This window comes from Streptomyces sp. NPDC002935 (assembly GCF_040611295.1).
Classification (GTDB): Bacteria; Actinomycetota; Actinomycetes; order Streptomycetales; family Streptomycetaceae; genus Streptomyces.
Genome location: NZ_JBEXNW010000011.1, coordinates 115,322 through 280,920, shown reverse-complemented (window position 1 = coordinate 280,920; position 165,599 = coordinate 115,322). Strand labels below are relative to the sequence as shown.

At 70.7% G+C, this 165,599-nt stretch carries 140 protein-coding genes, 1 tRNA gene, 3 pseudogenes and 4 riboswitches; of the genes and pseudogenes, 80 read left to right on the top strand and 64 right to left on the bottom strand.

The genetic code is table 11. From position 1 onward, the window contains the following. The first annotated feature begins 305 nt into the window (after positions 1 to 305). The gene (locus ABZX90_RS17920; protein ID WP_355205907.1) at positions 306 to 1,379 is read left to right on the top strand and encodes a dihydrodipicolinate reductase; all 1,074 of its coding nucleotides are present in this window, start codon (positions 306 to 308) and stop codon (positions 1,377 to 1,379) included. A 9-nt stretch (positions 1,380 to 1,388) separates the two neighbouring features. Beyond that, positions 1,389 to 1,868 carry a carboxymuconolactone decarboxylase family protein gene (locus ABZX90_RS17915; RefSeq protein ID WP_355205924.1) on the top strand — a complete coding sequence of 160 codons (480 nt, stop codon included), beginning with the start codon at positions 1,389 to 1,391 and terminating at the stop codon, positions 1,866 to 1,868. A gap of 52 nt (positions 1,869 to 1,920) precedes the next feature. Here ABZX90_RS17915 and ABZX90_RS17910 read toward each other — a convergent pair whose 3' ends face one another. Then, positions 1,921 to 3,564 carry a GMC oxidoreductase gene (locus ABZX90_RS17910; protein WP_351120844.1) on the bottom strand — a complete coding sequence of 548 codons (1,644 nt, stop codon included), beginning with the start codon at positions 3,562 to 3,564 and terminating at the stop codon, positions 1,921 to 1,923. 250 nt (positions 3,565 to 3,814) lie between these two features. Between ABZX90_RS17910 and kstD the strand changes: the two genes are divergently transcribed. Continuing rightward, entirely contained in the window at positions 3,815 to 5,617 is a 1,803-nt protein-coding gene (gene kstD / locus ABZX90_RS17905) for a 3-oxosteroid 1-dehydrogenase (RefSeq protein ID WP_355205904.1), read from the top strand. Between the two features lie 93 nt (positions 5,618 to 5,710). Here kstD and ABZX90_RS17900 read toward each other — a convergent pair whose 3' ends face one another. Both ABZX90_RS17900 and ABZX90_RS17895 read right to left on the bottom strand, forming a co-directional pair. Then, the gene (locus ABZX90_RS17900) at positions 5,711 to 6,856 is read right to left on the bottom strand and encodes a PP2C family protein-serine/threonine phosphatase (RefSeq protein WP_355205901.1); all 1,146 of its coding nucleotides are present in this window, start codon (positions 6,854 to 6,856) and stop codon (positions 5,711 to 5,713) included. A 297-nt stretch (positions 6,857 to 7,153) separates the two neighbouring features. Then, positions 7,154 to 8,023 carry a GAF and ANTAR domain-containing protein gene (locus ABZX90_RS17895; RefSeq protein ID WP_355205898.1) on the bottom strand — a complete coding sequence of 290 codons (870 nt, stop codon included), beginning with the start codon at positions 8,021 to 8,023 and terminating at the stop codon, positions 7,154 to 7,156. 291 nt (positions 8,024 to 8,314) lie between these two features. Here ABZX90_RS17895 and ABZX90_RS17890 point away from each other — a divergent pair, with 291 nt between their 5' ends. Further along, on the top strand, positions 8,315 to 9,172 hold the full coding sequence (locus ABZX90_RS17890) for a DMT family transporter (RefSeq protein ID WP_351120852.1): 858 nt from the start codon (positions 8,315 to 8,317) through the stop codon (positions 9,170 to 9,172). A gap of 378 nt (positions 9,173 to 9,550) precedes the next feature. On the opposite strand, the gene ABZX90_RS17885 is transcribed toward ABZX90_RS17890, so the two are convergent. The 3 genes from ABZX90_RS17885 to ABZX90_RS17875 form a co-directional block, all read right to left on the bottom strand. Beyond that, positions 9,551 to 11,974 carry a SpoIIE family protein phosphatase gene (locus tag ABZX90_RS17885; RefSeq protein ID WP_355205895.1) on the bottom strand — a complete coding sequence of 808 codons (2,424 nt, stop codon included), beginning with the start codon at positions 11,972 to 11,974 and terminating at the stop codon, positions 9,551 to 9,553. A gap of 99 nt (positions 11,975 to 12,073) precedes the next feature. Next, positions 12,074 to 16,351 carry a HAMP domain-containing protein gene (locus ABZX90_RS17880; protein ID WP_351120856.1) on the bottom strand — a complete coding sequence of 1,426 codons (4,278 nt, stop codon included), beginning with the start codon at positions 16,349 to 16,351 and terminating at the stop codon, positions 12,074 to 12,076. 359 nt (positions 16,352 to 16,710) lie between these two features. Further along, positions 16,711 to 17,592: an RNA polymerase sigma factor SigF gene (locus ABZX90_RS17875; RefSeq protein WP_351120858.1), complete on the bottom strand. Its 882-nt coding sequence runs from the start codon at positions 17,590 to 17,592 to the stop codon at positions 16,711 to 16,713. A gap of 431 nt (positions 17,593 to 18,023) precedes the next feature. Here ABZX90_RS17875 and ABZX90_RS17870 point away from each other — a divergent pair, with 431 nt between their 5' ends. Further along, positions 18,024 to 18,959, top strand: a complete 936-nt coding sequence (locus tag ABZX90_RS17870) for a sensor histidine kinase (RefSeq protein WP_351120860.1) — start codon at positions 18,024 to 18,026, stop codon at positions 18,957 to 18,959. 112 nt (positions 18,960 to 19,071) lie between these two features. On the opposite strand, the gene ABZX90_RS17865 is transcribed toward ABZX90_RS17870, so the two are convergent. Then, a complete protein-coding gene (locus tag ABZX90_RS17865; RefSeq protein WP_351120862.1) occupies positions 19,072 to 19,242 on the bottom strand; it encodes a hydrophobic protein in 171 nt (56 codons plus the stop codon). A gap of 215 nt (positions 19,243 to 19,457) precedes the next feature. Between ABZX90_RS17865 and ABZX90_RS17860 the strand changes: the two genes are divergently transcribed. The 7 genes from ABZX90_RS17860 to ABZX90_RS17830 all read left to right on the top strand — a co-directional run bounded on the left by ABZX90_RS17860 (position 19,458) and on the right by ABZX90_RS17830 (position 24,654). Continuing rightward, the gene (locus ABZX90_RS17860) at positions 19,458 to 19,817 is read left to right on the top strand and encodes a DUF5133 domain-containing protein (protein WP_351120864.1); all 360 of its coding nucleotides are present in this window, start codon (positions 19,458 to 19,460) and stop codon (positions 19,815 to 19,817) included. 599 nt (positions 19,818 to 20,416) lie between these two features. Continuing rightward, positions 20,417 to 20,776, top strand: a complete 360-nt coding sequence (locus ABZX90_RS17855) for a hypothetical protein (protein ID WP_355205890.1) — start codon at positions 20,417 to 20,419, stop codon at positions 20,774 to 20,776. A 251-nt stretch (positions 20,777 to 21,027) separates the two neighbouring features. Beyond that, complete coding sequence (locus ABZX90_RS17850) at positions 21,028 to 21,204, top strand: hypothetical protein (RefSeq protein WP_266754985.1); 177 nt, start codon at positions 21,028 to 21,030, stop codon at positions 21,202 to 21,204. Between the two features lie 120 nt (positions 21,205 to 21,324). Next, positions 21,325 to 21,687 carry a PRC-barrel domain-containing protein gene (locus ABZX90_RS17845; RefSeq protein WP_355205886.1) on the top strand — a complete coding sequence of 121 codons (363 nt, stop codon included), beginning with the start codon at positions 21,325 to 21,327 and terminating at the stop codon, positions 21,685 to 21,687. A gap of 96 nt (positions 21,688 to 21,783) precedes the next feature. Beyond that, the gene (locus ABZX90_RS17840; protein WP_355205883.1) at positions 21,784 to 22,707 is read left to right on the top strand and encodes a YihY/virulence factor BrkB family protein; all 924 of its coding nucleotides are present in this window, start codon (positions 21,784 to 21,786) and stop codon (positions 22,705 to 22,707) included. Between the two features lie 77 nt (positions 22,708 to 22,784). Further along, positions 22,785 to 23,063, top strand: a complete 279-nt coding sequence (locus ABZX90_RS17835) for a GlsB/YeaQ/YmgE family stress response membrane protein (protein WP_355205880.1) — start codon at positions 22,785 to 22,787, stop codon at positions 23,061 to 23,063. Positions 23,064 to 23,445: 382 nt separating this feature from the next. After that, the gene (locus ABZX90_RS17830) at positions 23,446 to 24,654 is read left to right on the top strand and encodes a cysteine desulfurase-like protein (protein WP_355205877.1); all 1,209 of its coding nucleotides are present in this window, start codon (positions 23,446 to 23,448) and stop codon (positions 24,652 to 24,654) included. A gap of 121 nt (positions 24,655 to 24,775) precedes the next feature. On the opposite strand, the gene ABZX90_RS17825 is transcribed toward ABZX90_RS17830, so the two are convergent. From ABZX90_RS17825 to ABZX90_RS17815, 3 genes are all read right to left on the bottom strand, one after another. Continuing rightward, a complete protein-coding gene (locus ABZX90_RS17825; RefSeq protein WP_355205874.1) occupies positions 24,776 to 25,663 on the bottom strand; it encodes an oxygenase MpaB family protein in 888 nt (295 codons plus the stop codon). Positions 25,664 to 25,845: 182 nt separating this feature from the next. Then, the gene (locus ABZX90_RS17820; protein ID WP_355205871.1) at positions 25,846 to 26,796 is read right to left on the bottom strand and encodes an ornithine cyclodeaminase family protein; all 951 of its coding nucleotides are present in this window, start codon (positions 26,794 to 26,796) and stop codon (positions 25,846 to 25,848) included. Further along, entirely contained in the window at positions 26,793 to 27,671 is an 879-nt protein-coding gene (locus tag ABZX90_RS17815; protein WP_355205868.1) for a helix-turn-helix domain-containing protein, read from the bottom strand. Before ABZX90_RS17815 ends, ABZX90_RS17820 begins: the two co-directional genes overlap by 4 nt. Positions 27,672 to 27,790: 119 nt before the next feature. Between ABZX90_RS17815 and ABZX90_RS17810 the strand changes: the two genes are divergently transcribed. Then, positions 27,791 to 29,182 (top strand): amidohydrolase family protein, encoded by a 1,392-nt coding sequence (locus ABZX90_RS17810; protein ID WP_355205865.1) that lies wholly within the window; start codon positions 27,791 to 27,793, stop codon positions 29,180 to 29,182. After that, positions 29,179 to 30,258, top strand: a complete 1,080-nt coding sequence (locus ABZX90_RS17805) for a membrane dipeptidase (RefSeq protein WP_355205862.1) — start codon at positions 29,179 to 29,181, stop codon at positions 30,256 to 30,258. Before ABZX90_RS17810 ends, ABZX90_RS17805 begins: the two co-directional genes overlap by 4 nt. 35 nt (positions 30,259 to 30,293) lie before the next feature. Here ABZX90_RS17805 and ABZX90_RS17800 read toward each other — a convergent pair whose 3' ends face one another. After that, positions 30,294 to 30,989, bottom strand: coding sequence for a hypothetical protein (locus tag ABZX90_RS17800; protein WP_355205859.1), 696 nt, complete (start codon positions 30,987 to 30,989; stop codon positions 30,294 to 30,296). A 282-nt stretch (positions 30,990 to 31,271) separates the two neighbouring features. Here ABZX90_RS17800 and ABZX90_RS17795 point away from each other — a divergent pair, with 282 nt between their 5' ends. Both ABZX90_RS17795 and ABZX90_RS17790 read left to right on the top strand, forming a co-directional pair. Further along, positions 31,272 to 32,621, top strand: coding sequence for a transaminase (locus tag ABZX90_RS17795; protein ID WP_351120888.1), 1,350 nt, complete (start codon positions 31,272 to 31,274; stop codon positions 32,619 to 32,621). Positions 32,622 to 32,665: 44 nt separating this feature from the next. Beyond that, a complete protein-coding gene (locus tag ABZX90_RS17790) occupies positions 32,666 to 33,106 on the top strand; it encodes an Lrp/AsnC family transcriptional regulator (RefSeq protein WP_351120890.1) in 441 nt (146 codons plus the stop codon). A gap of 17 nt (positions 33,107 to 33,123) precedes the next feature. Here ABZX90_RS17790 and ABZX90_RS17785 read toward each other — a convergent pair whose 3' ends face one another. After that, positions 33,124 to 35,316, bottom strand: a complete 2,193-nt coding sequence (locus ABZX90_RS17785; RefSeq protein ID WP_351121251.1) for an FUSC family protein — start codon at positions 35,314 to 35,316, stop codon at positions 33,124 to 33,126. Positions 35,317 to 35,585: 269 nt separating this feature from the next. Between ABZX90_RS17785 and ABZX90_RS17780 the strand changes: the two genes are divergently transcribed. After that, the gene (locus ABZX90_RS17780) at positions 35,586 to 36,269 is read left to right on the top strand and encodes a GNAT family N-acetyltransferase (RefSeq protein WP_355205855.1); all 684 of its coding nucleotides are present in this window, start codon (positions 35,586 to 35,588) and stop codon (positions 36,267 to 36,269) included. An 82-nt stretch (positions 36,270 to 36,351) separates the two neighbouring features. On the opposite strand, the gene ABZX90_RS17775 is transcribed toward ABZX90_RS17780, so the two are convergent. Continuing rightward, a complete protein-coding gene (locus tag ABZX90_RS17775; RefSeq protein WP_355205853.1) occupies positions 36,352 to 37,806 on the bottom strand; it encodes an MFS transporter in 1,455 nt (484 codons plus the stop codon). A 184-nt stretch (positions 37,807 to 37,990) separates the two neighbouring features. Here ABZX90_RS17775 and ABZX90_RS17770 point away from each other — a divergent pair, with 184 nt between their 5' ends. The 5 genes from ABZX90_RS17770 to ABZX90_RS17750 all read left to right on the top strand — a co-directional run bounded on the left by ABZX90_RS17770 (position 37,991) and on the right by ABZX90_RS17750 (position 41,371). Next, positions 37,991 to 38,446: a MarR family transcriptional regulator gene (locus tag ABZX90_RS17770; protein ID WP_351120896.1), complete on the top strand. Its 456-nt coding sequence runs from the start codon at positions 37,991 to 37,993 to the stop codon at positions 38,444 to 38,446. A gap of 86 nt (positions 38,447 to 38,532) precedes the next feature. Beyond that, positions 38,533 to 39,111 (top strand): 3'-5' exonuclease, encoded by a 579-nt coding sequence (locus ABZX90_RS17765; RefSeq protein WP_355205850.1) that lies wholly within the window; start codon positions 38,533 to 38,535, stop codon positions 39,109 to 39,111. A gap of 147 nt (positions 39,112 to 39,258) precedes the next feature. Further along, positions 39,259 to 39,957: a beta-glucanase gene (locus ABZX90_RS17760; RefSeq protein ID WP_355205847.1), complete on the top strand. Its 699-nt coding sequence runs from the start codon at positions 39,259 to 39,261 to the stop codon at positions 39,955 to 39,957. A 205-nt stretch (positions 39,958 to 40,162) separates the two neighbouring features. Next, on the top strand, positions 40,163 to 40,336 hold the full coding sequence (locus tag ABZX90_RS17755; protein WP_351120902.1) for a hypothetical protein: 174 nt from the start codon (positions 40,163 to 40,165) through the stop codon (positions 40,334 to 40,336). Positions 40,337 to 40,624: 288 nt separating this feature from the next. After that, a complete protein-coding gene (locus ABZX90_RS17750) occupies positions 40,625 to 41,371 on the top strand; it encodes an alpha/beta fold hydrolase (RefSeq protein WP_355205844.1) in 747 nt (248 codons plus the stop codon). 20 nt (positions 41,372 to 41,391) lie between these two features. Here the strand turns inward: ABZX90_RS17750 and ABZX90_RS17745 are convergent, their stop codons facing one another. Further along, positions 41,392 to 41,622, bottom strand: a complete 231-nt coding sequence (locus ABZX90_RS17745; protein WP_351120906.1) for a hypothetical protein — start codon at positions 41,620 to 41,622, stop codon at positions 41,392 to 41,394. A 443-nt stretch (positions 41,623 to 42,065) separates the two neighbouring features. Next, a riboswitch (cyclic di-AMP (ydaO/yuaA leader) is annotated at positions 42,066 to 42,238 on the top strand. Positions 42,239 to 42,246: 8 nt separating this feature from the next. Between ABZX90_RS17745 and ABZX90_RS17740 the strand changes: the two genes are divergently transcribed. After that, positions 42,247 to 43,674: an NlpC/P60 family protein gene (locus ABZX90_RS17740; protein WP_355205841.1), complete on the top strand. Its 1,428-nt coding sequence runs from the start codon at positions 42,247 to 42,249 to the stop codon at positions 43,672 to 43,674. Between the two features lie 60 nt (positions 43,675 to 43,734). Here ABZX90_RS17740 and ABZX90_RS17735 read toward each other — a convergent pair whose 3' ends face one another. Beyond that, positions 43,735 to 44,052 (bottom strand): hypothetical protein, encoded by a 318-nt coding sequence (locus ABZX90_RS17735; protein WP_351120910.1) that lies wholly within the window; start codon positions 44,050 to 44,052, stop codon positions 43,735 to 43,737. 146 nt (positions 44,053 to 44,198) lie between these two features. Between ABZX90_RS17735 and ABZX90_RS17730 the strand changes: the two genes are divergently transcribed. Together ABZX90_RS17730 and ABZX90_RS17725 are read left to right on the top strand one after the other, a co-directional pair. Beyond that, a complete protein-coding gene (locus ABZX90_RS17730; protein ID WP_355205838.1) occupies positions 44,199 to 44,324 on the top strand; it encodes a hypothetical protein in 126 nt (41 codons plus the stop codon). A gap of 215 nt (positions 44,325 to 44,539) precedes the next feature. Then, positions 44,540 to 45,205, top strand: a complete 666-nt coding sequence (locus tag ABZX90_RS17725; protein WP_351120912.1) for a hypothetical protein — start codon at positions 44,540 to 44,542, stop codon at positions 45,203 to 45,205. 53 nt (positions 45,206 to 45,258) lie between these two features. On the opposite strand, the gene ABZX90_RS17720 is transcribed toward ABZX90_RS17725, so the two are convergent. Next, positions 45,259 to 46,488, bottom strand: coding sequence for a SpoIIE family protein phosphatase (locus ABZX90_RS17720; protein ID WP_355205834.1), 1,230 nt, complete (start codon positions 46,486 to 46,488; stop codon positions 45,259 to 45,261). Positions 46,489 to 46,856: 368 nt separating this feature from the next. Between ABZX90_RS17720 and ABZX90_RS17715 the strand changes: the two genes are divergently transcribed. The 10 genes from ABZX90_RS17715 (at position 46,857) to ABZX90_RS17670 (ending at position 58,319) form a co-directional block, all read left to right on the top strand. Next, complete coding sequence (locus tag ABZX90_RS17715; protein WP_355205831.1) at positions 46,857 to 48,923, top strand: DUF1996 domain-containing protein; 2,067 nt, start codon at positions 46,857 to 46,859, stop codon at positions 48,921 to 48,923. 187 nt (positions 48,924 to 49,110) lie between these two features. Beyond that, on the top strand, positions 49,111 to 49,542 hold the full coding sequence (locus ABZX90_RS17710; RefSeq protein WP_351120918.1) for a hypothetical protein: 432 nt from the start codon (positions 49,111 to 49,113) through the stop codon (positions 49,540 to 49,542). 347 nt (positions 49,543 to 49,889) lie between these two features. Then, a tRNA-Met gene (locus tag ABZX90_RS17705) sits at positions 49,890 to 49,963 on the top strand. Positions 49,964 to 50,110: 147 nt separating this feature from the next. After that, complete coding sequence (locus ABZX90_RS17700; RefSeq protein WP_355205828.1) at positions 50,111 to 50,704, top strand: hypothetical protein; 594 nt, start codon at positions 50,111 to 50,113, stop codon at positions 50,702 to 50,704. Positions 50,705 to 51,574: 870 nt separating this feature from the next. Beyond that, complete coding sequence (locus ABZX90_RS17695) at positions 51,575 to 52,948, top strand: MFS transporter (RefSeq protein ID WP_355205825.1); 1,374 nt, start codon at positions 51,575 to 51,577, stop codon at positions 52,946 to 52,948. Then, positions 52,945 to 54,777, top strand: coding sequence for an alpha/beta fold hydrolase (locus ABZX90_RS17690; RefSeq protein ID WP_355205822.1), 1,833 nt, complete (start codon positions 52,945 to 52,947; stop codon positions 54,775 to 54,777). The genes ABZX90_RS17695 and ABZX90_RS17690 overlap by 4 nt, the downstream gene beginning before the upstream one ends. Before the next feature lie 54 nt (positions 54,778 to 54,831). Next, positions 54,832 to 54,957, top strand: coding sequence for a hypothetical protein (locus tag ABZX90_RS17685; RefSeq protein WP_257785090.1), 126 nt, complete (start codon positions 54,832 to 54,834; stop codon positions 54,955 to 54,957). Between the two features lie 82 nt (positions 54,958 to 55,039). Next, positions 55,040 to 57,007, top strand: coding sequence for a RiPP maturation radical SAM C-methyltransferase (locus tag ABZX90_RS17680; RefSeq protein ID WP_355205818.1), 1,968 nt, complete (start codon positions 55,040 to 55,042; stop codon positions 57,005 to 57,007). 64 nt (positions 57,008 to 57,071) lie between these two features. Next, positions 57,072 to 57,734, top strand: a complete 663-nt coding sequence (locus ABZX90_RS17675; RefSeq protein ID WP_351120927.1) for a DUF5825 family protein — start codon at positions 57,072 to 57,074, stop codon at positions 57,732 to 57,734. Positions 57,735 to 57,866: 132 nt separating this feature from the next. Further along, positions 57,867 to 58,319 carry a flavodoxin family protein gene (locus ABZX90_RS17670; protein ID WP_355205815.1) on the top strand — a complete coding sequence of 151 codons (453 nt, stop codon included), beginning with the start codon at positions 57,867 to 57,869 and terminating at the stop codon, positions 58,317 to 58,319. 50 nt (positions 58,320 to 58,369) lie between these two features. Here ABZX90_RS17670 and ABZX90_RS17665 read toward each other — a convergent pair whose 3' ends face one another. From ABZX90_RS17665 to ABZX90_RS17655, 3 genes are all read right to left on the bottom strand, one after another. Next, the gene (locus ABZX90_RS17665; RefSeq protein ID WP_351120931.1) at positions 58,370 to 60,013 is read right to left on the bottom strand and encodes an FAD-dependent monooxygenase; all 1,644 of its coding nucleotides are present in this window, start codon (positions 60,011 to 60,013) and stop codon (positions 58,370 to 58,372) included. 388 nt (positions 60,014 to 60,401) lie between these two features. Further along, positions 60,402 to 61,562 carry a PP2C family protein-serine/threonine phosphatase gene (locus ABZX90_RS17660; protein WP_351120933.1) on the bottom strand — a complete coding sequence of 387 codons (1,161 nt, stop codon included), beginning with the start codon at positions 61,560 to 61,562 and terminating at the stop codon, positions 60,402 to 60,404. A 188-nt stretch (positions 61,563 to 61,750) separates the two neighbouring features. Beyond that, entirely contained in the window at positions 61,751 to 62,206 is a 456-nt protein-coding gene (locus tag ABZX90_RS17655; RefSeq protein WP_351120935.1) for a hypothetical protein, read from the bottom strand. A gap of 183 nt (positions 62,207 to 62,389) precedes the next feature. On the opposite strand from ABZX90_RS17655, the gene ABZX90_RS17650 reads away from it, so the two are divergent. Further along, on the top strand, positions 62,390 to 63,037 hold the full coding sequence (locus ABZX90_RS17650; protein WP_355205921.1) for a TetR family transcriptional regulator: 648 nt from the start codon (positions 62,390 to 62,392) through the stop codon (positions 63,035 to 63,037). 89 nt (positions 63,038 to 63,126) lie between these two features. Here the strand turns inward: ABZX90_RS17650 and ABZX90_RS17645 are convergent, their stop codons facing one another. The 3 genes and pseudogenes from ABZX90_RS17645 to ABZX90_RS17635 form a co-directional block, all read right to left on the bottom strand. Then, positions 63,127 to 64,689 carry an MFS transporter gene (locus ABZX90_RS17645; RefSeq protein WP_351120937.1) on the bottom strand — a complete coding sequence of 521 codons (1,563 nt, stop codon included), beginning with the start codon at positions 64,687 to 64,689 and terminating at the stop codon, positions 63,127 to 63,129. A 623-nt stretch (positions 64,690 to 65,312) separates the two neighbouring features. Beyond that, positions 65,313 to 66,035 carry an FAD binding domain-containing protein gene (locus ABZX90_RS17640; protein WP_351120939.1) on the bottom strand — a complete coding sequence of 241 codons (723 nt, stop codon included), beginning with the start codon at positions 66,033 to 66,035 and terminating at the stop codon, positions 65,313 to 65,315. Positions 66,036 to 66,306: 271 nt separating this feature from the next. Then, positions 66,307 to 66,470: pseudogene (locus ABZX90_RS17635) on the bottom strand (ABC transporter ATP-binding protein); the annotation flags it as partial. A gap of 751 nt (positions 66,471 to 67,221) precedes the next feature. Between ABZX90_RS17635 and ABZX90_RS17630 the strand changes: the two are divergent. After that, the gene (locus ABZX90_RS17630; protein WP_351120941.1) at positions 67,222 to 67,695 is read left to right on the top strand and encodes a VOC family protein; all 474 of its coding nucleotides are present in this window, start codon (positions 67,222 to 67,224) and stop codon (positions 67,693 to 67,695) included. A 34-nt stretch (positions 67,696 to 67,729) separates the two neighbouring features. On the opposite strand, the gene ABZX90_RS17625 is transcribed toward ABZX90_RS17630, so the two are convergent. Then, entirely contained in the window at positions 67,730 to 68,665 is a 936-nt protein-coding gene (locus ABZX90_RS17625) for a DUF5996 family protein (RefSeq protein WP_351120942.1), read from the bottom strand. Between the two features lie 97 nt (positions 68,666 to 68,762). On the opposite strand from ABZX90_RS17625, the pseudogene ABZX90_RS17620 reads away from it, so the two are divergent. Further along, a pseudogene (locus ABZX90_RS17620) lies at positions 68,763 to 68,936 on the top strand (site-specific integrase); the annotation flags it as partial. A 131-nt stretch (positions 68,937 to 69,067) separates the two neighbouring features. Here ABZX90_RS17620 and lpdA read toward each other — a convergent pair. Both lpdA and katG read right to left on the bottom strand, forming a co-directional pair. Beyond that, complete coding sequence (gene lpdA / locus ABZX90_RS17615) at positions 69,068 to 70,468, bottom strand: dihydrolipoyl dehydrogenase (RefSeq protein ID WP_355205810.1); 1,401 nt, start codon at positions 70,466 to 70,468, stop codon at positions 69,068 to 69,070. A 138-nt stretch (positions 70,469 to 70,606) separates the two neighbouring features. Further along, positions 70,607 to 72,829 (bottom strand): catalase/peroxidase HPI, encoded by a 2,223-nt coding sequence (gene katG / locus ABZX90_RS17610; RefSeq protein ID WP_351120946.1) that lies wholly within the window; start codon positions 72,827 to 72,829, stop codon positions 70,607 to 70,609. A gap of 595 nt (positions 72,830 to 73,424) precedes the next feature. Between katG and ABZX90_RS17605 the strand changes: the two genes are divergently transcribed. Both ABZX90_RS17605 and ABZX90_RS17600 read left to right on the top strand, forming a co-directional pair. Further along, positions 73,425 to 73,835: a Fur family transcriptional regulator gene (locus tag ABZX90_RS17605; protein WP_351120948.1), complete on the top strand. Its 411-nt coding sequence runs from the start codon at positions 73,425 to 73,427 to the stop codon at positions 73,833 to 73,835. 102 nt (positions 73,836 to 73,937) lie between these two features. Continuing rightward, a complete protein-coding gene (locus tag ABZX90_RS17600; RefSeq protein ID WP_355205806.1) occupies positions 73,938 to 74,498 on the top strand; it encodes a GNAT family N-acetyltransferase in 561 nt (186 codons plus the stop codon). On the opposite strand, the gene ligA is transcribed toward ABZX90_RS17600, so the two are convergent. After that, entirely contained in the window at positions 74,486 to 76,570 is a 2,085-nt protein-coding gene (gene ligA, locus ABZX90_RS17595) for an NAD-dependent DNA ligase LigA (RefSeq protein ID WP_355205803.1), read from the bottom strand. The genes ABZX90_RS17600 and ligA overlap by 13 nt on opposite strands. 385 nt (positions 76,571 to 76,955) lie before the next feature. Here ligA and ABZX90_RS17590 point away from each other — a divergent pair, with 385 nt between their 5' ends. After that, complete coding sequence (locus tag ABZX90_RS17590) at positions 76,956 to 77,930, top strand: helix-turn-helix domain-containing protein (protein WP_351120954.1); 975 nt, start codon at positions 76,956 to 76,958, stop codon at positions 77,928 to 77,930. Positions 77,931 to 77,957: 27 nt separating this feature from the next. Here the strand turns inward: ABZX90_RS17590 and ABZX90_RS17585 are convergent, their stop codons facing one another. The 9 genes from ABZX90_RS17585 to ABZX90_RS17545 all read right to left on the bottom strand — a co-directional run bounded on the left by ABZX90_RS17585 (position 77,958) and on the right by ABZX90_RS17545 (position 87,977). After that, on the bottom strand, positions 77,958 to 78,380 hold the full coding sequence (locus tag ABZX90_RS17585; protein ID WP_351120956.1) for a metalloregulator ArsR/SmtB family transcription factor: 423 nt from the start codon (positions 78,378 to 78,380) through the stop codon (positions 77,958 to 77,960). A gap of 200 nt (positions 78,381 to 78,580) precedes the next feature. Next, positions 78,581 to 78,955 carry a hypothetical protein gene (locus ABZX90_RS17580; RefSeq protein ID WP_351120958.1) on the bottom strand — a complete coding sequence of 125 codons (375 nt, stop codon included), beginning with the start codon at positions 78,953 to 78,955 and terminating at the stop codon, positions 78,581 to 78,583. A 277-nt stretch (positions 78,956 to 79,232) separates the two neighbouring features. Beyond that, positions 79,233 to 81,218, bottom strand: coding sequence for an acetoacetate--CoA ligase (locus tag ABZX90_RS17575; protein WP_355205798.1), 1,986 nt, complete (start codon positions 81,216 to 81,218; stop codon positions 79,233 to 79,235). 29 nt (positions 81,219 to 81,247) lie between these two features. Beyond that, the gene (locus ABZX90_RS17570; RefSeq protein WP_351120962.1) at positions 81,248 to 81,826 is read right to left on the bottom strand and encodes an alpha/beta fold hydrolase; all 579 of its coding nucleotides are present in this window, start codon (positions 81,824 to 81,826) and stop codon (positions 81,248 to 81,250) included. Next, a complete protein-coding gene (locus ABZX90_RS17565) occupies positions 81,823 to 83,109 on the bottom strand; it encodes an MFS transporter (protein WP_351120964.1) in 1,287 nt (428 codons plus the stop codon). Before ABZX90_RS17565 ends, ABZX90_RS17570 begins: the two co-directional genes overlap by 4 nt. Before the next feature lie 100 nt (positions 83,110 to 83,209). Beyond that, positions 83,210 to 84,118: a TauD/TfdA family dioxygenase gene (locus tag ABZX90_RS17560; protein WP_351120965.1), complete on the bottom strand. Its 909-nt coding sequence runs from the start codon at positions 84,116 to 84,118 to the stop codon at positions 83,210 to 83,212. A gap of 48 nt (positions 84,119 to 84,166) precedes the next feature. Next, positions 84,167 to 85,141: a quinone oxidoreductase gene (locus ABZX90_RS17555; protein WP_355205793.1), complete on the bottom strand. Its 975-nt coding sequence runs from the start codon at positions 85,139 to 85,141 to the stop codon at positions 84,167 to 84,169. A 426-nt stretch (positions 85,142 to 85,567) separates the two neighbouring features. Beyond that, positions 85,568 to 86,620 carry a 3-keto-5-aminohexanoate cleavage protein gene (locus tag ABZX90_RS17550; RefSeq protein ID WP_351120969.1) on the bottom strand — a complete coding sequence of 351 codons (1,053 nt, stop codon included), beginning with the start codon at positions 86,618 to 86,620 and terminating at the stop codon, positions 85,568 to 85,570. Positions 86,621 to 86,975: 355 nt separating this feature from the next. Next, on the bottom strand, positions 86,976 to 87,977 hold the full coding sequence (locus ABZX90_RS17545; RefSeq protein WP_355205790.1) for an AraC family transcriptional regulator: 1,002 nt from the start codon (positions 87,975 to 87,977) through the stop codon (positions 86,976 to 86,978). 158 nt (positions 87,978 to 88,135) lie between these two features. On the opposite strand from ABZX90_RS17545, the gene ABZX90_RS17540 reads away from it, so the two are divergent. Further along, positions 88,136 to 89,209, top strand: coding sequence for a TauD/TfdA family dioxygenase (locus tag ABZX90_RS17540; protein WP_351120973.1), 1,074 nt, complete (start codon positions 88,136 to 88,138; stop codon positions 89,207 to 89,209). Beyond that, complete coding sequence (locus ABZX90_RS17535; protein ID WP_351120975.1) at positions 89,206 to 90,699, top strand: long-chain fatty acid--CoA ligase; 1,494 nt, start codon at positions 89,206 to 89,208, stop codon at positions 90,697 to 90,699. The genes ABZX90_RS17540 and ABZX90_RS17535 overlap by 4 nt, the downstream gene beginning before the upstream one ends. A 164-nt stretch (positions 90,700 to 90,863) precedes the next feature. On the opposite strand, the gene ABZX90_RS17530 is transcribed toward ABZX90_RS17535, so the two are convergent. From ABZX90_RS17530 to sigK, 8 genes are all read right to left on the bottom strand, one after another. Beyond that, positions 90,864 to 92,474, bottom strand: coding sequence for a cation acetate symporter (locus ABZX90_RS17530; protein WP_355205786.1), 1,611 nt, complete (start codon positions 92,472 to 92,474; stop codon positions 90,864 to 90,866). Next, positions 92,471 to 92,914 carry a DUF485 domain-containing protein gene (locus ABZX90_RS17525; RefSeq protein ID WP_355205783.1) on the bottom strand — a complete coding sequence of 148 codons (444 nt, stop codon included), beginning with the start codon at positions 92,912 to 92,914 and terminating at the stop codon, positions 92,471 to 92,473. Before ABZX90_RS17525 ends, ABZX90_RS17530 begins: the two co-directional genes overlap by 4 nt. 365 nt (positions 92,915 to 93,279) lie before the next feature. Beyond that, positions 93,280 to 93,927: a hypothetical protein gene (locus tag ABZX90_RS17520; RefSeq protein WP_355205780.1), complete on the bottom strand. Its 648-nt coding sequence runs from the start codon at positions 93,925 to 93,927 to the stop codon at positions 93,280 to 93,282. Positions 93,928 to 94,243: 316 nt separating this feature from the next. Further along, positions 94,244 to 94,735 carry a peptidylprolyl isomerase gene (locus tag ABZX90_RS17515; protein WP_351120983.1) on the bottom strand — a complete coding sequence of 164 codons (492 nt, stop codon included), beginning with the start codon at positions 94,733 to 94,735 and terminating at the stop codon, positions 94,244 to 94,246. Between the two features lie 272 nt (positions 94,736 to 95,007). Then, entirely contained in the window at positions 95,008 to 96,525 is a 1,518-nt protein-coding gene (gene glpK, locus ABZX90_RS17510; protein WP_351120985.1) for a glycerol kinase GlpK, read from the bottom strand. A 24-nt stretch (positions 96,526 to 96,549) separates the two neighbouring features. Continuing rightward, positions 96,550 to 97,392, bottom strand: a complete 843-nt coding sequence (locus tag ABZX90_RS17505) for an MIP/aquaporin family protein (RefSeq protein WP_351120987.1) — start codon at positions 97,390 to 97,392, stop codon at positions 96,550 to 96,552. A 111-nt stretch (positions 97,393 to 97,503) separates the two neighbouring features. Beyond that, on the bottom strand, positions 97,504 to 98,241 hold the full coding sequence (locus ABZX90_RS17500) for an anti-sigma factor (protein WP_355205775.1): 738 nt from the start codon (positions 98,239 to 98,241) through the stop codon (positions 97,504 to 97,506). Beyond that, entirely contained in the window at positions 98,238 to 98,834 is a 597-nt protein-coding gene (gene sigK, locus ABZX90_RS17495) for an ECF RNA polymerase sigma factor SigK (protein WP_351120991.1), read from the bottom strand. The genes ABZX90_RS17500 and sigK overlap by 4 nt, the downstream gene beginning before the upstream one ends. Positions 98,835 to 99,300: 466 nt before the next feature. On the opposite strand from sigK, the gene ABZX90_RS17490 reads away from it, so the two are divergent. The 5 genes from ABZX90_RS17490 to ABZX90_RS17470 all read left to right on the top strand — a co-directional run bounded on the left by ABZX90_RS17490 (position 99,301) and on the right by ABZX90_RS17470 (position 102,943). Further along, positions 99,301 to 99,684 (top strand): hypothetical protein, encoded by a 384-nt coding sequence (locus tag ABZX90_RS17490; protein WP_355205772.1) that lies wholly within the window; start codon positions 99,301 to 99,303, stop codon positions 99,682 to 99,684. A 141-nt stretch (positions 99,685 to 99,825) separates the two neighbouring features. After that, positions 99,826 to 100,185, top strand: a complete 360-nt coding sequence (locus ABZX90_RS17485) for a DUF6204 family protein (protein WP_351120994.1) — start codon at positions 99,826 to 99,828, stop codon at positions 100,183 to 100,185. A 62-nt stretch (positions 100,186 to 100,247) separates the two neighbouring features. Next, complete coding sequence (locus ABZX90_RS17480; RefSeq protein WP_355205769.1) at positions 100,248 to 100,706, top strand: MarR family transcriptional regulator; 459 nt, start codon at positions 100,248 to 100,250, stop codon at positions 100,704 to 100,706. Between the two features lie 124 nt (positions 100,707 to 100,830). Next, complete coding sequence (locus ABZX90_RS17475; protein ID WP_351120996.1) at positions 100,831 to 101,589, top strand: IclR family transcriptional regulator; 759 nt, start codon at positions 100,831 to 100,833, stop codon at positions 101,587 to 101,589. 91 nt (positions 101,590 to 101,680) lie between these two features. Continuing rightward, complete coding sequence (locus tag ABZX90_RS17470; RefSeq protein WP_351120998.1) at positions 101,681 to 102,943, top strand: PP2C family protein-serine/threonine phosphatase; 1,263 nt, start codon at positions 101,681 to 101,683, stop codon at positions 102,941 to 102,943. Positions 102,944 to 103,032: 89 nt separating this feature from the next. Here ABZX90_RS17470 and ABZX90_RS17465 read toward each other — a convergent pair whose 3' ends face one another. The 3 genes from ABZX90_RS17465 to ABZX90_RS17455 all read right to left on the bottom strand — a co-directional run bounded on the left by ABZX90_RS17465 (position 103,033) and on the right by ABZX90_RS17455 (position 107,235). Then, positions 103,033 to 103,989, bottom strand: a complete 957-nt coding sequence (locus ABZX90_RS17465) for an expansin EXLX1 family cellulose-binding protein (RefSeq protein ID WP_351121000.1) — start codon at positions 103,987 to 103,989, stop codon at positions 103,033 to 103,035. A gap of 187 nt (positions 103,990 to 104,176) precedes the next feature. Further along, positions 104,177 to 105,448, bottom strand: a complete 1,272-nt coding sequence (locus ABZX90_RS17460; protein ID WP_355205765.1) for an acyltransferase — start codon at positions 105,446 to 105,448, stop codon at positions 104,177 to 104,179. Between the two features lie 365 nt (positions 105,449 to 105,813). Further along, positions 105,814 to 107,235 (bottom strand): MFS transporter, encoded by a 1,422-nt coding sequence (locus tag ABZX90_RS17455; RefSeq protein ID WP_355205762.1) that lies wholly within the window; start codon positions 107,233 to 107,235, stop codon positions 105,814 to 105,816. Between the two features lie 172 nt (positions 107,236 to 107,407). Here ABZX90_RS17455 and ABZX90_RS17450 point away from each other — a divergent pair, with 172 nt between their 5' ends. After that, positions 107,408 to 107,680, top strand: a complete 273-nt coding sequence (locus tag ABZX90_RS17450) for a hypothetical protein (protein WP_351121006.1) — start codon at positions 107,408 to 107,410, stop codon at positions 107,678 to 107,680. 15 nt (positions 107,681 to 107,695) lie between these two features. On the opposite strand, the gene ABZX90_RS17445 is transcribed toward ABZX90_RS17450, so the two are convergent. Further along, positions 107,696 to 108,460, bottom strand: a complete 765-nt coding sequence (locus ABZX90_RS17445; protein WP_355205759.1) for a glutathione S-transferase C-terminal domain-containing protein — start codon at positions 108,458 to 108,460, stop codon at positions 107,696 to 107,698. Positions 108,461 to 108,571: 111 nt separating this feature from the next. Beyond that, entirely contained in the window at positions 108,572 to 108,637 is a 66-nt protein-coding gene (locus ABZX90_RS17440; protein ID WP_351121255.1) for a putative leader peptide, read from the bottom strand. 36 nt (positions 108,638 to 108,673) lie between these two features. Continuing rightward, positions 108,674 to 108,763, bottom strand: a riboswitch (SAM riboswitch). Positions 108,764 to 108,963: 200 nt separating this feature from the next. On the opposite strand from ABZX90_RS17440, the gene ABZX90_RS17435 reads away from it, so the two are divergent. From ABZX90_RS17435 to ABZX90_RS17410, 6 genes are all read left to right on the top strand, one after another. Then, on the top strand, positions 108,964 to 109,098 hold the full coding sequence (locus ABZX90_RS17435; protein ID WP_355205756.1) for a hypothetical protein: 135 nt from the start codon (positions 108,964 to 108,966) through the stop codon (positions 109,096 to 109,098). Positions 109,099 to 109,265: 167 nt separating this feature from the next. Next, positions 109,266 to 110,270: an amino acid ABC transporter permease gene (locus tag ABZX90_RS17430; RefSeq protein WP_355205753.1), complete on the top strand. Its 1,005-nt coding sequence runs from the start codon at positions 109,266 to 109,268 to the stop codon at positions 110,268 to 110,270. Between the two features lie 98 nt (positions 110,271 to 110,368). Then, on the top strand, positions 110,369 to 111,133 hold the full coding sequence (locus tag ABZX90_RS17425) for an amino acid ABC transporter ATP-binding protein (protein WP_351121257.1): 765 nt from the start codon (positions 110,369 to 110,371) through the stop codon (positions 111,131 to 111,133). Between the two features lie 179 nt (positions 111,134 to 111,312). After that, entirely contained in the window at positions 111,313 to 112,338 is a 1,026-nt protein-coding gene (locus ABZX90_RS17420) for an ABC transporter substrate-binding protein (protein ID WP_355205750.1), read from the top strand. Between the two features lie 74 nt (positions 112,339 to 112,412). Further along, entirely contained in the window at positions 112,413 to 113,657 is a 1,245-nt protein-coding gene (locus ABZX90_RS17415) for an LLM class flavin-dependent oxidoreductase (protein WP_355205747.1), read from the top strand. A 19-nt stretch (positions 113,658 to 113,676) separates the two neighbouring features. Continuing rightward, positions 113,677 to 115,053, top strand: coding sequence for an NtaA/DmoA family FMN-dependent monooxygenase (locus tag ABZX90_RS17410; RefSeq protein WP_355205744.1), 1,377 nt, complete (start codon positions 113,677 to 113,679; stop codon positions 115,051 to 115,053). 270 nt (positions 115,054 to 115,323) lie between these two features. Here the strand turns inward: ABZX90_RS17410 and ABZX90_RS17405 are convergent, their stop codons facing one another. After that, a complete protein-coding gene (locus tag ABZX90_RS17405; RefSeq protein WP_355205741.1) occupies positions 115,324 to 116,115 on the bottom strand; it encodes a VOC family protein in 792 nt (263 codons plus the stop codon). 535 nt (positions 116,116 to 116,650) lie between these two features. Between ABZX90_RS17405 and ABZX90_RS17400 the strand changes: the two are divergent. The 4 genes and pseudogenes from ABZX90_RS17400 to ABZX90_RS17385 all read left to right on the top strand — a co-directional run. Then, a pseudogene (locus ABZX90_RS17400) lies at positions 116,651 to 116,769 on the top strand (acyl-CoA dehydrogenase family protein); the annotation flags it as partial. Next, positions 116,766 to 117,842 (top strand): enoyl-CoA hydratase/isomerase family protein, encoded by a 1,077-nt coding sequence (locus ABZX90_RS17395; protein ID WP_355205738.1) that lies wholly within the window; start codon positions 116,766 to 116,768, stop codon positions 117,840 to 117,842. The pseudogene ABZX90_RS17400 and the gene ABZX90_RS17395, both read left to right, overlap by 4 nt. Positions 117,843 to 118,105: 263 nt before the next feature. Beyond that, a riboswitch (cobalamin riboswitch) is annotated at positions 118,106 to 118,252 on the top strand. A 40-nt stretch (positions 118,253 to 118,292) separates the two neighbouring features. Further along, positions 118,293 to 118,514 carry a CbtB-domain containing protein gene (locus ABZX90_RS17390; protein ID WP_351121023.1) on the top strand — a complete coding sequence of 74 codons (222 nt, stop codon included), beginning with the start codon at positions 118,293 to 118,295 and terminating at the stop codon, positions 118,512 to 118,514. Positions 118,515 to 118,535: 21 nt separating this feature from the next. Further along, on the top strand, positions 118,536 to 119,294 hold the full coding sequence (locus ABZX90_RS17385) for a CbtA family protein (RefSeq protein ID WP_351121025.1): 759 nt from the start codon (positions 118,536 to 118,538) through the stop codon (positions 119,292 to 119,294). A 73-nt stretch (positions 119,295 to 119,367) separates the two neighbouring features. Here the strand turns inward: ABZX90_RS17385 and metE are convergent, their stop codons facing one another. From metE to ABZX90_RS17355, 6 genes are all read right to left on the bottom strand, one after another. Further along, complete coding sequence (metE, locus tag ABZX90_RS17380; protein ID WP_355205733.1) at positions 119,368 to 121,686, bottom strand: 5-methyltetrahydropteroyltriglutamate--homocysteine S-methyltransferase; 2,319 nt, start codon at positions 121,684 to 121,686, stop codon at positions 119,368 to 119,370. Positions 121,687 to 121,849: 163 nt separating this feature from the next. Then, a riboswitch (cobalamin riboswitch) is annotated at positions 121,850 to 122,083 on the bottom strand. A 132-nt stretch (positions 122,084 to 122,215) separates the two neighbouring features. Next, positions 122,216 to 123,199, bottom strand: a complete 984-nt coding sequence (gene meaB, locus ABZX90_RS17375) for a methylmalonyl Co-A mutase-associated GTPase MeaB (RefSeq protein ID WP_355205730.1) — start codon at positions 123,197 to 123,199, stop codon at positions 122,216 to 122,218. After that, positions 123,196 to 125,370, bottom strand: coding sequence for a methylmalonyl-CoA mutase (scpA, locus tag ABZX90_RS17370; protein ID WP_355205727.1), 2,175 nt, complete (start codon positions 125,368 to 125,370; stop codon positions 123,196 to 123,198). Before scpA ends, meaB begins: the two co-directional genes overlap by 4 nt. Beyond that, positions 125,370 to 127,178, bottom strand: a complete 1,809-nt coding sequence (locus ABZX90_RS17365) for a methylmalonyl-CoA mutase family protein (RefSeq protein ID WP_355205725.1) — start codon at positions 127,176 to 127,178, stop codon at positions 125,370 to 125,372. Before ABZX90_RS17365 ends, scpA begins: the two co-directional genes overlap by 1 nt. 234 nt (positions 127,179 to 127,412) lie before the next feature. Then, complete coding sequence (locus ABZX90_RS17360) at positions 127,413 to 131,597, bottom strand: bifunctional nitrate reductase/sulfite reductase flavoprotein subunit alpha (protein WP_355205723.1); 4,185 nt, start codon at positions 131,595 to 131,597, stop codon at positions 127,413 to 127,415. A gap of 249 nt (positions 131,598 to 131,846) precedes the next feature. Then, positions 131,847 to 133,334, bottom strand: coding sequence for an amino acid permease (locus tag ABZX90_RS17355; protein WP_355205720.1), 1,488 nt, complete (start codon positions 133,332 to 133,334; stop codon positions 131,847 to 131,849). A 246-nt stretch (positions 133,335 to 133,580) separates the two neighbouring features. Between ABZX90_RS17355 and ABZX90_RS17350 the strand changes: the two genes are divergently transcribed. Both ABZX90_RS17350 and ABZX90_RS17345 read left to right on the top strand, forming a co-directional pair. After that, positions 133,581 to 133,772, top strand: coding sequence for a hypothetical protein (locus tag ABZX90_RS17350; RefSeq protein WP_355205717.1), 192 nt, complete (start codon positions 133,581 to 133,583; stop codon positions 133,770 to 133,772). Positions 133,773 to 133,967: 195 nt separating this feature from the next. Beyond that, positions 133,968 to 135,416, top strand: a complete 1,449-nt coding sequence (locus ABZX90_RS17345) for an FG-GAP repeat protein (RefSeq protein ID WP_355205714.1) — start codon at positions 133,968 to 133,970, stop codon at positions 135,414 to 135,416. 163 nt (positions 135,417 to 135,579) lie between these two features. On the opposite strand, the gene ABZX90_RS17340 is transcribed toward ABZX90_RS17345, so the two are convergent. Further along, positions 135,580 to 137,088 (bottom strand): hypothetical protein, encoded by a 1,509-nt coding sequence (locus tag ABZX90_RS17340; protein WP_355205711.1) that lies wholly within the window; start codon positions 137,086 to 137,088, stop codon positions 135,580 to 135,582. A gap of 410 nt (positions 137,089 to 137,498) precedes the next feature. Between ABZX90_RS17340 and ABZX90_RS17335 the strand changes: the two genes are divergently transcribed. The 5 genes from ABZX90_RS17335 (at position 137,499) to chvE (ending at position 142,906) form a co-directional block, all read left to right on the top strand. Continuing rightward, positions 137,499 to 138,416: a hypothetical protein gene (locus ABZX90_RS17335; protein WP_355205708.1), complete on the top strand. Its 918-nt coding sequence runs from the start codon at positions 137,499 to 137,501 to the stop codon at positions 138,414 to 138,416. Positions 138,417 to 138,621: 205 nt separating this feature from the next. Next, positions 138,622 to 138,768, top strand: a complete 147-nt coding sequence (locus tag ABZX90_RS17330) for a twin-arginine translocase TatA/TatE family subunit (protein ID WP_351121047.1) — start codon at positions 138,622 to 138,624, stop codon at positions 138,766 to 138,768. Positions 138,769 to 139,406: 638 nt separating this feature from the next. Further along, positions 139,407 to 139,610 carry a cold-shock protein gene (locus ABZX90_RS17325; protein ID WP_037751662.1) on the top strand — a complete coding sequence of 68 codons (204 nt, stop codon included), beginning with the start codon at positions 139,407 to 139,409 and terminating at the stop codon, positions 139,608 to 139,610. 957 nt (positions 139,611 to 140,567) lie between these two features. Continuing rightward, the gene (locus tag ABZX90_RS17320) at positions 140,568 to 141,155 is read left to right on the top strand and encodes a lamin tail domain-containing protein (RefSeq protein ID WP_355205703.1); all 588 of its coding nucleotides are present in this window, start codon (positions 140,568 to 140,570) and stop codon (positions 141,153 to 141,155) included. Between the two features lie 662 nt (positions 141,156 to 141,817). After that, on the top strand, positions 141,818 to 142,906 hold the full coding sequence (gene chvE / locus ABZX90_RS17315) for a multiple monosaccharide ABC transporter substrate-binding protein (protein ID WP_355205700.1): 1,089 nt from the start codon (positions 141,818 to 141,820) through the stop codon (positions 142,904 to 142,906). Positions 142,907 to 142,981: 75 nt separating this feature from the next. On the opposite strand, the gene ABZX90_RS17310 is transcribed toward chvE, so the two are convergent. After that, on the bottom strand, positions 142,982 to 143,845 hold the full coding sequence (locus tag ABZX90_RS17310; protein WP_351121055.1) for a UbiA family prenyltransferase: 864 nt from the start codon (positions 143,843 to 143,845) through the stop codon (positions 142,982 to 142,984). Positions 143,846 to 143,989: 144 nt separating this feature from the next. Here ABZX90_RS17310 and ABZX90_RS17305 point away from each other — a divergent pair, with 144 nt between their 5' ends. The 7 genes from ABZX90_RS17305 to ABZX90_RS17275 all read left to right on the top strand — a co-directional run bounded on the left by ABZX90_RS17305 (position 143,990) and on the right by ABZX90_RS17275 (position 149,027). Further along, the gene (locus ABZX90_RS17305; protein WP_351121057.1) at positions 143,990 to 145,051 is read left to right on the top strand and encodes a 3-oxoacyl-[acyl-carrier-protein] synthase III C-terminal domain-containing protein; all 1,062 of its coding nucleotides are present in this window, start codon (positions 143,990 to 143,992) and stop codon (positions 145,049 to 145,051) included. A 40-nt stretch (positions 145,052 to 145,091) separates the two neighbouring features. Then, positions 145,092 to 145,625, top strand: coding sequence for an isoprenylcysteine carboxyl methyltransferase family protein (locus tag ABZX90_RS17300; RefSeq protein WP_351121059.1), 534 nt, complete (start codon positions 145,092 to 145,094; stop codon positions 145,623 to 145,625). Then, positions 145,622 to 146,635, top strand: coding sequence for an FAD-dependent monooxygenase (locus ABZX90_RS17295; protein ID WP_351121061.1), 1,014 nt, complete (start codon positions 145,622 to 145,624; stop codon positions 146,633 to 146,635). The genes ABZX90_RS17300 and ABZX90_RS17295 overlap by 4 nt, the downstream gene beginning before the upstream one ends. A gap of 121 nt (positions 146,636 to 146,756) precedes the next feature. After that, on the top strand, positions 146,757 to 147,290 hold the full coding sequence (locus tag ABZX90_RS17290) for a DUF6328 family protein (RefSeq protein ID WP_355205695.1): 534 nt from the start codon (positions 146,757 to 146,759) through the stop codon (positions 147,288 to 147,290). A 110-nt stretch (positions 147,291 to 147,400) separates the two neighbouring features. Further along, on the top strand, positions 147,401 to 148,024 hold the full coding sequence (locus ABZX90_RS17285) for a dihydrofolate reductase family protein (RefSeq protein WP_351121063.1): 624 nt from the start codon (positions 147,401 to 147,403) through the stop codon (positions 148,022 to 148,024). 380 nt (positions 148,025 to 148,404) lie between these two features. Next, complete coding sequence (locus tag ABZX90_RS17280; RefSeq protein WP_351121065.1) at positions 148,405 to 148,650, top strand: hypothetical protein; 246 nt, start codon at positions 148,405 to 148,407, stop codon at positions 148,648 to 148,650. Beyond that, a complete protein-coding gene (locus tag ABZX90_RS17275; protein WP_351121067.1) occupies positions 148,650 to 149,027 on the top strand; it encodes a fic family toxin-antitoxin system, toxin component in 378 nt (125 codons plus the stop codon). The genes ABZX90_RS17280 and ABZX90_RS17275 overlap by 1 nt, the downstream gene beginning before the upstream one ends. Before the next feature lie 189 nt (positions 149,028 to 149,216). Here the strand turns inward: ABZX90_RS17275 and ABZX90_RS17270 are convergent, their stop codons facing one another. Next, on the bottom strand, positions 149,217 to 150,005 hold the full coding sequence (locus tag ABZX90_RS17270) for an SAM-dependent methyltransferase (protein WP_355205690.1): 789 nt from the start codon (positions 150,003 to 150,005) through the stop codon (positions 149,217 to 149,219). A 470-nt stretch (positions 150,006 to 150,475) separates the two neighbouring features. Between ABZX90_RS17270 and ABZX90_RS17265 the strand changes: the two genes are divergently transcribed. Next, positions 150,476 to 151,924, top strand: coding sequence for an MFS transporter (locus ABZX90_RS17265; protein ID WP_355205687.1), 1,449 nt, complete (start codon positions 150,476 to 150,478; stop codon positions 151,922 to 151,924). 282 nt (positions 151,925 to 152,206) lie between these two features. Further along, the gene (locus tag ABZX90_RS17260; RefSeq protein ID WP_351121073.1) at positions 152,207 to 153,160 is read left to right on the top strand and encodes a L,D-transpeptidase; all 954 of its coding nucleotides are present in this window, start codon (positions 152,207 to 152,209) and stop codon (positions 153,158 to 153,160) included. A 64-nt stretch (positions 153,161 to 153,224) separates the two neighbouring features. On the opposite strand, the gene ABZX90_RS17255 is transcribed toward ABZX90_RS17260, so the two are convergent. Then, on the bottom strand, positions 153,225 to 154,106 hold the full coding sequence (locus tag ABZX90_RS17255) for a diacylglycerol kinase family protein (RefSeq protein WP_351121075.1): 882 nt from the start codon (positions 154,104 to 154,106) through the stop codon (positions 153,225 to 153,227). Positions 154,107 to 154,275: 169 nt separating this feature from the next. Continuing rightward, the gene (locus ABZX90_RS17250) at positions 154,276 to 155,865 is read right to left on the bottom strand and encodes an FAD-binding oxidoreductase (protein WP_355205683.1); all 1,590 of its coding nucleotides are present in this window, start codon (positions 155,863 to 155,865) and stop codon (positions 154,276 to 154,278) included. A gap of 75 nt (positions 155,866 to 155,940) precedes the next feature. Here ABZX90_RS17250 and ABZX90_RS17245 point away from each other — a divergent pair, with 75 nt between their 5' ends. Continuing rightward, positions 155,941 to 156,540 carry a helix-turn-helix domain-containing protein gene (locus ABZX90_RS17245; RefSeq protein WP_351121079.1) on the top strand — a complete coding sequence of 200 codons (600 nt, stop codon included), beginning with the start codon at positions 155,941 to 155,943 and terminating at the stop codon, positions 156,538 to 156,540. Continuing rightward, positions 156,537 to 158,135 (top strand): glycerol-3-phosphate dehydrogenase/oxidase, encoded by a 1,599-nt coding sequence (locus tag ABZX90_RS17240; RefSeq protein WP_355205680.1) that lies wholly within the window; start codon positions 156,537 to 156,539, stop codon positions 158,133 to 158,135. Before ABZX90_RS17245 ends, ABZX90_RS17240 begins: the two co-directional genes overlap by 4 nt. 175 nt (positions 158,136 to 158,310) lie before the next feature. Here the strand turns inward: ABZX90_RS17240 and ABZX90_RS17235 are convergent, their stop codons facing one another. From ABZX90_RS17235 to ABZX90_RS17220, 4 genes are all read right to left on the bottom strand, one after another. Further along, a complete protein-coding gene (locus ABZX90_RS17235) occupies positions 158,311 to 159,102 on the bottom strand; it encodes an ABC transporter permease (protein ID WP_351121083.1) in 792 nt (263 codons plus the stop codon). Next, positions 159,099 to 160,112 (bottom strand): ATP-binding cassette domain-containing protein, encoded by a 1,014-nt coding sequence (locus ABZX90_RS17230; RefSeq protein ID WP_351121085.1) that lies wholly within the window; start codon positions 160,110 to 160,112, stop codon positions 159,099 to 159,101. Before ABZX90_RS17230 ends, ABZX90_RS17235 begins: the two co-directional genes overlap by 4 nt. A gap of 84 nt (positions 160,113 to 160,196) precedes the next feature. Continuing rightward, entirely contained in the window at positions 160,197 to 161,042 is an 846-nt protein-coding gene (locus ABZX90_RS17225) for a DUF4097 family beta strand repeat-containing protein (protein ID WP_351121087.1), read from the bottom strand. Between the two features lie 82 nt (positions 161,043 to 161,124). Further along, positions 161,125 to 161,640, bottom strand: coding sequence for a hypothetical protein (locus ABZX90_RS17220; protein ID WP_351121089.1), 516 nt, complete (start codon positions 161,638 to 161,640; stop codon positions 161,125 to 161,127). Between the two features lie 321 nt (positions 161,641 to 161,961). Between ABZX90_RS17220 and ABZX90_RS17215 the strand changes: the two genes are divergently transcribed. From ABZX90_RS17215 to ABZX90_RS17205, 3 genes are all read left to right on the top strand, one after another. Next, positions 161,962 to 162,699, top strand: a complete 738-nt coding sequence (locus tag ABZX90_RS17215; protein ID WP_351121091.1) for a YoaK family protein — start codon at positions 161,962 to 161,964, stop codon at positions 162,697 to 162,699. A 176-nt stretch (positions 162,700 to 162,875) separates the two neighbouring features. Further along, positions 162,876 to 164,570: a PASTA domain-containing protein gene (locus ABZX90_RS17210; protein WP_351121093.1), complete on the top strand. Its 1,695-nt coding sequence runs from the start codon at positions 162,876 to 162,878 to the stop codon at positions 164,568 to 164,570. Between the two features lie 151 nt (positions 164,571 to 164,721). Next, positions 164,722 to 165,519 carry a hypothetical protein gene (locus tag ABZX90_RS17205; RefSeq protein ID WP_355205674.1) on the top strand — a complete coding sequence of 266 codons (798 nt, stop codon included), beginning with the start codon at positions 164,722 to 164,724 and terminating at the stop codon, positions 165,517 to 165,519. Positions 165,520 to 165,599: the final 80 nt, after the last annotated feature.

The following is a 165,599-nucleotide window of genomic DNA, read 5'->3' as shown; positions in this document are numbered from 1 at the left end:
CGACAACGCCGCTGGGGGTCCCCCCTGCTCGAAGAGCTTGGGGGAGGGCGTGCCAGGCCCCGCGTCTCCGGCATGATCCGCCGGACAGGCCCTAGAGGGTGACCCCGCTGACACCCGCCAGGACAGGTCCTCGGCCGCACCCGGCCACCGCCGGACGGGCGGCGCCCGGCTCCGGCACGCCCACCGTCCGCCCGGGAGACACCTCCATCGGTTCCGCGCCCGGAACTCCGGCGGTTTCGCGCCCTGAATCTTTTCCCCGGTCGCGGCTATAGGAACCTCGCGGACGTCTCGCTACCCTCCGCCGCATGATTTCCACGGTGGTCTGGGGTACCGGCAATGTCGGCCGCGCGGCCATCCGCGCCGTCGAGGCCCACCCGAAACTGAAACTCGCGGCCGTGCTCGTCCACGACCCCGGCAAGGTCGGCCGCGACGCGGGCGAACTCGCCGGGCTCGACCACGGCCTCGGGGTCACGGCGAGCGACGACATCGACGCGGTCCTGACCGCGGGTCCCGGAGCCGTGGTCTACGCGGCCACCGGCGACATCCGCCCCGACGAAGCCCTCGCCGACATCGGCAGGGCGATCCGGGCCGGCGCGGTGGTCGTCACGCCCGCCCTCTATCCGCTCTACGACCAGCGCAACGCCCCGCCGGAGTTCAGGGACCCCGTGCTCGCCGCCATCGCGGACGGCGGCGGCTCCCTGTTCGTCTCCGGCGTCGATCCCGGCTGGGGCAATGATGTCCTGCCCCTGCTGATCAGCGGTCTGGGCACCACGGTCGACGCCATCCGCTGCCAGGAGATCTTCGACTACTCCACGTACGAACAGGAGGAATCCGTCCGGTACCTGGTCGGCATGGGGCAGCCGATGGACTACGAGCCGCTGATGCTCGCCCCGACGATCCCGACCATGGTGTGGGGCGGCCAGATACGGCTCATGGCGCGCGCCCTCGGCGTCGAACTCGACGACATCCGCGAGACGTTGGAGCGGCGCCCGCTCACGGACACGGTGAACACCCGCACCATGGGCGCGTTCGCGGCCGGTACCCAGGGCGCCGTGCGCTTCGAGGTGCAGGGGATCGTCGGGGGAGAGCCCCGGATCGTCATCGAGCACGTCACCCGCATCCACGCGTCCTGCGCACCGGACTGGCCCACGCCACCCGACGGGGACGGCGCCCACCGCGTGATCATCGAGGGCCGCCCGCGCATCGAGGTCACCGTAGAGGCCACCGACGAAGGCGAGAACCGCTCCGCCGGCGGGAACGCCACCGCGGTCGGCCGCCTGGTGGGCGCCATCGACTGGCTGGTGGGCGCGGAACCAGGACTCTACGACGCACTCGACGTCCCACTGCGCCCCGCAGTCGGCCGACTCGGAAGGAAGTGACCCATGACCCTGCACATCGACATTCCCGAGGGACAGGAACCGATCGGATACGTGTGGGGCGAGATGGTGCCCGGCATCGGCATGGCCGCGGCGAACTTCTCCCTGTCGGTGTACGAGCACACGACGCTGGGCCTGCGCGAGTTCGAGGCCGCGCGCCTGCGCATCGCGCAGATCAACGGGTGCCTGTTCTGTCTCGACTGGCGCACGGAGCGGGACGGCCACAAGGTCGAGGAGGAGTTCGCCGACGCGGTGACCCAGTGGCGTACCGCCGCCGTGTTCGACGACCGCACACGGCTGGCCGCCGAGTACGCCGAGCGGTACGCCCTGGATCACCATGGTCTGGACGAGGACTTCTGGGCGCGGATGACCGCGCTGTACAGCCAGCGGGAGATCGTGGAGCTGAGCATGAGCATCGGGTCCTGGCTGGCATTCGGCCGGCTCAACCATGTGCTGGGCCTGGACGCCGTGTGCGTGCTGCCGACCCATTGAGCGGGTCCGACCGGCTGAGCGGATCCGGGCCGCTCGGGCGACCCGGACACCGCTAGAGGTCGACGGCGATGATCTTCTCGATGTTCCGTTCGGCGAGCGCGGTGATGGTGACGAACGGGTTGACGCTGGTGTTGCCGGGAATCAGCGCTCCGTCGATGACGTACAGGCCCGAATAGCCTTGCAGGCGGCCGTAGTTGTCGGTGGCCTTGTTGAGCACGGCGCCGCCGAGCGGGTGGTAGGTGAGGTGGTCGCCCCAGATCTTGTACACGCCGAAGAGATCGGTCCGGTAGATCGTCCCCTCCTTCGCGTTGATCTTGTCGAAGATCGACTTGGCCATGTCGATGGCGGGCTGCTTCCAGGCGGTCTGCCAGTTGAGGTCGACGGTGCCGGTGGCGGCGTTCCAGGAGAACTGGGCGCGGTTCGGGTTCTTGGTGATGGACAGGTAGAACGACGCGAAGGTCTCGATCCCGGTGGGCAGCGGCGCCACCTCGGCGAACGCGCCGCCCGCGGTCCAGTTGTCGATGCCGCCGCACGGAATGCTGGCCTGGAGCGCGCCGGTCGGATCCCACAGGTGGTTGGCCCGGCCGCACATGACGTTGCCGTTGTCTCCCCAGCCCTGGCCGATCTCGCCGTTCAGGCCGGGCAGCGCGCCGGTCGCCTTCAGCTTGACCAGGAGCTTGCTGGTTCCGACACTCCCGGCCGCGAAGAACACCCGGTCCGCGGTCACCGTCTTGGAGGCCGTGGCGTCGCCGTTGGTGTTGAGCTGGTCGATCAGGACCGTGTAGCCGCCGCCGGCCGCGGGCGAGACCGAAGTGACCTTGTGCAGCGGTGAGATGGTGACCCTGCCGGTGGCCGTGGCCTGGGCGAGATAGGTCTTCTGGAGCGACTTCTTGCCGTAGTTGTTGCCGTAGAGGATCTCCCCGGCGAGTGCCGACTTGGTGGCCGTGCCGGCCGCCTCCTGTTTCATGTAGTCCCAGTCGTACACGTCGGGCACGAAGACGAAGGGGAAGCCGGAACGCTGGGCCTGCTTACGGCCGACCCGCGCGTACTGGTAGCAGTCGGTGGTGTCGAACCACGCCGGGTCCACGACGCCGACGCCGAGCCCGGCGTTGGCACGCGGATAGTAGGTCGCGTACATCTCGTCGGCGTTCACCGACGGGAGGATGGCGCCGAAGTTGTCCCGCTTGGGGGTGACCGCCATGCCCCCGTTGACCAGCGATCCGCCGCCGACGCCGCGGCCCTGGTACACGATGATCTGGCCCATCTCCTCGGCGTCCAGGATCCCGGTGTAGCGGGGCACGTCCTTGTCGATGGGGAAGCCGAGGAAGTTGCTGAGGGGCTGCTTGGTTCTGGTGCGCAGCCAGTACGAACGGTAGTCCGGGCTGGTCGTGTTGGCGAAGATCTTGCCGTCCGAGCCCGGGGTGTCCCAGGCCATGCCCATCTCGATCATCTGCACGTCGACGCCCGCCTGGGCGAGGCGCAGGGCGGCGACGGAGCCGCCGTATCCGGTGCCGATCACCAGGACGGGGACGTGTGCTCCGGAAGGGATGGACGAGGCCGCCGTGGCGACCTGAGCCGGGGCCGCGACGGCACGACCGGCGAGGGAGACGGCTCCAAGAATAGAACTTGTTCCAGCAATGAATCGTCGGCGCGAGACACCTCTGGAATCCTTGTTTTGCTGGCTGATGTCATCCATGTGACACTCCCCACTCTCAATGAGTGGGAACAGGTTCTACTGTTGCTGGCTTGTTAAGTCACTACATACCGGTTGGTAACTTGTGTCCGATCTTGGGGTGATCGGTGAGCTCCGATCCGCTTGCTCTTGACTTCACAAGACCCTCGCGCGACATTTTCTGACACTGCATCAGAACCGGTACGGCGGGCGCCTGTCGGCTCCCGGAGCACGGAGCGCCCCACATTCCTTCGCCCTGCTGGAGAGCCCTGCCATGTCCCCGAGCGCTGACCCCGCCCGACGTACCGACTCCTGCCCGGCACCCGGCCCGTCACGGCGGCGGGTCCTCGGCGCGGCGACGGGCGCCTCCCTCGCGCTCGCCGCAGGTGTCGCCGGAGCCACCGGCGCCGCCGAGGCGGCGGACCTGCCCCTGCTGGGCACGTACGACGTCGTCGTGGTCGGCTCCGGAGCCGCGGGGATGACCGCGGCGCTGACCGCCGCGAAACACGGACTGAGCTGCGTCGTCCTGGAGAAGGCGCCCACTTTCGGCGGCTCGGCGGCACGCTCGGGCGCGGGCATCTGGATCCCCAACAACCCGGTGATCCTCGCCGCCGGCGTCCCCGACACCCCGGCGAAGGCCGCCACCTACCTCGCGGCCGTGGTCGGCCCGGACGTCTCCGCCGTCCGTCAGCAGGCCTTCCTCGGCAACGGACCGGCCATGATCTCCTTCGTCATGGCCAACAGCCCCCTGCGCTTCCGCTGGATGGAGGGGTACAGCGACTACTACCCGGAGCTCCCCGGCGGGCTCCCGGGCGGCCGGTCCATGGAGCCCGACCAGCTCGACGGCACCCTCCTCGGAGCCGAACTCGCCCACCTGAACCCGGCGTACATGGCGGTCCCGGCCGGCATGGTCGTCTTCAGCGCCGACTACAAGTGGCTCACCCTCGCCGCGGTGAGCGCCAAGGGCGCGGCTGTCGCCACCGAGTGCCTGGCCCGGGGCACCAAGGCCGCCGTGCTCGGCCAGAAGCCGCTGACGATGGGCCAGTCGCTCGCGGCCGGGCTGCGCGCGGGCCTGCTGGCCGCCCAGGTTCCGGTGTGGCTGAACACCCCGCTGTCCGACCTGTTCGTGGAGAACGGTGCCGTCACCGGCGCGGTGGTCACCCAGAACGGTGCGTCCGGCCTGGTCAGGGCCCGGCGCGGGGTCATCGTCGGCTCCGGCGGTTTCGAGCACAACGCGGCCATGCGCGCCCAGTACCAGCGGCAGCCCATCGGGACCGCCTGGACGGTAGGCGCCAAGGAGAACACCGGCGACGGCATCCAGGCGGGCCGCCGTGCCGGGGCCGCGCTCGACCTGATGGACGACGCCTGGTGGGGCCCGGCCATCCCGCTGCCCGACCAGCCCTACTTCTGCCTCGCCGAACGCACCCTGCCCGGCGGCCTGTTGGTCAACGCCGCCGGAGCGCGCTTCGTCAACGAGGCCGCGCCCTACAGCGATGTCGTGCACACCATGTACGAGCGCAACCCGAGCGCGCCGGACATCCCGGCCTGGCTGATCGTCGACCAGAACTACCGCAACCGCTACCTGTTCAAGGACGTGGCGCCGACCTTCACGTTCCCCGACGCCTGGTACACGTCGGGCGCCGCGTACAAGGCGTGGACCCTGGACGACCTCGCCGGCCGGATCGGCGTCCCCCCGGCCGCCCTGCGCACCACCGTCGGCCGCTTCAACAGCCTGGCCCTGAGCGGCACGGACACCGACTTCCACCGCGGCGACAGCGTCTACGACCACTACTACACGGACCCCGCGATCCTCCCCAATTCCTGTCTGGCCCCCCTGTGGCTCCCGCCGTTCCACGCCTTCAGAATCGTCCCGGGCGACCTGGGCACCAAGGGCGGCCTGCGCACGGACGCCCGCGCACGCGTCCTGCGCCCGGACGGCTCGGTGATTCCCGGTCTGTACGCGGCGGGAAACGCCAGCGCCGCCGTCATGGGCCACAGCTACGCGGGCGCGGGCTCGACAATCGGTCCCGCGATGACGTTCGGGTACATCGCGGCGCTCGATATCGCGGCGACCTGACGGAGGGCGGGCGGTGCGGCCGGGGGCCTGCGGAAGAAGACGCCGGGGCGCGAGTCACGGCCCGTACCCCCTCGCCCGTACCGCCTCACGCTTTCAATGGCTGTCGCTGTCGCTGTCGCCGTCGCTGACGCCGTTGCCGTCGTCTCGGACGCGCGGTGCCAGGACCAGGATGGAGACGTCGTCACGGATCGAGGGGCAGAACTGGACGAGGTCCTGCCACACGCGGTCGACGAGTGCGTCCGAGGGCTCCTCGGCGAACGCGGCCAGCCGGTCGGTCAACGGGTAGAAGACGCCCGCTGGATCCCGGCTCTCGCTCACGCCGTCCGACGCCAGGAACAGCCGGTCGCCGGGCTCCAGGTCGATGGTGCGCAGGTGCGGCGGGGACAGCTCGAAGAACCCCAGCCCGAGCGGGGCCCCCGACTCGGTGTCGAGTTCGAGGGCCTTCGTGCCGCGCAACAGCAGTGGGTTCGGGTGCCCGCAGGACACCAGCCGCACGGTGTCGGCCTGGGGTGAGAACTCCAGGAGCAGAGCCGTGGCGAACATCTCGGCGTGATCCACCGCGGCGGAGTCCACGACGAGCCGTCGGTCGAGCCGGGCCGCGGCGGCCTCCAGATCGCGCTGGTCGAGCACCGTCTCGCGGAACGCCCCGAGAAGCGAGGCGACCGTCCCCACGGCCGACAGCCCGTGTCCCTGAACGTCGCCCATCACGGCCCGGACTCCGAAAGGCCCGTCCCGTACGTCGAAGAAGTCGCCCCCGACCAGCGTCTCTTGCTGTGCGGGCCGGTACAGCCCCACACAGCGCACCTGCCCGACGCTCTCGGGGAGCGGCGGCAGAACGGCGAGCTGGGCGGCCTCCGCCACGGACCGCACGGTGACCAGATGCGCGTCCCTGCGGCTGCGGACCAGGGACACGAACACGCTGAGCACGGCGACGAAGATGATGGTGAGCAGGTCGGCCTGGCCCGGATGGTTGAGCTGCAGGGCCGGGATGGTCAGCAGGACCACGACGATCGCGCCGAAGGCGGCCGTCGCCAGGGGCCCGTAGGAGAGCACGGCCAGGGAGGGGATGGCGCCCAGCATGAAGCCGATGTCCAGCGCTTGACTGCTCACGAGCTCGGCCACGCAGACCCCCACCAGCAGAGCCGGCGGAAGCAGCCGCACCCAGCGCGGAGGGGGCGAGCCGCGCAGCCATCCCCGGTGCTCGTTGTCCCGCTGACCGGAAGCGGCCTTCGTGGCCATGGCACTCCTCCTTATGCCACCACGCTCCTCCATTCCATGCCGCCGCGCACTCCGATACAGCCGTGCGCCGGGCAGCCGTGTCCGGAAGCGGAGCCCCGCCACCACGGGGATGAGGTGACGGGGCTCCACAGGGCGTGTGCCCCGTCGACGGTTGTTCATCCCACCGCGAATCCGGCCATGCCGGCCGACCGGCCATGCCGGCCGACCGGCCATGCCGGCCGACCGGCCATGCCGGCCGACCGGCCATGCCGGCCGACCGGCCATGCCGGCCGACCGGCCGACCGGTGGACCTCGGGCTCAGCGGTCCGCGGTCGCCGTCGTGTGCAGATGGTCCAGCGCGTCCAGTACGACGGTGTGCCGGTGCCAGGAGAGCCAGCGGCCCACCATGAGACCGGTGGCCTCAAGAGCCTGGAGCTGGGCCTTCGTGAACCCGGGCAACGGCCGCTCGTGGTGGGAGGACGCCATGCCGATCGGCACACCTGCCCGGTTGACCAGGGGCACGCTGTGGCAGGCCCGGCTGCCCGCTCGCAGGATGACGTGCCGGGAGCCCTCGTCGAAGACGTCGGCGGTCGCCACGTCGCGGACGGTGACCTGTCGGCGATGTTCGGCGGCCTGGGCGCACGACGTGGTCGGTGAGTCGACGAACGCGAAGAAGCTCGTGAACTCGCGGTCGAGGCCCGAGTGCCGCACCATCCGCAGGCGTCCTCCCTCGGCGAGCTGGACATTGCCCATGCCGGCCCCCGTGATGTCCAGGACCCGGTGCAGGGCGGCGCTCAGCACCTCGCCCTGATGGGTGCGATCGGCCCCGGCGGTCCGCAGTCCGGGCAGCGGGGGAGGGGGCGTCCGGGCGCGATCCGCGGGCCGGGCCGGTCCGTCGGGCCTGTGCGGGGTCCGTACGACCGCGTCCGCCAGTGTGTGCAGTTTGATGTTGAACCGCTGCGACGCCTCACGCAGCAGGGTGAAGGACGCCTCGGGCGCGGGCAGCCGGTACCGCTCCATCAGCACGCCCTGGGCCAGCGAGATCGCCGGGTGCGCGTGCAGGCGTTCCTGCAGGTCGGCGTTGTGGTCCCGCAGACGGACGATCTCCCGGTGCAGGTCGGCGGAGTCCGCGCCCGGCTCGGGGAGACGCCCGTCGGCGGTGGGCGGAAGCTGTGACTCCTGGCTCATGACGTACGGCATCCTCACTGACGGCGTCGATTTCCACCGGCAGCCCGAACGCCCACGGGAAGGCATGCCAGGCCGCCGCCGCGCCACCGGGGGCGCCCGACCGCGGCGCCCCGCGGACATCGCGCGGTGCGTGCCTGCTTCCCAAGCACTGGCGCCGACCCTATCCCGGGACGGAATCCGCTCCGCAAGAGGTCCGGCCGAGTTCCTGACGACGGGCCCGCCGCCCCGCGGCCTCGTCCGGTCGGGCGGCCCGAGGAGGCCCGGCCCGCTGTCCCGGGGCATGGTGGAAGGGTGACAGGGCTGGCCGTGCTGTTCGCACTTCTCGGTGCCGCAAGCAATGCGATGGGTACGGCGTTCCAGCGCAAGGCCGCCTCCCGCGTCGCCGAGGGCGGCGGACTGCGGCTCATCCTCCAACTGGCCCGCCAGCCCCCATGGCTGATCGGCATCGCCGGGGTGGCCGGGGCCGCGCTCTTCCAGGCCCTTGCGCTGGTGAACGGGCCGCTGTCCTTGGTGCAGCCCCTGTTCATCCTGGAACTGCCCTTCGCCCTGATGATCGCCATCCCGCTGCTGCACCGCCGCCTGCCGCGCGCCGGATGGTGGGCCGTCGCCGGTGTGGTGGCCGGCCTCGGTCTCGTCCTCGGCGCGGCCGCTCCCTCGGGAGCACGGTCCGACGCCTCCATGGAGCGCTGGATCCCGGTTCTGGTCCTGTGCCTGGGGACCGTGGCGGTCGCGGTCGGCGTCGCCCGCCCGGGCCGACCGCCGCTGTTCCGCGCCGCCGTGCTGGGATCGGCGTCGGCCATCAGCAACGCGCTGACCGCCGCGCTCCTGAAGTCGGCCATGGGCACGCTCACCGACGACGGCTTCGTCGCCTTTCTCAGCGTGTGGCAGACCTACGGATTCGTCCTGACCGGTGTCGGTGCCGTCCTGCTGCTGGAGAACGCCCTGCAGGCGGGCCCCCTGGCCGCGTCGCAGCCCGCGCTGACCATCGGGGACGCGACGGTCAGCCTGCTGCTCGGCGTCGTCCTCTTCGACGAGACGATCCGCACCGGCTGGTGGCTGCTCCCCGAGCTGATCGGGGCCGGGCTGGTCCTGTGGGGCGTCCTGCGGCTGACCCGGGTGGTGCCGCACATCGCGGACATGGCCCACTGACCTGCGGCCGCCGAGCGAGCCGAGCCCGCCCCGGCCAGCCCCGCCCCGCGCTGTTCAGCCCAGCCCGGTGCCGGTGCCGGTGGCGAAGCCGGAGCGTACGACCGCCGTCCGGCGGGGACCGCATCGACGGCGATCCGGAGGAAATACCCGCACCACCGGCGCGAGGCTCGGCCATACGAGGGGAATTCCGGCCGGAAACTCGTGTGCATGCATCGCCGGGACCGGGGCAGCAGCATCCTGAGACGGCTCGAGGAAAGCTACCCCCCTGGCGAACCCCGAGCCGCACGGCCCCGCAGGCAGCCACTCCCCCCGGCTGCCGGCGGGGCCGCATTCGTGCGTCCCCGGCCGGCGTCCCGGTCTCCGTTCGTCCGGCGCGTCCTACTGGACCTGGATGCCGACGATGCAGGTGTCGTCGTCGGTGTCGGACCTGCTGTACGTCAGGAGCCGGTCGAGCTGGTGGTCCAGCGTCCTGGATGTCGTACGGGCGGCGTTGAGGAGTTGGCGCAGCGACACCTCCACCGAGCGGTCGCGTCGTTCGATCAGGCCATCCGTGTACATCAACAGAGTGTCGTGGACGGCCAGTTGCACCTCGTCCTCCTCGAACGTCGCCTCGGGGACGGCGCCGAGCAGGATGCCCTTGACGAGCGGAAGCGGGTTGGCGTCCGCGTCCCGGACCAGAACGGGCGGCAGATGCCCGGCCCTGGCCCAGCGCAGAACGCGGCGGCGCGGATCGTAGATCCCGCACACCGCGGTGGCGGTGACCCCGCCGGTCAGGTGGTGCGCCACGATGTTGAGCCACGACAGCAGCTGGCCGGGCCCGGCGCCCGTCACGGCGAGTCCGCGCAGCGCGTTGCGCAGCACCACCATGCTGGTCGCCGCCTCGATCCCGTGACCGGCCACGTCCCCGACACACAGCAGGACCAGGCCGGAGGGCAGGACCACGGCGTCGTACCAGTCGCCTCCGACGAGCTGTTCGGTCTCCGCCGGCCGGTAGCGCACCGCCACATCGAGACCCGGAGCCCGCAACGGAGCCTGCGCCGGCGGCATGATCGCGTGCTGCAGCTGGAGGGTCAGCCGGTTGCGCTCGTGCGCCTGCTGTTCGGTGTGCGCGAGCTGGTCGCGGGTGACGGCCAGCGCGACCTCGGTCCAGTGCTGGGCCGAGATGTCCTGGTAGGCCCCGCGGACCACGAACAGCCGGTCGTCGGCGTCGAGTACCGGCTCGGCCACCAGGCGGATGTGCCGGGTGACGCCGTCGGGACGTTGCAGGCGGAACGCGGCCGTGGCCGGCCGGCGATGGTGCAGGACGGTCCGCAGGAAGCGGCCGATGGTGACGGCGTCGTCCGGATGGGCGTGCGCGGGCAGCTCCTCCAGCGGCACGGGAGCGCCCGAGGGAGAACGGCCGTACAGGTCGAAGAGCGTCTCGTTCCAGATGATCTCGCCGGTCAGCAGGTTCTCCTCGAAGCCGCCGATCCTGCCGAGCCGCTGGGCGTGCTGGAGCAGACTCGCCAGCCGCGCGGTCTCGTCCTCTATGCGCCAGATGAGCAGCACGGTTCCGCCGTGCCGGCTGACATTGATGTCGGCCACGGCCGACAGCGGCACCTGGTCGACCAGTGCCGTGAGATCCATCCGCCGCGCCCGGAACGGCTCCCCGGTGCCGTAGACCCGCTCGATGCACTGGAAGAGGTCGCTGTCCCCGGCGACCCTCGGATAGGCCTCCAGCAGCAGCGCCCCGTGGACGGTGCCGCGCGGCCGCCCGGCCGGATCGAGGAAACGGCCGTTGACATGGCGGATGCGGAAGTCCGCGAGCCGCCCCTGGTCGTCGAGGTGGGGCACCAGGACCAGGGCCGGATCGTGCAACCCGTCCACCAGGTCGATCAGTTCGGAGACATCGGTCGTCCCCCGCGCGTCGTGGCCCTCGGTCGGCAGCGTGTGGGTCTCCAGCGTGTGCGAGCACAGCTCCGCCAGCGCCTCGACCTGACGGACGACCTGCGGCGGCTGAGGTTCCAGAACGGAGGGCCAGGCGATCTCCAGGACGCCGTGGATACGGCCTCCGGAGCCGGCCGGCACGGCCACCCTTCCGCCCTCCGGATGGTCCGCATGCCCGATGGACGGCAGTCCGGTGCTCGCCAGCGAGCCCGCCCACTGCACCGTACGTTCGGACAGCGCGCGGCGCGCCATCGTCGCCACGCCCGGCGGTACGTAACGCCAGCGCCTGGCCTCGGCCGCCGAGAATCCCGCGCTGCCCGCGAGGGAGAGCGAACCGTCGGCGTCCGCCGCCCAGATGGCCACGGCGACGGCCCCGAGCGGGGCCAGCGCGTGCTGGAGCAGGGAGTCGGCCACCGCCTGGGTGTCGTTGGCCGCCAGGGCACCGCTCTCGGCCGCGCGCAGCCGTACCGCGGGGGCGTCGTCCTGCGGCGCGCGCTCCGAGGTGACGGCGAGGAAGGTGCTGGTCACCTCCGAAAGCCGGTCGTGCGCCGCCTGGTTGATGATCTCGACCGCGAGCTGGAGCGGTGGCACCTTGGCCTGTTCGGCCAACTCGGCGAGCTGGCGGGCGGCTTGGGCCGGTCCGCAGCCCAGCCGCTCGACCAGGATGCCCTTGGCCAGCTCGATCAGGGCCCGTCCGTCGGCCTCGACCTGGGCGGCCCGTACCTCGCGGCGCAGCCGCTCGACCGTGGCCGCCAGCCGGCCCACCGGAGACGTCTGTCCCGTGCCCGAGACGTCGTCGGCCTGCTGTGCGCCCGCTCCGGCCGCGAGGTCAGCGGAATCGGCGACGTTCGCGTCGGTTGCTTCAGGAATGTTCATGGTGCGGCCGCTCCTCGGCGGGGACTGCCTGGAGAGCGGGGGAGGGGCGGCAGCGGAGGGCGCCCCGCCGACCGGCCGCGGCAGGTGCCGAGCGCCATGTCATTCCCCCAGCCAGCGTCGGACGCAGGCGATGAGGTCGTTCGTGTCGACCGGCTTGGTGACGTGGTCGCTGGCGCCGGACAGCAGGCTCTTCTCCCGGTCGCCGGGCATGGCCTTCGCCGTCACCGCGATGATCGGAAGGTCGGCGTACGGGGGCATCTTGCGGATCTCGGCGGTCGCGGTGTACCCGTCCATCTCGGGCATCATCACGTCCATCAGGATCAGCGCGACCTCGGGTCGGCTCAGCAGCGTCTCGATGCCCTTCCGGCCGTTCTCCGCGTGCAGCACCTGGAATCCGTGCAGCTCCAGAATCCCGCTGAGCGCGAAGAGGTTACGGGCGTCGTCGTCGACGACGAGCACCGTACGGCCCTGGAAGGCGTCGTCGATCGGCTGCGCGGGCCGGCTCCTCGCCTCCTCTGCACGGACCAGCGGGACCACGTCGCCCGGCTGCTCCGCGGACAGGTGCAGCGCGATGCGCTCGCGCAACTCGTCCAGACTGGACAGGAATTCCAGTGACCGGGCGCCGGAGCGGGACTGCAGCGCCTGCTCCTGCGCGAGGTCGACACGGCTGCCGTTGTGGACGAGGACGGGGACGGTCGCCAGGGCCGAGTCGCCCTCCACCGCTTCGAGGAACCGGGCCGTCTCCCCTTCCGGCATGCCGAGTTCGAGGACGACGCAGTGCCACGGTTCCGCGGCCAGCGCGCTCGCCGCCTCCTGTGCCCCCACGACCGTGGTGACGTCGACGCCCTCGCGCGCGTCGCCCTCGTCACGGCTGCGTGCGACGTCCCCGACCGCGCTCTCGGCCACGAGCGTCAGCAGGCCCCGCGGCCGTTCCTCCACGACCAGCAGCCGGCGCCGCCGGCGGCTGGGCGGACTGATCGAACCGGCGACGGTGTGCCGCGGCGCGGTGAGCGCCGAGGCGCCCTGTTCCGGCGCCGACTCGGGATTCCGGCCGCCGGCCAGCAGTTCCTCGAAGTCGGGGCGGGCGACCGGCAGGAAGAGAGTGAACGTACTGCCCTGTCCCGGGGTGCTGTCGACGGTGACCGCTCCGCCGAGCAGGTGGGCGATCTCCCGGGTGATGGACAGGCCGAGACCGGTGCCGCCGTACTTGCGGCTCGTGGTGCCGTCGGCCTGCTGGAAGGCGCCGAAGATCGTCTCCAGCTGCTGCTCGGGGATGCCGATGCCGGTGTCCTTGACGCGGAAGGCGGCGATGGTCCCGCCACGCCGTACACCGGCGGGGATCTCCTGGTCGGCCGCCGGTTCGATCCGCAGCTCGACGCGTCCCCGCTCGGTGAACTTGACCGCGTTCGACAGCAGGTTGCGCAGCACCTGCCGCAGCCGGGAGTCGTCGGTGAGGAGGTCGACGGGAGCCCCGGGAGCGGTGCTGACCGTGAACTCCAGGCTCTTCTGCGAGGTCATCGGACGGAACGTGGCTTCGACGTACTCGAGGAGCTGGCGCAGCGGGACCCGCTCGGGGGTGACGTCCATCTTGCCGGCCTCGACCTTCGACAGGTCGAGGATGTCGTTGATCAGCTGGAGCAGGTCGGAGCCCGCGGAGTGGATGATGCCGGCGTACTCGACCTGCTTCGGTGTGAGATTGCGCGCGGGGTTCTGGGCGAGCAACTGGGCGAGGATGAGCAGGCTGTTGAGCGGGGTCCGCAGTTCGTGGCTCATGTTGGCCAGGAACTCGGACTTGTACTTGGACGCCAGCGACAACTGCTGGGCCCGTGCTTCGAGTTCCTGCCGGGCCTGCTCGATCTGGAGGTTCTTCGCCTCGATGTCGCGGTTCTGTGTCGCGAGCAGCGAGGCCTTGTCCTCCAGTTCGGCGTTGGAGCGTTGGAGTTCGTCCTGCTGGACCTGCAACTCCTCGGAGCGCGCCTGGAGTTCGGCGGTCAGACGCTGTGACTCGCCCAGCAGCTCGTCGGTCCGGGCGTTGGCCACGATAGTGCTGACATTGACGCCGATGGTCTCCATCAGCTGTTCCAGGAAGGTCCGGTGGCCCTGCTTGAAGCGGGTGACCGAGGCGAGCTCGATGACGCCGAGCACCTGCTCCTCGACGACGATGGGGAGCACCACCAGAGCCGTCGGCGCCGTCTGTCCCAGGCCCGAGGAGATGGTCACGTAGCCCGGCGGCACCTCGTCCACGGTGATCGCACGACGGCTTCGCGCGGCCTGCCCGACGAGTGAGCGGCCCAGCGGGATCCGGGTGGGACGCCCGTCCTCGTCGGGATAACCGTACGACCCGACCAGCCTCAGCTCCGTGCCCTTCGCGGTCTCCTCGGCGAGATAGAAGGCACCGTACTGCGCGGCGACCAGTGGGGTGAGCTCGTCCATGATGAGGTCGGCCACCACGTCCAGGTCGCGATAGCCCTGCATCAGGCCGGAGATACGGGCCAGATTCGTCTTGAGCCAGTCCTGCTCCTGGTTGGCGCGCGTGGTCTCACGCAACGACCCGACCATGGAGTTGATGTTGTCCTTCAGGTCGGCGACCTCACCCGAGGCCTCGACCGTGATGGACCGGGTCAGGTCGCCCTCGGCCACGGCGCTGGTGACCTCGGCGATCGCGCGGACCTGGCGCGTGAGGTTGCCGGCGAGTTCGTTCACGTTCTCGGTCAGCCGCTTCCACGTGCCCGAGACGCCCTCCACCTCGGCCTGGCCGCCGAGCCTGCCCTCGCTGCCGACCTCCCGTGCCACACGGGTGACCTCCGCGGCGAAGGCGGAGAGCTGGTCGACCATGGTGTTGATGGTCGTCTTGAGTTCGAGGATCTCGCCGCGGGCGTCGACGTCGATCTTCTTGGACAGGTCGCCCTTGGCCACCGCCGTCGTCACCAGGGCGATGTTGCGCACCTGCCCCGTGAGGTTGTTGGCCATCGAGTTGACGTTGTCGGTGAGGTCCTTCCAGGTGCCCGCCACATTGGGCACGTGCGCCTGGCCGCCGAGGCGTCCCTCGGTGCCGACCTCGCGGGCGACGCGGGTCACCTCGTCGGCGAACGCGGAAAGCGTGTCGACCATGGTGTTGATGACGTCGGCCAGGGCGGCGACCTCGCCCTTGGCCTCGACGGTGATCTTCTGCGACAGGTCGCCGCGGGCCACGGCGGTGGCCACCTGCGCGATGGAGCGGACCTGACCGGTCAGGTTCGACGCCATCACGTTGACGTTGTCGGTGAGGTCCTTCCAGGTGCCGGAGACGCCCCGCACGGTGGCCTGTCCGCCCAGGTTGCCCGCCGTGCCGACCTCGCGGGCGACGCGGGTGACCTCGTCGGCGAAGGCGGAGAGCTGGTCGACCATCGTGTTGATGGTCTCCTTGAGTTCGAGGATCTCGCCCCGGGCGTCGACGGTGATCTTCTGGGAGAGGTCGCCCTTGGCGACCGCCGTGGCCACCTGGGCGACGTTGCGTACCTGGGCGGTGAGATTGCCCGCCATGAAGTTCACGGAGTCGGTGAGGTCGCGCCAGGTGCCCTTGACGCCCTTGACGTCGGCCTGTCCGCCGAGGCGTCCGTCGGTGCCGACCTCGCGGGCGACGCGGGTGACCTCGTCGGCGAAGGCGGAGAGCTGGTCGACCATCGTGTTGATGGTGTTCTTCAGTTCGAGGATCTCGCCCCGGGCGTCGACGGTGATCTTCTGGGAGAGGTCGCCCTGGGCCACCGCCGTGGTCACCTGGGCGACGTTGCGTACCTGGGCGGTGAGATTGCCCGCCATGAGGTTGACGGAGTCGGTGAGGTCGCGCCAGACACCGCCCACACCGGGGACCTGCGCCTGTCCGCCCAGGTTGCCCGCCGTGCCCACCTCGCGGGCGACGCGGGTGACCTCGTCGGCGAAGGCCGAGAGCTGATCGACCATCGTGTTGACGGTCTCCTTCAGCTGGAGGATCTCCCCGCGGGCGGGCACATCGATCTTCTGGGAGAGATCGCCCTTGGCGACCGCCGTGGCCACCTGCGCGATGTCGCGGACCTGAGTGGTGAGGTTGCCCGCCATGGCGTTGACGGAGTCGGTGAGGTCCGCCCAGGTGCCGGAGACACCCGGCACCTCCGCCTGGCCGCCGAGCGTCCCCTCCGTACCCACCTCGCGCGCGACCCGCGTCACTTCGGAGGTGAACACCGACAACTGGTCGACCATGCCGTTGAACACGGTCGCGATGTCGCCCAGCAGCCCACCGGCCTCGTCGGGGAGCCGGGTGCCGAAGTCGCCGTCGCGGACGGCGGTGAGGCCCGCCAGCAGTTGGCGCAACTCCTGCTCGCCCGGTGTCCTCACGGACGTCTCGCTCGCTGCCCTGGCCATGCCCACCCTCGTTCCGCTCCCCTGGAGTCCCGTGCGACGGAACTCGGAACCACGCGCCGGGCCCACGGACGGTCCCCCGAGCCTGTCCGCGGCATTCCCGCAGATCACGGGTCATCCCGAATAGAAAATACGCCGCAGGCTAACCCAGAAGGCAGGTGCTGAACAAAGCATGAAGGAAAACTCTTCAACGGCCCAAAAATGTTGCCGGTGGCAGGAATAAGCGTGAGTGAACGGGATACACAGAACCCTCTCGGTTCGGGGCCGCCCGGACCGCGCACGCGAAGTCCCGCCGACCCGTTCCGGACCGGAGTCCGGGGCGGGGCGACGGGACCGTCGTACCGACTGTGCCGTGCGGCGTGTCAGGCGATCGAGGGGTCGAGCAGGCCCGTCCGCAGCCGCTTGATGATGCGGGTGATGAGCCGGGAGACATGCATCTGCGAGATGCCGAGCTCCTCGCCGATCTGCGCCTGGGTGCGCTCCTCGACGAAGCGCAGGTGAATGATCCGGCGCTGACGGTCGTCGAGTTCGGCGATCAGCGGGGCCAGGGAGTTGAAGTCCTCGACCAGTTCCAGCGAGGCGTCCTCCTCCCCGATGAAGTCCGCGAGGACGGCCTCGCCGTCCGCGCCGCCGTCGGCCGTGAGAGCGGCGTCGAGGGACGAGGAGTTGTAGCCGTTCGACGCCTTGCGGGCCTCGATGACTTCTTCCTCGGACAGGCACATCAGCTCGGACAGTTCACGTGTGGTGGGCGTACGGCCGAGGCGGGTGCGCAGTTCCTCCGTCGCCTTGGCGAGTTCCACGCGCGCCTCCTGCAGCCGGCGCGGCACGTGGACGGCCCAGCTCGTGTCGCGGAAGAAGCGCTTGATCTCACCGACGATGTAAGGAACGGCGAAGGAGGTGAACTCGACCTCGCGGGACAGCTCGAAGCGGTCGATGGCCTTGATGAGCCCGATGGTGCCGACCTGGACGATGTCCTCCATCTCGCCCTGGCTGCGGCTGCGGAAGCGCGCCGCCGCGTACCGGACGAGGGAGAGATTCATCTCGATGAGGGTGTTGCGCGCGTACTGGTATTCGTGCGTGCCCTCCTCCAGGACGGCGAGCCGGTCGAAGAACTGGCGGGACAGCCCGCGTGCGTCCTTCGGGCTGATCTTCAGCGGCTCGTCGATCTGCGGAAGGATGCCCCCCTGGGCCGTCGCCGTCTGGTATGCCGTGTCCGTTGCCTTCGCTGCCGTCACGGCCGCCATGCCGTCCACCCCAAATCGTCCGAAGGAAATGATGACAGGGCCCGTCTGCCCTGCTTCACACCGCTCATGCCACCCGGCTCGGGAATTCCGCGGAACGCGTAGGTCCCGCCTCCTGCCGGGCGCCGGGTCAGGGTGTACTTCCGTCCGGGGACATCGTTCGGATGCGGGTCGGCGGCGTCAATTTCCGAACCGATCCCCGGATGGTTCTGCCGGGAATCCCGGGGCAGATGAGGAGTGTGCGCGGCCGACGCGGTGGCGCCATCGCGGCCGGGGCCCGGCTCGGACGTCGGGGCGGCCACGTAAAATGGGTTTCGGGGTGAGTCCGTGGGCATCGAGCAGCGAGTGGACGGAGCGCAGACGCGCTGCCCCTCGGTGTGCCTCGACGCGGGACCGCTCACTGGACGTCGGCCCCGGGGCGCGGTGGTCGCGGCATGACGGCGGCCACACTCTCCGGCGAACCCTTCGTCCACCCCGCGCTCATCTATCGCGGCGACCATGAGTACGTGGAAGGGACGACACGTTTCGTGTCGGACGGCGTAGCCGCAGGGGAGCCGGTGGCGGTGGCCGTTCCCGGCCCACGACTGGAGCTCATCAGAGGCGAACTGGGTTCGCTCGGCGCCGGCGTCCGCTGGATCGACATGACGCGGGCCGGCCGGAACCCGGGCCGGATCATCCCCTCCGTGCTGCGCGCGTTCGCCGACGCCCATCCCGGCGGCCATGTGCGGATCATCGGCGAACCCATCTGGGACGGCCGCACGGCGGTGGAGTACCCGGCCTGCGTCCAGCACGAAGCCCTGATCAACTCGGCGTTCGGCGGACGTGACGTGACGATCCTCTGTCCGTACGACGCGCGAGTCCTCCCGCTGGACGTGATCGCCGACGCCCATGCCACGCACCCCGTCGTGATCAGCGGCGGCCGGCAGAGCGCCAGCCCGGTCTACGACCCGGACGGCGTGCTGGCGCGCTACAACGAAGAGCTGCGCCACCCCCCAGGAGCGGCGACCGTACGTTTCGACGAGGAACTCCTGCCCGCCGCCCGCGACTTCGCGATGAGCGAGGCCCGGGAGCGTGGGATGGCACCGGCCCGTCTGCAGGACCTGAACCTCGTCGTGGCTGAGCTGACGACCAACAGCGTGGTGCACGGGGGCGGTTCGGGGACCTTGAGGATCTGGGCCGAGAGCGAGCAGATCGTGTGCGAGGTCCAGGACGAGGGGCGGCTGAGCGATCCGCTGGCCGGCCGGCATCCGGTGCGCCCCGATCAGATCGGCGGACGGGGTCTGTTCCTCGTGCACTACGTCTCGGACCTCGTCCGCGTACACACCGAGAACTCCGGAACGACCGTACGCAGCTACATCGCCCGCACCTGACCGTCCGGCGGCGGCATCGACCATGGGCCGCCGCCTTCTCCCGCCGCCACGGCACGAGCCCCGCCCTGCCGATCGCGCCGCCTCGCGGCCGTCGCGGAATTCCGGGCAGCGACTACCAGCGGTACCAGCGGCCACGACGGCCGCCGGACGCGCCCGGACGCGCCACGAATCCGACCAGCCAGACAACGAGCACGATGATCGCTGTCCACCACAGCACCTTGACGGCGAAACCGAATCCGAAAAGGAGCAGGGCGAGCAGAAGAACGAGAAGCAGGGGAACCATCGGTATCAACCTCCAGTGCCTTCGAGTGCCCTGGTTCCTTTGCGTCACACCTGATTTCGCGGCGCCGATCCGCGCTGTGCACGGTGGTGGAGTCGACGGGTGGGATTCGGCCTCGGAGATGACGTTGGGCCAAATAGGTTGTCTGGGGCGGCTGTTGCGAATGAAACGTGGTGAAACGGGCACACGGACGGAAACTCGAGAGAGGAGCCCTCGCCGTGCTCGTGCCCGACCCGAAGGTTGTCCGGAGGCTGCTGACGCGTTACGCGGCCCTGAAGATCGCGTACGCGGAGAAGGAGACGCTGGAGACGGCCCGCCGACTGGAGGACGTCACGTACACGCTCTGTGTGATGACGGGAACGACCAGCGTGCACGACGCCGTCGTCGCCGCCGACGCCATGCTCGTGGCCGGAGCGAAGGGGCGAGACGCGCAGCAGGGCGGACTGCTGGGGAATGGCACATCACCGGCAGTCCCGCCGAACGGGATGCCCGCGGTCACCTCGCCACTGCCCCAGCCGCACACCGAGGTGCGGACTTTGAACGGTCAGGGCGTCGGTATGCCCGGTCCGCTCTTCTGATGTTCCGGAGACTTCGTGAAGTGGGGGGTACCACACGGCCGGGTGGTACCCCCCACTTCATGCCGCACAACGCCATTCCATGCCTTGGTGAAGGGCTGAACGGTCCGTATTACTCGTCACGATGTCGCCAATACCAGACCAGACCCGCGACGAAAGCGCACAGGAACACGAGGGGCAGAATCAGTCCGGGGATCCGGGCCGCCGTCATGACGGGACTCCGACAGCGGAACAGGCCCATGGGGACCGGATGTTGGCCATTGCTTGTCGCTTTCGATGAGCTGCCGGCCACCGGGGTGCGTGGCGACGGGATCAGGCCCGACGGCGCTCGCGCCCAGGTGGCGATGGCTCAATGATGGCGGGAAGATCGGGAAACGGACCCGGCCGGGAACAGCTGGATCTGTGTGCGAGGCACTGGGCGCCCGGCCGCGCTCCTCTCCTTCGAACGGCTGAACTACCTTGTCGGGTCCCGCTCGTTCTCCTGCTGTGAGCATCGTCGAGGCGGAGATGAGGAATCGATGAGCCGACACCGCAAGGGCCGTAGGCACCGCAAGGTGAACATGACGCCGCGTCCGGTCGGACCGAGGAGATCACCGCGCGCAGTGCAGGAGCAGGCGAGCAGCCGTGACACCCGGGTGGCGCGGGCCAGGACTCCGATCCCCGAGCAGAACATGAGCGGGGAGAGGGTCGGCGTCGTCTCCAGGAAGGTGAGTGAAAGCGGTCTGAGCCGTCACGCCGTGCGCACCTGGCAGCGGTTGGCGGAAGCCGGTTCCGGCGGAGCCGAGGTCGCTGCGCTCAGCACGACCGTGGGCTTCCAACCCTCCACCGTGCTCGGGCACCTGAAGGGCCTGGCCGAACTCGGACTGGCCGAGGACCACGAGAGCGTGTGGCGGGCGACCGGCCCGGTGGAGGGCGCGGGGGTGTGTGAAGACGTACGGGCCTCCGCAGGGAGCATGTCCTAGGGCGGTGGCCTGAAGGGGGGCGCCTCCCCGGGTGACCCGCCCGGGCAGGCGCCCCTTGTCGTCCGCCGAGTCGCCTGTCGGCTGTCCCGTCGCCTCGAACGTCCGGCTGTCCCGTCGGCTCGAACGTCGATCTTCGGGTTGGAAGGCGGGTCGGATGCGGCGGATTGTCACGCGACGTAGTGTCGGGCGGCCTTCTCGGGGCATTCGGACTCCATCGCTTCGACGATCGACCATCCAATAAGGGAGACCTCATGCTCGGCATCGCTGCCGCCGTACTGCTGTTCATCGCATTCCTGATCAACGCCGCTGACATTTCGACCAATGACGTTTTCACGTCGACCAACGTCATGCTCATAGGGCTCGCCCTGCTCGCCCTTCATCTCTCCGGCGTCGGTGGCGGCTGGGCGACGCGCAGCCGTCGACGCTGAAGGCCGGGGCGGGGTCCCGTCGCCGGGGCGGCCGCGACGGCACTCGCCCGGACACCCCCGTTCGTCCCCGTCACGGGCGAGTTGTCGGCGGGGCGAGCTGGCGAGCTGACGGAGGAAGACATGACCGACGGAATCTGGTCTTACGCACCGGAGTTCAACCACCCCGAGATGCACGAACTGGCCGGTTACAGCGTCGAGGCGACCGACGGGACCATAGGACACGTCGACCGGCAGGCGGACGATTCCGGGATGCGGCACCTGGTCGTCGACACCGGTGTGTGGGTGTTCGGGAGGAGCGTGCTGGTACCCGTGGGTGTCGTCGCCCGCATCGACACGGACTCGCGGAAGATCACCGTCGCGTGCACCCGCGAGGAGGTGAAGTCGGCGCCCGCGTTCAAGACCGACCGCGAGACCCTCGACCCCGCGTACCTGTCCAGAGTCGGAAGCTACTACCGAGGCCTGCCGCCGAGGCGGCCCGCATGAGCGAGACGGTCCGCGGGGCGGAAACACGGGAGGCGGCCGCCCCGTGCCGGAGTCTCACCCAGGTACGGACCGGTAGTGGCCCCCAAGGGATCGCGCATGTCCGCTGAATCCGGGCCGAACGGCGCCGTCGAGGCGGTCCGCCCGGTGCGGCTGCGCCGGTACGGGCCACGGCTGCCCGCCCTCTGGTGGCAGGCGCTGCGCCGTACCCCGGTCTCGATGTGGAACGACGACGTCTCCGACTGGGCGGCCGCGCTGACGTACTACGCCATCCTGGCGATCCTTCCGGCCATGCTGGTCATGGTCATCGCCTTCGGTCTGATCAGCCCGGACACCGCGGAGCAGTTCATCGCGCACGTCACGGCGTACGCGCCGGCACAGTCGGGGGCGGAACTGCACCAGGCGCTGGGGGAGATGGTGCGGCAGCGATCCGCCGCGTGGACGCTTCTGGTCGCCGGTGCGGCGAGCGCGCTCTGGTCCGCCTCCAGCTACCTCGCGGTGTGCCGCCGGGCCCTGCACCGCATGCACGGCGTGGCGGACCGCCGCTCGGCCTGGCGCACCGCGCACCGTCTGGTGCTGACCGCGCTGGCGCTGCTCGGGCTGCTCGTCGTGAGCGCGCTCGTGCTGCTGCTGACCGGTCCCCTGGCCGAGGCCGTCGGTGGCGTCTTCGGGCTGGACGGCACGGTGGCCGTGGCCTGGGGTCTGCTCCGCTGGCCCCTGCTGATGTGCCTGGTCGCCCTGCTGGTCCTCGTCGTGTTCCACACAGGCCCGCTTCCCGCCCGCCGCCGTCGGCACAGCTTGCCCGGCGGCCTCCTGGCAGCCCTCCTCTGGCTCGGCGTCTCCGCCGGATTCGCGCTGTACGCCTCCGTCCTCGGCGCCTACAGCAGGCTCTACGGCTCTCTCGCCGGCCTCGTCGTCTTCCTCGTGTGGCTGTGGCTGTCCAACCTCGCGCTGCTGGCCGGCGCGCAGTTCACGGCCGAACTCAACGGGGCCGCGGCGGTGAGGAATCGGGCAACAGTTTGAGACTTGAAGGTTTGTTCCGGCGGGGACGGCGCACACGGACTGAGGAAGTCACATCCTGTACGGACGGTGGAGGAACTGTGGGAATCATCGCTTGGATTCTGATCGGGTTGCTTGCCGGTGCCATCGCCAAGCTGCTCATGCCGGGCAAGGACCCGGGCGGGCTCATCATCACCATGCTGATCGGTATCGCGGGAGGCCTGCTGGGCGGCTGGCTGGGCAAGGTCGTCTTCGGTGTCGACTCGATCGACGGGTTCTTCGACGTGCCGACCTGGATCGCCGCCATCGTCGGCTCGCTGATTCTGCTGGTTCTGTACCGGGCGCTGACGGGCAACCGCCGGTCGCACCGTCACGCGTAAGGGGCCGAGGGCCCTTTCGGCGCGTCATGACATACGGCCTGGGGCCGGCACCGGAGCTTTCGAGTGCCGGCCCCAGGCCGTACGTCGTCCCTCGGAACCCGTCCGTGTGAACCCGGCGGACATTTCGGAGTGCGCCCCCTCACGAGGGGTACCGGTGCGCCAAGCCGCGGGTTGGGAACAACAGTCCCGTGGGCCAGCACTCCTGGGGCGTCCCGGGACGCCTGGGGGGTGCGCGCAGGACTCGGTGGCCGCCTTCACACCGCGGCGGGGCCCTGCGATGATCACCGGAGAACGCGCGCGCCCGCCCGATCGCGGGCTCTTGCCCGCCGGACCCCGTTCCGGTCGACCGGCGCGGACGCGACGCCGCCCGTGAGGAGCCCGAGTGACGTACGACGTCGGCGCACTGCGCGCCGAGATCCCCGCCCTGCTGTCCGGTGTCGCGCACTTCGACGGCCCGGGCGGAACACAGACCCCGGCCCCGGTCGCCCGGGCGATCGCGGGCGCACTCACCGGCCCGCTATCGATCCGGGGACACCTGACACCGGGAGAGGAGAACGCGGAGGGTCTCGTCCAGGGGTTCCGGCAGGCCGTGGCCGACCTCGTGGGAGGCCACCCCTCCGGGGTCGTCTTCGGGCGCAGCGCCACCCAGCTCACGTACGACTTCTCCCGAGCGCTCGCGAAGGACTGGGCCTCTGGTGACGAGGTCGTCGTCAGCCGTCTCGACCATGACGCGAACATCCGCCCCTGGCTCCAGGCGGCCGAGCGTGCCGGAGCCCGCGTGCGCTGGGCGGACTTCGATCCGGTGACGGGCGAACTCCCGCCCGCGGCGGTGGGCGACCTGCTGACCGAGCGCACCCGGCTGGTCGCGGTCACCGGCGCCTCGAACCTGATCGGGACCGTGCCCGACATCGCCGAGATCTCCCGGCTGGTCCACGGACGCACGCGGGCGCTCCTCTACGTGGACGGGGTGCACTACGCGGCGCACGCGTTCGTGGACATGGCGCGGCTCGGTGCCGACTTCTTCGTGTGCTCGCCCTACAAGTTCCTCGGCCCGCACCACGGTGTCCTGGCCGCCTCTCCGGGACTGCTGGAGACGCTGCGGCCGGACAAGCTGCTGCCGTCCACCGACGCGGTTCCCGAGCGCTTCGAACTCGGAACGCTGCCCTACGAACTGCTCGCCGGCACGACCGCCGCGATCGACCTCCTCGCCGGGCTCGCCACGGACACGACGGGCGGGCGCAGGGACCGTCTACGGTCGGCCTTCGCGGCGATCGAGCGGCACGAGGGTGCGCTGCGCGAGCGGTTGGAGGCGGGCCTGGCGGCATTGCCCGGCGTCACGGTCCGCTCCCGGGCGGCCGAACGCACACCCACCCTGCTGCTGACCTTCGACGGCCGGGACGCGGCCGACGCCTATCCGTTCCTGGCGGGCCGCGGTGTGCACGCGCCCGCCGGATCGTTCTACGCGGTCGAGGCGTCCCGGCACCTCGGCCTCGGCGACACCGGTGGCCTTCGGGTCGGTCTCTCGCCGTACAACGACAAGGACGATGTCGAACGCCTTCTGGACGGCCTGGCCGCTTTCCTGCGGTCGTAGTTGTAGTCGTAGTTGTCGAGGGCGGGGCCGGCGCGGCGCCGTGTCGGGCCAGTTGTCCGGCGCGGCGATCAGGCGGAGGGCTCCGGCCAGGTGACGCGGGCGGTGCCGGCTCGGGCGCCGGTCACGCCACCGGCGTGACGCTTCGCGCGCGCGAGGGCGCAAGCGCCCAGCGCACGGCCGATGTGAAGGCGCCGCCGAGCGGACGTACACACACGCTGTCCACCAACTGCAGCCGGGGAAGCCGCAGTTCGGCAGCGGCCCAGGAGGGCAGCAGGGACACCGCGTTCGCGGCCAGCACCCCGTACGGGAGGCGGGCGACGAGCGGCACCGGCGGATTCAGCAGGAGGAACCGCGCGGCATCGCGTGCCTCCGGCGTCGCCCGTACCTCGCCGCGGTACGCGGTCAGCCGCTCCGCGAGCTCGGCACGGTTCCTCGGCGGGTCCAGGACGCCCAGCGCGGCGGCGACGCGGGCCGTGTCCGCCACGTACGCGTCGCAGTCGGCGCCGGACAGCGGACGCGCGCCGTACCGCTGATGCGCGCGCAGGAAACTGTCGATCTCCGCGACGTGCACCCACCCGAGGAGGTGCGGATCCGCCGCGCGATACGCCGTTCCCTCGGAGGTCACCCCGCGCACCCGCTGATGGACCGCCCGTACCCGGTCGCAGGCTTCCTGGGCGCTCTCGGCCGTCCCGTACGTCGTCACCGCGAGGAAGGTGCTCGTGCGCTGGAGTCGTCCCCAGGGATCCCCGCGGAAGCCTGAGTGAGCGGACACGGCGGCCATGGCGAGCGGGTGGAGCGACTGGAGCAGCAGCGCGGAGAGCCCGCCGATGAACATCGACGCGTCCCCGTGCACCGTGCGGATGGGACGGTCCGGGCCGAACCAGCGGGGTCCGGGCGTGCCGTGGATCAGCGCGCGGTTCTTCGGCCCCTCCGGGCCCGCGACCCGGGCGAACAGGGCGCTGGCCAGCCGTTCCCGCACTCCGCTGCCGTCCGGTCCGGTCAGTCTCATGGGCGATGGCCTCCCTCCGCGGCCCGGCGGGTACAGCCCGCCGCGGTGGCTTCCGGGGCTGCGCACAGCGGCGGAATCACTCTTCAGCATCGCCGACCTCACGGAGGAAAGTCCACGGCGTGCCCGCTCGGATCACGTTCCGTGGCCCGTGACGCGGTTCGCCGCCGGCCCAGGGGTACGGCTCACAGGGCGATGCGCGTGCCCCATGCCTCCGCGCGGGCGACGGCGTGCGCGACGTGGGCGGCCGCCACGTCCAGGGCGGCATGCCCGGTGGACTTGAACAGGGTGAGTTCGCCGTCGTCGCGCCGACCGGGGTGTTCGCCGCCCAGGACCGACCCGAGGAGGGTCACGGAGCGCTCGGGCGGGAGGTCCTGCAACTCGTGGGCGCCGGAAGGGGGCGGGGTCGTGGCGGCGCCGTGCCATTCGGCGAACAGGGTGGCGTCCCGGACGGTGTCGGCGTCCAGCTCCGGCCCGTGGGAGCCGCCCACCGAGCTGATGTGCGCGCCGGGGGCGAGCCAGGCGTGACGGACCACCGGCCGCACGGCGCCGGTGCAGCAGAACACCGTGTCGGCCCCGCGCACCGCGTCCTCGATGCCGCCCGCGACCCGGCCGGCGGGGTGGAGCGCGGCGGCGCTCTCGGCACGCCGCGGATGGCGGCCCGCGACGAGGACGGGGGTCGTGGGATCCAGGGCCGCGAGCAGCGCGATCTGGGCACGCGCCTGGGCGCCGGTTCCGATGACGGCGACCCGCGTGCCGTCCGGACGGGCCAGGGCCCGAGCGCTCAGTGTGGCGGTCGCCGCGGTGCGGATCTCGGTGAGGGGCTCGGCGTCCATCAGGGCCAGCGGGCGGCCGTCCGCCGCGTCGAAGAGAGCGACGATTCCCCGGTGGCTGCTGCGCCCGGGCCGTGCCGGGTCGGCGAACACGGAGACGAGCTTGGCCGCGAGCCCGAGTCCGGGCACATGGCCGGGCATCGCACCGAGCAGGCCTCCCGGGGCGTGGGCCGCGATCCGCGGCGGCGCGGAGACCTCGTCACGCCCGATGGCGACGAGGGCCGTCGCCACGGCGTCCAGGACGCGGCGGGGATCGAGTGCGGCGCGTGTCTGCGCCCCGTCGAGGAAGAGGATCTCGCTCATGCCGGACCTTCGGTGGACGTGGACGTGGACCGGGAGGTGGACGTGCAGGTGGGCTGGGACCCGGACACGGGCTGGTACGAGGCCGGTCCGGGGGCTTCGCGGGCTTCGGGGGTTCCGGAGACTTCGAGAGGGCCGGGGTCGGAGAGGATCCGTGCCAGCTCGTCCGTCGCCTCGCGCAGCCGCTCCCGCAGGCCGGGCAGCCGGGCCTCGTCGAACTCCGGGCCCAGGCCGACCAGGGTGAGCGCGCAGACGGGCGCGCCCGGACGCGTGACCACCGCACGGGCGAGCGAGGCGACCGGCTGCTCGTTGCGACCGTACTCGACGGCGAATCCGGTCCGTTCGGTGCGCTCGATGTCGGCGAGCAGCCCGTCGGGTCCGCCCATCGGGTACCCGCTCTCCTCCGCGGTGCGCAGGTAGGGGTCCCGGTCGGCCGGCGCGAGGGCGGCGACGAGGGCGAGCGGACCGGCGAACCGGTGGACGGGCAGGGCCTCACCGGTCAGACGGCTGATCATCGCCAGGCGGTCGGGTCGTACGACATCGATCACACGGGAGCGGTCGACCTCCGGCACCTGAAGGTTGACCATCATGCCGGTGCGCTCGGACAGCGCCTCGAGAACCGGTCGGGCGAGCGCCCCGAGGGAGTTCCTGGCCGCCGAGGACGACAGTTGCAGGACCGCAGTGCCGGGCAGATAGCGATCTCCGGCGCGCAGCACCCATCCGCGCCGGACCAGGTCGACGAGAACGCGATAGGCGGTCGCGCGATGCAGACCGACCTCCTCGGCCAGGTCGGTGAGGCGCGGCGGACGGGGCGCGCGGGCCACGGCCTCGACCAGGTCCAGGGCCTTGTCCACGGCGGTACGGGGTGCTGCGGGCACTTCCGGCCCCTTCTTGTGGCGTCGTGAGATGCGAGCGTACGGTAGCGCGTGTTTCGGGAGACGATACGCCTGTTACGTAGAGCGTAACAACGTTCAGACAGAGCTACTACGAGGTGAAGATGACGGACGAGGCTTCGGGCGCACCGGCCCCGCACGCACCCGCGGTGAAGGGAGCCGTCGCGGTGTACCGCGGCGCGACGCTGTTCGACGGAACCGGGCGGCCGGCCCGGACCTCGACGTCGATCGTGATCGACGGCCCGGTCATCCGCGCCGTGGGGGACGACGCGGCGATCGCCGAGGACCTGCCCGCCGACGCCCAGGTCTTCGACCTCGACGGGCGCTTCGTCGTCCCCGGCCTGATCGACGCGCACCAGCACCTCGCGACGCCGCCCGACCGGCCCGCCGCCGAGGCGGTGCTGCGCCGCCTCGTCTACGGCGGGGTCACGGCGATCCGCGACATGGCGGACGACCTGCGTCAGGTGGGCGACCTGGCGAGGGCCACGCTTGTCGGCGAGATCCCCGGCCCCGACATCCGGTTCGCCGCGCTGATGGCGGGCCCCGGTTTCTTCGACGACCCGCGCACCCACCAGGTGTCCCAGGGCGAGACCCCCGGCGCCGTGCCGTGGATGCAGGCGATCACCGAGGACACCGACCTGCGGCTGGCCGTCGCCCTGGCGCGCGGAACCCACGCCGCCGCGATCAAGGTGTACGCGGATCTCGACCACGCCACCGTCGCCGCGATCACCGCGGAGGCGCACCGCCAGGGCATCCCGGTCTGGGCCCACGCCACCGTCTTCCCGGCCACGCCCGGCCAGATCGTGCTGGCCGGCGCGGACAGCGTCTCGCACGTCACCCTCCTCGCCTTCGAGGGCACGGACGGACCGCTGACGAGCTACAAGAACAAGCCGCGGGTCGAGTACGAACGGTTCGCCGCCGGCGACGATCCCCGTATCGAGGAGCTCTTCGCCCTGATGCGTCAGCGGGGCACCGTCCTCGACGCGACCGCGGGCATGTGGGCGAGCGAGGCACTCGCGGGCGACGGTCCCGAGGACGCGGCGCGGGCGGCGGCCAACACCGAACTCGCCGCCGTGCTCACCGCCCAGGCGCACCGCGCCGGTGTGGACATCGCGGCCGGCACGGACTACGAGACCGACCCCAAGGACCCCTTCCCCGCTCTGTACGAGGAGTTGGACTTCCTTGTCCGCCGCTGCGGGATGTCGCCCGAGCAGGTGCTGCGCTCGGCCACGCTGATCGGTGCCCGCAGCGCCGGCGCCGAGGACGTCATGGGAAGCGTCGAAGCGGGCAAGCTCGCCAACTTCGTCGTCCTGGAGGACGATCCGCTGCTGGACATCGGGCATCTGCGCAGCGTCACGCTGACCGTCAAGCGCGGCCGTCGCTTCGAGCGGCGTGAGTTCGAGCGCACCGTCCCCGGCGTCGAGCGGCCCGGCCGCGTCCGGACCCCCGAGGCCGTGGAGCCCGCGGCGACCCACCCTGTCGAGGAGACCCGATGACCGCCCTCCCCATGATCATCAACGCGCTCGGGCAGCTCGACAATCCGAACGCGGCCCGGTCGGCCGAGGCCGTAGCGCAGCTCAACCCGTCCAGCGAGCAGATGACCATCGACGCCCGCACCCTGGCCGACGCCCATGCCTCGGGCCTCACCGCCGTGAACATCACGCTCGGCTACACGATGGGCGATCTGCCGCCGTACGAGCACACGCTGCACGAGATCGCCGTCTGGGACGGGATCATCCGGGACAACGCGGCCGACCTCCTCAAGGTCCGTACGGTCGCCGACCTCCACCGGGCCAGGGAGGAAAGCCGGATCGGCGTCATCTACGGCTTCCAGAACGCCGTCGCGGTCGGCGAGGACACCGGGCGGGTCGCCACCTTCGCCGACCTGGGCGTGCGGGTCGTCCAGCTCACGTACAACCAGGCCAACCACATCGGCGACGGCTCGATGGCACCCGCCAACGGGGGGCTGACCGACTTCGGCCGGAGCGTCGTCGAGGCCCTCGACGAGCACCACCTCATGATCGACCTCTCCCACAGCGGTGAGCGCACCTGCCTCGACGCCGCGAAGACGGCGCGGCGCCCCGTGTCGATCAACCACACCGGGTGCCGGGCGCTCGCCGACCTCCCGCGCAACAAGACGGACGAGGAACTGCGCCTGGTGGCCTTGCGCGGCGGCTTCGTGGGCATCTACTTCATGCCGTTCCTCAGCATGTCGGGTCATGCGACGGCCGCGGACGTCGTGGAGCACATCGTCCACGCGGTCGACGTGTGCGGCGAGGACCATGTCGGCATCGGCACCGACGGGACCGTCACGTCCGTCGACGACCTCGACGCCTACCGCGCGCATCTCGCCGAGCACGTGGCCCTGCGACGCGAGGCCGGCGTCGGCGCGGCGGGGGAGCGCGACGACACGCTTCCCTTCGTCCTCGACCTGCGCGGAGTGGACCAGTTCCGGGAACTGATCCGCCTCCTGGAACAGCGCGGCTACACCTCCGGGCGTATCGAGAAGATCCTCGGCAGGAACTTCCTGGACTACGCCGGCCGGGTGTGGGCCCCGGAGGTCTCCAGGTAGCCGAGTCCGGCCACCGTCACCGCACCCGTCGACTGTCATCCAAAGGCCGGCAGCCCCGTCACCCGTACGCGTACGAGCAGGCTCTCGGCCGAGACCGTTGCGGCTGTCGCCTCGCCGCTCGCGTCCGGGGTCGGTGCCGGCGTGGCCTCCCCGGGCGTGCCGCTCGGGGAGGGGGTCGGTGAGCCGGACGCCTCACCGGCCGGGGCGGCGGGAGTGACGCGCGGAGGTGCCGCACTGGCCCGGCCGCCCGGCGAGACGGCCGAGGGGGAGGGGGTCGCGCTCGCGCCACGGCGAGGCGGCCGCTCCTCCTGGGACCCGGGGGCGCCGACCCGTCGGGCGGTGTCCGGGCCGTCCGTCGGAAGGGTCGCCGACCCGGCGGGCAGCCCGTGCGGACTCGAGGGGGCACTCCCACGCGCCACGGGTGACGCGGACGGGGTGCCCGTGGGGCGCGGGGCGACACGCGCCGCGGCGTCGGCGGCCGAGGGGTTCTTGTGCGCCTTCCGTACCCCGTTCGGCAGGGGAAGCCAGGGCGCTGCCGAGTCGCCCCCGCTCACCAGGGTCGCGAGGGTCGTGGCGAAGCAGACGCAGGAGACGGCGACCATCCAGCCCATGCTGCGGAGCCAGGAGCGCCGCCGCCCGCTCTCGTCGACGAACACGGCCCCTTCGCCGGGCGCCACGACTTCTGTCCGGCTCCGTCCCGCACACGTCGACGCCCCCGTGATCCCTGCCATGCACCGCTCCTTGACGTTCCCGGTCGCCGGCCGGCGACTGCGCGCTGATTCGGATGGCGACTCCGCGCTGATCCTGAGATACGAAAGTGATCGCTCGTTGACTCATTCCGACCGGTTGTGATGCATCTGGGGCAGGTTCGGTTCGAGTGGGCGGCTACGGAATCGAGCGTCGCAACGGTGGAATCGATTGCTGACGCGATCGAATCGATTGTTTGACCTTGCCGGAACGACGTATGCGTTCGTAGCATTGCTGAATCCGTTCACCGACAGAGGAGTCGCTCGATGGACCGCACCCGCCTGCAGCAGCTCCTGGCGCGTGAGAGCGCCGAGGCCGAGCGCCGCAACCCGCGGTCCAGGGCCGCTTACGAGCGTGCCGACCATCTGTTCGGAAGGGTTCCGATGACCTGGATGAACAAGAACGCGGGGGCCTTCCCGCGCTACCTGGACACCGCGCGCGGGGCCCGTATCACCGACATCGACGGCCACGAGTACATCGACTTCTGTCTCGGCGACACGGGTGCGATGGCCGGTCACTCACCGGAGGTCGTCGCCGAGGCGGTGCGGACCCGGTTCGCCGAGAGCGGCGGCGCGACCGCGATGCTTCCCACCGAGGACGCGGAGTGGGTGGGAGCCGAACTGACCCGCCGCTTCGGACTCGCGCGCTGGAGCTTCTCGCTCACCGCGACCGACGCCAACCGCTGGTCCATCCGGCTCGCACGGGCGGTCACCGGCCGCCCGAAGATCCTGGTGAACAGCTACAGCTACCACGGCAGCGTCGACGAGTCGCTGATCGTGGTCGGCCCGGACGGGCACGGCACGGCCCGCCCCGGAAACGTCGGCGCCCCCTGCGACGTCACCCTCACCAGCCGCGTCGCCGAGTTCAACGACCTGGCGCAGCTGGAGCGCGAACTCGCCCACGGCGACGTCGCCGCCGTCCTCATGGAACCCGCGCTCACCAACATCGGCATCGTGCTGCCCGAGCCGGGCTACCTGGAGGGCGTCCGCGCGCTCACACGCCGGTACGGGACCCTCCTCATCAACGACGAGACGCACACCTTCTCCGCGGGCCCCGGCGGCTGCACCGCCGCCTGGGGCCTGGAGCCGGATCTGCTCACCATCGGCAAGGCGATCGGCGGAGGGATCCCGGCTGGCGCGTACGGGCTCTCGGCCGAACTCGCCGAGAAGCTGCTGGGCCGCGCCGACCTGGACCTGGTGGACATGGGCGGCGTCGGCGGCACCCTCGCCGGGAACGCCCTGTCCGTGGCCGCGATGCGGGCGACCCTGGAACACGTCCTCACCGACGCGGCGTTCGACACGATGGCGAAGCTCTCCGAACGCTTCGAGGCCGGGGTGCGGGCGGGCATCGAGAAGTGGGCGCTGCCGTGGTCGGTGAGCCGGCTCGGAGCCCGCACCGAGTACCGGTTCGCCGACCCCGCGCCGCGCACCGGAACGGAATCGGCCGCGGCGGCCGACACCGAGCTGGAGGACTACCTCCACCTGTATCTCGCCAACCGGGGCATCCTGCTGACCCCGTTCCACAACATGGCGCTCATGTGCCCGGCGACCACCGAGGTGGACGTGGACCGGCACACCGAGGTCTTCGCCGCCGCCCTGACCGAACTGGTCGGCTGAACCCCGCAGTCCGTATTGCGACCGGGCAACCGGAGAGGAACAGCGTGGACGAGATCGACCGGGCCATCCTGCGTGAACTGCAGGTCGACGGCCGCATCGCCTATGCCGAACTCGGCCCCAAGGTCGGGCTGTCCGCGTCGGCGGCCCGCCAGCGCCTGCAACGCCTGCTCGACTCGCAGGCGGTCCAGGTCGTCGGCGTCACCGACCCGATGGGCATGGGCGGCCAGGCGATGGCCCTGCTCGGCATCGCCGTCGACGGCGATCCCCGAGCGGTCGCCGACGCGCTGGCCGAACGGCCCGAGGTCGTCTACTCGGTGCTGACCTCGGGCGGCTTCGACCTGTTCGCCGAGGTGGTCTCCCCGGGCCCGCGGGATCTGCTGGACTTCGTCAACGACGTCGTACGGCCGATCGAAGGCGTCCGGCAGGTGCAGTCGTTCCCCTACTTCGGGATCCACACGCACCGGTTCCTGTGGAACGTGGGCTGACGCGCCCTTCGCCGCGGCTACCGCGCCACGCCGCTCGACACCTTCTTGCCGGGCGTGGAGGTCCGCACCCCTAGCGGACGGGCCAGACCGATCACCCCTTCGTCCAGGCGCTGGAGATGCCGCAGCACCCGACCGGTGACGCGGTCGTGGCGGGGCGCGTCCGGCGTCTGCGGCTCCAGCATGGCGGCGAGGCTCGGCCCGGTCTCGGCGACGCCGTCGACGGCGTCGTCCTCGACCCGCGCGACGAGGACATCGATGTTGTGGCTGATCCGGCGGCCCGCCTGCTTGAGCCGCGCGTCCGCCGCGACCGTCCTGCTGTACGGAAGGAGTTCGGCCGTCGCCGCCAGCGACCGCGCGTGATAGGCGCACGTCTCCAGCAGGGCGACGATGTAGCGGGCGGTCTGACGGCGAGCCCGCCACGGAGTGATCGGGTGGGTCAACGGTTTGGTGGAGGCCCGCAGATCGTCCAGCGCCTTGTCCAGATCGCGGGCCTTGTCGAGCAGATCGAGGGCGATCCCGCCGCTCAGCTGCTCCACGGCCGCACCGCTGACCTCCCCGAGCCGGATGAGCACGGTGGCGAGGAGTTCGTCCGTACGGCGGTCGGTGGGCACCGGAAGCACCACGGCGGCCGCGATCACCCCGCAGACCGCACCGAGCGCGGTCTCCTCGATGCGCAGGACGAGCACCGCCGAACTGTAGGTGTTGAGCAAGGTGTACAGCAGTCCCAGCATCGCCGTGACGAAGAAGGAGGTCAGGGCGTATGACACCGGGGCGCTGAAGTACATGGCGAAGATGAACAGCAGTACCAGCGCGAACGCGGTCCAGGTGTGGTCGCCCACCACACCCGCCAGCGCGACACCCGCGATGACGCCGAGCACCGTGCCCAGCAGTCGGCGATAGCCCTTGACCAGGATCTCCCCGGTCGAGGAGGTGTTCAGGAAGACGACCCAGCAGGTCAGCACCGCCCAGTACCACCGCTGCGGGGAGAGCAGCTCCCCGCCGACGATGGCCAGGGCCGAGCCCACCGAGACCTGCACCGCCGCCCGGGTCGTGGGCCGGTCCAGCCCCCGGGGGTGCGGCTCGTCCCGCTCCTCCTCGGCACCGATGGCGACGTCCTCGGCGTCCAGTTCCTCGCGGGAACGTGTCGTCTCGGGCGAGTCGTCGGACTCGTCCTCGGGTCCGTCGAGCGCCAGCCGCAGCCCGAGGGCGGAGCGTGCCACCTCTCCGATGCCGCGGAAGACATCCTGCACGGCCGCCGGGGCACGGGGCAGATTCTCCTCGTCCCGGTAACCGAGCAGCCGGTTGCGCACCTGTGCCACCCCGGCGCCGTGCTCCACGGAGGAGGGGCTGGTGACCAGCAGCCGCAGCGCGTCGAGATCACGGCGCAGCGTCGCGGTCGTGTCGTCCTGCGCCCGGAGCCGGTCCCCGGGCGCGGGCAAGGGCGCGTCCGGCAGGTGCAGGGTGAGCGTGTCGGCGCTTTCGGCGCTGCGCGCGGTGAGGATCAGGAGGCCGAGCCGCTCGGCGGCGATCTCCGCATCGGCGATCCGCCGCTGGAGCAGCGATGCAGTCGTACTGTCGCTGGTCCCCTCCTCCAGGCGGCTCTGGATCATCATCGCGCTCTCGTGCAGCCGCGCGGTGTGCAGTCGTACGGCCTCCAGAGCCTCCTCGACCCCGTCGGGACCGGCGTCGAGCAGGTCCGTCTGGGCGGACACCAACTGGCCCACGCGGGCCCGGAACGCCTTGCGAAGCCGCTTGAGGACGCGCTCGGGCGCCTCTGCGACGAGGACGAAGCGGGCCACCGCGCTGCAGGCGAAAGCGATGACCAGGGTGGCGTACAGCCCGGGAAGGGCGGCAAGGCCTACTCCGACGAACAGGGAAATGATGTAGGTCTGGAAGCCGATCAGCCCGAGTGCCGTACCCCGATCACCGTACCGGCGGCAGTAGACCGCGACGAAGATGAGCGCGATGAAGCACACGTCGCCCGCGACCACGTAGTTGCCCAGCAGCGCGCCCAGCGACATCGTCACGACCGCCACGGGCAGTCCCAGCGCCAGCGTGCGGGCCTGCTCTCGGCGCTGCTTCTCCTTGATGGCGAACGTCGCGACCATGGCGGTCGTGGCGCCGGGCACCATCTGAGCGACATCGGCTCCGAGCAGGCCGAGAACGGCGAGCGCGAGGGCGACGGCGCCGACGGTCCGCAGTCCGGCCATGAGTCGCAGCAGACCCGGGTCGGATGCCACGAACCGGTCCCAGATGCCCGCCCGAGTCGGCCGTGTCACTGTCCTCACGCTGCCGCTTTTCCCCGCTCCCGCGTCATGATCCGGAACTCCAGCATGGCACTTGAGGTGCCCTGCGACGAGTCTCCCCGTCCGGAGGCGGTCGCGCAGGCGGGCGGGGTTCGGCATGCGGACACCGCCGTCGTACGACGACAGCGTCCGACTCCTTGTGGGAGCGCTCCCAAGCCGTCAGGATGCCGCTCATGGACCCTTTGCCGATCATTCGCGCCTGCCGGCCCACCGACCGTGCCGCCGTCGCCGACATCTGTGTGAGCACCGCGGACGAGGGAGGGGATTCGCGTGCCCGGTATCCCGACGAGGAGTTGATGCCCGCGATCTTCGCGGCGCCCTACTGTCATCTGGAGCCCGAACTGGCCTTCGTCCTGGACGACGGGAGCGGCCGGGCGGTCGGTTATGTCATCGGTACCGGGGACACCGCGGAGTTCGTCGCCCGGTTCCGCGACACCTGGATCCCGCGTGTCGCGGACCGCTATCCCGCACCCACGGCTCCGCCCCGCACGCCCGGTGAGGAGATGGTCGGACTGCTGCACACCCCGGAGCGCATGATCCTGCCCGAACTCGCCGACTATCCTGCGCACTTGCACATCGACCTGTTGCCGGGCTTCCAACGGCGCGGCTACGGAAGAGCGTTGATGAACACCTTCCTGGCCGCACTGCATGACCGTGGGGTGCCCGCCGTACACCTGGGGATGGTCACCGCCAACAGGTCCGCGCGGGCGTTCTACGACCGTCTCGGCTTTCACGAGCTCCCCGTCGAGGACCCCGGACCGCTCACCTACCTGGGCAGGTCGACGGTGGTCGAGGACGCGCCGCGCGTTGAAGGGCCGCTGAGCCTGCCCGCGACGGAAGGCTCCGAGGGCCGTTGAGAGTTTCGGTACGGCGCACGGCGTGCGCTCCGGTTCCGGCGGACAGGGGACTGCCGGAACCGGAGCGGGCACGGCGCGAACCTCAGCGTGCGGCCGCGGCCGTTTCCGGCGTGGCCGCGGGGCCGGCCTTGTCGCCGCCGACGGCCGCGCGGGCCGCCGGGATCACGGCGGCGATGGCGGCGGCCACCAGGGCGACGGCACCACCGATGACGAGGCCCGTGCGGAAACCGCTCTCGGAGGTGAAGGTGTAACCGGCCGCGGTGGTCGTCATCTGGGCGAGGACGACGCCGACGACCGCCGCGCCGACCGAGGTGCCCAGGGAACGCATCAGGCTGTTGAAGCCGTTGGCGGCGGCGGTCTCGGAGAGCGGGACCGAGCTCATGATCAGGGCGGGCATCGCACCGTAGGCGAGCCCCACGCCGCTGTTGATGACCATGCCGGTCAGCATGAGACCCCAGGGTGTACCCATGAGGGCCAGCGAGAGTCCGTAGCCGAGAGCGATGACGAGGACACCGGAGATCAGCGTGAACTTCGGGCCGCGCGCGTCCGTCAGCTTCCCGCCGAGCGGGGAGACGATCATCATCATGATGCCGCCGGGTGCCATCCACAGGCCTGCCGCGAGCATCGACTGGCCCAGGCCGTATCCGGTGGCGTCGGGGAACTGGAGCAGCTGCGGGATGATCAGCATGCTGGCGTACATGCCGAATCCGACGAAGATCGAGGCGACGTTGGTGAGCAGGACCCGGGGGCGGGCCGTGGTGCGCAGGTCGACCAGCGGGTCCTTGGTGCGCAGCTCCCAGGCACCCCAGGCGGTCAGGACCACCACGGCGGAGACGAACAGGCCGAGCGTCGTCGCGGAACCCCAGCCCCAGTCGGCGCCCTTGGAGACGCCGAGGAGCAGGCAGACCAGGCCGACGCCGAGCCCGAGCGCGCCGAGGACGTCGAAGCGCTGACCCTTGGTGTCGGCCGGCACGTCCGGGATGAGGAACCAGATCAGCGCTCCGATCGCGACGGCGAGCACGGCGGAGCCCCAGAACAGCACGCGCCAGTTGGCGTACTGGGCGACCGCCGCGGAGATGGGCAGGCCGAGGCCGCCGCCGATGCCCATGGAGGCGCTGACCAGCGCGATGGAGGAACTCAGCTTCTCGGCCGGCACCACGTCGCGCAGCAGGGCGATACCCAGCGGGATCATGCCCATGCCCATTCCCTGCAGGCCCCGCCCGACGATCATCGGGGCGACGGACGAGGAGAGCGCGCACACGACGGAGCCCACCACGAGCGGGACGGAGCAGGCGAGCAGCATCCGCCGCTTGCCCAGCAGGTCGCCCAGACGGCCGGAGACCGGGACGCAGACGGACGCGACCAGCAGGGTGACGGTGATCACCCAGGCGGAGTTCGCGGGCGTGGTGTGCAGGATCTGCGGCAGCTCGGCGATGAGCGGAGTGACCAGCGTCTGCATGATCGCCGCCACGGTGCCGGCGAAGGCGAGCGTGGCGACCACGCCGCTTGCTCGGGCGTTGGGCTGGGGGGCGTCCATGGGGGACTCCTCGGATCTGTCTGCGGGGCAAGGGATGTGCATCGTACATGCCGTATGTATCGCGCATGTGATGTGGCTCATGCATGCGATGTGGCCCGTGCACGCGGGTGTGGGACCATGGAGCCAGGCCGTACCGCTGTGCGCGGGACGCGCGGCTCAGGGGACAGCGGGAGGCGGCAGGCGGATGGTCAGGCCCACACACGAGGTCGAGTACGAGCAGATGCTCCTCAGCCGCCACGGATGGATGAACCACAGGGGCGGCCGCATCAAGGACGGCGTCCTGGAGCGCAGCGCCTACATCCTGCTCAGCCGGATCCGGATGCAGGGGCCGATGTCGATCGGTGAACTGAGCGACGCTTTCGGGCTCGACGCCTCGACCCTCAACCGGCAGACCGCGGCGGCGATGCGTGCCGGGCTCGTCGAGCGCATCCCCGATCCCGATGGCGGCATGGCCCGCAAGTTCCGCATCACGGACGAGGGCGCGCGGCTCCTCGACCAGGAACGGCAGGGGCTGATCAGTTCCCTGGACCGTGTGATGGCCGACTGGCCGGAGGAGGACATCGCCGCCTTCGCCTCCTATCTGCGGCGCTTCAACACCGACATCGAGCGCATCGGCGGACGGCCCTGGCCGCGCCCGTGAACCCGAGGTCCAACTGCCGCCGGACCGACGCGTCGTAGCGGAAAACCCGATGACGCGTCGACACACCGCCTCCTACGATCATCCGCATGAACAGTGCCGGGGGACTGCTGAACGTCGTCGATGTCGAGGCGACCTGCTGGGAGGGCCCGCCCCCGCCCGGAGCCGTGAGCGAGATCATCGAGATCGGTCTGACGGTCGTCGATCTGGACAAGGGCGTACGGGTGGAGAAGCACCGCCTGTTGGTGCGGCCCGCCCGGTCGACCGTCAGCGCCTTCTGCACCGACCTGACCGGGCTGACCCAGGGCGAGGTCGCGGAGGGGCTCGATTTCGCCGAAGCCTGCCGGGAGTTGGCCGCGCGTCACCGTGCGGGGGAGCGGCCGTGGGCGAGTTGGGGGGACTACGACCGTCATCAGTTCACCCGTCAGTGCGCCGCCACGACGACCCCGTATCCGTTCGGCCGGCTGCACACCAACGCCAAGGCGCTCTTCACCACCGCTCACGGACTGCGCAAACGGCCCGGTATGGCCCAGGCCCTGCGTCTCGCGGAACTGCCCCTGGAGGGCAGACATCACCGGGGCGAGGACGACGCGTGGAACATCGCCGCCCTGATCCTGGGGCTTGCCGAGCGGGGGGCCTGGCCGGACGGCCGTGGGGCGCGGGGCTAGCGCCGTGGGTCGCGGGTCCAGGTGAGGAGTGCCGCCGGTTCACTCCGAAGGGTTGTTTCGTCGAGGGTCGCGGCGAACGGGGTGTGGGTGACGGTGCCCGGGGGAGAACCTGGGCCGTACGCGAACGCCGTCATCAAGGAGTGCCGCGTGGCCGATGTCGTCTTCACAGCGGATTTCGCCTCGACTCGTCAATGGGTCGCGGGCCACTCCTGGGCCTATCCCGACGGCGGTCCGGTCAATCCGGACGACGACAAGCTCGACCATCTGGTGGCCGACCCCGCCTACTGCCGCACAGGTGTCTTCCGGGCCACCCGGCGACCGGACGGCGACTGGAACGCGGGCCTTCTCACCACCGAGGGCAGCGCGGACGCGTTCATGGTCCGCACGGGTGATGTGCTGGAGGCGAGGGTCAGGCTGCCCACGGTGACCGGCGCCTGGCCGGCCATCTGGACGTGGCGGGACGGCGGTCAGGAGATCGACGTCTTCGAATACCACCCGGACAACCCCGATCTGCTGGAACTCTCCAACCATGTCCGGGGCACCCACCGCTACTACCGGGACGAGACCGTCCAGCCGGGTGCCTGGGTCGACCTGGTGGTCGAGTTCGGCGCCCACCATGTCGTGTGGTGGGTGAACGGAACCCGCGCCTTCGCCGACCGGCGTGGAGTGGGCAGGGCCTGGCAGGCGTATCTCATCGTCAACCTGTCCGTGTGCGCCGGGCGTTACCACCCGCCGCCGCCCCCCGAGGTCTCGGCGATGGAGTTCGAGGTGGCCCATCTGCTCGTCCGCAGGCCCCAGTTCGACGGGCCGTTCCCTGTGGTGGATGACGTCGGTCTTCCTGCCTGACGTCGGCCCGAGTTCGGCAACCGGCATCCGGCTTGCGGCCGCGCGTCCGGCCCTCCGGCTGGAGCGGGCGACTGTGCACACGTCGCGCACGGCAAGCGGGAATCGGGCCGTGGCAGGTGCATCCGTCGCTGCCTTCGGCGCGGAAGCACGGCATCACAAGCGACGATGCGCCCGTGCACGTCGCGCCGACGGGGTACCGAGGGCCATGACGAAACCGCAGCCGGAGTGGGACGCCCGCGAGGCCGCGTACGTCAGTCACGTCGGCAACTGCCGCACATGCCAACGGGAGTCGGGCCGTTGCGCGCGGGCCGAACGCCTGTGGCGCCTCTACCAGGAGTGGCGCAACGGCCACCCCGCTTGGCCCGAGGACGCCGAGTGAGTGGTGCGGGGTTCGTCCGCCGTACCACTCGGATCTCTGCCGTCCGGCGCCGGGCGCGTCCCGGGCGTCGTCGCGGCCGCCGTGCGGCGACTCCGCGCCGCCCGCCTCCGGCCGGTCCGGACAGGGCCCGATGCGCACAGCCGCCGCTCTCTTGCCGGCGGCTTCGGGACGTGGGAGGCGTTACCAAGCCGTCGCCTCTTCGGCTACGGATATCCAGTGGCCGGTGGGACGATTTCTCCTCGGTCCAGTGCGAGGCGTGGAGAAGCGCCGTGAGGGTGGAGAGGTGCCATGCGAGGCTCTGCGCGGATGTCCGCCGATGGTCTGTCCCGGCCCGAGGTGACCGGCGCGCCCGTGGCGCTGGTTCCGCGTCGCGTCACGGGTCCGGCTTCGGGTCCCACGCGTGCTGCCGTACTGATCCTGCACGGTGGCAGGGAGGACAGCAGGGCCCCGTCCCGCCCGTGGCATGTCGCACGCGTGCGCATGCGGCCCTTCGTGCGCGCCGTGACGCGGGCCCTGCCGGACGAGGACGTGTTCGTCGGACAGGTGCGCTACCGCCACAGAGGGTGGAACGGCGTGGACGCCGACCCTGTCGCCGATGTCCGGCAGGCGCTCGCCGACCTCGCCGACCTGGTGGGGGAGGTGCCGGTGGTGCTCGTGGGCCACTCGATGGGCGGCCGCGCCGCCCTGTGCGCCGCGGCCGCGCCGCAGGTCCGGGCCGTGGTGGCCCTCGCGCCCTGGTGCCCGGAGGGTGAGCCGGTGGCCCACCTCCGGGACAAGCGCGTGATCGTGCTGCACGGCGACCGGGACCGGGTCACCGATCCCGAGGCGTCGTTCGCCCTCGTCCGGCGGGCCGGAGAGGCGGGTTCCTCCGCGAGCGCCGTACGCGTCGAGGGCGGTGACCACGCGATGCTCCGGCGCGCGCGGACCTGGCATCGGGCCACGGGTAGCACGGTCGCCGACCTGGTGACCCGGGTCGACGGTGGGCTCGGACCGCTCTCCGCCGAGGGGCCGGGCAGCGAACCCGGCGTTCTCTAGCGGTGATCCGAACGACACTCCTAGAGGCCGGTCGAGTCCAGCCGGTCGTCGGGGTCCGGGCTGGGGGAGAAGGGGCGCCGGGGGCCGGCCGCGAGTCGTGCGGCGGAGGCGGGAAGCGGGGCGCCGGTCGACGGATCCCAGTTGAGGATCCACTCGAAGTCGCGTTGCAGCCGACGGGCCTCGCTCCGGACGAGCGTCGGTATGTCGCCGCGTTCGGAGATCAGTTGGGCATAGATCGGCGCATCGTGCACGTGGGGATCCTCGACTCGCTCTCGTGGTCTGACGTGCCTCGAAGGTAAGGCCGGGACGTGGTCGCAGAGGTCATCCGGCCAGCTCGGCCAGAACCGGTCACCGTATGACCATCGGGCGCCGTCGATGTCGAACGAGATGTCAGGGAACGCCAGTTCTGTGCGCACTTCCGACAGGCCCGAGGCAGTGGGTCACGGGAGCGGCAGGCCGGGGCAGTCTGGACCAGGCGAGCGGGAACGGGAGGCGAGTCCCGATCGCCTCAACGAGGGCGCTCCGGCGCCGTTCTGAGCACGGCGTGTGTCCTCGTCGTCGCCCTGTGCGGCGATGCGATGAAGGTCACGAAAATGTATCGGACATCTGGGACGTGGATCTTCACATGGGGTGCACAACATGGCTAAGTTGGCGACCAGGCCGCCCGACTCCCTCCGGCGAAGCTCGCCGGGCGGTGCGGCCTCCGCCGAGTCCGGCCTGTCCCCGTGGCAGCTGGAGCCGGGGACCCACCGAACTTGGGGTGAATCGGCCCAACCGCCTTACGGGGCAAGGGCCGTAGGGCATACCTTCCGGAATCGTCCGCCCGAACCCGACAGCTAACCCGGTAGGCGGATGACGGAAGGAGTACCTCTTTCATGGCGCCGGAACGCACCCCGCCCAGCGGCGAAGAAGTCCGCCGACGGCTCTCGTCGCTCTACGACCAGGCGGAGAACGCCACCGGCAACTTCAACGCGACCCGCGCCCTGGCGAACGTCTCCCGCAAGCCCGCCCGGCAGACCGTCGGTGAAGGGCGCGGGGAAGCCGATCCCGCCCAGGCGGACCTGATGCGGCAGTGGTTCGACGGGGCGCGCTCCCGGCTCGGGCCCTCGGTCCCGGCCGTACTGCCGGCCGACAGACAGCCGGCCGCCCGCCCGACGGAGGGTGCGAGACCCCCGAAGGAGCGTCCGGCGGAGCTCCCGGCGGCGCGTCAGCTGGAGCAATCCTCCCGCCCTGTGGCCGAGTTGACCGCGGCACCGGTACGAGAGCTGACGGCGGGGCCCGTTCCGGAGCTGACCGCGCGCCCCGTCCTGGAGCTGACCGCGGGTCCGGTGGCGGAGCTGACGGCCGGGCCTGCCCCGGTGGCACCGGGACCCGGGACGCCTGTCCGCGCGGCGCTCCCGGAGGGGTCCGCTCCGGCCGCCGCGTCGCAGAGGTCCCCGCTGCAACTCAAGAAGGACAGCGCCCGGCGCAAGCTGGCCGCCGCACAGGAGCTGCTGTCGCGGCACAACGCGCGGCAGAGCATGCCGGTCGTCCAGATGCCGGTCGTCCAGGCCCCGGCGATCGAGTACCGGCCGGTGGAGGAGCCCCGGCTCACCTCGTTCGAGTCGGTGCCCCTGCCTCCTTGGTATGAGTCGGCGCCCTTGCCTGCCTCGTTCGAACCGGTCTCCCTGCCCCCGGTGTTCGAGTCGGCGCCCTTGCCCACCTCGTTCGAACCGGCGCCCCTGCCTCCCGCGTTCGAGGCGGCGCCCCTTGCCGCGTCCTTCGAACCGGTACCGCTGCCCGTGGACACGGCGTGGCGGCAGCCGTGGCCGGCGGGAAGCGACCAGTCGTGGCCGGCGGGAAGCGACCAGTCGTGGTCCGCGGCCCCCGGGCCGGTCGACCCCAACCCGGGGTTCAGCATCGACAGCCTGGTCGGCGCGGGTGCCCCACCGGTCGTCGGATACGACACCAGGGCCGCGGAGGCGGTCGCCTTCGCCCGCGCCCAGGTCGGCAGGCCGTGCGTGTGGGGCGCGTCCGGACCCGGCTCGTACGACCCCTCGGGCCTGACCCAGGCGGCCTGGAAGAGTGCCGGGGTCCTGCTCCCCCGCGCCACGTACGACCAGGCGCAGGTCGGCCCGGCGATCGCCCTCACCGGCATCCAACCGGGTGACCTCGTCTTCTTCCACAGCAATGTGAGCCATGTCGGGCTCTACATCGGTGACGGCATGATGGTCCATGCCCCGAGTCCCGGAGCCCGTATCGCCGAGGAGTCGATCCACACCGTCGGGCAGGCGGCGATCCACAGCGTCGTACGCCCGACCTGACACCCGGCCCGGGCGTCCGGGGGAGCGCGGCCGTCCGGGGAACGTCGTGGCGGCGCTCCGTCAGAATTCCCGGTCGATCCCCGTGACGGCGGCCGGTCCCAGGGGTGCGTCGTCCTCGGAGAAGCCGCTGTCGCGGAGCGCGCCGGAGACGAGCCGGACGGCCTCCGCCTCGGCGCTTCTCCGGTCCGCCGCCTCGACTTCGAGCCGGACCGAGAACGTGTTGTTCTCGTCGACGGTCAGCAGGCTCAGCTCCTCGCTCTCGCCCAGGTCCGTGTTCTGCGGGTCCTGAGGGCGAAGCCTGCGCTCCACGTCGGCACGGGAGGCGTCCGAGAGGCCGTGGAGGAACGTCCCGGGAACGGTGATGACGTAGGTGGTCACAGGAACTCCTTGCGTGGGTGCCCCGCGGGCCTGAAGTGCGGTCGGCTGTGTGATCGCCCGTGTACCCCGCATTGTGCCGGGCACCCGGAGCTTCTTCGCGTCGGGGCGGCGCCCGCGTGGTGATCGGGTGGCGATACGGCCGCCCCATGGCTGATGCCCGGATGACCACCGCCTTGTATCTCGTGCTCGGCATCATCGACGAGCGGGGCGAGCAGTGCGACCGCCTCCTCGACGCCGGGCTGGCCGATTCCATTTCGCACCAAGGTATTTGACGTGTCGTCACCTGAAGGCGACGGGTGACGATCGGGTCTCTGCGGGTGCCGTCGGCAGGCTTCGCTGCCGAGTCCCGGAAACGTTGCCCCCACGATCGGTTCCGGAGAGGGGCAGGGCCGTGGCCCGCGTACGAGGGCAGGATACGAGGCGCTGACCGAAGAGGGACGACGCCGGGGGTGGGACGGGTATGCGCCGGTGGCGTCGTCCTCCGCTCGTGCCGGAAACACAGCTGACGGCGCATCTGCGGAGCACGGTGTGGGGGCCCGCCGAGTTCGTCGGGCTGCCGCCCCGGTGGCTGGCGGGGGAGGGGATCCTTGTCGGGATTCTCGGGGCCGGGTCGATCGTCGGCGCCGGAGTCGTCGGCGACTGGACCGGGGTGCCCGCACTGGCCAGCGGTGAGGCGGGCCTGGTCTGCGCCGGAGTTCTCGTCCTTCACCTCGTCCTCGTACGGGCAGGGCGGGCACTGGTCGGCATCGTCGCGGTGCTCGGCGTATGTCTGGCCCTCCAGGTTCCGCAGGCCGCGGCGGGTGTGGTGCCGGCGGACGGGGTGCGGGTGGAGTCCATGGTGGTCACGTCCGTCGAGGGAGGCCGGCAGGCAGGCACGGGCCGCACCCGCTACCTGTGCTCGCTGGTCGGCCGGGACGGCGTACCGCTCAAGGTCCGTGTCTGGAGGGGCTGCGCTCGGACCACCCGGCCGGGAGACGTGCTCACCGTCGCCTACGATCCCGAGGGTCGGGTGCCGCCGCGCGCCGTGGCGGCGGGACCGGCGACCGCCGGGCCGCTGCGGGATCTGGCCGCCCTGGCAGCCGCGCTCCTGGCCGGATGCGTGCTCGCCGTCGTTCGCTCCCACCGCCTCACCGATGCGGCCTCCGCCGGGTGACGCCTCCCGGCAGCCACTGATCGCCGCTGTGCGGCCGTCCACCGCCGGTCCGTTCACAGCGGGAGGATCACCAGGGCCGTGTCGTCCGTGGCGCCGCCGGGCGGAAGCAGGTCCGACAGGAGGGCGTCGGCGAGGGCCTCGGGCTCGGCCTCCCGGTGGTGGGTCAGGGCGGTGGCCAGCCGTCCGAGGCCGACGTCGATGTCCTCGCGGCGGCGTTCGATCAGGCCGTCGGTGTAGAGGACCAGGGTGTCGCCCGCGGTGAAGTCCGCGGTGGCCTCGGGGCGGGTCACGTGCTCCGGCCGGGCTCCGAGCGGCGGGTCGGTCGCCCGGTCCAGGAAGTCCACCCTGCCGTCGCCGCGCAGGAGAGCGGGCGGGAGATGCCCGGCGCTGCTGTAGGCGATGGTGTGGGTCTCCCAGTCGATGGAGGCCGTCACCGCCGTGGTGGATTCGGCGCCGTCGACGGAACGGGCGTACAGGCCGAGCACCTCGAGGGCTCGGGCGGGGCTGCTGGAGGCCCGGGACGCGGCACTGAGGGCGCTGCGCAACTGGCCCATCACGCAGGCGGCGGCGAGTCCGTGGCCCACGACGTCGCCCACCGCGATCGCCATACGGTCGCCGGTCAGGGCCACCAGGTCGTACCAGTCGCCGCACACGTTCAGCGCACTCGTGGCCGGCCGGTAGCGCACGGCGGCATGGTGGGGCCCCACTTGGTGGGGTGAGGGCAGCAGGGCGTCCTGGAGGGCGACGGCGACCTCGCGTTCGCGGTCGTGGGCCCGCCGCAGGCGTTCGTTGACCTTCTGCAGTTCCCGGGCCCGCGTGTACAGCTCGGCCTCCATCACGGGGGTCCGGTCGCCGTGCACCGGCTCGCCGCGGGCGCGGATGAGTTCGGTGACCTCCTCCACCCGATGGACCACCAGCGCGACGCTCCCGTCCTCGGCGAACACGGGAGAGTTGACCGGGCTCCAGTACCGCTCCTCCCAGACCCCCGGCCTGTCCGAGGACTCGACGTCGTAGCGCTGCAGGGCCATGGCGTCGCGCTCCCCCGTCTCCACCACCCGGTGCAGGGACGCCTCCAGGTTCCGCATCCCGTTGGCGGCCGGATCGTCCGGCCGGTCGGGAAACACGTCGAACAGATACCGGCCGACCAACTGCTCACGGGAGCGGCCGGAGTTGCTCAGGTAGTCCTCGTTCGCGTCGACGAAGACCAACTGGGGGGTGAGCAGCGCGACCATGCCGGGCAGGGCGTGGAAGACACCGCCGTAGTCGATCCCTGCTCCCGCCACCTGTTCACCCGCCTCACGCCGCGGCCCCTGGTCGTGCCCACGGTGGAAGCGGCGGAGCACCTGGCCCTGTCCCACTCGCCCGGGTCATGGCCGGGGCCCAAGTCCAGGGCGTACGTGTGGTGCAGTGTTCTCATCAGGCCATCGGTCCGCGTCCGGTGCAACCGCGGAGGAGTCCCGTGCCGCTCTCACCTATGGCTGGTGCGCCCGGGACGGACCGGTCTCCCGGCGGTGGCCGAAGTGTCCTCGGGCCGTTGCTCCAAATGGGTTTTCTGTGAATACGAGAGGCGGTTGAACACAACGAAACCCGCGTGCGTATAGGGCTGGGGGATTTCCATGCCGACCCGACCACGACGCGTAGGAGCACTTCCTTGGGACGCAACACGCGCAGACGCCCCACGGGCGCACGACGCGCGACCTCTGCAGCTGTCGCGCTGATATTGGGCGGAGGCGGACTGGTAGCAGTCAACGTCTACGCATCGGCGACCGAGAGCGGTGCGGGCGGCGACCAGCAGGCCGCGAACGTCCTGTCCGCCGGATCCGCCACCATCGACTGCCCTGACGTCGGTGACCAGTTGACGACTGTCCCGGACGCCGCGAAGGAGGATGTCGACAAGGAACTCGCGAGCCTGGACCAGCAGATCGCCGAGGCCTACCAGCAACTCCAGGCAAAAGCGGATCAGATGGGGCAGAACGGCGACAGTGGCGCCGACGCCGTCATGAATCCGCTGAAGGAGAAGCGGGCCGAGTCGATCGGCCGTATCGGGGACGCCATCGACGGCGCGGGCGAACGGCCGGACGGGCTCGACGACCTCGCGGCCTGCGAACTGCGCCCCTCCGAGAACAAGTCGGGTGGCGCGGACAACGGCGGCCAGGGCGAAGGCGGTCAGGGCGGCACGGCACAGAACCAGGGCGGTGCCGCGGGCCAGGGCGACCAACAGGGCGGCGCCGCCGCTCCGGTCGGCAACGGCCCCGCGGTCGCCGACTTCGCGGACATCAAGTCCGTCCAGCCCAACGTGCAGGCCCCGCAGCCCCAGGACAACGCCTCCCAGGGCGAGTTCGCCACCAGTTGCGGGGTGAACGCCAACGGTCTGTTCAACTCCGACAACGTGATCGTGGCTCCCGGCGTCACCAACGGCGCCCACCACTTCCACGACTACGTCGGCAACCAGTCCAACAACGCCTTCGCCAGCGACGAAGACCTGGCCAAAGCCGACACCTCCTGCCAGGACGACGGGGACAAGTCCTCGTACTACTGGCCCGTGGTGCGGCTCCAGAACGGAACCCGCGAGCGGGACGCCGACGCCGCCGGCGGCGGGACCGAGGGCAACGCCGGTGAGATCGTCACGCCCAAGCAGGTCACCCTGACCTTCGTCGGCAGCCCGCGCAGCAAGGTCACGGCCATGCCGCGCCTGCTGCGCATCATCACCGGCGACGCCAAGGCGTTCGTGAACGGCACGGCCAACGCCAACGCCTCCTGGAGCTGCACCGGTTTCGAGGACCGGCAGTTGAAGGACAAGTACCCGGTCTGCCCACAGGGCAGCGACGTGGTCCGCACCTTCAAGTTCCAGAGCTGCTGGGACGGCGCGAACATCGACAGCGCCAACCACCGTGCCCACGTGGCCTTCGCGGACGCCGAGGGCAACTGCCCCGGTGGATTCAAGGCCATCCCGCAGCTGGTGCAGCGCATCGTCTACGACGTCGACGCGCCGAGTCTCCAGGACGGCGGCCGTACGTCACCGCTGTTCGCGGTGGACTCCTTCCCCGAGCAGCTGCACAAGCCGGTCACGGACCACGGCGACTTCATCAACGTCTTCGACGAAGGCCTGATGAACGACATGGTCGACTGCATCAACACCGGCCGGAAGTGCGGTGCGGGTGCGGGCGCCGAGGAACCGCAGGACCCCGCGGAGACGGACAAGCCGCAGGACCCGTCGCAGAGCGCCGAACCGCCGAACCCCTCGGAGGAAGCTCCGAATCCGTCCGAGGAAGCTCCGAACCCCTCCGAGGAGCCCTCGGAGCAGCCGGCGCCCACCGCGGACGACCCGTCGGACGGCAATGAGGGGTCAGCCCCCGGTGACAACGGCGGCGACCAGACCGAGGAGCCCTCGGAGGACGTACCGGGCACCGAGCCGGCGGGCGGCGACGCGCCTCCCGTCGACGTGGAGCCCAAGGCCGATGTGACGGCGTCGGCGGGCCACGGCTCGTCCTCGTCGAACGGAAGCTCGGGCGACGATGACTCCGCCGAAGTGGGTACGCCCGCGCAGACGCCCGCGGCCGGATCGGATCCGTCGGCCGCTTCGCAGACCGAGCCGCAGGCGGTCGGGGGTGGCGGGCTCGCCGAAACCGGGGCGAACCTGTGGCCGGCCGCGATCGGCGGGATCTTCGTGATCGCGGGCTTCGTGCTGCTCCGCCGCATCCGGCGCGGCTATATGTGACACGGACCGTCCTGGACGGACGTGTCCTGACGAATGAGTTCTGAGGGGGCTCGTGGCCTGTGCGGACAGGGCACGAGCCCCCTCAGGCGCGTTCGGCGCGGCAATCTCGACCGGCGGTCCGCGCCGATTCACAGCATGCTGGTGGAAGACGCGATCATGTCGTCCACATTGGGGAAGGCGAAGCTCCATGGACGCATCAGAGCAGGCACCGGATGACCGGCCCCTCGACCTGTACCTCGAAATGCTCCGCCTGCGTATGGATCCGGCGGACTACGCGATCTTGCTGCGCATGGTCGAGCCCGTACTCGAGGCGATCCGGGAGGAAAGGGCGGGAGCGATCGAACTGAATCTGGACGGTGCGGAACCCGACAGCGTCTCGCAGGAGGTCCGTGACGAGGCGTCCCTCGTGGTCGCCGTGGCCGTCACAGGACGCCTGGACAACCGGATCGTCGAGCTGGAGACCGAGGAGATCGGTGTCGTCCGGGTCGTCACGGATTCGGGGACCGCGGATGATCCCGCGCGGTGCAGGGAGATCGCCGACTTCATCGGAGAGCGGCACCGCCAGGACGAGGAACTGCGCGGTATCGCCGAGGCGAGCGGTCTGCCCACCGACGTGTGACGCCCCTCGGCCCGCTCCGGCCTGTACCGCACGGGCGCGATCCGGCTGGTCGGAGCGCTGCCGACATCCTCCGTGGCTGCCGACATCCTCCGTGGGCATCCTCCGTGGGCGGGACCGGATGGATCTTGCCCAGCGCTGCCCAGCGCTGCCCAGCGCTGCCCAGCGCTGCCCAGCGCTGCCCAGCGCTGCCCAGCGCTGCCTCGCGCTGTCCCCGCGCGGGGAGATCAGGCCTGCGGAGAATCCCGCTCCGGACGGGCTTCCCCGCGCCGGAGACGCCCCTCGATTCCCGTCTGCGGGCGATCATGGTCCTCGGGTCGGAAAAGATGGCGTAGGGTTGAGTTCAACGACGCGGGGTGGAGCAGCTCGGTAGCTCGCTGGGCTCATAACCCAGAGGTCGCAGGTTCAAATCCTGTCCCCGCTACTCGAAGACCGAGGGGCCGACATCATTGATGTCGGCCCCTCGGTCGCGTTGTGCGGCGTGTGCCGGCCGGGCTCGCGCGAGCCGTCGTGAACGTACGGGTTTCCCCGAAGGTAGGGGCCGGGCGCACGGTGTCGACACAATGACCTCATGACGAAGATCCAGAGCGGCGCCGAGCGAGTCGTGGCCGCCGCCCACGCCCGTGGCGGCCACGGGTTCGCGCTGATCGCCATCGACGGCATGGGCGGTTCGGGCAAGTCGACCCTGGCCTCGGCCGTGGCCCGGCTCGCGGATGCCGTGGTCGTGCACGGAGACGACTTCTACCGTCCGATGGACGCGGACGAACGCGCCGGACTGACGCCCGCCCAGGGCTACGACCGCTACTTCGACTGGCAACGGTTGCGCGACGACGTCCTCACTCCGCTCACCGCCGGGCGCACCGCGCATTACCGGCGCTACGACTGGTCAACAGGGGCTCTGGCGACGGACGGGGAGTGCGGCGTCGCCAGACACGGCATCGTCCTCGTCGAGGGTGTCTACACCGCTCGGCCCGAACTCGTCGACCACTACGACCTGGTCGTCTACGTCGACACCCCGCCCGACGAATCCATGCGTCGGCTTCGTGTCCGCGGTGACGACCACGGTCCCATCGACTGGGAGGCCCGTTGGCGCCTGGCCGAGGAGCACTACCTGATCACGACCCGCCCCCGGGAAAGGGCAGATCTCGTGGTCCGCGGACACTGATACCGACCGGGCGCCGAGCGATGCCCTGATCGGGGCTCGGCCCCGGGCCCTCATAAAAGGCACCGCCATAAAAAACACCGCCTCCGGTATGACCGGAGGCGGTGCGTGTGGAGCGCCGGGCAGGCCTTGCACCTGCATTTCCCCGCAGGAAGCGGGGCGTCTTTCCTTGGACCACCAACGCCGGGCTCGTCACCGAGTGTTCGGAGCGGGCTCAAGATCGATCATATCAGCTGTCCGGGGAGTTCGATGTCATCCCCGCCGGGCCGAAACGTGCGGGGTGAAGCGGAGTGTTTGATTGCTGTTTGCGGCGACGTGGCGTGCATTGTCGGCCAATAACTGGGACGCCTCCGGCCTTCGCCGCGTGGCGCTTTCGGGTTCCTCGTGGCTGGAAGGCGCGTAAGCCGGTGCCGCGCACACGCGGTGGGGCGGGCGCGGCGATTGCCCGCTGCAATCGGCGTCGGAGGATCGCCGCGCCGGACCACGCGGACGCGTGAAGCGGATGCGTGCGCAGGTGACGTACGTCGACAGGCGCGCTCCGCGCGACACCCGCCCTCGTCGGCGGCTGCGCGGCCGTGAACGGGGATCGGGCCGGCCGCCCTCGTGAGGGACCCGTGGGGCGTCGGCCGGGCCCGGCGTCGACGGCGTGGGCGCGGGCAGTCGTCCTCCGGCCAAAACGACCGGCGCCGACCCGTGATCCCGGTCCGTAGGGCCCTTGTCGCTGTCGGTGGCCGGTGATTAGGCTCCGGCTCACTTTCGCACTTCGTACACATTTTCTGCACATGCGGGTCGGCCGAACGGGCCGGTCCGTCGGTTCCTGGCGCGTCGTGTGACCCTTCCGGCCCGGAAGCGTCGCCGGCCGGCACGGGGGAGGTGGGGACGGTCGACGAGTGCGCGGCATCGCAGCCCACTGGGGGCTCCCGCGGCGAGCGCCGGGGAGGCGCCACCTCCGCGGCCCGGCGACCCGCCGGCCGGGGCAGCCGCGATGTGCGGCTGCTGTGGCTCACCAACGCGGTCGACGGTCTCGGCACCCAGACGTCCGGTGTCGTCTTCCCCCTGCTGCTCCTGCACTGGGGACACAGCCCCGCGGCGGCCGGCGTGTTCGCCAGCGCCGCCGCGCTCACGGGCGTGGCCCTCGGACCGCTCGTCGCCGTCCTCGCCGACCGGGGCCATCGGCGGCGCATCATGATCACCTCGGCGCTGCTGGCCGCCGCGGCCATGGCGGGCCTGGCCGTCGCCGCGGCCCAGGGCCGCACCTCGTTACGCATCCTCGTCGCCCTCGCCCTCGCCGAGCGACTGTGCGCGGTGACCTACGAGGCGGCCGCGCGCGGGGCGATCACCCATCTCGCCGCCCGCCCGGAGGAGTTGCCGCGGATCGCGGCCGGGATCCAGACGGGCGACCAGATCGCCCTGGTGACCGGCCCCGCCCTCGGCGGTGTGCTCTTCCAACTGGCCCGGCCCCTGCCCTTCCTGGCCGACACCCTCTCGTACGCCGTGACGGCGCTGGGCGTCCGCGCGATCCGCACGCCCGTCGACGCACCACGGGAGGAGCGTGGCCCGCGCCCCGACATCCTCCGGACCCTGCGCGCGCTGCCGGGCGACGCCGGAGCCGGACTCGCCCTCGTCGCCCGCTCCGCCGTGCTGAGACTCGTCGTGACGTGGACGTCGGTGGCGAGCGGCGTGGTGACGCTGCTGTCCTTCACCGTCCTGTTCGTGCTCGGCGCGCACGGCGGCACCGCCGCGACCGGCATGGTCCTGGCGGCGTCGGGAGCGGCGGGTCTGCTCGGCTCGCTGCTGTCGGTGCGGGTCGTACGACGGTTCGGACCGCGCCGGGCCCTCGTGACGGCGACGTGGCTGCTGACCGTCCCACTGGCCGCGCTCATCACGGCCCACGGTCCGTGGGCCTTCGGAGCGGCCTTCGCCGCGCTGTGCGTGCTGGTGCCGGTGATCACCGTCGTCCTGTCCAGCGCCGCGATCGCCGCCACACCGCGGGAGGTGCAGTCGCGGGCCGGCGCCGTGATCGGGTCGGCGGCCGCGCTCGCCGCAGCCGGGGCCCCTGCCGCCGCCGCGGCCCTGGTGACCGAAGTGGGCTCCTGGGCCCCGGCGTTGCTGAGTACCGCCGTCGTGGTCGTGCTCGCCGGATACACCCATGTCGCCGCCCGCGGGACGCTCAGCGCGGCCCCGGCCGACGCGGCCCGACCTGATCGCGTGACCGGGCCCTCGGGGGAGAGGGAGCGGCAGCCATGACCGATCCGTACCAGGTGTTCCGCGGCTCACTGCCGGACGTCTGCTCGAGTGACCCGACACGCATGGTGTTCGCCGGTGACGCCGAGGGCCGCTGCGAGGTGTTCACCTGGGACGCCGCCGCCCGAAGGGCCCGCCAGGTCACCGACCGCGCCGAAGGGACGGCGCACTGCGCGATCGACGCCGACGCCTACGTGTGGTGGTTCGAGGACGACGCCGAGGGCAGCGGCCGTTGGTGGTTCCGGGCGTTCGACGACGGACCGCGGCTCCCCGGCCTGCCCGGAGCGCCCGCCGGGCAGCCGCGCGGTCTGGCCGTCGCACCGGACGGGACGGTCGCCGCGGCCGTCGCCGGCTCCGATGCCACGACCCTTCTGGTCGGCCGTCGCGGGCGCGCGGCACGCACCGTGCTGCGCACGCCCACCCCGTTCCGGCTCGCCGGCATCAGCGCGGACGGCGACCTGCTGGCCGTCGCGACCGCGCCCGGGGACGACGCGGCGGTCACCGTCCTGACCACACACGGCGAGACGGTGGCGGTGCTGCCCGCGTCACCCTGCCCCGAGGACGCGCCCGGACACGCCGAGGAGCGGGGCCCGGCGGAGCGCCTGTGGTGTCTGGGCTTCTCCCCGCGGCCGGGAGACCGGGACCTGCTGCTCGTGAGGGAGCGCGGACACCGCTACTTCCTGGCGACCTGGACGCCCACGACCGGGCTGACCACCCACCCGTGGTGTTCCTTCGACACCGAGATCACCGCCCGCTGGTTTCCCGACGGCCGTGCGGTCCTGGTCCGTCAGGAACGGCACGGCCGCTCCCTGCTGCACCGCGTCGAGCCGCGCACCCGTCGCCGTACCCTCGTCCCCACACCCGCGGGCAGTCTGCTCGACGCGGCACCTCGCCCCGGCGGAGCCCTGCACTACGTCTGGACCGACACCGCGCACTCGCCCGTGCCCCGCGCCACCGACGCGACCCCGCTGCCACCGGCCGGCCCCGCGACCGTGGTGCCCGGCCGCCACACCGACCTGTGGACACCGGTCTCCGACGGCCGTGTCCACGCCCTGCTCAGCCTGCCCGAGCGGCACGCGGCCGTCCCGCCGCCGGCGGTCTTCCTCGTGCACGGCGGACCGGCCGACCACGACCGGGACGCCTACGACGCCACCGTGCACTCCCTCGTCGCCTCCGGCTACGCCGTGGTGCGCGTCAACTACCGCGGTTCCACCGGATACGGACCGAACTGGCGACAGGAGTTCACGGACGGCGTCGGGCACACCCAGGTCCGGGATCTCGCCGCCGTCCGCGCCGAGCTCGTACGGCGCCGGCAGATCTCGGGCGACGCCACCGCGCTGTGGGGCGTGTCGTGGGGCGCCTATCTGGTCCTGCTCGCCCTCGGCACCCGCCCCGGGCTCTGGCGGGCCGGCGTCGCCGTCAAGCCCGTCGCGGACTGGGTCGCCGCCCATCGCTCGACCACACCCGCGCTGCGCGCCCTGGACGTACGGCTGTTCGGCGGCACTCCCGACGAGATGCCCGAACGCTACGCGCGGAGCTCCCCCCTCACCTATGCGGCCGAGGTCGCCGCGCCGCTGCTCGTGGTCGGCGCGACGAAGGACACCAAGTGTCCGCCCGGACAGATCCGCACCTACCTCGAAGCCCTGGAGCGGGCGGGGGTACCGCACGAGGCGATGTGGCTGGACACCGGCCACGACGGCTACGACGGCGCCGCGCACGTGTCCGTACTGCGCCGGTCCCTGCGCTTCCTGCACGCCCACCTGCCCGCCACGCACCGGGCGGCCGGTCCACAGCGTCCCCCGGCACGGATCGGGGGATCCCGGTCCCACTGACGCACCAGTGGGACCGGGCCATGCACGGCACCACCCACCGAAGGAGGAACCACCATGCAGAAGGACATCATCCACAACGACCCGCTCGCGGGCGACGAGGAGAACCGCAAGCCGGGCATCGGCATCACGATCACCATCCCGTTCCGCAACGCCGACGAGGGCGGCGACGACGAGGAGTGACCCACCGCCCGGCCGGTCCGTGGTCCGCCACGGGCCGGCCGGGCTCCCTTCCCCTGTCCCGCGCCCTCACAAGGAGTCGTCCGTGCGCGTCCTACTGGTCAACATGCCCTGGTCGCCCATCGACCTGCCCTCCCTGGCCCTCGGCATCCTCAAACGCAGCGTCGACGAGCGGGTCCCCGGCGCGACCTGTGAAGTGCTGCACGCCAACCTGGAGTTCACGGACTGGATCACCAGCCGCACCGAATTCTCCGCCGAGGACTACGAGTACTACGCACTGTCCTCCTACTTCCTCGGCTGCGGCGACTGGGTCTTCTCCTCGGCGCTGTACGACGACCCGGGCTGGAAGGACGAGGAGTTCACCCGCGTCATGGAGGGCAAGCTGCGCAAGTCCCGGATGCGGATGACCCGTCGACTCCACGAACAGGTGCCCGAGTTCGTCGCCGAGATCGCCCGCCGCATTGTCGAGGCCGAGCCCGATGTCGTCGGCTTCACCTCCACGTTCCAGCAGAACACCGCGGCCCTGGCCGCGGCCCGTCAGGTCAAGAAGCTCGCCCCGCACATCGTCACGGTCATGGGCGGCGCCAACTGCGACGCGGAACAGGGTGCTTCGGTCCACCGCAACTTCCCGTTCGTCGACTACGTCGTGCGCGGCGAGGGCGAACGGGCCTTTCCCGAACTGCTGACGGCACTTCAGGACGAGAAGCCCGACCCGGCCGTCGTCTCGGGCCTGTGCCATCGGGTCGCCGACGGCACATCCGTCGCCAACCCGATGCCGAGCGGCCCGCTGCCGCCCGCCGCGATCCTTCCCCCGGACTACAGCGGCTACTTCGAACGCCTCGCGACGTCCGTGGCACGCAACTGGGTCGAACCCAAACTCGTGGTCGAGGGCGCCCGCGGCTGCTGGTGGGGCGAGAAGCACCACTGCACGTTCTGCGGACTCAACGGTTCCTTCATGGAGTTCCGCAGCAAGAGCCCGGACGTCTTCTACGAGGAGATCATGGACCTGGCGCGCATGCACCGCGTCCTGGACATGTACGTCGTCGACAACATCCTCGACATGGGCTATCTGAAGACCGTCCTGCCCCGCATCATCGACAGCGGCCACGACCTGCGCATGCACATCGAGATCAAGGCCAACATGCGCCGCTCGCAGCTCCAGGTCCTGGCCGACGCCGGTCTCATCTACGTCCAGCCGGGCATCGAGAGTCTCAACAGCCGTGTGCTCGACCTGATGGACAAGGGCGTCAGCGGCTGCCAGAACGTCCGGATGCTTCGCGACGCCGCCGAGACGGGGCTGTCCGTCTCATGGAACTACCTGCACGGATTCCCCGGCGAGACCGCGGAGGACTACGAGCCCGTCATACGTCAGCTCCCGGCCCTGGAACACCTCAACCCGCCCGTCGACCTGTCGGCCCGCATCGCCATCGAACGCTTCAGCCCCTACTTCAAACAGCCCGAACTCGGCTTCACCGGACTGCGCCCCGAGGAGCACTACCGCTTCACGTACGACCTGCCCGAAGCCGAACTGTACGACCTGGCCTACGTCTTCGAAGCGCCCGAGCGCGGCATCACCGAGGAGACGGTCGACCAGCTCAACGCCGGGATCGCCACGTGGAAGAAGCGCCATGTCGACGCGCGCCTGACCCATACCGATCTCGGTGACCGGATCGTGCTGGTCAGCCGACGGGAGGCCTTCGACTGGCGGACCCTGTGCCTCACCGACCCGTTCGAGATCGCCGCGTTCCGTCTGCTGGACCAGCCCCACACCGCTTCGGCGCTCCTGCGCAAGCTGAACGACGGCGCGACTGGCTTCCCGGAGCCCTCCCCGGCGAACGTCCAGCGCCTGCTGGCCTCCTGGGTCGAGCGGGGCCTGGTGTTCACGGACGCTGGGCAGTACGTCCACCTCGCGCCGGCCTCCGTCAACCAGGACCTGCTCCGGCTGGACTACATGGCGCACACGCACCGGCGCCCGCGCTCCGAGCCGGCCGACACCACGACCCCGGCTCAGCCGGACCGCTCGACGCCGACGCCGGCCCCCGCCCTTTCCTGACGGCCGGCGACGCAAGCACACCACCGCCGACCGGCATACGACGACCCGACGGAGACCGCACACGATGACGACGCAGACCGCACCGAACCCGGCCGTGCGGGCATGGCGCGACCATGACGCCGAGGCCCGCCTGCTTCCCGGCATGTCCTTCGGGCGCATCCCGATCCCGGCCGGGGCCGCCGACGCCGACCGCCTCTGGGAGATGGGCGTACGGCTCGTCGAACTGGAGGAGCCGGTCGATCTGGCCGCCGAGGGCGACACCGCGCGGCGGCGGGCCGTGGACCTGCTCTGCCTGATCCGCGACCTGACCGCCCGGGCCGTCCAGGTCGACTGGGACCTGAGGCTTCCCGCGGACGGCGACGCCGAGCGGTGGAAGCTGCTCTCCCATCTGCACCCGCCCCGCGGCATCGCCGGTCTCACCGACGGCGACGAGGCACTCCACGCCTGGCGGACCCGTCACTACCTGTGCAAGCTGGTGTGGCGTCAGGGCCCCGGGTTCGTACAGATCCGCGACCGCCGCTGGGGCGACCTGCGCCGCTTCACCGCCGACGAGCCGCACTACAGGGACGCCATCGCCCTCCTGGACCGCGGCACACCCCGCACCGCCGTGCCCGCCGACGTCCTCGCCGACTTCACCGGAGAACACCTGGTCCTGCACGTGGGTGAACTGGCGTGGTGGCTCCCGTACCGCGTCACCCGATGGCTGCAGGAGGCGATGGCGGTCTGAGGGGGTTGGCACGAGGCCGGAACGAAGCCCGTCGGCCCACCGGGACGATGTCCGTCGCCCCGTTCACGTGGGCCGGAGGCTCGTCGGGGTGGTGCTTGCGGTGGTGGTGGGCTGCGGGGCAGGGTGCGGGGTGTGCCTACCTTGCTGATCGTGCATCACACGCCCTCGCCCAACTGCCAGGCCTTGTTCGAAGCCGTGCTCTCCGGCGCGACGGCGCCCGAGATCGAGGGTGTCCGGGTGGTGAGGCGGGCGGCGCTCGACGCGACGGCTTCGGATGTGCTCGCGGCCGACGGCTATGTGCTCGGCACCCCGGCGAACCTCGGCTACATGTCGGGCGCGCTGAAGCATTTCTTCGACCAGGTCTACTACCCGTGCCTGGACACGACGGGCGGGCGCCCCTTCGGCTACTACGTGCACGGCGGAAACGACGTCACGGGAGCGGTGCGCGGCATCGAGTCGATCACGACAGGGCTCGGCTGGCGGCGTGCGGCCGAGGCGGTGAAGGTGACCGGTGAGCCGGGCAAGGCCGACATCGAAGACTGCTGGGAGCTCGGCGCGACCCTCGCCGCCCAACTGATGGACTGATCCCGGGTGTGTTGCGGCGGCCGTGTCCAGGCTGCCGCTACCCGGCGCCGCTACCCGGCGGCGGTCGGGGCGAACGTGCGGGCGAGATGGGCCGTCAGTTGCGCCGCCGTAGGCGGGGACAGACGCGCGCTGACATACCCGTCCGGCCGGACCAGGAAGGCCGTCGTCCCGTCGGAGAGCGCGTAGAGACGGGCGAACTCGCCGAGGGCGTCGACGTACGCCGGTGGGCCGGAGGCCTCCGGAGCGGTACCGGCGGGCAGGATCACGCAGGTGTCGACCCGTCCCTGGGAGAACTGGCCCGCCTCGTCGGCGAGTTGCTCGGCGCGGTCTCCGTCTCCGTACAGCAGCAGCACATGTCCGCGGTCACGCAGAAGGTCGTACAGGCGCAGGGGAAACGCGGCGATGTGCGCCGTGAGTCCGTTGCAGTCCGGTGCCCGGTCGCCCGGCTGGGGTCCGGGTCCCTCGGACGCCGGGTCCACGAGTGGGCTGCCGCGGTAGCCGACGAGGAGTTGGGCCTCACGCAGCATCATGGTCCGCGGATCGGTCCGGTCGGCCTGAATGCCCTGCGTGGCGTGCCGGACCGTACGGTCGACGACCTCCTCACCGACCGGCCGCCGCTCGGCGTCGTAACTCGCCGCCAGGTCGGGGTGCGCGCCGCCCTCGATGGCGAGGGCGAGTTTCCACGCCAGGTTCCAGGCGTCCTGGATACCGGTGTTCATGCCCTGGGCTCCGGTCGGGGGATGGATGTGCGCCGCGTCCCCGGCGACGAAGACACGGCCGTCGCCGTACCGGTCGACGATCCGGTGGCTGATGCGGAACACCGAGGACCAGCGCAGGGCCGAGGCGGTCGTGGGCTGCGGAGACAGCCGGTCCAGCACGGCCTGGATGTCGGAGAGCGCGGGCGCGTCGCCGCTCTCCAGGCCGTGGGCGACCCCGTCGGCGGGCTCGGCCGGTCCGTCCTGCCGCCCGGCCGCGGAGAGTTCGGGCGGGACCATCATCGACATGCGGTACCGTCCCCGGCCGGGCAGCGGGATGCACACCAGCGCGTCGTCCACGTCGCCGTCGGCGTTGCGGTGCAGGGAGCGGACGCCGTACCCCGGCGGCAGGTCCCAGTCGACCTCCACGTCACCGAGCATGTACTCCTCCGGGAACGCGCTGCCCTCGAAGCTGAGACCCAACTGCTTGCGCACCACGCTGTGCGCGCCGTCGCAGCCCACCAAGTACCGTGCCCTGACCTCCTCCTCGGCCCCGGACGCCGACCGCAGGGCGACCGTCACACCGTCGGTGTCCTGGCGGAACGAGACCAGTTCGGTGCCCCGCTCGATCCTTGTCCCGAACCGCGCGAGGAACGCGTCGAGGATGCGTTCCGTCTCGTACTGCGGCAAGGCGGCGAAACCGTACGGCACTTCGGGCGGCAGGACGAGGTCGATCCGGGCCTGTTCGACACCGTTGACGTACGCCAGCTGTCCGTACATCGGGACCGCCGCCTCCAGGGCCGTGCGGGCGAGCCCCATACGGTCCCAGATCTCCAGGGTACGTGGCTGGATGCCCACGGCCTTCGCGTACGGGAGCCGTGCCGGAAGCCGGTCGACGATACGGCAGCGCACCCCGTGTCTGCGCAGCTCCGCGGCCGCTGTGAGTCCCACCGGGCCGCCGCCCGCGACGACGACGTCGGTTCCGTACGTGTGCGCCACGGGAGCCTCCCTGCGTACGCCCCCTGCGTCGAGTCGATCTCCCTCCATCGTGGCCCCCGGGCGACCGGCCTCGCTACTCGATCACCCGCGTGAGGAGCCCGTACGGCACCGGGCGGCGACGGCACACCGCATGCGAACAGGGCAGGTGGAAGCCACGATGGTTCGTGAGGGGAGGGGCACCGAGCCTCACCCTGTACCCCCTACCGGAGGTGCGCGGTGGCAGGCACGGAACCGGGCAGCCGAACGGGCAACATCTTCTTCGAGTTCGCGCCGTGGATCATCTACGACGTCGTGGCCGCCCCAGCACCTGGAAGCACGCGGCGCCGGCGGCCCTGCCGGCGTCGCTCCGCACGTCACCCCATCTCCCCTTGTTCCGCGCGAGGTCGGTTCAGCGTTGTGCGGGAGGCGGCGATCCGTCGGCGTGGAGCCGGGGGTGGCCGTTCACGGGACGGTGGGGGAGGGTGAGGTGGTGGGAGGCGGTGCGTTCGATGACCAGGAAGGCGGCGTCGTCGCCGGGTTGGTCGCCCACGTGCCGGACCAGGTCGTCGTGGATCCGGCGCAGCAGGGCGTCGGGGCCGGAGGCGGTAAAGGTGGCGACGCGCTCGGCGAGGGGGTAGAAGGCACCCGCCGGGGAGCGGGCCTCGATCACGCCATCGGTGTACAGCAGCAGGAAGTCGCCGGCTTCGAAGGCGAACGGGTCGGTGCGGTGGCTCTCCGCGGGCAGCTCGCACATGCCCAGCGGGGGCACGGGGTGCCGAGCGTGCAGGACGGTGACCTCGTGATCGCGCAGGAGCAGGGGCGGCGGATGGCCGCAGTGGATCATTTCGACCTGCCCGCCGTCGTCGGGGATGTCGAGAACGAGTGCCGTGATGAAGTGTTCGCCCGGGTCGTGCTCGGTGTCGGCCACCTCGTCCAGGTCCCGGCACACGCTCACCTCCAGGGCCGCCGTCAGCTCCGGCAGGGTGGCGTACCGGTGGGCACCTTCGCGGAATGCGCCCAGCAGGACCGACGCCTCACCGATGGCGGCCAGCCCCTTGCCCCGGACGTCGCCGATGATGACGCGGGTGGACGAGTCGGCGGAGCGGGTGACCGCGAACAGGTCGCCGCCGATCTGGGTGTCGTCCTCGGCGGCCAGATACAGCCAGGCCACCCGCAGCGGACCGATCCGGCGTGGTGGTGGCCGCAGCAGAACCCGCTGCGCGGTCTCGGCGACCGATCGTGCCCGCACCAGCTCGCGGGCGCGCCGTTCTCGTACATGGCACACGAACACCACCAGTGCGGAGAGCACCACCAGGGCGATCAGCTGGGCGATGTGGTTGGTGGTGCCGATTCCGCCGTGGAGTATGGCGATGACCACCTGGGCGGCCACGGCCAGGAGCCCGACCAGAGCGGTCAGCATGGGGCCCGCGAGCGAGGCGGTGAGGGTCGGCGCGATGACCAGCAACGGGCCCAGGTGCACGTCGGCGGGGGAGCGGACGTCCACCACGGTGATCACGACGATCAACGCGAGCGGGACCGCCACCAGACCGCGGCTCGACGGTTGCTCCACGAGACGGTCCATTGACATGCGCCGGTTGCCCACATGCCCCATTTTGTACCTATTTCTGCGGCTGCGGGTCTCTCCACGCGACACCTGCTGCCGACGAGTCCGACGCGAGCGCCGGTTCTCGTCGGCGCCCTCGGAGGCCCCGGGGCGGGTCTGTCAGCCCGGGATGCCGTTTCCGCGACGGGTGGACATCAGTTCCACAGCGGGTAGCTGACGGTGTGCGCGTATCCCTGCGGCCGGTCGTTGGTGTACACCAACGTCATCTGGGAGTAGTGCTGCACCTGCGGCTTCTTCTTCCACGGCTCCGGGTGGTCCAGCAGGACGATGACCCGGTACGAGTGGAACTTGCCCGCCGCGCAGTACGGCTTGCAGTCGTTCACCATGTTGACGCCCTCGGCCACCGCGGAGTGCTGGTTCCAGTGCGACCAGTGGAGTGAGACGAGGCGGCTGTTGCCGTCACCGCAGGCCAGGATGAAGTTGGCGGGCCGTACTTCCGGGTGCCAGAAGCAGTCGACGAGAACGGGGGTTCCCTGTCGTTGCTTCGCGGCGTGTGACGCTGTGGGGGCGGCGGACGCGGTTCCCACGACGGCGGCGAGTGACGCGGCCGCGCAGAGGGTGATCGCTGTTCTGACTGAGTTTCTGCGCATATCAGCTCCGTGCGGGACGCTCTGCCATTCGGTCACCAGCGTTTCGTCTCTGCCTCGACGCTACGACCCTGATCGGTGATGTTCCACTCATACGGATTAACGACACCATTTCGTGAGAAGTACCGATGAGCGGAGCACGCCGAACCACTCGGCTGCCCGGTGCCGCCCTAGAATTCGTCCGTGATGATTAAAGCCGGGCAGCAGCGTGGGCGCAGGCCGGGAAGCCCGGACACCCGAGCCGCGATCCTGGACGTCGCGCGCCGCCGCTTTCTCGAGGACGGCTATCACGCGGTGACCCTGCGGTCCATCGCCGGCGAGGCCGAGGTCGATCTCGCTCTGATCAGCTACTACTTCGGTTCCAAGAAAGGCCTGTTCGGTGCCGCTCTGGCGCTGGGCGCGAACCCGGCCGAAGTCCTCGCGCGGGTCGTGGAGGAAGGGGACCTCAACACGTTCCCCGAACGGGTCGTCCGTCAGGTCCTCGCCGTCTGGGACGATCCCGTGACCGGCCCGCCCCTGCTCGCGATGCTGAAGAGCGCGATCGACGACGACCCCGTCGGCGAACTCGTCAAAGAGGCGGTCGAGCGCGAGATCGTGGACCGGATCGCGACTCTCGTGCCGGGACGGAACGCGCGGCAACGCGCCGGCTCGTTCACCACGGTGATCGCCGGACTGATCGCCACCCGCTATCTGCTGCGCCTGGAGCCGATCGTTTCCATGACGGCCGACGAGGTGGTGCGTTTCGTAAGCCCGCAGTTGAGGCAGGCGCTGCGCGGCCCCGCACGCTCGGCGCCGCACGCCCGGCCCGTGGGGCGACCGGCGCCGCGCCTCTGATCTGCCGGCCGCGTTCCTTCGTAGGCGTCCAGGCCCCGACGCCCCGACGGCCGGCGTCTCGTACGGTGCGAGACGCCGGCCCGGAACTCTCAGAGGTACGAGGGCTGCTTCTCCGCGCGGACCGGCCGCGGGACGTCCTGGTCGTCCGCGTACTGCTCCGGCCGCGGAGCGGAACGGAGCAGCAGGGCGACAGCGACGGCGGCGAGGACGGCGGCCGCAGCGGCTCCCAGGAGTGCGAGGTGCATGCCGTCGACGAAGGCGGTCGTCGCCCGGTCGGAGACCGGGCCGCCGATGGCGTGGGCGGCGGCCAGGGAGGAGCGCGCCGCGTCCGCCACCCGGTCCGGCAGGCCGGAGAGGCTCAGGTGATCGCGGTAGGCGGCACTGAGCAGGCTGCCGAGGACGGCGATCCCGAGGGCGCCGCCCAGCTCACGCGCCAGGTCGTTCATGGCGGAGCCGACGTTCTGCAGCGAGCGCGGCAGGGCGTCCGTGATGGACGTCGTGGCCGGTGTCATGGCCAGACCCATCCCCGCGCCCAGGGGCACGAGACCGGTGGCGATGAGCCAGTACGGGCTGGACGCGTCGAGCCGTGAGAGGAGCCCCATGCCCGCGGCGACGCCCACCAGACCGATGACCCAGGGTCCTCGCATGCCGAACCTGGCCACCAGACGCGGGGTGGCACGGGAGAGCGGCACCATGGTCACGGCCATGGGCAGCATGGCGGTGGCCGCCATCAAGGCGCTGTCGCCACGCACCAGTTGCAGGTACTGCATCATCACGAAGATGAACCCGAAGAAGACGAAGAACTGAAGCATGATCGACAGCGAGCCCGCGGCGAAGTGGCGGTTGCGGAACAGCCGGGGGTCCAGCAGCGGGTTCTCGCGGCGCAGCTCGAAGAGGACGAATCCGGTCAGCACCGCCAGGCCCAGTCCGATGCCCGCGAGCGTGACCGGGTCGGCCCATCCTCGGGTCGGCGCCTCGATGACCGAGTAGACGAGCGCGACCAGGCCCACCACGGAGAGGAGAGCGCCTCCGACGTCGAGCCGGGGCTGCTGCGGTTCCGCGGACTCGGGCACGAACAGCAGCGTGCCGACCAGGGCGACCAGGGCCAGGACGACGTTCAGCAGGAACACCGAGCGCCACGACCAGCCCTCCAGCAGTGCTCCGGTGGCGAACAGGCCCACCAGAGCGCTGGCTCCGGCGACCGCGGCCCAGACACTGACCGCCCGCGCCCGCTGCGCGCGCGGGAACGTGCTGGTGATCGTCGACAGGGTGGCGGGCATGACCAGCGCCGCACCCACGCCGAGGACGCCCCGCAGGGCGATGAGTGTCGAGGGTTCGGTCGTCAGCGCGGCGGCGGCCGATCCGGCACCGAAGATCGCCAGTCCCGCGAGCAGGGCCCGCCTGCGGCCGAAACGGTCACCCAGGGCGCCGGCCGGCAGCAGCAGCGACGCGAAGACGAGACTGTAGGAGTCGATGATCCAGGACAGCTGTGTCTGCGTCGCGTGCGTCTCGCGAGCGAGATCGGGCAGCGCCACATTGAGCGACGCCATGGCGGCGACCACCGTGCCGAGGGCGACGCAGGTGACCACCAGGATCAGATGGGGGCGTGCGGCCGGTACGGAACCGGTGGCAGGGGCGCGTGTGGAGGGCATAGTGCTCTGTCCTTCGTCCGAGCGGTCCGGGGGGATCCCGGTGCCTGGTCCCAGAGTCGGGAGTGCGGAATGCGATTTCCACGTTGATGAATTAGGGACCTCGTCCGTCGGCCGGAGACGAGGGGCCGCGCGCTGTCGCCGCCCCTCGTCGCCGAGTGAGGGAAAAGTGCCGGTCAGCGGACCGGACTGCCCGATGCGGCGGCCCGCCGCGGACGAGCGCAGTCACGTCCCTGTCTCCGGATCGGTGCACGAGGCCGGCCCCTGTTGAATTTCTCGACCCGGTCGTACGGCGAGGCGGACGAGGCTCTCCGATGGTCCCCGACCGGACCCCTCGCCCGTCCGTGAGGCCGACGCTGTGCCGTCCGGCCGGGCGCCCCGCCCGGCCGGGTGGCATCCAAATCCCCTGACCCGCGGGGACGCGGGCGCGTTCAGGTGCTGACGGTCCCGGCTACTGGCGAGCGGTCCACGCTCCCGCGCCGGTCGACGGTGCTCTGGGCGGCTAAGGCCCCGGCGCGATCGTCGGCCGAGTCGGGTCGGCAAGCGTGGCTGCCGTCCCGACTCCCATCGGTCGTGCCGCTGATCAGGCGCCGCGGGTTTCCTCCGACTTGATCCGACGGACAGCCCTAGCGGTCGGTGGGGCGCGTCCGTAGATCCGTGACGTGCCGGCGGACCAATTCCCATGCCGCGGCCGGAAGTCGGCTCAGGGCGCCGTTCCGCAGGGTGTGGAGACCCTGTTCGGTGTCGGGGTGGCACACGGTGCTGTCGCTGAGCACCTCGCCGTCGTCGCGGACGGCGACGCGCAGGCGATGCTGTCCGGCGTCGGCGGTGTGCAGGGCGGCGGCGACGACGAGAGGCGGTGGCCCACCCGCCTCGCCCGCGGCCTTGTGGTAAACACTGGCGACCGGCGCGCTCCAACGGAGACTCAGCAGCAGATGACGCTTGGCCAGGACCTCGGCCAGGTCGGTCTCGTAGATGCCGTCGGGTTCCAGGATCACCGCACGGGCGTCCAGTACGAGTGCCGCGGGCAGCAGACAACGCAGTGTGCTGCCGACGAGATTGCCGCCGACGGTGGCCGTCCGGCGCACGGCTCCGGTCCCCACGGTGGCGGCCGCCCGGCGCAGCACCTCCGGCACGCGGTCGTCGATACGGTTCAGCACCACGGCCGCGCCCAGGGCCTCACGCCCGATCGCGTTGGCCTCCGGGAGGTTGCGCAGCGACATGGCGTGGTCGGGGAAGCCGTCCCGTTGCCAGGCGGCCCACACCAGTGTGGCGCCGCCTATCGGCACCGCCCCCTCGGTCATGCACTCCTGTGCTTCGGACACGGACGTGGGGAGACGCAACAGCACGGCAGCCGACCTGCTTTCCTGGTGACTTGGCGGCGGGGTACGCGGTGTCTGGGCCAAAAGACCGTCGACAGGCGCATTTTCGCCGTACGGACGGGGGCGCGTACAGGGCACACTGCTTCGATCGGTGCGCCCCGCTCGCGGATGCGCACACGATGAGGTCATGCGTCGGGCCCCGCGCCTGTTGTCCGCACTCACCGAACGGCGGCCGCGCGGCTCTTCCCTGCCGGGAGTGACGGCTTGCCCGGGACGACTCCCAACTGCCTTCGTGACGGCCGGAGTAGGCCGCCCAGCGCCCCTCGTGCCGGACCAGGGTGACGCGGCGCCCGAAGCAACTGGTCATCCAGGAATCGGTAAGGGTGTCGTCGACGGGACCGCGCGCGAGGGCAGGTCCAGGGCGTAGAACGGCTCGTCGAGCAGCAGCAGGGCCGGTTCGGCCCCGGCGGTTGACCTGTCGACAGCACCAGCTCCAGGACCGGCCGCACCCGGGACGGCTGCCAGGCCGGCCGGTGCGGCGGCCTCAGCTGGAGGATGACCGCCACCAGGATCGCGGCGGTCACCTCCCAGCGCGGCTCACCGTGCGTCACCCGCCGTCCGGCGGGCGCCACTTCGCGCTCGCCGGACTCCAGGAGCCGGTCGATCCTGACCGGTCGGCCCTCGGTATCGGTCGCATCGTCGTTCAGGGACGTGTTTGTCGCGCGTCACATGTTGATCAAGTGACGCCCCGGCTCGGCTACCTCGGCGGATGCCAGGCACTGTTGGTCTGACCAGCAGGGACGCTGTTGTCATCTGTCGTTGTTGGCCGTTGTTGGGCTTCCTCGGACGGCCCATGGACGGCCCAGTTCTCGTGCGTCTCCGTGGGGCGGCGTTAAGTGAGCCCAGCAGATTTACAGCGGGCTCAGTCTCCGCACCCCTGCCTGCGGCTCTCTGTCTTCAGTCCAGCGCTGGGGGACGTCCGGGGGGAATCAGCCGCAGCATGAGGTGTGCCGCCATCGCCCCGAATGCCTAACCTCGGGCTTTCGCGCGGCTCGGTGTCCAGTACGTGATCATGTCAACAGAAGGGCCCCTCTGACCAGCGAAAATGAGGATGTCGAGGTCCTTGTTCCCGCGCCATCCGGAGGCACTTCCCAGGTGAAGAAGCGCACAGGCTGAGAATGCCGCACGGCCATGCGCGCCATACGCTCGGCATATGTCCGATTTCATCGCCGCCGGCGCCTCAGCCGACGACCTTCCCGCACCGGCCGAGGGTCTGCTGCTCACGCACTTCCTCACGGTTGGCGACGTCCCTCGCTCGCGGGCGTTCTATGCCGATGTGCTGGGCGGGCAGGTGGTGCTGGAGGAGAACCCCTGCATCATCAAGGTCGCCAACAGCTGGATCATCATGAACCCCGGCGGCGGGCCCACCGATGACAAACCCGACGTCGTCCTGCGCCCGCCGGAGGACCGCCACACCGTCTCCAGCTTCCTGAACGTACGGGTGGCGGACATCCACGGCTTCTACGCGGCAGCCCGCGCCAAGGGAGCCGAGTTCCTCACCGCGCCCATCGACCGGCGCGCCGAGCTGCGCTGCTACATGCGCGACCCGGATGGCTACCTCATCGAGGTCGGCCAGTCCACGGGCCTGCTCAAGGGCATCCTGGCGCGCACCAATACCGAAGCCTGACCACTGCACTGCGCTGCACTGCTGACTGAATTCGTCAGATGCGACGGACCGGGTCCGTGATTCCGCCGGGGCACGCAAGCGCCGCGATGTCCCATCCGGCGCGTCCGGCCCCGGCCTGGTAGGCGCTTTCGTAGAAGGCGAGCACGGCGGCGCGTGGATCGGCCTCGGTGCGGGCCGCGTCGTAGCGCAGCACGGCCAGGTGGCTGTCGCCCTTCGCCACCCATTGCGCGGACGCCGGGCTGAGCGGCGCTTCGGCCAGGCCGGCGGGCTCGGGCGCGGTGTACGAGTAGAAGGCGGGCTCGGCGAAGGTGTCGTCGCCGAACCAGAAGCCGAAGCTGATCACTTCCGAGGAGTACGCCTCCCGGGTGACCGGGTCGACCTGCTCGGGCTGGTCGACCCGGCGTCCGGAGAACCGGCTGTGGGCGATGTCGAAGGTGTGCCAGAAGTGGTGCACCGGGCTGGCCTTCCCCGAGAAGCCTGCCGCGAACTCCTCCAGCACGGACGCCACCTGGCTCAGCACCCGCCAGTAGCGGTTTGCGGCCACCGGGTCGTAGGTCGCGTGCTCGGTGTCCTCGGCGAACGGCCGGTCGGTGTCGGGCAGATCGAAGGGCCTGGGAATAGCCATGTCCACCCGGACGCCCAGCGCGGCCAGAGCGGCCAGGGTCTGGTCGTAGAAGGATGCGACGGACTGGCCCGGAAGCGGAAAGGACCGCTCTTCGCCGTCCAGCGTCATGACGGCGAGCCGGTGGTCGACGAAGTCGAAGTCGATCGTGAAGATCGGATTCCCGTCGGCCTGACTCATCGGACGGGTGGTGATGCCGTGCCCAGTGACATGGAAGGGGACGTTCCACCAGTGGTTGCGCCGGGCGCTCGCGGCCAAGCGGATCTTGCCGACGATCTGCGCGAAGCGGTGCAGCGTCTCCTTGGTGTCCTGCCACTCCGCCAGCGGCACCGGCGGGAACAGATCCATCGCCTGCCCCTTCCCGCCCGGCGCTCACGCGGCGGCCGGGCAGTCTCATCATGACCCCGCAGGGGACGTCCGGCACGCTGCCGAGGGAGCGGTTCAAGCCGAGTACCTCGGTCACTCCGACCCGGGATTCACGCTCCGGACGTACACGCACCTCATGCCGAACAGCCAGGACCGTGCTCGCAAGGCCATCGACGCGGCGTTCGGCTCGCAGGGCGCGAAGGCTGGTTCCGGCGAACCCCAGTCCGGCGGCCTGAGCGGCGGCTTGGCGTAAGTCCTCGACAGCGTCCGCGGTGCAGGGCCCGAAACAGGCCGTCGGCCGTCCTCCTCCAGCGAAGGAAGAGCGCGGCCGACGGCCCACGGACGGCCCAGGAGAGTGGAATCCCGGTCTGACCTGGGGCGGTATCACATGTTGATCATGTGGCCGGCCAGTCCGTGGATGGCCTCCTTTACCGCCTCGCCGAGGGTCGGATGTCCGTGCACGTTGCGTGCGACCTCGTGGACCGTCAGATCCCACTGCTGGGCGAGCGTCAACTCCGGTAGCAGCTCGGTGACTTCGGGGCCGATCAGATGGGCGCCGAGGAGTTCGCCGTATCGCGCGTCGCTGAGGATCTTGACGAAACCCGCGGTCTCACCCAGGCCGTGGGCCTTGCCGTTGGCGGTGAAGGGGAATTTCGCCACCTGGACGTCGAAGCCCTTCTCCCGGGCCTGTGCCTCGGTCCAGCCGAAGCTGGCGATCTGCGGCTGGCAGTAGGTCGCCCGCGGGATCATGACGTAGTCGAGTTCCATCGTCTCCGCGTCGGCGATCGTCTCGGCCGCCACGATGCCCATCGACTCGGCCGCGTGGGCGAGCATCAGCTTCGCCGTGACGTCGCCGATGGCGTAGATGTTCGGCACGCTCGTACGACAGCGGGCGTCGATGTCGATCGCCCCGCGGTCGGTGAGCTTCACCCCGGTGTTCTCCAGGCCGTAGCCCTGCACCCGCGGCTGGAACCCGATCGCCTGCAGTACCTTGCCGGCCTCCAGCGTCTGCCGCTGGCCGCCCGTGGTCACCATGACCTTGACCGCGTCCCCGGAGTCGTCGATCGCCTCGACGCGGGTCGACGTCAGCACATTGACGCCGAGCCGCTTGTAACGGCGGGCCAGCTCCGCGGAGACCTCCTCGTCCTCCAACGGGACGATCCGGTCGAGGAATTCGACGAGGGTGACCTGGACGCCGTAGTTGTGGAGAATGTAGGCGAACTCGACGCCGATGGCACCCGCACCCGCGATGATGATGCTGTCCGGGAGCGTGTCCGACAGGATCTGCTCCTCGTACGTCACCACGCGCTCGCTCAGTGAGGTGCCGGGGAGCAGCTTGGTGGTGGCGCCGGCGGCGATGATGCAGTGGCCGAAGGTGACCGTTTCCGCGCCGCCGTCGGACAGGGCGATCTGGAGGGTGTTGTCGTCGCGGAAGGTGCCGCGGCCGGTGTACTGGGTGATCTTGTTCTTCTTCATCAGGTAGTGGACGCCCTTGACCCGTCCGTCCGCCACCTTGCGACTGCGGGTGAAGGCGGCGCCGTAGTCGAAGGTCACCTCACCGTTCACCTGGATGCCGAAGGTCTTGGCCTCCTGGGTGAAGATGTGGGCGAGCTCTGCGTTGCGCAGCAGCGCCTTCGACGGGATGCACCCCACGTTCAGGCACACACCGCCCCAGTACTTCTCCTCGACGATCGCCGTGCTGAGTCCGAGCTGGGCCGCTCGGATCGCCGCGACATATCCACCCGGGCCGGCGCCCAGGACCACCACGTCAAAGTGTGCGCTCATGGCGGCCAGCCTAGAACGCCACGCCGCCGGATCGCCGATCCTGCAGGTCCGCCGGGCCGTGGCCCGGAGTTGGCGAGGGCCCGTTGTCGCAGGGGGGGGTCCGGGCCGGCCCGTGCGGGCCGACCCGGACGTCGGGCGTCAGACGAGGTCGAACCGGTCGAGGTTCATGACCTTGTCCCAGGCGGCGACGAAGTCCTTCACGAACTTCGCCTGCGCGTCATCGCTCGCGTAGACCTCCGCGAGCGCGCGCAGCTCGGAGTTCGAGCCGAAGACGAGGTCGGCACGCGTGCCGGTCCACTTGACGTCGCCGGTGGCGTCGTCGCGGCCCTCGAAGGTGTTCGCGTCCTCGGACGTCGCCTTCCACGTCGTGCCCAGGTCGAGCAGGTTGACGAAGAAGTCGTTGGTCAGCTTCCCGGGGGTCCCGGTGAGGACACCGTGCGAGGACTGCTGGTGGTTCGCGCCCAGGACGCGCAGACCGCCGACGAGGACCGTCAGCTCCGGAGCGCTCAGGGTCAGCAGGTTGGCCCGGTCGAGCAGCAGGTACTCGGCCGGCAGCCGGGTGCCCTTCCCGAGGTAGTTGCGGAAGCCGTCCGCGTTCGGCTCCAGCGCGGCGAAGGACTCCGCGTCGGTGTGCTCGTCGCTCGCGTCGACGCGGCCCGGGGCGAAGGGCACCTGGACGTCGTGACCGGCGTCCTTGGCGGCCTTCTCGACGGCGGCGACGCCGCCCAGCACGATCAGGTCGGCCAGGGAGACGTTCTTGTCACCGGAGTTGAACTCACGCTGGATGCCCTCCAGCGTGCGCAGCACCTCCGCCAGCTGGTCGGGGTCGTTGGCCTCCCAGCCGCGCTGCGGCTGCAGGCGGATGCGCGCGCCGTTGGCGCCGCCGCGCTTGTCGCTGCCGCGGAACGTCGACGCCGACGCCCACGCGGTGGAGACCAGCTGCGAGACGGTCAGGTCCGAGCCGAGGATCTTCGCCTTGAGGGCGGTGATGTCCTGGGCGTCGATGACCTCGCCCTCCGCCTCCGGCAGCGGGTCCTGCCACAGGAGGGTCTCCTGCGGGACCTCGGGGCCGAGGTAGAGCGACTTCGGGCCCATGTCGCGGTGGGTCAGCTTGTACCAGGCCCGCGCGAAGGCGTCCGCGAACTCCGCGGGGTTCTCGTGGAAGCGGCGGGAGATCGGCTCGTAGATCGGGTCGAGGCGCAGCGACAGGTCCGTCGTGAGCATCGAGGGAGCGATCTTCTTCGAGGGGTCGTGGGCGGCGGGGACGGTGCCCGCGCCCGCGCCGTCCTTCGGCTTCCACTGGTTGGCGCCCGCGGGGCTCTGGGTCAGCTCCCACTCGTAACCGAAGAGGTTGTCGAAGAAGCCGTTGCTCCACTGGGTGGGCGTGGTGGTCCAGGTGACCTCCAGGCCGGAGGTGATGGCGTCCGCGCCCTTGCCCGTGCCGTACGTGCTCTTCCAGCCCAGGCCCTGCGCCTCGATCGGGGCGGCCTCGGGGTCGTCGCCGACGCTCTCCGCCGGGCCCGCGCCGTGGGTCTTGCCGAAGGTGTGACCGCCCGCGATCAGGGCGACCGTCTCCTCGTCGTTCATCGCCATCCGGCGGAAGGTCTCACGGATGTCGCGGGCCGCGGCGATCGGGTCCGGGTTGCCGTTGGGGCCCTCCGGGTTGACGTAGATGAGGCCCATCTGCACGGCGCCGAGCGGGTTCTCCAGCTCGCGGTCGCCGGTGTAGCGCTCGTCGTCGAGCCAGGTGGTCTCGGGACCCCAGTACACGTCCTCCTCGGACTCCCAGACGTCCTCGCGGCCGCCGGCGAAGCCGAACGTGTCGAAGCCCATCTGCTCCAGGGCGACATTGCCGGCGAGGATCATGAGGTCGGCCCAGGAGAGGCTCTGGCCGTACTTCTTCTTGACGGGCCACAGCAGACGGCGGGCCTTGTCGAGGTTGCCGTTGTCCGGCCAGCTGTTGAGGGGGGCGAAGCGCTGCTGCCCGGCACCGGCGCCGCCGCGGCCGTCACTGATGCGGTAGGTACCCGCGCTGTGCCATGCCATACGGATCATGAAGGGGCCGTAGTTGCCGAAGTCGGCGGGCCACCAGTCCTGCGAGGTGGTGAGCACCTCGGCGATGTCCTGCTTCACGGCCGCCAGGTCGAGGGACTCGAAGGCCGCGGCGTAGTCGAAGCCCTCGCCGAGCGGGTTGGCCACGGCGGGGTTCTTGGCGAGGATCTTCAGGTTGAGCCGCTCCGGCCACCACTGGCGGTTCCCGCCGCCCTGGGTCGGGTGCGCGGCGCGACCGTGCGCGACCGGGCAGCCGCCTCCGGCCTCCGTTTTTGCGTCGGTGACGATCGCGTCATGGTTCTCAGACATGGGAATCCTTCCGGACGGGGCGGATCTCGGTGCTCAGAGACTGCGGGTGGGGGAACAGCCGGGGCGGGGGCCCCGACGGCCGGCCCAGGAACCATCGACGGTGTCGACGGGGAGGCCGTGGTCTTCGGACGGGAACGGGCAGAGGGCGCAGCCCACCGCACAGGCGAGCGCGGGGACGCGGTACACCGCTCGCGGCGGATCGGCTGGACCGGTCCGATACGGGGTACACATCCCGCCACAGTGCGTGGACGGAGGGCCGTGTGCGACGTGCGGGGAGGTACGGCGCCGGGTCGGCACACCCCGGTAGCGAGCGCGTCGTCGCCGAGGGGGCCCAGGGCTCCGGGAGGGTCCCGAGCAGCGTGTCATGGGCGGCCGTCACCCGCAGGCCGACGCCGCGTGAATCAACGGCGGTGGTCCCGACATCTCTGTCTCTCCTGCCCGTACTGGAGTCTTCCTGTCCCTTGGCCAGTGCCAAAACCGATCCTACAATGGACAGAGTCCAAGTCAAGAAGGACGCCAAACGCGTATCCGATCGGACCCAGGATGCACACCGATAAACTGCGGGTTCCCACTGATCCTGAAAAGGTGAACCGATATGAGTGACCTGCTGGAGCGACTGCGAGGACGTGGCTGGCGGATGACCTCCCAGCGGCGTGTCGTTGCGGAGGTCCTCGACGGCGAGCATGTGCATCTCACGGCCGACGAGGTGCACGCCCGCGCGGCGGAGCGGCTGCCCGAGATCTCCCGGGCGACCGTCTACAACGCCCTGGGGGAACTGGTCTCCCTCGGCGAGGTCATCGAGGTCTCCACCGACGGCCGCGCCAAGCGTTATGACCCCAACGCCCACCACCCGCACCAGCACCTGGTGTGCTCCAGCTGTGGCACCGTCCGTGACGTCCACCCGACCGGCAACCCACTGGCCGACCTTCCGGCCGCGGAACGATTCGGTTTCACCGTGGCGGCTGTCGAGGTCACCTATCGGGGGTTGTGCCCTTCGTGCGCCTGACGCCTGTCCGGGCCCTGCCCTGCGGCCGACGGACCGGTCCATGATCCGTCCGGCGGCGCCCGGCCCTGTGGTGCCCCGCCCGGCCGTGCATAGGCTTCCGCCGTGAACGACACCACACAGGGCGTACGGATCAGGCCGGGCGGACCGGCCGACGCAGCGGCCATTCTGGACATGCTCGACGCCGCGGTGGTCTGGATGAACGACCGCGGCAACACCGAGCAGTGGGGCACGACCCCGTATTCACAGACGTCGGGCGGGGTGGAGCGGGTCCATCGGTACACGACCGAGTACGCGCCCTACATCGCGGAGTCGGACGGAACACCCGTCGGAGCCATGGTGCTGGACTCCGGGCCCAGCACCCACATGCCGATCCAGTCGGCCGGGGAACCCGAGCGATACGTCCGGCTCCTGGTGTCCGACCGGCGGTACGCCGGTCGGGGCATCGGCGCGGACCTGCTGGTCCATGCCGCCGAGGAGACCCGGCGGGCCGGCATCGACCTGCTGAGAGTCGACTGCTGGGCGGGCGGCGGGGGCGAACTGGTCGCGTACTACGAGCGCAACGGATTCACACCGACCGACCCGTTCCTGTCCGGGACGTGGCCGGGCCAGGTGCTGGCCCGGCGGGTCGGCCGGCCGCGCGGGCCGAGCGATCAGGCGAGGTAGTCGGCGACCAGCGTGGTGAACTCCTCCGGCGCGGCGAGTCTGATCCCGAGGGTTTCCGCCTTGGCGCGCTTGGATCCCGCGCCCTCCCCGGCGACGACCAGGGTGGTCTTCTTCGACACGCTGGAGGAGGAACGCCCGCCGGCGCGTTCGATGAGCTCGTTCATCTGGTTGCGGCTGAGCTGCTCCAGGGCCCCGGTCATCGCACCGGTCACCACCACCGTCATCCCGGCCAGCGGCCCACCCGCCGTCTCGTCGCCCTCCGCGTCCGGGTCGGCCTCACCGGCCGGGGCGGGCGGTGTGGCGCCGGGCTCGGTCATGTTGACGCCGGCGGCGGCGAGTTTGTCGATGAGCGGGGCGAGTTCGGCCAGCTCGGCGACGATCGACGGGGCCTTCTCCGTGCCGATGCCCTCGACCAGCTGCAATGTTTCGGCATCCGCCGCGCGCACGAGCTCCATGGTGGCGAAGTACCGTGCGATGCGCCGGGACATGGAGCGGCCGGTGCCGCGGACGCCGAGCGCGCACAGCACCCGCGACAGCGGCTGGCCCTTGGCCGCCTCGATCGCCGCGAGGAGGTTGTCGGTGCTGGTCTCGCCCATGCGCTCCAGGGCGAGGAGCTGGTCGCGGGTGAGCGTGAAGACGTCGGCGAGATCGGCGACCAGGCCGGCCTCGACGAGCTGGACGACCCGCGTATGGCCGAGGCCCTCGATGTCGAGCTGGTCGCGGCCGGCGGCGTACGAGAGCGCGGCGACCAGATGGCAGTTGCGGCCCTGCTCGCAGCGCCAGCGCTGCTCACTGGTGTCGATGGCGGATCCGCAGTTCGGGCACGCCTCGGGGAACACGATGGGCTGTTCCTCGCCGGTGCGCAGATGGGCGACGGGCGCTTCGACGCGGGGGATGACGTCACCGGCGCGGTGGACCATCACATGGTCGCCCAGCCGCAGATCGCGACGTGTGATGTCCGCCGGGTTGTGGAGGGTGGCGTACGTGATGGTCGAGCCGTCGATCTCGACCGGCTCCAGCACGGCGCGCGGGGCGATGATGCCGGTACGGCCCACATTCCACTCCACCGCCAGCAGCCGGGTGATCTTCTCGACGGCCGGGAGCTTGTAGGCGATCGCCCAGCGTGGCGCGCGTGAACCGGACCCGGCGGCCCGCTGGTCGGCGGCCAGGTCGGCCTTGATGACGATCCCGTCGATCCCGAACGGCAACTCGGCGCGCAGTGCCCCGATCTCCTGGACGCGGGCCAGCACCTGCTCGGCGGACGCCGCCGTGATGCCGGGTACGGCGGTGCCGGCTGTGGTGTTCACGTCCAACTCGGCGGCCCGCGCCATGAGATCGCTGTGCGCGAGCTCGCCCAGGTCGGCGGCCGCGTCGGCCTCGGTGCCGGGCAGGGGCAGAAGGCCGTAGCCGAAGAAGGTCATCGGAACGGTGTAGGCACGGTCCTTGGCGCGCAGAGTGCCCGCCGCTGCGTTGCGCGGGTTCGCGAACGGCTGCCCGCCGTGCGCGGTGCGCACCTCGTTTGCGTGCTCGAACTGGGCCGTCGTCATGAGGACTTCGCCGCGCACCTCCACCGTGAGAGGCTCGGTGAGCTCCGCGGGAAGGCCCTCGATGGTCCCGATCGCGTGCGAGACGTCCTCACCGGCCGTCCCGTCCCCGCGGGTGACGAGCTGCGTCAGCCGGCCCTGGCTGTAGCGCGCGGCGATGGCCAGGCCGTCGAGCTTCGGCTCGACGCTGAAGTGCTCCACCTCGTGGCCGATCCGCCGGGCCAGCGACACCGTCCAGGCGGTGAACTCCTCGGGCGAGAACACATTGTCCAGACTCAGCATCGCCACCGTGTGGGGGACGTCCCCCTCGACGGCGCCGCCTGCGACCTTCCCGGTCGGCGAGTCCGGCAGCACCTGATCGGGATGGTCGGCCTCCCATGCGGCGATGCCGCGCACGAGCCGGTCGTAGGCGTCGTCGTCCAGCACGGACGTGCCGCCCTCGTAATAGGCGGCGGAAGCCTTCAACGCGTCCTCGACCGCCTGCGCGTAGGCGACGGCATCCACGATCACTGCAACTGGTGTTGTCATACCCCTCATCCTGCCTCCCACCACTGACAACGCCCTCCCGCAGCGTGGCGGGACCCCCGCCCGGAAGCGGACGGACGTGGCGTACGCCGGACGGGTCGCGGGCGCGACGCTCGACGTCTCCTGCGACGACGGCCGCCACTGGCGTCCGGTCCGTGCGGACCGTACGGCCACGGGCCACCGGACCGCCCGATTCGACGCCCCGTACAGCGGATTCGTGTCTCTTGAGGCACGTACTTGGGACGATGCGGGCAACCGCGTCACGCAGGAGGTGACACGGGCCCCACGGCTTGAAGTAGACCTTGGCTCATCCGTGAGATCGGGCGGCCCCCGGGCTGTCACAGCCCCGGGCCCGCCCGTCGTCACCTGCGACTTCAAGGAGTGGCCCATGCTCGCCGCGCTCGGTCTCGGTCCGGCCGAGGAGGAGATCTACCGCCTCCCCGTGGCTCGTGGACGGGCCACCGTCCAGGAACTGGCCGCCGACGGTGGCCGCCCCGAGTCCGAGGTGCGTGAGGTCCTCACCGCTCTGGCCGGGCGCGGCATCGTCGTCACCCAGGCGATCGACGGCGCGGTCCCCCACTTCGTGGCAGCGCCCCCTGCGGTGGCGCTCGGCGGTGAACTGCGCAGGCGCCGCGACGAGTTGAGTGCGGCGGAGCACGCGGTGCTCGCCCTCGTGGAACAGCACCGCAGGGGTGGCGAGGGCGACGCGGTGGAGGTGATCAGGGACATCGACGCGGTGCGGCACCGGTTCAGACAGCTCCAGGAGTCCGCCCGGGACGAGGTGCGGTTTGATGATGGTGCCCGAGCTCTTCGTCGTCCCGCGCAGTGCCAACGCCGCGGAGCGGGCCGGAGTCCGCCGTGGCGTGCTCGACCGGACGATCCTGCACCGGGAGGCCTGACCGAGCCCGGAATGGTGGCCCAGGTCCTCGCCGACCTGGCGGCCGGACAGCGGATCGGGATCGCCGACGCCGTTCCGGTCAAACTCATCATCGCGGACCGTGAACTGGCGATGCTTCCCCTGTTCCGAGGCGGCAACACCGCGGCGGCCTCGGTGCTGGTGCACAACGGAGGGCTGCTGGAGGCGCTGGTCGCCTACTTCGAGCTGGCCTGGGAGCAGGCCTGTCCGTTGTCGCCCCGTGCGACGGGCGACGGCCTCGTCGAGGAACGCCCTGACGCCATAGACGAGTTCGACGCCCGGATGCTCGGCCTTGTCCTCGCGGGACTCACCGACCAGGCGGTCGGTGCCCGCCTCGGCGTCTCCCGCCGCACCGTGCAGCGGCGCATCGGTGAACTCATGGCCCGGGCAGGCGCGGAGAGCCGCATCCAGCTCGGCCGGCACGCAGCGCGCAAGGGCTGGGCCTGACGGGTCGCCTCGGGGTCACGCCGGGCGTCAGTGCCCCCGGACGGCGGGCGAGGAGCGCGCGGACCGGGTGACGACGAGGTCCGGTTCGCGCGGACCGGGCGGCAGGCCCGTGCCGAGGTCGGCCTGGCGCAGTTCGGCCAGCAACTCGGTCTGGCCGGAGAGCAGTTCGGTGAGAATGCGACGGGCGGCCCGCAGGAGTTCGGCGACATCGCCGCCGGCCAGCGCGTAACTGACGGTCGACCCCTCGCGGATGGACACCACGATTCCCGAGCGGCGCAGTACGGCCAGTTGCTGCGAGAGGTTGGAGGGTTCGATCTCGATCTCGCTGAGCAGGTCGCGCACCGAGACGGGACCGCTCTGCAGCAGTTCCAGGACCCGGATGCGCACAGGGTGTCCGAGCATGCGGAAGAACTCGGCCTTGGCCTGGTAGAGGGGGACCTGCCTGGTCAAATCGTTCGCTCCCTGCCGCCTGGGACGGGCTGTTTCTCCGGCTGGTGCGGTGACTGTCTGCGCGCCGCCGCGAGCGGTCCGTCGGGACCGATCCTCGCCGCTCCACCTCCGCACGCCCACGGGATTGACTTGATCTGGATGTACCTAAATGAAGAAGTCTTCAAGTCGTGGGCGTGCGGAAGGGCGGAGAAGGTGGCTGCCTATACCTCTAGCTCGGCCTCGATGCGGGCCAGCTGATGACGGGCCATGGCCAGGTTGGACGTCGCCTTGTTGAGCACGAGGTACAGGAACAGCCCGTTGCCGTCACGGCTCTTGAGCGGCCGGAGGAGGTGGTACTGGTCCGCGAGTGTGATCAGTACGTCTTCGATCTTGCTCTTGAGGCCGAGGTGCTCCATGGTCCGCACCTTGGCCCGGATCACGTCCGTGTTGCCCGCCGCGGCGACCGACAGGTTGAGTTCCTTGCTGCCCCCCAGCGTGCCCAGTGCCATGCCGCTCGTGTAATCGACGAGAGCGGCGCCCATCGCACCCTCGATGGATGTCATCGTCTCCTTGAGGGAGATCTCCACATTTGCCATACCGATGTCTCCTCCTGGTCACCGCGCGGGCGGAGGACTTCCGGCCCGGTCAGTGACCAGGACCCTACGGACCGTCCGCGGCAGGCAGCCGAGTTGTTTCGGGACTGGCGGAAGGAGCATCGAAATGCACGTCGGCACAGAATCTATTGATCACTGTTGTGCGTCCGGTGACCATGGATGCCGGAGATGGACGGGTGGACGGGTGGGTGGATCGGCGGGTGGACCGACGGTCCGGTGGCCGTGAGGCCGGCGGGAGCGGCTCACCCGTCGGCCGCAGTCACGAAGGCGCCGTGATTTTGGCGTAGTCCGCGAACCAGGCCAGCATCTCGGGGTGCGTGATCGATCCCTCGCTGCTGACGTCGGAGCTGCGCGCGCCCTGGAGGATGCGCTTGACCGGGACTTCGAGTCTCTTGCCGGTGAGGGTGCGCGGGACCGCGGGGACCGGCACGATGACGTCGGGCACATGGCGCGGGGACAGCCGGCTCCTGATGGCCGTGACGATCCGCCGGCGCAGGCCGTCGTCGAGCGCGGTGCCCTCGGCGGGCACGACGAACAGTGGCATGAAGTAGCCGCCGTCGGGCTGTTCCACGCCGATGACGAGGCTGTCGGCGATCTCGGGGAGCTGGTCGACGACGGCGTAGATGTCGGCGGAGCCCATGCGGACGCCCGAGCGGTTCAGGGTGGAGTCGGAGCGGCCCGCCACGACGACCGACAGATCGGTGTCGATCGTGACCCAGTCGCCGTGCCGCCAGATTCCGGGATAGGTGTCGAAGTAACTGGCCCGGTAGCGGGCGCCGTCGGGGTCGCCGACGAAGCGGAGCGGCATGGACGGCAGCGGTGCGGTCACCACCAACTCGCCCTGTTCACCCACCAGGGGACGCCCTTGGGGGTCCCAGGAGGCAAGGGCGACACCGAGCGAGGGGGCTTGGATACGGCCCACGCGGACGGGGAGCAGCGGGGTGCTTCCGGCGAGGACCGAGCAGACGTCCGTGCCACCGCAGATGGACTGGAGCCGCACGCCGGGCGTCAGCCGGTCGTGGACCCAGCGCCAGGTGCTGGGCGGCAGGGTCGACCCGGTCTGCAGGACGGTCCGCAGTTTGCCGAGTCCGAACATGTCCGCGGGACGCGAGTCCGCCTTCTCCCCGGCGGTGAGATACGCGGCACCCAGGCCGACCACGGTCGCGCCGGTCCACTCGGCGATCCGCCAGGCGCCGTCGATGTCGGGAAAGGTCGGGCTGCCGTCGTACAGGATGACGGTGCTGCCGTGCAGCAGCCCGCCGACCAGGAAGTTCCACACCATCCAGCTGGTGGACGTGAGGAAGAGATAGCGGTCGTCGGCGCGCAGATCGACGCCCAGTCCGAGTGCCTTGAGCAGCTCGACCACGATGCCGCCGTGCCCCTGGACGATTCCCTTCGGTATCCCCGTGGTCCCCGACGACCACAGGATCCACAACGGGTGGTCGAAGGGGACGTCCGCGAACTCCAGCGGCTCGTCGGCAGCCGGCAGCGCCGACCAGGTGTGCTGTTCGACGTCGGGCCGCCCCGACCACGGCTCGTTCGGGGCCGTGAAGAGGCTGTCGACGGCGAGGATGTGGCGGACGGTGGGCAGGCCGTCCGCGAGCTCGGCGACCTCCGGGCGCTTGTCGTAGGTCTTGCCGCCGTGGCGGTATCCGTCCGCGGCCACCAGGACGGTCGGCTGTGCCTGGCGGAGCCGGGCGAGCACGCTGGGCGTGCCGAAGTCGGGGGAGCAGCCCGTCCACACGGCGCCGACGGCGGCCGTGGCCAGCAGTGCCACCACGGTCTGGCGGAGGTTGGGGAGGTATCCGGCCACGCAGTCGCCGGGCTCCACGCCCATGCGGCGCAGGGCCGCCGCGACATCCGTGACCTGCCGGCGCAGCTCGTGCCAGGAGACGTCCTCGGGAGTGCCGCCCTCGGTCAGGCAGACGAGCGCGGGGCGGGCGTCCGTGGCCTGGGCGAAGCAGCGTTCGGCGAAGTTCAGCCGGGCACCGGGGAACCAGTCGGCTCCCGGCATCGACGCCTCGCCGAGCACCTTGTCGTAGTCGGTGACCGCGTCCAGCCCGTAGAACTCCCACACCGCCGACCAGAATCCAGCGAGGTCGGTGGAGCTCCACCGCCACAGCTCGGCGTAGTCGGAGAAGTGGAGTCCCCGTACTTCGCTCACCCAGTCCATGAAGCACGCGACGTTGGAGTCCTCCAACTCACGGCGACCGGGGGACCACAGCAGGTCGGTGTCGGTGTTCATCGGTTGCCTTTCTGGGCTGGACGCGGCGTTCAGCCGGTTTCTACTTCGCGGAGCAGTTCTTCCGCGCGCGGCCACGGGCCGTATCCGGACGCGGGGTTGAGATGGCCGACCTCGCCGAGGTCCACCGGACGGCCGCCCCAGTCGCGGGCCAGTTCAGTGACCCGCTCGACTGTGCCGAGGGGGTCGTTCGAGCTGACCGCGACGACGCTGGGGAAGGGCAGCGGCGTCCGCGGCACCGGTGTCCAGCCGTTCTCGCCGAGCACCTCGGGCCTCGGATAGCCCTCGGGCAGCGGAGTGTCGAAGTCCGGCGGTGTCACGAGCAGCGCTCCGCGCACCTGTGCCGTGCTTCCCTGGGCCCAGTGGACCGTGGTGATCACACCGGCGCTGTGCGCGACGAGGACGACGGGCCCCTCGATCTCCGACACCACCTTGTCGAGTGCCGCCACGCGGGCCTCGCGGCTCAGGGCGTCCTCGGTGAGCGGCGGGACCGTGCGGACGGTGCGCCCGGCCTCGGTCAGTTGGTCCGCCAGCAGGGTCTGCCAGTGCTCCGCGACATGATCGCGCAGTCCGGGGACGATCACGATCACCGGATCGGTGGTGGCGCTCATGCGGACACCACCGCGTCCTCCGGCTCCGCCGCCGGGACGGGGCTGCTCGTCAGGCGGCTCAGATCACGCTCGTAGAAGTGGCGGCCGATCAGGAAGGCGACGGTGGCGGCGACCGCCGTGAGCGGGATGACCCGAAGGGCGCCGAGCAGTCCCATGTGGTCGGCGAGAGCGCCGGTCACGGCGGGCCCGGGAGCCAGCCCGAGCAGGCTGTTGGCGAGCGTCAGGGTGGCGAAGGCCGTCGCGGATATGGACGCGGGGGTCAGGTTGGCCACCATGGCGGTCGCGGGACCGGCCGTGCCGGCCGACAGCAGGGCTCCGGCCGCCAGCGCCGCGAGCTGGAGGGGGCCTGTCGGCAGCTGGAACGCGATCATGAGCAGGACGAGGGAGCCGATGCTGCACGCGATGGCGACCGCCCATTTGCGGATGGGGAATGCCCGGCATATGCGGTCCGAGACGATGCCGCCGCCGATCATGCCGATGCCGATGACGAGGACGAAGATCCCGGCGGTCGCGCCCGCCTTGGCGGTGGGCATGTCGTAGTAGCGGTTGAAGTAGCTGGGCAGCCAGGCCATGAGGGAGGCGGCGATGAAGAGCTGGAGACCACTGCCGATGTACGCGCTGATCACCGAGACGGAGGAGAACAGCCGGGGCAGCAGCACGCGCAGCCGGCCGCGTGGTCCGGGATCGGCCTCGGTGCCGGTGGAACCGGCCTCCGGCGTGAGCTTCTTCTCCGTGACGACGAAGCCGTAGACCGCGGCCAGGACCAGACCGAAGATGCCCATGACGCCGAACGCCCAGCGCCAGCCGAGGTGTTGGGCGACGGCGCCGCCGATCGATATGCCCAGGACCGATCCGAAGGCGCCGCCCGCGATGAAGGCACCGGAGAGGGTGGCGCGCAGGCCGATCGGGAAGATGCTCAGGACGACGGCGATGCCGACGCTTCCGTACGCCGCCTCACCGATGCCGACGAAGAGCCGGCCGACGAACATCTGGTCGTAGCTCGCGGACACCGCGCAGCCGAGGGTCGCCACGCTCCACATCGTCGCGGCGAGCAGCAGGCTCTTGACCCGGCCCCAGCGGTCGGCCATCAGCGACATCGGGAAGGTGAGCAGGCCGACCATGAGGGCGACGACACCGCTGAGCGAGCCGAGCTTGGCGTCCGTGAGCAGCCACTCGCTCTTGAGCATGGGGAAGACGGCGTTGAGGACCTGCCGGGACATGTAGTCGGACAGCAGCAGGCCGAAACTGAGGGCGAAGACCACCCAGGCATAACGTCGGGTCACAGGCCATCCGGACGAGGCGGTCGTGTCCGTCTCGCGAATGGACCCAGCAGTGGTGTGCAACTCCATTGTCATCACCTCACGCGCTGTTGGAGGAAGGGGTCTAGAAGGGTCTGTCGCCGACGATTCCGGCGCGCTCCATCCGGCGGACGGCGGGCCAGTAATCCTGTACGGCGTAGTGCTGGGTGGAGCGGTTGTCCCAGATGGCGACACTGTTCGGGGTCCAGCGCCAGCGCACCTGGTACTCCGGGATCGCGGCCTGGCCGATCAGGTAGTTGAGCAGGAGGCTCGCGCCGGGGGCGAAGTCCTGCCCGAACCGGATGTTCTCGGGCGTGTGGTAGTTCACGAAGTGCGTCGTGAACGCGTTGACGAAGAGGATCTCCTCGCCGGTCTCCGGGTGGACGCGCACCACGGGGTGCTCCGCGTCCGGGTGCTGCGCCTTGAGGGCGTGCCGCTTCTCCTGCGGCATGACCGCGCCGAACGTGGCCTCGATGCTGTGCCGGGCCCGCAGTCCCCGGATGGTGGTCCGGATGTTCTCCGGCAGTCGGCGGTAGGCCTCGGCCATGTTGACCCAGATCGTGTCGCCGCCGACCGGGGGGCCCTCGATACACCGCAGTACGGCGCCCATGGACGGGTTCTCACGCCATGTGCCGTCGGTGTGCAGGGCGTTCTCGTAGTGCTCCGCCGGGCTGTCCAGATCCTTGTAGATCCGCACCAGGCCGGGGTGGTCGGGGTCGCTGCCGGCCACCGGGTGGTCCTCCAGCGCGCCGAACCGCTCGGCGAAGGCGACGTGTTCGGCACGCGTCATGTCCTGGTCCCGCAGGAACAGCACCTTGTACTGGAGCAGCAGCGCCCTGATCTCGTCGAACAGGTCGTCGTCGCGTGAGGCGTCGCCGAGGTTCACGCCGGAGAGTTCCGCGCCGATGCTGCAGGTCAGCGGTTCGACCCTGATCGAGCCGCGGGTGTGGGCGCGCACCGGCGCGCCCTCGGGGGGAGCGAGCGTGTGTTCCATGGTGCTTCCTCCTGGAGAGAGTGGAGTTGACCGCGGGGAGGGGTTGGCTCAGAGGACGAAGACGGACGATCCGGTGGTCTGCCCCGCCTCCAGTTCGCGGTGCGCCAGGACGGCGTCCTCGAGCGCGTACCGCTGGTTGACCTCGATGGTGATGCGGCCGGAGGTGACGTGGTCGAAGAGTTCGCCCGCGAGTTCCGCGCGTTCCGCGGGGTCCGCGATGTAGTCGGCGAGTGCCGGCCGGGTGACGAACAGGGAGCCCTGTACGGCGAGTTGCATGGCGTCGATGGGCGGGACGGGGCCGGAGGCGGTGCCGAAGCAGACCAGCAGGCCGCGGCGTCGCAGCGAGGCGAGCGAGGCGGCGTAGGTGGTCTTGCCGATGCTGTCGAAGGCCACCGGGACCCCGGCACCGTCGGTGAGTTCGCGTACCCGCTCGGCCACGTTCTCGGACCGGTAGTGGATGACGTGGTCGCAGCCGTGCGCGCGGGCCAGTTCGGCCTTCTCCTCGGTGGAGACGGTGCCGATGACGTTCAGACCGAGCAGCTTGGCCCACTGGCAGACGATGAGGCCGACGCCGCCCGCCGCCGCTGTCAGCAGGATCGTGTCACCCGCCTTGAGAGGGTGGATCCTGCGGAGCAGGTACGCGGAGGTCAGACCGCGCATGGTCATCGCCGCGGCGGTCTCGAAGGCGATGCCGTCCGGCAGCTTGATCAGCGAGTCGACGGGCATGACCCGCTCGGTGCTGTAGGCGCCGAGCGGACTGCCGGTGTACGTGACCCGGTCGCCCTCGGTGAACTGGGTGACACCCTCGCCCACCGCCTCGACCACGCCCGCGGCCTCGACGCCCAGCCCGGCGGGCAGCCGCGCGGGGTAGAGCCCGCTGCGGAAGTAGGTGTCGGCGAAATTGAGTCCGACGGCGTGGTGTCGGATCCGGACCTCGCCGGGACCGGGGTCGCCGACGACGACCTCCTCCCAGCGCAGTACCTCGGGACCGCCGGTCTCGTCGAATCGGATGGCGTGAGCCACAGGAGTGCTCCGTTGTTGGTGTCAGGTGAATGAGAAGGGGTGGGGTGGGGAGGGGCCGCCGGAGCCGGGGGGTCTGGCCCCGGCGGCCGCGTGGCGTGACGAGTCGAGCGGCGCCACGGTGGCCCCGGCCGCGTCCGGCCCGTCGCGCGGTGGCCGAGGGCCGGTGGTGCGGGGACGCGCGCGACGGTCGGTCTGGCCGGCACGGGCCCGTGCCACGGTCACCGTTCGATCGGGTGACCGGCGCATGGACCTGTGCTGCGGCCGGGGTGGCTGAGGGACGGTGGTCCTTGCCTGGCCGGGTGGGCGAGGACGGTGGTCCTTGCCCTGGCCCGGCGGGCCGCGATGCTGGGCCGTGCGGCAGCCGGGCGGACCGCACCGGCGGTCTCTGCCCGGCCGACGGCCCGGCGCGGCGGGTCCGCCGTGGGGTCAGGCGTCGCGCAGCATGAAGCCGCGGCGGCCGGGACGGCGGTTCGGCACCATTCCGAGCTGGGCCAGCGTCTCGTCGGCGTTCGCGTAGGTCTCGCCGAGCTTGTAGATCTTCCTGGCCTCGGCGCCGGTCGCGATGTCACGGCCGAGCGCCTCGGAGATCTGCACCATCTGCTCGACCTGCTCGACGCTGGACATGCGCTCGCCCTTGCGCCGCCACAGGTTGTCCTCGTTGCCCACCCGGACGTGCACGCCGAGCGCGATGCCGATCGCGTTCATGGGCGCCACGGCGCGCATGGAGCTCTCGATGGTCAGGACGGCACCGTCAGGGGCGCGACGGACGAACTCGATGAGGTCGGCCGGGTGGCGGCCGGCGAAGCCGCCGCCGATCGCCACGTAGTTGAGGATCAGCGGGCCCGTGTGGATACCGGCCCGGATGAGTCGCTCCACGGTTTCGAGCTGGGCCAGCGTGGCGAGCTGGAAGTGCGGCTGGATGCCGCTGGCGGCCAGACGCTTGAGGTGCTCCAGGTAGAAGTCCGGACCGGCCTCCAGGTACATGTCCCGGTACGCCTTGTAGTAGTCCGGCTTGGCGATCGAGGTGCCTTCCAGATCGTCGTCGGTCATGATCTCGACGATGTTCATCTGGCTGGTGTTGATCGCGATGGTGACCTGGTCGGGCTTCGGGTCCAGGTCGGCGAGCATGTGGCGGCTGTCGAAGTCGAGCCACCTGGCGTCCGCGCCCTCGCCCTCCGGGGCGAACGAGATGGACCCACCGATCTGCAGGACCATGTCCGGCACGGCCTCGCGCAGGCGCCCGATCAGTTCGTTGAACATGGAGAGCCGCTTGGAGCCCTTGCCGTCGAGCTCCCGCACGTGGATGTGCAGCACGGTGGCGCCGGCGTTGTAGCAGTCGACGGCCGCCTGTACGTGCTCGTCCATCGTCAGGGGAAGGTCGTCGGCGTCACCGGGAAGCCATTCCGGACCGTAGGGTGCGGCCTGGATGACGAGCTTTTCCTGGTTCTCGGGGAACAGTGAGTCGTCGTGGAAGTGCACGGTCCGTCTCCTTCGTCGGATCGGTGATCACTCGCCGGGGGCATCGCCGCGAACTGCGCGGGCCCGGGATGTCCGGCGGGGATCGATGCGGGTCACCGGTGGCAGCGGGCGCGAGGTGGCCCGCTGAGGTCGGCCGTTCCGGAGGGAGTGCCGGGGGAGTGGCACGGCTCCCTCCGGTGGCCGACCGCGTCTTCTGTGCGGTGGTGCAAAGGTAGGGCCGAGCTCATGGGCGTGCTTGCCGCCAGGGGACAGATGATTTGTCATTTGGGGACATCTGCGATGCGGTGCACCGTGAGGACGCTGGACGGCCCGTGCGGCCGTCCACCCCGTCGCGGCAGTCCCGGTCGGGGAGTCGCTACGGGGCCTGGCTGCCGCGCCACGCCCTCGGGCTGCATCCGAACTGTTCGCGGAACCAACGGGAGAACCCGCTCAGCGACGAGAACCCCAGCAGGTCGGAGATCTCCGTCAGGGAGCGCCGCGGGTTCGCGACGAACTGCTCCGCGAGGTGGCGGCGGGTGGCGTTGAGGAGCGAGGAGAACGTCTCGTCCGAGGCGGCCAGATGGCGGTGGACGGTGCGCCGGTCGACGCCCAGGCTGCGCGCGACCTGTTCGATCGAGCAGCGGCCGGTCGGCAGCAGTACCTCGATCAGCTCACGTACCCGGTCCGCGGCGGTGGTGTCCTTGGGGACGGCGATCGCGTCGAAGTACTGGCGGGCGTACTCGCGCAGCAGCGGGTCGGCCATGGCGTTCGGCGCGTCGAGGTCGTCGGCGTAGAACACGATGCCGTCGATCTCGCGCTCGAACTCCACGATGGGCCCGAACGTGCGCCAGTGCTGCGTGGAGTCCGCCGGCGCGGAATGGCGGAACCACACGGAGAGCGGCTGCCAGCCGGTGTGCAGGAAATCGCTCAGGATGCGGTGGTACGCCGCGACGGCCAGCTCCGTCGCCTGCCGGGACTCGACCACCTCGCCCAGCCGCAGATCCACCTTCAGCGTGGCCAGCCCGTCCCCCTCGGACAGCCGGGTGTGCAGCACCTCGTTGTACATGTACTGGTGGCGGATCAGCAGCTCCAGCGCGCTGCGTACGTCGGGCTCCTCGCGGACGACCAGACTGATGGGGCCGAGATTGGAGAAGCGCCGGAACTCCGCCAGCCGCACCCCGAAGTCCTCGTGACCGGACTCGGCCGCCGACAGTTCCAGCACCTCGACGGCCGCCGTGCCGGAGATCCACCGGTCCTGGACGGTGAGCGCGGCCGTGTCCAGACCCACCCGCTTCAGGAGCGCCTGCGGATCGATACCCAGGGAGCGGCACAGCTCGACGTAGCCGCTCAGGGCGGCGGTGCGGACCAGAGGTCTCATGGGCAACGCTCCAGGGATGTCCCGAAAAGCCAAGTCTCCTGTCCCGCCATGACAAGCGCGGCGGTGGTCGAGGAATCTAGCATGACGCCGTTCACCGGCCGGGCCCGCTCAGGGGACCACTCGCCGGCAGGTGAACACGCGACGGATCGGAGGCGAAGATGACCGGAACGACGGACGCGGACCAGGCGCGGCCCACGCCCCGCTCGGGCCCCTCGGTGTGGAAGGGCCGGGACCTGCGGCACCCCGAGGAGTGGCAGCTACGGCTCTCGGCGCCCCGGCTCGCCGAGATCGACACCGCCCTGCACGAGGTACGCAGACGGGGTCTCACCCTGCTGCGGCTGACAGCCGCCGACTTCCCGCTCCCCACTCTCGCCGGAGAGCTGGCCCGCCTCGCCGGGGTCCTCGAACACGGACGGGGGTTCGCGATCGTCCGGGGCATCCCCGTCGAGCGGCTCGGCGAGACGGCCGCGAGCACCGTTTTCTGGGGCCTCGGCCGGCACCTGGGGCATCCGGTCCCGCAGAACGCCGACGGACTCGTCCTCGGCCATGTCCGGGACACCGGGCGCAGCATGAGCGACCCCGCCACCCGCGGCTACCAGACGCGGGCGGCCCTGCCGTTCCACACCGACGGTGCCGATCTCCTCGCTCTGCTGCCGCTGCGGACGCCCCGCACCGGCGGACGCATCTCCCTGGTCAGCTCGGCCGCCGTCCACAACGCCGTGCTCGACCTGCGCCCCGATCTCGCCGAGCGCCTGTACCGCACGTACTGCTTCGACCGCCGAGACGAACACGCCCCCGAGGAGCCGCCCTATACGGCCGCCCCGCTGATTTCCCGCCACGACGGCCCCGACGGCGCACCGAGCATGCGGTACAACCGGTGCTATCTGGAATCCGCCCAACGCTTCCCGGAGGTACCCCGCCTGGAGCCGGCGGACCGGGAACTCTTCGATCTCATCGACTCCGTCGCTGCCTCCCCGGAGTACCGGCTCGACCTCGACCTCCGGGTCGGTGACCTGCTTCTTGTCAACACGCACCAGGTGATGCATGCCCGATCGGCGTTCGAGGACCATGAATCGCCGGAGCGCAAACGCCACTTGCTGCGCCTGTGGCTGGCCTTCCCCCAGGGACCCGGTAGCCAGGGCCCACCGCACTGGGTCACTCTTCGCGATGTGATCAGACCGCGCAGCACCGCCTCGCCCGGCGGGACGAACTCTAGGAGATACCCGGCATGACCAACCTCGTCACCCTCCTGGCCGCCTCCGCCGCGGCCCACGGCGACCGTGTCGCCGTCCGCCACGACGACAGCACGCTCACCTACGCCGAGCTGGACGACGCCAGCGCCCGGGTCGCCGCGCTCCTGCGGGACCGCGGCCTCGCGCCGGGCGACCGTGTCGCGCTGACCATGCCCAACGTCCCGCTGTTCCCGGTCCTCTACTACGGCATCCTGCGGGCCGGCGGAGTCGTCGTTCCGATGAATCCCCTGCTCAAGGCCCGCGAGGTCGCTTTCGCCCTGCGCGACTGCGGGGCCCGTATCGCCGTGGTGTTCCCGCTGTTCGCCGACGAGGTGACGAAGGCCGCCGCCGAGACCGGCACCGACTGCCTGGTGACCGAGCCCGAGGCCTTCGACGCCCTGCTGCGCGGCCAGGAACCCTTGACCGACACCCCCGACCGGACCGATGACGATCCCGCCCTGATCCTCTACACCTCGGGAACCACCGGAACGCCGAAGGGAGCCGAACTCACCCACCGGAACCTGACCACCAACACCCTCACCACGGCCGAGACCCTCCTTCAGGTCGGACCGGACGACGTTCTCTTCGGCGGCCTGCCGCTCTTCCACGCCTTCGGCCAGACCTGCGCGCTCAACACGGCCGTCGCCGCCGGCGCCACGCTGACCCTGCTGCCGCGGTTCGACCCGCAGCGCGCCCTGGAGATCATGGCCAGGGACGAGGTCACCGTGTTCCTGGGCGTGCCGACGATGTACGCGGCGCTGCTCCACGCCGAGCTTCCCGACGGCTTCGACACCGCCCGGCTGCGCCTGGCCGTCTCGGGCGGGGCCGCGCTCCCGGTCGAGGTGCTGCACGGCTTCGAGCGGCGCTTCGGCGCTCCCGTGCTGGAGGGATACGGACTCTCCGAGACGTCACCGGTCACCGCGTTCAACCACCCGGACCGCCCGCGCAAGGCGGGGTCGATCGGAGTGCCCATCCGCGGGGTCGAGATGCGGCTGGTCGGCGAGGACGGCGGCGTGGTCGCGCCCGGCGAGATCGGCGAGATCGCCATCCGCGGCGAGAACATCATGACCGGCTACTGGAACCGCCCCGAGGCCACCGCGGAGGCCATCCGCGACGGGTGGTTCCACAGCGGCGACCTGGCCCGCGTCGACGAGGACGGCTTCTACTTCATCGTCGACCGCAAGAAGGACATGATCATCCGCGGCGGCTACAACGTCTACCCGCGTGAGGTCGAAGAGGTGCTGTACGAGCACCCCGCCGTCGCCGAAGCCGCCGTCGTGGGCGTTCCGCACCCCCTGCACGGCGAGGAGATCGCGGCGGTGGTCACGCTGCGCCCCGGCGCGGAGGTCACGACCGAGGAGATCGTCGCCCATGTCAAGGAGCGGGTCGCGGCGTACAAGTACCCCCGCATCGTCACGATCGCGACCGAACTGCCCAAGGGGCCCACGGGCAAGATCCTCAAGCGCGAGATCGTGATCAGCACGCCGTGAACCGCTGAGGGGCGGGTCCGGTCTCCCCGCGGCGACGACTGCGGAGAGACCGGACCCGGACCCGGTCGATCAGGACGACGCCGTGCGCCCGGTTCGGGTTGGTCGTCGCCCGAAGCTCTCCCGAGTGACGGTGGCGGGAAGCCCCTGCCCCGTCACCGCTCGCGTCACCGCTCCCGCGGTCGCGGCCCCGCGAGGATCAGGCTTTCGACACCCTCGTACAGTCCCCGTTCCCGGTCCGCCGCGCGGCGTCCGGACAGCAGGCTGCCGAGCCAGCCGAAGGCGAAGCCCAGCGGGATGGACACCAGCCCCGTGGTGGTGAACGGGAACCAGTTGAAGTCGGCGGAGGGAAAGGCGGACGTGGGGGAGCCGGACACCAGCCTGGTGCCCGGCATCAGGATCAGGACGCTGAGAGTGCCGCCGATGAGCGTACTCATCAGACCGGCGCGCGTGTAGCGGCGCCAGAAGAGGCTGTAGACCAGAGCGGGGGCGATCGCCGAGGCGCCCACGCAGAAGGACAGCGTGGCGAGCGGCTGCAGACTGCGGTGCTGGACGAGGACCGCGAGGGCGATCACGGGGGCGCCGACGACCAGGGCCGAGCCACGCGCGAAGGCCGTCTCGCGCTGCGGCGACATGGCGGAGTCGCGGCCCGCGAAGACGTCGTGGGCCAGCGAGTTGGCGCAGGCCAGCGTCATTCCGGCGACCGAGGCGAGCAGCGTGAGGAAGATCGCCGTGGTGACCGTGGTGAACACGAGGGTCTCCGCCCGCGACGCCACCGGGCCGAACGCGGCTCGTGACCCCAGCAGGTAGGCCGTGTGCCCGCGAGGGTCGGCCTTGGCGATGTTGCCCCGGCCGATCATCGCCGTCGCGCCGATGCCGACGACGCCCGCCACCATCATGAACAACGCCACCGAGGACACCGCCCAGGACATCGAACGCCGCACCTGGCGGGCGCTGTTCGCGGTGAACATACGCATCGTCACGTGCGGCAGGCAGGCACCGCCCAGCACGATGGCGAACTGTGTACTGATCATGTCGAGCCGGGGGTGCGGGCCCCCGGCGAACTGAAGCCCGCCGTGCAGGAACCGGTCCGGTGCGCCACTGCGCTTGGCGGCCGCGGTGAACAGGGCCCCGGGGTCCCAGTGGAACCGGCTCAAGATGAGTACGGCGACGACGATTCCGGAGCCGAGGAGCACCACCATCTTCAGGAGCTGGATCAACGCGGTGCCCCGCATGCCGCCGATGGCCGCGTAGGTGATCATCAGGGCGCCGACCCCGACGATGCAGCCGGTCTTCATGGAGTCGTCGGAGAAGCCGAGGATGAAGGCCAGCAGCTGCCCGGTGCTGGCGAGTTGGACCAGCATCATCGGCACGAGCGCGGCGATGGTCACGCCGCACGCCGTGATCCGTACGGCGCGTCCGGGCATCCTGCGGGCCAGCACGTCACCCATCGTGAACTTGCCCGTGTTCCGCAGGGGTTCGGCCAGGAGGAACATCAGCACCAGCAGGGAGAGCAGGGTGCTGAGAGCCAGCACGACACCGTCGAAGCCGCACAGGGCGATCACGCCGCCGATGGTCAGCACGGTCGCGGCGGAGATGTAGTCCCCCGCGATGGCGAGTCCGTTGCGCAGCGGAGAGAGCGAGCGGTAGCCGGTGTAGAACTCGGCGAGATCGTCACTGTCGGGGCCGGTCAGCACACACAGCAGCAGCGTCACCGTGACGGCGACGGAGAAGGCGACGAGGGACCAGGACTGGGAGGAGCCGCCGAAGGCGTTCACCGCTCCCGCTCCCGCTCGCCGCCGGTCCAGGGGGTGCTCCGGTTCACGCGGCGGGCGAGCGGGTCGACGTAGCGGCGGGCGGTGCGCTCGTAGAGCAGAACGGCGAGCCAGGTGGCGGGGATCTGGGAGAGAGCGAGCACCAGGCCCGTCGACAGGCCTCCGGCGACGGGACGCTCCATGAAACCGGGGCAACCGGCGGAGAGGCCGAGGAAGAGAGTGAAGCAGCCGAGCACGGTGAACGTCGTCACACGCCGCTGTCGGCGGTAGGCGCGGCGCAGGATGCGCAGATCGCGATGGTGTCCGGTGTGTCCGTTCCAGGCGCGGGGTAAGGCCCCGCCGCGTAACGGTTCCCCGGTGGGGTCCGGGGCGTGGTGGGTGAAGGAGTCGTGCTGTCCGGGGAGCGGTCGCGCGGGGTGCGGAGCGGAGCTGTCGTACGACATGCCGGTCTCCTGGTGGGGTGCGGGCCCGGCGTACATGGACCGCGGGACGGTGGGGGCGGCTCGGGTCCTCGCACGCTATTCGGCCCTTCGGTCGATGCGAAGGTGTTTCCCTCAAGTACCTGGTCGGACCGCGTCCATGCCCCTGACCTCGCCTGTTGTCGGAGAAAGCGCAGGGGCGCACGCGCTCGGAGTGAGGGGTGGGGCACGGGTGTTCGAGACGTCCGTCCGCGGGGAATCGCCGACGGTTCCACCGCGCGGCGGACCGCCGAGGGTGTACGCGACCGGTGACGGGGCGTCGGAGAGCGGGTTCGGCGCAGTCCCCTCGCACGGGTCCCGCAGGGGGCGGCTGTCACGCCCGTGCGGGGTCAGGAGAAGTCGCCCAGTTCGTTCAGCGGTGTCCCGTGCGCCCAGCGTCGCAGACACGAACCGTCGATCAGGCGCACACCACCCTGCCGCCGTGCCCACTGGACGTCACGCCGGCTGAAGGCCCCGCGGTGCACCACGAGTCGAAGCGGGGGGCCGGAGCCGCCCGTACGTCCCGAGCGCGAGGGTGCGTCCTCGTCGGGCAGCGGTTCGGCCACGGGCCGGAAGGCAACCACCAGACGATGCCCGCGACCGTCCCGTGCGCGGAGGCGTACGCGTACGCCGTCCTCCGTTCTCCGTGGGGGGAGCACGCGCCAGCCGTCCCGGCGCAGCATCCGGGACACAGCCAGGGCCAGCCCCTGTGTGTCCAGTTCCGCGAGTTCCTCGGCGGTGTAGAAGCCGAGGCGCCGACGGGCCAGCGGACGGTGACGCCGCACCGCGGCCGGGGCGGCGACGGCCAGCAGAACCAGCGCGCCGAGGGGTACACCGATGCCGGCCACTCGGTAGCCGATGGCGAGTCCGGCGACGACGCCGCACAGGGTGACGACGACCATGGCGAGGGCGGGCAGCACCTCACGAAGTGCGGGCCCGTAGTGCCCTTCCGCGCGCAGCCGGCGGATGGCCCGCTGCCGTTGCGCGCGTCCTGACAAGCGTTTTCCGGGCGTTCGCCCCCTCCGCGTCACTCGGGCCAGCTCCCCCCAACCCTCGCGCACCTCGGCGTGTGCGGGTAGGAGCTACCCCTCGCGGGCGGGCCGGTCCCCTGGAGTCGGGATCCGGCCACGAATCCGGCTGAACTCTTTCCCGGCCCCGCGACGCGTGGGACAGGATCGGTTCCGGTGGCCGCGGAGTCCCGCGCCGTCGACCGCACGGCGAACCCGGCGCAGGCTTCGGCCCGACGGAGGCGGCGGGTGCACCGCCGCCTCCGTCAGCACTCGTCCGCCGGGTTGCCCCGGGCCGTCGGACCGCTCAGACGGTGCCGGAGTCGGAGATGACGATCTTCTTCGCCGTGGTGCCGGAACGGCTGCCGAGCGCCTCGATCGCCTTCACGACGTCCATGCCCTCGACGACCTCGCCGAAGACGACGTGCTTGTTGTCCAGCCAGTCGGTGACGATGGTGGTGATGAAGAACTGCGAGCCGTTGGTGTTCGGGCCCGCGTTGGCCATGGACAGCAGGCCCGGCTTGGTGTGCTTCAGCGTGAAGTTCTCATCGGCGAACTTCTCGCCGTAGATGCTCTTGCCGCCGGTGCCGTTCTGGTTCGTGAAGTCGCCGCCCTGGAGCATGAAGTCCGGGATGACCCGATGGAACGGCGAGCCCTTGTAACCGAAACCGTGTGCGCCGGTGGCGAGCTCACGGAAGTTCTGCGCGGTCTTCGGGACGACGTCGTCGTACAGCTTGAACTCGATGCGGCCCAGCGGCTCGCCGTTGGCGGTGACCTCGAAGTAGACGTTCTCGCTCATTGCTCTGCTCCTCTGAATGCGAATGGTCGCCCCCGAGCATAGAGAAGCTGAGGGGGTGGGCGCGTGACCGGGGGTGATCATTCGGTGTGTGGCCCGTGGTCGGGGAGCGATGGGCGGCGGGTGATCCGCGTTCCGGACATCACCGGATTTCCGCCGGCAGCCCGGTTCGCGAGTGCACAGGAGACCCAGCACGTCCAGCCCCTGACGTGATACGAGTCAGGGGCTGGACGGAACGGCTTTCGTTCACCGGCGCGATCGACGGGCCGGCCTCTTCATTCGACCTTCGCCCAGTCGAGTGTGCGCTCCACCGCCTTCTTCCAGTCCGCGTAGCCCTGTTGACGCTGGTCCTCGGACCACTGGGGCTCCCAGCGCTTGGACTCCTGCCAGTGGGTGCGCAGTTCGTCGGTGTCGCGCCAGAAGCCGGTGGCCAGACCTGCCGCGTAGCAGGCGCCGAGCGCGGTGGTCTCGGCGACGACGGGGCGGCTGACCGGGACACCGAGGACGTCGGCCTGGATCTGCATACACAGGTCGTTGGCGGTCACGCCGCCGTCGACCTTGAGCACGTCGAGATGGACTCCGGAGTCCTGCTCCATGGCCTCGACGACATCGCGGCTCTGGTAGCAGATGGCCTCCAGGGTCGCCCGGGCCAGGTGGGCGTTGCTGTTGTACCGGGCGAGGCCGACGATCGCGCCGCGGGCGTCGGAGCGCCAGTACGGGGCGAACAGGCCGGAGAACGCCGGGACGAAGTACATCCCGCCGTTGTCCTCCACGGTGCGGGCCAGCGTCTCGCTCTCGGCCGCGTTGATGATGATCTTCATCTGGTCGCGCAGCCACTGCACCGCGGATCCGGTGACCGCGATGGAGCCTTCCAGGGCGTAGACGGCAGGACTGTCGCCGAACTGGTAGGCCACGGTGGTCAGCAGGCCGTGCTGCGAACGGACCAGCTCCGTACCGGTGTTGAGGACCAGGAAGTTGCCGGTGCCGTAGGTGTTCTTGGCTTCGCCCGGTGCGTAGCAGACCTGTCCGACGGTGGCCGCCTGCTGGTCGCCGAGCACCCCGGTGATGGGGATGGGGGCGCGCAGGGGTCGGGAGGTGCGCGTCGTACCGTACGCCTCGCGGTGGGACGAGGGGTTGATGGTGGGCAGCATCGCCCGGGGGACACCGAAGAAGCCCAGCAGCTCGTCGTCCCAGTCCAGGGTCTCGAGGTTCATGAGCATGGTGCGGCTGGCGTTGGTCACGTCGGTGGCGTGGATGCCGCCGTCGGGGCCGCCGGTCAGGTTCCACAGGACCCAGGCGTCCGTGTTGCCGAAGAGGGCGTGTCCTTGCTCCGCCGCTTCGCGGACGCCGTCGACGTTCTCCAGGATCCACTGGATCTTGCCGCCGGAGAAGTACGTCGCCGGCGGCAGCCCCGCCTTGCGGCGGATGACGTCGCCCTGGCCGGAACGATCCAGGGCGGCGGCGATGGAGTCGGTCCGGGTGTCCTGCCAGACGATGGCGTTGTAGTACGGACGGCCGTTGCGCGGGTCCCACACGACGGTGGTCTCCCGCTGGTTGGTGATGCCGATCGCCGCCAGGTCCTCCGCGGTCAGGTTCTTGTGACGCAGGGCGTTCTGGATCACCGAGTTGGTGCGTTCCCAGATCTCCACCGGGTCGTGCTCGACCCACCCGGAGCGCGGAAGGATCTGGGCGTGTTCCATCTGATGCTTCGCCACCTCGTTGCCGGCGTGGTCGAAGATCATGAATCGGGTGCTGGTGGTCCCTTGGTCCACCGCGCCCACGAAGTCAGCCATGGGTTGCCGCCTTTGTCGGGGGTGTCAGGCCTTGGGAACGGGGATGCGTCCCGCGGGTTCGGGCTCTGCCGTCGGCAGGAACCGGCCGATGAAGAGCTTGTAGATGCCGGCGCCGAGCACACCGCCGATCAGCGGACCGATGATCGGCACCCAGAAGTAGAAGTTCCCGTACTGGTCTCTCCAAGCTCCTCCGTATCCCGTGAGGAAGCTCGCCAGTCGCGGACCGAAGTCACGGGCCGGGTTGATCGCGTAGCCCGCCAGGGTGCCCCACGCCATGCCGATGCCGACGACGACCAGGCCGATGATGAACGGGGCCAGGTTGGCGCCGGGAGGCGTGTTGAGCAGGTCCGTGATGGCCAGGATCAGCAGCAGCAGAAGAGCGGTGCCGATGATCTGGTCGCGGAACGCGGCCCACTCGTGGACCGGCAGGTTCGGATTGCCGTTGGCGGGCAGCGTGGAGAACACGCCCTGGGTCTTGATGGTGTGGCCGGGGTCGGCCTTCGCCAGCGCGTCCGTGTAGTTCCAGCGCACGATCAGCGCCGCCACGAAGGCGCCGAGCGTCTGGGCCACCACGTAGGGAGCCACCTTGCGCCACGGGAATCCCTTGAACGTGGCCAGCGCGAGGGTCACCGCGGGGTTGAGGTGCGCGCCGCTCAGCCGTGCCGCGACGTAGACACCCATGATCACGCCGATGCCCCATGCCCACGCGATGCTGTCGTGGTTTCCCAGACCGCCCGGTGGCGTTGTGAGTGCTCCGCCGGCGACCACCTGGGCCACCACGCCGCACCCGAAGAGGATCAGAACCATCGTGCCGAGGAATTCGGCGGACATTTCGCCGATCAGCCCCGACTTGAGCCGCTCAACCATGGAAGCCCGCTTCCCGCCGGTCCAGAACCGGCCGTCTACTGCCGCCTTAGCTTTTCCTTACATCAGCATAGGATGATCAAGGGATAAGCGCATTAAGAGCGAAATGTCACCTCAGGCCGGAACCGTCACGATGCCGAGAGGCTCACTGGTGGGCTGCCGGGATCCCCCCGCCGGCTCAGCCGTGATTCCTACGGCGCTGACGTCGTCCAGAGAGCCGCGGAGCAACCGCGCGTGCCCGCCGCCGGAACCGGGGAGAAGGCCCGCCGGGCGAAGGCCGCCCGTTTTCGCCGCGTACCAGAGCTCGTAGACCTGATCGTCGCCGAGGCGCGGAAGGTCCGTGGCGATGAAGGCCGCCCGGCCCTGGTCGCGGGAGGCGACCACGCTGATATCGGCTCCGTTGCTCAGCTTCTGCGTGCTGATCGTGGCGTCCCGGGCGGTGAGGACGTCGGTGAGAGCGGAGTCCTGTGCCTGCAGGCGGGCCACTTCGGTACGCGCATCGTCCGCCTGGGTGTGCTGCCACGTGGCGACGCCGCCGAGCGCGGCCGCGAGAGCGAGGCACGCGGCCAGGGCCAGGCGCAGTGCCCGCTGACGGACCGGAGTGCTCCGGGGGAGACGCTCCTGAAGCGTGTGGCCGATGCGGTCGAGGACGCGTCGGCGCAGCTCGGGGGAGGGGTCCGCGCCGTCCTGGGCCGAGGCGAGTCGCGCGGTGACCGCGGACAGTTCCGCGACCTCGTCCCGGCACGCGGCACAGCCGGCCAGATGGTTCTCGAACGCGGCTTCCTCGGCTGCCGGCAGAGCGTGCAGTACGTACGCGCCGACGGGCTGGTGCGGGTCTTCGGCGGCGGTCATGACCTGGCCTCCAGACATGTACGGAGCCGACGCAGCCCGGAGCGCATCCTGGACTTCACGGTCCCCGCCGGAGTGGCCAGGCAGGCGGCCACCTCCAGATAGGTCATGCCCTGGTAGTAGGCGAGCACCAGCGGAACGCGCTGATGCCGCTCCAGGGCGGCGAGACACCGCCGGACACGATGGTGGTCCTCGTGCCGCTCCACGGCCTCGGCCACCTCGTCGAAGGGCCTGTCCTCCGCGAGCAGCGCGCTGCGCCGTTCACGCGCCGTGCTGGCCTGGACGTGCCGGACCCGGTCCACGGCCCGTCGGTGCGCGAGGGCGAGTACCCAGGCCCTCGCGCCACCGAGTTCGGGGCGATAGCGGTCGGCGGTGCGCCAGATCTCCACCATCACGTCCTGCGTCACCTCCTCGGCCTGAGCCTCGTCCCGCAGCACACGACAGATCAGGCCCATGACCGGCCGCGCGAGAGCGTCGTAGACGTCGGCGAACGCGTCCTGGTCGCCCTCCGCGGCACGCTTGAGCCGGGCGTCCAGCCACGCCTCCGCAGAGGGGTGCCGTCGCGAACCGTGTCCGTCCTGGCCGGTCGTGGACATCGCTCACAGAATCCGTCCGTCGCTTCTCTTCCCGCCTGGCTCGACTCTCCGTCCCCGGCGCCTCCGCCGCAGCGCGAGGGGCCCGTTCGCAGACGGGGTGCGCCGTGGTCACCGCGCCGTGGCGGCCGCGCCGACCTGCGCCTTCTCCGTCCGGAGCCGCGCGGGGAACAGGCGTCGTCACCGTGTATTCGTAGCCGCCCCACCCCCGTATGAGCGGAGCGCGCCGTGATGTCGCCGCGCCCGGCCACGGGGCTCGGCGCGGGGGAGCGGGGCCGCGTCGGACGTCACGCGAGAACTCGTGCAGAAAATCATGGAGGTCTATCCTCATACGTACCTTTCATGGCTCCGAATACCTGGTGTTCCGCACCTCGTGAGCCTCAGGACGTACCGACGAATTCGGCGCGAACTCCCGTGACACGGGCTCCCGTTGTGCACGTCAATGACGTCTTCGAGGGAGGTGAGTCCGATGACCACACGCATCAGCGCCCGGCGCCTGCTGGCCGGTGCGGCCGCGACGGGTCTGCTGGCCGGCGGGGCCGCGCTGGGCATGTCCGGTGTCGCCGCGGCGGCCCCGGCGCCGGCGTCCGCGCCTTCGGTGGTGACCGGTGATCACCATGACCATCACGACCGCTGCGAGTGGAAGAAGGGCCACTGGGAGAAGAAGTGGGTGCCTGGACACTGGGAGAAGAGGTGGGTCCACCAGGACACCTGGCACCAGGGCTTCCGTGACAGCCATGGCAACTGGCACCACGGTCATCACAGCCACGACTGGAAGATGAAGTGGGTCTACGTTCCCGGCCACTGGGAACAGGTGTGGGTCAAGGGCCACTGGGTCTGCCACCACCGCTGAGTGCTCCGGTCGAGGAGTGCGGACCCGGCGCGGTCACTCCGCTCCCGGTCCGCACCCCGCTCCCGATCCGCACTCACCTCCCGGTCCGCACTCACCGAAACGCGGTTGGAGCGAGCCGATCCCGCTGGTTAGGCTCGCCCGATGACCACTCGCACTTTCCGCATCACCGTTCGCGGAGTCTTCGACGGACTCGGCGCCGACCAACGTGACGAACTGCTGGCCCGCGCGTCAGCGCATGACGTACTGCAGGCGGCCTTCACCCCGGAGGGGCATCTCAGCTACGACCTGGCCGCCCGGCCGGCCTTCACCTTCCGGTTCCTGGACTCGGGGGACGCGGAGGAGGACATCCTGGAGGCGGTCGAACGGGCCGAGACCGCTGCGACGGCCTGGCTGACGGAGCGCGGTTACGGCTTCAAGAGGCTCAGGTCCCAGGGCGAGGACCTCTCCCAGGCGCCCCTCGGCAAACGGCAACGGCGGGCCATCGCCCAGAACACCCCCTGACTCCCTCGCACCTCACGGGCGCCTCATGCTTTGGATATGCTTGAGTAGTCAAGGAGGTGTCAATGAGCAGAGGACTGGACGCGACACTGCGCCTGGTGAGGGCGCAGGCCGCCCTGGTGAAGTGGTTCGACGCGAGCCTCGGCGGACTGCACGGGGTGAGCCTGGCCGATTTCACGATGCTGCTGCGGCTGTCCCAGGCCCCGGGCGACCGCATGCGCCGGGTGGATCTGGCCGACGCGCTGGGGCTGACCGCCTCCGGGGTCACCCGGGGGCTCGTACCCCTGGAACGCATCGGCCTGGTCAGCCGGGACGCGGACGCCCGGGACGCCAGGGTGGCCTACGCGGCGCTGACCGAGACCGGCCGGGAGCGGCTGGCGGACATGCTCGTCACCGCCGAACACGTCGCCGAGGAGATCTTTGCCGAGCCGCCGTGGACCAAGGAGGAGACAGCCCAGCTCGCCGTCCTCCTCGGCCGCCTCGGCGGCACCGGCCTCGCCCGGCACGGGGCGGGCGGCTCCTGAGCCCTCCCGCCACCGGTGTCGAACGGGGCACCTGCGGGAGGCGAGGGGGCCGCCGGGAGGGCTCTGTGCGGCTGGATTCGTGTGACGCCTTGCCTGTCCCGTGACACCGGCGCACGCTGGGGGCATGGGAGCTCGCGACGGCCCGACGCTCATCACATCCGTTCAGCGGGCCTTCCGCCTGCTGGAGGCGGTGAGCGCGCACGAGAACGGCGCGCCCGCCAAACAGCTGGCACGTGAGACCGAGCTGCCTCTGGCCACCGCCTATCACCTGCTGCGGACCCTGGTCCACGACGGATACATACGCAAACTGGACGACGGCGGGTTCATCCTGGGCGACAAGATGCAGACGCTGCAGACCCAGGGCCGTGGTCAGGCGCTGCTCAGCCGCGTCCGCCCCACCCTCGCCGCCCTGCGTGACGAAATCGCGAGCGCCGCGTACCTCACCTTCTACGAGGACGGCGAGATCAGGGTCGCCGATATCGTCGACGGCCCCCGTGCGCCCCGGGTCGACCTCTGGGTGGGATTCGAGGACGCGGGCCACGCCACCGCGCTGGGCAAGGCCGTACTGCGAGAACTGGACGAGGACGCGCGCAACGACTACCTCGCCCGGCACACCCTCGCCGACCTCACACCGCGGACGATCACCAGCCGACCGGAACTGCTGCGGCGCCTGGCCTCGTCGCCCGTGGCCCCGGCCGTCACGGACCTGGAGGAGTACGCCCTCGGCACGGTCTGCGTCGCCGTACCCGTCTATAGCGGGGACATCCTCGGATCGCTCGGCGTCTCGCTCCCCGCCGAGCGGCTGCCCCGACTCGAGGCAGTCCTGACGCGGCTCATCCCTACCGCCAACCGGGTGACGAGGAGCCTGTCGCTCACTATCTGAAATTCCTGTGCTTGTGGCGCACGCCTCGAACGTCTTTCCTGTATTAATCGGACATGTCGGGGATGCACCCAGGTGAGGACTGCGGACGAACATGAGTCAGGCCCGAGAGCACGGCAGCGAGCACTGGCGGAACCGGACGTTCAGGAACCGAGGCGTCGGTTCCGGCACGGCGGGCCGCAAGCGCGCCGCCGCCCACCTCGCCTTCGGCACGCCCGTACTGCCCTTACTGGTCGTCGGAGCCATCGTGCTCATCGACCTGGCCGGCGGAGCGGGGGTGATCTGGCTGCCGCTGCTCGCCGCGGGCCCCGCGCTGGCGGCCACCACCAGCCGGCCGTACGGAGTTCTCTGCGTCGGCCTTCTGGCCGCCGCGCTGAGCGTGATGCTCGGAACCCGTGACGGCGTTCCGGGCGACGAGCTCGCCGCCGTCCTGTCCGCCCTCGCGGCCGTCACCCTGGCGAGCGGCCTCGCCAGCGCGCTGCGCTGGCGTCGGGAGCGGGTCCTCGCGGCTGTCCGCTCGGTCGCCGAGGCGGCCCAGCACGCCCTCCTCGCACCCATACCCTCGAGTGTCGGACCGTTCCAGGTCGCCGTCCGCTACAGCGCCGCCGCTGCCGAGGCCCGGATCGGCGGGGATCTCTACGCGCTGGTGCCCACGCCCTACGGCGTCCGAATGATCATCGGCGACGTCCGCGGCAAGGGGCTTCCCGCCGTGGGCACGGCCGCGCTCGTGCTCGGTGTCTTCCGCGAGGCCGCCTACGACGAGCCCGATCTCCTCACCGTCGTCGCCAGGATCGAGCGGAGCCTGGCGCGCAACCTGGGGTACGACGACTTCGTCACCGCGGTGGTCGCCGGTTACCCGGAGCCGGGCCGGCTGGAGGTCGTCAACTGCGGACACGCACCTCCGCTGCATGTGCGCGCTTCCGGGAGCGTCTCGTCGGTCGACCCCGTCAACCCCGCACCGCCTCTCGGGCTGCGAGCCCTCACGGGCGAGACCCCGAGCCTCCAGGTGCTGCCCCTGGCCGACGGCGATCAGCTCCTGCTCTACACCGACGGGGTCACCGAGGCCCGCGACCACGGGCGCGAGTTCTACCCCCTCGCCGAAGGGCTGGCCCGCCATGTGTCCGACGAGCCGGCGTCCACCCTCGCCGCGCTCGACGCCGAGCTCCAGTCCCACGTGGGCGGGCGACTGCACGACGACGCGGCCCTGCTCCTGCTGCGCAAGCCGACCGCTCCCGACCGGGCACGCGAGGTCGTCACGGGCCCTGGCTCCGTCACGGTCCCCTCCCCGCCCCGACCGCCTGCCACGGGTGCGGGGGCGGGCGCCGGGGTCGGCTGCGGCCAGGGCGGCGTGGAGTAGCACTCCGGAGGTGTCACCTCAGGTGCGTCTCTGCGCCTCTGCATCGATGCGCCCCTGCGCGCCTCTGACGACAAGCCCTCCGGAACGGATCAGTGCCGGGCGAACTGGACCCGGGTCGGTTGCACGGTGTCGGGTCGCAGCGCGATGCCACTGACGGTCAGGCGTTCTCCGTAGATGTCGGTGATCCTGATCGCGCCGCCGCATCCGCCGCCGTCCTCGGCGAGGAAGTAGTTGTAGTCGGTACGGGGCAGCTGTCGCCATCCGCCGCTGGTGCGCAGTTCGAGCCGGGCCACCGGATTCCGGTGGTCGATCACTTGGAGTGCGCACCACCATCGGCTGGAGCCGGTCTTGTACCGGACCGCGATCGTGTCGGAGGCGCTGGGGCTCAGCAGCTTCCACGTGATCGGGATCCGGCCGGCCGAGGGGTTCGCGAGTCGGGCGAACGCCTGTGCGCTGAGGTCGAGCTGCCCGGTGGCGCAGCCCACGGGGCATTCATTGGTGATCCGGACCGTGACGGTGGCGCCGTCGGCCGCGCGGACAAGGACGTACGCCCCGCACGCCTTGGACGTTTCGTAGTCGGTGTGATTCATCGCCGCGGTCATGAGCTCGTCGCTCGGGCCGTAGGAGCAGGCGCCGTCGCCGGTCCCGGCGTCGTACGTGGTGGCGACTCCCCGGTAGCTGACCGCGGGGCGGATCCGTCCCGCCAGTGACGCCGCCGCGGACGCGGTCCGGGAGGTGGCCGAGGCCGACGGCCGCGCCGGTGAGGTGGTGACACCGGCCGTCGCGGTCGGGGAAACCGTCGCGCTCGACGACCGTTTCGCCGTCGGGGACGCCGATCCGGCCGGAGCCCCCCGCGCGGGCGTCGCGGTCCCTCGGGAACCCGCGACGGTCGCGGCCGCGCCATGCCCGGCATCGGCCTTGCCGCCGGGGTGGAAGGCCACGGCCAAGCAGACGACGGCACCCGCCGCGATCAGTGCCACCGGGGTGCCGATCAACAGCCTGAGCCGGCGCCTGCGGCGTCGCGCGGCCTGCCTCGATGCGTTCATGCGCTTCCGTTCGGAGGATCGAGCCGATGGTGTGTCCATCAGTGGCCGCCGGAAGCGAAAAGGTTGCCGCCCGATTCCGGCCGCCGCCGGGCCGGGGGAGTTTCGCCGGAGGAAGCGCACAGCCCCGCGCCGACCGCTCATGAGCCGCCGGCGGCTCCTGTCTACTACGGAAGACGCGCCGTTGGGGTCACGTCGACCGTATGCGGCGGGCTTTCCGGCCCCAGGACAGGCCCGGCACCTCGATCCGGCGATGGGTCAGCACGGACAGCGGCACCAGCACGACGAAGAACGCCGCTTCGAGGACGAGGTTGTCCCGCCGCCACCGGCCGATCGTGCCGGCGCTCAACGCCAGCAGTACCGGATGCACCAGGTAGACCGAGTAACTGATCGTTCCCAGTCCGGTCAGCCCGCGCGGGAACCGTCGGCGGCGCAACGCCAGACCGGCACCGAACGTGACCACGGCCAGCAGGAAAGCCGTGATCCAGCCGCGCCGCGCGAAATGAGCTCCGTCGCCGTGCCCGTACGCACTCCCCACCGCGCACATCAGCACCACGACGGCCGTACAGGCCGCGCGCGGCCAGGTGCTCTCACCGCTTTCCGCGCGGTGGACGGCGGTGCCGAGGAACATCACGGAGAGGATCACCAGGCCCTCCCAGAGGGGAACTGTGCCGTTGAAGGGGACCAGTACCAGCGCCAGCACACCTCCCATCACGGCCCCGAACACACGAAGCACGGAGGACCCGGAACTCGCGCAGCAGACGGAGATCACCAGGGCCGTCGAGGCGATCGTGACCAGGGGGCCGACGCCGATCGCGCCGGACAGCGCGGAGGCCGGTGGCAGGGCCCCCGCCGCCACGCTCATGGCGGCCAGCACCCCCAGGACGACGGCGACGGTTGCCGACCGCCGGTGCAGACGGACCGTGAAGAGGGCGACGACCAGCAGGTAGAAGGCCATCTCGTACGACAGTGTCCACAGGACGAGGACGACACTGGGCGTTCCCAGCAGCTCCTGGAGCAAGGTGACATGGGCGACGGCCACGGTGGCGGTGCTCAGCCCGCCGAAGCGAGCGGGCATATCCGTGATGCCCAGCAGATCGAGAGCCAGGACCGAGCCGACGACGGCGGCCCACAGCGGGTAGACGCGGAACACCCGTCCGATCCAGAAGGACCGGACACAGCCCCGGCGTTCGAGCGACGCGGGGATGACGTAACCGCTCACGAGGAAGAACACCAGGACGCCGTACCGGCCGATGTTCACCAGGGGCATCAACTGCTCTCGGGACTCCGCCATGAAGGCGTACGACGAGTGGTCGAACGCCACGAGGAGCGCGGCGACACCGCGCAGCGCGTCCAGCCAGCCCAACCGCGACGGCACGGCGGACCCGCCGGACGCGGGTGGCTGTGCCGGTGCGGAGGGCCGTTGCTCCAGCGGTGGAGGAACGGGAAGTGCGGGTTCCATGGGCTTCCCTGCCTGGACCGAGTCCTGTGGGGTTGAGGGGTTCGTCGGGACGGCCGTGCGGCGGGCCTGCGGAGTTAGGCGGCCGGTCCGGCGACCCTTCCGTGTTCACCGCGAGAGGTCTTCGATCCCCCATCGAAGTGCGGACGCAGGGCGGCGCGGCACGGGACACGCCCTGATGAGGCGGCTTTCGCCGGGATTGACTACGCGCCGCTCAGCGGCTGCGCGCTGCCGAGGCGCCACCGTTTCCGCCAGGGCGAAGCCGACCGGGAGCGCGCCGCCTCCGGGCGTCCCCGATTCCGATGTACCGGTCCTTCGCGGTGAGGGTGACGCTGCCGTCAAGGCCAGTTCGGTACCCGACCGAGGAATCAGCCGTCGTACCGTGCCCGGGTGCCCACCGTGTTGCGCGCGTCGCCGGTGGTTCGGGGAAGGAGGAACGCGGCCGTGAGTCCGAGGAACCCGAGGACGGCGAGGGTGACCATGGCCGCGGCGTAGGAGCGGGTGGTGAACCCGGCGATGAGGATCGTGCCGGCGACGGCTGTGCCCAGCGACGAGCCGAGGTTGGACACACAGCGCGACAGGCCGGAGATCTCGCCCTGTTGGGCCTCGGGGAAACTCGACTGGACGATGTTGACCGATGGGGTCAGCATCACGCCCAGGCCCAGTCCGATCAGCAGGAGCCCGGGTGCGAAGGCCCAGGCGCTGGAGAAGCTGTAGACCGTGGCGATCAGGACGGCGACGCCGGCGATCGTGACGACGAAGCCCGCGATGATCAGCGTGCGTTGGGGGCGGCGCTCGGCGAGACGCTCGGCGGCCAGCGAGGTGGTGAGCAGGCCGAGCGTGGCGGCGGTGAAGATGACGCCGGTCGCGATGGCGTCGTAGCAGCGCACCACTTGGAGGTAGGCGGCCACGGTGAACGACGACCCCATGAGCAGCAGCCATTGGATGTTCTGGGTGATGAGGCCGAGGTTGGAGGTGTGGTTGCGGAACAGGCTGGTGGACAGCAGCGGTTCCTTTCCCGCCGCCTCGCGGGCGCGCACGGAGCGGAAGAACCACAGCAGCGTCAGCGCGCCGAGGGCGAGCAGTCCGGTCATCAGCCAGAGGCTGTTGTCGGCGGCCAGGATGCCCATGACGATGAGGACGAGACCCGTGGCCGAGAGGACGGCTCCTACGGTGTCGAACGGGCGTGTCGGATCGGGCGGAAGCGGGTCCTCGACGTGCCGGCTGAGCACGATGATCAGCGCGACGACCAGGGCCTGGAACACGAATGCGGCCCGCCAGCTGATCCACGACGTGATGAGTCCGCCGATGAGCGGGCCGGCCGCCGCGCCGATGCCGCCCAGCGCCATGATGACGCCGAAGGCCCGGGCGCGGGAGGTCATGTCCGGGAAGAGGAGTGTCGTGAGGATGTAGACGGGCGGGATGAGCAGCGCTGTTCCGACGCCTTCGAGAATCGAGTTGCCGAGGATGAGGACGCCCAGGCCGGGGGAGACGGCACTGAGCAGGGCGCCGACCCCGTACACCGACAGGCCGGCCAGGAAGCAGCGTTTCCGGCCGTAGCGGTCTGTCAGCTTGCCGCCGGGAATCATCAGTGCGGCCATGACGAGCAGGAAGACCGTGATCGCGATCTGCACGCCCTGGACGGTGGTGTCGAGGTCCTCGCTGATGTCGTTGATCATCACGTTCATGTTGGAGCCGGCGAAGCTGCAGATGAACTGTGCGAGGGCGAGCGGGGCGAGAACCCGGCGCTGTGCGACCGACGGCCGCGTCGACGCGTCTGTGTCAGCCATCGTCATTCCTTCTGGCCGCCGGACGTGTGGTGGGTTGTCACGCTCCTACGGTCATAGCCTGCGTCGAACGCCGCCGGACCGCACGTGGACGGGGGCAGACCGGTGGACCCTCTCGACAAGTGCTCTGCGTACTGGGCATGCGCTGTTTCCGGGGATGGGACAGAGTGGGGCCATGGGCCACCTGTGGATGACGTGGTCGATCGAGGGAGTCGGGTCGGCCGGTCAGAACGTCGCTGACGTGGAGGCGGCCTGCCGTGCTCTGATCGGCTCCGTCGAGCGGTCGCGCCGCGCCTTCGACGTGCCGGAGCCGTGGGAGGCGCTCCGCGCGTCGGCGCTGATCCTGCAGGACCAGATCCTGGGCTCGGGACGCGAGGCCCTCGATCAGGGCCGGGAATGGACCTCGACCATGAGAGGCCTGAGCATCGTCCTGATTCCGCGCGGTTGAGCGGGGAGCCGAGCACTACCTCGTTGCCGCCCGGAAGGCGGGGTGGTCGCCGAGGCGGCGTACGTAGTCCTGGAGCCGGGGGTATGAGCAGAGAGCGCCGGCCGGGTCCAGTCGGGTGAGGGCCACCCACGCGTCCACGTCCGCCGCCGTCAGGCTCTCGCCCAACACGTAGGGCCGGGAACCGAGTTGACAGTCCAGCAACTCCAGGGCCGCCGAGAGTTCCGCGGGCCGGGCGGACGGGGTGACGTCGCGGTCCAGCAGGTCGCGGAGGGCGTCGATCTCCGCGGCAAGGGTCGGTGGACGCAGTGTGGAAGGACGGCCCGCGCTGTGACCGGAGAGCAGGCCCGCGAGATCGCGGAGAATGTCGGGGGTGTCGTTGCTGACGATGCGTCCGCTCCATCGGTCGCACAGCGCGGGCGCCGTCAGGGGGCCCTCGTAGTGGTGCTCGGTGGCCTCGTACGCGCGGCGCAGTGAGGCGAAGGCCTCGGGTGTCCCGGCCGGGTGCGTCAGGAGCGTGGTGGCGACCGATTCCTTCAGACCGAGCAGGTCGAGGGTGATCGCGATGCGCAGCGAGAGCGGACAACTCTCCGACAGATACAGCTCGTAGCGGTGCGGTGCCGGGTAGAAGCCGCCGGCCAGGCCGACGCCGATCCGGCTGTGCGTGCTGCGCGAGAGGGCGGACGGGGTCGCCAACTTGAGGCGAAGGTCCGAGGGGAACGAAACCTGGTCACAGGCACAGGAGTTGACTGTGCCGGAAGTGCGCGAAGCTGTCTCGGGCATGACTCTCCCTTGGGGAACGAGGAAGCCACCGCCGCCTTGTGGGCACCAGCGGCCGAATGCGGAGCGACTGCGCTTGTCGCGCCGGTCCGGATCGAACGGACCGGCTGCGGATCAGTAAGCGCTGGAGACACGCAACAGATCGATGTGCAAGCGCCTCGTCAAGCCGTTCCTGGGCATTCCCACCGGTCCCACCTCCGGGGCTCGCGAGACGCGAGACCACGCTTGCCCCGCCGCACCGGCGGGACCCGGGGCACCCCGTCGCGGTGGAAGGGTTGCCTGTCAGCGGGCCGGGGCCGATGACCACATGAGCGGACGAACCCGCACCGTGGGCGCTGACAATCGTGACCGTCCACGCCAGTCTCGGCGCGCCCTGTGACGCCGTCAAGAAGGCCGGGCGCGCGGTCTCACCTGGTGGTCACCCGCATTGACATTCTTTTCGGGGCGGGCCTAACGTGCGGCGCACAACGGGATGCCCCAGGGCCGGAGAGACGACGGTGACGGCGATGTACGCAGCAGACGGGACGACCGCATGGCGGCGCCTCGGCCGCGTCGTGCTGTGCGCCGACCGCTCCGTCGACCTGCTGCGCGTCAACAGCGCGCTGTGTACGGTCATGTGCCGCACCGTCAGCCGAGGCTGACGGTTCTTCCGGTTCTCTGACGACCACTGCTGCCGCGGTGTGTCCTTTCCCCGTCCAGCCCCCCGTTCCGCGTGTGCCCGTGCGGCGCCTCGTGCTGAGCCGTCTTCCGCTCCGCGTCGCGCTGCCGCTTCCGTGGTCCGGGGAGTCCGAATCCGCTGGAGCTCTCCATGAGTCAATCTCCCGGCACCGCTGTGTCCTCCGGATCGGCACCGCTCGCCGAGACGATCCCCCGTACCGACCTCCCCGCCCCGCCCAAGACCCTGACGGCTCAGCGGGTCCTTCCGCTCCGGCGTCCCGGCCGCCATCTCGTCACGGCCGTCGTGCTCGTCCTGGTCGCCCAGATCACCCATGGGCTGGTGACCAATCCCTTCTACCAGTGGGACCGGTTCCAGTACTGGTTCCTCCGCCCGACCATCCTCGACGGCCTGCTCATCACCCTTGAAGTCGCCGTCTACAGCGCCGTGTTGGGCCTCCTCGGCGGCATCCTGCTCGCCCTGGCCAGGCTCTCCCCTAGCCCGGTGCTCCGCGCGGTGAGCTGGGTCTACACCTGGCTGTTCCGGTCGGTGCCGCTGATCGTGGTCCTGCTGTTCCTCTACAACTTCAGTGCGCTGTACCAGACGTTGAGCGTGGGCGTGCCCTTCGGCCCGGCCTTCTTCACCTTCGACGAGTCCCGCCTGGCCACCGACATGGCCGTCGCCGTCATCGGACTGAGCCTCAACGAAGCGGCGTACGCCTCCGAAGTGGTGCGCGGCGGCATCCTCTCCGTCGACCAGGGCCAGCACGAGGCGGCCTCCGCCCTGGGCCTGCCGAAGCGGTACCAGTTCGCGAGGATCGTCTTCCCGCAGGCACTGCGCTCCATCACCCCCAACTACGTCAACCAGCTGATCGGTCTGATCAAGGGCACCTCACTGGTCTTCTACGTGTCCCTGCTGGACCTGTTCGGCTCCGTGCAGAGCATGGGCAGCACCTACCCCGGCGACATCGTGCCGCTGCTCCTCGTCGCCACCGTCTGGTACCTGATCCTCACCAGCGTCGTGTCCGTCATCCAGTTCTACGTCGAGCGGCACTACTCGCGGGGCGCGCTGCGCACCCTGCCGCCGACCCCGCTGCAGAAGGTGCGGAACGGTCTGCGCGAGATGCGGGCCCGAGTCCGGAGGGAGACGGCGATATGACCGGCGACAGGGATCGGACGAGCACCTGGACACGGAGGGCGCGTGCCGCGCAGGCGACGGACACGGCTTCGACGGCCGAGAACGCCGGAGCGCTCCAGGTGCGGCCCGCGGCGCTCCAGGTGCACGACGTGCACAAGTGGTACGGCACCCAACAGGTACTGAACGGCGTGGAGTTGACCGTCCGGCCGGGGGAGGTGACGGTGGTCGTCGGGCCGTCGGGCTCCGGCAAATCCACCCTCCTACGCGTGATCAACCACCTGGAGAAGCCCGAGATCGGCCATGTCAGTCTGAACGGCGAGCTCATCGGCGTACGCAGGCACGGCGAGCGTCTGAAGGAGCTGAGCGAGCGGGTCATCCTGGCCCAGCGCGGCCGGATCGGATTCGTCTTCCAGAACTTCAACCTCTTCCCTCATCTCACCGTGCTGGACAACGTGGCCGCCGCTCCGGTGGCGACCGGCAAGCTGTCCAAGCCCGACGCCCAGGAGCTGGCCCGCGATCTGCTCGCCCGCGTGGGGCTCGCGGACAAGGCCGCCGCCTATCCACGGCAGTTGTCGGGCGGACAGCAGCAGCGCGTGGCCATCGCCCGAGCCCTCGCCCTGCGGCCCGGTGTCATCCTCTTCGACGAACCGACGTCCGCGCTCGACCCCGAACTGGTCGGGGAGGTGCTCGCCGTCATCAAGGACCTGGCCGACAGCGGCACCACCCTCGTCATCGTCACCCACGAGATCGGTTTCGCCCGCGAGATCGCCGACCGGGTGGTGTTCATGGACGCCGGCCGCATCGTCGAACAGGGCCCGCCCGACCAGGTGTTGGACCATCCGCGACAAGAGCGCACCAGGGACTTCCTGAGCAAGGTGCTCTGACCCTGCCCTCCCTGGCACACAGCCAGGCACCCTTCGCGTCCCTGGAGCGAAGCCGGACACCCCTCGGGGAGATGCTCCGGCCTCGCCGTCCGCAGCACACAGCGAGGCACCTCCTCCCCGAATCCGCGGCCCGCCGGGACCGCGCCCCACATCTCATCGCACACCTGACAAGGACAGCCATGCGCACCCTCAGCCCCAACAGCAGACTTCTCCGCGTCGTCACCGCCTCGGTGGCCGTCGCCTCCCTCGCCACCTCCCTCGCCGCGTGCGGGGGAGACAGCGACGCGGCCACCCGGACGCGGAGCGACTCGGCCGGAACCCTCACCATCGGCGCCCTCTCCAACGGCGCGGCCAAGGAAACCCGGGTGAAGGTGTCCGAGGTGAAGTCGATCAGTGCCGAGCTGCCCAAGTCCGTGGCCGAGAAAGGCACATTGGTGGTCGGCGTCGGCGCCCTGCCCGCCGGATCGGCGCCGTTGAACTACGTGGGACAGGACCAGAAGACGCTCACGGGGACCGAACCCGACCTGGGCCGACTGGTCGCCGCGGTCCTCGGGCTGAAGCCGGTGGTGAAGAACTCGACCTGGGAGAACCTGTTCGTCGGCGTCGACAGCGGCAAGGTCGATGTCGCCTTCTCCAACGTCACCGACACCGAGGAGCGCAAGAAAAAGTACGAGTTCGCCTCGTACCGGAAGGACAACCTCGCCTTCGAGGTCCTGAAGAAGAGCACGTGGAACTTCGACGGCGACTACCGGAACCTGGCGGGCAGGACCGTCGCCGTGGGGGCCGGCACCAACCAGGAGAAGATTCTTCTGGAGTGGAAGGCGAAACTGGCCAAGGAGGGCAAGAAGCTCACCGTCAAGTACTACCAGGACAACAACGCCACGGCCCTGGCGCTGTCCAGCGGGAAGATCGACGCCTCCTTCGGCCCCAACCCCGCCGTCGCCTACCACGTGACCCAGAACGCCAAGACTCCCCACCCGACCCGCAACGCGGGCCAGTTCTCCGGCGCGGGTGCGACGCTCCAGGGGCTGATAGCGGCCACCGCGAAGAAGGGCAGCGGGCTCGCGAAGCCCGTCGCCGACGCCATCAACCACCTGATCGAGAACGGCCAGTACGCGAAGTGGCTGGCCGCCTGGAACCTCTCCAACGAGGCCGTCGGCACCTCCCAGGTCAACCCGCCGGGCCTGCCGCTCGACAACTCCTGACCTGTTGCCCTCGCGGCCGCCCCCGTCCACCGGGGGCCGGCTTCCTCGTACGGTCGATCAGGAAGGCACCTCCCGTGTCCTCGTCACCCTCTTCCCTGCACCTCGCCGTCGCCCTCGACGGCGCCGGATGGCACCCGGCCGCCTGGCGCGAGCCGGTCGCCCGCCCCCGTGAACTGCTCACCGCCGCCTACTGGACCGACCTGGTCACCGAGGCCGAGCGCGGCCTGCTCGACTTTGTGACCATCGAGGACGCGCTCGGCCTCCAGTCCTCGTCGCCCACCGAACCGGACGGCCGCACCGACCAGGTCCGCGGGCGCCTGGACGCCGTCCTCATCGCCGCGCGCGTCGCGCCGCTGACCCACCACATAGGTGTGGTGCCGACCGTGGTGGCCACACACACGGAGCCGTTCCATATCTCCAAGGCCATCGCGACCCTCGACTATGTGAGCACCGGACGCGCGGGCCTGCGCGTACAGGTCACGGCACGCCCGAACGAGGCCGCGCACTTCGGACACCGCACCTTCCCGCCGTTCCGACTCGAGGACTACGACACCCCCGCTGTACAGGAAGTGGTGGCCGACGTCTTCGACGAAGCCGCCGACTACGTCGAGGTCGTGCGCAGGCTCTGGGACAGCTGGGAGGACGACGCGGAGATCCGGGACGTCGCCACCGGCCGCTTCATCGACCGCGACAAGCTGCACTACATCGACTTCGAGGGCAGGCACTTCAGCGTCAAGGGCCCCTCGATCACACCCCGGCCGCCCCAGGGCCGGCCGATCGTCAGCGCCCTGGCCCACGCGACCGTCCCCTACCGGCTCGTGGCCCGGGCCGCCGACCTCGGCTACGTCACTCCCCACGACGCCGGCCAGGCCCGTGCCATCGTCGGGGAGATCCGCGCCGAGCAGGCCGTGGCCGGCCGCGCCGAGGAGACCCTGCACCTCTTCGGCGACCTCGTGGTGTTCCTGGACGACGACCCCGGCGCCGCGCAGGCGCGCCGCGAGCGACTCGACGCTCTCGCGGGCCCGCCGTACACCAGCGACGCCCGCGTCTTCACCGGAACGCCTGCCCAACTCGCCGATCTGCTCCAGGAACTGGGCGAATCGGGACTGTCCGGCTTCCGGCTGCGGCCCGCCGTCGTTGGGCACGACCTCCCCGCGATCACCCGCGGTCTCGTGCCCGAACTCCAGCGCCGGGGCGTCTTCCGGCGCGCCTACGAGGCCGACACCCTGCGCGGGCTGCTCGGCCTCGACCGCCCCGCGAACCGCTACTCCCCCAAGCTCTCCGAGCATGGGGCACCCCCTGCCGCCACGACCGCCTGAGCCGGAAGGACCCCCGACCATGAGCAAGCCGCTCAAGCAGATCCACCTCGCGGCGCACTTCCCCGGCGTCAACAACACCACCGTGTGGAGCGATCCCGAGGCCGGCAGCCACATCGAGTTCAGCTCCTTCGCGCACTTCGCGCGGACCGCCGAGCGCGCCAAATTCGACTTCCTGTTCCTCGCCGAAGGCCTGCGCCTGCGCGAACAGGGCGGAAAAATCTACGACTTGGACGTCGTGGGACGCCCCGACACCTTCACCGTCCTCACCGCGCTCGCCGCCGTCACCGAACACCTCGGCCTGACCGGCACCATCAACTCCACCTTCAACGAGCCCTACGAAGTGGCCCGCCAGTTCGCCAGCCTCGACCACCTCTCCGGCGGGCGCGCCGCCTGGAACGTCGTCACCTCCTGGGACGCCTTCACCGGCGAGAACTTCCGCCGCGGCGGCTTCCTGCCGCCGGAGGAGCGCTACTCCCGGGCCAAGGAGTTCCTGACCACGGCGAACGAACTCTTCGACTCCTGGCGCGGGGACGAGATCGTCGCCGACCAGGAGACCGGCACCTTCCTGAACGACGCCAAGGCCGGAGCCTTCGTCCACCAGGGACAGCACTTCGACATCGAGGGACAGTTCAACGTCCCCCGCTCCCCGCAGGGCCGCCCGGTCATCTTCCAGGCCGGTGACTCGGAGGAGGGCCGCGAGTTCGCCGCGGCCGGCGCCGACGCGATCTTCAGCCGCTACTCCACCCTCAAGGAGGGCCAGGCCTTCTACACGGACGTCAAGGGGCGCCTCGCCCGCTACGGCCGCCGCCCCGACCAGCTGCTGATCCTGCCCGCCGCGACCTTCGTCCTCGGGGACACCGACGCCGAGGCCGAGGAGCGCGCCCGCGAGGTGCGGCGCGCGCAGGTCAGTGGCGCCACCGCGATCAAGCACCTGGAGTTCGTCTGGAACCGCGACCTGTCCGCGTACGACCCGGACGGGCCCCTTCCCGACATCGACCCGGACCTCGGCGAACACACCGTCGCCCGCGGTCGCGCCCAGGTCCGGATGTACCGCGACCCGCTGGCCACCGCCCGCGAGTGGCGGGAGCGTGCGGCCGCCAACAACTGGTCCATCCGCGACCTCGTCATCGAGACCGGCAACCGCCAGGCCTTCGTCGGCTCCCCGGCCACGGTCGCCGCGACCATCGACGACTTCGTCCAGTCCGACGCCTCCGACGGCTTCATCCTCGTCCCGCACATCACCCCGGGCGGCCTGGACGCCTTCGCCGACACGGTGGTCCCCCTCCTCCAGGAACGCGGCGTCCACCGCACCGAGTACGAGGGCAGCACCCTGCGCGACCACCTCGGCCTGGCCCACCCCGACGCCGAGACACCGGCCGGCCGAGTGGCGTCGTGATGTCCGACATCCCTCTCGGTGTCCTCGACCTGGTCCCGATCTCCTCCGGTTCCACCGCCGCCGAGGCGTTGCGCGACTCCATCGACCTGGCACGGCGGGCCGAGAGCCTCGGAGTACGCCCGGCACTGGTTCGCGGAACACCATCTCAACCCGTGGCCGAGGAGTGGCGTCGGCAGGCGGTGCCCCACCCCGCTTCCATCCGCTCCGGGACGGCCCACCGGACCAGGGCACAGTGGCTCCCGGCCGGATGGGCCTCGCCGGACAGGAGTGTCACATCTGCGGGTCGGGCTTCAGTAGTGCGAACGCCGCGCCGAAGGGGTCCGCGAGCCAGGAGATCCGGCCGACATCCGGGATGTCCTCCGCCGGCATGAGCACGGACCCGCCGTTCGACTGTGTCGCCGTGACCGTGGCGTCGACGTCCTCCGCGTGGAAGTACGGCACCCAGCGGGGCTGATCGACCCCGGCGCCCGCGCCGTCGCTCATCGGCGCGACCCCGCCGAAGGAGGCTGCCTGCTGGTCGCCGTCCTTGGTGCTCAGCACCCGGTACGTCATGCCGGGCGCCTGCATTTCCTGGCTGCGCCAGCCGAAGAGGCCCTGGTAGAAGGCGATGTCCCCGACGGGGTCGGGGACGTGCAGCTCTACCCAGAGCAGCGTGTTCGGGGCGGAGGCAATGTCCAGCCCGGCGGTCTTGCCGGGCTGCCAGAGCGCGAACTCGGCGCCCTGCGGGTCGGTGGCCTGTGCCAGCCAGCCCTCGCCCATGACGTCGGTGGGTTCCATCCGAACGGTGCCGCCGGCGGCGGTGACGGCCGAGACGGTGGCCTGGATGTCATCGGCCTTGAAGTGGACCATCCAGGCGGAGCTCGCCCCTTCCTGGGTGAGCGGCCCGAGGGCGGCCACGGTCTTCCCGTCGACCTGGAAGAACCCGTACCCGCCCGCCTCGGGACCGGCGGAGACGAACTGCCAGCCGAAGACGGCGCCGTAGAACGCGGCGGCCGCATCGGTGTCGGGGCTGCCGAGGTCGAGCCAGTTGGGCGATCCGATACTGAAGTCTGTACCGAGCATGGGAGTCCTCCAGGACGTCGGTCGATCGGGCTGGGGGCAACGATGCCGACCCTGCCCGGATCGGGCCACCTGTGACCACCGGCGGGCCACCTGTCACCACCGGCTTCACTCATCCGGAGTAACCCGCGCGCCGGCTCGGGCGCCGAAGCCGTGACCGCCCCATTCCCGCCGCGCCCCGTATCCCTGCCCCGCCCTGAGACAAGCCTTCGATCAAGGTGCCGCGCCGACAGGACGGACAGGTGGCTCACGCCTCGCCTTCCTCCTACGGGCAGAGCCGTACGCGACCCACGGGCCGTGCTGAGCGATGGCCAGGCGTCCCCCATGCCGAACACGTCGTGGATCGGCTTGACTTCGACCGCCACGACGTGGAAGTCGAGAACGCGCTCGGAGATGGCACGGGCCCGCTCGGGGCTCGCGCACTCGATCACCTAGTAGGCGGTCAGTTGCTCGGTTTTTCGTGCGGCCTGGTGCGTCACCGGTCACGACGGGAGCCGAGGGTCTCGTGCGCCCCGGACCCGAACGGAGGGTCACGGCCCTCGGTGAGTACCGTAGCGAGAACATCGTCGTGACCTGCGAATGCATCAGATCCTGGAAGGAACCAACGAGACCATGCGCGTCTTCGTGGCCCGTCGCCCGACCGAGGCGTTCGGGTGACCGGCACCGGGGCACAGGGCGCCGGGGCGCACGCCGTCGAGGAATCCGTCCTGCTGCACACCGACGGACGGGCCGCCCACCTCACGCTCAACCGGCCGAGGGCCCTGAACGCCCTGAACCACGCGATGGTGCGCCGGATCGACCAGGCGCTCACCGCCTGGGAGCGCGACCCGGCCGTCGAGACCGTGGTCATCACCGGCGCCGGAGAGCGCGGACTGTGCGCGGGCGGCGACATCCGCGTCGTCCACGACGACGCCCGCGACGGGGACGGCACCGCGTCCGCCGCGTTCTGGCGCGACGAGTACCACCTCAACGCCCGCATCGCCCGCTACCCCAAGCCGTACGTGGCTGTCATGGACGGCATCGTGATGGGCGGCGGCGTCGGCATCTCCGCGCACGGCAGCGTCCGCGTCGTCACCGAGCGCTCACGCATCGCCATGCCCGAGACCGGCATCGGCTTCGTTCCCGACGTCGGCGGCACCCATCTGCTCGCGCACGCCCCGGGCGAACTGGGCACCCATCTCGCCCTGACGGGTACGTCGATCGGCGCCGGCGACGCACTGCTGTGCGGCCTCGCCGACCACTACCTGCCGTCCTCGTCACTCCGGCAGTTCGTATCCGACCTCGCGGCCCTCCCGGTACGAGAAGTGCTGGCCCGGCATGTGCAGCCGCCGCCCCGGGCCGAGTCGGCGGACCGGCGGGAGTGGATCGACGCCTGCTACGCCGCCGACACGGTCGAGGAGATCGTGGCGCGGCTGCTCGAAGTCGGCGACCCGGCGGCGAAGGAGACGGCCGAGATCCTCCTCGGCAACTCACCCACCGCCCTGAAGGTCACGCTGGCCGCCCTGCGCCGCGCCCGGCGGCTCGGTTCGCTGGAGCGCGTTCTGGACCAGGAGTACCGCGTCTCCTGCGCGGCCCTGTCCGCCCCCGACCTGGTGGAGGGCATCCGGGCCCAGATCATCGACAAGGACCGCGACCCGCACTGGTCCCCGGCCACCCTCGGCGAGGTCACCGACGCCGACGTCGAGCGCTTCTTCGCCTCCCTGGGCGAGCGTGAACTCGGGCTCGCCTGACCCGGCACCGCGACGGAGGGTGAGGACGGGGGCCGGGTGCTTCTCGTTCACCCGACTCGGGATCCTTGTCGGACCGTGGGCGAAGTGGCAGGCGAACTCCGCCCACGAGTCGCCGAGTTGTCCCTCGCCGACACCGAACGCGGGGGAGCCACCGAGGACTTCTCCGAGCGTTGTCCGAAACGGCACCGGTGGCCCACCGCTCACGGAGGACCCGCCACCTGGGACGAGAGGAAGATCACGGCAGGTGGTGCGGTCTTGGCCATGCACTCGCCACGCGGTACGGTCGGTCCGATATTGATGACGTCAAGACGGAAGCCGGTGGAAATCCGGCACGGTCGCGCCACTGTGAACGAGACGCTCCAGCCACGCTGGGCGCCACGTGAGTCAGACCCGTAGGCGTCATCCTGTGCACCACCGAGATGGGACGCGAACTCCCGAGGAGGTCCTGCCATGGCGCAGACCGTCGCCCAGCCGACAGCCACCACCCCCGCCGTTCCCGCCACGCTGCCGCTGAAGGCGATAGCTCCCTGGGCGGCCTTCTTCGGCATCCTGATGCTGGTCCTGCTGTACTTCGTCGGCGCCGAACAGGGCGCCACCGCCGTCGTCTCCGGCGAGGACGTCCACGAGTGGGTGCACGATGCCCGCCACCTGCTCGGTTTCCCCTGCCACTGACGCGAGGGACAGCGCACACTCATGAACTCCGCAACGGTAAGAAACCTGCTCGTGCGAGGCATGCTCGCCGGTCTCGGCGCGGGTGTAGTCGCCCTGGTCGTCGCCTACTTCCTCGGTGAGCCGAGCGTCGACAGTGCGATCGGCTTCGAGGAGGCTCATGCCTCCGGGCACGAGCACGAGGTCGAACTCGTCTCCCGCAGCCTCCAGTCCACCGCCGGCCTGGCCACCGGTGTCCTCATCTACGGAATCGCCTTCGGCGGTATCGCGGCGCTCGCCTACTGCTTCGCGCTCGGCCGTGTGGGCCGCTTCGGCCCGCGCGCGACCGCGCTCCTGCTGTCCGGGACCGCACTGCTCGCCGTGTACGTCGTGCCGTTCCTGAAGTACCCGGCCAATCCGCCGTCGGTCGGCGACCCCGACACCATCGGCAAGCGGACCACGCTGTACTTCCTGATGATGGTGCTCAGCGTGCTCCTGGCGATCGGCGCCACCATCCTCGGCAAGCGCCTGGCGCCCAGGCTCGGCACTTGGTACGCGACGGTCGCCGCGTTGGCCGCCTTCGCCGTCGTGATCGGCCTGGCCTACGAGTTCCTGCCCGTGATCAACGAGGTGCCGCGGGACTTCCCCGCCACCCTTCTCTGGCGCTTCCGGCTCTCCGCCCTGGCCATCCAGACCACACTGTGGGTCGGATTCGGCCTGGTCTTCGGCGAGTTGGCCGAGCGGATGCTCAATCCCAAGCCCGCGACAGTCCCGTCCGGGCGCTCGGTTCCGGCCGCGAACTGAATCCTGCGGGACACCAGAGGGGCCCTCGGAACCATCCGGGGGCCCCTCTCGCGTTGTGCGGACCTCCACCGTGTCAGGACCCCGAGAGTTCCCCGCGGACGGTGTGGGCGGCGGCGACGAGGTTCTCCAGTGAGGCGCGGGTCTCGGGCCAGCCGCGGGTCTTCAAGCCGCAGTCGGGATTCACCCACAGCCGTTCGGCGGGGATGGCCTTCAGCCCGGCCCGCAGGAGTTCGGCGGCCTCCTGGGTGCTCGGAACGCGCGGGGAGTGGATGTCGTACACGCCGGGTCCCGCCTCGCGCGGGTAGCCGTGCGCGGCGAGTTCCCGCGCGACCTGCATGCGGGAGCGGGCCGCCTCCAGGCTGATGACGTCGGCGTCGAGATCGTCGATGGCCTGGACGATGTCCCCGAACTCGGCGTAGCACATGTGCGTGTGGATCTGCGTGTCCGGGCGGACTCCGCTCGTGCTGAGCCGGAACGCCTCCGTGGCCCACGCCAGGTACGCCGGTCGGTCGGCCGTGCGCAGCGGGAGTGTCTCGCGCAGCGCGGGTTCGTCGACCTGGATCACCGAACTCCCGGCCGCCTCCAGGTCGTTCACCTCGTCCCGCAGGGCCAGGGCGACCTGGCGGGCGGTGTCACCGAGGGGCTGGTCGTCGCGGACGAAGGACCAGGCGAGCATGGTGACCGGCCCGGTGAGCATGCCCTTGACCGGGCGATCGGTCAGCGACTGGGCGTACGTCGTCCAGCGCACCGTCATCGGCTCGGGGCGGGAGATGTCGCCGACCAGGATCGGCGGGCGGACATAGCGGGTGCCGTAGGACTGCACCCAGCCGTACCGCGTCGCCAGGTAACCGGTGAGCTGCTCGGCGAAGTACTGGACCATGTCGTTGCGTTCGGCCTCGCCGTGCACCAGGACGTCCAGACCGGTCTTGTCCTGGAAGGCGATCACCTCCTGGATCTCGGCCTTGATGCGCTCCTCGTAGCCGACCGTGCCGATCCGGCCCGCGCGGAGATCGGCGCGCGCGGTGCGCAGTTCGCCGGTCTGCGGGAAGGAGCCGATGGTGGTGGTCGGCAGCAGCGGGAGACCGAGGTGGGCGCGCTGGGCCGCTACGCGCTCGCCGTACGGCTGGGACCGGCGGCCGTCGGCCTCCGTGACGGCGGCGGCGCGGGCCCGGACGGCCGGGTCGTGCGTGATCGGCGAGTTCGCCCGAGAGGCCAGGTCGGCGCGGTTGGCGGCGAGTTCGGCCGAGATGCTGCCGGTGCCCTGGGTGAGCCCCTTGGCCAGGGAGACGACCTCGGCCGTCTTCTGACGGGCGAAGGCGAGCCAGCGCAGGATCTGCGGCTCGATGTCCCGCTCCGGGGCGGAGTCGAGGGGCACGTGGAGTAGGGAGCAGGAGGCCGACACGTCGACCCGGTCGGCCAGCCCGAGCAGGGTGCCGAGGGTGGCCAGGGACTTCTCCAGGTCGTTCACCCAGATGTTACGGCCGTCGACCACACCCGCGACCAGGCGCTTGCCCGGCAGTCCGCCCACGGCGGCCAGGGCGTCCAGGTTGGCGCCGGCCGCCCCGGTGAAGTCCAGGGCGAGTCCCTCGACCGGAGCCTTGGCCAGTACCGGCAGCGCGTCGCCGAGCCGGTCGAAGTACGAGGCGACCAGGAGCTTCGGCCGGTCGCGGAGACCACCCAGCTCGCGGTAGGCCCGTGCGGCGGCGTTCAGTTGGGCCGGGCTGCGGTCCTGGACGAGCGCGGGCTCGTCCAACTGCGCCCACTCCGCGCCCGCCGCGCGCAGGTCGGCGAGGACTTCGGTGTACACCGGCAGCAGCCGGTCGAGGAGGGTGAGCGGGTCGAAGTCCGCCGGCGCGCCCGGGGCGGGCTTGGCCAGCAGGAGATAGGTGACCGGACCGACCAGCACCGGGCGGGCGCTCAACTCAAGGGCGAGTGCCTCCTCCAACTCGGCTACCTGCTGGGTGGAGTCGGCCGTGAAGACGGTGTCCGGGCCCAGTTCGGGCACCAGGTAGTGGTAGTTCGTGTCGAACCACTTCGTCATCTCCAGCGGTGCCACGTTCTGGGTGCCACGCGCCATGGCGAAGTAGCCGTCCAGGGCGTCCACTTCGACAGCGGCGCGGTGGCGGGCGGGAATCGCACCGACCATGACGGTGGCGTCGAGGACGTGGTCGTACGTGGAGAAGGCACCCGTCGGCACCTCGTCGATACCGGCGTCGGCCAGCGACTGCCAGTTCCCGCGACGCAGTTCCGCGGCGGTGGCGCGCAGGGCGTCGGCGGTGACACGGCCCTTCCAGTAGCCCTCGATCGCCTTCTTCAGTTCCCGGTTCGGGCCCTGACGGGGGTAGCCGTACACGGTGGCCCGTGCTGCCGCGGCTGCGGGCTTGGTGGTCACGGAGATCTCCTTCGCGAGATGAATCCCTGAGATCCCGGCACCGGGACGAGAGCGCGAAGGGGTGACGAACCGGACGGAGGCAACCCCGCGCCGTTCAGCGCGGTCGTCCGCCGATCTGTACGCCGACCGCCCACGAGGTCACCGGGATGTCCGCGCACGAGTCGGTTGTACGCGGGCAGTCGGCAGGTCTTCGGACTCGTGGACACGGCTCGTCGTACCGAGGTCGTACGAGACACCTACTGGCCGTCGCTTCCCAGACCCCGTTCATCGGGCCCAGTGCGTTTGACGGCGGTCGTTCCCACTCACCGCTGCGGGGCAGTCCCGGATTTCCACCGGGTTCCCTCTTACGACGCATCCCGTCTGGCGGACGGGGCGAACCAACTGCACCGGCCAGCCTACGGGGTGGCACGCCGGAAGGGGGCGACATGTGCGGATCGACCAGGACACCGGCACCTTCATCCCGTATTCGGTGGCGGAATGACCGGGCCTGAACGGTGGCAGGGTGTCACCCCGCCACCGCCCGAGCGGTTCAGGAACCCGCGCCGCCGAACACCTTCAGAATCCGCTCCGCCGCGAGCGTCGCCGTCAACCCGCCCTCCCGCACCTGTCGTTCGAGGTCGGGTGCGAGCGCCCGTACGGCCTGGTCGGCGTGCAGACGGCCGAGGAGTTCGTCGCGGACCATCGTCCAGGTCCAGTCCACCTGCTGGTCACGGCGCTTGTCGGCGAGACGGCCGGTCGAGTCGAGCAGGGTGCGATGCTGTTCCAGGCGGTCCCAGACGGTGTCCAGACCGGCCGACTCGCGGGCGCTGCAACTCAGCACCGGAGGCGTCCAGGCGGCGTCCTTGCCGTGCATCAGCCGCAGGGCGCCGGCCAGTTCACGCGCGGCGGACTGCGCGTCACGCGTGTGCGGGCCGTCCGCCTTGTTGACGGCGATCACGTCGGCCAGCTCCAGGACGCCCTTCTTGATGCCCTGAAGCTGGTCCCCGGTGCGGGCCAGCGTCAACAGGAGGAAGGAGTCGACCATGTTCGCGACGGCCGTCTCCGACTGGCCGACACCGACCGTCTCCACCAGCACCACGTCGTAGCCCGCCGCCTCCATCACCACGATCGACTCGCGGGTCGCCTTGGCGACCCCGCCGAGCGTTCCGGCGGTGGGGGAGGGGCGGATGAAGGCGGCCGGGTCAACGGCCAGCCGCTCCATACGGGTCTTGTCGCCCAGGATCGAGCCGCCCGTACGGCTGGAGGACGGGTCGACGGCGAGCACCGCGACGCGGTACCCGAGCGAGGTCAGCATCGTGCCGAACGCGTCGATGAACGTCGACTTGCCCACGCCCGGCACCCCGCTGATGCCGATCCGCCGCGCCTTCCCGCTGTGCGGGAGCAGCTCGGTCAGCAACTCCTGCGCCAGCGCCCGGTGCTGGGGCCGGGTGGACTCGACGAGCGTGATGGCGCGGGCCACGAGCGCCCGCTTCCCGTCGAGCACACCCTTGACATAGGTGTCGAGTTCGATCACAGGGCGTGCCCGAGACCGGTGGAGAGCCGCTGGACGAGGTCGTACGCCGCGTCCGGGATCACCGTCCCGGGCGGGAAGACGGCCGCCGCGCCCATCTCCAGCAACGTCGGCACGTCCTGCGGCGGGATCACCCCGCCGACCACGATCATGATGTCCTCGCGGCCCTCCGCGGCCAGCTCCTCGCGCAGCGCCGGTACGAGGGTGAGATGCCCGGCGGCCAGCGACGAGACGCCCACGATGTGCACGTCCGCCTCCACCGCCTGGCGGGCCACCTCGGCCGGCGTCTGGAACAGCGGGCCGACGTCCACGTCGAAGCCGAGGTCGGCGAAGGCGGTAGCGATCACCTTCTGGCCGCGGTCGTGACCGTCCTGGCCCATCTTGGCGACGAGGATGCGCGGGCGGCGGCCCTCCGACTCCTCGAACGCGTCCACCAGCGTGCGGGTGCGGTCCACGGACGGGGACTCCCCTGCTTCGTTGCGGTACACGCCGGAGATCGTACGGATCTGGCCCGCGTGCCGCCCGTACACCTTCTCCAGGGCGTCGGAGATCTCCCCGACGGTGGCCATCGCGCGGGCCGCGCGCACCGCCAGTTCCAGCAGGTTGCCCTCGCCGCCCGCCGCTCGCGTCAGGGCGTCCAGCGCGTCCTGGCACGCCCGCTCGTCGCGCTCCGCGCGCAGCCGCCGCAGCTTCTCGATCTGCTGCGTGCGTACGGAGGAGTTGTCGACCTTGAGGACGTCGATCTTCTCGTCGGTCTCCACGCGGTACTTGTTGACGCCGATGACCGGCTGACGGCCGGAGTCGATGCGGGCCTGGGTGCGGGCCGCCGCCTCCTCGATCCGGAGCTTGGGGATGCCGGCGTCGATGGCCTGCGCCATGCCGCCCGCCGCCTCGACCTCCTCGATGTGCTGCCAGGCGCGGCGGGCGAGGTCGTACGTCAGCTTCTCGATGTACGCGCTGCCGCCCCACGGGTCGATGACCCGGGTCGTACCGGACTCCTGCTGGAGCAGCAGCTGCGTGTTGCGGGCGATCCGCGCGGAGAAGTCGGTGGGCAGGGCGAGTGCCTCGTCCAGGGCGTTGGTGTGCAGCGACTGGGTGTGGCCCTGGGTGGCGGCCATGGCCTCCACGCACGTACGCGTCACGTTGTTGAACACGTCCTGCGCGGTCAGTGACCAGCCGGATGTCTGCGAATGAGTGCGCAGGGAAAGGGACTTGGCGTTCTGCGGGTCGAACTGCTTCACCATCTTCGCCCACAGCAGGCGCGCCGCCCGCATCTTGGCGATCTCCATGAAGAAGTTCATGCCGATCGCCCAGAAGAACGACAGCCGCGGTGCGAACGCGTCCACGTCAAGGCCCGCCTCGCGGCCCGCCCGGATGTACTCGACGCCGTCCGCGAGTGTGTACGCCAGCTCCAGGTCGGCCGTCGCACCCGCCTCCTGGATGTGATACCCGGAGATGGAGATGGAGTTGTACCGCGGCATGCGCTGCGAGGTGTACGCGAAGATGTCGGAGATGATCCGCATCGACGGCTTCGGCGGGTAGATGTAGGTGTTGCGGACCATGAACTCTTTGAGGATGTCGTTCTGGATGGTCCCGGCCAACTTCTCGGGCGGTACGCCCTGTTCCTCGGCCGCCACGATGTACAGGGCGAGGACGGGCAGCACGGCGCCGTTCATCGTCATCGACACGGTCATCTTGTCCAGCGGGATGCCGTCGAAGAGCTGCCGCATGTCGTAGATGGAGTCGATGGCCACCCCCGCCATGCCGACGTCGCCCGTCACGCGCGGGTGGTCGCTGTCGTAACCGCGGTGCGTGGGCAGGTCGAAGGCGATCGACAGGCCCTTCTGGCCGGCCGCCAGGTTGCGCCGGTAGAAGGCGTTGGACTCCTCGGCCGTGGAGAAGCCCGCGTACTGGCGGATCGTCCAGGGCTGGTTGACGTACATGGTCGGGTACGGACCGCGCAGATACGGTGCCATGCCCGGGTACGTGTCCAGGAAGTCGAGGCCTTCCGTGTCACGGCCGGTGTACAGCGGCTTGACCGCGATGCCCTCCGGGGTCTCCCAGAACGCCTCGCTCCCGCCCGTGGCCTTCTCTGCGGCGGCACTCCACTCGTCGGCGCTGCCTTCGGCGGTGGGCGTCCCCAGTTCGATTCCGGAGAAGTCGGGGATTCCCATCAGGACACTCCCATGCGGTCGAGGGTGGCGGAGAGGACGGCGACGGCGTCGCAGCCCGCGAAGACATAGGCGTCGACACCGGCGTACTGCCCGGGACGGCCGGCCAGGAAGACGTGTCGGGCGCCGGCCGCCGTGAGGGCTTCGGCCGTGCTCGCGGCCTGCTCCTCGTAGAGGGCGTCACTGGAGCACAGGCAGGCCTCGGTGGCGCCGCTGTCCTCGAAGGTGCCGTCCGTGACGGCCTCGATGCCACCGGCCTGGAACAGGTTCGCGACGAAGGTCGTGCGTGCGGAATGCGCGGCGGCGGGGCCGATCGTGGCCAGGTAGACACGCGGCCGGGTGCCGGTGGCGGCGAGGTGCGCGTCGGAGCGGGCCCGCAGCTCCTCGTACGCCTCGTCGCGTCGTACGCGCGGCAGGCCGCCGGACGGTGCGGCGGGAGCGGGCTCACGCTCCACGAGGCGCTCGGCGAGATGCGGGAACTCGCTGACGCCGGTGATCGGTTCGCGCCGCTTCGCGAGCTTCGCGGAGCGCGCCGCCCAGGTGTCCGCCAGGTCCTGGCCGAGGCGGCCCGAGCGCAGAGCGGCCGCCTGGCCGCCGGTCCGCTCGATCCCCTGGAAGAACTCCCAGCCCGCGTGGGCGAGTTCGTCGGTGAGCTTCTCCACGTACCAGGAGCCGCCCGCCGGGTCGATCACCCGGGACAGATGCGACTCCTCGATGAGGATCGTCGAGGTGTTGCGGGCGATGCGCCGCGCGAAGGCGTCCGGCAGGCCGAGCGCGTGGTCGAACGGCAGGACGGTGACGGAGTCGGCGCCGCCGACCCCGGCCGCCAGCGTGGCGACGGTCGTGCGCAGCATGTTCACCCAGGGATCGCGGCGCGACATCATCACCGGCGAGGTCACGGCGTGCTGCACCTGCGCGCCCGCGGCGGGCGCCCCGCACGCTTCGGCGACCCGCGCCCAGAGCCTGCGCGCCGCCCGGAGCTTGGCGATCGTCAGGAACTGGTCGGCGGTGGCGGCGTAGCGGAACTCGATCTGCGCACAAGCCTGTTCGACGGACAGCCCCGCGCCGGTCAGCTCCCGCAGATAGGCGACACCGGTCGCCAGGGAGGCGCCCAGCTCCTGCGCGGCCGAGCCGCCGGCCTCGTGGTACGGCAGCGCGTCCACGGTCAGCGCCCGCAGCAAGGGGTACTCGTCGACGCACCGCAGGGCGAGAGAGGCGGCCGGAGCGAAGTCCATGGCGGCACTCGTACGGGCCTCATGGCCGAGGGGGTCGGCGCCGAGGTTGCCGCGCACCTCGCTCGGCACGACGCCGCGTTCCTCGTACAGCCGGAACAACTCCCGGGCCGCTGCTTCGACGTCACGACCCGCGTCGAGGGCGACGGGCGCCAGATCGAGGTAGACGCGGTCGAGGACCTTTTCGAGCGAGGAGACCGGGATGCCGCCCTCGCCGACGGCGAGCCACAGCGAGGTGACGCCGTTCTCCAGGTCCCCGAGCACCAGGGCGTTGTCGGCGGCTGTGTGCCGCTGCCGTACGTCCCAGCCGCCGACCGTGTTGCCCTCGGGGCGGCCGGCTCGGACGAAAGGGGTGAATCCGGGGAAACCGGGATCGGCGGCCGAGTCGTGCGCGGTGTACAGGGGCCTGGTGGCCAGCCCGTCCTCGAGCGAGGTGGACAGCGCGTCTTCGGCTGTCGCGCTCGAGACCTCCTTGCCCGATTTGCGCAGCACGCCTTCTACCAGGAGCTGCCACTGGTCATGGGTCGCGGAAGGGAACTCGGCGGCCAGCGCGAGCCCGTCATTGGGCAGGACTGTCATGCTCGGATGCTAGGTCAGAGTTCCGTGGCGACAGCAGAGGTGACGCCTGTGACCTTGGCCTCTTGGTCTCGGTGATCCAGATCTCAGCCGTGTGCCCGAGGACGCGCGGGCACTCCCGAGACTCCCGCCGGCCGCCTGGCTCCCGTCATCCTGGCAGGCTTCCCAGCGCCGATCGACAGCACGAGCACATCGTCCTCGCGCACCTGCCTCGGCGAGCCGCCGAGGCGCGGCTGATCAGTACACGTCGCGGACATACCGCTTCTCGGCCGCGAGTTGCTTGACGTACGCGGCGGCCCCGTCCGCGCTGTGGCCTCCGTGCGTGGTGGCGATGTCCCGCAGGGCCTGGTCGACGTCCTTGGCCATGCGGGAGGCGTCGCCGCACACGTAGAAGTGCGCGCCCTCCTGGAGCCAGGACCACAGTTGGGGACCGTGCTCGCGCATCCGGTCCTGGACGTAGACCTTGGCGCGCTGGTCCCGGGAGAAGGCGGTGTCGAGGCGGGTGAGGGTGCCGTCGGCGAGGAAGGCGCTCAGCTCGTCCTGGTAGTAGAAGTCGGTGGCCCGGTGCTGCTCGCCGAAGAACAGCCAGTTGCGCGCGCGGTGGCCGAGGGCACGGCGCTCGTGCAGGAAGCCGATGAAGGGGGCGACCCCGGTCCCGGGGCCCACCATCACCATGGGGGTGGCGGGGTCGGCCGGTGGCCGGAACTTCGGCGAAGGCTGGACGAAGACCGGTACGGGCGTGCCGGGGGCCGCGTCGGCGAGAAAGGGCGAGCAGACGCCCTGGCGCGGTCGTCCGTCCGGGTTCTCGTACCGGACGACGGAGACCGTGAGCGAGACGAGTTGCGGGTCGGTCAGTGGGCTGGACGATATGGAGTACAGACGCGGTTGGAGCGGCTTGAGCACCTCGGCCCACTCCTGGGCGCCGACCCGGACGGGGTGTTCGGCGATGACGTCGACAGCCTGGCGGCCCCAGGACCATTTGGCCAGTTCGTCCTTGTTGTCGGGACGCAGGAGCTTCTTCAGCACCCGGTCATGGGTGCGTTCGGCGACGAAGCGGAGCAGGTCGGGGGTGACGCGGGTGATGTCCAGATGACGGCGCAGGGCCTCGTGGAAGGGGATCTCCCCGGTGCCGTTCACGTCCACGGCGCTGTCCGGGTCGAGCCCGGTGGTGGCCAGCCATTCCGTGACGAGGTCCGTGGAGTTGACAGGACGTACACCGAGGGCGTCGCCCGCCTGGTAGACGAGCGGGGTCTCACTCTCGCGGGTGTCGAAGGTGAAGCGGCGGACCTCCTTGCCCGCTCCGGGAAGGCTGAGCAACTGGTTGCCGGTGAGGCGGCCGGCGATGGGCGCCGGCTTCCTCGGCCGGGGAGTGGGCCAGGGCGACGGGGCGGCCGGCGACCGCGTCGGAAGCCCTGACGCGAGCGACGGGGAGGCGGCCGATGTGGTCGGCGCGGGCGGTGCCGTTTCCGTGCTGTCGGTCAGCTCGGTCAGCTCGGTCAGCGAGGTCAGGACCTGCTCGAGCCAGGCCTCCGCCGAGGGCTCGTAGTCGGGTTCGCAGTCCGTGCGCGGGGCGAGTCGCACGGCGCCCAGTTCGTCGAGACGCAGGTCGAGGCGGCGGCCGTGGCCGCAGAAGTCGTCGTAGGAGGAGTCGCCGAACGCGAGGACCGCGTAGCGCACGCCGTCCAGGCGGGGTGTGTCGGGTGCTGCCAGGGCGTCCCAGAACCCGGAGCCGTTGTCGGGGGCGTCGCCGTCGCCGAAGGTGCTGGTGATCAGGAGGAGGTCGGCGCCGGTGGACAGTGCCCCCGGGTGGGCGTCGTCCATGTCGACGAGGGTGGCCTTGTGCCCGGTGGTGGTGAGCCGGTCGGCGGCGGCCGCGGCGAACTCCTCCGCGTTGCCGGTCTGCGAGGCCCACAGAACGACGACCTCCCGGAGCGGGTTGACCGGTGTCGTGGCCGGGGGCGGTGTTCCCGGAACGGCCCGGGAGTACATGCCGGCGAGCACGCCGTTCACCCACAGCGCGTGCTCGGGGCTGAAGGGCGCTCCCGGCGGCAGTACGGGTACGCCAGGAGTGCCTGATGCGATGCCGGCGAGGAAACCGATCAGGTACTGGCGCTCGTGCTCGGCCAGGACCGGCGGTGGAGCGGGCTCGAGTCCGAAGACGCCCGCGGGACCGGCGGGGAGGGCGGCCGGTGCGGTCGACTCCCCTGACGTGGCAGCCACCGCGGCGCCGGGCGGGGTGGTGGCGCCGGTCGTGGGCGGTTCCGCCACGGAGACCGGAGTCGCCACCTTCGTCAGTGACACCGCGCAGACCTTGAACTCCGGCTGGAAGGAGAGGGGGTCGACAGCGTCGCTGGTGACGGCGTTGACGCTCAGGTATTCGCCGAACAGGTCGTTCCAGTGGAAGGGCGCGAAACAGTAGCCCGGCCGTACCCGGTCGGTCACCAGGGCGGGCAGCACCGCCCGGCCGCGCCGCGAGGCGACCTCCACCGAATCGCCGTCGGCGATCCCGAGCGCGGCGGCGTCGTCCGGGTGCAGCTCGACGAACGGCCCGGGGTTCAGCTTGTTGAGTTTGGCGACCTTGCCCGTCTTGGTGAGGGTGTGCCACTGGTGCTGCAACCGACCGGTGTTCAGGACGTACGGGTAGTCGTCGTCCGGCATCTCGGCGGCGGGGATGTGCGGGCGGGCGTAGAACACCCCACGGCCGCTCGCCGTCGGGAAGACCGGACCGCCGCCGTCCTCGTCCAGATAGCGGATCGGATTGCGGTCGGGGCCGTCCTCGCGCGCGGAAGGCCACTGCACCGGGGTGGACCGCAGCCGTTCATAGGTCACACCCCGCAGGTCATAACCGGTCTTCGGGTTGTAGGCGCGCTTGATCTCCTCGAAGACCTCTTCCGCGCTGTCGTACGAGAAGCCCTGCTCGTATCCCATCGCGCGGGCGACCGCGGCGATGATCCGCCAGTCCGCCATCGCCTCCCCGGGCGGTTCCACCGCGGCCTGGGCGAGGGTGACGTTGCGCTCGCTGTTTACGAGGACGCCCTCGGTCTCGGTCCACAGTGCTCCCGGCAGGACGACATCCGCGTACGCGTTGGTCTCGGTCTCGGCGAACACGTCCTGGGCGACGACGAACTCGGCCCGCTCCAGACCCTCGATGACGGTCTTGCGGTTGGCCACGGAGGCGACGGGATTCGTGCAGATGATCCAGCACGCCTTGATGTCGCCGTCGGCCATCTTCTGGAACATCTCGATCGTGCCCTGGCCGACCCCGTCCTTGCGCACCGTGCCCGGGGGCAGTTCCCACAGCTCCTCGATGAAGGCGCGCTCCGCGTCGACCAGCACCGACCGCTGGCCGGGCAGGCCGGGACCCATGTAGCCCATCTCGCGGCCGCCCATGGCGTTGGGCTGGCCGGTCAGTGAGAAGGGACCGCTGCCGGGCCGGCAGATCGTTCCCGTCGCCAGATGCAGATTGACGAGGGCGTTGGTGTTCCAGGTGCCGTGCGTGGACTGGTTGAGGCCCATGGTCCAGCAGCTCATCCACTCCCCGGCCTCGCCGATGAGCCGGGCGGCCTCGCGGATGTCGGCCTCCGGGACGCCGGTGATGTCGGCGACCTTGGCGGGCGGGTAGTCGGCCAGGAACTCCGGAATCGCCTCCCACCCCTCGGTGTGCGCGGCGATGAACCGGGGGTCGGTGTGGCCGTTCTCGTGGAGCAGGTGCAGCAGGCCGTTGAGCAGCGCCAGGTCCGTTCCGGGCCGGACCGGCAGGAACAGGTCGGCCTTGTCGGCGGTCGCGCTGCGCCGCGGGTCGACGACGATCAGCTTGGCGCCGCCCGACTTGACCCGGTCCATCATCCTGAGGAAGAGGATGGGGTGGCAGTCTGCCATGTTGGAGCCGATGACGAAGAAGACGTCGGCGTGCTCGAAGTCCTGGTACGAGCCGGGCGGGCCGTCCGCGCCCAGCGACAGCTTGTAGCCGGTACCCGCACTGGCCATGCACAGCCGGGAGTTCGACTCGATCTGGTTGGTCCGTACGAAGCCCTTGGCCAGCTTGTTCGCCAGGTACTGGGCCTCCAGACTCATCTGCCCGGAGACGTAGAACGCGAAGGCGTCCGGGCCGTGCTCGTCGATCACCGTCCGAAGCCGCCGCGCCGTCTCGGCGATCGCCGTGTCCACCGGGGCGGGCTCGGTCTCCGCTCCCCGTTCGGCGCGGACCAGCGCGGTGGCCAGCCGCCCGGGGGCGGCGAGCATGTCGGCCGTCGTCGCGCCCTTGGTGCACAGACGCCCGAAGTTCGCGGGGTGCGCCTTGTCGCCGGACGCCTTCAGGACCGTACGCCGACCGTCGGGGCCCATCCCGATGTCGAGGACCATCCCGCAGCCGACACCGCAGTACGAGCAGACTGTCCGTACCTGCTGGGTGGTCGTGGTCACGAGCGGCCCCTCCGTGTGATCGGTTCCTTCGTCCCCCGACGCTACGAAGTGCCCATTACGCGGTTGTCACACCGTTCGCTCACCAGGGGTTACGCGCTCCACACAGCTGTGCCCCGGGCCTTGTGAGGAGCGGCCCTCACGGCAGCGGCGGGCCGGGGGCGCGTGATGCGCCGCTCGGCCCGCCCTGAGTGTGTCCGGGTGCTGTCCCGGACGCGGTCAGGAGGTTGTCAGGCAGTGGCCCCGGTCAGGTCAATGCTTGAAGGCGCTCACGTCACCGGGCTCGGTATCCAGGGCCTCGCGGTCGAATTTCAGCATGAAGAGGAAGAACAGCCCGCCCGCGACGAGCAGGCCGACCACGATCACGACAGAGGTGAGCGCTTCCCGGGGTGCCACCAGTACGAACAGCGCTACGAGCGTCCATACCAACGCGCAGATGGCGACGGGGAGTTCGAAGCGCCCGAGGTCGAACGCGCCCTGCTTGCGGCCCAGCCGTTTGCGTACGGCCAGGTAGAGGACGACGGTCGAGCCGTAGGTGATCGCGGGGAGGATCGTCGACGCCGTGATCAGCTCCAGGAGTGCGGCACCCGGCAGGGCGATCATCAGGATGACCCCCAGGGTGAAGATCAGGATCGTCGCCGGGATGGGCGTCTGTGTGCGGGGGCTGACCCGTCGCATCAGCCGGTGGGCAGGGAAGCGGGAGTCCCGCGACATCGCGAAAATCGTCCGCGAACACGCGACCATCACGACCATCCCCGCACCGAAGAACGCGAAGGTGATCGCGACCAGCAGCGTCTTCTCCATCACCGGACCGAGCTGATCGCGCATGATCGCCGCGACCGGTGAGCCGTTGGCGGAAATCCGGGGGATGTCGTCGATCGCGACGGTGAGCGCGATCAGGAACAGCAGTCCCAGCAGTCCGGCCGCCACGACCGATCCCACGATCGCGCGGGGGACGCTGCGATGGGGATCCTTGGCCTCCTCGGCCAGGTTCGCGGCGGCGTCGAAGCCGACGAGCGTAGCGAGGCCCATGATCATCGCGAGCATCAACCCGCCGCCGACGGCGAAGTAGTCGGGGGCGTTCTCGGTGACACCGCGCGAGACGAGGTTGCCGGCTGAGCCGTCGCCCGTGACCGCCACAGCGATGGTGAGCGCGATCGCCACCACCACGACGAGTGCCAGTTCGATTCCTACCGCGCCTGTGTTGATCAGGCTGACGAGGCGTGTCGAGGCCACTGCGAGCAAGGCCTGGATGAGCAGCACCACGACCGTGATCACGCGCGCGGTGCCCTCGTCCGGCTCCATGCCGGCGAGCGGCATGAACGCCTGGCTCGCCAGCGCGTTGTCGACCGCCACCACGCCGATTGCCAGGTAGCAGAAGGCCAGCCAACCGAACCCCCAGCCGATCTTCGGGTTGGCCAACCGTGACGCCCATTGGTAGGAGGAGCCGCTGAGCGGGATGCGGGCCGCGAGCTGCGCGACCACCAACGCCACCAGGACCTGCCCCACGGCCGCGATGACCCACAGCCAGATCCCGACCGGCCCCGCGGTCTGCAGTACGTCGTCATACGTCGCGAAGATGCCGACAGCCACGGAGATGAACGCGAACGAGATCGCGAACACCTGAAAGGAACCGAGCGTCCGTTTCAGTTCCTGCTGGTAGCCCCCGCGCTCCACGGAACTGTCGACGACAGCCTCGCTCGTCTGCCTGCTAGTTGGACTTTCCACCACGTCAGCCACCGCACCTTCCGTCGAGGCCGCCCGAACCAATGCCCATGCGCGTTTCACGGCTAGTGTCGTATCTTCACCATCTGTGTCACGTCTTGTTCAGGTACGACACGAGCGACGAGTTCTGCGCGTCGTCGAAACCGATCGGCGCGATGCCTCGGAGCCGACAGCGCGAATGGCCCGCGCACAGGGGGCAAGGCCGGGCCGGAGTGCGCCGGAATCCCCGGCACGCACACGACAGGATCGGTGGAGTCTCACGTGTTCCGCTTCCCCGCCGGGGCGCCCCAGGCACTCGCCGACGCCATCACGGAGGGATTCGCCCTGATGCGCGCCGACAGCGTCGGGTTCCGGACGGACACCGTCGAGCGGCTGCTGGGACGCGGGCCGCGGACCTTCGCGGACTGGTGCGCGCGCAACGCCGACGCGTTCCGAGGGCCTGCGGGCCCCTGAGAGGTCGCCTCTCCCGTCGTTCTGTTCCGTCGGAGAGCGGGACGTCGTCGAGGGAACACGCCCATGACGAGAACGCGGGCCCGCCCGCCCGCCCCGCACTCGATACCGGCTGCGTCCGGCCCGCACAGTACAACCCTCGGTGCCCTCCAGGTGTCCCACAGGTGAATTCGACACCTCGGACACCTTGGAGCCCCCGTGCGCACACGGATACGGATGTACGCCGCAGCAGCCACCGTCGTTGCTGCGGCCACCGCCGGGCTGCCCTTCCCGGCCTCGGCCGCTCCCGCGCAGACCGCCGGTGACTTCAACGCCGACGGGTATGCGGACCTCGCCGTCGGTGTACCCGACGGCACAGTCGGCGGCAAGGCGCGAGCCGGCTACGTCAACATCGTGTTCGGCGGCCCGAAGGGAATCGGCGCCCACGGCAGCATCCGCATCAGTCAGGCCACCCCGGAGGTCCCCGGCACCCCCGAGACGGGTGACCGCTTCGGCGCCTCCGTGGCCCTGGTGGACACCAGCGGCGACGGCGTCGCGGAACTCCTTGTCGGAGCCCCCGGCGAGGACGTCACCGGCCGCGGCACGGACGCGGGCTCGGTCTCCGCGGTGGGCGGCGCCAAGGGCGGTCCGGGCCCGGGCTCCGTCGTCCTCAACGGTCCCTCGGCGTCAGCCGCGTTCGGCCTGGCGGTCGCCTCGGCCGACCTGACCGGCGACGGCAGCAGGGACATCGTGATCGGCGGCAAGGACAAGGTAGTCCTGCGCACCGCCGACGGCATCTACACCACCGTACTCACCGCCCCTATGGGCGGCCGCGCCCCCATTCTCGCCGGCGGCGACTTCACCGAGGACGGCACGGCGGACCTGGCCATCGGGTACTGGACGGACAGCCCGTTCACCCAGTCGCACGTACGCCTCTGGGCGTGGGACGCGACCGAGCAGGCCATGGTCAACACCTGGAACACCGACAACGCCGGCGTCTCCGCCCTCGCCGCGGGCGACTTCGACGGCGACGGTCACGACGACCTGGCCCTCGGCGAGTGCCGGGAGATCGCCGACGAGAACATCGACGACCCGTGCGGCCCAGAGGAGTTCGCCAAGGGCGGCGGCATCCACGTCCACTACGGCACCGCCACGCCCGGCAGCTTCGGGTACCGGCAGCAGACCCTCAACCAGGACACGGTCGGCGTGATGGGCGTCGCGGAATCCGGTGACCGGTTCGGCGCCGCCCTCGCCGTCGCCGACATCGACAACGACGGCCGCGACGACCTGATCGCCGGCGCCCCCGGTGAGGCGATCGGCACCCGCGCGGGCGCGGGCGCCGCGACCCTCCTGTTCGGCGGCCCGACCGGCCTCGTCGACGCGTGGGGCGAGGGCCACTCCGTCGGCTACCAGCAGGACACCCCGCGCGTGCCGGGCGTCGCGGAGGCCGCCGACGCCTTCGGTGCCGCCGTCGTCACCGGCGACTACGACCACGACGGCAGGGCGGACGTGGCGGTCGGCTCCCCGGGCGAGAACGCCGGCTCGGGCGGCGTGTGGCTGCTGCCCCGGGCGAGCGTCAACGGCTCCTCCGCCTTCACCCCCGCCAAACTGGGGCTGCCCTCTCCGACGAGCGCGCTCGTGTACGGCAGGTACCTCAGCAGCCAGTGACGGCGACCGGCCCCGCCCGAGGGCCGGCCACGGTTCACCCCCGGCCCTGCCGCGAAGCGTGCCGGCAGGGCCGTAGAACGGGGCCCCGTAGAACCCGGACCCGGAGAACCCGGAGAACGTTGGCCGCGCCGCGCGGGCCCGGCGCGGGACGCCAGGCCTCGCGTCAGTAGCCGAGGCTCGTGGTGTACGCGCACTCGGTGTAGACATAGCCCGGCGACAGCTTGGCGGTGTCCGAGGCCGGGGACTTTCCTATGCCGGTCCGGGCCTTGTGCACGAAGTAGGTGGTGCCGACGGGCAGTCGGATGGTCCGCTGCGGGTAGTGCTTGCCACTGTCGCTGCACGGCTTGAAGCCGAGCCCCAGCGTGCTCCCGAAGGAGTACGAGGTGCAGCCCCCGCAGGCCTTGAGGTTGAAGCTCCCGGTCACCGGCCCCGTGTACAGGACCGTGATGTCGTCCGGGCTGTCGTTCTTGACCGTGACGGAGATGCTGCCGCCCGAGGCGGTGGTCGGCAGACGCTTGCCGGCCGCGGGCACCGTCTGCGCGACCTCCGCGGCGATCGCTATCTTCTGGGCGCGCGCCCGGTTCTTGTGGTGCGGGTTGTTCTTGGCGAAGTCGTTCATGGTGGTGACGGCCTCGGTGAAGTTCTTGTCCTTGTACTGGTCCACACCGCAGGCGTACGTGCCCGAACTCGCGCTCTGCGAGGCCCGGTCGGCGTCCCTGCCCAGGGCGTCGGCCTGGCCGGCCTGCTCCCCGGGCAGTCCGCGGACCTGGGTGCTGAGGCTGCTGAGTTGCTGGACGGCCGCACAGGGATCGTCGCCGCCCACGGACTTGACCCCCTTGTCGACCGCGGTCCTCACCGCGGGCTCCACCTTCCCGGCCTGTGCGGACTTCGGGAAGGTCGACAGGAGCTCGCCGAACTGCGAGGTCCAGTCCGCGCCTCCGCCGCTGAGCGACGCCGCCGCGCACTCATAGAGCGAAGTGGCCAGCCGGTCGTCGGGCCAGGTGGACAGGTCTCCGAGTTCCTTCCTGCCCATCGTGCGCGGGACCGTACGCAGGTACTTCAGGGGAGGTACGGCGGAGCAGTAGTTCTTCTGCGCGTAGGGGGTGGCGACGGTGGCGTAATAGGTCTTGAGCCGGTCGGGAACTCGCTGCGCCGCGCGGGAGCCCGGGTGGTCGTCGCGGAGGGCGCCGTAGACGGCCAGTGCTCGGCGGTAGTCGGCCTCCGCCGTCTGGAACGTCTGCTTCCCGGATTCCTCGACCAGCTTGTCCGCCCGCTCCAGCCGGTCCAGGAGCATCTGCTCCGTGGCTTCGTCGCGCGCCCCGTCGTACAGGACGACTCCGCCGGCGGGCACGGCCAGCAGGACGACGCCGAGCGCGGCCGCGATCAAGGCGCTCGGCAGCAACGCCAACCGGGTCCGCAGGCCGACAGACGCGCCGTGCGCGGCCGCGAGCAACAAGAAGATCAGGTAGAGCACGACCGTCGCACCGGGGACTCCGTCCGGGTCCGCGGGCAGCGCCACCAGCAGCAGGATCGCCGTCGCGACCCAGCAGACGGCCATCAGCCCCCAGCGCCGCACGACGGCGTAACCGAGCCCGAGCCCGCTGAGGTTGAGCAGCGCCACCGCGACGGCCCGCCATGGCTGGGCGGGAGCGGGCGGCGGTGCGGTCGGCATGGGCGGAACGATGAAGTCGTCACGCGCACCATGGTGATCCCAGGACATGACGGCTCCCCCAGTCAATCACGCCTGAAGTTCTATGACTTGTCAGAGTACGGACAGCGCGCGGGCGGCGACAGAGGCCGCGGCGAAGCGTCTGCGACCCGTCTGCCACACCGGGCGCCCGACGCCCCGGCCGTCTCGCCGGACAGCCGAGTCGAGGCACGGTCGTTGACCTACTGGTGGCAGTCCTGGTGCGGTTCGCCCGTCCCCGATCGGATCGCGAACTCGCCGCCTTTCAGGGCGTAACGATGAGGAGACGGTCACCACCGGACGCGAGGCGGAACGAACGCCGGCCGGGGGCGCAGCGTCACAGGGGAGTGATTCCGCGCAGCGTTCGCTCGCTGCCGTCAACTCCTGGGAGATCCATGCGTACCAAGGCCGCGCGTCAGGTCCGTCCGTTCACCCTGCTCGCCGTCCTCGCTGTCGTAGCGGTCGGCTGCGGCAACGAGAAAGCCGGCAACCACGACCCGGAGGTCCGCTCCAGCGGTTCCGATGCGGGTTCTGGGACCCGAGCGCGCGCGGTGGCCGATGCCTGGGACGGCTCCCGAGCCGCCGAGCTGTGGCGCACAGGCTACTACCCGATGGCGGACGCTGTTCAGCTGCCCGAAGGTGGCTTCCACAGCGCGGCCGACAAGCGCGCCTACGAAACCCAGCACTTCGTCCTGAGCGGTGCCCTACCCGCCACTCCTCATGACACAGGTCAGGTGACATGGCCGAGCGGGAAGTCGGTTGTGCTGCCGCTGCTGAGTGCCCAGAAGGCCTACACGAGTCTGGGAGGCAACAGTGGTGACGGACCACATCTGGCGGTGACGGGGGCTCGACTGGGCGAGATGACACTCGTCACGAGTCGCGGCCCGGCGACCGTACCGGCCTGGCTGTTCACTCTCGAGGGCTACGACACCCCGCTGCGGCGCGTTGCCATCAGTCCGTCGCGACTTCCCCGCCCGCCGATCACACCGGTCGGCCGAGGTCCCTCCGGCGAGCTGTGGCAGATCGGTCGACTGGCCGAGATGTCCGGTGACGGCCGATCGGTGAAAGTGAAAGCCTCCCACGGAGCCTGTGACGACGGCCCGGTCGTCGACGTGCTGGAGACGGAGGGGAGTGTGGTGCTTTCGGCGTCGATCGTGGGAGAGAAGGATGGCCCCTGCACCAGCCAGGCCATCCTCGAAACGGTGACGGTGAAACTGGCGCGGAAGCTGGGCAACCGGGTCCTCCTCGACGCGTTCACGGGCCGCCCGGTGCCGTACGGGCCACCCTACGGAAAGTCGCCGAGCTGGAGCTGAGGTGTCGCGCGAGTGTTCGGACCCGCCTGTGGCCGCGCGGGCCTGCTTCCCGTCGAGGCGGAGCGCCTACGAGACCCCCTGCTCGATACGGGCGGGCTTGTTGATCGGTCAGGCTGCGGGAGAGACTTCTACGGCAATGTAGAGAACGGCGCCTCACCGGTTCGCCCGTGGGCCGCCGTCCGCCCCCCTGCAGAGAGCAGCCCCGATGTTCGGCTTGAGTGAAATCGTCCTGATCCTCCTTGTTGCCATTGTCGTTCTCGGGTTCAAGAAGCTGCCCGAGCTGACGCGTTCCGCGGGCAAGGCGGCCCGGATCTTCAAGAGTGAGGCCAAGGCGCTCAAGAGCGAGAAGTGATGAGCCCGCCGTCGGGTCGCCCCGGAAGGGGTGAGTCATCGGCGGGTCGCCGTCAGGGCGCATGGCCGGCGGAAGCGCGCCCCCGAGGTCTTCCGGACTCACGCTCGGTGAACTGTCGGTGGTGATCCCCGACACAGCCGAGCCCGACGACGAAGGCGCCTACCGGGAGCAGTTGGTCACAAAGTGCCGGGTGGCGATCCGGCCGAAGGCGGACCGGCTGGACGGGACGGGGCTCGACATCGACGGCCGGAACGGTCGGGACGGTGCTCTTCGTGGTCCATCGCCGATGGCTGCGGGCGGCTCGGTCGCCTCCTTGGTCCCGTTTGATGCCACCTTGGCAGGTGGTCCGTGACGGTGAGGCGTCGGCGGCCCGCTCGTCGACGGTGCTGGGCGACCCGCCTCGGTGTGCGGAGGGCGAGTCGCCATGACACCCAGGTGTCGGCAGTACCGCTCCACCTGACGGCCCTTGCTCTCTGGTGAGAGGCGCTCTCGCCGTGTAACGTCGCTGGCAGATGTCGTGGTTCGCAGTACCTGCCCGCGCCGTGGTGCGGGCGTTTTGCTGTGCAGTGCCCGAGGACCAGGACGACTACCTCCGGGTCCGCGCGGTGCGGATCCGTCATCGAGTGAGAGGCACTGGCATGGCCAGCGGAACTGTCAAGTGGTTCAACGCCGAAAAGGGCTTCGGTTTCATCGCGCAGGACGGCGGCGGCCCGGACGTCTTCGCGCACTACTCCAACATCAACGCCAGTGGCTTCCGTGAGCTCCAGGAAGGCCAGGCCGTGACGTTCGACATCACCCAGGGCCAGAAGGGCCCGCAGGCGGAGAACATCACCCCCGCCTGACCTTCGCGTCACGCCGGCACGGTGCCTCAGGGAACACACACCTTTGAGGCACCGTGCACGCGGTCCAACATGAAGGCTCCGCCGATTTCCCCAGAGGGCGGCCGGGCCACGTACGACCCACCGCCGACGCGCGATGTCGCCCACAGGTCCGGGCACGCACCGCCTTCCCGGCGTCACCGGCGCCCAGCTTCTGACAGCCCGACAGCTGTCGTCCCCCTTGCCTACGCCCGATCACCCTTGTGCAGGGTCGTGGTGAGGCGTGCGAGTCCCTCGGGTCCGTGGCCGTATGCGACGGCTCGGTCGATGACCCTCCTGGCCGCGGTGACACCCCCACGTCGATTCCGTGCCCCGCGGCGGTGTTGATGACATGTGTGATCCCCGATGCCGCGGAAGCGATCGTGGATCGGACTCCCGGAAGATACATCGAGGTGCCTGGCGCAGGAGCGCGAGCGCATCACGGCGGCCATCGAGGACCTGCTCGCCGCCCGCGACATCTTCGATTCCCTCGTAGGACCCCCGTTGCGGGTGAGGGGCGTGCCGTCCCGCTGAGGCATCGCATCACATCGCGACGGGGCCGGGGTGACGCGCTCGGCACGCCTGCCGTGAGGTCGGATCGGACCGGAACGGTGTTACCCACTTTCGGGTGACGGGTGACTGGAGTGCGATGATGCGATGGATGCCCGGATTTCACCTGGATACTGTAGGAGTAAGGGAGTTGGCGGTGACAGGCCATCACTCTTCGGCTTTCAGTGGTTAAAGGCCCGATACAGCCGCCTGTAACCGACATGTTCGCAATTGGTAACAGCGGTCGGGTGTCGCCCGTCCCGGGCGGCGACGTGGGGGAACTTATGAGTCCTCGGCCACCGGGCCGGGACTCGCACAGGGTCGCACCGTGCAGTTCCCCGCAGGGGGGTGCTGTTGCGGGGTGTGCCGGCTCTCGAACCTTGAGGAGCATTCATGTCCATTTCCACGTCTGTCACGGTCCGCCGTCTGGTGGCCGCGGCCCTCGCGGCCGGCACGCTGGTCGGCTCGGCCGCCGTGTCCGCCTCCGCCGCGGAGCCGCGCCACGAGCGCACGCACGTCGGCATCAGCCGGGTCCAGAGCGACGCGCCGGGCTTTGACGACCGCTCAAGCCGTTCCCTGAACGGCGAGTGGGTGGAAATCACCAACTCCGCGCGCCGCGGAGTGAACCTGGACGGCTGGACGCTGTCGGACGAGGACGGCAACCGCTACACCTTCAACCACTACCGGCTGGCCGGACGTTCCACCGTCCGTATCCACACCGGCTACGGCCGCGACACCAGCCGGGACCTCTACCAGGACCGCCGCAACGAGGTGTGGGACAACCGTTCCGACTCCGCCACGCTCAAGAACGACCACGGCCGCTTCGTCGACAGCGTGTCCTGGGGCTGGCACCACGACCGCGACCACGGCCGCGACGACCACCGCGGCCACGGCGACCACCGCGGCCACGGCGACGACCGTGGCCACGGCGACGACCGCGGCCACGGCCAGGACCACGACCGCGGTCACCGCGGCCGCTGAACGGCCCCTTGACGGCACGCCAGTGCGTCACGTGTGTCGGACAGTGACCGGGGTCAGCCGGTGAAGGTGACCGGCTGAAGGCCGGGTTCTGCCGGACCCTGTGATCCCGGGCCTGTTGGACAGCCTCGCTGGGGAAGACCCGCACCGCACGGTGCGGGTCTTCTGCGTGCGGGGGCATTTGGCCGCAGCCCTTCGGCGGCAGTCTGGAACAGTTACGTGTTCCCCTGTTGACACTCTGCAGGTGGCCTCCTAGTGTCACGCCAGCATTCCGAACGCGTGACGAGATTTCGAACAACCGAGAGGCAATCGCCTTGCGTAGCAACGGAGTTGACGCGATCGGCGATCTGTGAGGCACCGAGGCTCCTGAGTGCCACCCCTCAGGCGATGAGTCGGTGACCTGACCATCAGTCACCTCACGTATTCCTGCGGACAGTTCCGTACCGGCGGTTCGCTCTCATCGAGGCACGCGGACATGCGGACGCGTACTGGAAACCCCGACGATCTCGGCGGCCGGGTACGGATCCATGAGGTCGCCGAGCCCATCCGGGGCGAAGCACTGCCTCACCTGAGGGTCGGCTGCAATGCCCGCTTCACCACTTCCCCGCAAGCACCTGAGATCCCGTCACTTTTCTCAACGACGAGAAGAACAAGGAACGATCACCATGCGCAACCGTAGATCTGCCCTCGCCGCCATAGCCGGGGCCGCCTCCGTCTCCCTCGCCTTATCCGCCTGCGGCAAGAGCGACACGGGAAGCTCCGAAAAGGGCGGCACTGTCGGTATCGCCATGCCGACCCGGGCCTCGGAGCGCTGGATCACGGACGGCAACAACGTCGTGAAGGACCTGAAGGACAAGGGGTACAAGACCCGGCTGGTCTACGGAGACGACGACCCGGACCGGCAGGTCTCGCAGATCCGGGACCTGATCACGCGGGGCGTCGACGCGCTGGTCGTCGCGGCCATCGACAACAAGGCGCTGGACAAGGTGCTCCAGGAGGCCGCCGACGCCGACATACCGGTGATTTCCTACGACCGGCTCATCCTCGGCACCCAGAACGTCGACTACTACGCCTCCTTCGACAACGAGCAGGTCGGCCGGCTCCAGGCCCGCTACATCATCGACAGACTCGGCCTGGAGGACGGCAAGGGCCCCTTCAATATCGAACTGTTCGCCGGCTCCAAGGACGACAACAACACCAAGTACTTCTTCGACGGCGCGATGGAGCTCCTGCAGCCGTACCTGGACAACAAACAGTTGGTCGTCCCGTCCGGTCAGACGGCGCTCAACCAGGTCACCACCCTGCGCTGGGACGGCGCCACCGCGCGAAAGCGCATGCAAGGCATCCTCGCCAAGTCCTACGGGATCGGGAAGGTCGACGCGGTTCTGTCGCCGTACGACGGCATCTCCATCGGCGTCCTGGCCGCGCTGAAGTCGGACGACTACGGCTCCGGCAGCAAGCCCCTCCCGGTCATCACCGGTCAGGACGCCGAACTGGCCTCCGTGAAGTCGATCATCGCGGGTCAGCAGGCGCAGACCGTCTACAAGGACCTGCGCCAGCTCTCCGAGGTGGCCTCGGAGATGGCCGACGACGTACTCAACGACAGGACGCCGAACGTCAACGACAACAGCACCTACGACAACGGCTCCAAGGTCGTACCCGCCTACCTGCTGCAGCCGACGAGCGTCGACAAGACCAACTACAAGAACGTGCTGGTAGGGGGCGGCTACTACACCGCCGCCGACCTCAAGTAGCCACGGGTGGGGCGGTGAGGACGACGTCGCGCGGTCCTGGACCTCGGCACCGGGCCCAGGACCGCGCGTGCGGCGTCACGGCCCGATGCCGCTGAGCAGCAGTGTCACGTCCACCACGGCCACCACGACCGCCGTCGCGAACGCCACCCGCTCCCAGCGGCGTCCCAGCACCGTACCCGTCACCACCACGAGAGCCACCACGGCGAGAGCCGACACCTCGCGTCTGCCCGGCGGTCCCGCCGGCCCCAGCGCCAGCAGCGCGGACGCGATCACCAGCGGCACCGGAAGCAGCTGCCGCGCACGATCCGGCCCCAGCCGCTGCGGCCACCCTCGGACGCCCGTCGCCAGATCCCCACGGATGTCCGGCAGGACGTCGCCCAGATGCGCTCCGATTCCCAGGAGCGCCCCGGCGGCGACGACCCACCAGGCCGGCCAGGGATGGCCCGGCAGCCCGAGTGCCACGAACGCCGGGAGCGCGGCGAACGCCAGCGCGTAGGGCGCCCAGGACCAACGGGTGGCCTTGAGCCGCAGGTTGTACGCCCATGCCGCCGCGATCGCCGCCAGGTGAACGGCGCCGGCCCGGGGGCCACAGGCGAGCGAGAGCGGCACACACAGGGCCAGCGCGGCGTACGCGGCAGCCCAGACCCGGGCCACTCCGATCGCGCCGTCGACGACGGGTTTGCCTCGGCGGCCGGCCGCGATGTCCCGGCGCGCGTCGAACGCGTCGTTGGACCAGCCGACCGACAGCTGCCCCGTCAGGACGGCGGCGGTGGTCAGGACGCAACCCCCCGTTCCCTGGCCGGCGATCACGGCCAGGGCCGCCGTCAGTGTGCTGACGGCCACGACGGGTCCGGGGTGGCACGCCCGGCCCAGACCACCCACCTGGCCGGTCCAGTTCTCCGCCGTGCCGCCGGTCGTCGAGTGCTCGGGAGTACCCACCCCGTGATGGTAGGAGGCCGGGCCCACCCGGCTGGAGCGCGCCACGGGACGAACCGCCGGACGGGCGATCCCTGGTGACGGAGTGCCGGTCCGGGGAAGGCCTGCTGAGCAGCCCACCCCAGTCGGTTTTCGGACGGGAGCCCTATGACGCGGATCGCCGCCGTGCACGGTGCCCTCGCGCCGCACCGCCACACCCAGCCCGACATCACCGACATGGTGGCCCGCACGTGTCTGCCCGAGGGGGCCGACCGGCGGGTGCTGGACCGGCTGCACCGCGGCGCGCAGGTCCGTACGCGCCACATGACGCTGCCACTCGACCAGTACGAGGCCCTGGACGGATTCGGCGCCGCGAACGACGTCTTCATCGCGACCGCAACCGACATGGGGGCCAAGACCGTTCGAGAAGCGCTCCGCAGGGCCGGACTCTGCGCGGCCGACGTGGACCTGCTGATCTTCACCTCCGTCACGGGCATCGCGGCGCCCTCCATCGACGCCCGGCTGGCGGGCCGCCTCGGACTGCGGCCGGACGTCAAGAGGCTGCCGCTGTTCGGCCTGGGGTGTGCCGGCGGCGCCGCGGGCCTGTCTCGGATGCACGACTATCTGCTGGGCCGGCCCGACGAGGTGGCCGTACTGCTGTCGGTCGAGTTGTGCTCGCTCACGTTTCAGCGCGACGACGCTTCCCTGGCCAATCTGGTCGCCACCGGTCTGTTCGGCGACGGAGCCGCCGCGGTGGTGGCCTGCGGCGCGCGTCGTCCTCCGGGCGAATCCGTCGGCCCCACCATCGTGGACACACGCAGCCGTCTCTATCCGGACACCGTCGGCATCATGGGCTGGGACATCAAGAACTCGGGATTCCAGGTCGTTCTGGACCCGGAGATCCCCGATCTGGTGCGCCGCCATCTCGCCGACGACGTCCAGGTGTTCCTGGGCGACCACGGCCTGAAGCCGAAGGACGTGAGTGCCTGGGTGTGCCACCCCGGAGGGCCCAAGGTCCTGGAGGCCGTCACCGAAGCCCTCGACCTGCCCGACGGCGCCCTCGATGTGACCTGGCGTCATCTGGCCGAGGTGGGCAACCTCTCGTCGTCGTCCGTGCTTCATGTGCTGCGCGACACCCTGGCCACGCGCCGCCCGCCCCCCGGTACGCCGGGTGTGCTTCTGTCGATGGGGCCCGGCTTCGCCTGCGAGTTGGTGCTGCTGCGCTGGTAGGCCGCCCCGCGCACGACATGGAACGGTAGGACACGGACACATGATCTGGTACGTACTGCTGGTGGCCGCCGTCGCCGCGGAGCGGGTCGGCGAGCTTGTCGTCGCCCGTCGCAACGAACGGTGGAGTCTCGCGCGCGGCGCGGTCGAGGCGGGCCAGGGCCACTACCCGGCGATGGTCGCCCTTCACATCGGGCTGCTGGTCGGCTGCCTGGTGGAGGCGGGGTCGGCCGACCGGCCCTTCGTCCCGGCCCTCGCCTGGCCGATGGTGGCCGTGCTGGTGCTCGCGCAGGCGTTGCGCTGGTGGTGCATCGCCACGCTGGGGTCTCGCTGGAACACCCGGGTGATCGTCGTGCCCGGCCTGCCCCTGGTGGCCCGGGGCCCCTACCGCGTCCTGCGGCACCCCAACTATGTGGCGGTGGTCGCGGAGGGAGTGGCGCTGCCGATGGTGCACACCGCCTGGATCACGGCCGTCGCCTTCACCCTGCTCGACGCCGCCGTGCTGACCGTGCGCATCCGGTGCGAGAACCGGGCACTGGCCGCCGTGACCGCCCCGATCGCGTCCGTTCCGGCGTGATCGACGTCCTGGTGGCCGGTGGCGGACCGGCCGGCCTCGCCGCCGCCATTCACAGCGCGCTGGCCGGCCTGGAGGCCGTGGTCGTCGAACCGCGGACAGCGCCCGTGGACAAGGCCTGCGGAGAAGGCGTCATGCCCAGCGGGGTCGCCGCGCTGCGTGCGCTGGGTGTCGAGGTCAACGGCAGGGAATTGCGCGGTATCCGCTACGTGCACGGCGCCGCCCGCGCCGAAGCCTGCTTCCGCGACCGCACAGGGCTCGGAATCCGCCGTACTGCGCTGCACCACGCGCTGCACCAGCGCGCTCTCGGTCTCGGCGTGCGGATCGTGCCCGGAAAGGTGGGGGAGGTGCACCAGACCACGGACACCGTCACCGCCGCGGGTCTCACAGCACGTTGGCTGATCGCTGCCGACGGTCTGCATTCCGCTGTCCGCCGTGGCCTGGGGCTGGAGTTGCCCGGCGGCGCGCACCGGCGCTACGGGCTGCGTCGGCACTACCGCGTCGCACCCTGGACGGACTTCGTGGAGGTCCACTGGTCGGGGCACGGCGAGGCCTATGTGACACCCGTCGCCGACGACCTGGTGGGTGTCGCCGTCCTCAGCCGCATGCGTCGCGGGTACGACGACCACCTGGGCGAATTCCCGGCTCTCACCGCGGCACTGCGCGGGACCGACGCGACGGAGGTGCGGGGCGCCGGGCCGTTGCTCCAGCGGGTGCGGCGCCGAGTCGCCGGACGGGTCCTGCTCGTCGGTGACGCGGCGGGTTACGTGGATGCCCTCACCGGAGAGGGCATCGCCCTCGGGCTGGCGACGGCCGGGGCCGCCGTCCACTGCCTCGCGGCGGGACGCGCGGAGGAGTACGAGCGGGCATGGGCACTCCTGACACGGCGTCACCGCCTGCTGACCGGGGCCCTGCTCGCCGCGAGCCGCCGCCCCGGCACCGCCCGCCTGATCGTCCCCGCGGCATCCCGGATGCCCCCGGTGTTCACGGCCGCCGTTCACGCGCTGCAGTAAGCCGGCCATACGCGGCGTCCGGGACGCCGGCAGCGATCAGGGCCGCACGGAAGAGTCCCTGATCCCGTGGGGACGCAATTCCGAGCGGAACCGTGAGTCCCCGGAGGAGCGGGGTACTCGATTGGTCACGCGCACAGCGGACGGACGGCAGACCGGAACACAGGCGGACGGGCGCGATGAATCTGCACACGAGCGGGCCGACCGCATGTGGGGTGACCGGCTGCAAGAGATCCGTGTCGCCCAGACCGGCGTGCAGATCCTGTTCGGCTTTCTGCTGACCGTGGTGTTCCAGCCGACCTACCGGCGGCTCTCGGAGGCTGACCAGACCCTCTACATGGTCACGATCGTCCTCGGAGCCACGGCGATCGGGACTCTGGTCGCACCCGTGGCCTTCCATCGGATCGTGTCGGGCCGCCGCATCAAACCGGAGGCTGTCGTCCGGGCCTCCCGCCTGACCATGCTCGGCCTCTTCCTCCTGCTGGTCACGATGACGTCCTCCCTCCTGCTGGTGCTGCGCACGGCCACCCAGGACGACGGATACGTGCCGTGGATCGTCGCGGGCGTCGCCGCGCTGTACATTTTGTGCTGGTTCGTCATCCCTATGGTCATCTGCTTGCGGAAGGCGCCCGGCAGGGACGCCGGTGCCGGGGACTGAACCGGGCGGTACGGGAGCCGGGCCGGCCACGGGCCCTGGAGGTCCGGGTCGCTCGGTCTCCACGAGCCGGGGGCGGCAGGCGAGTTGGGATCGAGGAAGGGCGGAGCACGGTGAAGCTGATTCTGCAGGAGTTCCTGTCGCTGGACGGCGTGGCGCAGGGGCCCGGATCCCCGGAAGAGGACACCAGCGACGGGTTCACGCGCGGAGGCTGGCTCGTGCCGCACCTGGACGACGCGTTCATGCGCATCGTCACGGGCTGGATCGGCGATGCGGACGCGTTCCTGTTCGGACGCCGCACCTACGTCAATTTCGCGCGTGACTGGCCGAAGATGAACGACCCGGACGACCCCGTCGGCACCAGACTCAACGGCCTGCCGAAGTACGTGGCATCGAGCAGTCTGACCAGAGCCGACTGGGAGCCGACCACGATCCTCTCCGACGACGTGCCGACTCGGGTCGCCGCGTTGAAGCGGCGACCCGGGCGGGAGCTCCAGATCCACGGCAGTGCCCGTCTCGGCGCGTCACTGCTGGCCGCCGGGCTCGTCGACGAAGTACGGCTGATGATCGCGCCGGTGGTCGTGGGCGGCGGTCGGCGACTGTTCCCTGCCGACGGAGTCCCGACCGGGCTGCGCCTGCTGAGCAGCGAGACGACACCTAACGGAGTCGCGGCCCAGGTGTACGAGCCGACCGGGCTGCCTCGATACGGGACCTACGACGCGGGCGCGCACTCCTGAGCGGACGTGCTCCGGCGTGTGGATCCCGGCCCCGGGTGAGACGGCTTGCGTGGCTGCCCCACCCGTGAGGCTGCCCGTCCGCGCTGCCGTCGCATGCGAAGGGCGTCCTGGGATCAGCGGTTGCGGATGGCGCTGGTGGTGAAGAATCCGGTTGCCGCGGCGGCGACGAGTGCGCAGACAGACAAGAGCATGGTTCGACGCATGGGACGTCCTCTCTGAGTGATCGTGGGCAGGTACTTGGCACAACGCCGGTCATGCCGTCGGGGGCTCGCCGCTGTCTCATACGCCACCCGCATGGACGCGATTGTCCGCGGACGTCCCCGTCGCTCTGCCGGGAGCTAGTACTCCGCAGGAGTGGTAACGGCTGTTACCATGCTGCTATGGCGAGGACACAAGTAGGCGCGAGGATCGACGAAGACGTCCTGGAGCTTGCCAAGGCCAGGGCAAAGGACCGCGGGCAGAGTGTCGGCGACTACCTGTCCCAGCTGGTCCTGGAGGACGCCGACGGGCTGCGGGCTCGGGGTCTGGACGCCGCCCGCCGCTTCCTCGACGAGCACCAGAATGTTTTCGACGAGGTCGAGGCCGAAGACAGCGGGCAGGCCACCCCGGAGGCGCACGCAGCGTAATGGACCTGTATATCGACGTCCCCTGGATCCTGCAGGTCGCCGAGATCGCCGGGGCGGGGGACCCGGCGCCTGACGACTACGGGGTACCGGTGGCCGCTGTCGCCTGTCACAAGGCACAACTGCTGGAGCAGCCGGTGTACGGCGGCGCTCATGCCCGGGCCGCCGCCCTGGTGCACGTCCTCGGTCGGTGTCGGTGGCTGGAGCGCTCCAACATGGCCGTCGCGGCGGCTACGGGCGTGATGTATCTGGAGGCTTCGGGGATCCCGGTGAAACCCACCCGGGACGACGCCGTCGCCCTGCGCGACCTGCTCCGCGACCCCGCCTGCACCGCCGCGAAGATCGCCGCGCTGCTGCGCTCCTGGCCTGCGGTCACCTGATGTGCGGGCCCGACCGAGGCTGGTAGCTCCCGCAGTCGAGCATGGTCATGATCATGTGGCCACTGACGTAGTGAGGGGGCGTGGTGCCTCCCGCGTCGGCCCACGTGTTGGACAGCGATCTCGCCAAGGACCGGTGACGGGACGGCCCTTCACCTCGAACCGGCTCAGAGAGCGGGCGGTTCCCCCGGCTCAGAGAACGCGTGCCACTCCCGCGTAGATGCCGCTGCCTTCCGGAGTCACCGTCCCCGCCGACGTGAACCACTCCGTCGCCGTCACCAGGCCGGGCGTCACGAGATCGAGGCCGTCGAAGAAGCGCGCGACCTCCGCCCGGGTGCGGAAGCCGAGCTGGATGCCGCCCTTGGCGTATTCGGCGGTGACCTGGGCGGCGAGTTCCGGATACAGGTCGGACGCGGCGTGCGACAACACCAGGTAGCTGCCCGACGGCAGTGTCTCCACCAGATTGCGCACGATGCCGTGGGCGTCCTGCTCGTCGGGGACGAAATGCATCAGCGCGATCAACGACAGGGCGATCGGGCGGGTGAAGTCCAGGATGTGCCGGGCGTGTTGGACGATGTCCTGAGGCCGCCGCACATCGGCCTCGATGTAGTCGGTGACCCCCTCGGGGCGGCTCACCAGCAGCGCCTCGGCGTGACGCAGCACGATCGGGTCGTTGTCGGTGTAGACGACTTTCGCTGTCGGCGTGATGCTCTGGACGATCTGGTGGAGGTTGGGCTTGGTGGGAATCCCCGTGCCGATGTCCAGGAACTGGTCGATGCCCTGCTCGGCGAGCCAGGCGGATGCCCGGTGCATGAACGCGCGATTCTGCCGGGCCGCGTCCCTCGCCTCGGGCGGAAGCTTCTCGCCCACCGCCTCGTCGACCGGGTAGTTGTCCTTGCCGCCCAGCAGCCAGTCGTAGACCCGCGCGGGATGCGCCTTACTGGTGTCGAGCAGGGGGAACGACTGCGGATCGATCGTCATGCTGGCTCCCATCGCACCACTGAAACGCGGCAGGCCGAGTGTTTGATCATCCTACTCGGAAGCGTCATGTGATCTGTGCCGTACGGGAGTTGGGCCGACCGGCAGCATCGTGCGGCGGGCCGACCGTGGTGCCTGTCGGATGGATTTCGGCCGCACGCGCGCGACCCGTCCGGTGCGCTGTCCCAGCACGAGGCCGGGCCGTGACCGTGTAGCCCTCCAGCACGGTGCCGTGCGGCCCGGCAGCCGGCCGCGCCGGCGCCCGGAAGCGGTCGTCGCGCACCGCGGCCGGCACGGGCCGGCCCTCCACCCCTCCCAGAGGACCGCGCGCAGCGACGCGGGCCGCCGAGGGCCGCTCCATTCATTCGCCGGGAGCCACGGCGGGCCTGGAAGCGAGGGCCGCGGGCTTCGGTTGCGGGGCTCCGCGAGCGCACGCAGGCTGAAGATGAGACCCGTGGCAGGGGATGGTCGTCGTGAGCGGATCCGCAGGCCGGACGCCCGGGCTGTTCTCGCGCCGGGACCGTGCGGTCATCGCGGCCGCCTCGATCGCGATGCTGCTGGTGCAGATGGACTGGTTCGCGCTGAACCTGATGCTGCCGGTGATCGCCCGCGACTTCGGGACACCGACCACGGACCTGCAGTGGCTGGTGAGCGGCTACATGCTGACCCTCGGCGCACTGATGATCGTCGGTGGGCGGGCAGCCGACCTCTACGGCCGCAGACGGGTCGTCGTCTGGGGGCTGGCGGGCTTCGCCGTGATGTCGGTGGTGTGCAGCACCGCGCAGAACGCGCCGTGGCTGACCGCCGGGCGCGTGGTGCAGGGGACGACAGCGGCGCTGATTCTGCCGGTCGCGGTGGCCGTGGTGACCTCCCACTTCCGTGACGATCGTCAGGGCCGTGCCGTCGGGACCGTTTTCGCCTTCGGCGCGATCGGTACCGCGCTGGGGCCCTTTGTCGGCGGGGCGTTCGCCGAGCTCGTCAGCTGGCGTGCGGTGTTCCTGCTGAACGTGCCGTTCTGCGCGCTGGCGGTCCTGCTCATGCTGCGGTGCGTGACGGAATCGCGGGACAAGGGCGCCGCACGGGGCATGGACCTGCCGGGGGCGATCACCCTGGCCGGGGGCCTGACAGCGGTCATGCTCGCCGTCGACCAGGGGGCGAGCTGGGGCTGGGGCTCGGTGGCCACCGTGGCCTGCTTCGCCTCCGGCGCCGTATTGCTGTGGTTGTTCGTGACGGTCGAGCGGCGCACGGCGGAACCACTGATCGACCTGTCCCTGCTGCACAACAAACCGTTCGTGACGGTGACGGCCGCCGGCACGGTGTCGAACGTCGTGTACTGCCTCATAGCGGTGCTGGCGGCGCTGGATCTGCAACAGGCACGCGGGCTGTCGCCGTTGGAGTCGGGACTGGTCTTCCTGGCACTGTCGGCGGGCGACGGCGCGGCGAGCTACTGGTCGGGGCACCTGGCGCGCCGGTGGCGGGCGGAGGTGTTGATGGCGGCGGGCCTGCTGCTAAGCGGGGTGGCCCTGTTCGCGCTGACCTGGGCAGATCCTCTGCCGCTCTACACCGCCGTGTTCGCGGTGATCGGAGTGGGCATCGGGCTCGGCTGGGCACTCACCAACGCGGCGACCCAGTCGTACGTGTCAGCCGGGCGGCTGGCGGCGGCGTCGGGGCTGGTGCTCACGTCACTGGTGTTGTGGGGCGCGGTGGCCGTGACGGTGGCCGCGACCGTCCTGGAGGCGATCAGCGGATCCGCCGATGGGGCGGCGTCCGACGGTTCGGCGATCGAGGGGCTGCTGCGGGTGGCCGCCGTGCTGTCCGTGGCCGGTGCCGGGCTGCTGGTACCTCTCATCCGCTCCAACGGCACGACGCCCACGGGGGAGTCGGCGGCGCACGAGGTCGAGGCGGCTCCTGGAATTCGCTGAGAGACCTGAGACCGGAGATCGGCGCCGAGGGGCGGGTCGGCTGCTTCGGCATCACCATGGGCACCGCGATCGGAGTGCCGCTTGTGGCGATCGAACCCAGAAGACGTCGCATGGGCTCGCGTGTTCGTGGACCTGCGCGGCCGATGACCCCGCGTGATCGGTTTTGAATCACGCTTTACGCGGCACCCGCAACCGCGGAGGGGCCCTCGTCAGTCCAACAGGACAGTGAGGCAGGCACGATTGTGAGCCGGGGTAGATGTGAAGCGACGTAGCGGTATATCGATGGCACTCGTCATGGTGGCGGTGCTGGCGGGCACCAGCGCCTGTGGCGGGGGGACACCGAAAGCGAGTTCCGACGACGGAAAGGGTGGGTCCGGGAAGGCGACGGCGAGCGCGAAGCCGTCTCCCACGAAGCCCGCGGGGCCACCGATGCTGCTGGAGACGATCACGCCGCAGACCGGAGCCACGGTCGGCGTCGCGATGCCGATCTCGGTGATCTTCACCAATCCGGTGGCCCAGAAGGCGCGGGCCGGCATCGAGAAGCACATGAAGGTGACCAGCTCCCAGCCGATGACGGGCGCGTGGCACTGGTTCGGGGACCGGCGCGCCGACTGGCGGCCCAAGACGTACTGGGCTTCCGGTACGAAGGTGAAGATCGCCGCCGACCTGGAAGGGGTCGCCAACGGCAACGGCCGCTACGGAACGCGTTCCTACGTGCACGACTTCACCGTCGGCGACGACGTCCGCGCGGATGTGTCCGTCACCGGTCACACGATGAAGGTCACGAAGAACGGCGCGCCCGTACGTACGCTGTCGATCAACGCGGGCAGCGCCGAGTACCCCACGTGGAACGGCATCATGGCGGTGATCGACAAGCAGGAGAAGGTCCACATGACCTCGTGCAGCGTCGGCATCAGCTGCACCAAGGGCGCCCCCAACTACTACGACCTGACCCTGCCCTGGGACGTCCACCTCACCCAGTCCGGCACCTACGTCCACTACTCGACGGGCGACCCGAACCCCGGCAGTGGCAGTGCCCGGGGCTCGCACGGCTGTGTCCACCTGTCGATCTCCGACGCCAAGTGGTTCTACGGCCAGGTCAAGCAGGGCGACCCGGTGTCCGTCACGGGCTCCCCGAGGGCGAAGGCCTCGGCCGACAACGGCTACGCCGCCTTCAACCTGAGCTGGGAGCAGTGGCTGTCGGGCAGCGCGAGCGGAGCCGCCACCGCGGGGTGACGTGCCGGGGCCGTGCTGGTCAGAACGGCCAAGGTCAGAACGGCAAAGGTCAGAACAGTGATGGTCAGAAGAGCATGGCCAGATCGCCCGGCCGCACCCGGGCTGTGACGGGGAGGGTGGCCTCGACCTCCCCGTCGGCGCCGTAGGGGACGGGCCGGTCGGCCTCGATACGGATCTCCCGGCCCCGCAGGATCACCACTTCGGGCCGCTCGATGTGCGCGCCGGTCTTGAGCTCGTTCATCAGGGTGAAGAAGAGACGGCGCGGGGCCTCCCGGATCATGACGACGTCCAGCACGCCGTCGTCTATCCGGGCGGCCGGGGCGATGATGCGCCCGGAACCGTAGTAGGCGGAGTTGGCGGCCACGACGGTGTAGCCGCGGTGGAGGTGCTCGTGTCCGTCGACCGTGACGCGGTACGACGCCGGGCGCCAGCCGGTGACCGCGCGCAGACCGCCGGCGTAGTACGAGGCGGCCCCACGGAGCACGCGCGCGTGGTTGGCGTGCTGGTTGGCGAGCGCGTCGACGCCCGCGTACACGCTGCCCAGGACCACGGTGCGCGGGTGCACCGCCGATTCCACCTCGATGGTGTCCACGCGGCGCGGCTCGTGGTGGAGCAGGACACGGGCCAGGTCCGCGGCTGCGGTGGGCAGTTGGAGCGCCCGGGCGAAGTCGTTGCCGCGGCCCGCAGGTACCAGGCCCAGCACGGTGTCCGTCCCGCTGAGGGCACCGCCGATACCCCCGGCGATCCCGTCACCGCCGACGGCGAGGACGACCCGGCCCCGCTCCCCGGCGCGGAGCGCGAGCTCCTGAGCGTGGGTCAGGCTGCGGCTGTACTCGGTGTCCAGTCCGGCTCCGGCCTCCCGCAGCAGGCGGGCGACCTGGAGCAGCGCGGCCGCCCCGGTCGAGCCGCCCGCGGTGGGGTTGACGACGGCGGTGAACTGTCGCATCGGTGTGCCTCCGGGCGGTGACGGTGGGGCGGGACGGGACGGGGGAGGGGCGGAGCCTGAGCACGGCAACGGCGTGGGGTCGGGTCTTCGACGGCGGCAACGGCGTTGGAGCCGGAGCCCGATGACGGACCGGCGGCCCCATGGCCGCCGGAAAACCCTTGCGGGGGAGTCAGTCCACGGGCAGCAGGATCCCGGGATTGAGCAGGCCGTCGGGGTCCAGCCGCCGCTTGACGGCGCGCAGCGCCTCGATGCCCAGGGGCCCGGCCTCCCGGACGTACGCGTCGCGGTGGTCCGTTCCCACGCCGTGGTGGTGGCTGATGGTTCCGCCCGCGTTCAGGACGGCCTCGTTGGCGGCCTGCTTGGCCGGCGCCCAGTGGGCCACTGCGTCCTCGCCCTGGGCGGAGACCACGGTGAAGTAGAGCGAGGCACCGTTCTCGTACACGTGCGAGATGTGGCACATGACCAGCGGCGGGGTGCCCGCCGCGGAGAGCGTCTCGGTCAGCGCGGTGCGCACGGCGGCGTAGAGCTCGGGAACACGTGACCAGAAGGTCGCGGTCTCCAGGGTCTCGGCGAAGGCCCCGGCGTCGAGCAGGGAGTCCCGCAGGTAGGGGGCCGAGTAGCGTCCGTGCGCCCAGCGTTCGCCGGGCTCGGCTCCCAGACAGGTGCCTCCGGCGGCACGCAGAACCGCGGCGGCTCGCTCGCGACGGTAGGCCGTGTCGTCCTCGGTCCCCTCGTATCCGGCGATCGCCGTGCATCCGGCGTTCGTCGGTGTCTCGGCCGAGCCGATGGCATCGGGCTGGGCGAGACCGATGAGGGTCTCGGTCTCGTCGGACAGGCGCAGCACCGTGGGGCGCGGTCCGTCCTGGGCGAGTCGGCGCAGGGCGGTGGCGCCCTCCTCGAAGGAGGCGAACCGCCATCCCTCGTAGATACGGGTCTGCGGCTGCGGCTTGATCCGCACCGTGACGGCGGTGATGACTCCGAAGGCGCCTTCGGAGCCGAGGATCAGCTGCCGCAGATCGGGTCCGGCCGCCGAGCGGGGCGCGCGGCCCACGTCCAGGGTGCCTTCCGGCGTCGCGAGGGTGAGGCCGAGGACCATCTCGTCGAAGCGGCCGTATCCGGCGGAGGCCTGTCCGCTGGAACGGGCGGCGGCGAATCCGCCGATGGTGGCCCACTCGTAGGACTGGGGGTAGTGCCCGAGGGTGAACCCGTACTCGGCCAGGAGCGCCTCTGCGTCGGGGGCGCGCAGGCCCGGCTGGAGTGTGGCGGTGCGGGAGACGGGGTCGATGTCGAGCAGACCGTTCATACGGCGCAGGTCGAGGGCGACGAAGGCGTGGCGTTCGGGGGCGAGGCCGCCGACGACGGAGGTTCCGCCGCCGAACGGGACGACGGCGAGGCCGTGTTCGGCGCAGGCGCGCAGCACGGCGAGCACCTCGTCGTGGTCGGCGGGCAGGACGACGGCCGCGGGGGCGTCCCCGACGTCGCCCGCGCGGATCTTCAGCAGGTCGGGCGTGGACTTTCCGCGGGTGTGCCGGATCCGGCTCTCCGCGTCGGTACGCACATGGGTCTCGCCGCCGACGGCGTCCGCCAGCGCACGCAGGGCGGGGGCAGGCGGGGGCTCGGGGACGGAGATCTCTTCGAGGGCGCGTGTCGCGGTGTCCCGCGGTTTGACGCCGAGCAGGTCCCGCAGCAGGCCGGTCACCGAGTCGGGCAGCGGTGCCGCCTTGCCGGGGTCGCCCCAGCCACTCCACAGCATATCCATGAACTTCTGTCCTCATCGGTCGGTTCGCGACGCGCCGTCTGCCGCACGGCCGCACAGGGCGTTACACTGTTACACATGACGCCTATTCGTCACAACCACTCGGACAGCGATCCCGTGCTCGACGCCGTACGCGACTGCGTGCTGGCGGTCGGTGTCCGGCGCACCACCCTGACCGACGTGGCCCGCCGCGCCGGCGTCTCGCGGATGACGCTCTACAGGCGCTGGCCCGATGTGCGGTCGCTGGTCGGCGATCTGATGACCCGTGAGTGGATCGACGTGGCGACCGGCGCCATGCCGCAGCGGCAGCCCGACCGGGAGATGCGCACCCTGATCGTGGACGGGCTGGTGACCGGGGTCGAGGCCTTCCGGGCCCACCCGCTCTTCCGCAAGATCATCGACGTCGACCCCGAACTCCTGCTGCCCTATGTGCTGGACCGCCGCGGAGCCAGCCAGGAAGCCCTCCTGGGTCTCCTCGCCGACGCCTTGGCGGAGGGCCACGCGGACGGGTCGGTGCGACGCGCCCCCACTCAGCGGCAGGCCCGCGCCGTCCTGCTCGTGGTCCAGTCCTTCACCCTGTCGCTGCGGACCATGACCGAAGAGGACGACCCCGAACTGACCAGCACCGCCTTCCTGGACGAGCTGCGCACCCTTCTGGAGAGGACCCTCACGCCATGAGCTCCACAAGCATTCCGTCCGGCCCGGCCGCGACGGTCCCCGGATCGTCGCTCTCCGCCGCTCGCCGCCGCCGCGAACTGGCGGAGGCCGTGAACGGCGACGTGGTGGACGTCCTGGTCGTCGGACTCGGCGCCACCGGCTCCGGGGTCGCCCTGGACGCCGCCGCGCGCGGACTCAGCGTCGTCGCCGTCGACGCCCACGACCTCGCCTTCGGCACGTCACGCTGGAGTTCCAAGCTCATCCACGGCGGACTGCGCTACCTGGCCTCCGGGCAGCTCGACGTCGCTCACGAGAGCGCGGTCGAACGCGGTGTCCTCATGGGGCGCACCGCCCCTCACCTGGTGCGCGCCCAGCCCTTCGTGCTGCCCCTGACACCGTTGGTGTCGCGCGGTCAGGCCTCCCTGGCGTGGGCCGGCTTCCGGGCCGGCGACACCCTGCGGCTGGCGGCCCGCACCTCCCGTGCCACCCTGCCCGCGCCGCGCCGCCTCTCTGCGGTGGAGGCCCGTCATCTGGCGCCGTCCGTGCGTCCCGGTGGCCTGCGCGGCGGTCTGCTGTCCTGGGACGGCAGGGTCACCGACGACGCCCGTCTCGTCACCGCGCTCGCCCGCAGCGCCGCCGCCCGCGGAGCGAAGATCCTCACCCGGGTCAGGGCCCTGGAGGTCGGCGGGACCGGCGCCCGTGTCCGCGACGAACTCACGGGGGAGCAGGGCGAGATCAGGGCCCGCGCGGTGATCAACGCGTCCGGCGTATGGGCGGGCGACCTGGTCGACGGCATCCGCATCCGGCCCTCGCGAGGAACCCATCTGGTCCTGCGCGCCGACCTGTTCGGGCCTCTGCCCGCCGGCCTGCACATCCCGATCCCGGGTGAGACCAATCGATTCGTCCTCGTCCTGCCCCAGGACGACGGCCGCGTGTACGTGGGCCTGACCGACGAGCCCGTCGACGGTGACATACCGGATGTGCCGGAGGTGCCCGAGTCGGACGTCGGCTTCCTACTGGATGTGCTGGGCTCCGCCCTGGACACTCCGGTGCGGCGCCATGACATCGTCGGCGCGTTCGCGGGGCTGCGCCCCCTGCTGGACACCGCGCCGACGCGGTCGGGCGAGACCGCACGCACCTCCGACATCTCGCGCCGGCACGCCGTCCTCACCTCCGGTGAAGGGGTGATCACCGTGGTCGGCGGCAAGCTCACCACCTATCGGCGGATGGCACAGGACGCCGTCGACGCGGCGGTCGAGGCCCGCGGCCTGCGCGCCGGTGCATCGACCACCGCCTCGCTCCCGCTGGTCGGAGCCGCCGCTCCGCACCGGCTCGGCTCGCTGTCCGCCCCCGGCCACCTGATCCGCCGCTACGGCACCGAGGCCCCCGCCGTGCACGCGCTCGGCGCCCGCGACCCCCACCTGAACGAGCCCGTGGTGCCCGGAAACCCCGTCACGCGAGCCGCCCTGCTGTGGGCCGTGCTGCACGAGGGCGCGCTCGACGAGGCCGACCTCCTGGACCGGCGCACCCGCATCGGCCTCGTGCCGCAGGACCGGGCGGCGGCCGTGGCCGCGGCCCGGGAAGCCCTCGATGCGGCCGCCGCCCAGCCTGCCTGACACACCCTCATGGACCGCCCCCGGTGGGCGGCTCGGAGCCGGCCCGAAGGCGGCGCCGGCCGCGGACAACGCCGACGGGGCGGCGTACGCCGACGCCGTGTCGGAGCACGCCGCCCCGGAGCGGGACGAGCTACGGGCCGTGCGGCCCTCAAGCTGCTGACCGGTTCGTCTCCCGCTACTTCGGGTCGCGGTCGAACAGCGACTTGGACCAGAGGTAGCCGAGCGCGGTCAGTCCCAGGCACCAGGCGACGGCCAGCCACCCGTTGTGGCCGATCTCGCTGCCGAGCAGCAGGCCGCGCAGCGTCTCGATGGCCGGGGTGAACGGCTGGTACTCGGCGATCGGCTGGAACCAGCCCGGCATCGCGTCGACCGGCACGAAAGCGCTGGAGAGGAGCGGCAGGACCATCAGCGGCAGGGCGTTGTTGCTGGCGGCCTCGGCGTTCGGGCTGGACAGGCCCATCCCGACAGCGATCCAGGTGAGCGCCAGGGCGACGAGCACGAGCAGTCCGAACGCCGCGAGCCACTCCAGGGCGGTGGCATCCGTGGACCGGAACCCGATGGCCACCGCGACGGCCCCGACGAGGACCACGCTCATCACACACTGCAGCACGCTGCCGACGACGTGCCCGATGAGCACCGACCCGCGGTGGATCGCCATCGTGCGGAACCGGGCGATGATGCCCTCGGTCATGTCGTTGGAGACGGACACGGCACTGCCGATCGTGGTGCCTCCGATGGTCAGCATCAGGATGCCCGGGACGAGATACGCGAGGTACTCGGAACGGTCCGCCCCGCCGTTCCCGATGCCGGCGCTCATCACATCGCCGAAGATGTAGACGAAGAGCAGCAGCAGCATGACCGGCGTGAGCAGCAGATTCAGCGTCAGGGACGGGTAGCGCCGCGCGTGCAGCAGATTCCGCCGCAGCATCGTGGACGAGTCGCGCACGGCGAGCGAGAGGGAGCTCATCGCACATCCTCCTTGGGCTGGTTGAGCTGGTTGAGCTGGTTGGGCTGGCTCGGCAAGGTGGTGGTGCCGGTCAGGGCGAAGAACACGTCGTCCAGGTCGGGGGTGTGCACGGTCAGCTCGTCCGCCTCGATGCCGGCCGAGTCCAGCCGGTCGAGGATGGAGCGAAGCTCGCGCTGACCGCCGTCGCCGGGAACCTGCAAGGCCAGCGCCTCGTCGTCCCGGGAGGCCTCGCGCAGCGCGCTGGCGGCGGACCGGTACGTGGCCGGGTCGGTGAAGCGGAGTCGCACGTGTCCGCCGGGGATGAGCCGCTTGAGCTCCTCCGCGCTCCCCTCGGCGGCGATCCTGCCGTCGTTCAGCACCGCGATGCGGTCGGCGAGTTCGTCGGCCTCGTCCAGGTACTGCGTGGTGAGGAAGACGGTGACGCCGTCCGAGACGAGTTCACGGATGATCTGCCACATGTTGTGGCGGGCACGCGGGTCGAGGCCGGTGGTCGGCTCGTCGAGGAAGATGATCCGCGGGCTGCCGACCAGCGTCATCGCGATGTCCAGGCGGCGCTTCATGCCGCCCGAGTAGGTCGAGGCGGGCTTCTTCGCCGCCTCGACGAGGTCGAAGCGCTCCAGCAGCTCGGCGGTGACCCGCCGCCCCTCGCTCTTGGAGAGGTGGTGCAGATCCGCCATGAGCAGCATGTTCTCCTCGCCGGTGATCAGTCCGTCGACGGCGGAGAACTGGCCGGTGACACCGATCGCGGCCCGCACCCCGTCCGGTGACGTGGCGAGGTCGTGGCCCGCGACCTGGGCCTGCCCGCCATCGGCGGCGATGAGCGTGGAGAGGATCTTGACGGCGGTGGTCTTGCCGGCGCCGTTCGGCCCGAGCAGCGCGAACACGGACCCGGCCGGGATGCGCAGATCGATGCCGTCGAGCACGGTCTTGTCGCCGTACGACTTGCGCAGACCGATGGCGGAGACAGCGGCCGGCGACGGGCGACCGTTCCTCTGCCTGGATGTGGGCATGACAGATGAAGGCATGGGGCCCTCCCGTTAGAAGGCTGGAGCGTGTCTGGGGGAGTGAGTGAGCCGAGGCCGGTGCTTCCGGGGTCAGGTCTTGGCGCGGCGGACGTCGATGTTGCCGTACCGGGTGCGGGCGCGGACGTTGACGGTGTCCTCGGTCTTCTCCGGGGTCTCGGACGCGGTGAGCGTGTTGCGCACTTGGCCGGAGCCGGAGCTGACATCGAGCCAGGCGGCCGTACCCTCGCGGACGCCCACCTCGATGGCGCCGTACGAGGTCTCCAACTGGACGGTGCCACGGGCCACTTCACCGACCCGCAAGGTGCCGTGGGCGGTGGTCGCGGTGACCGAGTCCTCGGCGCGCCGGATCTCGATGTCGCCGTTGGAGCCGCTCACCCGCAGCTCGCCGGTCGCGGCGCCGACGGTCGTGGTGCCGTGCGAGTTCTTCAGGACGGCGGCGCCGTCGACGAGGCCCACGCGCAGGCTGCCGGAGCTGGTGGTGATCTCGGCCATGCCCTCGACCCGGTCCACGGTGATCGAGCCGTGCGACGCGGTCAGCTTCAGCGGGCCGGTCGTGTCGAGGCGGACGTCGCCGGACGAGGTCTTCACACGGACCTCGCCGAGCCGGCCCTCGCCGAGCACCTGGGTCCAGGAGCCGGTCATGTCGATGCGCGAGCCCGTGGGCAGTTCGACCGTCACGTCGACCGTGCCGGTGCGCCCGACGAGATAACGCGGCTTGGGCGTCCTGACGGTCAGTACGCCGCTCACGTACGTCACCTCGGTCTGGTCGGCCGCCCGGACGTCCAGGTCCCGCTTCGGGTCGCGGGGGCGTACCTCGGCGACGGTGTCGAGGCGGTCGCCCGCGGTGAACTGGATGGAGCCGGCCTCCACGTGCGCGGTGACCGAGATCGGTTCGGGAGTGTCGAAAGAAGTCATGGCTGTCCCGTCCTCTTGGGTCTTCAGGTCGTCCCCGCTGGTGGGACGTGGTGTGGGTGAATTGCGGCGGGCGCGGGCGCGGCTAGCGCACCCAGCCCGTGAAGCTCTGTCCGAGGGTCTGGGTCTTCTCCGTCGTACGCGGCCGGGCGCCGCCGTCGAGCGCGGCCGACACGGCCCGTACCAGCCACGCGTTGACCGACAGCCCCTCGCGGCCGGCGGCCTCCTCGGCGCGCGCCTTGAGGTGGGCCGGCAGACGCAGATTGACGCGGGCGTTGCCCCCCTCGTCTCCGTCGACGGGCGCCTGCGCCTTGAGTGGTTCGAAGGGCGCGGCCGGCTCCACGGGGGCGCCACCGTCGGTGGGCGGCGTCACCACGAACTCCGGGTCGAGCCCGCGCAGCCGTACGTCGACCGAGCCGGGAGCGAGTTCACGGGTGATCTCGTCCATCGCGGCGGAGAGCACGTTGAGCATGGTCAGTCGGGTCGCCGACTCCAGGGGAGCGGTGAGCCTCTCGGCCAGCTCGCGGGCATCGTCGCCGCCGGCTTCAGCGGCCACCGCGAGTTCGCGGCGGAGAGTGTCGATATACGGCGTGAGGTCCATGACGCCATAGTGGCACCACTATGGCTCCGCCTGCAAGTCATTAGGTGCCATCTCTGGATGGCTGCTCCGAAGCAGCCGTTCTGACCTGCGAAAATGAGCTGACGCCTACTTGGCGGATTGTGGCGCCGTGGCCGCTTAGGTGCCTTCGGGGCCGCCGAGTGGCTCCGGATGACGCCAGGTGGTGCCAGATGGTGCCACCTGCGCCATCCGCAGGGCGGCACCCTGACGGCCGGCCGCGACGCACCGTCCATTGGCGGCACGGTCGGCGCGTGTCGGACCGGACACCACCGCTCCGGAGTGGGCGTTGCCGAGACTGGCCGCATGAGTGAAGAATCCGGACCACCGCCGTCAGCCGAACGACGCGAACGTCAGCAAACCGTCGTCATGGCGACCCTCACCGTCCTGGCGGGCGCGGTCGACGCGGTCAGTTTCCTGACCATGGGGCACGTCTTCACCGCGCTGGCGACGGGCAACCTGCTCTTCCTGTCCTTCGCCGTCGCCGGCGAAGGACAGGTGCCGGTGGCTCGCCCCGCCATCGCGCTGATCGCCTTCGTGCTGGGGGCCGCGGCCGGAGCCCTGACCACAAGCGGCCTCGTCGCACGACACCGGCACTGGTTCGCGGCCGCCCTGGCAGTGGAAGGGGTACTCCTGGCGCTCGCGGGTGCCACGGCTCTGTGGCGGCACGGTTCCGCCTCGCTCGCCGACGATCCGGACAACCTGGTCATCGCCATCGTCGGCTTCGCCATGGGGCTGCGCGCGGACACCGCCCTGCGCGCGGCTGTTCCCGGCATGCCGACCCTGCTCGTTCAAGTGTCACTGGTCCGCCTCATCCACGGCCTCACCGGAGCCATTCCCGCGACCCCGCAACGGCGTACGATCCGGGGCCGACTCATCGCGACCGTCGTCGGCATCTTCGCGGGCGGTGCCCTCGGCACCCTCATCACGCCGTGGGGGACGGGTCATTCGCTGCTCGCCATCGCGGCCGCGGTCCTGCTCATCGCCTTCCTCAACGTGCTCCTGGCGCGCTATCGCCTGCTCGCGCCGGAACTCATCGGCTGAGGCGAGTCCACTCGGTGGTCGGCACCGGGTCGGCGCACCGGCGGGCTGCCGCAACAGAGGCAGTTGCGGCGGTTGCATGGACGACCCGGGGGCGACATCATCAGTGCAGGTCACGGGCATGCATCGGTTGACGGAGTCACTGTCGGGCGAAGATCGGCAGCGGCTATTCTCCCTGTATGTCCCCAACTGCTGCGCGGCGTCTGCTGCGTGACGACCCGCGCACTGCCGAGGTGGCCGTCCGCGAGGTCGTCCCTCTTCCACTCCGCAAGGCGGAGGCTCTGCTCCGCGCGCTCCGGTCCGGGGAAACGGTGCTGGCCCTCTACCACCAGGGGCTGGGGTACGCCGCGCTCACCGAGGACTCGCTCATCCTCCTGAGTGGGGAGGCGTCTTCGCGGGTCGCGAGGCCTCTGGTGATTCTGCGTCCCGCGTACGGGGCCGCGTCACGCGTGGACGTGTCCGTGGACGGACGACGGATCACCGTGTGGGGGTCGCGGATCGACGCGTCCGGTGAACTCCTGCAGGGGGGCGAGGAGATGGCGTCCAGCACCCCTTCGGATGATGAGCGTCTGACCGCGGTCGTCGCCGGCGAGAGGCTTTCGCTGCCCGACGACCACAAGAAGGCGCTGCTCGCGGAGCTCGAACCGGGCGAATCCGTGCGGGCTCTCTACCATTGCGGCTGGGGCTATGCCGCGCTCACCGGGAACGGACTCGTCCTTCTCCGCAATCTCATAGTGCCCAAGGCGACCCGGGTGCCCGAACCCGTGCCTGTCCTTCGCCTGGAGCACGGCATCCTCAACTCCGCCGTGATCGTGGTCGACGGCAAGGAGCGCAGGCTGCACGGCTCCCAGCTCGACCCGAAGGGGGAACTCCTCGCAGCGATGGGGGAGCTCCTGCCTGCCGATTCCTCGATACGTCCCCGCGGCAGGACGCGATGGTCCGCATGGGCCCGCAGGCGTCCCCTTCTCGCCTTCGTGGTCGCGGTGACCGTGTTCGCCGCAGCCTGGGGCGCGGTCCATGAGACACCGGCCAAGGCCCGCGCCGGCCACCCCGTGGCCGTGCCGGACTTCACGGGGGTCACGCTCACCACGGCCGTCGCGGACGCCCGACGCCAATCCTGGCTGACGGTGGCCACAGCCGACGCCTCCTCCGCCTTCCGGCCGGTGACCGTTGGAGAGCCGGGCTGGCGGGTCTGCTTCCAGACGCCCTCTCACCAGGAAACGGCTCGTCCGTCCGCCCGTACGCTACGGCTGTACGCGGTCCCCGAGAAGGAGGCGTGCCCGACGCGGCTGCTCGCCCCGCGACGGATGGTCATGCCGGACCTCGTCGGCGAGAGGTTCGACGAGGCCTCAGGTGTCCTTGGTGACCTCGGCCTTGCGTACACGGTCGCCCGGAACGCCTACACGGGGGAGCGCATGTACGACGGCTCTCGGCGCGTGGACGACTGGCGCGTGTGCCGCCAGCGGCCTGCACCCGACCGTGAGGTTCTGCTGTCGGCCCAGGCCGATCTGTGGCTGATCGGTCCCGGCGCCTCCTGCACTCAGCCCAGTCCGAAACCCAGTCCGAAGCCCAAACCGAAGCCGAAGCCCGCGCCCAAGCCGAAGCCCGAGCCGAAACCGCAGCCGGGCACCGGGGGGACGGGCGGCTCAGCGGCGACGGGTGGTACGTCAGGAGGCGGCACCGGTGGTGGTTCCGGCGCCGGTTCCTCCAGCAGCTCGGGCGGAACCACCGGCAGCACCGGAAGCCGGCCGGGCATCCAGTTCGGGGGGTACTGCTCTCCCGTGGGTGCCATCGCGACGACTGCCGACGGGCGACCCGCGAAGTGCTTCATGGGCAGGGACGGCCGCGCTCGATGGGGTTACAACTCCGGCTGATCCGGGCCGGTCCGGGCGTGAGCCCTCGGTGTTGCCGGATACCGGCAGCCCAGCGGGGTTCTACGTTCCGAGCCGCACCCTGTCGACCGATCCCTGGCCTGTGGCTGACTGCTCCCGGAGCGAACGGGACAGGGGAGTGACGGTGCGGACGGTGGACGGACGGGTGTCGGCGCGGATCCGGCAGGAGCGGCGGCATGCGGCGGCCTGGGTGCTGCTCGGGTTGGCCTTGCTGGCGGTGGCCGCGGGTCTGAGCGTCACCGTTCCCGAGCGGATTGCCACGGAGAGGGCGTTCCTGGGCGCCCGGCCGTGCGGCGGCGCGGCAGTGGCACGGGACGTGGAGAGCTGCCTGCGCACGATGCGTGGGACGGTGCTCTCCGCCGAGCGGGCCAAGAGCGGCAAGACGACGGTCTTCCGTGTGCGGTTGCGTCCGCCGGTTCAGGCCCCTGCTGATCAGGCGTTCGACCTCGATGCGCAAGGCGACTTGTCGGAGCTCATCAAGCCTGGTGCGGAGGTGGAGGTCACGACCTGGCGGTACGTCCAGGTCGCCGTCAGATACGACGGGGTCCGCGAGACGCTTTCACGGCTGCCGGACGAGAATGCCACCGTCTTCACCGGATTCGCTCTGGCCGGTCTGTGGTCGGCGACCCTGGCCTTCGTCGCCGCTTTCGGCGGCGTCCGCCGGGCACGCTGCCTCGCCACCGGCCGCCCCGTCGTTCCCCCGGTCCCGTTCAGCGTGGCGAAATGCGTAGGGATGGTGGCCCTGCCCTTTGCCGCGGCGCTCTGTGCCGGTCGTCTCTGGGACACCTGGACGGCTGTGGTCATGACGGTGATCATCTGGGCGCTGACAGCGGTCCCGGTCACTGTCCTGGTCCTGTATTGGGACCGGGACCCGTCCTCGACAGCGCCGCCCGGCAAGCAGCTCGACGCCGAGCTCAGCCGCTCCGACTGACGCGGCGCGAGACAGGCTTCGAAGCACCGGCCCCGGTCCGGCACCGGCACACTCCGCCACCGGCCGTTCCCGGCGCGGAC

What these genes read in the sequence shown, in the direction of transcription:
- ABZX90_RS17920 (WP_355205907.1), top strand. Translation starts at nt 306, where the DNA reads ATGATTTCCACGGTGGTCTGGGGTACCGGCAATGTCGGCCGCGCGGCC.
- ABZX90_RS17910 (WP_351120844.1), bottom strand. Translation starts at nt 3,564, where the DNA reads ATGGATGACATCAGCCAGCAAAACAAGGATTCCAGAGGTGTCTCGCGC.
- kstD (WP_355205904.1), top strand. Translation starts at nt 3,815, where the DNA reads ATGTCCCCGAGCGCTGACCCCGCCCGACGTACCGACTCCTGCCCGGCA.
- ABZX90_RS17900 (WP_355205901.1), bottom strand. Translation starts at nt 6,856, where the DNA reads ATGGCCACGAAGGCCGCTTCCGGTCAGCGGGACAACGAGCACCGGGGA.
- ABZX90_RS17895 (WP_355205898.1), bottom strand. Translation starts at nt 8,023, where the DNA reads ATGAGCCAGGAGTCACAGCTTCCGCCCACCGCCGACGGGCGTCTCCCC.
- ABZX90_RS17885 (WP_355205895.1), bottom strand. Translation starts at nt 11,974, where the DNA reads ATGAACATTCCTGAAGCAACCGACGCGAACGTCGCCGATTCCGCTGAC.
- ABZX90_RS17880 (WP_351120856.1), bottom strand. Translation starts at nt 16,351, where the DNA reads ATGGCCAGGGCAGCGAGCGAGACGTCCGTGAGGACACCGGGCGAGCAG.
- ABZX90_RS17875 (WP_351120858.1), bottom strand. Translation starts at nt 17,592, where the DNA reads ATGGCGGCCGTGACGGCAGCGAAGGCAACGGACACGGCATACCAGACG.
- ABZX90_RS17870 (WP_351120860.1), top strand. Translation starts at nt 18,024, where the DNA reads ATGACGGCGGCCACACTCTCCGGCGAACCCTTCGTCCACCCCGCGCTC.
- ABZX90_RS17865 (WP_351120862.1), bottom strand. Translation starts at nt 19,242, where the DNA reads ATGGTTCCCCTGCTTCTCGTTCTTCTGCTCGCCCTGCTCCTTTTCGGA.
- ABZX90_RS17850 (WP_266754985.1), top strand. Translation starts at nt 21,028, where the DNA reads ATGCTCGGCATCGCTGCCGCCGTACTGCTGTTCATCGCATTCCTGATC.
- ABZX90_RS17845 (WP_355205886.1), top strand. Translation starts at nt 21,325, where the DNA reads ATGACCGACGGAATCTGGTCTTACGCACCGGAGTTCAACCACCCCGAG.
- ABZX90_RS17840 (WP_355205883.1), top strand. Translation starts at nt 21,784, where the DNA reads ATGTCCGCTGAATCCGGGCCGAACGGCGCCGTCGAGGCGGTCCGCCCG.
- ABZX90_RS17825 (WP_355205874.1), bottom strand. Translation starts at nt 25,663, where the DNA reads ATGAGACTGACCGGACCGGACGGCAGCGGAGTGCGGGAACGGCTGGCC.
- ABZX90_RS17820 (WP_355205871.1), bottom strand. Translation starts at nt 26,796, where the DNA reads ATGAGCGAGATCCTCTTCCTCGACGGGGCGCAGACACGCGCCGCACTC.
- ABZX90_RS17810 (WP_355205865.1), top strand. Translation starts at nt 27,791, where the DNA reads ATGACGGACGAGGCTTCGGGCGCACCGGCCCCGCACGCACCCGCGGTG.
- ABZX90_RS17805 (WP_355205862.1), top strand. Translation starts at nt 29,179, where the DNA reads ATGACCGCCCTCCCCATGATCATCAACGCGCTCGGGCAGCTCGACAAT.
- ABZX90_RS17800 (WP_355205859.1), bottom strand. Translation starts at nt 30,989, where the DNA reads ATGGCAGGGATCACGGGGGCGTCGACGTGTGCGGGACGGAGCCGGACA.
- ABZX90_RS17795 (WP_351120888.1), top strand. Translation starts at nt 31,272, where the DNA reads ATGGACCGCACCCGCCTGCAGCAGCTCCTGGCGCGTGAGAGCGCCGAG.
- ABZX90_RS17785 (WP_351121251.1), bottom strand. Translation starts at nt 35,316, where the DNA reads ATGGCCGGACTGCGGACCGTCGGCGCCGTCGCCCTCGCGCTCGCCGTT.
- ABZX90_RS17780 (WP_355205855.1), top strand. Translation starts at nt 35,586, where the DNA reads ATGGACCCTTTGCCGATCATTCGCGCCTGCCGGCCCACCGACCGTGCC.
- ABZX90_RS17775 (WP_355205853.1), bottom strand. Translation starts at nt 37,806, where the DNA reads ATGGACGCCCCCCAGCCCAACGCCCGAGCAAGCGGCGTGGTCGCCACG.
- ABZX90_RS17770 (WP_351120896.1), top strand. Translation starts at nt 37,991, where the DNA reads ATGGTCAGGCCCACACACGAGGTCGAGTACGAGCAGATGCTCCTCAGC.
- ABZX90_RS17765 (WP_355205850.1), top strand. Translation starts at nt 38,533, where the DNA reads ATGAACAGTGCCGGGGGACTGCTGAACGTCGTCGATGTCGAGGCGACC.
- ABZX90_RS17755 (WP_351120902.1), top strand. Translation starts at nt 40,163, where the DNA reads ATGACGAAACCGCAGCCGGAGTGGGACGCCCGCGAGGCCGCGTACGTC.
- ABZX90_RS17750 (WP_355205844.1), top strand. Translation starts at nt 40,625, where the DNA reads ATGCGAGGCTCTGCGCGGATGTCCGCCGATGGTCTGTCCCGGCCCGAG.
- ABZX90_RS17740 (WP_355205841.1), top strand. Translation starts at nt 42,247, where the DNA reads ATGGCGCCGGAACGCACCCCGCCCAGCGGCGAAGAAGTCCGCCGACGG.
- ABZX90_RS17730 (WP_355205838.1), top strand. Translation starts at nt 44,199, where the DNA reads ATGGCTGATGCCCGGATGACCACCGCCTTGTATCTCGTGCTCGGCATC.
- ABZX90_RS17710 (WP_351120918.1), top strand. Translation starts at nt 49,111, where the DNA reads ATGGACGCATCAGAGCAGGCACCGGATGACCGGCCCCTCGACCTGTAC.
- ABZX90_RS17700 (WP_355205828.1), top strand. Translation starts at nt 50,111, where the DNA reads ATGACGAAGATCCAGAGCGGCGCCGAGCGAGTCGTGGCCGCCGCCCAC.
- ABZX90_RS17690 (WP_355205822.1), top strand. Translation starts at nt 52,945, where the DNA reads ATGACCGATCCGTACCAGGTGTTCCGCGGCTCACTGCCGGACGTCTGC.
- ABZX90_RS17685 (WP_257785090.1), top strand. Translation starts at nt 54,832, where the DNA reads ATGCAGAAGGACATCATCCACAACGACCCGCTCGCGGGCGACGAGGAG.
- ABZX90_RS17675 (WP_351120927.1), top strand. Translation starts at nt 57,072, where the DNA reads ATGACGACGCAGACCGCACCGAACCCGGCCGTGCGGGCATGGCGCGAC.
- ABZX90_RS17655 (WP_351120935.1), bottom strand. Translation starts at nt 62,206, where the DNA reads ATGCGCAGAAACTCAGTCAGAACAGCGATCACCCTCTGCGCGGCCGCG.
- ABZX90_RS17650 (WP_355205921.1), top strand. Translation starts at nt 62,390, where the DNA reads ATGATTAAAGCCGGGCAGCAGCGTGGGCGCAGGCCGGGAAGCCCGGAC.
- ABZX90_RS17645 (WP_351120937.1), bottom strand. Translation starts at nt 64,689, where the DNA reads ATGCCCTCCACACGCGCCCCTGCCACCGGTTCCGTACCGGCCGCACGC.
- ABZX90_RS17630 (WP_351120941.1), top strand. Translation starts at nt 67,222, where the DNA reads ATGTCCGATTTCATCGCCGCCGGCGCCTCAGCCGACGACCTTCCCGCA.
- ABZX90_RS17625 (WP_351120942.1), bottom strand. Translation starts at nt 68,665, where the DNA reads ATGGATCTGTTCCCGCCGGTGCCGCTGGCGGAGTGGCAGGACACCAAG.
- lpdA (WP_355205810.1), bottom strand. Translation starts at nt 70,468, where the DNA reads ATGAGCGCACACTTTGACGTGGTGGTCCTGGGCGCCGGCCCGGGTGGA.
- katG (WP_351120946.1), bottom strand. Translation starts at nt 72,829, where the DNA reads ATGTCTGAGAACCATGACGCGATCGTCACCGACGCAAAAACGGAGGCC.
- ABZX90_RS17605 (WP_351120948.1), top strand. Translation starts at nt 73,425, where the DNA reads ATGAGTGACCTGCTGGAGCGACTGCGAGGACGTGGCTGGCGGATGACC.
- ligA (WP_355205803.1), bottom strand. Translation starts at nt 76,570, where the DNA reads ATGACAACACCAGTTGCAGTGATCGTGGATGCCGTCGCCTACGCGCAG.
- ABZX90_RS17590 (WP_351120954.1), top strand. Translation starts at nt 76,956, where the DNA reads ATGCTCGCCGCGCTCGGTCTCGGTCCGGCCGAGGAGGAGATCTACCGC.
- ABZX90_RS17580 (WP_351120958.1), bottom strand. Translation starts at nt 78,955, where the DNA reads ATGGCAAATGTGGAGATCTCCCTCAAGGAGACGATGACATCCATCGAG.
- ABZX90_RS17575 (WP_355205798.1), bottom strand. Translation starts at nt 81,218, where the DNA reads ATGAACACCGACACCGACCTGCTGTGGTCCCCCGGTCGCCGTGAGTTG.
- ABZX90_RS17570 (WP_351120962.1), bottom strand. Translation starts at nt 81,826, where the DNA reads ATGAGCGCCACCACCGATCCGGTGATCGTGATCGTCCCCGGACTGCGC.
- ABZX90_RS17560 (WP_351120965.1), bottom strand. Translation starts at nt 84,118, where the DNA reads ATGGAACACACGCTCGCTCCCCCCGAGGGCGCGCCGGTGCGCGCCCAC.
- ABZX90_RS17545 (WP_355205790.1), bottom strand. Translation starts at nt 87,977, where the DNA reads ATGAGACCTCTGGTCCGCACCGCCGCCCTGAGCGGCTACGTCGAGCTG.
- ABZX90_RS17540 (WP_351120973.1), top strand. Translation starts at nt 88,136, where the DNA reads ATGACCGGAACGACGGACGCGGACCAGGCGCGGCCCACGCCCCGCTCG.
- ABZX90_RS17535 (WP_351120975.1), top strand. Translation starts at nt 89,206, where the DNA reads ATGACCAACCTCGTCACCCTCCTGGCCGCCTCCGCCGCGGCCCACGGC.
- ABZX90_RS17525 (WP_355205783.1), bottom strand. Translation starts at nt 92,914, where the DNA reads ATGTCGTACGACAGCTCCGCTCCGCACCCCGCGCGACCGCTCCCCGGA.
- ABZX90_RS17515 (WP_351120983.1), bottom strand. Translation starts at nt 94,735, where the DNA reads ATGAGCGAGAACGTCTACTTCGAGGTCACCGCCAACGGCGAGCCGCTG.
- glpK (WP_351120985.1), bottom strand. Translation starts at nt 96,525, where the DNA reads ATGGCTGACTTCGTGGGCGCGGTGGACCAAGGGACCACCAGCACCCGA.
- ABZX90_RS17505 (WP_351120987.1), bottom strand. Translation starts at nt 97,392, where the DNA reads ATGGTTGAGCGGCTCAAGTCGGGGCTGATCGGCGAAATGTCCGCCGAA.
- ABZX90_RS17500 (WP_355205775.1), bottom strand. Translation starts at nt 98,241, where the DNA reads ATGACCGCCGCCGAAGACCCGCACCAGCCCGTCGGCGCGTACGTACTG.
- sigK (WP_351120991.1), bottom strand. Translation starts at nt 98,834, where the DNA reads ATGTCCACGACCGGCCAGGACGGACACGGTTCGCGACGGCACCCCTCT.
- ABZX90_RS17490 (WP_355205772.1), top strand. Translation starts at nt 99,301, where the DNA reads ATGACCACACGCATCAGCGCCCGGCGCCTGCTGGCCGGTGCGGCCGCG.
- ABZX90_RS17485 (WP_351120994.1), top strand. Translation starts at nt 99,826, where the DNA reads ATGACCACTCGCACTTTCCGCATCACCGTTCGCGGAGTCTTCGACGGA.
- ABZX90_RS17480 (WP_355205769.1), top strand. Translation starts at nt 100,248, where the DNA reads ATGAGCAGAGGACTGGACGCGACACTGCGCCTGGTGAGGGCGCAGGCC.
- ABZX90_RS17475 (WP_351120996.1), top strand. Translation starts at nt 100,831, where the DNA reads ATGGGAGCTCGCGACGGCCCGACGCTCATCACATCCGTTCAGCGGGCC.
- ABZX90_RS17470 (WP_351120998.1), top strand. Translation starts at nt 101,681, where the DNA reads ATGAGTCAGGCCCGAGAGCACGGCAGCGAGCACTGGCGGAACCGGACG.
- ABZX90_RS17465 (WP_351121000.1), bottom strand. Translation starts at nt 103,989, where the DNA reads ATGAACGCATCGAGGCAGGCCGCGCGACGCCGCAGGCGCCGGCTCAGG.
- ABZX90_RS17460 (WP_355205765.1), bottom strand. Translation starts at nt 105,448, where the DNA reads ATGGAACCCGCACTTCCCGTTCCTCCACCGCTGGAGCAACGGCCCTCC.
- ABZX90_RS17455 (WP_355205762.1), bottom strand. Translation starts at nt 107,235, where the DNA reads ATGGCTGACACAGACGCGTCGACGCGGCCGTCGGTCGCACAGCGCCGG.
- ABZX90_RS17450 (WP_351121006.1), top strand. Translation starts at nt 107,408, where the DNA reads ATGGGCCACCTGTGGATGACGTGGTCGATCGAGGGAGTCGGGTCGGCC.
- ABZX90_RS17445 (WP_355205759.1), bottom strand. Translation starts at nt 108,460, where the DNA reads ATGCCCGAGACAGCTTCGCGCACTTCCGGCACAGTCAACTCCTGTGCC.
- ABZX90_RS17435 (WP_355205756.1), top strand. Translation starts at nt 108,964, where the DNA reads ATGTACGCAGCAGACGGGACGACCGCATGGCGGCGCCTCGGCCGCGTC.
- ABZX90_RS17430 (WP_355205753.1), top strand. Translation starts at nt 109,266, where the DNA reads ATGAGTCAATCTCCCGGCACCGCTGTGTCCTCCGGATCGGCACCGCTC.
- ABZX90_RS17420 (WP_355205750.1), top strand. Translation starts at nt 111,313, where the DNA reads ATGCGCACCCTCAGCCCCAACAGCAGACTTCTCCGCGTCGTCACCGCC.
- ABZX90_RS17410 (WP_355205744.1), top strand. Translation starts at nt 113,677, where the DNA reads ATGAGCAAGCCGCTCAAGCAGATCCACCTCGCGGCGCACTTCCCCGGC.
- ABZX90_RS17405 (WP_355205741.1), bottom strand. Translation starts at nt 116,115, where the DNA reads ATGCTCGGTACAGACTTCAGTATCGGATCGCCCAACTGGCTCGACCTC.
- ABZX90_RS17390 (WP_351121023.1), top strand. Translation starts at nt 118,293, where the DNA reads ATGGCGCAGACCGTCGCCCAGCCGACAGCCACCACCCCCGCCGTTCCC.
- ABZX90_RS17385 (WP_351121025.1), top strand. Translation starts at nt 118,536, where the DNA reads ATGAACTCCGCAACGGTAAGAAACCTGCTCGTGCGAGGCATGCTCGCC.
- scpA (WP_355205727.1), bottom strand. Translation starts at nt 125,370, where the DNA reads ATGGGAATCCCCGACTTCTCCGGAATCGAACTGGGGACGCCCACCGCC.
- ABZX90_RS17365 (WP_355205725.1), bottom strand. Translation starts at nt 127,178, where the DNA reads ATGACAGTCCTGCCCAATGACGGGCTCGCGCTGGCCGCCGAGTTCCCT.
- ABZX90_RS17340 (WP_355205711.1), bottom strand. Translation starts at nt 137,088, where the DNA reads ATGCCGACCGCACCGCCGCCCGCTCCCGCCCAGCCATGGCGGGCCGTC.
- ABZX90_RS17335 (WP_355205708.1), top strand. Translation starts at nt 137,499, where the DNA reads ATGCGTACCAAGGCCGCGCGTCAGGTCCGTCCGTTCACCCTGCTCGCC.
- ABZX90_RS17330 (WP_351121047.1), top strand. Translation starts at nt 138,622, where the DNA reads ATGTTCGGCTTGAGTGAAATCGTCCTGATCCTCCTTGTTGCCATTGTC.
- ABZX90_RS17325 (WP_037751662.1), top strand. Translation starts at nt 139,407, where the DNA reads ATGGCCAGCGGAACTGTCAAGTGGTTCAACGCCGAAAAGGGCTTCGGT.
- ABZX90_RS17320 (WP_355205703.1), top strand. Translation starts at nt 140,568, where the DNA reads ATGTCCATTTCCACGTCTGTCACGGTCCGCCGTCTGGTGGCCGCGGCC.
- chvE (WP_355205700.1), top strand. Translation starts at nt 141,818, where the DNA reads ATGCGCAACCGTAGATCTGCCCTCGCCGCCATAGCCGGGGCCGCCTCC.
- ABZX90_RS17305 (WP_351121057.1), top strand. Translation starts at nt 143,990, where the DNA reads ATGACGCGGATCGCCGCCGTGCACGGTGCCCTCGCGCCGCACCGCCAC.
- ABZX90_RS17300 (WP_351121059.1), top strand. Translation starts at nt 145,092, where the DNA reads ATGATCTGGTACGTACTGCTGGTGGCCGCCGTCGCCGCGGAGCGGGTC.
- ABZX90_RS17280 (WP_351121065.1), top strand. Translation starts at nt 148,405, where the DNA reads ATGGCGAGGACACAAGTAGGCGCGAGGATCGACGAAGACGTCCTGGAG.
- ABZX90_RS17275 (WP_351121067.1), top strand. Translation starts at nt 148,650, where the DNA reads ATGGACCTGTATATCGACGTCCCCTGGATCCTGCAGGTCGCCGAGATC.
- ABZX90_RS17270 (WP_355205690.1), bottom strand. Translation starts at nt 150,005, where the DNA reads ATGACGATCGATCCGCAGTCGTTCCCCCTGCTCGACACCAGTAAGGCG.
- ABZX90_RS17260 (WP_351121073.1), top strand. Translation starts at nt 152,207, where the DNA reads ATGGCACTCGTCATGGTGGCGGTGCTGGCGGGCACCAGCGCCTGTGGC.
- ABZX90_RS17255 (WP_351121075.1), bottom strand. Translation starts at nt 154,106, where the DNA reads ATGCGACAGTTCACCGCCGTCGTCAACCCCACCGCGGGCGGCTCGACC.
- ABZX90_RS17250 (WP_355205683.1), bottom strand. Translation starts at nt 155,865, where the DNA reads ATGGATATGCTGTGGAGTGGCTGGGGCGACCCCGGCAAGGCGGCACCG.
- ABZX90_RS17245 (WP_351121079.1), top strand. Translation starts at nt 155,941, where the DNA reads ATGACGCCTATTCGTCACAACCACTCGGACAGCGATCCCGTGCTCGAC.
- ABZX90_RS17240 (WP_355205680.1), top strand. Translation starts at nt 156,537, where the DNA reads ATGAGCTCCACAAGCATTCCGTCCGGCCCGGCCGCGACGGTCCCCGGA.
- ABZX90_RS17235 (WP_351121083.1), bottom strand. Translation starts at nt 159,102, where the DNA reads ATGAGCTCCCTCTCGCTCGCCGTGCGCGACTCGTCCACGATGCTGCGG.
- ABZX90_RS17230 (WP_351121085.1), bottom strand. Translation starts at nt 160,112, where the DNA reads ATGCCCACATCCAGGCAGAGGAACGGTCGCCCGTCGCCGGCCGCTGTC.
- ABZX90_RS17225 (WP_351121087.1), bottom strand. Translation starts at nt 161,042, where the DNA reads ATGACTTCTTTCGACACTCCCGAACCGATCTCGGTCACCGCGCACGTG.
- ABZX90_RS17220 (WP_351121089.1), bottom strand. Translation starts at nt 161,640, where the DNA reads ATGGACCTCACGCCGTATATCGACACTCTCCGCCGCGAACTCGCGGTG.
- ABZX90_RS17215 (WP_351121091.1), top strand. Translation starts at nt 161,962, where the DNA reads ATGAGTGAAGAATCCGGACCACCGCCGTCAGCCGAACGACGCGAACGT.
- ABZX90_RS17210 (WP_351121093.1), top strand. Translation starts at nt 162,876, where the DNA reads ATGTCCCCAACTGCTGCGCGGCGTCTGCTGCGTGACGACCCGCGCACT.